This is a genomic window from Acinetobacter sp. 1130196 (assembly GCF_000588095.1).
In the GTDB taxonomy this organism is placed as follows: domain Bacteria; phylum Pseudomonadota; class Gammaproteobacteria; order Pseudomonadales; family Moraxellaceae; genus Acinetobacter; species Acinetobacter nosocomialis.
Genome location: NZ_JFWX01000001.1, coordinates 57,672 through 265,700 on the forward strand (window position 1 = coordinate 57,672; position 208,029 = coordinate 265,700).

185 protein-coding genes, 8 tRNA genes, 3 pseudogenes and 1 riboswitch (1 of these 197 cut by a window edge) are annotated in these 208,029 nt (G+C 39.0%); of the genes and pseudogenes, 112 read left to right on the plus strand and 84 right to left on the minus strand.

The genetic code is table 11. The features are described 5' to 3' along the window. Positions 1–1,467, plus strand: the 3' portion of a protein-coding gene (baeS, locus tag J671_RS05755; RefSeq protein WP_031944210.1) for a sensor histidine kinase efflux regulator BaeS. 195 nt of this gene lie to the left of the window's left edge; only the last 1,467 of its 1,662 coding nucleotides appear in the window; its start codon lies beyond the left edge, outside the window; its stop codon occupies positions 1,465–1,467. A gap of 19 nt (positions 1,468–1,486) precedes the next feature. Beyond that, complete coding sequence (locus J671_RS05760; RefSeq protein WP_002051374.1) at positions 1,487–2,173, plus strand: response regulator; 687 nt, start codon at positions 1,487–1,489, stop codon at positions 2,171–2,173. 63 nt (positions 2,174–2,236) lie between these two features. Here the strand turns inward: J671_RS05760 and J671_RS05765 are convergent, their stop codons facing one another. Together J671_RS05765 and J671_RS05770 are read right to left on the minus strand one after the other, a co-directional pair. After that, positions 2,237–3,679 (minus strand): protein adenylyltransferase SelO, encoded by a 1,443-nt coding sequence (locus J671_RS05765; RefSeq protein WP_031981614.1) that lies wholly within the window; start codon positions 3,677–3,679, stop codon positions 2,237–2,239. Between the two features lie 113 nt (positions 3,680–3,792). Beyond that, positions 3,793–4,965, minus strand: a complete 1,173-nt coding sequence (locus J671_RS05770; RefSeq protein ID WP_002051241.1) for an acyl-CoA desaturase — start codon at positions 4,963–4,965, stop codon at positions 3,793–3,795. A gap of 208 nt (positions 4,966–5,173) precedes the next feature. Here J671_RS05770 and J671_RS05775 point away from each other — a divergent pair, with 208 nt between their 5' ends. Next, on the plus strand, positions 5,174–5,704 hold the full coding sequence (locus J671_RS05775; protein ID WP_031981615.1) for an META domain-containing protein: 531 nt from the start codon (positions 5,174–5,176) through the stop codon (positions 5,702–5,704). Positions 5,705–5,731: 27 nt separating this feature from the next. On the opposite strand, the gene J671_RS05780 is transcribed toward J671_RS05775, so the two are convergent. From J671_RS05780 to J671_RS05790, 3 genes are all read right to left on the minus strand, one after another. Beyond that, positions 5,732–6,445 (minus strand): glycerophosphodiester phosphodiesterase, encoded by a 714-nt coding sequence (locus J671_RS05780; protein WP_002051567.1) that lies wholly within the window; start codon positions 6,443–6,445, stop codon positions 5,732–5,734. 73 nt (positions 6,446–6,518) lie between these two features. Continuing rightward, positions 6,519–7,097 (minus strand): cob(I)yrinic acid a,c-diamide adenosyltransferase, encoded by a 579-nt coding sequence (locus J671_RS05785; protein ID WP_031981617.1) that lies wholly within the window; start codon positions 7,095–7,097, stop codon positions 6,519–6,521. A 96-nt stretch (positions 7,098–7,193) separates the two neighbouring features. Continuing rightward, the gene (locus J671_RS05790; RefSeq protein ID WP_081404818.1) at positions 7,194–9,044 is read right to left on the minus strand and encodes a TonB-dependent receptor plug domain-containing protein; all 1,851 of its coding nucleotides are present in this window, start codon (positions 9,042–9,044) and stop codon (positions 7,194–7,196) included. A 23-nt stretch (positions 9,045–9,067) separates the two neighbouring features. Next, a riboswitch (cobalamin riboswitch) is annotated at positions 9,068–9,275 on the minus strand. Between the two features lie 126 nt (positions 9,276–9,401). On the opposite strand from J671_RS05790, the gene J671_RS05795 reads away from it, so the two are divergent. From J671_RS05795 to J671_RS05815, 5 genes are all read left to right on the plus strand, one after another. Then, a complete protein-coding gene (locus J671_RS05795) occupies positions 9,402–10,061 on the plus strand; it encodes a phosphoribosylanthranilate isomerase (protein WP_004711989.1) in 660 nt (219 codons plus the stop codon). Continuing rightward, positions 10,045–11,274 (plus strand): tryptophan synthase subunit beta, encoded by a 1,230-nt coding sequence (trpB, locus tag J671_RS05800; protein WP_004711992.1) that lies wholly within the window; start codon positions 10,045–10,047, stop codon positions 11,272–11,274. The genes J671_RS05795 and trpB overlap by 17 nt, the downstream gene beginning before the upstream one ends. A 10-nt stretch (positions 11,275–11,284) precedes the next feature. Then, complete coding sequence (locus J671_RS05805) at positions 11,285–11,794, plus strand: DUF1543 domain-containing protein (protein ID WP_002051570.1); 510 nt, start codon at positions 11,285–11,287, stop codon at positions 11,792–11,794. Positions 11,795–11,946: 152 nt separating this feature from the next. After that, positions 11,947–12,159 carry a hypothetical protein gene (locus J671_RS05810; RefSeq protein WP_002051387.1) on the plus strand — a complete coding sequence of 71 codons (213 nt, stop codon included), beginning with the start codon at positions 11,947–11,949 and terminating at the stop codon, positions 12,157–12,159. Between the two features lie 267 nt (positions 12,160–12,426). Next, entirely contained in the window at positions 12,427–13,422 is a 996-nt protein-coding gene (locus J671_RS05815) for a DUF2804 domain-containing protein (protein WP_031955789.1), read from the plus strand. 8 nt (positions 13,423–13,430) lie between these two features. On the opposite strand, the gene J671_RS0104180 is transcribed toward J671_RS05815, so the two are convergent. Continuing rightward, a complete protein-coding gene (locus tag J671_RS0104180; protein WP_017394142.1) occupies positions 13,431–14,306 on the minus strand; it encodes a metal-dependent hydrolase in 876 nt (291 codons plus the stop codon). Between the two features lie 121 nt (positions 14,307–14,427). Here J671_RS0104180 and J671_RS05820 point away from each other — a divergent pair, with 121 nt between their 5' ends. From J671_RS05820 to J671_RS05840, 5 genes are all read left to right on the plus strand, one after another. Continuing rightward, complete coding sequence (locus tag J671_RS05820; protein ID WP_031981621.1) at positions 14,428–15,477, plus strand: AraC family transcriptional regulator; 1,050 nt, start codon at positions 14,428–14,430, stop codon at positions 15,475–15,477. A gap of 244 nt (positions 15,478–15,721) precedes the next feature. Beyond that, positions 15,722–16,525 carry a tryptophan synthase subunit alpha gene (gene trpA / locus J671_RS05825; RefSeq protein ID WP_002051145.1) on the plus strand — a complete coding sequence of 268 codons (804 nt, stop codon included), beginning with the start codon at positions 15,722–15,724 and terminating at the stop codon, positions 16,523–16,525. Next, positions 16,522–17,418 (plus strand): acetyl-CoA carboxylase, carboxyltransferase subunit beta, encoded by an 897-nt coding sequence (gene accD, locus J671_RS05830; protein ID WP_002051365.1) that lies wholly within the window; start codon positions 16,522–16,524, stop codon positions 17,416–17,418. The genes trpA and accD overlap by 4 nt, the downstream gene beginning before the upstream one ends. Next, complete coding sequence (gene folC, locus J671_RS05835) at positions 17,415–18,701, plus strand: bifunctional tetrahydrofolate synthase/dihydrofolate synthase (protein ID WP_031981623.1); 1,287 nt, start codon at positions 17,415–17,417, stop codon at positions 18,699–18,701. Before accD ends, folC begins: the two co-directional genes overlap by 4 nt. Next, on the plus strand, positions 18,692–19,753 hold the full coding sequence (locus tag J671_RS05840; RefSeq protein WP_004712006.1) for an SPOR domain-containing protein: 1,062 nt from the start codon (positions 18,692–18,694) through the stop codon (positions 19,751–19,753). The genes folC and J671_RS05840 overlap by 10 nt, the downstream gene beginning before the upstream one ends. Positions 19,754–19,781: 28 nt before the next feature. On the opposite strand, the gene J671_RS05845 is transcribed toward J671_RS05840, so the two are convergent. The 3 genes from J671_RS05845 to J671_RS05855 all read right to left on the minus strand — a co-directional run bounded on the left by J671_RS05845 (position 19,782) and on the right by J671_RS05855 (position 22,110). Then, the gene (locus J671_RS05845) at positions 19,782–20,360 is read right to left on the minus strand and encodes a dual specificity protein phosphatase family protein (protein ID WP_004885318.1); all 579 of its coding nucleotides are present in this window, start codon (positions 20,358–20,360) and stop codon (positions 19,782–19,784) included. Continuing rightward, on the minus strand, positions 20,357–21,169 hold the full coding sequence (locus tag J671_RS05850; RefSeq protein ID WP_174876287.1) for an MBL fold metallo-hydrolase: 813 nt from the start codon (positions 21,167–21,169) through the stop codon (positions 20,357–20,359). The genes J671_RS05845 and J671_RS05850 overlap by 4 nt, the downstream gene beginning before the upstream one ends. A gap of 290 nt (positions 21,170–21,459) precedes the next feature. Further along, positions 21,460–22,110: a peroxiredoxin gene (locus J671_RS05855; protein ID WP_031981625.1), complete on the minus strand. Its 651-nt coding sequence runs from the start codon at positions 22,108–22,110 to the stop codon at positions 21,460–21,462. Between the two features lie 406 nt (positions 22,111–22,516). Between J671_RS05855 and secA the strand changes: the two genes are divergently transcribed. Both secA and J671_RS05865 read left to right on the plus strand, forming a co-directional pair. Continuing rightward, on the plus strand, positions 22,517–25,240 hold the full coding sequence (gene secA / locus J671_RS05860) for a preprotein translocase subunit SecA (RefSeq protein ID WP_031981627.1): 2,724 nt from the start codon (positions 22,517–22,519) through the stop codon (positions 25,238–25,240). A 129-nt stretch (positions 25,241–25,369) separates the two neighbouring features. Next, positions 25,370–25,813, plus strand: a complete 444-nt coding sequence (locus J671_RS05865) for a hypothetical protein (RefSeq protein ID WP_002051244.1) — start codon at positions 25,370–25,372, stop codon at positions 25,811–25,813. Positions 25,814–25,879: 66 nt separating this feature from the next. On the opposite strand, the gene J671_RS05870 is transcribed toward J671_RS05865, so the two are convergent. Continuing rightward, positions 25,880–27,190 (minus strand): MFS transporter, encoded by a 1,311-nt coding sequence (locus J671_RS05870; protein ID WP_004712018.1) that lies wholly within the window; start codon positions 27,188–27,190, stop codon positions 25,880–25,882. 134 nt (positions 27,191–27,324) lie between these two features. Beyond that, on the minus strand, positions 27,325–27,966 hold the full coding sequence (gene trhA / locus J671_RS05875) for a PAQR family membrane homeostasis protein TrhA (RefSeq protein WP_017394135.1): 642 nt from the start codon (positions 27,964–27,966) through the stop codon (positions 27,325–27,327). Positions 27,967–28,093: 127 nt separating this feature from the next. On the opposite strand from trhA, the gene J671_RS05880 reads away from it, so the two are divergent. Together J671_RS05880 and J671_RS05885 are read left to right on the plus strand one after the other, a co-directional pair. Further along, positions 28,094–29,305 carry a class I SAM-dependent methyltransferase gene (locus J671_RS05880; protein ID WP_031981630.1) on the plus strand — a complete coding sequence of 404 codons (1,212 nt, stop codon included), beginning with the start codon at positions 28,094–28,096 and terminating at the stop codon, positions 29,303–29,305. 12 nt (positions 29,306–29,317) lie between these two features. Continuing rightward, a complete protein-coding gene (locus J671_RS05885) occupies positions 29,318–29,737 on the plus strand; it encodes a GNAT family N-acetyltransferase (protein WP_016805585.1) in 420 nt (139 codons plus the stop codon). A gap of 29 nt (positions 29,738–29,766) precedes the next feature. Here the strand turns inward: J671_RS05885 and J671_RS05890 are convergent, their stop codons facing one another. The 5 genes from J671_RS05890 to J671_RS05910 form a co-directional block, all read right to left on the minus strand. After that, positions 29,767–30,627, minus strand: coding sequence for a patatin-like phospholipase family protein (locus J671_RS05890; RefSeq protein ID WP_031981631.1), 861 nt, complete (start codon positions 30,625–30,627; stop codon positions 29,767–29,769). 15 nt (positions 30,628–30,642) lie between these two features. Continuing rightward, the gene (locus J671_RS05895) at positions 30,643–30,897 is read right to left on the minus strand and encodes a hypothetical protein (RefSeq protein ID WP_031981632.1); all 255 of its coding nucleotides are present in this window, start codon (positions 30,895–30,897) and stop codon (positions 30,643–30,645) included. 164 nt (positions 30,898–31,061) lie between these two features. Next, positions 31,062–33,197, minus strand: coding sequence for a 3-hydroxyacyl-CoA dehydrogenase NAD-binding domain-containing protein (locus J671_RS05900; RefSeq protein WP_031981635.1), 2,136 nt, complete (start codon positions 33,195–33,197; stop codon positions 31,062–31,064). A 20-nt stretch (positions 33,198–33,217) separates the two neighbouring features. After that, positions 33,218–34,423, minus strand: a complete 1,206-nt coding sequence (locus tag J671_RS05905; RefSeq protein ID WP_031981636.1) for an acetyl-CoA C-acetyltransferase — start codon at positions 34,421–34,423, stop codon at positions 33,218–33,220. Between the two features lie 170 nt (positions 34,424–34,593). After that, the gene (locus tag J671_RS05910; protein ID WP_002051267.1) at positions 34,594–35,604 is read right to left on the minus strand and encodes an AraC family transcriptional regulator; all 1,011 of its coding nucleotides are present in this window, start codon (positions 35,602–35,604) and stop codon (positions 34,594–34,596) included. 210 nt (positions 35,605–35,814) lie between these two features. On the opposite strand from J671_RS05910, the gene J671_RS05915 reads away from it, so the two are divergent. The 6 genes from J671_RS05915 (at position 35,815) to J671_RS05940 (ending at position 43,618) form a co-directional block, all read left to right on the plus strand. Further along, the gene (locus tag J671_RS05915) at positions 35,815–36,933 is read left to right on the plus strand and encodes a CaiB/BaiF CoA transferase family protein (protein WP_031981637.1); all 1,119 of its coding nucleotides are present in this window, start codon (positions 35,815–35,817) and stop codon (positions 36,931–36,933) included. A gap of 155 nt (positions 36,934–37,088) precedes the next feature. Continuing rightward, positions 37,089–38,321 carry a carbohydrate porin gene (locus J671_RS05920; protein WP_079377139.1) on the plus strand — a complete coding sequence of 411 codons (1,233 nt, stop codon included), beginning with the start codon at positions 37,089–37,091 and terminating at the stop codon, positions 38,319–38,321. Positions 38,322–38,495: 174 nt separating this feature from the next. Beyond that, positions 38,496–40,901, plus strand: a complete 2,406-nt coding sequence (locus J671_RS05925; protein WP_031981638.1) for a glucose/quinate/shikimate family membrane-bound PQQ-dependent dehydrogenase — start codon at positions 38,496–38,498, stop codon at positions 40,899–40,901. 163 nt (positions 40,902–41,064) lie between these two features. After that, a complete protein-coding gene (locus tag J671_RS05930) occupies positions 41,065–42,708 on the plus strand; it encodes a nitrite/sulfite reductase (protein WP_031981641.1) in 1,644 nt (547 codons plus the stop codon). Beyond that, a complete protein-coding gene (locus tag J671_RS05935; RefSeq protein WP_017394128.1) occupies positions 42,701–43,186 on the plus strand; it encodes a DUF934 domain-containing protein in 486 nt (161 codons plus the stop codon). Before J671_RS05930 ends, J671_RS05935 begins: the two co-directional genes overlap by 8 nt. A 78-nt stretch (positions 43,187–43,264) precedes the next feature. Beyond that, complete coding sequence (locus tag J671_RS05940) at positions 43,265–43,618, plus strand: DMT family transporter (RefSeq protein ID WP_016804642.1); 354 nt, start codon at positions 43,265–43,267, stop codon at positions 43,616–43,618. A 52-nt stretch (positions 43,619–43,670) separates the two neighbouring features. On the opposite strand, the gene J671_RS05945 is transcribed toward J671_RS05940, so the two are convergent. From J671_RS05945 to J671_RS05955, 3 genes are all read right to left on the minus strand, one after another. After that, positions 43,671–44,114, minus strand: a complete 444-nt coding sequence (locus J671_RS05945; RefSeq protein ID WP_002051396.1) for a VOC family protein — start codon at positions 44,112–44,114, stop codon at positions 43,671–43,673. 125 nt (positions 44,115–44,239) lie between these two features. Continuing rightward, positions 44,240–45,415 carry a thiolase family protein gene (locus tag J671_RS05950; RefSeq protein WP_031981642.1) on the minus strand — a complete coding sequence of 392 codons (1,176 nt, stop codon included), beginning with the start codon at positions 45,413–45,415 and terminating at the stop codon, positions 44,240–44,242. Positions 45,416–45,523: 108 nt separating this feature from the next. Further along, positions 45,524–46,039: a GspH/FimT family pseudopilin gene (locus J671_RS05955; RefSeq protein ID WP_031981643.1), complete on the minus strand. Its 516-nt coding sequence runs from the start codon at positions 46,037–46,039 to the stop codon at positions 45,524–45,526. Between the two features lie 379 nt (positions 46,040–46,418). Between J671_RS05955 and omp38 the strand changes: the two genes are divergently transcribed. Further along, complete coding sequence (omp38, locus tag J671_RS05960; RefSeq protein WP_031981644.1) at positions 46,419–47,468, plus strand: outer membrane protein Omp38; 1,050 nt, start codon at positions 46,419–46,421, stop codon at positions 47,466–47,468. Positions 47,469–47,592: 124 nt separating this feature from the next. Here the strand turns inward: omp38 and J671_RS25925 are convergent, their stop codons facing one another. From J671_RS25925 to J671_RS05985, 5 genes are all read right to left on the minus strand, one after another. Then, the gene (locus J671_RS25925) at positions 47,593–47,751 is read right to left on the minus strand and encodes a hypothetical protein (protein WP_004712046.1); all 159 of its coding nucleotides are present in this window, start codon (positions 47,749–47,751) and stop codon (positions 47,593–47,595) included. Positions 47,752–47,754: 3 nt separating this feature from the next. Next, a complete protein-coding gene (locus J671_RS05970) occupies positions 47,755–48,960 on the minus strand; it encodes an RtcB family protein (RefSeq protein ID WP_031981645.1) in 1,206 nt (401 codons plus the stop codon). Positions 48,961–49,237: 277 nt separating this feature from the next. Then, a complete protein-coding gene (locus tag J671_RS05975) occupies positions 49,238–50,698 on the minus strand; it encodes an amino acid permease (RefSeq protein ID WP_031981647.1) in 1,461 nt (486 codons plus the stop codon). 21 nt (positions 50,699–50,719) lie between these two features. Next, positions 50,720–51,733 (minus strand): class I SAM-dependent methyltransferase, encoded by a 1,014-nt coding sequence (locus J671_RS05980; RefSeq protein ID WP_031981648.1) that lies wholly within the window; start codon positions 51,731–51,733, stop codon positions 50,720–50,722. Positions 51,734–51,799: 66 nt separating this feature from the next. Then, a complete protein-coding gene (locus J671_RS05985) occupies positions 51,800–53,158 on the minus strand; it encodes a uracil-xanthine permease family protein (protein WP_004712050.1) in 1,359 nt (452 codons plus the stop codon). 178 nt (positions 53,159–53,336) lie between these two features. Here J671_RS05985 and typA point away from each other — a divergent pair, with 178 nt between their 5' ends. The 3 genes from typA (at position 53,337) to J671_RS06000 (ending at position 56,351) form a co-directional block, all read left to right on the plus strand. Then, on the plus strand, positions 53,337–55,172 hold the full coding sequence (typA, locus tag J671_RS05990) for a translational GTPase TypA (RefSeq protein ID WP_004712053.1): 1,836 nt from the start codon (positions 53,337–53,339) through the stop codon (positions 55,170–55,172). Between the two features lie 256 nt (positions 55,173–55,428). Next, positions 55,429–55,860 carry a large conductance mechanosensitive channel protein MscL gene (gene mscL, locus J671_RS05995; protein ID WP_006580342.1) on the plus strand — a complete coding sequence of 144 codons (432 nt, stop codon included), beginning with the start codon at positions 55,429–55,431 and terminating at the stop codon, positions 55,858–55,860. A 137-nt stretch (positions 55,861–55,997) separates the two neighbouring features. Continuing rightward, positions 55,998–56,351: a gamma-glutamylcyclotransferase family protein gene (locus J671_RS06000; RefSeq protein ID WP_006580343.1), complete on the plus strand. Its 354-nt coding sequence runs from the start codon at positions 55,998–56,000 to the stop codon at positions 56,349–56,351. A gap of 11 nt (positions 56,352–56,362) precedes the next feature. Here the strand turns inward: J671_RS06000 and J671_RS06005 are convergent, their stop codons facing one another. Together J671_RS06005 and mutM are read right to left on the minus strand one after the other, a co-directional pair. Continuing rightward, positions 56,363–56,653: a peptidylprolyl isomerase gene (locus tag J671_RS06005; RefSeq protein ID WP_002051379.1), complete on the minus strand. Its 291-nt coding sequence runs from the start codon at positions 56,651–56,653 to the stop codon at positions 56,363–56,365. Positions 56,654–56,672: 19 nt separating this feature from the next. After that, entirely contained in the window at positions 56,673–57,497 is an 825-nt protein-coding gene (mutM, locus tag J671_RS06010) for a bifunctional DNA-formamidopyrimidine glycosylase/DNA-(apurinic or apyrimidinic site) lyase (RefSeq protein WP_031981649.1), read from the minus strand. A gap of 75 nt (positions 57,498–57,572) precedes the next feature. Here mutM and J671_RS06015 point away from each other — a divergent pair, with 75 nt between their 5' ends. The 4 genes from J671_RS06015 (at position 57,573) to J671_RS06030 (ending at position 62,506) form a co-directional block, all read left to right on the plus strand. Next, a complete protein-coding gene (locus tag J671_RS06015) occupies positions 57,573–58,139 on the plus strand; it encodes a DNA-3-methyladenine glycosylase (protein WP_004885355.1) in 567 nt (188 codons plus the stop codon). A gap of 134 nt (positions 58,140–58,273) precedes the next feature. Continuing rightward, entirely contained in the window at positions 58,274–60,397 is a 2,124-nt protein-coding gene (locus J671_RS06020; RefSeq protein ID WP_031981651.1) for a TonB-dependent receptor family protein, read from the plus strand. 9 nt (positions 60,398–60,406) lie between these two features. Next, positions 60,407–61,516 carry an NADH:flavin oxidoreductase/NADH oxidase gene (locus J671_RS06025; protein WP_031981653.1) on the plus strand — a complete coding sequence of 370 codons (1,110 nt, stop codon included), beginning with the start codon at positions 60,407–60,409 and terminating at the stop codon, positions 61,514–61,516. Positions 61,517–61,582: 66 nt separating this feature from the next. After that, positions 61,583–62,506 carry an AEC family transporter gene (locus J671_RS06030; RefSeq protein ID WP_004885358.1) on the plus strand — a complete coding sequence of 308 codons (924 nt, stop codon included), beginning with the start codon at positions 61,583–61,585 and terminating at the stop codon, positions 62,504–62,506. Between the two features lie 34 nt (positions 62,507–62,540). Here J671_RS06030 and J671_RS06035 read toward each other — a convergent pair whose 3' ends face one another. The 3 genes from J671_RS06035 to J671_RS06045 form a co-directional block, all read right to left on the minus strand. After that, positions 62,541–63,365: a tetratricopeptide repeat protein gene (locus tag J671_RS06035; protein WP_031981654.1), complete on the minus strand. Its 825-nt coding sequence runs from the start codon at positions 63,363–63,365 to the stop codon at positions 62,541–62,543. A gap of 182 nt (positions 63,366–63,547) precedes the next feature. Then, positions 63,548–64,258 (minus strand): DsbC family protein, encoded by a 711-nt coding sequence (locus J671_RS06040; protein WP_031981656.1) that lies wholly within the window; start codon positions 64,256–64,258, stop codon positions 63,548–63,550. Between the two features lie 145 nt (positions 64,259–64,403). Beyond that, on the minus strand, positions 64,404–65,126 hold the full coding sequence (locus J671_RS06045) for a YgfZ/GcvT domain-containing protein (RefSeq protein ID WP_031981657.1): 723 nt from the start codon (positions 65,124–65,126) through the stop codon (positions 64,404–64,406). Positions 65,127–65,339: 213 nt separating this feature from the next. Here J671_RS06045 and J671_RS06050 point away from each other — a divergent pair, with 213 nt between their 5' ends. The 4 genes from J671_RS06050 (at position 65,340) to J671_RS06065 (ending at position 67,281) form a co-directional block, all read left to right on the plus strand. Next, positions 65,340–65,792 carry an SRPBCC family protein gene (locus tag J671_RS06050; protein WP_081404819.1) on the plus strand — a complete coding sequence of 151 codons (453 nt, stop codon included), beginning with the start codon at positions 65,340–65,342 and terminating at the stop codon, positions 65,790–65,792. A 145-nt stretch (positions 65,793–65,937) separates the two neighbouring features. Next, complete coding sequence (locus J671_RS06055; protein ID WP_031981660.1) at positions 65,938–66,294, plus strand: DUF488 domain-containing protein; 357 nt, start codon at positions 65,938–65,940, stop codon at positions 66,292–66,294. 90 nt (positions 66,295–66,384) lie between these two features. Beyond that, complete coding sequence (locus J671_RS06060; protein WP_019457546.1) at positions 66,385–66,729, plus strand: zinc ribbon domain-containing protein YjdM; 345 nt, start codon at positions 66,385–66,387, stop codon at positions 66,727–66,729. A 210-nt stretch (positions 66,730–66,939) separates the two neighbouring features. Next, complete coding sequence (locus tag J671_RS06065) at positions 66,940–67,281, plus strand: YegP family protein (protein WP_019457547.1); 342 nt, start codon at positions 66,940–66,942, stop codon at positions 67,279–67,281. Between the two features lie 56 nt (positions 67,282–67,337). On the opposite strand, the gene J671_RS06070 is transcribed toward J671_RS06065, so the two are convergent. Genes J671_RS06070 through J671_RS06085 form a run of 4 tightly spaced genes read right to left on the minus strand, consistent with a single transcriptional unit; the run spans position 67,338 to position 74,043 of the window. Then, positions 67,338–69,053 (minus strand): proline--tRNA ligase, encoded by a 1,716-nt coding sequence (locus J671_RS06070; RefSeq protein ID WP_031981661.1) that lies wholly within the window; start codon positions 69,051–69,053, stop codon positions 67,338–67,340. Between the two features lie 59 nt (positions 69,054–69,112). Continuing rightward, positions 69,113–72,211, minus strand: coding sequence for an efflux RND transporter permease subunit (locus J671_RS06075; protein WP_031981662.1), 3,099 nt, complete (start codon positions 72,209–72,211; stop codon positions 69,113–69,115). A gap of 15 nt (positions 72,212–72,226) precedes the next feature. Next, entirely contained in the window at positions 72,227–73,345 is a 1,119-nt protein-coding gene (locus J671_RS06080) for an efflux RND transporter periplasmic adaptor subunit (protein ID WP_031981663.1), read from the minus strand. Positions 73,346–73,404: 59 nt separating this feature from the next. After that, positions 73,405–74,043: a hypothetical protein gene (locus J671_RS06085; protein WP_031981665.1), complete on the minus strand. Its 639-nt coding sequence runs from the start codon at positions 74,041–74,043 to the stop codon at positions 73,405–73,407. A 282-nt stretch (positions 74,044–74,325) separates the two neighbouring features. On the opposite strand from J671_RS06085, the gene pilG reads away from it, so the two are divergent. The 6 genes from pilG to J671_RS06115 all read left to right on the plus strand — a co-directional run bounded on the left by pilG (position 74,326) and on the right by J671_RS06115 (position 82,955). Further along, positions 74,326–74,709 (plus strand): twitching motility response regulator PilG, encoded by a 384-nt coding sequence (gene pilG, locus J671_RS06090; protein WP_000389061.1) that lies wholly within the window; start codon positions 74,326–74,328, stop codon positions 74,707–74,709. A gap of 26 nt (positions 74,710–74,735) precedes the next feature. Continuing rightward, entirely contained in the window at positions 74,736–75,098 is a 363-nt protein-coding gene (locus J671_RS06095) for a response regulator (protein ID WP_002051151.1), read from the plus strand. Between the two features lie 57 nt (positions 75,099–75,155). Next, positions 75,156–75,692: a chemotaxis protein CheW gene (locus J671_RS06100; RefSeq protein ID WP_004885375.1), complete on the plus strand. Its 537-nt coding sequence runs from the start codon at positions 75,156–75,158 to the stop codon at positions 75,690–75,692. Between the two features lie 46 nt (positions 75,693–75,738). Beyond that, positions 75,739–77,820, plus strand: coding sequence for a methyl-accepting chemotaxis protein (locus J671_RS06105; RefSeq protein WP_031981666.1), 2,082 nt, complete (start codon positions 75,739–75,741; stop codon positions 77,818–77,820). Positions 77,821–77,967: 147 nt separating this feature from the next. Beyond that, positions 77,968–82,491 carry a hybrid sensor histidine kinase/response regulator gene (locus J671_RS06110; protein ID WP_031981667.1) on the plus strand — a complete coding sequence of 1,508 codons (4,524 nt, stop codon included), beginning with the start codon at positions 77,968–77,970 and terminating at the stop codon, positions 82,489–82,491. Further along, positions 82,488–82,955, plus strand: coding sequence for a hypothetical protein (locus J671_RS06115; protein ID WP_002051358.1), 468 nt, complete (start codon positions 82,488–82,490; stop codon positions 82,953–82,955). Before J671_RS06110 ends, J671_RS06115 begins: the two co-directional genes overlap by 4 nt. Positions 82,956–83,205: 250 nt before the next feature. Here J671_RS06115 and dapE read toward each other — a convergent pair whose 3' ends face one another. The 3 genes from dapE to J671_RS06130 form a co-directional block, all read right to left on the minus strand. Next, the gene (dapE, locus tag J671_RS06120; protein WP_031981669.1) at positions 83,206–84,339 is read right to left on the minus strand and encodes a succinyl-diaminopimelate desuccinylase; all 1,134 of its coding nucleotides are present in this window, start codon (positions 84,337–84,339) and stop codon (positions 83,206–83,208) included. A 125-nt stretch (positions 84,340–84,464) separates the two neighbouring features. After that, on the minus strand, positions 84,465–84,608 hold the full coding sequence (locus tag J671_RS06125) for an entericidin A/B family lipoprotein (RefSeq protein ID WP_002051109.1): 144 nt from the start codon (positions 84,606–84,608) through the stop codon (positions 84,465–84,467). 112 nt (positions 84,609–84,720) lie between these two features. Further along, a complete protein-coding gene (locus J671_RS06130) occupies positions 84,721–85,614 on the minus strand; it encodes a DUF1853 family protein (protein WP_031981670.1) in 894 nt (297 codons plus the stop codon). A gap of 104 nt (positions 85,615–85,718) precedes the next feature. Here J671_RS06130 and J671_RS06135 point away from each other — a divergent pair, with 104 nt between their 5' ends. The 9 genes from J671_RS06135 (at position 85,719) to J671_RS06175 (ending at position 88,031) form a co-directional block, all read left to right on the plus strand. Beyond that, positions 85,719–86,087 (plus strand): YbaN family protein, encoded by a 369-nt coding sequence (locus J671_RS06135; RefSeq protein WP_031981671.1) that lies wholly within the window; start codon positions 85,719–85,721, stop codon positions 86,085–86,087. Between the two features lie 454 nt (positions 86,088–86,541). Beyond that, positions 86,542–87,045 carry a cell wall-recycling L,D-carboxypeptidase ElsL gene (gene elsL, locus J671_RS06140; protein ID WP_002051179.1) on the plus strand — a complete coding sequence of 168 codons (504 nt, stop codon included), beginning with the start codon at positions 86,542–86,544 and terminating at the stop codon, positions 87,043–87,045. Between the two features lie 206 nt (positions 87,046–87,251). After that, a tRNA-Val gene (locus tag J671_RS06145) sits at positions 87,252–87,327 on the plus strand. Between the two features lie 24 nt (positions 87,328–87,351). After that, positions 87,352–87,428 (plus strand) — tRNA-Asp (locus tag J671_RS06150). Between the two features lie 47 nt (positions 87,429–87,475). Beyond that, positions 87,476–87,552: transfer RNA gene (locus J671_RS06155), tRNA-Asp, on the plus strand. Between the two features lie 47 nt (positions 87,553–87,599). After that, a tRNA-Asp gene (locus J671_RS06160) sits at positions 87,600–87,676 on the plus strand. A 21-nt stretch (positions 87,677–87,697) separates the two neighbouring features. Continuing rightward, positions 87,698–87,773: transfer RNA gene (locus J671_RS06165), tRNA-Val, on the plus strand. 39 nt (positions 87,774–87,812) lie between these two features. After that, positions 87,813–87,889: transfer RNA gene (locus J671_RS06170), tRNA-Asp, on the plus strand. A 66-nt stretch (positions 87,890–87,955) separates the two neighbouring features. Next, positions 87,956–88,031, plus strand: a tRNA-Val gene (locus tag J671_RS06175). 284 nt (positions 88,032–88,315) lie between these two features. Here J671_RS06175 and J671_RS06180 read toward each other — a convergent pair. From J671_RS06180 to yccS, 4 genes are all read right to left on the minus strand, one after another. Continuing rightward, a complete protein-coding gene (locus tag J671_RS06180) occupies positions 88,316–89,101 on the minus strand; it encodes a YdcF family protein (protein WP_031981672.1) in 786 nt (261 codons plus the stop codon). 126 nt (positions 89,102–89,227) lie between these two features. Continuing rightward, a complete protein-coding gene (locus tag J671_RS06185) occupies positions 89,228–91,774 on the minus strand; it encodes a PepSY domain-containing protein (RefSeq protein WP_031981674.1) in 2,547 nt (848 codons plus the stop codon). A gap of 156 nt (positions 91,775–91,930) precedes the next feature. Then, positions 91,931–92,506 (minus strand): SdpI family protein, encoded by a 576-nt coding sequence (locus J671_RS06190; protein ID WP_031981675.1) that lies wholly within the window; start codon positions 92,504–92,506, stop codon positions 91,931–91,933. 100 nt (positions 92,507–92,606) lie between these two features. Then, positions 92,607–94,781 carry a YccS family putative transporter gene (gene yccS, locus J671_RS06195; protein WP_031981676.1) on the minus strand — a complete coding sequence of 725 codons (2,175 nt, stop codon included), beginning with the start codon at positions 94,779–94,781 and terminating at the stop codon, positions 92,607–92,609. A 127-nt stretch (positions 94,782–94,908) separates the two neighbouring features. Between yccS and J671_RS06200 the strand changes: the two genes are divergently transcribed. Then, complete coding sequence (locus J671_RS06200) at positions 94,909–96,123, plus strand: multidrug effflux MFS transporter (protein ID WP_004885395.1); 1,215 nt, start codon at positions 94,909–94,911, stop codon at positions 96,121–96,123. Between the two features lie 27 nt (positions 96,124–96,150). On the opposite strand, the gene J671_RS06205 is transcribed toward J671_RS06200, so the two are convergent. Further along, complete coding sequence (locus J671_RS06205; protein WP_001047584.1) at positions 96,151–96,855, minus strand: nitroreductase; 705 nt, start codon at positions 96,853–96,855, stop codon at positions 96,151–96,153. A 508-nt stretch (positions 96,856–97,363) separates the two neighbouring features. Between J671_RS06205 and J671_RS06210 the strand changes: the two genes are divergently transcribed. The 6 genes from J671_RS06210 (at position 97,364) to sbmA (ending at position 103,467) form a co-directional block, all read left to right on the plus strand. Continuing rightward, positions 97,364–97,567 (plus strand): hypothetical protein, encoded by a 204-nt coding sequence (locus tag J671_RS06210; protein ID WP_002051146.1) that lies wholly within the window; start codon positions 97,364–97,366, stop codon positions 97,565–97,567. Positions 97,568–97,749: 182 nt separating this feature from the next. Further along, positions 97,750–97,890: a hypothetical protein gene (locus J671_RS24875; protein WP_079377098.1), complete on the plus strand. Its 141-nt coding sequence runs from the start codon at positions 97,750–97,752 to the stop codon at positions 97,888–97,890. Between the two features lie 98 nt (positions 97,891–97,988). After that, complete coding sequence (locus J671_RS06215; protein WP_002051404.1) at positions 97,989–99,464, plus strand: alanine/glycine:cation symporter family protein; 1,476 nt, start codon at positions 97,989–97,991, stop codon at positions 99,462–99,464. Positions 99,465–99,631: 167 nt separating this feature from the next. Further along, positions 99,632–100,603 (plus strand): patatin-like phospholipase family protein, encoded by a 972-nt coding sequence (locus J671_RS06220; protein WP_031981678.1) that lies wholly within the window; start codon positions 99,632–99,634, stop codon positions 100,601–100,603. 196 nt (positions 100,604–100,799) lie between these two features. Continuing rightward, positions 100,800–102,035, plus strand: coding sequence for a threonine ammonia-lyase (locus J671_RS06225; RefSeq protein ID WP_031981679.1), 1,236 nt, complete (start codon positions 100,800–100,802; stop codon positions 102,033–102,035). Between the two features lie 235 nt (positions 102,036–102,270). Next, on the plus strand, positions 102,271–103,467 hold the full coding sequence (gene sbmA / locus J671_RS06230; protein ID WP_031981680.1) for a peptide antibiotic transporter SbmA: 1,197 nt from the start codon (positions 102,271–102,273) through the stop codon (positions 103,465–103,467). An 85-nt stretch (positions 103,468–103,552) separates the two neighbouring features. Here sbmA and J671_RS06235 read toward each other — a convergent pair whose 3' ends face one another. Next, positions 103,553–104,257, minus strand: a complete 705-nt coding sequence (locus J671_RS06235) for a DUF4850 domain-containing protein (RefSeq protein WP_050674831.1) — start codon at positions 104,255–104,257, stop codon at positions 103,553–103,555. A gap of 125 nt (positions 104,258–104,382) precedes the next feature. Here J671_RS06235 and J671_RS06240 point away from each other — a divergent pair, with 125 nt between their 5' ends. Together J671_RS06240 and J671_RS06245 are read left to right on the plus strand one after the other, a co-directional pair. After that, positions 104,383–105,450, plus strand: a complete 1,068-nt coding sequence (locus tag J671_RS06240; RefSeq protein WP_031981681.1) for a DUF1176 domain-containing protein — start codon at positions 104,383–104,385, stop codon at positions 105,448–105,450. Positions 105,451–105,533: 83 nt separating this feature from the next. Beyond that, entirely contained in the window at positions 105,534–106,052 is a 519-nt protein-coding gene (locus J671_RS06245; protein WP_031981682.1) for a hypothetical protein, read from the plus strand. Positions 106,053–106,130: 78 nt separating this feature from the next. Here the strand turns inward: J671_RS06245 and J671_RS06250 are convergent, their stop codons facing one another. The 5 genes from J671_RS06250 to gatC form a co-directional block, all read right to left on the minus strand. After that, entirely contained in the window at positions 106,131–106,709 is a 579-nt protein-coding gene (locus J671_RS06250) for a DJ-1/PfpI family protein (RefSeq protein WP_031981684.1), read from the minus strand. Between the two features lie 169 nt (positions 106,710–106,878). After that, a complete protein-coding gene (locus J671_RS06255; RefSeq protein WP_031981686.1) occupies positions 106,879–107,343 on the minus strand; it encodes a hypothetical protein in 465 nt (154 codons plus the stop codon). A 110-nt stretch (positions 107,344–107,453) separates the two neighbouring features. Then, positions 107,454–108,923, minus strand: coding sequence for an Asp-tRNA(Asn)/Glu-tRNA(Gln) amidotransferase subunit GatB (gene gatB, locus J671_RS06260; protein ID WP_031981687.1), 1,470 nt, complete (start codon positions 108,921–108,923; stop codon positions 107,454–107,456). Then, a complete protein-coding gene (gatA, locus tag J671_RS06265; RefSeq protein WP_031981689.1) occupies positions 108,923–110,401 on the minus strand; it encodes an Asp-tRNA(Asn)/Glu-tRNA(Gln) amidotransferase subunit GatA in 1,479 nt (492 codons plus the stop codon). The genes gatB and gatA overlap by 1 nt, the downstream gene beginning before the upstream one ends. A gap of 53 nt (positions 110,402–110,454) precedes the next feature. Beyond that, positions 110,455–110,769, minus strand: coding sequence for an Asp-tRNA(Asn)/Glu-tRNA(Gln) amidotransferase subunit GatC (gene gatC / locus J671_RS06270; RefSeq protein ID WP_000107699.1), 315 nt, complete (start codon positions 110,767–110,769; stop codon positions 110,455–110,457). 133 nt (positions 110,770–110,902) lie between these two features. On the opposite strand from gatC, the gene J671_RS06275 reads away from it, so the two are divergent. The 6 genes from J671_RS06275 to J671_RS24880 all read left to right on the plus strand — a co-directional run bounded on the left by J671_RS06275 (position 110,903) and on the right by J671_RS24880 (position 115,726). Next, the gene (locus J671_RS06275; protein WP_000601379.1) at positions 110,903–111,943 is read left to right on the plus strand and encodes a rod shape-determining protein; all 1,041 of its coding nucleotides are present in this window, start codon (positions 110,903–110,905) and stop codon (positions 111,941–111,943) included. A 16-nt stretch (positions 111,944–111,959) separates the two neighbouring features. Then, complete coding sequence (gene mreC / locus J671_RS06280; protein WP_002051136.1) at positions 111,960–112,817, plus strand: rod shape-determining protein MreC; 858 nt, start codon at positions 111,960–111,962, stop codon at positions 112,815–112,817. Beyond that, entirely contained in the window at positions 112,804–113,295 is a 492-nt protein-coding gene (gene mreD / locus J671_RS06285; RefSeq protein WP_002051447.1) for a rod shape-determining protein MreD, read from the plus strand. Before mreC ends, mreD begins: the two co-directional genes overlap by 14 nt. Continuing rightward, the gene (locus J671_RS06290; protein WP_031981691.1) at positions 113,283–113,843 is read left to right on the plus strand and encodes a Maf-like protein; all 561 of its coding nucleotides are present in this window, start codon (positions 113,283–113,285) and stop codon (positions 113,841–113,843) included. The genes mreD and J671_RS06290 overlap by 13 nt, the downstream gene beginning before the upstream one ends. Positions 113,844–113,956: 113 nt before the next feature. Beyond that, positions 113,957–115,411, plus strand: a complete 1,455-nt coding sequence (gene rng, locus J671_RS06295; RefSeq protein WP_031981692.1) for a ribonuclease G — start codon at positions 113,957–113,959, stop codon at positions 115,409–115,411. A 141-nt stretch (positions 115,412–115,552) separates the two neighbouring features. Beyond that, a complete protein-coding gene (locus J671_RS24880; protein ID WP_001103036.1) occupies positions 115,553–115,726 on the plus strand; it encodes a PA1571 family protein in 174 nt (57 codons plus the stop codon). 29 nt (positions 115,727–115,755) lie between these two features. Here the strand turns inward: J671_RS24880 and J671_RS06305 are convergent, their stop codons facing one another. Then, positions 115,756–117,141, minus strand: coding sequence for a WS/DGAT/MGAT family O-acyltransferase (locus tag J671_RS06305; RefSeq protein WP_031981693.1), 1,386 nt, complete (start codon positions 117,139–117,141; stop codon positions 115,756–115,758). A gap of 172 nt (positions 117,142–117,313) precedes the next feature. Then, entirely contained in the window at positions 117,314–118,048 is a 735-nt protein-coding gene (locus J671_RS06310; RefSeq protein WP_031981694.1) for a phosphoadenylyl-sulfate reductase, read from the minus strand. 184 nt (positions 118,049–118,232) lie between these two features. On the opposite strand from J671_RS06310, the gene thrH reads away from it, so the two are divergent. Continuing rightward, positions 118,233–118,850: a bifunctional phosphoserine phosphatase/homoserine phosphotransferase ThrH gene (thrH, locus tag J671_RS06315; protein ID WP_002051289.1), complete on the plus strand. Its 618-nt coding sequence runs from the start codon at positions 118,233–118,235 to the stop codon at positions 118,848–118,850. A 57-nt stretch (positions 118,851–118,907) separates the two neighbouring features. Here thrH and J671_RS06320 read toward each other — a convergent pair whose 3' ends face one another. Together J671_RS06320 and J671_RS06325 are read right to left on the minus strand one after the other, a co-directional pair. Continuing rightward, positions 118,908–120,338 (minus strand): OmpP1/FadL family transporter, encoded by a 1,431-nt coding sequence (locus J671_RS06320; RefSeq protein ID WP_016803909.1) that lies wholly within the window; start codon positions 120,336–120,338, stop codon positions 118,908–118,910. 598 nt (positions 120,339–120,936) lie between these two features. Further along, entirely contained in the window at positions 120,937–121,635 is a 699-nt protein-coding gene (locus J671_RS06325) for an NAD(P)H-dependent oxidoreductase (RefSeq protein WP_002051318.1), read from the minus strand. Between the two features lie 157 nt (positions 121,636–121,792). Between J671_RS06325 and J671_RS0104190 the strand changes: the two genes are divergently transcribed. Further along, a complete protein-coding gene (locus J671_RS0104190) occupies positions 121,793–122,848 on the plus strand; it encodes an AraC family transcriptional regulator (protein WP_031981697.1) in 1,056 nt (351 codons plus the stop codon). On the opposite strand, the gene J671_RS06330 is transcribed toward J671_RS0104190, so the two are convergent. Together J671_RS06330 and J671_RS06335 are read right to left on the minus strand one after the other, a co-directional pair. Then, positions 122,825–123,862 (minus strand): fatty acid desaturase, encoded by a 1,038-nt coding sequence (locus tag J671_RS06330; RefSeq protein ID WP_031981698.1) that lies wholly within the window; start codon positions 123,860–123,862, stop codon positions 122,825–122,827. The two genes, J671_RS0104190 and J671_RS06330, sit on opposite strands and share 24 nt — an antisense overlap. A gap of 107 nt (positions 123,863–123,969) precedes the next feature. Beyond that, positions 123,970–124,770 carry a PaaX family transcriptional regulator C-terminal domain-containing protein gene (locus J671_RS06335; protein WP_031981700.1) on the minus strand — a complete coding sequence of 267 codons (801 nt, stop codon included), beginning with the start codon at positions 124,768–124,770 and terminating at the stop codon, positions 123,970–123,972. Positions 124,771–125,114: 344 nt separating this feature from the next. On the opposite strand from J671_RS06335, the gene J671_RS06340 reads away from it, so the two are divergent. From J671_RS06340 to hchA, 4 genes are all read left to right on the plus strand, one after another. Next, on the plus strand, positions 125,115–125,933 hold the full coding sequence (locus J671_RS06340; protein ID WP_017393864.1) for an undecaprenyl-diphosphate phosphatase: 819 nt from the start codon (positions 125,115–125,117) through the stop codon (positions 125,931–125,933). 158 nt (positions 125,934–126,091) lie between these two features. Further along, positions 126,092–126,985 (plus strand): AraC family transcriptional regulator, encoded by an 894-nt coding sequence (locus J671_RS06345; RefSeq protein ID WP_004705824.1) that lies wholly within the window; start codon positions 126,092–126,094, stop codon positions 126,983–126,985. A gap of 46 nt (positions 126,986–127,031) precedes the next feature. Next, the gene (locus tag J671_RS06350; protein WP_031981702.1) at positions 127,032–128,030 is read left to right on the plus strand and encodes an NAD(P)H-quinone oxidoreductase; all 999 of its coding nucleotides are present in this window, start codon (positions 127,032–127,034) and stop codon (positions 128,028–128,030) included. Between the two features lie 201 nt (positions 128,031–128,231). Then, positions 128,232–129,107: a glyoxalase III HchA gene (hchA, locus tag J671_RS06355; RefSeq protein WP_031981704.1), complete on the plus strand. Its 876-nt coding sequence runs from the start codon at positions 128,232–128,234 to the stop codon at positions 129,105–129,107. A 9-nt stretch (positions 129,108–129,116) separates the two neighbouring features. Here the strand turns inward: hchA and J671_RS06360 are convergent. Continuing rightward, positions 129,117–129,189: transfer RNA gene (locus tag J671_RS06360), tRNA-Arg, on the minus strand. 314 nt (positions 129,190–129,503) lie between these two features. On the opposite strand from J671_RS06360, the gene J671_RS06365 reads away from it, so the two are divergent. Then, positions 129,504–129,758, plus strand: a complete 255-nt coding sequence (locus J671_RS06365) for a TIGR03643 family protein (RefSeq protein ID WP_031981706.1) — start codon at positions 129,504–129,506, stop codon at positions 129,756–129,758. Between the two features lie 85 nt (positions 129,759–129,843). Here J671_RS06365 and J671_RS24885 read toward each other — a convergent pair whose 3' ends face one another. Both J671_RS24885 and J671_RS06370 read right to left on the minus strand, forming a co-directional pair. After that, positions 129,844–129,984, minus strand: a complete 141-nt coding sequence (locus J671_RS24885) for a DUF2256 domain-containing protein (RefSeq protein WP_077162469.1) — start codon at positions 129,982–129,984, stop codon at positions 129,844–129,846. A 4-nt stretch (positions 129,985–129,988) separates the two neighbouring features. Further along, complete coding sequence (locus J671_RS06370) at positions 129,989–131,512, minus strand: cryptochrome/photolyase family protein (RefSeq protein ID WP_031981709.1); 1,524 nt, start codon at positions 131,510–131,512, stop codon at positions 129,989–129,991. Positions 131,513–131,800: 288 nt separating this feature from the next. Here J671_RS06370 and nudC point away from each other — a divergent pair, with 288 nt between their 5' ends. Continuing rightward, positions 131,801–132,580, plus strand: a complete 780-nt coding sequence (nudC, locus tag J671_RS06375; RefSeq protein WP_031981710.1) for an NAD(+) diphosphatase — start codon at positions 131,801–131,803, stop codon at positions 132,578–132,580. 97 nt (positions 132,581–132,677) lie between these two features. Here nudC and J671_RS06380 read toward each other — a convergent pair whose 3' ends face one another. Continuing rightward, the gene (locus J671_RS06380) at positions 132,678–134,033 is read right to left on the minus strand and encodes an amino acid permease (RefSeq protein ID WP_002016863.1); all 1,356 of its coding nucleotides are present in this window, start codon (positions 134,031–134,033) and stop codon (positions 132,678–132,680) included. A gap of 378 nt (positions 134,034–134,411) precedes the next feature. On the opposite strand from J671_RS06380, the gene prpF reads away from it, so the two are divergent. From prpF to J671_RS06395, 3 genes are all read left to right on the plus strand, one after another. After that, complete coding sequence (gene prpF, locus J671_RS06385) at positions 134,412–135,599, plus strand: 2-methylaconitate cis-trans isomerase PrpF (protein WP_004885439.1); 1,188 nt, start codon at positions 134,412–134,414, stop codon at positions 135,597–135,599. A 159-nt stretch (positions 135,600–135,758) separates the two neighbouring features. After that, positions 135,759–136,670, plus strand: a complete 912-nt coding sequence (locus J671_RS06390; RefSeq protein WP_000097114.1) for a polyprenyl synthetase family protein — start codon at positions 135,759–135,761, stop codon at positions 136,668–136,670. A gap of 59 nt (positions 136,671–136,729) precedes the next feature. Beyond that, complete coding sequence (locus J671_RS06395) at positions 136,730–137,098, plus strand: MmcQ/YjbR family DNA-binding protein (RefSeq protein ID WP_004885440.1); 369 nt, start codon at positions 136,730–136,732, stop codon at positions 137,096–137,098. 69 nt (positions 137,099–137,167) lie between these two features. Here the strand turns inward: J671_RS06395 and J671_RS06400 are convergent, their stop codons facing one another. From J671_RS06400 to J671_RS06415, 4 genes are all read right to left on the minus strand, one after another. Further along, complete coding sequence (locus J671_RS06400) at positions 137,168–138,022, minus strand: SPFH domain-containing protein (protein WP_002051299.1); 855 nt, start codon at positions 138,020–138,022, stop codon at positions 137,168–137,170. Between the two features lie 28 nt (positions 138,023–138,050). Beyond that, entirely contained in the window at positions 138,051–138,512 is a 462-nt protein-coding gene (locus J671_RS06405; RefSeq protein ID WP_004885442.1) for an NfeD family protein, read from the minus strand. A 105-nt stretch (positions 138,513–138,617) separates the two neighbouring features. Beyond that, positions 138,618–139,535 carry a patatin-like phospholipase family protein gene (locus J671_RS06410; RefSeq protein ID WP_004705841.1) on the minus strand — a complete coding sequence of 306 codons (918 nt, stop codon included), beginning with the start codon at positions 139,533–139,535 and terminating at the stop codon, positions 138,618–138,620. A gap of 67 nt (positions 139,536–139,602) precedes the next feature. After that, a complete protein-coding gene (locus tag J671_RS06415) occupies positions 139,603–140,229 on the minus strand; it encodes a lysophospholipid acyltransferase family protein (protein WP_004885444.1) in 627 nt (208 codons plus the stop codon). Positions 140,230–140,356: 127 nt separating this feature from the next. Between J671_RS06415 and J671_RS06420 the strand changes: the two genes are divergently transcribed. The 5 genes from J671_RS06420 to J671_RS06440 all read left to right on the plus strand — a co-directional run bounded on the left by J671_RS06420 (position 140,357) and on the right by J671_RS06440 (position 147,339). Continuing rightward, positions 140,357–141,604, plus strand: coding sequence for an MFS transporter (locus J671_RS06420; protein WP_031981711.1), 1,248 nt, complete (start codon positions 140,357–140,359; stop codon positions 141,602–141,604). A gap of 541 nt (positions 141,605–142,145) precedes the next feature. Then, a complete protein-coding gene (locus tag J671_RS06425) occupies positions 142,146–143,453 on the plus strand; it encodes a DcaP family trimeric outer membrane transporter (RefSeq protein WP_016805257.1) in 1,308 nt (435 codons plus the stop codon). Positions 143,454–143,640: 187 nt separating this feature from the next. After that, positions 143,641–145,290 (plus strand): phosphoethanolamine transferase, encoded by a 1,650-nt coding sequence (locus tag J671_RS06430; RefSeq protein ID WP_022575731.1) that lies wholly within the window; start codon positions 143,641–143,643, stop codon positions 145,288–145,290. 14 nt (positions 145,291–145,304) lie between these two features. Next, positions 145,305–145,979 (plus strand): DNA-binding response regulator PmrA, encoded by a 675-nt coding sequence (locus J671_RS06435; protein WP_002051287.1) that lies wholly within the window; start codon positions 145,305–145,307, stop codon positions 145,977–145,979. 25 nt (positions 145,980–146,004) lie between these two features. Then, on the plus strand, positions 146,005–147,339 hold the full coding sequence (locus J671_RS06440) for a two-component system sensor histidine kinase PmrB (RefSeq protein ID WP_031225266.1): 1,335 nt from the start codon (positions 146,005–146,007) through the stop codon (positions 147,337–147,339). On the opposite strand, the gene J671_RS06445 is transcribed toward J671_RS06440, so the two are convergent. From J671_RS06445 to J671_RS06455, 3 genes are all read right to left on the minus strand, one after another. Continuing rightward, complete coding sequence (locus tag J671_RS06445; RefSeq protein WP_022575733.1) at positions 147,336–148,034, minus strand: phosphatase PAP2 family protein; 699 nt, start codon at positions 148,032–148,034, stop codon at positions 147,336–147,338. The genes J671_RS06440 and J671_RS06445 overlap by 4 nt on opposite strands. A gap of 259 nt (positions 148,035–148,293) precedes the next feature. Beyond that, positions 148,294–149,481: an ammonium transporter gene (locus J671_RS06450; protein ID WP_031981714.1), complete on the minus strand. Its 1,188-nt coding sequence runs from the start codon at positions 149,479–149,481 to the stop codon at positions 148,294–148,296. A 305-nt stretch (positions 149,482–149,786) separates the two neighbouring features. Further along, the gene (locus J671_RS06455) at positions 149,787–150,671 is read right to left on the minus strand and encodes a LysR family transcriptional regulator (protein WP_031981715.1); all 885 of its coding nucleotides are present in this window, start codon (positions 150,669–150,671) and stop codon (positions 149,787–149,789) included. A gap of 116 nt (positions 150,672–150,787) precedes the next feature. Between J671_RS06455 and J671_RS06460 the strand changes: the two genes are divergently transcribed. The 3 genes from J671_RS06460 (at position 150,788) to J671_RS06470 (ending at position 153,525) form a co-directional block, all read left to right on the plus strand. After that, positions 150,788–151,693: an AEC family transporter gene (locus J671_RS06460; RefSeq protein ID WP_031981716.1), complete on the plus strand. Its 906-nt coding sequence runs from the start codon at positions 150,788–150,790 to the stop codon at positions 151,691–151,693. A gap of 99 nt (positions 151,694–151,792) precedes the next feature. Beyond that, a complete protein-coding gene (locus J671_RS06465; protein WP_031981717.1) occupies positions 151,793–152,809 on the plus strand; it encodes a hypothetical protein in 1,017 nt (338 codons plus the stop codon). Positions 152,810–152,946: 137 nt separating this feature from the next. Next, positions 152,947–153,525 (plus strand): methyltransferase domain-containing protein, encoded by a 579-nt coding sequence (locus tag J671_RS06470; RefSeq protein ID WP_031981719.1) that lies wholly within the window; start codon positions 152,947–152,949, stop codon positions 153,523–153,525. A gap of 64 nt (positions 153,526–153,589) precedes the next feature. Here J671_RS06470 and J671_RS06475 read toward each other — a convergent pair whose 3' ends face one another. Then, positions 153,590–156,469, minus strand: a complete 2,880-nt coding sequence (locus J671_RS06475; protein WP_031981721.1) for a valine--tRNA ligase — start codon at positions 156,467–156,469, stop codon at positions 153,590–153,592. Between the two features lie 196 nt (positions 156,470–156,665). Between J671_RS06475 and J671_RS06480 the strand changes: the two genes are divergently transcribed. From J671_RS06480 to J671_RS06490, 3 genes are read left to right on the plus strand one after another with little or no spacing between them, the layout of a single operon-like run. Continuing rightward, positions 156,666–157,343 (plus strand): hypothetical protein, encoded by a 678-nt coding sequence (locus J671_RS06480; RefSeq protein ID WP_031981722.1) that lies wholly within the window; start codon positions 156,666–156,668, stop codon positions 157,341–157,343. A 25-nt stretch (positions 157,344–157,368) separates the two neighbouring features. Further along, positions 157,369–158,175 (plus strand): SDR family NAD(P)-dependent oxidoreductase, encoded by an 807-nt coding sequence (locus J671_RS06485; protein ID WP_002051112.1) that lies wholly within the window; start codon positions 157,369–157,371, stop codon positions 158,173–158,175. Between the two features lie 54 nt (positions 158,176–158,229). Next, complete coding sequence (locus tag J671_RS06490; protein WP_002051296.1) at positions 158,230–158,664, plus strand: nuclear transport factor 2 family protein; 435 nt, start codon at positions 158,230–158,232, stop codon at positions 158,662–158,664. Here J671_RS06490 and J671_RS06495 read toward each other — a convergent pair. The 9 genes and pseudogenes from J671_RS06495 to J671_RS24900 all read right to left on the minus strand — a co-directional run bounded on the left by J671_RS06495 (position 158,661) and on the right by J671_RS24900 (position 169,690). Further along, entirely contained in the window at positions 158,661–159,095 is a 435-nt protein-coding gene (locus J671_RS06495; RefSeq protein WP_002051467.1) for a YbjQ family protein, read from the minus strand. The two genes, J671_RS06490 and J671_RS06495, sit on opposite strands and share 4 nt — an antisense overlap. A gap of 7 nt (positions 159,096–159,102) precedes the next feature. Continuing rightward, positions 159,103–159,453, minus strand: a complete 351-nt coding sequence (locus J671_RS06500; protein ID WP_002051367.1) for a YbjQ family protein — start codon at positions 159,451–159,453, stop codon at positions 159,103–159,105. 109 nt (positions 159,454–159,562) lie between these two features. Beyond that, positions 159,563–161,017 carry a multidrug efflux RND transporter outer membrane channel subunit AdeK gene (adeK, locus tag J671_RS06505; protein WP_002051147.1) on the minus strand — a complete coding sequence of 485 codons (1,455 nt, stop codon included), beginning with the start codon at positions 161,015–161,017 and terminating at the stop codon, positions 159,563–159,565. Next, the gene (gene adeJ / locus J671_RS06510) at positions 161,017–164,193 is read right to left on the minus strand and encodes a multidrug efflux RND transporter permease subunit AdeJ (RefSeq protein ID WP_004885467.1); all 3,177 of its coding nucleotides are present in this window, start codon (positions 164,191–164,193) and stop codon (positions 161,017–161,019) included. Before adeJ ends, adeK begins: the two co-directional genes overlap by 1 nt. A gap of 12 nt (positions 164,194–164,205) precedes the next feature. After that, positions 164,206–165,456, minus strand: coding sequence for a multidrug efflux RND transporter periplasmic adaptor subunit AdeI (gene adeI / locus J671_RS06515; protein ID WP_002051558.1), 1,251 nt, complete (start codon positions 165,454–165,456; stop codon positions 164,206–164,208). Positions 165,457–165,480: 24 nt separating this feature from the next. Beyond that, positions 165,481–166,107 carry a phosphatase PAP2 family protein gene (locus J671_RS06520; protein ID WP_002051172.1) on the minus strand — a complete coding sequence of 209 codons (627 nt, stop codon included), beginning with the start codon at positions 166,105–166,107 and terminating at the stop codon, positions 165,481–165,483. A 184-nt stretch (positions 166,108–166,291) separates the two neighbouring features. Then, positions 166,292–168,352 carry a site-specific recombinase gene (locus J671_RS06525; RefSeq protein ID WP_004885469.1) on the minus strand — a complete coding sequence of 687 codons (2,061 nt, stop codon included), beginning with the start codon at positions 168,350–168,352 and terminating at the stop codon, positions 166,292–166,294. A gap of 14 nt (positions 168,353–168,366) precedes the next feature. After that, on the minus strand, positions 168,367–169,344 hold the full coding sequence (gene sdsA, locus J671_RS06530; protein ID WP_002051259.1) for an All-trans-nonaprenyl-diphosphate synthase: 978 nt from the start codon (positions 169,342–169,344) through the stop codon (positions 168,367–168,369). Between the two features lie 46 nt (positions 169,345–169,390). Continuing rightward, positions 169,391–169,690 (minus strand): annotated as a pseudogene (locus J671_RS24900) (hypothetical protein). Positions 169,691–169,786: 96 nt separating this feature from the next. Here J671_RS24900 and rplU point away from each other — a divergent pair. From rplU to J671_RS06565, 7 genes are all read left to right on the plus strand, one after another. Further along, positions 169,787–170,098, plus strand: a complete 312-nt coding sequence (rplU, locus tag J671_RS06535) for a 50S ribosomal protein L21 (RefSeq protein ID WP_000271409.1) — start codon at positions 169,787–169,789, stop codon at positions 170,096–170,098. An 18-nt stretch (positions 170,099–170,116) separates the two neighbouring features. Continuing rightward, the gene (gene rpmA, locus J671_RS06540; protein ID WP_000201632.1) at positions 170,117–170,374 is read left to right on the plus strand and encodes a 50S ribosomal protein L27; all 258 of its coding nucleotides are present in this window, start codon (positions 170,117–170,119) and stop codon (positions 170,372–170,374) included. Positions 170,375–170,614: 240 nt separating this feature from the next. Beyond that, positions 170,615–171,310, plus strand: coding sequence for an outer membrane lipoprotein chaperone LolA (lolA, locus tag J671_RS06545; protein ID WP_002051355.1), 696 nt, complete (start codon positions 170,615–170,617; stop codon positions 171,308–171,310). 132 nt (positions 171,311–171,442) lie between these two features. Further along, positions 171,443–172,231: an RsiV family protein gene (locus J671_RS06550; protein WP_031981725.1), complete on the plus strand. Its 789-nt coding sequence runs from the start codon at positions 171,443–171,445 to the stop codon at positions 172,229–172,231. A gap of 118 nt (positions 172,232–172,349) precedes the next feature. Beyond that, on the plus strand, positions 172,350–173,621 hold the full coding sequence (gene serS / locus J671_RS06555) for a serine--tRNA ligase (RefSeq protein ID WP_004712237.1): 1,272 nt from the start codon (positions 172,350–172,352) through the stop codon (positions 173,619–173,621). Between the two features lie 67 nt (positions 173,622–173,688). Next, the gene (cysG, locus tag J671_RS06560; RefSeq protein WP_031981726.1) at positions 173,689–175,062 is read left to right on the plus strand and encodes a siroheme synthase CysG; all 1,374 of its coding nucleotides are present in this window, start codon (positions 173,689–173,691) and stop codon (positions 175,060–175,062) included. A gap of 76 nt (positions 175,063–175,138) precedes the next feature. Continuing rightward, a complete protein-coding gene (locus tag J671_RS06565; RefSeq protein WP_002051239.1) occupies positions 175,139–175,612 on the plus strand; it encodes a tRNA (cytidine(34)-2'-O)-methyltransferase in 474 nt (157 codons plus the stop codon). Between the two features lie 58 nt (positions 175,613–175,670). Here the strand turns inward: J671_RS06565 and J671_RS06570 are convergent, their stop codons facing one another. Continuing rightward, positions 175,671–176,051, minus strand: a complete 381-nt coding sequence (locus tag J671_RS06570; RefSeq protein WP_016803845.1) for a winged helix-turn-helix transcriptional regulator — start codon at positions 176,049–176,051, stop codon at positions 175,671–175,673. A gap of 115 nt (positions 176,052–176,166) precedes the next feature. Here J671_RS06570 and J671_RS06575 point away from each other — a divergent pair, with 115 nt between their 5' ends. Then, the gene (locus J671_RS06575; protein ID WP_002051305.1) at positions 176,167–176,727 is read left to right on the plus strand and encodes a flavodoxin family protein; all 561 of its coding nucleotides are present in this window, start codon (positions 176,167–176,169) and stop codon (positions 176,725–176,727) included. Positions 176,728–176,764: 37 nt separating this feature from the next. Here the strand turns inward: J671_RS06575 and J671_RS06580 are convergent, their stop codons facing one another. The 6 genes from J671_RS06580 to rpoD all read right to left on the minus strand — a co-directional run bounded on the left by J671_RS06580 (position 176,765) and on the right by rpoD (position 183,323). Continuing rightward, on the minus strand, positions 176,765–178,150 hold the full coding sequence (locus J671_RS06580; protein ID WP_081404822.1) for an APC family permease: 1,386 nt from the start codon (positions 178,148–178,150) through the stop codon (positions 176,765–176,767). A 264-nt stretch (positions 178,151–178,414) separates the two neighbouring features. Then, the gene (locus J671_RS06585) at positions 178,415–179,599 is read right to left on the minus strand and encodes an iron-containing alcohol dehydrogenase (protein WP_031981729.1); all 1,185 of its coding nucleotides are present in this window, start codon (positions 179,597–179,599) and stop codon (positions 178,415–178,417) included. Position 179,600: 1 nt separating this feature from the next. Then, complete coding sequence (locus tag J671_RS06590; protein ID WP_002051257.1) at positions 179,601–180,134, minus strand: hypothetical protein; 534 nt, start codon at positions 180,132–180,134, stop codon at positions 179,601–179,603. A gap of 80 nt (positions 180,135–180,214) precedes the next feature. Continuing rightward, the gene (gene lipB / locus J671_RS06595) at positions 180,215–180,868 is read right to left on the minus strand and encodes a lipoyl(octanoyl) transferase LipB (protein WP_022575744.1); all 654 of its coding nucleotides are present in this window, start codon (positions 180,866–180,868) and stop codon (positions 180,215–180,217) included. Between the two features lie 183 nt (positions 180,869–181,051). Further along, entirely contained in the window at positions 181,052–181,339 is a 288-nt protein-coding gene (locus tag J671_RS06600; protein ID WP_002051390.1) for a YbeD family protein, read from the minus strand. A 97-nt stretch (positions 181,340–181,436) separates the two neighbouring features. Then, positions 181,437–183,323 (minus strand): RNA polymerase sigma factor RpoD, encoded by a 1,887-nt coding sequence (gene rpoD, locus J671_RS06605; RefSeq protein WP_004712253.1) that lies wholly within the window; start codon positions 183,321–183,323, stop codon positions 181,437–181,439. A 358-nt stretch (positions 183,324–183,681) separates the two neighbouring features. Between rpoD and J671_RS06610 the strand changes: the two genes are divergently transcribed. Together J671_RS06610 and J671_RS06615 are read left to right on the plus strand one after the other, a co-directional pair. Further along, positions 183,682–183,888, plus strand: a complete 207-nt coding sequence (locus tag J671_RS06610; protein ID WP_000099358.1) for a PA3496 family putative envelope integrity protein — start codon at positions 183,682–183,684, stop codon at positions 183,886–183,888. A gap of 73 nt (positions 183,889–183,961) precedes the next feature. Next, the gene (locus J671_RS06615; RefSeq protein ID WP_001274941.1) at positions 183,962–184,486 is read left to right on the plus strand and encodes a YecA family protein; all 525 of its coding nucleotides are present in this window, start codon (positions 183,962–183,964) and stop codon (positions 184,484–184,486) included. A gap of 122 nt (positions 184,487–184,608) precedes the next feature. Here J671_RS06615 and J671_RS06620 read toward each other — a convergent pair whose 3' ends face one another. Then, complete coding sequence (locus tag J671_RS06620; RefSeq protein ID WP_031981732.1) at positions 184,609–185,541, minus strand: rhodanese-related sulfurtransferase; 933 nt, start codon at positions 185,539–185,541, stop codon at positions 184,609–184,611. A gap of 111 nt (positions 185,542–185,652) precedes the next feature. On the opposite strand from J671_RS06620, the gene J671_RS06625 reads away from it, so the two are divergent. After that, on the plus strand, positions 185,653–186,138 hold the full coding sequence (locus tag J671_RS06625; RefSeq protein ID WP_022575745.1) for a DUF1289 domain-containing protein: 486 nt from the start codon (positions 185,653–185,655) through the stop codon (positions 186,136–186,138). Between the two features lie 70 nt (positions 186,139–186,208). Here the strand turns inward: J671_RS06625 and gltA are convergent, their stop codons facing one another. Next, positions 186,209–187,483 (minus strand): citrate synthase, encoded by a 1,275-nt coding sequence (gltA, locus tag J671_RS06630; RefSeq protein WP_001287579.1) that lies wholly within the window; start codon positions 187,481–187,483, stop codon positions 186,209–186,211. A gap of 954 nt (positions 187,484–188,437) precedes the next feature. Here gltA and sdhC point away from each other — a divergent pair. From sdhC to sucD, 10 genes and pseudogenes are all read left to right on the plus strand, one after another. After that, positions 188,438–188,839 (plus strand): succinate dehydrogenase, cytochrome b556 subunit, encoded by a 402-nt coding sequence (sdhC, locus tag J671_RS06635; RefSeq protein WP_001984863.1) that lies wholly within the window; start codon positions 188,438–188,440, stop codon positions 188,837–188,839. Beyond that, a complete protein-coding gene (gene sdhD / locus J671_RS06640; RefSeq protein ID WP_031981733.1) occupies positions 188,839–189,204 on the plus strand; it encodes a succinate dehydrogenase, hydrophobic membrane anchor protein in 366 nt (121 codons plus the stop codon). Before sdhC ends, sdhD begins: the two co-directional genes overlap by 1 nt. Before the next feature lie 12 nt (positions 189,205–189,216). Further along, positions 189,217–191,052: a succinate dehydrogenase flavoprotein subunit gene (sdhA, locus tag J671_RS06645; protein ID WP_002051114.1), complete on the plus strand. Its 1,836-nt coding sequence runs from the start codon at positions 189,217–189,219 to the stop codon at positions 191,050–191,052. 14 nt (positions 191,053–191,066) lie between these two features. Beyond that, complete coding sequence (locus J671_RS06650) at positions 191,067–191,777, plus strand: succinate dehydrogenase iron-sulfur subunit (protein WP_002051353.1); 711 nt, start codon at positions 191,067–191,069, stop codon at positions 191,775–191,777. Between the two features lie 283 nt (positions 191,778–192,060). Further along, positions 192,061–192,189, plus strand: a pseudogene (locus tag J671_RS24905) (hypothetical protein). Between the two features lie 157 nt (positions 192,190–192,346). Beyond that, positions 192,347–195,187, plus strand: coding sequence for a 2-oxoglutarate dehydrogenase E1 component (locus J671_RS06655; RefSeq protein ID WP_002051480.1), 2,841 nt, complete (start codon positions 192,347–192,349; stop codon positions 195,185–195,187). Next, positions 195,187–196,380 carry a 2-oxoglutarate dehydrogenase complex dihydrolipoyllysine-residue succinyltransferase gene (gene odhB / locus J671_RS06660; protein ID WP_002051292.1) on the plus strand — a complete coding sequence of 398 codons (1,194 nt, stop codon included), beginning with the start codon at positions 195,187–195,189 and terminating at the stop codon, positions 196,378–196,380. Before J671_RS06655 ends, odhB begins: the two co-directional genes overlap by 1 nt. A 62-nt stretch (positions 196,381–196,442) precedes the next feature. Beyond that, positions 196,443–197,876 (plus strand): dihydrolipoyl dehydrogenase, encoded by a 1,434-nt coding sequence (gene lpdA / locus J671_RS06665; RefSeq protein WP_002051272.1) that lies wholly within the window; start codon positions 196,443–196,445, stop codon positions 197,874–197,876. Between the two features lie 149 nt (positions 197,877–198,025). Further along, positions 198,026–199,192 carry an ADP-forming succinate--CoA ligase subunit beta gene (sucC, locus tag J671_RS06670; protein ID WP_001048573.1) on the plus strand — a complete coding sequence of 389 codons (1,167 nt, stop codon included), beginning with the start codon at positions 198,026–198,028 and terminating at the stop codon, positions 199,190–199,192. 14 nt (positions 199,193–199,206) lie between these two features. Beyond that, a complete protein-coding gene (gene sucD / locus J671_RS06675; RefSeq protein WP_031981735.1) occupies positions 199,207–200,097 on the plus strand; it encodes a succinate--CoA ligase subunit alpha in 891 nt (296 codons plus the stop codon). Between the two features lie 411 nt (positions 200,098–200,508). Here the strand turns inward: sucD and trpS are convergent, their stop codons facing one another. Next, positions 200,509–201,522: a tryptophan--tRNA ligase gene (gene trpS, locus J671_RS06680; RefSeq protein WP_031964259.1), complete on the minus strand. Its 1,014-nt coding sequence runs from the start codon at positions 201,520–201,522 to the stop codon at positions 200,509–200,511. 206 nt (positions 201,523–201,728) lie between these two features. On the opposite strand from trpS, the gene J671_RS06685 reads away from it, so the two are divergent. The 4 genes and pseudogenes from J671_RS06685 to J671_RS24835 form a co-directional block, all read left to right on the plus strand. After that, positions 201,729–202,652, plus strand: coding sequence for a DUF808 domain-containing protein (locus J671_RS06685; protein ID WP_004885495.1), 924 nt, complete (start codon positions 201,729–201,731; stop codon positions 202,650–202,652). 29 nt (positions 202,653–202,681) lie between these two features. Next, entirely contained in the window at positions 202,682–203,581 is a 900-nt protein-coding gene (locus J671_RS06690) for a neutral zinc metallopeptidase (protein WP_002051488.1), read from the plus strand. A gap of 231 nt (positions 203,582–203,812) precedes the next feature. Beyond that, positions 203,813–205,315: a cation:proton antiporter gene (locus J671_RS06695; RefSeq protein WP_002051161.1), complete on the plus strand. Its 1,503-nt coding sequence runs from the start codon at positions 203,813–203,815 to the stop codon at positions 205,313–205,315. Positions 205,316–205,771: 456 nt separating this feature from the next. Continuing rightward, positions 205,772–208,029, plus strand: a pseudogene (locus tag J671_RS24835) (Ig-like domain-containing protein); the annotation flags it as partial.

A 208,029-nucleotide genomic window follows, 5' to 3' on the forward strand; every position in this document is an offset into this window, starting at 1 on the left:
CATGATTGGGGAAACGCGATTCAAGCCCAAATCTTACAAATTGAAGGAACAGCCGCTCCAGATGATTACGATCGTCTTTCACAGTGGTGGTTAAGACGCCAATATGACATTGCCATTCAGCAGCATTCTTTCGATGAACACACTCTCATTAATGTTTCTCCAGATGGTGCATCTCCAAATAAAAATTCTATTTTTAGCGATGAAGAGTTACGCACACTAGAAAAAAACTTACCTTCTGAATATCAACCATTTGAAGGTTTAAAATTCCCGTTAAGTGCTAACCAGTTTCGTCCACGTGATGACAATAAAAACAAGTCAAAAAGAGGAAGTCTCAAAGATATTGAGACACAAAATGGTAAGAAGCGCTTTATTGCTTTACCAGACCGTTTAGGCTTAAGTTCTCGTTTATCCTTATATGATGCCAAACATCAGTTTGTAGTGGGTGAACCGCCATCTTCAGATCAAATGTCGTACCGTCCTATCATCGTCAACAATGAGGTGGTAGGGTACTTAGGACTAAAACCAGTCCTAGATAAAGAAGATGCTTTAAGTATTAATTTCTTTAGTAATCAAAAGCGTTATTTACTTTTAATTTATGCCTTAACATTGCTGTCGAGTTTAGTTGCAGCACTTTTAATGGCAACTTATTTTAAAAAGCCAATTCAGCGTTTATTAAATGCAACAAATGAATTAACTAAAGGTAATTATCAGCATCAAGTTGTGATTAAACGAAATGATGAACTAGGTGACTTATCAACTCAACTAAATCATTTAGCCGAGATTTTACATCAACATGAAGAATCACGACGTCAATGGGTTGCAGATACATCTCATGAGTTAAAAACACCATTAGCTGTATTGCAAGCGCAAATCGAGGCAATGCAAGATGGCATTCGAAAGGCGACTCCTGAACATCTCGATGCCATGATGCGACAAGTTTCAAGTTTAAAGAAACTCACTCAAGATCTTGCAGACTTGGCACAGGCCGATGCCCAGCAACTTAAATGCTATTTAAGTTCGGTCAACCCTTGGGATGTTGTACTGCAAGAAGTCGAAAATTTCAGACCTAAACTCGAACAGGCAGAGCTGGAAATTGAGGTGGAAGGTGAGGGCGTTCCATTATTATTAGACCGTGATCGCTTTAAACAAATTATTGTTAATTTAATTAGTAATAGTATTCGTTATACCGAAACAGGTGGAAAGATTCATATTCATACAAGTCAAACGTCTCAGGAGTGGACTTTATATGTCGATGACAGTCCGTTTGGTTTAAGTGATGAGCAATTATCACGTTTAGGTGAACGTTTTTATCGTGTAGATGATTCGCGCACGCGTAGTACAGGTGGAACAGGACTAGGCTTAGCTTTATCTTGTAAAATTGCGCAAGCGCTTGGTGGTACACTAAGTTTTGAACACTCACCATTAGGTGGTTTACGTTGTGTACTTACCTTTAAAAAGCAGAGTTAAATAAAAGGAAAAATGGCCCATGAAACATGTAATGTTGGTTGAAGATGAAGTCGAGTTAGCGCATCTGGTGCGTGATTATCTTGAGGCTGCTGGTTTCGAAGTAAGCATGTTTCATGATGGTCAAGATGCTTATACGAGCTTTCAACAACGTAAACCTAATTTAATGATTCTGGACTTAATGGTTCCAAGAATGGATGGTTTAACGATTTGCCGTAAGGTACGTGAACAGTCAGACTTACCAATTATTATGGTAACTGCACGTACTGAAGAAATTGACCGTGTTTTAGGGCTAAATATGGGAGCAGATGATTATGTGTGCAAACCTTTTAGTCCAAAAGAGTTAGTTGCCCGTGTACAAGCAGTTTTACGCCGTTTGGAACGTAAGGCTGAGCCAGAACAAAATGATTCGTTCCGCATCGATAAAGCCCAACAAAGAATTTGGTATCAACAAAAATCTTTAAGTTTAACGCCGACAGAATTTCGCCTACTTGAGCTATTTTTAGAACATGTGGGGCAAGTTTATTCACGTGCACAATTATTAGACCATATTAATCCGGATAGCTTTGATGTTGCTGACCGAGTTATTGATAGCCATATTAAAAACTTGCGTCGAAAAATCACGGAAGTGGCGGAAACTGGTAACCGTCATGAGTGGATTCAAGCTGTTTACGGTGTAGGGTATCGCTTCGAATATCCTGAAGAATAATTGCTTAGAAAAGTTATTCTGTGGATAACCACAATGTTATCCACAGAAAATGTGGATAAAAAATTAAGACGAACAGCTCACTGCTACATCAGGTACATCGCTTGGCAATGGCCCTAAGTCTTCAGGTTTTTCCAAATCTGGTTGTCTTGTATAAGGATGATTGAGTAACTTAAACAAACGGTCTACTTCACTAAAATCATCTCGCTCCGCTGCTTCAATCGCTCGCTGTGCCATATGATTACGTAAAATATAAATCGGATTTGCTTCTTGCATGTTCGCATCAAGTTCATCGTTATCTTGATGTTCACGAATATTTTCGTATTGCGTAAGGAAAGCATCAAATTGTCGAATATCAAGGCAATCATCACGTAAAACCTTATATTCTTTATTTTGAAGGCGAATAAAGCTTTGAGTGTAATCAAGCTGCTCTGTTTGCAAAATACGTAAAAAGCTTAAGCCGCATTCAGTACTGTCTTTATGAAAATGAGGAAGCCCCATTTTTTTGCATAACCCAGTGGTGTAATGCTCAATAAAAGTGGGTTCAAATTCTTCTAGACAAGCGGCCAACGCTTCTTTGAATTGCTCCTTTTGCTCAGGCTCAGCAAGTGGAATGAGATTATTTAACCAAGTCCATAAATTCCAGTGCGCAATACTCGGCTGGTTTTGATAGGTATAACGCCCTTGGTAATCAGAATGGTTGTTAATCCAGTTTGGACGGAAACGTTCCATAAAACCGTATGGGCCAAAATCGAGTGTAGAGCCCGTAATATTCAAGTTATCGGTATTCATCACACCGTGAGCAAAACCGACCAGCTGCCATTTAGCAATCATAATGGCTGTATTTCTAATCACAGCTTTAGCAAAAGCTAAAATAGGCTGTTCTTCTTGTTGGCATTCTGGATAGTGCCATTCAATGCATTTTTGAGTGAACTCGGCCAATAACTCAGGCGCATATTGATTGATCCATTCAAAATGCCCTAAACGAATATGGCATTCAGATGTTCTAAGCAGCATCGCGCCCGGTTCTAGTTTTTCACGTTGTACACCTTGGGTAGAGCTTGTAAAACCAACTGCATGACTCGAGGCGACTCCTAGAGCATTTAAGGCATGACCTGCTAAATATTCGCGAATAACTGAACGTAAAACTGCTCGGCCATCTCCCATGCGTGAATAAGGGGTAGGGCCTGCACCCTTCAAATGCAAATCGATGGTTTGACCTTTTTTATTCAGAATTTGTCCAATGAGTAAACCGCGTCCGTCGCCTAGCTGACCTGCCCATTGTCCAAATTGATGGCCTGCATAAACCATTGCTAAAGGTGGAAACTCTGAGAAAGTCCGCTGACCACTGCAAATTTCTACCCATGCCTCTTTTTCTTCATCCGTCCATTGTAGCTCTTCGGCTAAAGCTAAATTGAAGTGACCAGCTTTCGCACCACGCAGAGGAGAAGGCTGTTGTATATGAAAAAGCTTTGGATTGAGTGATGAATAAAGTGGATTGAATTGCATAGGCTGGACTAAATATTTGAGGCGAACTTCACTATACCATAGTTAAAAACGAGCCAAAAAAATAGCGCCTGCAAAGCATGGCTTTACAGGCGCTATTTCGAACTAGACTCGTATTAGTCTGGTACGACGTTTGTGTTCTTTTTTATGTTGCGCATTAAAGTTTCTAAACACTCACGGTGGTGACTCAAACGATGTTCAAGCAATTGGAAATCAACTTTTAACTTATGATCCATTTTATGAATCTTTTCAGCCATTGCTGCTTTCTTTGCTTGTAACTCTTGTTCTTTGAGTTTCGCCCAGTCATTTAAAGTATGCGTAAATGCTTCATATTCTTGAGCAATACGTTGCTTCATTTGACTAATGTCGGCATTTACATCGTGACCATAAATCGCAAGATCCTGTTCAGCATATTTAAACTTCATTGCCAATTCTGCTTTTTTAATATTAAAGCTTGGAATACGACGTAGGTTTTTTGCTAAACCAATCTTAGAACATGTCCAAATTAGCCATTTAGTTGGGTCATATTGCCACCATTTCACACCATTACGATAATCGTATTGGAAAATATGGTGATAGTTGTGATAACCCTCGCCCCATGTTGCAATCGCTAACCAGAAGTTATCGCGTGCTGAGTTTTCATCGGTATAAGGACGTTTACCAAACATATGGCAAAGAGAGTTAATGAAGAAAGTTACTTGATGGCTAATGATTAAACGTACTAAACCACCGAGAAGAACAACTCCCCATAAATCGCCAGTTGCCCAGCCGACTAAACCTAAAATACCAACGTGAACTGCTACGACAAGTAAAGCATAGTATTTATGCTGGAACATCACCAGTTTGTCATTGAGTAAATCAGGCGCATTTTTAAAGTCTGGCTCAGATGGAGAATGATCGCGAATCATCCAACCCATATGGGCATACCAGAATCCACGTTCAATTGAATATGGATCTTCATCCACATCGTCAACATGGCGATGATGGGTACGGTGACCAGATGCCCAAAACAGAATACTGTTTTGTACAGCAAATGTGCCGCCAATCATTAAAAGAATTTTAAGAGGTAACGACGCTTCATAAGCACGATGTGCCCAAAGACGGTGATAACCAGCAGTAATCCCCATGCTACTTAAAGCTAAAAGAAAAAATAAGCTTACCCATGCGCTTACACTAAAATCATAATAATACGCGTAAATCGGGATTATGATTGCAGCAAGAATTGGTAAACCAATTAAGGTAATGCTAGCGGTCCAGTTAATTGGGGCCTTGAGTGGGGCGGAAGTCATATCCGGCAGCGCTCCTAGAAACCTTGTCATACAAGGTAAAAAGACAAAACGACATAGCAAAACCAATCATCAAGATTTATTGCTATTTTGCACACCATATTAGCACGTGCATAGTGAGAATCACTAACATTATTGTACAGATGTATCGAAAGAACCGTAACAGAATTAAACCATGCTTGGCAACATTTCAGATAGGAGAAGTTGGGTAATGAAAATACAGCGATTGAGAAAAAAGAATAGCATTGATATTGCAGGAAAATTGCCATTGAAATGTCTTTTCATCGCAATCAGCCTTGTATTGGCAGCATGTCAAAGCGCGCCGCAACAAAATGTTCAAAAAGGCCATGTAAAACCCATACACCATGCACAAACTCCGGTAGTTAAAAAGAAAGTGAGCCCGGAAGGTGTTCAAGATATTGATTGGCAAATCACTCAGATTAATGGTCATAAGGCAAAATTCTTTAACCAATGGCCGACTCTTTCACTGAACTCAGCAGTCAAAACTGTAACCGGCCATACCGGATGTAACCGTATTTTTGGACGATACACTTTTGATTTCAACCAAAAGAAACTTGATATGGAAGTTAATGCGGGACATTCAAGTTGTGATGGTGCTTTGGCTCAAGAAGCAGAACTAGTTGATTCCTTACAACGTATTCAACGCTTCCAGTTAGCAGGTAATACCCTATATTTACTTGATCAGAATGGACAACGCCTGATTCAGGCCGAGAAAAAATAAAAGGTGGTTAATACCACCTTTTTTCATTTAAAGCGTTTCGAGCATTGTTGTAGGAATATCTGTAATTAAGCCCTGAATATCTAAATCGCGGAGCCTTTTCGCTCTTTCTACATCATTTACTGTCCAGACACTAATGTTTAAACCTGCTTGGTGAGACAATTGAATCATTTCATCTGTAGCAAGCTGGTCATACCAACCAATATGACAGCAACCAAATTGATGAGCGAGTTCAATCGCTGTAGCTCCAACCGGAAGTTCAACTAACAAACCGCGTTTAAATTGAGAGTTGATATCACGTAAGGCAGTTAGAATTTGAAGATCGAAACTTGTAATAGTCACGACTTTTTCATACCCCTGTAATTCAGACTCAAGCTTTTGAACTAACTTTTCTGCAAATGCCATATCTCTGACAGCTTTAACCTCAACTTCAATATGATCAAAGTTATCAAGTAAATTTAAAACGCCTGTAAGAGTAGGGGTTGGCTCTGAATTTGGCCAATTGGGCCAGTTTTGTCGATGATCAAATGATAAAGCTTGAGCCAAAGTAGATTGCTCAACAATTTGGTCGACTCCAGCTGTACGTAAAAAATTATCATCATGAATAACGACCAGTTCTTGGTCCTGAAGCTGGCGAATATCAAATTCGACACCACGAATACCTAAATTTTTTATGTGCTGAAAACCGCCTAATGTATTTTCGGGGGCTTCTCGGCGTGCACCACGATGACCAATAATGCGCATAATTTTCTTCTATTCAGTTATTGTTGGTTATGGTCTCTTCAAAAGCAGAGACCATACTTAAATTAGCCTATTTTTAAATAATCTCATTAATATTTTTTTGCCAAAGGACTTCTTGTCCACCTTCTGCACGTTGTAAAGCACGAGATGCGACAAATAACCAGTCAGATAGGCGGTTTAAAAGTTGGAGTGCTGTGGCTTGAATATTTTGGTCACGAGTCTGTACCGACATAAGTGACCGTTCTGCACGACGGCAAACAGCACGCGCTTGATGAGCGTAACTGCAAGATAAAGAGCCAGATGGCAGAACAAACTCTTTCAGCATAGGCAAATCTTCATTCATACGATCAATTTCTTTTTCCAGAAATTCAATACAAATGGGCTGAAGCAAATTGTAATTGGGAATACAAACTTCGCCGCCTAAGTCAAAAAGCCAATGTTGGATCAAGCTCAGGCTTTTGTCCCATTCTGCTTTATTAGTCACTTGGCTGGCTGTGATTTGTGCACGCAGTACACCAATAATGGCGTTCAATTCATCGACATCACCAAGTGCCGCAATTCGTAAATCATCTTTGGCAACACGAGAGCCATCGCCTAAACCTGTGGTACCTGAATCGCCTGTGCGTGTATAGATTTTGCTTAAACGGTGTCCCATGATGGATATCCTGAACATAAAAAAGGGGATAATGTCGGTCAGAACATTACCCCGAAACTGGAGTTAAGAAAATATTTTTATAATGAGGGTGAAAAATTAATAGCGGAAAGTTACACCAACAGAAGCTTGGCGGCCTGTATTAACATACCAGTCATTTGAAGGATATGTATTTAATACTTCACGATATTGAACATCACCTACGTTTTGAATATTGGTAAATAATTTTACGTTAGGAATAACGTTCCAATAAGCATTTAAGTCTACTGTTGCGTAACCTGGTACTCGTATAGAGTTCGCAGAATCTGCATAAGATTTAGCTCTAGCGATTAACGAAGCACTAATTCCATACACTGCATTTTCTAGCCCTGTGCTTACAGTGAGAGTCTGGCGAGGGCGATAAGCAATTTCTGTATTGTCTTTTTCATTTTCTGTTTTTACGTAAGCATATTCAGTAGATAAGAACAGATCATCTTGATGCCACTTTACTCCAGCTTCGCCACCAGTAAAGTTCGCCTTAGCTATATTTGTATTAGTGCCTGCATTGTAGGCAATAAGATCTTTAATTTTTGTATGATAAACAGAAAAATTAGTACTCACATTGGAAGTAAGATCATAGTTCACACCCATTTCATAAGAAGTACTTTTTTCTGGCGCTAAGTTTTCATTACCCCCCCATTGTGAATATAGTTCATTCAAGGTCGGAGCCCTGAAAGCACTACCGATATTTGCATATACACTAGCATTAGGTAAGAAGTGATAGCGGATAGCACCTTGTCCAACAGTATGAGTACCAAAGCGCTGGTTATCTTCTAAACGAACGCCAACTTGGGTGTCAAAAAGATCATTCTTTAGTTGATGCTGTAAATAATATCCCGTGCTATTTACACTCTTATCTGAGTTAAGAATGGTATTACTTTTATAATTTGCATCGTTATATGTTGCACCAACCAAAATGTTCTGATTTGGAGTAAATTTCCATTTCAGGTTTAGATCGCTTTCATTGTTTTCAGTATTGTAATATGAGTCGTAAGCAGGGACATTTTGTTTATCTTGGACATTTGCATAGTGTGCATTGATGATGATATCAGGCAAAATATTATAAGCAACTTTTGTGTTGATAACTCGATTTTCGAATAGACGCTGTGCTGTGTTGGTTATGTAATCATTACTGAAAATATTAGTGCCTTTATTTTCACTAATTGAAGCAGAAGCATCTATTAAGTTTTCTTGAAAGAAGCCCACTTTAGCGTGATAACCTTTTTGATCATATCCAGCCTTTTCATTTTCTGGTTGGCTTTCAAAAATACGTGTTCCATCACTTTCTAAGCGCTGACCACCTAGTTGTGCATAGAAACCTTGATCACTTACAAGATTGGCATTAACAATAGTCTTATAGGTATTATTTTCACCATAAATACCCGTTAGTTCAGCACCTGTTTTCTCAGGTTTTTTAGAAATTAACTGAACTACACCGCCAATAGCATCACTTCCATACTGAACTGATGCTGGACCTTTTAATATTTCAATTTGTTGAACATCTGTTGTATCTAAAAATGCGGGATATAGTGGACCAAGTTCATTTTGACTATTTAAACGAGCGCCATCTTTAAGAACCAATGTATGAACTGATTTAGTACCACGAAGCGAAATTTCAGAAATCTGACCTAGACCACCGCTTTGTTTTACATAGATGGATGGGTCACGTTGAATAATATCTGAAACGTTTAATAATGGATTCTGCTCAATGGTTTTTTCATCAATCACGGAAATACGAGCCGGAACTTCACTTGCTTTTTCAGCACTTTTAGAAGCAGTTACCACAATTGGATCAAGCTGAGTTGCGTTTGTTGTATCTTCAGCAAAAATAATAGGCGAACACCCCATCGCAATAGCGATAGCACCTACCAGACGAGTAGGTTGAAAAGACTTAGACATAACATGCTCCATACATTCACCCCACGTGAATGATCGGGTAGATAGATGAAACAAGCAGGTCTCCGGACTTCAGCGCCATAATTCATTTATGGACATATTCACCTTCCCACATCACTGCAGTGGTGTAAGTCGATCTCGACTTAAAAAATATGCTTTACATTGTTACCGTTGCGGGGGCAGTGCCGGACTTTCACCAGCTTCCCTAAAGCATCAATTGCTTACACTTGCTTCCATTTGAACGCAGTATAAAGTGCTGAATTGCTTCCTACAATGTCATTTCGAGCAATTCCCGGAGAACTTTTACGCAAGGGACTAAAATTGCATTACAATGACGCTTATTTTAAAAAATGGTTGTAGTTTAGGCAGATCATGAGCCCATCAAACCAAAAGCGTACTCGAGCAAAAATTTGTGGAATTACTCGTAAGCAAGATGTTCAAGCAGTGGTCACAGCTGGAGCAGATGCGATAGGTTTTGTTTTTTTTCCGCCAAGTCCAAGAAACGTAACAGTTGAACAGGCAGAAGAATTGGCAAAACTTATTCCACCTTATGTACAAATGGTTGGTTTGTTTGTTAATGCAAGTGCCACTGAAATTCAGGATGTACTTGATTGTGTTCCCCTAGATGTATTACAACTACATGGCGATGAAACTCCAGAACAATGCCAAGACATCGCTCGCCATTGTAAACGTCGTTGGTATAAAGCAATTCAGGTTAAACCTGATCTGGATGTAGTTGCTGAAATTCAAAAATATCAGGCAGCTGGTGCCAGTGCTGTATTGCTCGATGCATGGCATCCTGAGCTTAAAGGGGGCACAGGACATCAGTTTGACTGGTCTAAATTCCCGAAACTTGATATTCCATTAATTTTGGCAGGTGGTTTAACCCCTGACAATGTCATTGACGCTATTCATACTACCGGTGCTTTTGCAGTAGATGTGAGCGGAGGCGTAGAGTCCGCAAAAGGTATAAAAGACCAACAACTCATTGAAAGATTTATGCAAGGAGTCCAACGTGGATCAGCAAAATAATGTGATTGACTATACCCAATTCCCAGATGCAAATGGGCATTTCGGTATCCATGGCGGACGTTTTGTGTCAGAAACTTTAATGGCGGCATTAGAAGATTTGGAAAATCTCTATTCCCGCATGAAAAATGATGAACAGTTTCTGGCAGAATTCGACCGTGACCTCGCCTACTATGTAGGTCGTCCTAGTCCACTTTATTATGCTGAGCGATGGTCAAAAGAGTTAGGTGGTGCACAAATTTACCTTAAACGTGAAGACTTGAACCATACAGGCTCACATAAGGTAAATAACACGATTGGTCAGGCATTACTTGCAAAGCTTTCTGGTAAAAAACGTATTATTGCCGAGACAGGTGCAGGCCAACATGGCGTGGCAACGGCAACAATTGCAGCACGTTTAGGTCTTGAGTGTGTTGTGTATATGGGGGCTGAAGACGTTAAACGTCAAGCCATGAATGTTTATCGTATGCGCTTGTTGGGTGCTACAGTTGTACCTGTGCAAAGTGGTTCTAAAACGCTGAAAGATGCTATGAACGAAGCAATGCGTGACTGGGTAACTAACGTTGATACGACTTACTATGTCATTGGGACGGTTGCAGGTCCGCATCCTTATCCTCAACTCGTTCGTGATTTCCAGTCGATTATTGGCCGTGAAGCACGTAAACAGATTTTGGAGCAAGCAGGTCGCTTACCAGATGCATTAGTTGCATGTGTAGGTGGTGGTTCAAATGCAATGGGCTTGTTCTATCCGTTCTTAAACGATGCCAATGTGAAAATGTATGGTGTTGAGGCTGCTGGCTTCGGTATTGAAACTGGTAAACACTCCGCGCCTTTAAATGCAGGTCATGTGGGCGTATTGCATGGTAACCGTACTTACCTCATGAGTGATGCACAAGGCCAAATTATCGAGACACATAGTATCTCGGCAGGTTTGGACTATCCGGGTGTGGGTCCTGAACATAGCTTCTTAAAAGATATGAAGCGCGTAGAATACGTGCCAATTAATGATACTGAGGCGCTGCAAGGTTTCCGTGACTTAACCAAAATCGAAGGGATTATTCCTGCGCTTGAAAGCTCACATGCTATGGCATATGTATCTAAGCTTGCACCAACCATGTCTAAAGATCAGATTATTATTGCGACTGTTTCAGGCCGTGGCGATAAAGATTTAATGACAGTTGCACGCATTGATGGCGTAGAAATGGTTGAGATGTAAGAGGAAAAAAATGCCAAGTTTGTTTATGGTAATGTTGGGTGGCCGTCATGCGCGTGCTAATACAGAAGTCCATGACATCGTTATGGCTGTAGGGGATACTTTAGAAGAAGTTTACCCTCAACTTAAACAGGCTTGGTTTGGTGAGGCTCAAGGGTTGCATATCGATGCTTGGGCCAAGCTTTCAGGGGTTAGCTCTCAAGGGCAAAACTATCAAATCCAGTTTACCGATGCAGCCCCATCAGCTTCAGATCTAAAGTTATATTTGATTAATCTGGGTGGATATACACCCCAAGCTTTTGGTGAGTTGCATAGTTATCATTTGGTTGTTGCACCTGATGCGGTAAGTGCAAAACAATTAGGTAAACAGTTTATAGATCAAGAGTGGCATAAACCACACACTGACCGTGTAGTGGATATTGATGATTGTATTCCTATTGACCATATTGCGGGTCGTTATATACAGTTAGTGCAAGGTGAGTTCAATCCAACACGTTGGGAAAATACTTATTTACTTCTTTAACTGTTCTTAAAAAAAGCTTAAAGGCAAAAATAAAATATAAAAAGTTGCTGATCTCATGTATAGCTCGCTCAAATCGCAACTTTTTTGTACCACTATTTACAATTCATCTGCTTAGACTAGAAGCTCAACATAAGCTCTTTGGAGTAATCAAAATGGGTCTTCTAGATGAAGTAGGTAAAATTGCTGGTGCAATTATCGCGGAACAAGGCGTCGATAAATTAGATCCAGATGCAGGTTTTCTAGAAAAAGCAGCTGGTGCTTTTGCTGGCTATGAAGCAGCAAAAATCGCTGAGAAAAAATTGGAAAATCAGGACAGTAACGAGCAAGAATCAGAGCCAGAACAGGCAAGTGACGATGATGCTTAACTTTTAGAAATTGAATTACACTTAAATCGAGAGTTGAATTTGATTTTGTTGATGGAGTGGGTCATAGCTACTGAAATAGACCCTCAAAGAGTTTAAGTTATCGTATATAGATTTAAGTGAATATCAGAAAAAAGAGCATATCAATATGCTCTTTTTTTATGGCTAAATAAAATTCATTTGAAGACCAAAACAGATAAGTAGCCAACTGGTCAGTGATCAGTCTATTATTAGTCAATAGATGAACAGGAAATCAACGGATAATAAATAATGGATTTAATTCAAGAAAATGGACAGCCTCGTTATGGGCGTTTTGAATCTGTACCGTCGACTATTCATGTACAACGTTATATCTATAAAACGCCTTATGGTAAGGTTTTAAAGGGCTGGCGTAAGCAATTAAAGTATAAAAAATTTAAATTCTGTGGCATTCAGCATAAACACTACAGTATTGGTCTAGCCATTGCAGATATTGGTTGGGTTGGACATGGTTTTTTCTATATTTTTGATCATGAAACAGGACAAGTCATTGAGTGGAACGCCATTCAACCTTTAGGTCATAAAACTCATCTTGATGAACAGCCATTATTTAATCAAAGTTATTTTTCTAAATCGCCTTATCAACTAGATATTCAACATGCTAATGGTGTGCGATATATTCGGGTAACTAAATATGGGGAAATTTGCCTGAGTGCCCGTATTTTTTGTGCTGGAACAGATATTTTAAGTTTGTGTACCCCAACAGGTATCAATGGTTGGACATATACCCAAAAGCAGACCACTTTAGCTGTAGAGGGAATGTTCATGAATAAACAGAATCAACTTATACAATTTGATGAAAAGACATTTGCATCGCTTGATGATACTTGTGGATTTTTACGTCCCGAGACAGCATGGTTCTGGCTTTCATGTAATTTTTGGGATGAACAGGGGCGACGTATTGGGTTGAATTTGGCTTCTGGGGTCAATGAAAGTTTTGGTAATGAAAACTGTTTATGGGTAAATGGGGTTTTATTTCCACTCACTGATGTTTTGTTCGAAAAAATAAATGATGAAAAATGGAAAATTAGCTCTTTAGATCAAAAACTTAATCTAGAAGTGCATATTGGTTGGTGCCGATACGAAAATATAAATTTAAGAATGATTGGCAGCCAATTTAACCAGTGGCAAGCTAAAATTACTGGCACTATTGAACACGAGGCAATTGATACGATTACTTGTAATGAGCAATACGGTCTATTAGAACAACATTATGCAAAATGGTAACAAGCAGGTTATAAACCTGCTTGCCAAAATGCCTCACCCGCTGCGATAGGGTCATTTGTTTTTTCTAAAGTCTCAATCCAAACAGGGTACTGACGAATAACTGGATGTTGGCTTGGGTGAAAATCTTTTTTAAACCAGTCCAGATATTGCTTTTTCATAGCCGTTAATGTGCCATTTTTGCCAAAGAACCAAGGTAAACCTTTGAGTGTCATCGATAACCTTTCTTTAGGGCTAAACCCATCACATTTCAACATGATGTTGGTTCTATAGAGGGTAAAACCAAACATGAGTACAGTTGTTAAAACAAGTACAAAGCGACGGGTTGACTCTGGAACTTCACCCACCTGTCTCATGACATCAAATGCCACATCACGATGCTCCATTTCTTCGATAGCATGCCATGCAAATAATGCGCGAACGTAAGGATGAGCATTTTCCAAGGTTTTTTTATTGCTATAAAAGGTTTCTGCCATTAATGCTGTTAAATGTTCAGCCGCGGCTGTCATTGCAATATTGTATTGTGGTGAACGTTTGGTGAGCTCAAAACGGAAAATTTTTTTAAGTGTGCTTGTGAACTCATCCACAGGCATACCTTGTTCTTTCATGAGCTGATTCATTTTGTCATGGGCAATACCATGTTGAGCTTCTTGTTTAATAAAATCTGCAACTCGCTTTTGTAGTTCCGGGTCATCAATTTTGTCACGGAACATTCGCACACATTCAATGAAGTAACGCTCTCCGTCGGGAAAGGTTAAGCTGAGTGCATCAAACATGCGAGTCAAAAAAGGATCGTTATTAAACCAAAAGCGTGGTGCTTCGTTTAAATGAAAATCTAGATCTTTGCGAACCACTGGCTCGACCTGATAAGAAACATGTGCGTTCATCTTTGTATTTCTCGCAACTAAGCTTTTCATTAGTATGTCGTGAATGGTCGGCTTTGTTTTGACAGTTATCGCCAATTTTTATACAGTTTGCGACAAGATGGCAGTAAAAAAAGGAAACGCCATGCAAGAGTTTACGATCTCAAATGGATACTTTTATCTTTGGAATACGTATTTAAAAGAAAAGGGAATAGCATGGCAGTCACTCAATTTAAATGACACTCAAACTCGGCAAATACAAAATATTTTATCTGCCTCTATTGATGCTCAGTCCTCCTTACATCTTTTTACTGAGCTTTTAGAACTAACCGAATCTCGATTACAAGTGTCCAATTTGGCTTTAGAAATGGCAGCCTGTATTACACCTGCCAATTTTGGCGTGCTGGGTTATATGGCCTCCAGAAGTGATACCTTAGGTCAAGTGGTTAAATATATTGCTAAATTTCATCGCCTAGTAATAGATGGGGAGCAAGTTGTACCCATACAAATCGAGCAAGATGCTTCCAAAATTCGCTTGTATTGGCCTTTGGTTGATGACAGTAATATAGTACTTAGTGAGTTAACCTTAGCCGCAATGGTACAGCTTGCTAAAGAGATTGCTCCCTTACATGATTTTCTTTTACAGCATGTCGAATTTGTACACCGACCTCGGGGGCCATTGGTTCTTTATCAACGCTTCTTTCAGTGCAAATTGTCATTTGACCGACCGTACTATGCATTAACTTTTGCAAGTGAAAGTTTAAATGTTCGTCCCCAGCATGCAGACCCGACTTTAGTACAGCTTTTAGTAAAACAAGCTGAAGAAGCTTTGGTTCAACGGAAAATACATACCGATTTAGTTCAGCAAATACATTGGATCGTACAAGAATATTTAAAGCATAAGCAGCAGGCTCCAAAAATAGAAGATATTGCCATCGAACTTAATGTTTCAGTACGAAGCTTGCAGCGTCAACTACAGGCATTAAACACTTCATTTAAATTAATTTTAGATACTGAGCGTATGAAGCGCTGCGAGATATTGTTAAGTCAAAATGAAAGTCTTACTGCGATTGCTGACCAGTTGGGTTATTCCGATCAGTCTGCACTTGCGAGGGCACATAAAAATTTAACAGGGCAAACATTATTAACTCGTAAAAAGCAATTGCAACTCACCCATAAAAATACAGAGAAATAGATTTTTTGATGATTTTTTATTCACATTGCAAACGAATAATGGCTTAAAAATAGGAAGCTTTGATCATTGAGAAAAGTTTCAAAATATTGATAAATGTACGCCATGGGTTGTATGAATCATACAATCGAATATCGCCATAACGTTAGGCCTGTTCAATGAGCAAAAAATAGCGTTAAAATGCGGTGTTCTTGTATTTCTACAAACAACTCCTCAATTTTAAATAATTCAAGGAAAGCACAACCCTATGTCACGTCTTGCCACCCGTTTTGAAAAGCTGCAGTCCCAACAACGTAAAGCGCTTGTATCTTATGTCATGGCGGGGGATCCACAGCCACAAGTAACAGTTCCGTTACTTCATAAAATGGTTGCGGCAGGAGTAGACGTTCTTGAGCTTGGTTTACCATTTTCAGACCCGATGGCTGATGGTCCGGTTATTGCGCTTGCTGCGGAACGCGCGCTTGCGGCAGGGACGAACACCTTAGATGCATTGAACATGGTAAAAGAGTTTCGTGAACAGGATCAAGAAACACCTGTTGTTTTGATGGGTTATCTCAATCCTGTTGAAGTGATTGGTTATGAGAAGTTTGTTTCTTATGCGAAACAATGTGGTGTAGATGGCTTATTACTTGTGGATTTACCACCAGAAGAGTCAAAAGAATTTGGTGCGATCTTAAAACAGCATGATATGGACCAAATTTTCTTACTTGCACCAACTTCAACTGATCAACGTATTCAACACGTAGCAAATCAGGCAAGCGGTTTTATCTACTATGTTTCACTTAAGGGTGTAACAGGTGCGGCGACTTTAGATACTTCTGAAGCGGCTGCGCGTATTGAAAAAATCAAAAGTATAACTAACGTTCCTGTTGGCGTTGGTTTCGGAATTAGTGATGCTGCATCAGCGAAAGCGATGGGTAGCGTTGCAGATGCCGTGATTGTAGGTAGTGCTTTCGTTAAATCTTTTGCAACGTTAACAGCTGATGAAGCTGTTGAACAGACGGTGAATAAAGTCAAGGAGCTTCGAGCAGCGCTCGATGAGTTAGTATGAATCAAGAAGTGAAATCAGGGAAAGTTCTTAGCCCTTCGACGCCATGGACACAGCGTCCAGTTCCAGGTATTGAAGTTGCAGATGAGCAACAGACTCTCAAAGCAACATTTACTGAGCCGACTATTGAGTGCCCTGAATGTCATGCTTTAGTGACACGTACAGCTATATCTTTCAATGCGTATGTATGTCCACAGTGTGACGAACACTTAAAAATGAAAGCTCGCGATCGCTTAAACTGGTTCTTCGACAATGTTGTAGCTGAATTAGGTCAAGAATTTAGCGCGAAAGATCCTTTAAAGTTTGTCGATAGCAAACCGTATCCGGAACGTATGCGTGAAGCGCAAACTAAAACTGGTGAAACGGAAGCCCTCATTGCTATGCAAGGAAACTTAAATGGCGTAGACATGATTGCATGTGCTTTTGAGTTCGACTTTATGGGTGGCTCAATGGGTACTGTAGTAGGTGACCGTTTTGTTAAGGCGGCTGAGCTTGCAATTGAAAAACGCCAACCTTTAATCTGCTTTGCAGCTTCTGGTGGTGCACGCATGCAAGAAGGTATGTTGTCACTTATGCAAATGGCGCGTACTTCTGCTGCAATTCAAAAATTAAAAGATGCAGGTTTACCTTATATCGTAGTGTTAACACACCCAGTTTATGGTGGTGTAACTGCTTCTTTAGCAATGTTGGGCGATATCCATATTGCAGAACCTAAAGCAATGATCGGCTTTGCTGGTAAACGTGTAATTGAGCAAACTGTACGTGAAACATTGGAAGAACCGTTCCAACGTGCTGAATATTTGCTTGATCATGGTGTAATCGATCAGATTGTTCATCGTCATGCTTTACGTGATACTGTATCTCGACTTGTATCGAAATTGATGAACTTACCTTGAAACAACAAGCTCCACTTTCAACAGACTCTTTAGATACATGGCTCAATTATTGGAGCCATGTTCACGTTACAGGGATCGATCTTGGTCTGGAACGTGTTATTCCCGTAGCAGAAAAATTAGGAGTGACAAAACCCACTGCTAAAGTTTTCACTGTTGCCGGAACAAACGGGAAAGGTTCAACTACAACAACACTTGCGTCTATATTAAAAGCACAAGGTTATAAAGTTGGGTTGTATCAATCGCCGCATATCTATCGTTTTAACGAACGAGTCAAATTAGGTGGAGTCGAGGTTGATGATCAAAGCCTGATTGATGCTTTTGTACAAGTTGATCAGGCTCGTCGCGATTGCGATTTAAGCTTATCGTTTTTTGAAGCAACCACTTTGGCTGCTTTTGTCATTTTTAAACAGCAACAATGCGATGTATGGGTGCTTGAAGTCGGTTTAGGCGGACGTCTGGATGTCGTCAATGTCATTGACCCTAATATTGCTGTGATCACCAATATTGGTCTTGACCACACTGACTGGTTAGGCGATACCATCGAGAAAATTGCTTTTGAAAAAGCAGGTATCATTCGCCCTGATATTCCAGTCATTTTTGCAGGTGAGCAAGTTTTACCTCAAGCCATTCAAGATAAAGCCAATAGTTCAAAAGCGACACTATATGCGATTAACAGAGACTATTTCTATAAACTCGCAAATGATGGAAAACACTGGTATTTTGCAAGTGAAGGAACTACTTTAAAACTGCCACTAGGGTCACTTGCAATTGAAAATATTGCAGGAGCGGTTGCTGCTGTCTTAAATAGCGGACTTGAAATCTCCCAATCTGCGCTAGAGAAAGGCATTGAAAATGCTCGCTTGGCAGGACGCTTTGAAGTGCGTCAAGTCAATGGAAAAACCATAATTTTCGATGCTGGACACAATCCACATGGTGTTGAATTTTTGTTAAAGCAATTGCGAAATTTCTTAGAATACAATAAACAGTACACAGAAGTTGTCGCAGTATTTTCAATGCTGGCAGATAAAGATATAAAATCAGTAGTCGATTTATTGAAACCTACTGTTTTACATTGGAAAATTGCTGAGTTGAATGTGCCGCGTGCTGCACCGATTCAGCAATTGAATGAAGCCCTACAAGGCCAGACAATACAACAATTTGGCAATATCAAAGAGGCTTTTAAATCAGCGCTTGAGCAGACAAATAACAATCAGCTGATTTTAGCCTGTGGTTCGTTTCATACTTTAGAAGCGATTTGGGAGTATTTGGAAGAATGTCAATGAATAACAAACAACGCTGGATGGGTGGCGTTGTTTTATTAGGTGGTGGTGTTTTATTGGCAGCATTACTTCTAAAAGGAAATGAAGAAATAAAACATGTGGGCGCTGAACCACAAACCTCTACATCACCGAAGCCACAAGCTAAGCCAAAGCCATCAGCACAAGAAGGGCAGATGGTACAGCTACAGCCGCTTGCAGTAGATGTGGAAACAGAGAAACGTCTTCTGGAAGAACAACGCCGTTCCCGTGAAAAAGCTGTCGCGGAACAAGAAGCTCGTGCTGCTCAGTTCTTGGCAATGCAACAACAAGCAGAAGCAGATGCAGCGCGTAAAGCCGCTGCAGAATATGCTGCGATTAATGCACGCCGTGCTGCTGCGCAGGAAAGTTCAGATAATATCCCTCCTGAAGTTGCAGGTGGTGAAGGTAAGACAAAAGGACAGCAGACTGATACAAAAAAGCCAGTAGATACAGCTAAAGCAGATGCAGATAAAAAAGCTGCTGAAGCGAAGAAGCAAGCAGAAGCCGACAAAAAAGCCGCTGAGGCAAAGCGTCAGGCCGAAGCTGATAAAAAAGCAGCAGAAGCTAAGAAACAAGCCGAGGCAGAAAAGAAAGCTGCTGAAGCTAAAAAGCATAAGGCTGAAGCAGAGAAAAAGGCTGAAGAAGCTAAACATCAAGCTGAGGCAGAAAAGAAAGCTGAAGCTAAGAAACATGCTGAAGCAGAAAAGAAAACAGCAGAAGCTAAACATAAAGCTGAAGCAGAGAAAAAAGCTGAAGCTGAGAAAGCGCGTGAATTGCTTGAAAATGGCGATAAGAAATGGATGGTGCAGGTTGCATTGGCTGCTAATCAGGCAAATGCAGATGCTGTTGTTTCTAAACTACGCGCTAAAGGTTATAAGGTCACGACAAGCCCAACCAGTAAAGGTATTCGTATTATGGTTGGACCAGCAAAAGACCGTGATACTGCAGATGCAGCTCGTAAGAAAATTACCTCTGACTCCAGTTTAAACATGAAGTCAGCTTGGGTGATTGATTGGGTGCCATTAGATCAGCGCTAATCTGATCATAAGTTTATTCAAGATCTAGTTAAGATGGATTCGACAATTGTTGTTGAATCCATTTTACATTTTCAGGGGTGAATAAACGGTCAATATTTTTCCAAATAATATGGTAACCATATCCACCTTGTTTCATTTCTTTAACAGCATCATCAATTGTCCAATCTTCAAAAATAATTCGGTACATTGCAACGCTGGCGCCGGTACGGTCTGAACCATGGTAACAGTGTAATAAAACACGTTGGTGATTTTGTTTGGCAATTTTAATTTGCTGCATGACTTCTAATAGATCTTGTCTGTTAATAGCCCATGTGTCGATAGGAATGTGAACAAGATTAAAATTTTCATTTTTAAATACTAATTCATCTGAGTCTTTAGCTCTTAAATTAATAATAGTTCCAATTTGATGGTGCTTTAACTCGGGAATCATTGCTGCATTTGGTTGTTCGCTACGAAAAACATCATTACTCACTTGATAGAAATTATGGGTTTGAGAAACTAAAGTTCCCCAATCTTTGGGTCTATGCTCATGTGCAATGCTTTCATGTTGCATACATCCTTGTAGGTTTAAACACAGAACAAAAGCAATGAGGGAGAGTTTTTTCATGTTTGATACCGTCGAAGCTCATGAGGATCATGGGCACAAATAATTTCAATCGTTGGCTCATGTTGAGCCAAATGCTGTATTTTTTTCAGGTTAACAAGACGCTTTTCATTATCTTCTGCAAATGTTTTTTCCAGAAGGGTCAGCGATCTTAATTTATTTTTAGGATTTAACTCTAGGTGTGAGTAGTAAGCATCTCCGCAGAACAATAACCACTGATTTTGCTGTTGGATGGCAATTCCACAATGTCCGGCAGAATGACCTAATAATGGCACCATTAAAATTTCATCTTGGAATAACGGGAAACCTTTGACTTTTTCAAGATTAAACCATTTTTCACCCTGCTGATATTCAACAAAATTCCAGTATCGATGATGATTATATTGATTAGTTCTATAACGAAGCTTACCTTTAAAATTAGGTAATTGTGCAGCATTATATTCAGCGGCTAATACATGAACTGTGGCATGAGGAAAATCCGAAATGCCACCTGCATGGTCAAAGTCGAGGTGAGTCACAAAGATGTGTTGTACATCTTTAGGATGAAATCCTAATTTTTGTATTTGCTGAATCGCGCTGAATTCAAGATTCGGCTCAATTTTTCCCAAACGTTTGACTAAAGAGCCAAGGCGCTGTTGCATGTGTAAATAATCTTGCAGACCAAATCCGGTATCAATGAGCACAAGGCCTCGATCAGTTTCTACCAAAAGACAATGGCATACAACGTCAGCTTTCCAGCCTTTCTGCCCAAATAAAGGTGCGCAGACAGGACACATACTGCCGCATTTTAAATGATGAATTTTATGGATCATGATTGTTGTTTTTTGCACAAACTCCTTGGGAGTTATAACTGATCTCGACAGTAAAAACCATGTGTATTCAATAATGCAAAAAAAAGCCATCGGTTGAGATGGCTTGGAGATGGAAACATTCGTTTATGAGCTTTAGTTAGTTTTCTTTGCTTTTTCTCATTATTGATTACGCGCTTTATTGGTTTTTTAGGCAACTTTTCAAATGTCTAACTATGCACTTCGCTTGTTTTGCAGGGAACCTTTCAGATGCTTGCCTACGCACTGCGTTTGTCTTGCAAGTGATAAAGCCTTTATTCGGCTTTATCACTTTCAGGCTGTGGTGTGAGACGTAAATAAGGTTTCACCGCAGTATAGCCTTTAGGGAAACGTTGTTTAATTTCTTCTTCATCTTTCAAAGAAGGAATAATCACAACATCTTCGCCTTGTTGCCAGTTCGCTGGAGTAGCTACTTTATGCTTGTCGGTTAATTGTAATGAATCTACTACACGTAAGACTTCGTTAAAGTTACGACCAGTCGAAGCAGGGTAAGTAATAATTAAACGAACTTTTTTGTTCGGATCAATAATGACTAAAGAGCGAACTGTAAGCGTTTCACTAGCATTTGGATGAATAAAACCATAGAGCTCAGATACTTTGCGGTCTTTGTCGGCAATAATTGGAAAATTAACTGTAGTATTTTGAGTTTCATTAATGTCATTAATCCAGCCTTTATGCGACTCAACGTCATCTACAGATAGGGCAATCGCTTTAACATTACGTTTTTCAAATTCATCTTTTAATTTCGCTGTATAGCCTAATTCTGTTGTACATACAGGGGTATAGTCAGCGGGATGTGAAAATAAAATACCCCAACTATCACCTAAAAAATCATAAAAACTAATTGTGCCTTCGCTTGATTCTTGTTGAAAATCAGGGGCAGTGTCTCCTAATCGTAATGTCATGATCTTTCCTCAGTTGCTTAAAATTTGTTATATGTTGAAATGACTATGCCGCAATTTATTTATTATTAAAATTATTGTTTTTGTATTTTATTATGAAATTTTTATATAAGTGTAAATATATATGACTAAAACTCGTTAATTTATGGCCTGAATCAATGTAACTTTAAGATAAATTTGCTAAATTAGATTTCTCGGAAGTTGTGTTCAATAGATAAGCGTTAATGTTGAGTTTTAGGTGCCAGATGCATTAAAGGGGCTTAGATAAAGGGTAAAACCGTTTATCTAACTATCAGATTTTTTTTATGGGTTTTGTGCAAACCCCTTGTACTTCAAATTTCTGACACCATAATAAACGACTGAGAAAAAATTTATTCATTTGACCAAGCAAGATTTAGAGAGTTTATCCATGTTGGCAAGTCTGATCGGAGGTATCTTCGGTACAAAAAATGAGCGTGAACTCAAACGCATGCGCAAAATTGTTGAGCAAATCAATGCGCTCGAGCCGACGATATCAGCTTTAAGCGATGCAGACTTATCTGCAAAAACTCCAGAATTCAAACAATGTTATAACAATGGCGAAAGTTTAGATAAGTTACTCCCTGAAGCGTTTGCAGTTTGTCGTGAGGCAGCAAAACGTGTGATGGGCATGCGTCACTACGATGTGCAATTGATTGGTGGTATTACTCTCCACGAAGGCAAAATTGCCGAAATGCGTACCGGTGAAGGTAAAACCCTTATGGGTACTTTGGCGTGTTACCTAAACGCATTAAGTGGCGAAGGCGTTCATGTGATTACCGTGAACGATTACTTGGCACAGCGTGACGCTGAGTTAAACCGTCCATTATTTGAGTTTTTAGGTTTAAGCATTGGTACAATTTATTCAATGCAAGAACCGTCAGAAAAAGCAGCGGCTTATCTTGCTGACATTACTTATGGTACCAATAACGAATTTGGTTTTGACTACTTACGTGACAACATGGTGTTTTCTTTAGCAGAAAAGAAACAACGTGGTTTGCACTATGCCATTATCGATGAAGTTGACTCAATCTTAATTGATGAAGCACGTACCCCATTAATTATTTCTGGTCAAAGTGAAGACTCTTCACATCTCTATACAGCAATCAATACAATTCCACCAAAACTACGCCCGCAAAAAGAAGAAAAAGTTGCGGATGGTGGGCATTTCTGGATTGATGAAAAGCAACGTTCAGTTGAAATGACTGAAATCGGTTATGAAACTGTAGAGCAAGAACTTATTCAAATGGGCTTATTGGCTGAAGGCGAAAGCTTGTATTCGGCAACAAACCTAAACCTTGTTCACCATGTATCTGCCGCTATTCGTGCGCATTTCTTATTCCAACGTGACGTTCATTATATTATTCATGATGGTGAAGTCATCATTGTTGATGAGCATACTGGCCGTACAATGCCGGGTCGTCGTTGGTCAGAGGGTCTGCACCAAGCAGTTGAAGCAAAAGAAGGTTTGGAAATTCAGCCTGAAAACCAGACTTTAGCGACAACTACATTCCAGAACTATTTCCGTCTTTATAAAAAGCTTTCAGGTATGACAGGTACTGCTGATACTGAAGCTGCGGAAATGAAGGAAATTTATGGTCTTGATGTTGTTATTATTCCGACACATCGTCCAATGATTCGTAATGACCAAAACGATTTAATCTATTTAAACCGTAACGGCAAATATAATGCGATTATTCAAGAAATTATGAATATTCGTGAGCAAGGTGTTGCACCGATTCTAATTGGTACAGCAACCATTGAAGCCAGTGAAATTCTATCTTCTAAGTTGATGCAAGCTGGTATTCACCATGAAGTGTTGAATGCTAAACAGCACGAGCGTGAAGCAGACATTATTGCTCAGGCGGGTAGCCCGAATGCAGTAACAATTGCAACCAACATGGCTGGTCGTGGTACAGATATTATCTTGGGTGGTAACTGGAAAGCGAAACTTGCCAAGCTTGAAAATCCAACAGCAGAAGATGAAGCACGTCTAAAAGCACAGTGGGAGCAGGACCACGAAGATGTATTGCAAGCAGGTGGTTTGCACATTATTGGTTCTGAACGCCATGAATCACGTCGTATTGACAACCAGCTGCGTGGCCGTGCGGGTCGTCAAGGTGACCCTGGTGTTTCTCGTTTCTATTTATCTCTTGAAGATGACCTCATGCGTATTTTCGCAGGTGACCGTGTTGTTGCCATGATGCGTGCAATGGGCTTACAAGAAAATGAAGCGATTGAACACAAAATGGTAAGTCGCTCTATCGAAAATGCTCAGCGTAAAGTTGAAGCACGTAACTTCGATATCCGTAAGAACTTATTGAAATACGATGATGTGAATAATGAACAACGTAAGATCATTTATTCACAACGTGATGAAGTGTTAGCAGAAAATACTTTACAAGATTACGTTGAAGAGATGCATCGTGAAGTCATGCAAGCCATGATTGCCAACTTTATTCCACCTGAATCAATTCATGACCAATGGGATATTGAAGGTTTAGAAAATGCTTTACGTATTGATTTAGGTATTGAACTTCCGGTTCAGGAATGGTTAGAACAAGACCGCCGTCTTGATGAAGAAGGTCTGGTTGAGCGTATTAGCGATGAAGTGCTCGAACGTTATCGTCAACGCCGTGCGCAAATGGGTGATGAGTCAGCAGCAATGCTTGAGCGTCATTTCGTTCTAAACTCTCTTGATCGCCACTGGAAAGATCATTTAGCTGCAATGGATTATTTACGCCAAGGTATTCACTTACGTGGCTACGCGCAAAAGAACCCGGAGCAGGAATACAAAAAAGAAGCGTTTAACCTGTTTGTGAACATGTTAGGCGTCATTAAAACTGATGTTGTGACTGATTTGTCTCGTGTACATATTCCAACACCAGAAGAACTTGCAGAAATGGAAGCTCAACAGCAGCAACAAGCTGAGTCGATGAAGCTTTCTTTTGAACATGACGATGTAGATGGCTTAACAGGTGAAGTGACTGCCTCTCAAGAAGCACTCAATGAGCCGGCTGGTGAACAACAAATGTTCCCAGTACCAGAAAGTCGTAATGCACCATGTCCATGTGGTTCTGGTTTAAAATATAAACAGTGTCACGGTAAAATTTAATTTTCGTGATAAAAAAAGCAGAACAATCGTTCTGCTTTTTTTCATTTGTAGTAAGCCTGTGAATAATGTTTGCAGTTTTAAGCATTAAATGCTATTTACTTCTCATCCAGAGTGTATGTTGGAAAGACAATGAAAAAAGTATTACAACCTTTATTTTTAACTGTTCTTGCTGTACCAAGTTTTGTTTTCGCAGCAGAAACAGCTTCAGCACCTCAAACCACAACGGTTGATAAGGTTCTTGCGGCAAAAGGCCCAACTTCGGCTCAGGCTGTAGTGAAACAAGAGAATACGACGGTAATTAGCCCTCGTACAGGTATTCGTTATACATTGGGTAACACAGGTAATCGCCCAATCATTTTACAAACTGCTGCAATTGCTCCAGCAAACTCTGCAAACATTAATCGTATTGTGGCAACTAACCCAGCTCTATCTGCAAAAAGCCAAGAAAAAGCAAAAATTGCATTAATTGGTGAAGCAGCAGTTGCGGGCGCAGCAGCTGTGGCGGCAAGTAATGTAACTGCTCCTGCAGCGACAAACAGTGTTGCACCAGCAAACCCTGCATCAATGAATTAATTTTCATATATAAAAAAGCCGGTCAATTTTGAACCGGCTTTTTTATATTAGGGTGTTTGAAAATACTTAAATCTGATTATTCACATCTTCATTCTTGGTTTCACGAATAAGTAAAAAGGCAACCAATGACAAAAGTGATGCCGCTGTAAGATAATAACCTACAGCATACAAACCATAAGTTTCAGCAAGTTTTGTGGCAATTAATGGCGCAAACGATGCACCAAAAATACCAGCTAAGTTAAAGGTTAATGCTGAACCTGTATAACGAACTGAAGTTGGGAAAATCTCAGAAAGAACCGTACCAATCGGGCCATAGGTCAAACCCATAATTGATAGGCCAGTACATAAGAAAAGAAAAACGATAAGAGTATTTCCAGACTCTAACATGCTAGAGAAGAATAATCCGAAGATCGCAGCAGCGATACATACACCAACTGAAGTTGCTTTACGTCCAAATTTTTCTGCAAAAATAGCAGATAAAGGTATGAAGGCTGCAAAACAAAGTGTGGCAAAAAGTTGAAGTTCTAAAAACTCACCACGTGCATACCCCAGTTTTGTCGTTCCCCAGTTAAGTGCAAACACTGTGGTCAAATAAAACACCACGAAAGTGCAAATTGCGGCAATTGTGCCGAGAATAAGCTTTCCAGTGTGTTTCGTGACAACTTCTTTAAATGGAATATTAACTTCTTTTTGCTTATCTAAAACTTTCTGGAAAGCTGGAGTTTCATGGAGTTTTAAACGGATATATAAACCAACAATAACCAAAATTGCACTGGCAATAAATGGAATACGCCAGCCCCATTGCATGAATGCTTGTTCAGGAATAGCGGCACTTAAAAGTAAGAATGAACCCGTTGCTAAAATAAAACCAATAGGTGCACCAAGCTGAGGGAACATGCCATACCATGCACGCTTACCTTCTGGAGCATTTTCAGTTGCAAGTAGTACAGCACCACTCCATTCGCCTCCTAGACCTAAACCTTGTCCTAGACGGCAAACTGCTAATAGTAATGGTGCGACAATCCCGATTTGGGCATAAGTCGGAAGTAAACCAATACATACCGTTGATATACCCATAGTAAGCAAGGCTGCCACTAGGGTTGCTTTACGTCCAATACGATCCCCCAAATGACCAAATAGCGCTGCACCAATAGGGCGGGCAATAAAAGCAATCGCAAAGGTTGCTAGTGACTGTAAGACTGCGGCACTGCCACTGCTAGCAGGGAAAAACAGATGTGGAAAGATAATCACGGCAGCAGTTGCATAGATATAAAAGTCGAAGAACTCAATGGTTGTACCGACTAAGCTTGCAAACAAAACCCGTGTTTTTGAATTGGTGGCTACTACAGGAGCAGCTGTCGCAGAGGTTGACTCCATATAAGTCCTTATATCAGTTAAAATTTATTTTTAGTTTACTATTCTCATTAAAGGCATATTTTTCTTCAAAGAATAGTGTGAAAGAACATCTTCCATGACTCTTTCAGGATCACTGAATATGAGTGAAAAATGGATTAAACAACGTACCAATAGATTGCAAGAAAGTGTGCACCTGCACCTAAAAGTACAAAAATATGCCATATCGCATGGGTATATCTTACCTTTTTTAACGCGTAAAACAATGCTCCAACGGTGTAAGCTAAACCTCCAGTAATCAATAACATCAAAGCATCTTTACTTAAATAGATACGCATATCATCCATTACAAAAACGGCAAGCCACCCCATAAGAACATAAGCGAGCAAAGAGATTTTCTGAAAACGATGAATAAAAACTAACTTGAAAAGTGTACCAATTGCAGCAATGCTCCAGAGTGCAATAAGCAGAATATGAGCTTTTTGTGTAGGTATCGCAATACTCAAGAACGGGGTATATGTACCGGCAATTAAATAATAAATAGCAGTGTGGTCGAGTTTCTTATACCAGTAACGTAAGTTTTGGGTCTGGGCAAAATGATAGAGAGTCGAACTGGTAAAAACGAGAATGAGGCTAAATGAATATACCCACAAACCCACCCACTGTGCGGTGGAAAGATAAGAACCTTTTATAATTAAAAGGATAGATGCAATCACGGCCATAACAACGCCAGCACCATGGCTATAGGCATTAAAAAGTTCTTCTTTAGGATCGTAAGTTTCTAACACCGATTTGCTCATAAGTTTATTTTTTTGATTAAAAATACAAATGTATAGAAATACAAAACAGTCGTAAAGTTATTTTATTTTTAATCCTATACCCTTTAAACTTTCACTTTATATGAGTCACCATTCTTTAGGTATATCTGTGTCGGTTTTCTCCTTTGAGCAAGAACAGCAATTCTTTCATGAAATCAAACAAATGCTTGATGAGCAAAGTTTTGAGCGTTTGATTTTGAGCCAATATAAAGGAGAGATGGCACAGCTAGAAAAAATCACTTTCCGTATTGTGGAGTTAAATGGGAAAAAACAGCTTTCAGCTTTATATCATTATACTACTCAAGATGTGACTAAAAACTATACCTTTGAAGAGGGGTTAGAACAGATCGCAATACTGATTGTTCAATGTAAACAAGCAAATTTATTTTCAACTCTGCAAGAAATTCAGCTTAAAAAAAATAAGAAAAAAGCCATGCTTAATATGGGTAAAAAGCAAAGTACGAATACGACTCCAACAGTACAGGCGCATGATCGTGAAAAACACCGTTATGTACAGCAAGGCAGTGCATTTTTAAAAGAGCTTGGTATTACCGATGAAAAAGCTCAAATCATTCCAAGCATGGCTCGTAAATGGAAGCAGATTAATAAATTTATCGAAATTTTTGCGAGTGCGTATGAGCAGATCAATGCAGAGCAAAAAGAGTTACGCATCGTCGATTTTGGTTCAGGGAAAGGCTATTTAACTTTTGCTTTGTATGATTATTTACAGGAACAACAAAAGATACCGCTCATTACAGGTGTAGAGTTGCGCCGTAACTTGGTTGAGTTTTGCCAGAATGTGGCAGACAAAGTGCATTTTAATCATTTGGACTTTTTTGAAGGCGATGTTCGTAGTTATCAGCCAGAAAAACTGGACGTTATGATTGCTTTGCATGCGTGTGATATCGCGACTGATTTTGCCATTCATACCGGAATTCGTTTGAACGCTTCAATGATTATGTGCGCGCCGTGCTGTCACAAAGAATTACGTCCACAACTACATAGTCCTGAAGTTTTACAACCCATGCTACAGTTTGGTATTCATGCTGGACAGCAAGCTGAGATGTTGACCGATACTTTGCGTGCGTTACTTTTAAAAGCGTATGGTTATGAAACCAAAGTTTTTGAGTTTGTATCACTTGAGCATACCAGCAAAAATAAAATGATTTTGGCAACAAAACGCAAAGACGTTTCTCAACCTGATGCGAAAATTATGGCTCAAATTCAAGCATTGAAAGAAATGTATGGGATTAAAAAACAGACCTTGGAATTGTTGTTACAAGATCAGTTGCCAATCGAAAATATTGGTTGCAAATGCTAGGAAGGTGAGTGGATGTATAAAATTATAGCGGGTGATTGGAAACAGCTTGAGAAGGACGCCAAATACATCCGTGAACAAGTTTTTATTCAAGAGCAAGGTATTGCACCCGAAGACGAGTGGGATGATTTTGATGCCACTGCTGTGCATTTTATGGTGTATGACAAAGAGCAGCCTATCGCTACAGCACGCTTGTTACCGCAGCATAGTGTAGGACGTGTTGCTGTTTTAATGCCTTATCGAAAGCAGGGTATAGGTAAAATTTTAATGCAGCATATTATTGACTATGCGCGTAATCAAAAATTGCCTTATTTAAAGCTTTCCGCGCAAACTTATGTGACAGCTTTTTATGAAGCCCTAGGTTTTAAAGTGCAGGATGAGGTTTACCAAGATTGTGGTATTCCACATATTGATATGACTTTAGCGTTAAGTTGAGATTCCTTTTTAGAAATCTCAACTTTGAATTACTTCATCGCATTCCAACTTTCGATGGCTTGTAAGCCTGTTTCCAAACCAACTTCATAACTGTAACGAAGTTTTTTCGGATTTGTCTTAAAACGCCCTGCCATATTTTTAAGAGGCGGTGGACATACCTCTAAAATTTGCTGTTCAGGGTTACTGCTACGAACAAATTCAACTGAAGCATTATAACGGGCACAGCGGTTACGCAAACTATTTGCAAAACCGTAATAGTGTTTAAAAGCATATTTCGCAAGGAATTGGTCGCCTCGGCTACTGGCTTTAAAGTAGTTCTTCGGGCGAGTTCGTAAAACTAATAGCTTTTTGACACCACTTTGCTGAGCCGTCCAGCGAACAGGTAGAGCATCTGCAACGCCGCCATCAAAGTAGGGTTCACCCATAATATCGACGGGATGGCGCGTTAAAACCGGAATTGAGCTAGAAGCACGCAGTGCATTTAACAGATTATCTTTACCAGCACGAAGATACTCAGCATGACCTGTTTTAGCATGCGTCAACACCATATAAAAATCTGGATTTTTGGCAAAAAGGCTCTGTTGATCAAGAGGATGTTCTTTTTCACCAATTTCCCACATCCATTTTAAATCAAGTAAATCGCCACCTTTAAAGAAGCGCTTATAATCGATAAATTCAGGACGGAGGGAATGATCAATATAAAATGTTAAAGTTCGGCCTTGTTGACCTGCCAAGTAATTAGCCACATTGGTCGAACCGGAAGATACACCAACATATAAGTCAAAAGGATTGAACTGTTGTTGTAGAAAAGCATCAAGTACACCACTGGTAAAGGCACCACGCATGCCTCCACCTTCTACAACCAGTGCATTGCGGGAAAAATCTGTCATTTGAAAAATATCTGATTACTGATGTGAATGCTGATGTTCTTGCATGTCCATTCCAGGCATGTTGTCATGCTGACTTTGTTGATCTATCGATTTTTCAGCTTTTTGTTGCATTTCGTGCTGTTGAGCTTTGCGCTGAGCACCTGGCATATAGTCAGGTTCATTACTCATTGCTAAATAGAAAAAGCCAAGGAAAATTGCACTTAAAACACCAACGATCAGAACAAATTTCCAGCCTAAAACTGCTGATTCGGAAGAATTTTTATCGGACATAAGGATTTCTCGAATGTGCTGTAGAAGCACAAAAATGAAGTCTATTTATAGCATATTTAGGCTGTAGGCAGAAATCTTAAAGAACATAAAGAAAAACCCATATAAATAAAATATATTTATATGGGTAAGGTTTATGCAGTTTTTAAATATTTAATAGATTTAAATTATTGAATATTTTGCTTCTGCTCAGCTTTGGTTTTTAGTAATGCTGGTGGTGTGAATCGCTCACCATATTTGATAGCTAACTCTTCGGCGCGTTTTTCTGCTTTATCAATACCATATTGGTTCAGGAACTGAATCGCTCCACCAGTCCAAGGGGCATAACCAATTCCAAAAATAGAACCAACATTGGCATCAATAACCGATTCCAACACACCTTCTTCATAACAGCGTAAGGTATCTAAAGCCTGTACAAACAAAATGCGATCAATCATATCTTGCTCTGAAATATCATGATCTTTCTGCCAACGGTTTAAGCCTTCCCATAGGTGTTTTTTACCATTTTCAGGATAGTCATAGAAACCTGCACCAGCAGCTTTACCTTTACGGTTTAGTTCATGAATCATGGTATGAATCACTTCATCTACTGGTGTTTTCGGTAACTCTTTGCCTTCAGCTAGTAGAGCTTTACGTGCTTCACTGGCAACATGCTCGGTTAAGGTTAAAGACACTTCATCTTGAATCGCAAGTGGTCCCACAGGCATGCCAGCTTTCAGTGCTGCCATCTCAATACGCGCTGGATGGACGCCTTCGGCAAGCAAGCGCATACCTTCTTGAATAAAAGTACCAAATACACGACTGGTAAAGAAACCTCGGCTATCATTAACAACAATCGGTGTTTTTCCAATTTGCTGTACGAAGTCGTAGGCTTTAGCAAGTGTCTCTGCGGAGGTGTTTTTACCTTTAATAATCTCAACCAACTGCATTTTGTCGACAGGGCTAAAGAAATGCAGACCGATAAAAGCTTTATCATCCTTACTTGCTTGAGCTAAACCTGTAATTGGCAGGGTTGATGTATTCGATGCCATTACACCGTTAGGCGCTAAGTATTGTTCAGCTTCACGAGTGACTTTAGCTTTGAGTTCTTGATTCTCAAATACCGCCTCAATAATTAAATCACAGCCTTGTAAGTCTTCAGCAGAAGCTGTAGCCGTAATGAGCGACAAAACTTGATCACGTTTTTCTGCCGTCATGCGGCCTTGTGAAACACGCTTGTCTAGCAATTTCTGAGAATATGCTTTGCCTTTCTCAGCATTTTCAACAGATACGTCTTTAAGTACAACAGGAATGCCTTTAATGGCTGTTGAATATGCAATACCAGCACCCATCATGCCTGCACCTAACACACCAACTTTAGTTGCTTGCCATTTTGCAACGTCGGCAGGGCGGCTTGCACCAGACTTAATTGCATTTAGGCCATGCCAGAAAGTGCCGATCATATTTTTAGAAATTTGGCCTGTTGTAAGTTGAGTAAAGTAGCGAGACTCAATACGTAAAGCAGTATCTACATCAACTTGAGCGCCTTCAACTGCAGCAGCCATAATCGCTTCAGGGGCAGGGTAGCAGCCTTTAGTTTTGTCTTTTAACATGGCTGGGGCAATTGCAAGAACTTGTGCAACTGCTGGAGTTTTTGGATCACCACCCGGGATTTTGTAGCCTTTTACATCAAAAGGCTGCTGAGATTTTGGATTGGCCTTTATCCAAGCAATTGCTTTATCTAAAAGCTCTTGTTCATTTTCGGCAGTATCGTGGATTAAGCCTAAAGACTTGGCTTTATCAACACCGAACTGCTTACCTTCCATTAAAAATGGAAATGCATTTTGAAGACCGAGCAAACGGACCATACGTACAATCCCACCGCCACCCGGAAGTAAACCTAAAGTAACTTCTGGTAGGCCAAATTTGCTTTTCGGATCATTGATTGCAATACGGTGATGGCAACTTAAAGCTATTTCCCATCCACCGCCCAGTGCCGTTCCATTCAATGCTGCAACAACTGGAGTACCAAGCGTTTCAATTGTACGTAAATGACCTTTTAACTTCTCAACCATATTGAAAAAGTCAGTTGCATGCTCAGGTTGAACTTGAATTAGCTCATCTAGGTCGCCGCCTGCAAAGAACGTTTTTTTAGCCGAACGGAAAATAATGCCTGAAAGTTCTGTTTCTGCTTTAAGTTTCTGAGTGACCTCATCAAGCGAGTCACGAAACTCAGCATTCATGGTGTTTGCAGATTGTCCAGTTGAATCAAGCGTTAAAATGACAATATTGTCGGAATTTTTTTCGTATTGAATTGCACTCATCTTTATCTATCCCTAAATTTTTATACACGTTCAATAATGGTCGCAATACCCATACCACCGCCGACACAGAGCGTCGCTAAACCGCGCTTTTTATCTTGTCGTTCAAGCTCATCAAGTAGGGTGCCTAAAATCATGGCACCAGTTGCGCCTAAAGGATGTCCTAAAGCAATTGCACCGCCATTTACATTGACTTTCTCAGCAGGGACATTGAGCTCATTAATAAAACGCATCACGACAGCTGCAAATGCTTCGTTGACTTCAAATAAGTCAATATCATCAATCGTAAGGCCTGCTTTTTCCAAAGCTTTACGTGCAGCAGGTGCAGGACCAGTTAGCATGATGGTTGGGTCGGTACCGACTAGGGCAGTCGCCAAAACTTTAGCGCGTGGTTTTAAATTTTGTTCTTTCACTGCTTTTTCTGAAGCCAGTAAAACGAGAGCTGCTCCATCGACAATACCTGATGAGTTACCTGCGTGATGAACATGATTTACTTTTTGTGCTTCTGGATATTTTTGTAAAGCAACTGCATCAAAACCCATTTGCCCCATCATTTCAAAACTTGGGTTGAGTTTTGCAAGGCCTTCGAGTGTGGTATTGCCTTTAATAAATTCATCTTTTTCTAAAATCACCACACCTGAATGATCTTTGACTGGCACGACTGATTGATTGAAATAACCATTTGCTTGAGCTGCTGCTGCTTTTTGTTGCGACTTTACGGCAAAATTATCAACATCTTCACGGCTATAACCGTCTAAGGTTGCGATAAGATCAGCCCCGATACCTTGTGGAACAAAAGATGATTTAAGGTTGGTTTCCGGATCTAACGCCCATGGTCCACCATCAGAACCCATTGGAATACGCGACATTGATTCAACACCGCCAGCAACCACTAAATCTTCCCAACCAGAGCGGACTTTCATTGCTGCCATGTTGACGGCTTCTAAACCTGAAGCACAAAAGCGGTTAATTTGTACGCCAGCAACATCATCATTCCAACCAGCAGCAATTGCTGCGGTTTTGGCAATGTCCCCACCTTGATCGCCAATTGGTGTTACGCAGCCCAGAACAATATCGTCCACTTTAGATGTATCAAGCTGATGGCGCTGTTGCAATTCGTTTAATAGGGTGGTGAGTAATGATATTGGTTTTACTTCATAAAGAGAGCCGTCTTTTTTTCCTTTTCCGCGTGGTGTGCGAATGGCATCAATAATATAAGCCTCGCTCATAACAGTTCCTTTTTTATTGCTTAAAATTTATTTGTGCTTTGAGTGTACTGGTTTTAATAGCGAGCGCAATGACGATAAGCGCACCAGTCAGGTGATGATTTTTGCCAATAGAGATATAAAAAAGCCCAAGTTGAACTTGGGCTAGATGTGAATATAAAGAGATTTAAGAATTAGTGGTAACCATGTAGTTGGCGATATAAGCCAGGAGTTACACCAGTCCACTTTTTAAATGCACGGTGGAATGTACTGGTTTCACTAAAGCCTACCTGTTGAGCAACATCTTCAAGTGTTAATTCAGGGTTGAGCAACAAGTGAATCGCAGCATCTCGACGTAGAGCATCTTTTACGCCTTGATAGCTTTTACCTTCAGCAGCTAAGCGGCGGCGTAAAGTTTGCGGAGATAAATAAAGCATTGATGCAACGTCGTTAAGCGTTGGCATTTCTTCACCAATTTGACTCTTGAGTACGTCACGAATACGAGAAGTCAGCGAGTTGGTGTTCTTGAATTTTACTAAAAGCTGAGCAGGGGCTGCTTTCAAGAACTCTTCTAGCGTTTTTTCATCTTGACGGATTGGTAAATCAAGATAATCAGCTGCAAAGGTTATTTCAGTACGTGGTGCATCAAACTGCATAACTGGCGCAAAGAATAAAGCATCATATTCATCTGCATGTGCAGGGCGCGGATAGCTAAAATGAACACGTTCTAATGGTAAGCGGCGTTCAATCAGCCAAGATGCCAAACCATGCCAAATCATGAGCATACTTTCAGTAATGAAATGATCTGGATCTAATGTTTTTGGAATGAGAGGTACTAAACGTGCTTCGTGTTTGTCACGCTCTAGCGTTACCGACCATTCATCACCAAATAATTTATAAAACTGAGATGAGAGTTCAAGGGCTTGGCCCAAGGTTTTTGCATGAATAATCAACTGACACATAATGGCAAAAGTGCCCAAACGACGCGGCTGTACATCAAAGCCGACGTGTTCATCTTGTGTGACCATCCATAACATTTTTATAAAACGGGTATATTGTTCTGGTGAGATTCGAGCTTTAGGTTGACGTAATAGTTCCGCTTCGATACCCACATGTGAAAGTAACGTCTCGACATCCATGCCAAGGCGTTTTACGCCTGTCAAAGCCGCATTCACGAAGTGGATGCTAATCGTATCGCGACTCATATTGAATCCTTCAGTCTCTTTGATGTTCACTTTAAATTGACCTAAATGACCGTCTAAAAAAATAAATTGGCGATTTACAACAGTGTAAAAGCACTTTTTACATGTTAAATTGCCGAAATGATCAAGGTAAATGGCTGAACATGACATTGTTTTAGAATATTTGCTTAACTAATATAAAAGAAAATTCGAATAATAGTGGTTAAAAATACGATGACGACAGCATTAAATGGACTTAAAGTTCTCGATTTCTCAACGCTCTTACCTGGACCTTTTGCCACAATGTATTTGGCCGATATGGGGGCAGAAGTCATCCATATCGAATCTCCATCCCGTCCAGATCTCATTCGGATAATGCCGCCATATGCCAATGGACAGGCGACTGCACATAGTTATCTAAACCGAAATAAACAGTCGATTGTTCTCGATTTAAAAGATGCTGCCAGTATTGATCTGATAAAAGCCAAGATTTCCGAGTTTGATATTGTCATAGAACAATTTCGACCAGATGTCATGCGCCGTTTAGGATTGGACTATGCAACGCTTGCAGAAATTAACCCGCGTTTAATTTATTGCTCAATTACAGGTTATGGACAAACAGGAAACTACAAAGATCGAGCTGGACACGACATTAATTACTTAGCTTTAGCAGGTATTGCTGGATATAGTGGCCGACAAGATAGTGGTCCACCACCGCTTGGCATTCAAGTTGCCGATATTGCAGGTGGATCATTACATGCAGTTATTGCTATTTTGGCTGCGGTCGTTGAGCGCAGCCGTAGTGGTATAGGCCAATATATTGATATTTCCATGACGGATTGTGTGGCGAGTCTAAATAGTATGGCTGCGTCAGCTAAGCTTGCAGGACAAGTTGAACAGGCGCCAGAACAGGGAATGCTTAATGGAGGTATTTTCTATGACTATTATATGACTCAAGATGGTCGTTATCTTTCGATTGGCAGTCTTGAACCACAATTTATGGCTGGGTTGTCTGCTGCATTAGATTTACCTGTGTTATTGCAAAAAGGCGCATCATTAGATGCCGAAGATCGACAGGAAGTTAAACAAGCCATTCAGGAAAAAATTAAAACCAAAACATTTAAAGAGTGGCATGAAATTTTTGCAAATCTTGATGTGTGTGTAGAGCCAGTATTGAGTTTAAGTGAGGCTTTAAATTCACCGTTAGCACAACAACGTGGATGGATTGTGAATGTACCTTTGCAAAATAATACGGCAGATACAGAACCTCAAGTTGCATGCCCAATTAAGTTCTCACGTTCCCAAATGCGATATTCCTTTGTAGGTCAAAAGCTTGGCGAGGGGCAGTGGTAAGGTTAGAGGGCTATTTCTTATACAGTAAGTACTAAGATTATTATCTGATTAATCAATTGATTAACATTTTGAATAATTTCTTTACATAAAATTAGCGTAACCTTTATAAACAAAGACATAAAAGGTTCGTAAACATGAAAACGCATAAATCTTTGATGGTTTCCTGTTTATCCGTTTTATCAATTACTCTTTTTGTTCAGCATGCACAAGCTGCTGCTGCATTTGACCCAAATAGTTCTTGGATGTTGGGTGATTGGAACGGGCAACGTACAGCGTTACAAGCACAAGGTTATGATTTTTCTTTTGGATATACCGGTGAATACGCCGGTATTTTAGATTCAAAGAATACTTCTACACACGGTAGCGCTTATACAGGGCAACTTGCTTTAGGTTCGCATTTGGACCTAGGTAAAATTTTAGGGTGGCAAGATACTGAAGCTCAAATCACTTTAACTTATCGTGATGGGCAATCGCTTTCTGAACATTCTCCAGCTTTAGCTGGACACATTAGTTCTGCACAAGAAGTGTGGGGGCGTGAGCAAACTTGGCGTTTAACAGACTTGTGGATTAAGAAAAAATTCCTTGATCAGAAGTTAGATGTGAAAGTTGGTCGTTTTGGTGAAGGTGAAGACTTTAATAGTTTTGACTGTGACTTCCAGAACTTGGCCCTCTGTGGTTCACAAGTGGGTAACTGGGTTGGTGACCAATGGTATAACTGGCCAGTTAGCCAATGGGCAATGCGTGTTAAATATAATGTGCAACCCGATTTATATACGCAAATTGGTGTATATGAATATAACCCAGAGAACTTGGAGCGTGGCAAAGGTTTCAACCTAAGCACAGATGGTTCTCACGGTGCAATTATTCCGGCAGAGGTCGTTTGGTCACCTAAATTAGGCGTGCAAAGCATGCCTGGTGAATACCGTTTAGGTTATTACTACAGCACTGCTGATGCAGAGGAAATTACTAATCCAACCAAAACATCTCATAAGCAAGGTGTTTGGGTAACTGCGAAACAAAAATTATTCCAGCCAGCTGATCAAACTGATCGCGGTTTAACAGGTTTTGTGAACCTTACTTTCCACGATTCAGATACTAATAAAGTTGATAACATGCAAAATGTAGGCTTAGTCTACAAAGGTTTGCTCAATCAACGTCCACAAGATGAGTTGGCACTTGGCGTTGCTCGTATTCATATCAATGATGACTGGAGCGATATTCAAGCCAAAGAATATGACACTGAATACAATACCGAGCTTTACTATGGTATTCATGCCACTAACTGGCTAACTATTCGTCCAAATGTGCAATATGTTCGTCATGTTGGTGCATTAAAAAATGGTGATAACACTTGGGTAGGCGGTATTAAATTCTCAACCGTATTCTAAGTAATTATTCCGAAAAACGGATTGTCGAGGGCTAAATCATTGATTGAAGTATCCAGACCTTCCGTTTTTTTCTTTATGCCTGAATTTTGTTTTATATGTATTGGTGATGCCATTTTTCTATAAGGTTTTTGGCACATCTTTCCGATAAAAATGATGATTGATAAGAGGTGGTTTATGAATCAACCTTCTTTAAGATCAGGATTAACGACGTTTACCGTAATCATTATTGGGTTATTGGCGTTATTCCTGTTAATTGGAGGTATTTGGCTCGCTACACTAGGCGGTTCAATTTACTACATTGTAGCTGGAGTCTTACTTCTCATTGTTACATGGCAACTCTACAAGCGCGCTTCAACCGCTTTGTGGGTTTATGCTGCATTAATGCTAGGTACTATTATCTGGAGTGTCTGGGAAGTTGGAACAGACTTTTGGGCGCTTGCACCTCGTTTAGATATTTTAGGTATTCTTGGTTTATGGTTATTGGTTCCGGCAGTGACTCGTGGAATCAACAACCTTGGATCAAGTAAAGTTGCCTTATCTTCAACTTTAGCGATTGCAATCGTGTTGATGGTTTATTCTATCTTCAACGATCCACAAGAAATTAATGGTGAGATAAAAACTCCTCAACCAGAAACTGCTCAAGCCGTTCCAGGTGTAGCAGAGAGTGATTGGCCAGCTTATGGTCGTACTCAAGCTGGTGAGCGTTATTCTCCGCTCAAACAAATTAATGACCAAAATGTCAAAGACTTGAAAGTAGCATGGACACTACGTACTGGTGATTTCAAAACAGATAATGATTCTGGTGAAACAACCAATCAGGTTACGCCAATTAAAATTGGTAATAACATGTTTATCTGTACGGCTCACCAACAATTAATTGCGATTGATCCGGCTACTGGTAAAGAAAAATGGCGTTTTGATCCGAAACTTAAAACGGATAAATCGTTCCAGCATTTAACTTGTCGTGGTGTAATGTACTACGATGCAAACAATACTACTGAGTTTGCAACGAGTCTCCAAAGCAAGAAATCTAGCTCTACACAATGTCCACGTAAAGTCTTTGTTCCAGTTAATGACGGGCGCTTAGTGGCTGTGAATGCTGATACTGGTAAAGCATGTACTGACTTTGGCCAAAATGGTGAAGTGAACTTACAAGAGTTTATGCCATATGCTTATCCAGGTGGTTATAACCCAACATCTCCAGGTGTTGTGACAGGTTCAACAGTAGTTATTGCTGGTTCTGTGACAGACAACTATTCAAATAAAGAGCCATCTGGTGTGATTCGTGGATATGACGTGAACACTGGTAAGCTTCTTTGGGTATTTGATACTGGCGCAGCAGATCCAAATGCTATGCCAGGTGAAGGCACAACATTTGTTCATAACTCTCCAAATGCTTGGGCACCTTTAGCATACGATGCCAAACTTGATATCGTTTATGTTCCAACAGGTGTAGGTACTCCAGATATTTGGGGTGGTGACCGTACCGAGTTGAAAGAACGTTATGCGAACTCTATGTTAGCGATTAATGCTTCAACTGGTAAATTGATTTGGAACTTCCAGACAACCCATCACGACTTATGGGATATGGACGTACCGTCACAACCATCTTTGGCAGATATTAAAGACAAATCTGGTAAAACTGTTCCAGCAATTTATGTATTGACTAAAACAGGTAATGCCTTTGTTCTTGATCGCCGTAATGGTCAGCCAATTGTTCCTGTAACTGAGAAACCAGTTCCACAAACAGTTAAACGCGGACCACAGACTAAAGGCGAACATTATTCAAAAACTCAGCCATTCTCTGAATTGAACTTGGCACCACAAGATAAATTGACTGATAAAGATATGTGGGGTGCCACAATGCTTGATCAGCTCATGTGTCGTGTGTCATTCAAACGTCTCAATTACGATGGTATTTATACACCACCATCTGAAAACGGTACTTTAGTTTTCCCTGGTAACTTAGGTGTGTTTGAATGGGGCGGTATGTCAGTTAACCCTGATCGTCAGGTTGCTGTCATGAATCCGATTGGCTTGCCATTTGTAAGTCGTCTAATTCCTGCTGATCCAAACCGTGCGCAAACTGCAAAAGGTGCAGGTACTGAGCAAGGCGTTCAGCCAATGTATGGCGTACCGTATGGTGTAGAAATCAGCGCATTCTTATCTCCACTTGGTTTACCTTGTAAACAACCAGCTTGGGGATATGTGGCTGGCGTAGATTTGAAAACTCATGAAGTCGTTTGGAAAAAACGTATTGGTACTATCCGTGATAGCTTACCAAAACTGTTCCAATTACCAGCTGTTAAAATTGGTGTTCCTGGTTTAGGTGGTTCAATCTCTACTGCCGGTAATGTTATGTTTGTTGGTGCAACTCAAGATAACTACATCCGTGCGTTTAACGTCACGAATGGTAAGAAATTATGGGAAGCGCGTTTACCAGCAGGTGGACAAGCAACACCAATGACTTATGAAATCAACGGTAAGCAATATGTAGTGATCATGGCCGGTGGTCATGGTTCATTTGGTACAAAAATGGGCGACTATTTAGTGGCTTATGCATTGCCAGATAACAAATAAACGTTTGCTATCAAAAAAGCCCAGATTTATCTGGGCTTTTTTATATCGATGTATATAAGCTTATCAATAAAATCGTTATTAAATATGCAAAAAAAGCATTTTATTGATGAATAAAAGCTCGCTATGCTATCCGCCTTAATAATGAATCTACTAGCCATACGCCATGTATTTATATACCGATTTCGACCAGCAGCTGGTTAATGAACGAGTTGCTCAGTTCCGTGATCAGACTGAACGCTATTTAGCTGGCAAACTTTCTGAAGATGAATATCGTCCATTACGTTTGCAAAATGGTTTATATGTGCAACGTTATGCGCCTATGCTGCGTATTGCTGTGCCGTATGGCTTAATGAATTCAAAACAATTACGTAAAATTGCTGAAGTTTCAACAAAATATGATCGTGGTTATGCACACGTATCAACACGTCAAAACATTCAGTTAAACTGGCCTGCACTTGAAGATGTGCCGGATATTTTGGCAGAACTTGCAACTGTACAAATGCATGCCATTCAAACGAGTGGTAACTGTATTCGTAACACGACAACTGACCAATATGCGGGTGTGGTTGCTGGTGAAATTGCAGACCCTCGCCCAACATGTGAATTGATTCGTCAGTGGAGTACATTCCACCCTGAATTTGCATTCTTGCCACGTAAGTTCAAAATTGCTGTCTCTGCACTTGAAGAAAAAGATCGCGCAGCAACTGCATTCCACGATATTGGTGTTTATATCGTGCGTAATGAGGCAGGTGAAATTGGCTATAAAATTATGGCTGGGGGGGGGTTAGGCCGTACTCCCATCATTGGTAGTGTCATTCGTGAGTTTTTACCACGTGAAGATTTAATTGCTTACTTAGAAGCTGTTCTTCGTGTTTATAACTTGCATGGCCGTCGTGATAACAAATATAAAGCGCGTATCAAAATCTTGGTTAAAGCATTAACGCCTGAAGTGTTTGCACAGAAAGTTGAAGCTGAATTCGAACACACACGTGAAGCATTAAAAATTCAGCCAGAAATCTTGAAAAAACTGGATGAAGAGTTCACTCCGTTTGATTATCAAGATTTGGCAGATGAAGATTTCACGGATTTATTCGCTGAGCATCCAAAATTCAAACAATGGTTCAATATCAACACGCATGCACATAAAGTGAAAGGCTATCGTATTGTTACGATTTCTCTAAAACGTGCAGGCATCGCACCGGGTGATATGACCACCGAAGAAATGAATTTTATTGCAGATCTTGCTGATAAATATACGTTCGGTGAGCTTCGTACCACTCACGAACAAAATATTGCTTTGGCAGATGTGCCTCAAAAAGACTTGTTCGATGTATGGCAAGCCCTTGAACAACACAATATGGCACGTGCACATATCGGCTTTATTACCGATATTATTAGCTGTCCGGGTGGTGATTTCTGTTCACTTGCAAATGCGAAATCAATTCCAATTGCTGAAGCGATTACACGTCGTTTTGAAGACTTAGACAAAGTTTATGATCTTGGTCATTTAGATCTAAATATTTCTGGTTGTATGAATGCTTGTGGTCACCACCACGTGGGTAACATCGGTATTTTAGGTGTAGATAAAAAAGGCGCTGAGTTCTACCAAATTACATTAGGTGGTAATTCAGACCATGATGCCTCTATCGGTGACATCTTAGGCCCATCATTTGCAGCAGATGCTGTTCCAGACGTTATTGAAGAAGTATTAAATACTTATCTTGATTTACGTACTGAAGGTGAGCGTTTCGTCGATACATATCGCCGTGTAGGAATTCAACCATTTAAGGAGCGTGCATATGCTTAATACAGCTCTACCAGTGCTTTATAAAGACGGCACGATTGCAGACAATACTTATCAAATCATTGCTGAAGATGGTGTGGTTCCTCAAGGTGATGTTGTTGTAACAACAGCTCAACTCGATCAATTAGCTAACGTTCAAGGCAAAAAAGCTTTGTATGTGACTGTGAGCGATTCACCAGAAGATCATACATTCCCACTTAGTGAACTTGATGCGATCTTTATTGAGTTTGCTGGCTTTGGTGATGGTCGTGGATATTCATTTGCAGCGTTATTACGTCGTCAAGGTTTCCAAGGTGAACTGCGTGCAACTGGCGATGTGTTTAAGGATGTCTTAAACTACTTAAAGCGCTCAGGTTTTGATAGTTTTGTAATTAAAGAAGGTAAAGATGTGCAAGAGGCGGCAGCTGGTTTGCAAGACTTTACCAACCCGTACCAAGCTTCAACAGCCGTACCGCAAGCAAGTTATCAAACTGGTGCTTAAATAATTTTAAATGAAGAAGCTGAACTTAGGTTCAGCTTTTTTTATAATTACTTTTTAATAAATGAATGAAGAATAAGAATGTTAGGCTTAATTTCAAAAATAAATCCCGGTGCTTGGTGGTTAATATTTGCTATTACGGCAGATGTGCTCTCAACATTTTATTCGGCTAAAGGCAATGGATTAATTAATAAAACTGCTCAAGGAATTGCTCTAGTTTTATATATTGGGTCTTTTGCATGTGCAGCTATTGCTTTGAAATATATGCAGGCGGGAATTTTATATGTGCTTTGGTCTGGAATTGGTGTATTAGCAACTGCTTTTCTTGCAAAGATTTTTCTTGGACAGAATATTGATGTAGCTGGATGGGTAGGTATAGGTTTTATTACCGTTGGTTTAATGATTATTGCACAGTATTCTAATATTAATGTTTAAGCCCCTTATAGAAATAGTAAGTGTCTCTATAAGGGACTGATCTTAAAAAACATTATGTATCAAGCTGACAGTTAACCATCCACTTGATGCCAAACTGATCGGTAAATGCACCGTATAATGCACCCCAGAAAGTTTTTTCTAATGGCATTTCAACTTGTCCATTTACAGATAGAGCATCGAACAGCTGTTTTGCTTTTTCTTGCTCATCTTTTTCAAGGTTAATTGCGATGTAATGATTATTACCTTTAGTAAATACGCTATTCGGGGTACAGAATTGATCGATAGTGTCTGATGCCATGAGTACTGTGTACTCATTAATCGGTAGAGAAACGTGCAGCACTAAATTTTTTTCGGCTTCAGATAATGTTACACCCTCGTTAGGTGGCATGTCGCTATAACGGCTCAGCATAGCAAATTCACCACCAAAGACCGATTTATAAAAATTAAAGGCTTGTTCTGCCTGACCTTGGAAATTGAGATAGTGATTGAGTTGCATTGTTATTGTCCATTGTTGTTTTCGTTTAAAGGAATAAGTTAAAACTTAAAAGTGATTTTGTGGGTCTTTTTTTGTAAATTTTTCATAAAAAATCCCACCGAAGTGGGATTTTAAACAGATTTTAATTAAAGAATTTCGATGGCAACAGCTGTTGCTTCACCACCACCAATACAAAGTGCGGCAATACCTTTTTTACCGCCAGTGCGTTTAAGCGCATGAATAAGTGTAAGAATAATGCGAGAACCTGTAGAACCTACCGGATGACCTAGGGCACAAGCCCCCCCATTGATATTCACTTTCTCTGCATCAAGTTTGAAATCATCAATTGGGCACATGGTAACCATAGCAAATGCTTCATTAATTTCCCAAAGGTCAACGTCCTGAGCATTCCACCCAGCTTTTTTAAGAAGTTTCTCGATAGCACCCACAGGAGCGATGGTAAATTCTGAAGGATGCTGAGAATTTGAAGCTGTTGCAATAATTTTAGCAAGCGGTTTTAAGCCACGTTGTGCTGCAACTTCACTTGATGTTAATACCAATGCAGAAGCACCATCAGAAATAGAACTCGCATTTGCTGCGGTAATTGTACCGTCTTTTGCAAAAGCTGGTTTAAGTGAAGGAATTTTATCAATCTTCGCATTTAAAGGTTGTTCATCTTGGTCAACAATCACATCGCCTTTACGTGTAGAGACAGTAACAGGAACGATTTCATCTTTGAAATAGCCTTCAGTAATTGCAGTTTGAGCACGTTTTAAAGAGCGAATGGCAAAGTCATCCATTTGCTCACGTGTATAACCACGTGTATTTGCCATATCTTGAGCAAATGAACCCATTAAACGACCTGTTTCAGCATCTTCTAAACCGTCGAAGAACATATGGTCTTTAATTTCGCCATGACCCATACGGTAACCAGCACGTGCTTTGGGCAATACATAAGGAGCATTAGTCATTGACTCCATGCCACCTGCAACCACAATTTCAGCACTGCCTGCTTTGATCATGTCTGCTGCTTGCATCACGGCTTTCATGCCTGACCCACAAAGCTTATTAATCGTCACTGCGCCTGTAGAATCAGGTAAACCAGCTTTACGCATCGCTTGACGGGCAGGGCCTTGTTTTAAACCCGCAGGTAGTACACAACCCATAATGACTTCTTCGACATCAGTAGGTTGCAAGCCTGCTCGTGCGATTGCTTCTTTAATTGTTACTGCACCTAGTTCAGGAGCAGTTAGACCAGATAGTGATCCTTGAAAACCACCCATAGCAGTACGAGCACCATTAACAATTACGATGTCAGTCATTGTTGTAATCTCCGATTGTTCTTTATCTCAAATTAAGAAAACATTAAAACTTAAGCAGTATATTGCAAAATGAGGGATGTATTGGTCTCGGCATTAGACTGTAGAGTTCTAACAATTTTTTAATTCTTCGACACGCACATGCCCCATTTTGCTAAGAACTAATTTAAAATTTTTAAGCTGATCATAAGAACAGTACATAAAACTACCATTAGACTCGATTGGAAGTCCCGAGCTTCCTTGAAAAACAATACTATTTTGTTTTTTACCAAAACGTTGTAATTTCATAGAACCATAAGTATGGTTAAGATCTATAGAGGTTAATAATTCTTCATTTAAATCATGCTGTAGATTGCGGTTACTATCTACGAAGCTGATTAAGTGTTTATTCCAATCTGTATTACAGATTACCTGATCTGAACTTGGACACAGAACAATGTTCTTATGCTGAATAATTGCGTCCGATTTGGCTTTTTGTATATGAATTGTGAGTACACGCGAGGTATTTTTTAATTCTACAGATGCCATAAATTGATGGTATAAAGGAATGACTATAACTGACATAATCACAAGAATTACGAGGGTTATAGAGAGCTCAACTATAGTAAAACCAGGAGATCTAAACATTAAGAAACCTTAATATATGTATAAATAGAGCAATTTTATGTTTTCTGACAATGATTTATATTATTTTTTATAATAAGGAAACACAAAATTAAATAAGGGTTATCAGTTGGCTAGAATACTGGTAAAATCACCGCAAGCGAAACAAAGAAGTTATTCATTTTTGCTAGTTGAGTAAAAAATTACCGAATTACAACGGAAATTGTAAGTAATTTTGTCAATAATTTACTTGATTAAAATTATCAAGCACTTGGAAAGTTTATCAAGTGTTTGTATGATTCAAATGTGAATAGCTTAAAAATAATACTGGGGTAAAAATATCTCAGGGGCCAATAAATTTAGGCTGAGCTTGAACAACAATTGTTATCTCTGGAGGATATCCATGAAATTGAGTCGTATTGCACTTGCTACTATGCTGGTTGCTGCTCCATTAGCTGCTGCTAATGCTGGCGTAACAGTTACTCCATTATTGCTTGGTTACACTTGGCAAGACAGCCAACACAATAACGGTGGTGACAAAGGTAGTTTAACAGAAAGCCCTGAGCTACAAGACGATTTATTCGTTGGTGCAGCTTTAGGTATTGAGTTAACACCATGGTTAGGTTTTGAAGCTGAATATAACCAAGTTAAAGGTGATGTAAACGGTATTGCTGGTGCTCCAAATGCTGAATACAAACAAAAACAAATCAACGGTAATTTCTATGTTACTTCTGATTTAATTACTAAAAACTATGACAGCAAATTTAAGCCATACGTATTGTTAGGTGCTGGTCACTACAAATACGAGATTCCTGATCTTGGTTACCACACAAGTGAAGAAGGTACTTTAGGTAATGCTGGTATCGGTGCATTCTATCGCATCAACGATGCTTTATCTCTTCGTACAGAAGCTCGTGGTACTTATAACTTTGATGAACAATTCTGGAACTATACAGCTCTTGCTGGTTTAAACGTAGTTCTTGGTGGTCACTTGAAGCCTGCTGCTCCTGTAGTAGAAGTTGCTCCAGTTGAACCAACTCCAGTTGCTCCACAACCACAAGAGTTAACTGAAGACCTTAACATGGAACTTCGTGTGTTCTTTGATACTAACAAATCAAACATCAAAGACCAATACAAGCCAGAAATCGCTAAAGTTGCTGAAAAATTATCTGAATACCCTAACGCTACTGCACGTATCGAAGGTCACACAGATAACACTGGTCCACGTAAGTTGAACGAACGTTTATCTTTAGCTCGTGCTAACTCTGTTAAATCAGCTCTTGTAAACGAATACAATGTTGACGCTTCTCGTTTGTCTACTCAAGGTTTCGCTTGGGATCAACCGATTGCTGACAACAAAACTAAAGAAGGTCGTGCTATGAACCGTCGTGTATTCGCGACAATTACTGGTAGCCGTACTGTAGTAGTTCAACCTGGTCAACAAGCTCAATAATTTGAGTTTCTGAACAGTAAAAAAGCGACTCGTTAGAGTCGCTTTTTTTATTGTGATTTTTAAAATATTTTTCATTTTTCTATCTCCTTGATAATATGTATTCAGTTATTCATTTAGATCAGTATTACCAAACACCTTTTTTTAATTGCTGTTTAGTATCTTGTCTATCTCGACGATGCTGTGCACGAGGTTTTTCTGTCTCATGCATGCCACCTTTTTGAAGTAAAGGTGAAAGGGCTACGTGGTTGCGAGCCTTAATTTTTGGCATTTCTTTAATTTTCATGTTTTAACCTTTAATACATAAAACTTGTTTAAGTGTATGGACCACTTCAATAAGATCTGACTGGTTCGCCATAACTTCATCAATGTCCTTATAAGCGCTTGGAATCTCATCGACAATACCACTGTCTTTACGACATTCAATTCCTTGCGTTTGTTCAATTAAGTCTTGTTGATTAAAAAGTATTTTTGCCTTGCTTCGGCTCATTTTGCGGCCAGCTCCGTGAGAGCAAGAACAAAAAGACTCAGGATTAGCTTTTCCTCTAACAATATAAGAACGTGCTCCCATAGAACCTGGAATAATTCCTAACTCATTTAAACCCGCTCTAATCGCTCCTTTTCTGGTAACTAAAAGATTTTCACCAAAATGGGTTTCTCGACTTACATAATTATGATGGCAATTAATTGCTTCTTTTGTCATTTGAAAAGAGGGTAGAAGAGGTCGAATAGCTTCTAAGATTAATCGCATCATTTCTTTGCGATTTTCGAAAGCATATTCTTGTGCCCATTCCACAGCTTCTACATAATCATTAAAACTGTTTGAGCCCTCAGCAAAATAACTTAGGTCTTTATCAGGTACATGCCCGAAGCGATGTTGTGCTTCTTTCTTGGCGAGTTCAATAAAATAAGTACCAATGACATTACCAAGACCGCGACTACCTGAATGGAGCATGACCCATACATCTTGATTTTCATCAATACATAATTCTATAAAATGATTACCACCTCCTAATGTCCCTAATTGTTTTTGCCAAGTTGCATCAAACTGCCGAAGCATACGAACTAGACCTGGATGCTTCTTTATAATCGGTTGTAAACGCTTTTCGAGTGGAATAATACTCGACGCCTTAGCTTTGACCTGTTTATGTAAAGCAAAACCGACGGGTACTTTACGTTCGATTGCATCACGTAAACGGCTTAAGTTATCTGGAAGTTGTGATGCTTTTAGACTCAAACGAATTGCATTCATTCCACAACCAATATCTACACCGACTGTAGCTGGAATAATTGCATGTTTAGTCGGAATAACACTACCTACAGTCGCGCCTTTTCCTACGTGAACATCTGGCATAACAGCAATATGTGAGTATATGAATTGCAGTTGTGCCATTTTCTTTAGTTGTTCGATACTTTCACTGTCTATATCTTGAGTGAAAATTTTAACCGGCACACCATAGAGTGCCTCTTCGTTTAATATTTTTTGTATGCCCATAATTTTTCTCTTATTTTTCTGTCCGAATAGGCATAAAAAAACCTAGCGAATGCTAGGTCTTAAATTCGAGCATTCGGACAAGTGAATTAAATTTGTACACTTGTCCGTGAGCTGACATCGTGCCAAATCGTTACTGTGTTTTACCTTGTAGTGTTGGCATGATGTCCTCCTTTTTTAAAAAGTGCCGTTGAAAATCTGAACGGCATTTTACCTGTTTTTAACTAAAGATCAAGTTTTTGACATTTAGTTATTTTTGATTAGCTCTTTAAGCGTACTATTAATCTTGCTCTGGTTTTACATCCATTTGATCGTAAGGTATTAATTTAGTCTTATTTTTCCATTTATATCCGAGCCAAATTACTAAGAATAAAGGCAAGCTAATATAGGTAGAAAGTAAGCCCATCCAGTCAATTTTTCCACCTAAAACAGCTTGATAGTTTTGTCCTAAAATAATGACAGAACAAAGAATAAAGGCAAACCATGGAGCAAATGGGAAAAACTTAGCACGGTAGGCAAGATCGTCGAGCTTATAACCTTGAGCAATATAACCTTTACGGAAACGATAATGTGAAATTGCAATACCTAGCCAAACAATGAAACCACACATCCCAGACATATTGAGAAGCCAGTTAAAGACTTGTTTTTCCCCAATAAAAGTCGTTAAGAAGCAGAATGCAGCAATAAATGTAGTCGCATATAAGGCATTCATTGGAACACCACGATTGTCGAGTTTTGCAAACCATTTTGGTGCTCGGCCTTGTTGAGCCATATCAAATAACATACGGGTAGAAGAATACATACCTGAGTTACCTGCCGACAAAATAGCTGTCAAAATAACCGCATTCATTAAGCTCGCAGCGAAAGCAAAGCCTACTTTTTCATAAAGCAAGGTAAAAGGAGAAAGTGCAACATTTTCTGTTGTCGCAGCTTGTAATAGGTTTGGATCATCATAGGCAATGAGTGTACCGATAATGAAAATACACAATATATAGAATAATAAAATTCGCCAGAAAATCTGTTTAATCGCAAGTGGTATCGTTTTCTTTGGATCTTTCGATTCACCCGCAGCCACACCCACCATTTCGGTTCCCTGAAATGAGAACCCTGCAATCATGGCAACACCAATCATGGCTTGTAAACCACCTACAAAAGGCGCATCTTTGTAAGTCCAATTACCAAAAGTGGCCACACCTGGTGTCAACATCACCTTAATAATCATGGCAATACCAATGATAATGAAGGCAACAATAGCGATAACTTTAACCATTGAAAACCAGAATTCGCTTTCGCCAAATCCTTTTACACTCATCGCATTAATCATAAAAATAATGACGAGGAAGAGCGCACTCCAATAGAACCCAGGAATATCTGGAAACCAAAACTTCATAATAAACTGTACTGCAACGAGTTCAAACGCAACCGTGATTGCCCAGTTATACCAGTAGTTCCAACCTAGTGCGAAACCAAAGCCTTCTTCCACATAGCGACTGCCATAGGTGAAGAATGCGCCAGATGTCGGTGTATGAGTTGCAAGTTCGCCCAAGCTGGTCATTAAGAAATAAATCATAATACCAATGAGGGAATAGGCGAGTAACGCCCCACCTGGGCCTGCATTTGCAATGGTTGAACCAGAAGCAAGGAAGAGACCTGTACCAATGGAACCACCAATGGCGATCATATTCAGATGACGAGCCCCAAGCTTTCGCTGGAGTTTTTCAGGAGCATGTGTTTCGCTCATGGAGATTCCTTACATAGTTTGTTATGCACAGGCATATAACACCTTAAAGCCTTGTAGATCAGTTTTAATCTCACACTGACCAAAGTGCTTCTCGATTAAGATCGGATAGTTTAAAAAACGGTTTGCTACAATCCATAGCTCACCTGATGCCTTTAAATGTTTTTTAGCGTTCTGGCAGAGTCCTTCACTTGCATCGTAGTTGGTATGAATACCTTGATGAAAGGGGGGATTACTGACAATGGCATCAAGTTCTGTTGGGGCGTCTGCAATTCCCGTAACGGGCTGCAATCTCAACTGGTCTGAACCTATTCCATTTCGACTAAAAGTCATTTCCGTTGACCGTAAAGCGAAGGCATCAATATCTAGGGCATGAATAATATTACTTGAATTTACTTTTGCCAAATAGCAACTGATAATTCCCGCACCACACCCGAAGTCGGCAATTCTACCTGATTTCACCTGATTTAGATAAGGGAGTAAAACAGCAGTTCCGACATCTAAATGATTTTGACTAAAAACGCCAGGTAGCGCGCAAATGGTAAGTTCTTGTTCATTTGCTTGAACAGTATAGGTTTTTAACCAGCTTTCAAGAGGCTTGATTTTTTCAGTTTTTTCAATTTTTAAATGCCATAATTGACAATGGCGTGCACTATCGATTTTAAGTATCTGGCCAAAACTTTGTAATTGTTTAGCTGCTCTTTCAACACCGCCTTTTTTCTCACCTACTAGAAAAACTGATTGATCAGCTTTTAAATGGCTCATCACTACATGCAATATATAGTTTAAAAGCTCTTTTGATTTAGGCACAAAAATTAAAGCCTGATCAAATTCTTGTGATGGAAACTCAACTGAGAAATGTGCTGGGGTACCTGTATTAATGAAACCTTGGTAGTCAGCATAATTCCATGTCCAGACTGAGGCATCAACCGTAGTAGGTAATTGACTGACTAAGGCATCATTGGGTGCATTAATCAACAAGAGTCTACCTTTTAAATAGTCTTGCTGTCTTAAAACCACTTCACTTCTAGGATCCATGTACATCTCTCATGAAGAAGAATGCCCAGTGGAAACTGGGCAGTAATCAAAAAATTAAAAAATAGGTTATTTGTGGGTTTCAGGTAGAACAATATTTAAAATTAGTGCTGCAATACCACCTGTTGCTACACCAGAACTAAAAATATTTTTAAATAACTCTGGTAAGTGTTCCAAAATTTGTGGAACTTGGGCAACACCTAAACCGAGTGCAAGTGAGATCGCAATAATTAAAAGTGCGCGACGATCGAGATGGATAGATGAAAGAATGTTAATGCCTGAGGCAGCAACTGCACCAAACATTACCATAACTGCTCCGCCTAATACTGCCTGTGGTACAGCTTGTATTACACCCGCTACAGCTGGGAATAGCCCTAATATAATGAGTAAAGCTGCAATCCAGATCCCTACGTAACGACTAGCCACACCCGTGAGTTGAATAACACCATTATTTTGGGCAAAAACAGAACTAGGGAAAGTATTAAATAATCCTGCAAGTAAAGAGTTTGCGCCATTTACTAACACGCCACCTTTAATGCGTTGCATCCACTGAGGGCCATCTACAGGTTGGTTTGAAAGTTTGCTGGTTGCTGTGACATCACCAATTGCTTCTAATGAAGTCACCAAATAAATGAATGCCATTGGAATGAATAAGCCCCATGAGAAGCTTAAGCCAAAGTGCATTGGTGTTGGAATTTGAATGACTGGGGCGTCTTTTAGACCAGAGAAATCTAAATAACCCATGAAGCCGGCAAGAATGTAGCCAATAACTAAAGCAATCAAAATAGCTGAGCTTTTAATCCACACTATGCGTATGCGGTTTAAGATAATAATGATGGCAAGAACTGTACAAGACATTATAAGGTTATCAGAACTTGCAAAAGTATGATCTTGCATGGCTTGATAACCACCACCCATACTAATCAAGCCTTCCTTAATAAGTGTCAAGCCAATCAGAAGGACAACAATACCTGTCACAAGCGGAGTAATCAGTCTTTTTACCCATGGCAGAATTTGTGAAACACCCATTTCAATAAATGAACCAGCAATCACCACACCAAAAATAGCAGCCATAACTTGATTTACTGGTGTACCTGCAGCAACCATTGCACTACCGATACCAATAATTGGTCCAATAAAGTTAAAGCTTGTTCCTTGAACAATGAGTAGACCTGCACCGAAAGGACCAACTTTTTTGCATTGTAAGAAAGTTGCAATTCCTGAAATGACCAAAGACATGGATAAAATCATGTTAGTTTCGGTACGTGAAACGCCCAAAGCTAAACAAATGAGAAGTCCAGGTGTAACAATCGGGACAATAATTGCAAGCAAATGTTGAAAAGCTGCTAGAAAAGCCACGAAGGGTTTTGGTCGGTCATCTAGTCCATAAACGAGGTCAAGATGGTCTTGTGATGGTTGATTGGACATGGGGGTAAGTACGCCGCAATTTCGCAAATTGGCGCTATTCTAATCGAGATACCTATCTTTACAAAACGAAATACAAGCTATTGGGAAATTTTTTTGTCAATGTCAATAAACTGTCACTACTCAAGAGTAGTGTTTTTCTGTATAATTTGCCCTCAAATTTCAGGCGTTTCTAATTTTCATGTCAGATATCAAAAATCTCCGTAATATCGCAATTATTGCGCACGTCGACCACGGGAAAACCACACTTGTCGATAAACTACTTCAGCAATCAGGTGCTCTCGGTGACCGAGCAGGCGAGATTGAGCGTGTCATGGACTCGAATGCGCTTGAAAGTGAACGTGGTATTACCATCTTAGCGAAAAACACTTCTATTACTTGGTTGGATAAGCGTACTGATACAACTTACCGTATCAACATCGTGGACACCCCGGGACACGCCGACTTCGGTGGTGAAGTAGAACGTGTTATGTCGATGGTTGACTGCGTATTACTTCTTGTTGACTCTCAAGAAGGCCCAATGCCACAAACTCGTTTTGTGACACAAAAAGCCTTTGCTCGTGGTTTAAAACCAATCGTTATTATCAACAAAGTTGATAAACCAAGTGCGCGTCCAGACTGGGTAATCGATCAAGTGTTTGATTTGTTTGATAACCTTGGTGCAACTGATGAGCAACTTGATTTCCCAATCGTTTATGCATCAGGTTTACGTGGTGTAGCGGGTCCTGCTCCTGAAGAACTTGCAGAAGATATGACTCCGTTGTTCGAAACGATTGTAGACATCGTTGAACCACCAGCGGTTGACGTTGATGGTCCATTCCAAATGCAGATTTCATCACTTGACTATAACAGCTTCGTAGGCGTTATCGGTGTTGGTCGTATTCAACGCGGTTCAGTAAAATTAAACACTCCTGTTACTGTAATTGACAAAGATGGCAATACACGTAACGGTCGTATTTTAAAAATCATGGGTTACCATGGTTTAGAGCGTATTGATGTTGACTCAGCATCTGCTGGTGACATCGTATGTATTACTGGTATTGATGCACTTAACATTTCTGACACGATTTGTGATCCGAAAAATGTTGAAGCATTACCAGCTTTATCTGTAGATGAACCTACAGTATCTATGACTTTCCAAGTAAACAACTCTCCGTTTGCTGGTAAAGAAGGTAAATTCGTAACTTCACGTAATATCCGTGAACGTCTTGATCGCGAATTAATTCACAACGTAGCTTTACGTGTTGAAGATACTGACAGTCCAGACCGTTTCAAAGTATCTGGCCGTGGTGAACTTCACCTTTCAGTTTTAATTGAAAACATGCGTCGTGAAGGTTTTGAAATGGGCGTATCACGTCCACAAGTAATCATCAAAGAAATTGATGGTGAAAGACAAGAACCTTACGAAAACGTAACGTTTGACGTTGAAGAACAGCATCAAGGTGCTGTAATGGAACAAATGGGTCACCGTAAAGGCGAAATGACTAATATGGAAGTTGACGGTAAAGGCCGTATCCGTATTGAAGCGACTGTTCCTTCACGTGGTCTTATCGGTTTCCGTTCTGAATTCTTGACTATGACTTCTGGTACAGGGATCATGACTTCAAGCTTCTCGCATTATGGCCCTGTTAAACAAGGTACTGTTGCGAAACGTCAAAACGGTGTGTTGATTTCTATGGTTCAAGGTACTTGCTTGGGCTATGCATTGTTCAGCTTGCAAGACCGTGGTCGTTTGTTCGCTAAACCACAGTTAGAAGTTTACGAAGGTATGATCGTGGGTATTAACTCTCGTTCAGACGATATGGTTGTAAACCCAACTAAAGCGAAACAATTAACTAACGTTCGTGCATCTGGTACAGATGATGCTTTAACTTTAGTACCAGCAATTGAATTTACGCTTGAACAAGCGCTTGAATTCATTGAAGATGACGAGTTAGTAGAAGTTACTCCAAAATCAATCCGTATCCGTAAGCGTTACTTGACTGAAAACGAACGTAAACGTAATCGTGATAAATAATTTTTCTTAAATGAAAAAAGACAAACCGCTAAATTCGTTTAGCGGTTTTTTATTGCTTACTGGTAAAGCTGAAAGTAAACTTAAAATCATATTTTTCTTGTAAGCAAATATGTTGTTAAAGTGTGAAATAGCTTTCTTTTTTTGAAAAAAATATTAAATTATCAATATCATGGCGAGTACTATCTAGACGGATAAGAGGCCAGTGAAAAAAGAAAAATATGATGTGTTCCTCCCCCCTACATCTGGAGATGTTTAGATGAGTATTATTCAAGAATTTAAAGAATTTGCCATTAAAGGCAATATGATGGATTTAGCCATTGGTGTAATTATTGGTGGTGCTTTTGGCAAAATCGTAGACTCGTTAGTAAAAGATATCATCATGCCGCTTATCACTGTAATTACAGGTGGAGGTGTTGATTTCTCGCAGAAATTTATCGTATTAGGTGCGAACCCTAATAACTTACAATCTCTAGATGCCTTACAAAAAGCAGGTATCAATGTACTAACTTATGGTAACTTCCTGACCATTTTAATTAACTTCCTGATTTTGGCTTGGGTTGTGTTCTTAATGGTTAAATTATTAAACAAACTTCGCCGTGATAAGAATGAGCCAGAAGCTCCAGCTGCAACTCCTGAAGACGTGCAATTATTGCGCGAAATTCGTGATGAGTTGAAAAAGAAAGCTTAAGCAGATTTCAAATAAAAAACGGTACTTAGAGTACCGTTTTTTATTACATCACATTTTATACTGGACTAGAGATATTGATAAAATTGTAAGGTCGCAGTTAAGTTTAGCTAAGCATATTGAACAAGGAACATAAATTAATGAATCAGCTTTTTGTATATGGAACCTTATGTCCTAATAAAGCAAATGCTCATATTTTAGAGCAGATTGGTGGAAGCTGGACGAAAGCTAGTGTACGAGGGGTAATTCATATTTTAGAGTGGGGCCCAGACAAAGGTTTAAAAGCGTTAGAGTTAGATTCGCAAGCAGATTGGATAGAAGGTTATGTGTTTAGCACAGAAAAACTTGCTGAAAACTGGCAAATGTTAGATGACTTTGAAGGCTTTCAATACCAACGTGTAATCGCTGATATAAAACTAGAGTCGGGTGAATATATTAAAGCCTGGACATATCAAATGAATGCACAGGCTAAAACTTTTGAAAACGACAATTAAATTAATGAGTCCTAACGTAAGCTACCCATTCGGAATTTAACTTCTAAAAGATGATAGCCAAACTGGCTTTTGATAGGACCTTGTAACACGCGTTCAGCAGCAGTAAAAACGACTTTGTCTATAACAGGTACCAACTGTCCTTTTTTGACTTCACCGAGTTCTCCACCACGTTTTGCTGAATTGCAAGTGGAGTATTGCTTGGCAAGTTTGGCAAAGTCAGCCCCACTTTGTAGCTTCTTTTTTAGCTGTTCGGCTAAGTCTTTATCTTTGACTAAAATATGTCGGACAATTGCTGTTTGCATGTTGTCTTCCTCCAAAAAATTAAGGCTTTCTCAGCTTTTTAAGCGGTTGGCATTGTGGGCAAAATACACTGGCGCGCTGACCGAGTTTTAAGTTTTCTAATGTGGTTTCACAGTTAACACACATTTCTCCGGCACGACCATAAGCGAGTAAAGTCTGTTGAAAATAACCATTTTCACCCATGGCATTGCTGTAGTCTCGTAAAGTCGAGCCGCCTAAATCAATTGCTGACTTCAAAATTCGCTTAATCTCGATAACCAGTTTCTCAATTTGTTGCATAGTCAAATCGCCAGCAGGCTGAGCTGGGTGAATGCCTACATTAAACAAGCTTTCGGTTGCATAGATATTGCCAACACCAACCACTACATGATTATCCATGAGTGCAATTTTTATGCCGACAGCTTTATTCTTGAGTTTGGAAGCTAAATATTCTGCATGAAAGTCAGTACTTAATGGTTCTGGCCCTAAAGTGTCGATGAGTTTGCCTTGAGTTTCAGGGTTAAGCCAAAGAATGCAGCCAAAACGACGTGGGTCGTGGTAACGTAACTGCTGATCTTCAAATTGAATAATCAGATGATCATGCTTTCTCAATTCATCGTTTGGTTGACACAGACGAAAGCTTCCTGACATGCCTAAATGCCAGAGCATTTGATCTTGTTCAAACTCTGCCAAAATATATTTTGAACGACGATTTAATCCAATCAGGCGTTGCCCAACAAGTTTTTGAATATCATCTGGTATTGGCCAACGTAAGCTAGGATTACGTACTTCAACACTTAAAACTTTTTGATTCAATAAGGGAAATAAACTGGTTTTGGTGGTTTCGACTTCGGGTAACTCAGGCATGCCAACTCGCAGAATTAACAGATATACTGGATTAATCAAGTATAACGTGTGGTATGTAATATTTCAGAGAATACTATGTCAGATATTTTACCATTAAGCTGGTTTCAACGAGAAACTTCGGAAGTAGCATATGATTTAATCGGCTGCGTATTATGTAAGCGACAGCCTGATGGACAAGTTATCCGCTGTACAATTAGTGAAACAGAAGCTTATTTGGGTGTTCGCGATAAAGCCTGCCATAGCTACAATGACAAACGTACCGCACGAACAGAGGTAATGTATCGCCATGGTGGCACCATTTATGTTTATTTAATTTATGGTATGTATGAAATGCTCAACATTATTACTCAAACAGAAGGTGTACCTGAAGGAGTGATGATTCGATCAGCATTTTTAAATAGTGCTTCAACTAAAAAAGAATATAAGCTTTTGGCTGGACCTGGCAAACTGACACGTTATTTGAGCATTGATCGGACTTTAAAAGGCCAGACTTTAGGTGAAGAATCTGGACTATGGATTGAGGCAGCCACTACACAGCCAGAAGTGGTTTTAACGCCACGTATTGGAATTGATTATGCCGAAGAAGCAAAAGATTGGCCTGAACGATATTGCTGGAAAGATCATCCATCTTTAAGCCGATAACTCTTAAACTGGAAATCAATTTTTATATCGCAAAACGACTGTTCCAGATTTACAACAATGTAAACCGAATTCTATATCCAGACAAGACACTGCTTTTTGTTATCATAACTACAATATAAATAAAGGAAATAAGCATGTCCTTATTACGCTTAGACCGACTTCACTACTGTATTTTGATGAGTATGGGCTGTATTTCTAGCCCACTTGTTTGGGCAGAAGACTTAAATTCAGATGTTGCCAAATTGCCTACTTTACATGTGGAAGCAACGCGTACTGATACTACTTACTTACAAACACCTGCTTCGGTTTTTCGAATAGATGCACCTCAGGCGGATAGTTCTTCACAAGTGAATTTGACCGAGGTTGTGAAGGGGATACCGAGTTTGCAAATTCGTAACCGTGAAAATTATGCGCAAGATTTACAGCTATCTATGCGTGGTTTTGGTGCACGTTCTACTTTTGGTGTCCGAGGTATTCGCCTATATGTGGATGGTATTCCTGCAACAATGCCAGATGGGCAAGGCCAAACGTCTAATATCGACTTAAGCAGTCTGGACCATGTTGAAGTCCTAACAGGGCCTTTTTCTTCACTTTATGGAAACTCATCGGGCGGGACAATTTTAACTTCTACTAAAGAAGGAAAGGGTAAAGACTCAATTGAGCTCAGCTATTCGGGTGGTAGTCACGATAAAAGCCGAGCAGGGCTAGTGCTACAAGGTGGAGCAAAAGGGGCGAATGAACCAAGTTATATTATTAGCTCATCATACTTCGATACCGATGGTTACCGAGAACATAGCGGGGCAGAAAAAATATTAAATAATGCAAAGCTCAGTTGGAATCTTGATGATGGAAGTAAAATCAACTGGGTGACTAACTATGTCAAAATCAATGCCGATGATCCACAGGGTTTAACGCATGATCAGTGGAATGCGAATCCAAAGCAACAAGTTCCGTTTTTAAAGCAATTTAATGTTCGTAAAGATATCGAACAAACCCAAACGGGCATGACATGGTCTAAGCCTATTAATGATAAAAATGAACTTTATGCCATGGCATATTTGGGTAATCGTCAAGTCACTCAGTATCAATCTATTCCTAAATCTACCCAAGATGCCAGTATCAATCATGCGGGTGGTGTGATTGATTTTGACCGTAATTATTATGGTGCTGATTTCCGTTGGACAGGTAAAGAACTATTGCCAAATACAACGGTGAGTTTGGGGGTTGCACTCGATGCGATGGATGAAGATCGTAAAGGTTTTGAAAACTTTAATGCGGATGGTATTTATGGTGTCAAAGGTAAGTTACGCCGTGATGAAGATAATACTTTATGGAATATTGACCCATATTTACAAGTTTCATGGCAGTTCTTACCCACATGGCGTTTAGATACGGGCGTACGCTATAGTAATGTTCACTATAAGTCGGAAGATCGCTATTTAAGTAATGGCGACGATAGCGGCAAGACTGATTACAGTAAAGTTTTACCGTCGCTTGCGTTAAGTTGGCAAATTTTACCTGAGCTCATGGCTTATATGAGTTATGCCAAAGGGTTTGAAACACCGACCTTTACTGAAATGGCATATCAAACTGATACGACAAAGTCAGGTTTTAATTTTGATTTAAAACCATCGACCAGTGATACCTATGAAGCTGGTTTAAAATCACAAAACCAATTAGGTGATTTTACTTTGGCAGTTTTTCAAACTAAAACCAAAAATGACATTGTTTCAGCAGGAAGCTCAAATGGTCGTTCTACCTTCCGAAATGCGGATAAAACTTTGCGTGAAGGGGTAGAGTTTGCATGGAATAAAAAGTTGTGGCGAGATTTAACAGCGACAGCAAGCTATGCCTATTTAGATGCTACTTTTGATGCGGATATTCCTGCTTTAGGCAATATTGCTCAAATTCCAGATGGCAATGCGATTCCTGGAATTGCTAAAAATCAGGCTTATATTTCTTTAGCTTGGCAACCGAGCCACGGACTATATGGTGGTGTAGATGTACAGTATATGGACAAAGTATACGTGAATGATACCAACAGTGACGCAGCACCAAGCTACAGTGTAACTTCAGCAAATATTGGTTATGCATGGGATTTAGGTGCTTGGAAGGTCAAAAGCTTTGCTCGTGTAGATAACCTATTTGATAAAAACTATGCGGGTTCAGTTATCGTAAATGATGGTAATGATCGTTATTTTGAACCCGCTGATGGGCGTAACTGGAGTGCAGGTTTACGTGTAATTAAACAATTCTAGGAATTTAAAATGGCAAAATTATTTGAAACGGTTAATTTTGATTCGCTACAACTAGTCAATAGAATTGTAATTGCCCCAATGTGTCAGTATTCGGCAACTGATGAAGGTGAAATTACCTATTGGCATGAGCAGCAATGGGCAAATTACGCGTTGTCTGGAGCTGGGTTATGCATTGTGGAGGCTACGGCTGTACAAGCGGAAGGTCGAATTAGTTACGCAGATCTTGGACTTTGGAATGACCAGCAACGTGACCAGATCAAAACTTTATTAGGAAAAGTTAAAACACTTTCTCCTATGCCATTTGGAATTCAGTTAGCACATGCTGGACGTAAGGCATCAACTGAAAAGCCTTGGTTGGGGAAAGGTCAAATTGCAAAAGATCAGCCACATGGTTGGCAAACAGTTGCTCCAAGTACAAGTACTTTTTCAGTTCACGATGCTGCGCCACATGCATTAACAGTTGATGAAATTAAACAAATTCAACAAGACTTCGCCGCTGCGGCAAAACGTGCAGTTGAAGCTGGCTTTGAGCTAATTGAAGTACATGCAGCACATGGCTACTTGTTGCATCAATTTTTATCGCCAATTGCGAATCAACGAACAGATGAATATGGCGGTTCTTTAGAGAACCGTATGCGTATGACGCTTGAAGTACTTCAGGCAATTAAACTTGCTGTTCCTGCAGGTTATCCTGTAGGAATACGTTTATCTGCAACTGACTGGATGGATGGTAACGAACAGTGGGACATTGAGTCTACGGTTGGTTTATCAAAAGCCTTAGAGCAACTGGGAGCCGCTTATATCCATGTCTCTAGTGGTGGCTTACATGAACACCAAAATATTACCATCGGGGCAGGTTACCAAGTACCATTCGCGGAGCAGGTTAAAAAACATGTATCTATTCCTGTGATTGCGGTAGGTCTTATTACTGATCCACAGCATGCTGAACAAATTTTAGAAAACCAACAAGCTGATGCCATTGGTCTTGCACGTGCAATGTTATATGACCCACGTTGGCCATGGCATGCTGCAGCTACATTGGGTGCAAAAGTCAAAATTGCTCCTCAATATTTGCGTTGTCAACCACATGGCTTAAAACAGCTTTTTGATTCTTTTTAGTTTTTAAATATGTGGGCAAATTAAGATTTGCCCGTTTTTCTTTTGAAATGAGTGAGGGCGTTGTTTGTGGTTTTTCAGGTAATCTTACCAATTTTGATTTTATTATTGATGGGGTACTGTAGTGTTCTCATTAAACTGGTAACACCTGAACAAATTAAGGCTCTGAGTGCATTTGTTATTAAAATTTCTTTACCTGCTTTTTTAATCCAATCTTTAGCCAATAAAAACTTACAAGATATTTGGCACCCAGCTTATTTTATTGCTTATGGTGGTGGCTCTTTAATCTTATTTTTTCTGGCTTTTATCATTTATCGGAAATATTTTAAAAACAGCCTAACCCATAGTGCAGTCATATCGATGGGCGCTTCTATGTCAAATACAGGTTTTATGGGTACTGCTATTTTGACTATGCTCATGGGTAGTCATGCTGCAATCTATATATCTTTAACTTTAATTATTGAAAACTTATTAATTGTCGCTTTAATGCTTATTTTGGCAGAAGCGGGATTACATCAACAGCAGCGGCTTTTGCCTTTACTGAAAAAAACATTCATAAATTTAATTAAAAATCCTGTAATTATTGCAATTTTGGTGGGGATGAGCTGTATCTTGCTAGGTATTCATCTGCCTTCAAAACTTGGGCAAGCTTTAGAACTTTTAGGAAGGACAGCTTCGCCTCTAGCACTATTTGCTATTGGCGGCAGCTTAGTTGGTATAGGTATTACCGCCGTGAATTTACAAAGTGTATTGTTGGCTGGGTTTAATGTCATTCTTATGCCAGTTGTGATTTTTGGGTTATTCCTTTTATTACCAAACGTCAGTCAAGAGATGTTATATGCTGGAACATTAATTGCGGCACTTCCAATGCCAATTGCTTTTGGTATTTTTGGGCAAGCATATGGTTTAAATGAAAGAGCATTAACACCTTTAATGATAAGTACTATTATTGGTTTTATTGGAGTAAGTGGGCTTATCGCTTTGTGGTGGTAAAAGAAAAGCCCCATACGGGGCTATTGTTTCTTTGCTATTTTTTAGGTGCAGGCTGTGTAGGGGCGGCTGCAGCTTGTTTATTCTTCTCAGCAATAATCTTTTCGACTGAAGCTAAAGACTCTCTAGCATTAGGAACATTTTGGTTAGCAAGTTCAGTAAAAATCTGTTTTGCTTGAGGCAAGTTCTGAGGAATAATATTGCCATTTGCCATCATAGTCGCTAAAGCCATAGATGCTGGTGCATAACCTTTTTGTGCAATTGCTTGTAAAGCTTCAATGCCTTGGCGTTTCATTAGCGGGTTTTTATTTTCAACCCCTTGGCTAATATCATAAAGTGCTTTGACTTGAATAGCAGGGTAGTTTCCTTTTCGAATTAAAGGCGCTAGCTTTTGTAAAGCAATTTGATGAGACTGTGGCTTTTTCTGAGCAAATAAAATAGTCGCAATTTTTACCGTTGCATCATCAGAGCCTTGAGCTGATGCTTTTTGCACATATTGGCTAAATTTATTACTATCTTTTGCAACGCCTAATTCACCAGTTTCATAAATCTGTGCAAGTCTATAACTGGCCTGAGCATAACCTTTGTTTGAAGCGTCTTCATAATATTTTAGAGCTTTGGCATTATCTTTAGGGGTGCCTTGTCCCATTTGCGTCATATAGCCTAAGTTATAGATCGCTTGAGCATTTCCTGTCTGTGCAAGGCGCTGGATTTCTTGAAAGGCAGCGGGATAATTTTTTGCTGCATACAGTTGTTCTGCCTGTTTAAAGACATCATTTTTTGCCGCAGATGCCGTACTATCTGCCGCAAAAATGGACGAACTTGAAATGGCGATTAGGCTGGCGATGAGTAATTTTTTCATTTCTTTTTAACCTTTTACTTCGTAGCTACATCATTCCGTCGATGTATTGAATCAACTCAACTTCTCATCATAAATAGTGGTGGATGAAAGTAAACAGCCGATTTGTATATAAAACGATGTCTATAAAGCAAACTGTGGAGAAAAATGATATGCCACTCTGGCTAAGAGAGTGGCATATAGACTTATTTTACTGACTTAAGTAATGCTTCAATTTGTTTTGCATCACTTGGTACACCTGAGATTCTTTGTCCATCTTGCAAGAACAATGTTGGTGTTCCATCGATATTTAATTTTTGACCTAAAGCAATATTCTTTTGAATTGGGCTTGAGCAACTTTTGCTATTAGTCGGCAATTTGCGGTTAAGCATATAATTGGTCCAAGCTTCAGACGGGTTCTTTGAACACCAGATTTGGTTTGAAACTTTTTCAGCATTTGGGTGCAAACTGGTCAGTGGGTATAAGAATACATATACCGTTACGTTATCTACCCCAACCATGTTTTGTTCTAGACGTTGGCAGTAAGGGCAATCAGGATCACTGAAAATATAAAGAGTACGTTCCCCTTTACCTTTTACATATTTAATCGCCTGATTTAGTGGTAGGCTTTTAACATCAATTTTACCCAATTCGGCAATTCGTTCTTCTGTCATATTCTTTTGTTGTTTGATATCAACTAAATTGCCTACAAAGAAGTATTTAGCATCTTGATTGGTATAAACAATACGACCGCTTGTATATACTTCATAAATACCTTGCACAGGTGATTGATAAACACCCTTTACAGGTAAATCTGGATAATTTGTCTTCAGATTTTGTTCAAGTGTTTTCACATCAGCATGAGCAGAACCGAAAAAAGCCAAACTTAACATGAGTGTGGCAAGTTTAGTTTTCATATTTTTTCTCTTAGATTTCAACCTCGATTATGATGGCATAGAAAAATTAAAAAATTGATGCCCTAATTAAATGAATTTATTAGAATTTTGTATCTATGAAAAAGCCCGCAGGGGCATCCGCGGGCTTTTTATTTGCTAAATATAATTATTGTGGTCTAGCAACATCACCACTTAAAGCTTCTGGCAAATCGAAAACTTGAAGACCGAGTTCTGCTAAAGCAGCTGGTTTTGCAACAACCAATGCAATATATCCGTCAGTGGTTTGTACACTATTTACCACTTCAATATCGTTATTTAATTGAGTTGCTGGAGCCGGTGCTTCACCTGTGCCTTGAATTAAATGTAACCAGTGTTTTGGTTTTGCTTTAAACCAAAGGCGTGCGACAATTTCCTGACCTAGGTAACAGCCTTTATCATAATTGACGCCTTCACGTTGGTGTAAACGTAATTCTTGTGGTTGGAACTCATGTTCAGTCGCTTGAGCAATCCATGCTTGCCCCGTCATGATGGCTTGTTTTTGCCATTCGGAAATATCAGTTTCTGTAGAGCTGAACTCAGTGTGTCCATTTACAACTTTTGGAAACACAGTGCCTTGTTCACTTAAGGTCATTTTTGAAAATGCACCATATTTTTTAATATGCTTAGCGAACTCTTCAGCTTGATCTTGAGTAACAACAATCTCAAAACTTTCAGCACTAATCTTTTTTAGCCATAGGCCAAAGTGAATACGGCCTTTAAGATCACAAATGGCTGTATAGCGTGTTTCATTTTCAGCTAAACGTTCAGTATCGACAGTCACTTGACCTTGTAAAAACTTCTGTGCATCTACACCGTTTAATGCATATGAGGAGAAAGCGAGCAGACTCATGATTAATCTCAAATTCAATATGTTTCTTTAATGATTGCTGACTATTTTGCTCCATTTTTATCAAAAAATCAGCCTTAGTTTTCGTAATTTAGTTTTGTCAGAAACTGGTTGTATAAATGGAAAAACACCAAAAATATACGTTAAAAGAAATTCTACGGTTTAAGCTATTAAGCACAATTTTTATAACCTAAATGGACTTAAAACAAGGAGAACATAATGGCAACAGGTACAGTAAAATTACATCGTGTATTTAAAGCACCCGCTGAACGGGTTTATCGTGCTTTTCTCGATCCAGATGCTTTAGTAAAGTGGATGGCGCCCCACGGTTTTACTGCGAAAGTTCATAGTTTTGATTCAAATGTAGGTGGCTCATACAAAATGAGTTTTACCAACTTTTCGACAGGATCAACACATTCATTTGGGGGAACTTATGTCGAACTCATTCCAAATGAATTAATTCGTTATAACGACCAATTTGATGATTCAAATTTACCTGGCACTATGCAGGTGACTATTACATTAAAAAGTGTATTAGTAGGTACAGAGGTGCATATTACCCAAGAAGGAATACCAGAAGTTATTCCTGTAGAGGCGTGTTATTTAGGATGGCAGGAGTCTTTGTCCTTATTAACACTGTTAGTAGAAGCCGAGATCCCAGATCAGTAATCGCCTTTTAAAATTTGGGCACCCTAAAGAAAAAAGTGAGTAGAGAGCTACTCACTTTTTTCTTTTTAATTATGGTTAAAAGAGAACAAAATATTAAATGTGTTGATGAGGCCTAAACAATAAGGCTGTCTAGTGAGAAAAAGAGATGGAAATACACATTAAAAGAATTTATGAACATGTAAGTACCAATGATGGAAAACGAATATTAGTTGATCGGCTATGGAGTCGAGGGATAAGTAAAGAAAATGCCCATTTAGATTTATGGTTAAAAGAAATAGCCCCCTCAACTGAACTGCGCAAGTGGTTTCATGCAGAGTCCTTACAGCATTGGAGTGAGTTCAAACAGCGCTATTTAAAAGAACTGGAAACAAACCCAGCAGTTAAAGAGTTACAAGACATTGTGTCCAAGCATAGAGTCACTCTTTTATATTCGGCAAAAGATGTGGAGCATAACCATGCGATTATTTTAAGAGACTATTTATTAGAGAAAGAGAAGAAATGAATATATAAATTTTTTTTTGGTAAAAGTCTTTTATTTAAAACTTTAAAAAATGAGTCATATCTCGCATAATATACTTTTTGAGATTTTTTTATGTCTTTACCAAATTGCCCAAAATGCCAATCAGAATATACCTATCAAGACGGCGACTTATTAATTTGCCCTGAATGCTCACATGAGTGGAAGGAAGGGGAAGCTTCAATTGCTGATGAACAAGAAGTCATTAAAGATGCAAATGGTAATGTCTTGGCAGATGGTGATAGTGTCACTGTGATTAAAGACTTAAAAATTAAAGGTTCATCTTCGGTTGTTAAAGTGGGAACAAAAGTAAAAACAATTCGTTTAGTTCCCGATGCAAGTGATGGCCATAATATTGATTGCAAAATTGATGGTATTGGTCAGATGAAATTAAAATCTGAATTTGTAAAAAAAGCTTAATTTGTTAATTTTAATTACATTTCGGTAGAGGTACCCATCAAGCCTCTACTTTTTTAACTTTCAACATCCTTATAATTTTATTACGATAATGTATAAAAAGTAGACTACCCAAAGTTACACAGCTCATTTATATTGTCATCAATAACAAATAACTTTCGTCCAGAATAATAACGAAAGTCATACCCACACCAACAAAAAAACGAGGTTCTTATGGCAGGATGGTACGAGATTTCACAAGCGAATGATGGACAATATCGCTTTGTACTCAAGGCTGGTAATGGTGAAATTATTTTAAATAGTGAGCTATATAAAGCGAAAGCATCAGCAGTCAATGGTATTGAGTCAGTTCAAAAAAATAGTGGTGACGATGGGCGATATGATCGTTTAACTGCAAAAAATGGGAAACCTTACTTCAATTTAAAAGCTGCAAATCATCAAATTATTGGTACGAGTCAGTTCTATGCCAGTGAAGCATCACGTGATAAAGGAATTGAATCGGTGAAAACCAATGGATCTTCGGCAACCATTAAAGACTTGACGGTTGAGGCGTAAAAATTAAATGTAAAAAAAGCAGCTTCTAAAAGCTGCTTTTTTTATTTATATATTTATTAACGTGCTAATTTAGCTAAAAGTTCTTCTTTAGTTAAATTGCTCGCTTCAGCATCGCGGCGACCTTTATATTCAAACGTACCCGCATCAAGGCCTTTTTCACCAATCACGATACGGTGTGGAATACCCATTAACTCAAGGTCAGAGAATTTAACGCCTGGACGTTCGTTACGATCATCAAGTAATACATCAAAACCTTGAGCTTGAAGTTCAGCATAAAGTGCTTCGGCTGCTTCAAGAGTACGAGGTGATTTGTGTGCATTCATTGGAACAATTGCGATTTCAAAAGGTGCAATCGCTTGAGGCCAAATAATACCTTTGTCATCGTAGTTTTGTTCAATTGCAGCTGCAACTACGCGTGTTACACCAATACCATAACAACCCATTGTTACAGTAAATGGTTTGCCATCTTCACCTAAAACTTTACAGCCTAAAGCTTCAGAGTACTTAGTACCAAGCTGGAAAATATGACCAACTTCAATACCGCGTTTAATTTGTAGTGAACCTTTACCATCTGGAGATGGGTCGCCTTCAACCACATTACGCAAATCAAAGACTTCAGTAATTTGGGCATCACGTTCCCAGTTTACGCCGACAGCGTGTTTGTCAGCTTCATTTGCACCAGCAACAAAGTCAGAAAGAACAGAAGCAGCACGGTCAACAATTACAGTGATACCTTTTTCAACTAAACCTTGTGGACCTGTAAAGCCAGCCGTTATACCAAATGCTTGAAGTTGCTCTTCAGTTGCAAATGTAAGAGGAGCGGCAACTAAAGGATGTTTCTCAGCTTTAATTTCATTCAGTTCGTGATCGCCACGTAAGAATAGAGCAACCACAGGAACATTGCCTTTTTCATCAGCAACGCCTTGAACCAATAATGCTTTGACAGATTGTTTAGGATCAGCATTTAGGAATTGGCAAACATCATCAATTGTTTTTTGGTTTGGTGTTTCAACCAATTTAAATTCTTGCGCAGGTGCTGCGCGTTCACCTACTAAAACAGCCTCAGCCATTTCAACGTTCGCTGCATAATCAGATTCAGTTGAAAATGCGATGTCATCTTCACCACTTGAAGCCAATACATGGAACTCATGTGAAGCTGAACCACCAATCGAGCCAGTATCCGCTTGTACTGGGCGGAAGTCTAAACCTAAGCGAGTAAAAATACGGCTATAAGTGTCATACATTACATCATAAGTTTCTTGTAATGATTCTTGAGTTGCATGGAAAGAATAAGCATCTTTCATAATGAATTCGCGTGAACGCATTACACCAAAACGTGGACGAATTTCATCACGGAATTTGGTTTGAATTTGATAGAAATTTACAGGAAGCTGTTTATAACTTTTTAGCTCGTTACGTGCTAAATCCGTGATTACTTCTTCATGTGTAGGACCAAGCACAAACGGGTTGTCGTGACGGTCTTTGAAGCGTAATAATTCAGGGCCGTATTGTTCATAACGACCTGATTCTTCCCACAAGCTAGCGGGTTGAGTCACGGGCATGAACACTTCCATAGCACCTGAACGATTCATTTCTTCACGAACAATCGCATCAACTTTTTTAAGCACACGTGTTCCCATCGGCAGCCATGTATATAAACCTGATGCCAATTTACGAATCATCCCCGCACGTAACATGAGCTGATGTGAAATCACTTCAGCATCGTTTGGGGTTTCTCTCAACGTTGCAAATAAAAAGCGGCTTGCGCGCATGGAAAAAGTCCTAAAAAGTTAAGCGTTATAAAAACGCAGATTATACGATAGTTGCTGCATTATGACATGAATCGTCGAGTTTGACGCAGCATAAAGTTTTTCAAGTCATCCAGATAAGTGAAAATGACGGGTACTACTACAAGAGTCAACAGGGTAGAGGTTATTACGCCACCAATAACAGCATGGGCCATTGGTGCACTTTGTTCTCCGCCTTCACCCAAACCTAAAGCTAATGGAACCATACCCATGACCATTGCACTTGTGGTCATTAAGATTGGGCGTAAACGGGTTTTACCTGCTTGTAAAATAGCATCATAACGACTTTCCCCATGTTCCATGGACTTTTTAATAAAGTCGATAAGTAAAATCGCGTTTTTGGTTACCAGCCCCATGAGCATAATGATGCCAATAATTGAAAATAGGTTTAGAGTACTTCTAAACAAGAATAGGGCAAGAAATACCCCAATCAATGACAATGGTAAAGATGCCATAATCGCAGCAGGGTGAATAAAACTATTAAACTGAGAACCCAAAACAATATAAATAAATACAATGGAAAGTGTAATAGCAGTTAATGCATAACCCGCAGACTCGGCCATATCTGCATTGGCACCTTGGGTATTGAAGGTATAACCAGCAGGCAACTTAAATGCTTTTTGCATTTTATCGATGTCTTTACCGATATCCCCACTTGGGCGTCCTGACGTATTGGCTTGGATGAGTACTTCGCGCTCAAGATCACGTCGGTTAATTTGTGACGCACCGAATTTTTGCTCGGTTGTTGCTACTGCACTCAATGGAACTAATATCGGTTGTCCATTTGCACCAGTTTTGTTTGAGTTGAGATATAGGTTTTGCACGTCTTGCGGAAGCATGCGTTTGTTTTCATTTAAGCGGATATTTACATCATAAGTTTCGCCGTCACGGTCTTCCCACGTTGTGACATTATCGCCCGCAATGAGTGGTCGAATCGCATTGGCAACTTGGGAAACAGACAACCCTAAGTCACTTGCCAGTACACGATTAATATGAACACCTAAAGTTGGTTTCGGTTCTTTTAACGAGCTTTCTAAATCGACTACACCTTTAATTTTACCCATTTCAGTCATAAATCGATTTGAAATTTTTTGAAGTTCATTCAGGTCAGTTCCTTTAATCGAAATCATGATTGGCTTTTGACCACCAGAAACTGAATCTTGAGCCGCAGCAACGGAGGTAACACGAATACCCGCTACGGTTTGCAAACGATCACGGAATTCATTATTGAGCGTTGTTAAATCTGAACTACGTTGTTGTTTTGGTTTTAAAGTCACTCCTAAACCAGCGTGGTTTTTACCAGAGTCTATTGTGCTATTTACAACCCCGTAGGTAGAAACCACATCGGGAAATTGCCTAATAATTTGATCGACTTGATGTAACTTGGCTTGAGTATATTCTAAAGAAGCATCGACAGGCGTCTCGAACTGAATACGGATTTCACCTTTATCTGGAACTGGTACAAATTCGGTTCCAATCAATTTAGATAAACCTAAGGCCGCAACCAGTGAAGCAATCGCAATAATGACTGTAATAAAACGAAAGCGCAGAGCAAGTTTCAACAGCTTTTCATAAATATGGGTAAGGCCATCTAGTAATTTAGAAATGTGATTAAAGAAACGTTGTAGTCGACTTTCTTTTTTCTTTACCGGGTCTTTCCAATGTGCTGAAAGCATTGGGTCGAGTGTAAAACTGATAAACATAGAAATAAGAACAGCTGTACTTACAGTTACCCCAAACTGGTAGAAGAAACGCCCAATTAACCCCCCCATGAAAGCAACAGGTAAAAATACCGCCACAATGGTAAGTGTAGTTGCGAGTACTGCTAACCCAATTTCTTTGGTGCCATCTAAAGCGGCGGTGACATGGTCTTTGCCAAGCTCTGTATGCCTAACAATGTTTTCTCGAACTACAATCGCGTCATCAATTAATAGGCCAATACTGAGTGATAGAGCTAACAGTGTCATCATGTTAATACTAAAACCAAAAGCCCAGATGAACGTTAATGTTCCAAGCAGGGTAATGGGTAAAGTTAAACCTGTAATGATGGTAGATCGGAAAGAACCTAAAAAGAGTAAAACAATTAAAACTGCTAAACCTGCTCCTTCAAGAATGGTACGTACTACATCTTTAATTGAAGCGCGAATCCCTTTGGAGCTGTCTGCGACGACTTTATAGTTTAATCCCGCAGGCATTTGAGCTTTTAGCTTCTCTAAGGTTTGGTAAGTTTTATCAACAACTTGAATTACATTAGCATCGGAACTTTTTAAAATATCGATAGAGACTGCTGTTCTTCCATTATAAAAAGCGCTGGATTGCAGTTCGGCTTGAGTGTCTTCAACGGTTGCCACTTGTTTTAGGAAAATAGGCGAGCCATTTTTATTGGCAATGACCAAATCACCAAAACCAAAAGGATGAATAACTTTTGATTGAATCTGTACCACTAGTTCAGAATTCTTTTGCTGTAAAGTTCCTGCAGGTACTTCTATATTTTCATTTTTTAGTGTGTTAATGGCCTGATCAATGCCAATACCATAGCTTTGTAATTGTTCAGGATGAACTTTTATACGAATTTGGCGTTTCGCATCACCTAATAAATTGACATTACCTACACCAGAAACGGTTTTAAGCTGCGGCACAATTTTTTTGTCTACATAAGAACTTAATTGAGCCAAGCTCATCGTATTCGACTCAAACACCACCGACATAATCGGGCTAGATGAAGGATCGTAGCGTTGCACAATCGGCGTATCAATTTCATCACGAAATTGAGCGACAACAGGAGCAATTTTGTCGCGCACATCTTGTGCTGCAATTGCTGAAGAGGTATCAAGATTAAACTCTGCAATCACCATCGAAGACCCTTCACTTGAACGTGAAGTAATTTGTTTAATGCCTGAAATTGTATTGATTTGATCTTCGAGTTTTTTTGTAATATCAGACTCAACCGCTTCAGGTGAAGCACCAGCATATTGCGTAGTAACCACTACAAATGGGAAATCTACATTAGGAAACTCTTCAACGGTCATGCGCTTCCAAGAGGCTAACCCGAGTACCATTAAGCACAGCATCATCATAATGGTAAAAACGGGATACTTCACACTGATTCGGGTAAACCACATAAGCTATTTGCTACCTTATTTATTTTTTTCGGCTGTAAGCGTCACTTTTTTATTGATATCGGAATCGTCAAACTGGATACGACTTACCTGATCTGTGCTTTGTAGACCTTGTACCAAAGCAATATTTTCGTTGTAACGCTGCTCAACTACCCGAATTTTGACCTTTTGAATGGTTTGATTGCGTATCACCCATACGAAAGGATCTTGTTGCAGGTTTTGAATACTATCTAAAGGAATAGTTTGTCCTTGATTGCGATCATTTTGCAAAATAATGCCATTAATAAAAGCGCCGATACTGAGTGAATCAATTGCTTCTTTAGGACTCGCAAAGAATTCAATTTGTCGACTATCTTGATCCGCTACAGGTGAGACCCGAGTCAGTATGGCATGTAATTGTTTTGAATTACCCTGAATCTGATATTGAATAGAGCTGCCGACTTTTAGTGCAGATTGTTGCTCAATAGGCAACTTTGCCTGTATTTCTAATTGATTAGGATTAACGATTTCAAAGAGCGTTTGTCCAATCGAAACAGTTTGTCCCGGTTCAACTTGTCGTTTAGTAATGACACCTGAAATCGGGCTAGTAATAATACCATCTCGATCAGCCTTTTTAGCAATATCAACATTGGCTTGCTGAGCTCTAACACTTTCAAGTTGACCCTTATAATCTACCTGACTCTGTTCAAACTCTACACGGGCAATAAAGCCTTGATTAAGTAGTCTTTGTTTTCGGTTCATCAAATTACGTGCCAGTTCTGCTTGTGCCTGAGCTGAAGCCAGATTTGCTTCAGCTTGAGCTAAACGTGCAGCATTATCTTGATTGTTTAATCTGACTAAAACTTGGCTTTTTTGTACTTTTTGTCCCACATTTGCATTAACAGATGTTGCTGTCGCACTGACTTGAGCTTGAATAGAGCTTTGTTGTACCGCACGAATAGTTCCTGTAAAGGCAGTCTGAGCAGCAAGCGAACCTTCTTTTACAGTAATTAAATCTTGAGGAATCAGTTCAATTTTTTTTGGTTCAGATGCTGTGGTTTTTGGTGCTTCTTGCTGATGACATGCAGCTAAAATCAAACTCAGGCTAATTAAGCTTAATTTAAAAAAAGTAGAAGGGGTAAGATGCGTTGTGCGCATACAGCATCATCCTGTAATTCAAATTTTATTTTGCCCTTATTCTTGATAAAGCTGTGCGCTTATTCAAGCTTTTTTAAACGTTCGATAATATTTTCATAGTCTTTATTGGTGCGATTATAGTTTTTTGAAAGTATTTCAAGTGTTTGTTTAACCTTATTAATATTCATTAAATTGTTTTCAATTAGGGTTTTATGCCTTTCAGGAACCTTTTCACCTTTACGAAAATATTCCATTTCCTGACGTTTAAATAAAATTTTGTCTTGTTGTAATTGGCTCAGTTGTTCCTGCTGATAATTCATTTGTTTTTTGATTGCCAATAAAGCTTGGTCTCTTTTAATCAACGCAGTTTTACTATTGCTATATGCTTTTTTTAACTTGTTATCTTCTTCCCTATATCGAGCAGATAATGCACGTTGTGAAGATTGATTTAGATCAGCTTCAGAATTATAGGGATGATTTCTTTTAATGACCTGCATATTTTGATCAAGTGCCTCATATCCATAGCGAATATGAGCGGGGGTTACAGATGTACTAATATTAGCAATCCCATGCTGGTCGTAATAGCGATACCAAACAGCTTTAGGAGCACCATTTGTAGCTAAAGTTGGGGATGAGAAAAACAGGGCTCCGCAAGAAGCAATGCTTATAAAAACAGACAAGCAGGTCCTATAAAAGGCATATTTCATCCGCTTATTCATAAAATTCCCCAAAAAAGAAAGCTAAACCGCTTATTTTTAAATAATTAATCTTAAATATATTAGTTATTATTTAACTGAATAAAAATAACGACATTCTAAAAAAAATGATAATTTTTTCGAAAGTGTGATGAGGTTAAAAGTTATTGTTTATAAATGAGAAAGTAGACAAAAACCTTTCATTGAAAATAGAAGTATAGATATGTTAAAAATGCGTATAAATCTGTAAAAACAAATTTAAGTTAAATTGCATTTATATTTTATGTTATGGGGATGGAAGATTAAATGGAAGATGCGTTCCAAAATCTGAAAGTAATGGTTATTGATGACTCAAAAACTATTCGCCGTACAGCAGAAACATTATTGCAACGTGAAGGTTGTGAAGTGATTACTGCTGTCGATGGATTTGAAGCTTTATCTAAAATTGCTGAAGCGAATCCGGATATCGTTTTTGTAGATATCATGATGCCTCGTTTAGACGGTTATCAAACTTGTGCTCTGATTAAGAACTCTCAAAATTATCAGAACATTCCCGTTATCATGCTCTCTAGTAAAGATGGTCTATTTGATCAGGCAAAAGGGCGTGTGGTAGGTTCAGATGAATACTTGACGAAACCATTTAGCAAAGATGAATTGTTAAATGCGATTCGTAATCATGTAAGTTCATAATTAAGTAATTTAAGGGCAAAGAAGAAATGGCACGTATTCTTATTGTTGATGACTCACCAACAGAAACTTATCGTTTTAGAGAAATTCTAACTAAGCACGGTTACGATGTAATTGAAGCATCTAATGGTGCAGATGGTGTAACTTTGGCAAAAGCAGAACAGCCTGACTTAGTGTTAATGGATGTTGTAATGCCAGGTGTAAATGGCTTTCAGGCAACACGCCAGATTACCCGTGATGAAGACACTAAGCATATTCCAGTTGTTATTGTGAGTACTAAAGATCAGGCAACTGACCGAGTATGGGGTAAACGTCAGGGTGCTCTCGATTACTTGATTAAGCCTATTGAAGAAAAGCAACTGATCGATGTAATTAAACAATTTCTAAATTAACTCATCCATCCATAAAAACATAAATGGCGGGTCTACACCCGTCTTATAGGATCGAGTATGGCCGCGAACGGATTTATTGAGTTACTTCGTTTGTCTAAACGGGGTAATAAGAATTACGCTTCAGTCCAAAATGAAGCAGAGCGATGGTCAGGAATTGCTTTTGAAATGAGAGGGCAATACTTCGTCGCACCACTTGGGGAAGTGTCAGAGGTTATCTATCCACCAAAATATACACCTGTTCCAAATACCCAAAGTTGGGTAAAGGGACTGGCAAATATTCGGGGAAGATTACTTTCAGTTTCTGACTTGGCACATTTTATTTCAGGGCAACGAAGTTCATTTTCGGCTGCCCAAAAAGTGTTATGTATTAGCCATCAAGACCAATATGTGGGATTGGTTGTTGATCAGGTCTTGGGGATTCAACACTTTAATAAGAAAAGCTTTTTTTCTCAAAGTTCAAACTTGGAGGAAAATTTAAAAGAATATTGCCAAGGGTATTTTCACCAACACAATCAGCATTGGCATGTTTTTTTATTTAGTCGATTATTGCAAAACCCACATTACATGAATGCATCGACAAAATTTATAAACTAATTTTTATGCTGTTAATACACAGTGTATTTTTCTGGGGAGAAGCTGTATGGGCTTTAAACTTAAAAAGAAAAGTGGCAATCGTAGTGTAAACGAAAAATCGAGTGTCAACTTTATTGCGAAAATTCAGTCACAAATTGAGCAATACGCCAGTTTATTTTGGGAAAGTAAAAAGTCCAAGCCTATCCTTTATGTAGCGTTGTTATGTTTAGTATTAGCTTCAACTTCGCTTGCTTACTTGTTTTATAGTGTACCTCGACATAACGAATTAACACGTAGTATGGGTGAGTTACGTTTACTATCACAAACGATTTCTAGACAGGCTACAGAAGCGACCGCTTCTGGTTCACCTCAAGCCATGAAAGACTTGGTTGAATCGCGTCAAACTTTTGCCAAAAATATAAAAAATGTCGAAAATATTTATGGTACATCTTCAAAAGAATATAAAAAAGTAGCGACTCTGTGGAAATCTTTGTCTTATGACATTGATTTAATCTCATCACAACAGGACGTAATTAACCAGTTATATAATATGAATATCTCGATTAGTGATTCTATTCCTGAGATTCAAGCTGAATATAACTTGATGGTTGATAAGATGGTCCGCGAAAAAGTATCAAGTAATCAGGTCGTAATTGCTAAAAACCAAGTATTTATTGCGGAACGTATTTTACGATCTATTAACTCGGTTTTCGTTGGTACAGAGAACTCTGAAAACTCAGCGCATGACTTTAGTGTTGATATTGAGACTTTTGGTGTGTACTTAGATGCACAGCTAAATGGAAATGCGGAGTTGGGGGTAGCTAAAGTTGAATCTCCTGAAGTGCGTGAATCTTTGGAAGGTATCAAAACTGAATATGATAAAGTTTTAAAATCTGCTGCAACTTTTGTCCTCAAGCATACAAACCAGATCGTAAACGTACGTCAATCATCAAGTGAGATCTTCTCTCAATCTGATGCAATGTTAACTGCTTTAGGTGATCTTTCAGAGCAAACCCAATATGGCTGGAAGGCTTTTGCGTTAGTTGCTGTACTGACATTATCACTTCTTGGCTTAATTACTTCTGTTTTAAAGCTTTTATCACTTCGTAGTAAAGCAGATAAACAACGTGTAGCTACATTACAAGAAGAATATGATCGTAACCAGAATGCGATTTTACGTTTACTTGATGAAATTGCCGATCTTGCAGATGGTGACTTACGTTCATATGCAACGGTATCTGAAGACTTTACTGGTGCGATTGCCGACTCGATTAACTTTGCGATTGACCAGTTACGTGACTTAGTATCACGAATCCATGAAACTTCTCAGGAAGTTGCACGTTATACGCAAGATACTCAAAATATTACTAACCAGTTAGCAGAGGCATCTGAGCACCAAGCACAAGAAATTGCCGGTGCATCAACTGCAATGAACGAAATGGCATTGTCGATTGACCAAGTATCTGCCAACGCCTCTGAATCTGCTCAAGTAGCACAACGTTCGGTATATATTGCATCTAATGGTGCACAAGTTGTAAACCGTTCTATTGAGGGTATGGATACCATTCGTGAACAGATTCAGGAAACCTCGAAACGTATTAAGCGTTTGGGTGAGTCTTCACAAGAAATTGGTAACATCGTATCGCTCATTAACGATATTGCAGACCAAACAAACATTCTAGCCTTAAATGCAGCAATTCAAGCATCTATGGCCGGTGAAGCAGGTCGTGGTTTTGCCGTGGTTGCTGACGAAGTCCAACGTCTTGCAGAACGTTCAGCTTCGGCAACTAAACAGATTGAAACGCTTGTTAAAACGATTCAAACGGATACCAACGAAGCCGTTATTTCAATGGAACAAACGACAACAGAGGTTGTACGTGGTGCTAACTTAGCGAAAGATGCGGGTATTGCGCTTGATGAAATTCAAAAAGTATCGGGTGACTTGGCAAACTTAATTGCGAGCATTTCTGATGCAGCAAAACTTCAATCAGCTTCTGCGAGTCACATTGCTGCAACCATGACTGTTGTACAAGAAATTACTTCACAAACAACAACGGCAACCTTCGATACTGCTCGTTCTGTATCTGAATTGGCAAATATGTCGGAGTCATTACGTGAGTCAGTAACGGACTTTAAATTACCTGACTAAATTGGGGGATGAGAATAGCTATTCTCATAATAGCTATTCTTTTAAAAGTATGAGCAGCGCCAGACAAATATTGGGGAAATAGCTATTTTTCTGGTGTTGACTCTGTAGTTTTCCCCATTCAGGGGGTAAGCAAAAGAAGCCTTTGCTATGAAAGAAATATTAAAAACTTTAACTGAAGCAATGACGCTACCTGAAGATAGCTATTCTGAACAAGATGCTGAGTTTCTTGAAATTTTCGTTGAAGAAATTGAAGAAATTTTTGTTGATTTGCAACCATTATTAAATGAATGGATGCAGTCTGAGAATACTGCTACGCTCACTGAAATTCGCCGCCATTTCCACACTTTAAAAGGTTCTGGAAGAATGATCGGTGCTAAATCTTCAGCTGAGCTTGCTTGGACAGTTGAAGACACGCTTAATCGCGTAATCAATCAAACCCTTAAATTGACTCCAGCAATCCAGAGCTATGTTCAATTAGTATTTAAGTTCTATTTTCTTAAATTAGTAGATAACTTTAAGCAAAAAAGAGCACATGCAGTAGATTTTCGACCGCTTATTTTATTAGGCCAGCAACTACAACAACAGCAAAGTTTAGAACCTGCTTTAGAAGAGCTTTTACAGCTTTCAAATACGCTTACTGCCGAAACAATAACTGGGCTTGAGCTAGACTATATTGAGCAAAACTCATTGGCTGAGCCAATTGTTGAAGATTTAGATACTGAAATTGCAATAAATCTAGATGAAACTTTGACCTTGTTTATGGAAGAGGCAGAGGAGCATTTAACTACAATTCATCAGTTCTTAAATCAAGAGCTGCATCAGTATGATAGTTATAATGCCTTAATACGCGCGCTACATACTTTGCGTGGCAGTTCTGCGATGGCGCAGGTCGAAACAATTTTTGAAGCCAGTACCAAAGTTGAGCACTTATTTAAAATACTGTTGCAAGAAGAACTTTCTTCTAATTCAGATGAAATTTTATTATTACAAGAATATCGTGAGTTTATTAGAGATAGCTTAGAGCTTCTATCTAAACATAGTTCAAATGAAAAGCTTGAAGCGAGATTGCAGCAGTTTAATCAATCATGGGATGCTTACGTTGAGCAACATGGTGACCGAACAGATCCATTAACACCTTCTCATGGTTTGGTATCACAACTGTTGTTGTTAGATGTTTCTGAATTATTAGATGCAGAATTAGATTTTGAGAAAGGCATTCGTAATGAGTTTCCAGATTATCTTGAACGTCTAAGTGAACAAGCTGATCTACTGTTACAACATACACATTCTCAAGCAATGCTGGGTTTACATGAATATACCAGTCAATTGAAAGAAAGTTATGATGTATTACTTGATAAACCTCTATTATTGCAATCAGACTATATATTTGAAATTTATCAAAAAGCGCATCAACAGCTTATTCAATTGTTCGATGCCTTGGCTGCTGGTCAGCGAGTTGGTATTGTTAAGCAACATCAAAGTATTCTAGAAGAATTAAAACTTTATACCCTACATACTCCGAGCGTACACAATGACCTGTCTCAGCAAGATCCTACTTCTGTTGAGCCACTATTTAATATCGAACCAGAGCCAGAAGCTGCTGTTACGGTAGAGAATTTATCAGACTCTGCAGACTGGGCAGTATTAAGCCAGAGTGTACAGCAAGATCGCCAATATATTTCTTCTACACAGGTAAATCAAAACTTTGATCCTGACCTTTTAGATATCTTTCTTGAAGAGGCTGATGAGCTACTTGAGGGAATTGATACCGATCTCAATATTTGGGTAGGTGAGCAAGAAAACTTTGCAGCCCTGAATAATCTAATGCGCTATTTGCATACCTTGAAAGGTGGAGCAAATATGGTTCAGGCGACTTATCTAGGTTCGATTACCCATGAATTAGAAAGCATATATGAGCGTTTAATTCAAAAGCAGTTAGTTGCAACTTCACCTTTAATTGATTTTATTCGTTTAGTACAAGATGACTTGGCTGACCGTCTGCAAATCATGCGTGAACAACAATTAGATTATGCAGCTCCTTACACAATTAATGCGTTAAAACGAGCAGGTCAAACCTCTAACTTCCAACCTGTACCAGTGGTTGAAATATTTGATAGTGAAAGTGAGATCTTCTCTGAACAAGAGCTGATATCTGAAGTATTAATCGATGAAGTACCGGCAGAAATTGAGCCTGTTCTTACAGAATTAGAAGTTCATGATGATCAGATGGTATTTGATAACGTTGTTACTGAGTTAGCTACGCCAGTTGAAGCAATAACATCCGTTACATCACAAGAGAATGAAGCGGTAGTTGAAGAACAGGATATTACGGCTGTTGTTGAGCAGACATTCCTAGAAGAAGCTGCTGAATTGTTAGAAATGGCTGATGGGCTATTGAAACAATGGTTTGAGCAGCGTACAAACCGAAGTATCTTGCTTCAATTACAAAGAGCTGTGCACAGTTTGAAGGGTGGTGCACGAATGGTCGGTTTAGAAGCCGTCTACGCGATTGCCTATCAACTCGAAAATACATTCGAACAATTTGCGTTACATCACTTCAACTCGAATATTTATGACCATTTGCTCGAAAGTGCAATTGCATGGCTAAAAGATGCTATTTTCAAGCATAACTATCAGCATTTCGATGGATTACAACAAAGTTTAGAAAATATTCAATTCTTTGAAACGAATATCCAAATTCCGGCTAAGTTAACGAAAACTGATTTGTTTAGCTCAGAACCTGTGATGACCTTCATACAAGGTGATGGTACAGAACCACCACCAATGATGGGCGCATGGGAGCAAACAGAACGTCTGGATCAGAACAATGAAATGATCCGTGTTTCAGCAGACTTGATCGAGAAGATGATTGACTTGTCTGGTGAGAACTCGATTAACCGTTCACGAATTGAAATGGACTTGAGTCAGTTCGGTCATACATTGGTTGAAATGGAATTGGCTATTCAACGACTGGCCGATCAGTTACGACGAATGGAAGGCGAGTTAGAAACACAAATTATTGCTAAACACGGTATTGAGCATTCTCGCTATACCGACTTTGACCCTTTAGAGATGGACCAATATTCATCTTTAAACCAGTTATCGAAATCTCTTGCTGAATCTGCATCGGACTTGGTCGACTTTAAAAATACGTTATCTCACAAGATCAGAGATACAGAAAGTTTACTTTTACAACAGTCGCGTATTCAGGCAGAAATTCAAGAAGGCTTGATGCGAACACGATTGGTTCCATTTTCACGTTTGTTACCGCGTTTGCAGCGGATTGTGCGTCAAACATCCACAGCCTTGAATAGACCTGCTGAGCTTTTCGTAAATAATACCGAAGGTGAGTTAGACCGTAACATTTTAGAACGCTTAGTGACACCACTCGAGCATATGCTCAGAAATGCAATTGACCATGGTCTAGAAGACCGAGCACAGCGCCAAAAGGTGAATAAACCGGAAGCAGGGCGTATTGAACTGAACATTCAGCGTCAAGGAACAGACGTTGTTGTTGTCTTTAGCGATGATGGACAAGGTATTGATGTAGAAAAAGTCCGCCAAAAAGCACTGCTTGCTGGTCTGATCAAGCCAGAACAAGATTTAGAAGAGCAAGATATTCTACAGCTAATTTTCCATCCAGGTTTAAGTACCGCAGAACAGATTACTCAGATTTCTGGACGTGGTGTTGGTCTTGATGTCGTACAGAGCGATATTAAAGCTTTAGGTGGACATGTTAGCGTTGACTCTGTTTATGGTAAGGGAACAACATTTACGATACGTGTACCGACTACTGTAGCTGTAAGTGATGCCTTAATGGTAAAAGTGGCAGATCAGCAATTTGCAATTCCACTTGCTCAAATTGATCGAATTGTTCGAGTTTCGCCTGCTTCTTTAGAGCAGTATTTTGAAAGTCCTAAAGAACTATTTGAATATGAAAATAAGCGTTATCCATTACGTTATCTTTCAGAATTTGTTGGTAATCAACCAATGCCACGACTAAATGGCATGATGTATTCATTACCTGTCTTAATGATTAAAGCCAACAATGGCCAAACTGTGGCGTTACTTGTCGATCAGTTAATTGGTTCTCGAGCTCAAATTGTAGTGAAACCAATTGGTCAACAGTTCTCTAGCATTGGAGCAATTGCAGGTGCGACCATCTTAGGTGATGGACAGGTTTGTTTAATTTTAGACGGGCAAAATATTGCGCGACAAATTCAGTCTACACCGCGTCATAAACAGCTTAGTGAAGCAGTATATAGACAACGTGAATCAGACGAGCGCCGTCTCGTTATGATTGTCGATGACTCCGTAACTGTACGTAAGGTAACGTCTCGATTACTTGAACGCCAAGGCTACGATGTTGTTACGGCTAAAGATGGCGTTGATGCCATAGAACAGCTAGAAAATATTAAGCCGGATTTGATGCTGCTTGATATTGAAATGCCACGTATGGATGGTTTCGAAGTACTTAATCTCGTACGACATCATGATATGCATCAATACATGCCAATTATTATGATTACATCCAGAACAGGCGAAAAACATCGTGAACGGGCATTCTCGTTAGGTGTAAGTCAATATATGGGTAAACCGTTCCAAGAAGAAGAGTTACTAGAAAATATTGATGCTTTACTTGTAGCATTTGAAAGTGAGGTCAAATCATGAAAGGTAGTGTAAATACATCTTTGATCGGTAATATGGACCAACAAGAGCTACAGCATCTTATTACGGTTTCAACTGGTTTTATTGATGCCTATATCATTGAATGTAATGATGAGGTACCTATGCTGTTGCCGCAAAATATTGTGTTATCTGCCATGGACGTAAAAAATGGCGTAAAACATATTGAGTGGCATGATGTAAAGCTACCTATATACTCAGTCCATAATGCAACTGATCAATATGCTGTAGCACTGGTAATTGAAGGGGAAGATATCAGCCAACGTTTTGCTTTAATGTGTAAAACTATGCCGATCTCTGTTCGTTTACGTATTTCTGAAATTGTTGATGAAATAGATGAATACCAAGAAGCTGAACAGCACCCTACAGTATTTAAATATGTGCGTATGCAAGATCAACGCTACCACATACCTAACCTAGAATATATTGAAAAAACTCTAGGTTTATAAAGAAAAAAAGGAACTCAAATGAGTTCCTTTTTTATAAAAATTAAATAAATTTTAAAATATAAAATCATATATTCCAGTATAGAGATAAGCATTCAAAAGAATGCTATATAAAGATTCTCAAAAATAAATTATCTAATTTAATAACCACGAATTATATTTCAGAATTTTCAAATACATATTCATAATTAAAAATAATAAAAAAGCACCCTAAAGAGGATGCTTTTTATATAGATCAATGATCTTTAAGCTTTTAAGCAAGTAAGTTTTCTAAAATTTGCTCATAAATATCAGTTAAAGGATCAAGATCGTGTACATCTACATGTTCATTAATTTGATGAATAGTTGCATTTAGAACACCGAGTTCTAAAACTTGTGCACCTGTTGGCGCAATAAAACGTCCGTCAGATGTACCACCACTAGTAGATAGCTCAGTCTCAGTACCAGTTACGTTCAAAATAGCAGTTTGAGCGGCATTAACTAATTCACCTACTGGCGTCAAAAATGGCAAACCAGATAAGTTCCAGTCAATCTCATATTGCAAACCATGTTTATCTAAAATTTCATGAACACGCTGTTTAAGCTGCTCAGCTGTAACTTCTGTTGAATAACGGAAGTTAAAAGTAACTTCTAAAGTACCTGGAATGACGTTGGTTGCACCAGTACCCGAATGAATATTTGAAATTTGGAATGAAGTTGCAGGAAAGTATTCATTTCCATTGTCCCAAACAGTTTGGCATAACTCTGCTAAGGCAGCCGAAGCTTCATGAATGGGATTGCGAGCTAAGTGAGGATAAGCCACATGACCTTGCTTGCCGTGAACATGTAGTACGCCATTTAAAGAACCACGACGGCCATTTTTAACAATATCACCTAATTTACTTGTACTTGATGGTTCACCGACCAAACACCATGTAATTTTTTCATTACGCTCTTCAAGTGTTTCAATAACTTTAACTGTACCGTTAACAGCAGGGCCTTCTTCATCTGAAGTAATTAAAAAAGCAATTGAACCTTTATGGTCTGGATGCTTTGTTACGAAACGTTCAGATGCAACCACCATTGCAGCCAACGCAGTTTTCATATCAGCTGAACCACGACCATAAAGTTTGCCATCACGAATTTCTGGTGCAAATGGGTCTGAATTCCATGCATCTAGACGACCTGTTGGAACAACATCGGTATGTCCAGCAAAACAAAACACAGGACCTTCAGTGCCGCGTCGAGCCCATAAATTGTCAACGTCCCCAAAACGCATTGGTTCAATATGAAAGCCAGCTTTGGCTAGACGATCAGCCATAATAGTTTGGCAAGTATGGTCAACAGGAGTAACAGAAGGCTGTTGTAAAAGTTCTAAGCTAAGCGAGAGAGTGTCTGAGTGGTTCATACCGGAAATTGCATGCTGAGTAGGGGAAATATAGTCCGATATAATAGGCGAATCTCTGAAGGTTGGGTATTTAAAAATAAAAAAACCTTATCGAAGTGATAAGGTTTTTCGAAGCTGTGCATAACTTACATTTTATTCTCAGTTTTTTGTGCGGTATTACTTACAGCATCACCAGCTTTAGAGACATCTTTACCAAAACCCTTGAACGTATTACAGCCAGTTAATACAAATGCAATCATTACAGACGCGACTAAAACTTTTTTCATCATTTTCTCCGTTTAAATTTAATAATGAAGTAAATTTAGATTAAAAAACAAACGTAAAAAGAAACATGACTATTTAATAGTAAAAACGTTATAAATTGTTTCTAGAAGTCTATACCTACTTGTAAAGTGGCATTTTTTCGTTGTTAACGGGTGCTAGGCTTAGTAGAGGAGGACGTCTAAACATATAAAACTGTGTATCTTCGTTGTTCTTACAATATAAGCCATCTGTCCACCAATAAGCAGCGTTTGAACTTGCTTGTCTATTAGGACAAAGCCATTCATGTCTTTCTAGACGATAAAATTTAGAGTCAGGAATAGTTGTGCCCCAGTATCCGAGTCGACGTGTTGAATTTACCCAATTGGGTATGGGTTGTTTTTGGCCTAAATTCAAAGGTAGGTAGAGCTGGCCTTTTAAAATAGCAAAACGCTGTTGTACCTTAAAATTTAAAGCTTCTGAAAATTGGAACTGCTTATCGGTAAAGTGATACAGCTTTTTGCTCAAAGTATCTTCTCTATTTAAGCCAATCCATTGTTCTAAATTTAACTGACCTTCACCCAAGTAATATTTTAGAGCAACTTCCCAGTGTTCAACTTGTTGTGTTTCTTTATTTAAAATTAAGAAATCAAGTTCACCTAAAGTTCTTGCACCCTCAATTTTTTGAATACTATGGCCTAACAACTGATAAGAATGGTATTGATCTTCCTGTAACCAAAACCAAAGTAAATTCTCAAAACGTAAACCTAAACGTGTACTTTTAAGGCGAGACATAAATTGGAGTAAAGGCTCAGGCATCTCATCAAGCTGGTGTAAACGCGGTAAATAATTTTGAAAATGTTGTTTCCAAGTCTGATCAGAATGTAATTGAAAACTATGCCGAATAGAGAGGCTTTGGGGAAGTTGGCAAAGTAAATTAGGACTAGCAATGGTAAATGCTAATTGTCTTACCATTGGGTGGTTGAACTGTAACCATGGTTCAAAATAGGATGTCTTAACTGAGGCAATATTCATACGTTTAGTACTCGAAATAATTCATCCCAATTTCATGGTCGATCAACAAAACAATACCAGAAAAACACTTTATACTACGATCAACAATAGCTTAAGGTTTATATATGCGAACATTGTTTTGGCGAACTCTGGTCGTGATTTTTATCACGCTTGGTATTATTGGAGCAATTTTACCAGGCATGCCGACAACAGTGTTTCTTATTCTGGCTGCTTGGGCTGCCTCAAAGGGATGGCCTCAAATGGATGCATGGTTGTTAAATCATCCAAAATATGGACCAACTCTACGTGACTGGCGAGCAAATGGCACAGTACCGCGTAAAGCGAAGTGGATTGCCAGTATTATGATGACCGTAAGCGGTATTTTAATGCTGTTTACTTCTGCACCATTTGGGGTGAAAGTTTTCACTGATACTACCATGCTCGTTGTTGCAATTTGGTTATGGCTACGCCCTGAGCCAAAAATAAAAGATTGATAATCTTTTATTTTTGGCGCAAGACAAGCGGTGAAACCGCGCGTAGATAAAAGAAGATTGATAATCTTTTAATTTTGGCGCAAGACAAGCAGTGAAACTGCGCGTAGATAAAAGAAGATTGATAATCTTTTAATTTTGGCGCAAGACAAGCAGTGAAACTGCGCGTAGATAAAAGAAGATTGATAATCTTTTAATTTTGGCGCAAGACAAGCAGTGAAACTGCGCGTAGATAAAAGAAGATTGATAATCTTTTAATTTTGGCGCAAGACAAGCAGTGAAACTGCGCGTAGATAAAAGAAGATTGATAATCTTTTAATTTTGGCGCAAGACAAGCAGTGAAACTGCGCGTAGATAAAAGAAGATTGATAATCTTTTACTTGTGACGTATGACAAGTTTTCCATTAATTTTTATTAAAGCTCAAAATAGTTGAGTTGATATAAGAGAAGAAATTCGATGTTCCAATTTAAACTTGAAGATGCAGATATTCTTATCGATTTAGCAAATCAAACTTTAAGCCTCCCTAAACATAATAAGTTTTATGTGGTTTCTACGGGTAAGAATGGAATTGGGGAACAGGAAAATACGGGGAAAACCCCACGCGGATGGCATCGGGTTGCCAAAAAATTTGGTATGCAATCTCCCAAAAACGCAGTTTTTATTGCACGACAACCCACAGGTGAAGTCTATAGCAGTGAATTAGCCGCACAATTTCCTGAGCGAGATTGGATATTGTCACGCATTCTTTGGCTAGATGGTCTAGAAGAGGGCTTTAATAAAGGCGAAGGCCACGACACTATGCAACGTTATATTTATATTCATGGTACACCTGATAAAGAACCGATGGGGGTTCCAATGTCACATGGGTGCATTCGAATGCGTAATGAAGAAATTATTGAATTGTTTGATTTAGTCTCTGAAGATGCGCTTGTCTATTTGTCTGAACAATCTTTAACCTAAAATGGGATTTTAAAGATTATTGTTTAATTAGCCGAATGATCAAAATATTAAAATAAGTGCTTAAATAAAATACAAAAAATTGTTTTTTACTTAATAATGACTTATTTTTAATCATTCATTCGCATTTTTTTGAAAAGTTGTCGAAAAGCGTTTGACACCTGTTAAAGATTCTCTATAATGCACCTCACAAACGATGAAGACGTTAAGGGCGCTTAGCTCAGTTGGTAGAGCGTCTGCCTTACAAGCAGAATGTCGGCGGTTCGATCCCGTCAGCGCCCACCAAGCCTTTACGTTAAGCTCTCAAGTGCAGCGGTAGTTCAGTTGGTTAGAATACCGGCCTGTCACGCCGGGGGTCGCGGGTTCGAGCCCCGTCCGCTGCGCCACTTAAGACTTAACATCGTTTACCCCACAATTGCGATATTGTGAAAGTGCAGCGGTAGTTCAGTTGGTTAGAATACCGGCCTGTCACGCCGGGGGTCGCGGGTTCGAGCCCCGTCCGCTGCGCCACTTAAGACTTAACATCGTTTACCCCACAATTGCGATATTGTGAAAGTGCAGCGGTAGTTCAGTTGGTTAGAATACCGGCCTGTCACGCCGGGGGTCGCGGGTTCGAGCCCCGTCCGCTGCGCCACTTTTATAAAACGCTTTTGCAGGGCGCTTAGCTCAGTTGGTAGAGCGTCTGCCTTACAAGCAGAATGTCGGCGGTTCGATCCCGTCAGCGCCCACCATAATTTGTGACCATACTTTATTTTTAAAGTATTGCAAGTGCAGCGGTAGTTCAGTTGGTTAGAATACCGGCCTGTCACGCCGGGGGTCGCGGGTTCGAGCCCCGTCCGCTGCGCCATTCTCTTGATTCCCTGATCTAGAGGATGTAATGTATAAAGACTGCGGTTGTTGTCTTTTTCAATCAGGGCGCTTAGCTCAGTTGGTAGAGCGTCTGCCTTACAAGCAGAATGTCGGCGGTTCGATCCCGTCAGCGCCCACCATAATTTTTCAAATTTAAAAAATTATATACACTAATTTATTTAGTGTTTTTTGCATTTCTGCTATTTATATTTCCTATCTATTTTATCTTTGCTATTGTTGGTCAAAACTTCTCTTTCTCTTTCTCTTTCTCTTTCTCTTTCTCTTTCTCTTTCTCTTTCTCTTTCTCTTTCTCTTTCTCTTTCTTAATTTTTTAAGTTCAGATTTATTACTTTAAATTGTGATTACTCTCTCGTTTAATGAAAGCTGCCATACCGTAAAGCAATAGCAGCTTTCTGAACCAAGATTAATACTCGTTTAGAATCCAGCCACTCGCGTACGCAAAGTATTCACGCAGCCAAGCGTTATAGCGACTGACTAAAGGAGTTTCGGCAGCAACTGTATAAATATGGGTATAGCCTTGTTTCTTTGCAATAGCTGCAGCTCTTGGGGTATGAAAGTCACTTGTAACAATTGCAATAGGTTGATCAATACTAATATGAGCTTGCTCAAGTAATGGTTTACTGTTTTTAAGGTTAAGTTCTGTACTTGTACTTTTGTCCTCAAGAATCATTCTTTCTTTGGCAATGTGAAAGTGCTGTTCAAGGTAACGAGACATAACTAATGCTTCGGATTCTTTCTCTGAAAAGTCTAAACCACCTGTTAAAACAACTTTTGCGTGAGGTTGTGAAAGGGCAACTGGAGCTGCTGTATCGAGGCGTTTTGCAAGAATGGCTGAAGGCTGTCCATTTTCGACACCACTACCTAAAACAATGATTGCTTTCACCGCGGGAATATTTTGGCCTGTATCTTTATTATCTTTAATAAAACTAAAAAAATAGCCTAAGCCAATCAGCCAGATCCAGAAACATAACCATCCGAAACGCCAAACTGAATGCAGGCGATAGTGATAAAAGAAAAAACGTTCCAGATGATAATAAAATAAGGCATAGAGGCAGAAAAATACCCCTAATATTAAAGGAACAATTGTGCCTACATGAATTTTATTTAGGAAAGCTAGAAATAAGCCGTCTAAAAATAAAATTGAACCAATGATGGCCAAGAAAATCCGAATCCACTTACTGACTTGCATTGTGTTTAGAGTTGCAATTTAAATTGCAGACAGTGTATGCAAAATCATTCCAAATTCAATGCTGATCGCAATAAAAAGCCGAGTAAAGCTTTTCGGCTATTACTCGGCTTTATTATTTATTGATTTTTAATAAACATCACGGCGATAGCGACCTTGTTGTCTTAGCTCATCAATTTGTTCTTCACCTAAAATATCAGTCAGTGCTTGATCTACTCCGCTAGCCATTCCTTCAATACTTCCGCAAACATAAAGAACTGCGCCGCGTTCAATCCAGTTGGCCAATTCAACTGCATTTTGTCGAATGATATCTTGAACATACACACGTTGCTCTTGATCCCGTGAGAATGCCAAATCAAGTCGTTTTAACATTCCCATTGTTTGCCAAGCTTCAATGGTTGATGCATAGAAGAAATCATGAGCGCGTTGGCGTTCACCGAAAATTAGCCAGTTTTCAGTATAGTTATGACGAGTTCGCGTATGAAGTAAACTCATTAAACCCGCGATTCCAGTTCCATTACCAATACAGATAATTGGACGATTATCATCGATCAAGTGAAAAGACTCATTGGTGCGAATACGTAATGCAATACTCTGATTAATTTCTGTGTATTGAGTCAGCCAGCCAGATCCTAACCCTAAATGGCCAGATTCATCGGTTTGCTGGCGAACAACCAAACGAAGTACTTGCTGAGAAGGGATACTAGCAATTGAATATTCTCGTGTTGGTAGAGTAGGGAGTTGTTCTAATAAGTGGTCCAGATTAGCAAACGGTTCAATCTCACCCGTTAAATTTTTATTCCAAAGTGCTTTTTCAATGGAGATTTGTAGCGAGTCTACCACTGCATTTCTAAGAATATGATGGTGTTGTAAAAACTCATTAATACGTTCAGGGCTATTACCCGGTTGTATTTCAGCAATGTCTCCAGCTTGCCATATAGCTTCATGATTTGCTGTAAGTTCAATATTGTAAGCTGGTTGCCCTAGACTATTTGGGTTGAGCAAGTCACGTTGTTGTAATGTCCAATTATCAAACACTTTTTCAAGATTAACGGCATGCAGCTCTAGTTTAGTTGCTTTTACAAGAGCTTGATTCCAGTTTTGAATATGTGTTGGATTTGCATTATCTACCTCGATAGTATCGAAGTAAGCTTTTGCACCATTGTTTTTAAGCCATCCATCTACAGTGTGACCAAAACTACAATATGTATCTGGGTATTCTTTCGAACCTAAGGCTAATACGGCATATCTGAGATGCTGAAGCTCTAATTTTGTTTTTAATAGCTTTTTTGCAAAATTAGAAGCTAAGTCTGGTGCCTCTCCAGTACCATAAGTACTAATCACAAAAAGAATTTGTTCATGTTCCTGTAAATCTGCTTCAGTTAACTGCTGTATAGATTTAACCTGAACAGGCTGATGTGCTTCTTGCAAGCTGGTTGCGGTACTCCACGCAAGTTGCTCTGCAACTCCTGTTTGGGTGGCATAAGTAATTAACCAAGGTTTCGCATTTTCATCAATGTAGTGACCAGCTAAAGACTGACGAGCTGCCTGTGTCAATTTTTTCTGTTTACGGCGTTTTAGATAAAGCATCCAACCGGTAACAAAGAATAATGGCATGGCTAAAGATGCAAACATTGCTACAAATTGATAGACTGGTCCAAAAAAGCTGCCACGATGTACAGGTAACATGCTGCTCATGATTTTTTGATTAAGCTTTTTATCTTCATAAAGCTCCATCTTTTCAATATTGGCAGTTTTATAGTTATAGACAGCTTGGTTACGTGCACGCTCGTGTTGTGGCGTTGCATCTACAAAACTTAATTCAACTTTTCCATCGTCTTTTTTCGGTAAGTTTACTGTTAAAGTTGAATAGTCACGTCCAACTTGATTATTAAAACCGCTCCAGGTTTGGTTGAGGGCAGTAATCAGCTGAGTGCTATCTAATTTAGTTTCAGAAGATTTGTCTTTATTGCGTCCAGCTCCGCCATGTCCTTGCATTTTAGGTTGTTCTACACCTAATACTTTGAACATACCGCTACGCCACCAGTCATATGACCAATATAAACCTGTACATGCAAAAAGAAGATAAAAAACAATAACCCAAGTACCTACGACAGCGTGTAAATCCCAAATAAAATTTCGACCTTTAAGTTTGGGTTTAACAGCAAGCCATTGACGTGCAGAGTGCTTCTTTGGCCAACGTAAATATAATCCGCTCAAAACAAAATAGATGAGCATTAAGGCACAAGCGCCGGTAATTTGTTTACCGAACTCTCCAGCAGTTAAGTTTCGGTGAATTTGTTGTATTAATAAAAGTAACTCGCGACCTTTAACATCAGGCAATACCTGTGCTGTGTAAGGGTTGACCATCATATTGTAGCCACGTCGTTCGCCTTCTTTTTCAATATTGACAACAGAGGAGGCAGTAGGGTCTTTGGCAATCGTAATGCTATTAATTTTAATTTCTGGCTGGGTTGTTGCGAAATGTTGGTAAAGTTGAGCAGGGGTAAGCTTAGGAGTACTTTCTGCTTGAACAACATAACTATCTGTATTTACCCATTTTAAAATTTGTTGATCATAAGAATAAATTGCGCCTGTAACACCCATAATAGATAAGATGAGGCCAGCACTAATACCCAGAAACCAATGAATTTGAAATAAAAACTTTTTAAACATGGTCGAAAATGTAAATATGATGGAGATCTTGTAACGAAGTATAGCCGAAGATTGCGTAGATAATATGGATTTTGGAGATAATATTAATTTTCATTATCATTTATTTTTAGCTTAATAAAAAACCTCCTATAACGGAGGCTTTTTAATGGGGTGAAATTATAAAGTTTTCGGTTCACCTACAGTTTCTTTCAAATGCTTACGAATTGTATTGAAAGAAAAGTTTTTAGAGTCCATGCGTTTAGGCAAGATATACGCACCTTGCTGTTCTTGGCCCTTAGGATCTTTTACTTTAAAGTTAACTAAAATAAAGTCAGGGGTGTTGTACCATTCATAGATGTTTTTCCATCCAATGGTCCCAACGCCTTCTTGTAATCCCATTTGCTGGAGCATTACGATACCGTGAGGTTGTACACCTAAGCGAATACCTTTGATTTCCTGTACAGGAAACTCATTCATCTTACGCTTAACGTACCATTCCAAACCATATGTGCGGCCAAGGTAATAAAGTACTACACCAACAATGGCTACCCAGCAAATCACTGTAGAATAGTTCTTAATAAAAATAAGACCTAAAATCGCAAGGGCTAAAATTACGCCCATAATTGCCCAGATTTTTGTGCTGATTTTATTGGTGCTGCGCCAGATAAGAAGTTGTGCATTACGTTGTTCAGCTTCTGTAACCTCGTAAGGAACTGGCTGAAGCGTATAAGCATATAAAGTTTTCGCGGTCATAGTGCAAATAACAAATTGTAAACTGTTTTAAGTTTAGCATTAATTGGCATAACTCAGGAAAGGATATTATGCCAATTTCATACTAAATTCCGACTCAAATTTATAATGATGCAAGTTCGCTGGCATCATTATCTAGATCATGACTTAGGCGTTGTTTCAACATACTAAATCGATTCAAAACACTTAGCATCAGTGATAACTGCTGTAAAATAATGAGTGATTTCTGGTCATCTTCATCATTTTGGCTTAAACGCTGACGTATCGTCTTAAGCATATTTTGTGCTGTCAAATCAGGCATTTCATCTCTTAACAGCGCACCTTGTATATCGTCTAATGCTTGATCTAAAACGTTAAGAACCGCTTGATCCTGAATCTTTTCTCTATGTGCTCCAAGTGCCGCGATATAACTTAAAAATGTATGATTAAGGCATAAAAATTCAAATATATCTGACTTGCGAGTAGGATCAAAGTCAGGCTCTGTCGCTAAAGTTGAAATAAGCGAGGCGACTTCAGCATCGGTATTATGAGCAGCGCGGCGAACAATACGATAATTGAGCGCATGGTTATGATCTTCATGGTATTGCTTTACCACTTCCGCTAAATAATTACATTGTGCTTGTAAAGAGCGTCGAATGCTGCGCGGTAGGCGACGGAATTTCCAGTCAGGCCAAATAAAGGTGACACCAAACCACGCTAAAGCACATCCAATTAGGGTATCTACAAATCTAGGAATAGCCGCAGCGACTGCCGAGCCATCTAAGTTAAAGTTAATTAATGCCAAAATTGTGATGAAAGCGGTTGCTTGAGCATATTGCTTACTGCGTAACTCGAAAAATAGTACGCCGCTTAAGACCAGCATGACTAATTGTCCTTCTACGGAAGGTACAAGGAATACCACGCTTAGCCCGACAATAATTCCGACTAATGTCCCAACTATACGTAAACGTAAGCGACGTTTGGTCGCGTTAAAGTTAGGTTGGCTGACAAATAATGCTGTCAACATAATCCAGTAGCCATATTCGATTCGGGTGGTTTGAATAAATACATATCCAATAAAAAGAACAATCGAAACTCGAATGGCATGACGAAACAGTACAGATTCAGGGGTTAGATTTTGTTTTATTCGTACAACAATATCATTCCAACCTTTTAAATCATCATCTTTGAGTTGGTTTTCAGCCTGCTTTACTTTGTCCGACTGAATATGCTGTTCCGTTTCTAAGTTGAGTAATTGTGAGTCAATAGACTTTAAGTTTCGGTATAAGGCAAAAAGAGCATTTACCCACAATAAATCATACTGCTGATCTTTTCTTAATTTTTCTAAAGATAAGCGTAAGTTATCAAAACTCTGTTTAAAACGTTTGTTATGGATATATGGTTTGCGCTGTAAAATACATTCATTCAATTCTTGGCAGGCTTTACCCTGAACCGCCAAAATACGCTGAAATCTGAATAAAATATCACTGTGCTGAAAGATCTTTGCTAACTTTTGATAGTCGATATGAGCAGAGTCTGCACGTTCATGAATATCTTGTGCGACAAAATAATAATGTAGGCTACGGCGAGTATCTTTTTGTCCTCGGTCACCTTTTAAGCGGGTTAAAAGGGCTGTTTTAAGATCATTAAAAATAGTAATCAATTTGCCATTTTCTAATGAAAGATCAATCATGCTTTGCTGATAACTGGCAGGAGTCATATCAACATCAAATAAATTGGATTTGGCAAATAGGAAGTCACCTAACGAACCATAAGAGGCTGCAAGTTTGTCTTGAAGTTGGCGAACAGGAAATAATAAAAAGCTAATGGTTGCAATAAGTCCGTACCATGCTGCTCCTGCAACTAAAAGAGCTGGCTGTATATACCATTGGTCAAATAAATGAACCCCCAACATGGTATAAACCGAAACCACCAGACATCCATAAGAGATTGTCGCGTAACGGCGGCCTAGTGACCCGAGTAGAATCCAGCCAATACAGGAGGCAATCAACCCTAGTGCAAAAAGCATTGGATAAGGGAAAAGTAATTGCACGGAAGCGGCTGTAATGAAGAAACCAATATAAGTGTAAATCAAATTCATGATTCGTACTGAAAAGCGATCATCAATATCACTTAAACCAGCTGCGACCACACCTAAAGTGAGGGGAATTGTTGCTAATTGATGTCCTAGAAAATAAGGCACGAACGCAGTTCCTGAAAAGGCAATCAGCATCCGCACGTTATACATAAATGATGTGTTATAAGTCGCTCTTTTTAGGCGTTTAAACCAAGATTTCAAATGAAGTCCTTGCTGATCAACCTGAGTGATAAAGGATTTGCGTATTTCTACACCAATGTTGCACAAATCATACGATAGACAGTGTAAGCTTGTCTGTATGCAAATGATTGAAAAATGAAATATCGTTATGTCTGAACAAACAGCCCAGCGTCAATATTCTATTGGCTGGATTATGTTGCTCGCTTTACTCACGGCTTTAGGGCCATTATCCATTGATATGTACTTACCTGCGTTGCCTCAAATGGCCCATGATTTTGGGGTGAGTACGCAAATGGTAGCAAACACATTGCCAGCTTATTTTTTTGGTTTAGCTATTGGACAACTGGTATATGGACCTTTAAGCGACCGTATCGGTCGAAAAAAGCCTCTTTATTTTGGGCTTGCGCTTTATGCAGTCGCAAGCTTGTTTTGCGTGCTAGCTACAAATGAATGGAGTCTAATAGCTGCCCGTATTTTACAAGCCTTAGGTGGTTGTGTAGGTGTGGTTATGGCTCGTGCTGCTATACGCGATCGGTTAGATGTGCAAGGTTCGGCACAAGCTTTTTCTAGCATGATGATCGTAATGGGTTTAGCGCCTATTTTGGCACCTATGATTGGGGCTTGGATATTAATCTGGTTTCCGTGGCAAGCGATTTTTATTGCGCTTTCAATTGTGGGCGCAATCTGTTGGCTATGTGTACATTTCTTTTTTAAAGAAACTTTGGCAACTGATAAGAGGCTCAAATTATCTCTATATCAAGTGGCTACCTTATATGGTGCTATTTTCAAAGATGCGAGCTTCCGTTTACCTATGTTTGCAGGATGTTTAACAGGTGCAGCGCTATTTTGTTATATCAGCTCAGCTCCCGCCGTTTTTATGGATCAATATGGGCTAAATCAACAAGAGTTTGCTTATGTATTTGGACTGAATGCTTTTGGCATTATGTTAATGTCATCTTTAAATAAGCACTTAACTACACGTGTTGAAATTACTAAGCGTTTAAAAGCAGGTTCAATGGTACAGGTGACAGGTGCAAGTATTGTGTTGATTGCTGGTTTAATTTCTGCAGCACCTTTATGGCTAGTAATGTTAGGACTGTTTTTAGCGATTTCAGGAATTGGTTTAACTGGACCAAATGCCATGGCTCTAGCCATGTCAAAGCAAGGTGCTCGTGCAGGAACCGCTAGTGCAATTATGGGCAGTATGCAATTTGCTTGCGGTTTATTGGGTGGCGTACTTCTTAACTTCCTTATTTGGTCTGCATCACTCAATATGGGAGTGATGATGGTGTTATTTACATTAAGTGGTTTTATTGTTGTTTTAAAAGCGACGCGACAAGCAAAAAGCCAAGCACTCTCTTGATTTTAAGAGAGTGGTTTGCTTGAGTCTTTAATCAAGAAAAACTGCAAAATTCTCTACAGGCTCTCTAGGCGTAATAAAAGTATTCACAATGTGTGCAGGGTCGGCATGACCTAGCGCAATCGCACAAACTAACTCTTCGTCATCTGCTGCGCCTAAAATATCTAACACTAACGGATGGAAATGGTTCCAAGCGGCTTGAGGGCAGGTGTCTAATCCCCGAGCCTTGGCCGCGACCATGACATTTTGAATCATCATGGCGATATCCATTTTGGAACCAATTCCCATTGCTTTATTGACTGTAAAGAAAATTCCGACTGGTGCATCAAACAGTTTGAAGTTACGTAACTGCTGTGCAGCCATTTTTTCTTTTTCGCCCTTTTTAATCTCTAAGAGACCATAAAGTCCCCAGCCATTTTCTCGGCGACGGTCAATAAAAGGTGAAATCCATTTTTCAGGATAATAGGCAAAAGTTTCTTTATATTGTTCTGCAAGTTCTGGATTTTTAGAAATCTCAATCTGTGCTGTACAAACACGCTCTACCATTTCATCACGTTTTTGTCCTGTCACGACATAGACTTTCCACGGTTGAGTATTAGTTCCTGAAGGTGCTCGGCTCGCGACTTTTAAGATATCCTTAATGATTTCGGGCTCAATGGGTGTGTTTAAAAAAGCACGGACAGAGTGTCGAGAGGTAATGGCCTCGTCAACAAGGCGGATTTGTTCCAGATTCATGAGGACTCCTGATCTTATTCTTAATGTTTAATGTTTATAAAAGTCTAATTTTGTGCGCCAAAATTGATGCATTTATAAACAAAAAATATTAGAAAAGTGATTTCCTTATATGTATGATGACTCGATTCGTTTAGACAAATGTCTAATCAATGATAGTTTGAAAGTGTCATTTTAGATTTAAATAGACAAAATATTGTGACTTGTTTGGTCATTAAATTAAAATGAAAATAAATTATGAGTAAAAAATATTCAATTAGAAAAAAGGTAGAATATGTTTAAAAACAGTACAAAACAGATGATTTTGTATGAAAAATAACCTTAAAGAGCATAATCTTTTAATGAAAAACATACACAAAATTTTAAATTTCTGCATAATACCGACTTTTTTACGCAGGTATGATTTCTCCATACTCACGTTAGGAAAAAGTAGTGGCTGCATAACAAGATACTTTTACAAAAAGGATTTTGTGCAGGAATGGAGAAATACACGAGGTATAAGGAGCTTTACATGAGTTTACCGCTCATCAACAAGCAGTTCATGAAACAAGGATTGGCGATTACCATTGCGACCATGAAAATGAACTTAACTCACGCAACGACTAAGCCACAAAAAATACAACAGCTTGGTACACATCTCAACGCACTCTTCTTGAATAATAAAGAAAGGGGCGCAGATAGTCGCGTCATAGCGATGGCTTGTTACAGTCTTTGAAATTTAAATCCAGTTTAGACATTCGCCCAAAAGTATATGTAAATATGCTTATTGGCTTAAATCCAGTTTTTATAACTCGATTAATTGATGGGAATCATTAAGCGAGCTGATTTAGCGGTGGTCATTTGTTAGTTTCCAAGTTTGTAGCCGAGTCGATGCATACTGTTCACCCAAATGGGAATATGTTCAGTAATGCGATGAATTCATTTTATTTGAAGGATGCTTTCTCTCATGCGACCTTCAAAGGCTTAGTGCTGGGCATCATGTTGCTTAAACTTGTGACGATAATTGCTATTCAATTGACATTAAAAGTTTTTTCTTAAATGTACTGAAAAAGTCCCTATTGCTAGGGGCTTTTTTGTTTATTGCAGATTTTGGCTTGTGCTAATAGCACTTTAGCAAGAACGTAAGCGGACCGAGTATGAATGAACAACTCAATGCCACACTGATGTCGTGGGTAAAATTTTTTAATGACCCTTTATGGGATTTTCTGGTTATTTTCTTGCTGGCTGTCGGTATTTTTTATACGGTCTTAACAGGAGCAGTGCAAATTCGCATGTTCTTGCAAAGTATTCGTGTTATGAAAAGCAGTCGTACTGAAGGCGAAGACGAGCATGGTCTTACTCCTTTTCAGGCGTTCGTAACAGGCCTTGCGAGCCGTGTTGGGGTAGGTAACATTGCTGGTGTAGCAATTGCTATCGCAATTGGTGGTCCTGGTGCAGTGTTCTGGATGTGGGTAACCGCTGTTCTTGGTATGAGCTCGGCTTTCATTGAGTCTACACTTGCTCAGCTATTTAAAGTGAGAGACAACAAGAGCAAACAGTTCCGTGGTGGACCGGCTTACTATATTACTCAAGGTTTACGTAGTAAAACCTTTGGTGTAGTTTTCGCACTGGCATTAATCTTTACCTATGGTTTCGTATTTAACTCAGTTCAAATTAATGCGATTGCAAATGCATCTTCACATGCATGGGGTTGGGATAAAGCCAATCTTATTGCTCATTTAGGTGGTGTTGATTTAGAAATTTCATGGGTTGGTCTTGCTCTTGTTGTGATGGTTGCATTGGCAATTTTTGGTGGTATTAAACGTATCGCTAAATTTGCAGAAATGTTTGTACCTTTAAAAGCGGGTCTTTACCTATCTGTTGCGTTGTATATTGCATTAAGCAACTATGCAATTTTACCTGACGTGTTAAAACTCATTGTAACTGAAGCTTTCCATTTCAATGCTGCGGCAGGTGGTTTCTTCGGTGCTGCCATATCAATGGCAATGATGCAGGGTATTAAGCGTGGTTTGTTCTCAAACGAAGCTGGTATGGGTTCTGCTCCGAATGCTGCCGCTGCTTCTGATGTAAAACATCCTGTAAACCAAGGCTTAGTGCAAATGCTTGGTGTATTCGTAGATACCTTCATTGTATGTACAAGTACAGCAATCATCATTTTGGTTTCTGGTGTTTATCATGATGCAGGCTTTGTTGGTGTTGAATTAACTCAACGCGCATTAGAGACTCAAGTTGGACACTGGGGTTCTGACTTCCTAGCAGTTCTATTATTCTTGTTCTGTTATTCTGCTGTATTAGGGAACTATGCTTATGCGGAAAGTAATGTGCAGTTCATTAATAACAACCCGAAAATTATGTTCATCTTCCGTATTTTTGTATTGGTGATGGTCTATTTCGGTGCAATTGGTAGTGTTCCATTAGTTTGGTCAATGGCTGACTTGTTTATGGGTATCATGGCTACTATTAACTTAGTCGCAATTTTACTGTTAACACCTGTAGCTCGTACTTTATTGAAAGACTACCGTGAGCAATTAAAACAAGGTATTAAAGAACCAGAATTTAAAATTAATAAATATCCAGAGTTGAAGAAAAAAGTCGATTCAGATATTTGGTAATTTTCAAAAAAAGCCTCTTAGAAATAAGGGGCTTTTTTTATGGAGCATAAAAACACTTGAGTATAAAATTTAAACATGACAAATTAAATAAATTCACTACAGCTTTTCACAAAATGAGCAACTAAAATTGCAATTCGGAAATTAATGTCATAGTGCAAAGATGAGCCATGAAACAGCTTAAATTGTGGGTTCTCGGACTTTCTATGGTGTTGGCTGGGTGCCAGACCACCTCACACTTATCTGCCTTAAAACCACAAACGGCAGAGGCATATTCACGTTTTGTCGACCAACCTTTTGCACAGCTTAAGAAGCAGCATAAAAAACCAGTTGTCGCATTGGTGTTAGGTAGTGGAGGTGCTCGAGGTTATGCACATATTGGTGTTATTGAAGTTTTAGAGCAACATGGTATTCGTCCTGATTTTATTGTAGGAACTAGTGCAGGTAGTATTGTTGGGGCAATTTACGCAAGTGGAAAAACACCTGATGAACTGCGCGATACCGCTTTGAAAATGAAAGCGGCCGATGTTCGTGACATTAGTATCGGTTTAAAAGGTTTTTTTGATGGCAAAAAAGTTGAAGACTATGTAAACCAACAAGTAAATAACTTACCGCTCGAAAAAATGAAAATACCGATGTATGTGGTTGCAACAGAGCTCAAGCATGGCACAAAAACCGTATTTAACTATGGCAATACTGGGCAAGCTGTTAGAGCATCTGCTTCAATTCCAAGTATGTTTATACCCACTAAAATTGGTAAATCTGAATATGTAGATGGCGGTTTAGTCAGTCCGGTACCTGTTGAAGTAGCCCGTGACTTAGGTGCTGATGTGATTATTGCTGTCGATATTTTGGCCCAACCGATTTATACGGAAACTTCGAATGTATGGGGGCTCTTTAACCAGAATATTAATATTATGCAAGGGCGTTTAGCTGCTGAAGAACTTCAATATGCAGATGTCGTGATTCAACCAGATTTAAGAGAAAAAGCACATATTTTTGATGTGAAAGGCCGTGAAGCTACCATGAAAGCAGGTATAGATGCGGCAAATGCAAAACTGTCTGATATTCAGTTTGCAATTGATGAAAAAATAGCTGAACAGAATCTTTCCACTGACGGTTTAAGTGCCCAGTCCAAATAAATCAAAAGCAAGTATATGAAAATTAAATAAAAGCCCTTCTCGGGCTTTTTTGTTGAAAAATAAAAGATTTGTATGTGCTGATAAAAATTTTTGTATAGTGGAGCTATGCTGAAAACTCCTCATGACACATATGAGAAATTCATGCTATTTTTCAAAAAAATAATTGATTTGTAACATATTGAGGCCGACTAATTAGATGATTCAGCAACAGGTAAAACAAGAGTTTCCAACATTAGAAGATATACATGCCGCTGCAGAGCGTTTAGATGGTTTAGTGGTTAAAACACCCTTTGTTTTTTCAGAAACCATTTCTAAAACCCTAGGGGCAGAAATGTGGCTGAAATTTGAAAATCTACAATTTACGGCTTCTTTTAAAGAACGGGGCGCATTAAATAAGCTTTTAAGTTTATCTGAACAAGAAAAGCAACATGGTGTAATCGCTGCTTCAGCAGGTAACCATGCACAAGGGGTTGCTTATCATGCTCAGCGTACAGGTGTGACAGCAACTATTGTCATGCCTAAATCGACGCCTAATGTGAAGGTACAACGAGTACGTGAATACGGCGCACGCGTTATTTTGCATGGACAAGACTTTTCTGAAGCTGCTACTGAAATGCACCGTGTCGCTCAAGAAGAATCATTAACGATTATTCATCCTTTTGATGATGCAGAAATTATTGCAGGTCAGGGAACTATTGCGCTCGAAATGCTTGCAGCTGTTCCTGAACTAGACATTTTAGTTGTGCCAATTGGCGGTGGTGGTCTCATTTCTGGTATTGCGATAGCAGCAAAATCGATAAACCCTAAAATTAAGGTCATCGGGGTTCAGTCGGTGGTTTACCCAAGCATGGCGAAATTGCTTTGTAACTATCAAATCGCAGTTTCCTTAGGTTCAACCGTAGCTGAGGGTATTGCGGTTAAAACTCCAGGTGAGCTGACGACTCAAGTCGCTAAAGAATACGTTGATGACATTGTTGTTGTCACTGAAGACATGATTGAAGAAGCAATTGCGCTGTTACTTAACATTGAGAAAACAGTATGTGAAGGAGCAGGGGCGACAGGTATCGCTGCAATTATGTCTCGACCAGATCTATTTTTAGGTCATAAAGTCGGGGTTGTTTTATCTGGGGGTAATATTGATACACGAGTGATGGTTTCCGTATTACAGCGTCATTTAACGCGTACAGGACGTATGGTTCGTATTCGTGTCGAATTACCAGATAATCCGGGTGCTTTAGCGCGTTTAACAGCAATTATTGCTGAGCAAGGCGGTAACATTTACGAACTGCGCCATGAACGCTTTGCTGCCACAAGTCGTGCCAAAGAAAGTGCGGTCAGTGTTGATGTCGAGTTAAAAAGTGCTCCAGATCTGGAGCCTTTAATTCAGGCCATGCAGCTTGAAGGTTATATTGTTCGTAAAGAAGAGATTTAAACACAGATATCGCTATGATATAAAAGCCGTATATGGCTCTTAAGGGAGTCATATACGAAGCAATTTAAATGGATTAAATTGCAAAAAGGATGAATTTACAAAAAAACGATCAAATCCTTCAATGAAATGGGAAAAACTGACAATTCTCTAAACTTTGCCCTTCACAATTTTAAGGTTTAGGTTTTAGTATTCTCTTCATTGCAAATTTGAAGAAATATAGGGATAACAACACTCAATGTTCAAATCATTTTTTCCGTCTCCACGGTATTTTTTTATATCTGTAGTTATTTGGCTCGCGCTAAATATGGTGCTCTGGTATACAGGGGGAGAACACTGGGGGCAGTATGTAGGCTTTCCTCATGGTTATGCAGATGCTGAGTCGCCTATAGGGGTAAGTCGCTTCTGGTCACCTGCTTTTTTGTGGTTCTATCTTTGGTTTTTAGTCTCCACAACACTTTTTGCTGGTTTTTGGAAAATTATTTCCAATAATCCATGGCAGCGATGGTCTATCTGGGGTTCAGCATTTATTTTATTTAATATCTGGTTCAGTGTTCAAGTTGATGTAGTTATAAATGCTTGGTATCAACCATTTTATAATTTGATTCAAAAAATGGTATCAAGTGGTGGTGGAGAGGTTGCTCAGTTATATACTGAAATGCTGACGTTCATATATATTGCAATGGTTTATGTAACAATAGGGGTCATAAATTTATTTTTTGTAAGCCATTATATTTTTAGATGGCGAACGGCAATGAATGAATTTTATACTCAATACTGGGCTAAATTGCGACTTATTGAAGGGGCTTCTCAGCGTGTACAAGAAGATACAATGCGTTTTGCTAAAACTTCAGAAAGTTTAGGTGTTAGTTTTATCGAAGCAATTATGACTTTAATTGCCTTCTTACCAATTCTTTTGCAATTATCGTCGCATATAAAAGTTTTACCTGTTGTAGGAGAAATTCCTCATGCTTTAATGATTGCTGCAATTGGTTGGGCTGTTTTAGGAACAGTCATACTCATGTTAGTTGGATATAAACTACCAGGATTAGAGTTTAATAATCAAAAAGTCGAAGCGGCATATCGTAAAGAGTTAGTATATGGGGAAGATTATTCAGATAGGGCTGATCCGATAACACTAAAGGAATTATTCAGTAAGGTTAGGCTAAACTACTTTAGATTGTATTTTCATTATGCTTATTTTAATTTAGTTCGTATATGGTACCTTCAATTAGATAATCTTTATGGCATTTTTATATTAGCACCTTCAATTGCTGCAGGTGTTGTTACTTTAGGTGTTATGATGCAAATTCTTAATGTTTTCCAACAGGTTCGTAAGTCGTTTCAATATCTTATTACGTCTTGGCCAACAATTATTGAATTACTTTCGATTTACAAGCGTTTAAAAGCTTTTGAATCAACATTGCATAAATAAATGAAAACCCGCAAAAGCGGGTTTTTTCATAAGTATTGGATTAGTGAGTTGCATTATAAAAATTAAGGATAGGGCCAACCAAAGACTACTGAGATTTATCTAAGGTGACTTGAATCTCTTTATAGTTAAAAGTGTCTTCTTCATCATATTTAGCAATACCATGCGTTTTATTGTTCACTTGTGGAATTTGATAACTAAAAAAAGCCACTTTCTTAGAAGGATGAACAATATTGATGAGTTTTTTAGGGTCTTTGTAACCACCGAATTCATTTTCAAGACTTTCTTTTAATAATTCAGGAAAATAAAGCGTTGCATTTGGTAATCCACACCCAACGCAAAAAGAAGAATCATAAAGCTCTATCGCTTGTTTTTGATCTGGACTCATTACTAAAGCAAAACCAGTTCCATTCGCACCTGCATTTGCTTGTACATCTTGCCAGTTACGTGGAACCAGCACCAATCCTGTTTCAGGTAATGCAAGAAGCTTGAGTTGTTTTGCATGTTGAGCATCGAGTTTAAAATTAAAATGGCAGCTTTTAGGCGTACAGGTTTCAAAACTTTTAAGTAAACCATCTTCTATAGGGTTTTGTGCCGTTACTCCATAAAAAGGGACTGTAACGCCGTTTAAAAAATTTGCTTCTCCAAGCTTATAGAACTGATTATCTGCTTTGCGTGTTGCAGCAGAGCTATAAAACTTTGGAAAATGAGGAGTAAAGCTTTTTACTTCTGCATAAGCAGTTGAAGTGAGACTTACCAATACTGTGCATAATAAAAAATTTAATTTTTTCATTTTTAGAAAGTAATCAATTTAAAATCTTATATAAATCTAACATATTCTTTTAAACTATAAGGTAATTCAAAATTGAATACTGTTTTTAACTTCATAATAAAAACAGACTTATAGAGATATGGAAAATGAAAAATATACTTTCAATTTGCTGCTTAGCGGCAATAAGTTCTTATAGTTTTGCTCAAGACATTAAAGGCATTTCATTTTCTCATCAAGAGTGGGAAATCTATTGTAGTAATACGGGTACTTGTAAGGCTGCTGGCTATCAAAATGAAGACAATGGTGATAATCCAGCTTCAATTTTAATAACGCGTAAAGCAGGGCCAAAACAACCTGTGCAAGTTGAGTTTACTTTGTCTGACTATGAACAAAGCATGCCTGCAAATCAGCTTAAAAATATCCATTTTTATATCAATGGCAAAGACTTAGGGCTTGTGGCTGTGGATGGCACTGAGCTGCCAATTATGGGTAAACTAAGTAGCTTACAAACCAATGCCCTACTACAGCAATCTAAACAGAAAACTGAAATTACATTTAAAAATGCGCAGCATCGATGGAAAATTTCCGATGAAGGAATGACTGCTGTGTTATTAAAAATGGATGATTTTCAGAAGCGTATTGGAACCGTTGGTGCTTTAGTCAAAAAGGGCAGTGCCAATGAAAATCAAGTGCTGATGCCTGAGCCAAAACTAGTTGTAAAACGTATTAAGACGGCAACCAAACCTTACTTAACTTTACAGCCAAAAAATAAACAGTACCAAACAATATACCGTAGCCTGATGGCTGCTAAACCGAATCCGAAAGAAGACGGCTTTTGTGAAGGCGTTTATGGCGGTAATAGTGATGGAGCTGAACCACAAGAAATTGATCTATATAAATTAACCAATATGAAAGTTCTGGCGACTACATTGTGTTGGAGAGGGGCTTATAACGAAGGGTATGGGGCATGGGTGCTCGATGAGTCTTTAAATGGTAAAGCAACTTTTGTGACCGAGTCTGCTTCAGATTTCGATAGCGGTATGATCAGCAGTTCTCAAAAGGGACGAGGTATTGGAGACTGCTGGGCAAGTGAAGAATGGGTTTGGGATGGTAAGAACTTTATACATACTAAGGATACGTGGACAGGGATGTGTAAAGGCTTGGCAGCAGGTGGGGTGTGGGAGCTTGATCGAATAGAGTCTGTGGTGAAATAACTACTTTGCGGTTACAGAGTCATAACAGGTAACTTTGGTGACTCTGTGATAAAAAGAACAGATTGTTTATTGGAGCTAGACCTATGTCACGTCATCTTTACGCTATTGCTCGCCATAAGTTTTCACATCTGAGTCGTTCAATATGTGTGGCGGCGGCTGTACTAGGCACAACACAAATTGCAATGGCGGGTTCAACGGTCGATCAGCTCAGTGATTGTCTTGTTAAAGCGACAACAGCTTCAGATAAAACTACAGTGCTTCAGTGGACATTTACGGCTTTAGCGGCTCATCCAGATTTAAAAGCATTTAGTAATGTAACTCCTGAGCAAAAAGACCAGTTAGACCAAAAACTGGCTCAGGTTTTACAGCGTGTAATTGTGGAACAATGTTCTACTCAGACCAAAGCTGTAATTCAGGCAGAAGGCATAAAAGCTGTAGGGGAAAGTTTCCAGCAGTTAGGCCAAAGTGCTGGTGAAGATATTGTTAAAGCCCCAGCCGTTAAACAACAGTTGCAGGGCACATTACGCTATATTGACCTAAACAAATTGGTGACAACGTTTTTAACACCAGAGATTTGGAATAAGCTGGGAATTACAAGATAAAAATCTAGTTTTCTATTTTGATAATAAAGCCTGCTATTTAAGTGCAGGCTTTATTGTATACGGGATAAAGTGATTTATTTAGATCGTAATCTTAGCGCCTAAAACTTTCACAAATTGAGCTAACCAAGCTGGATGTGCAGGCCAAGCTGGCGCTGTCACCAAATGTCCATCTGTAACAGCATCAGTCACAGCAATATGTGCATATTGACCACCTGCGAGTTTTACTTCGACAGCACATGCTGGATAAGCAGAACAGAGGCGGCCTTTTAAAATGTCAGCCGCTGCGAGTAACTGAGCGCCATGGCATACGGCTGCAATTGGTTTTTTCACTCGATCGAACTCACGTACAATTTCGACAACACGATCATTCATACGTAAATATTCTGGTGCACGACCACCCGGAATGACTAGGCCTACATAGTCTTCGGTATTAACGTCATCAAAATCATAGTTAATTGCAAAGTTGTGGCCTCGTTTTTCGCTATAAGTTTGTTCACCTTCAAAATCATGAATAGCCGTCGCAATATGGTCGCCGTTCTTTTTATTCGGGCAAACAGCATGCACGGTATAACCTAAACCTGTTAAGAACTGAAATGGAACCATAGTTTCATAGTCTTCAGCATAGTCACCGACTAACATTAAAATCTTTTTAGACATGATTTATCCCTCTTTTTAAAATATAAGTGATTTCTATTTTTAATTTAAATTAGCATAACGGTAGTGTGATTTTTAGGAAAAAGCTCATTCTTTAGTCGAAGAGTGTTTCGTAAGTGATATAAAAAAAGCCTCGATTGATCGAGGCTTTTAAATTTATGGGGTCTGCTTTTTATAACTCACAAGCTTTACCTTCATATTCATGACGGTTTGCAACGTATTCTTGACCATTCCATCGATAAATAGCAGAACAGAAGCCTGGTCCCCCATTTTCAATATCAGGCCAGCCATCTTTGCCTTTAGTTTTCAAAAAGGTGGGAAGGCCAGAGTTGCTAAAGAGTTTTTTCCATTGACCGTCTTTTTGCTGTGAAACAATATAGTAGCCAACCCCTGTATTGCCATAACACATACTGCTACTATCTTGAATAACTGCATCTTTATGACCATCACCATTTAAATCTTTATAAATAATAATTTCACCAGTATCACAGTTACCTTTCCAGCCATGTTTTGCTTTTTTGAAATTTGCAGCTTTAAAAATAGATGCTACTTCACTCTTTGGGACTTGAATCGTTTGAGCAAAAAGTGTCGAGTTTATTAACAATAAAGAGGTCGTAATAAGTAATTTATTTATCATGGATAACCTATCAGCATGGTTTTAGTTTAAAAATTATTTTGGATTGATTGCATTTTTGAAATAGATAAAACCCGCTCTAAAGCGGGTTTTCTTTTCTAGAACTGATCAGATTAACCAATCAATTTTTTCATTAATTCATTTACTTGAGCAGGGTTGGCTTTACCCTTAGAAGCTTTCATGACTTGACCAACAAGACCGTTAAAGGCTTTTTCTTTACCAGACTTGTACTCTTCAACCATTTTTTCATTGGCTGCAAGTACTTCTTTAATGATTGCTTCAATTGCACCAGTGTCGGTTTCTTGCTTTAAGCCTTTTTCCGCAATAATGTCATCGGCAGATTTACCTTCCGATTCCCACATAAAGCCAAAGACTTGTTTAGCAATTTTACCGCTAATGGTGTTGTCAACAATACGCGCAATCATGCCGCCAAGCTGTTCAGCAGAAACAGGTGAGTCTGTTAACTCTAAGCCCGCTTTGTTTAAAGCACCAGAGAATTCACCCATTACCCAGTTTGCAGCAATTTTACCTTGCTTTGCACCACCAGCCGCAGCAACAACAGCTTCATAGAAGTCCGCCATTTCGCGTGAGAGCGTAAGTACGTGTGCATCGTATTCAGTTACACCAAAGTCTGCAATAAAGCGTGCACGGCGTGCTGCTGGCAACTCAGGCATAGTTGCTTTGATGGCCTCAATTTGCTCATCTGGAATAATTACTGGTAACAAGTCTGGATCAGGGAAGTAGCGGTAGTCATTCGCTTCTTCTTTAGAACGCATAGAACGCGTTTCCATTTTATTTGGATCGAACAAACGAGTTTCTTGATCAATTTCGCCGCCCCATTCCAAAATTTCCATTTGGCGTTCAATTTCCACATTGATCGCTTGCTCAATGAAACGGAATGAGTTGAGGTTTTTAAGCTCACAGCGTGTGCCAAACGGTTGTCCCGGACGACGTAAAGACACGTTACAGTCCGCACGGAATGAGCCTTCAGCCATGTTACCGTCAGAAATACCTAACCAACGTACTAATGTGTGAATGGCTTTGATATAAGCAACCGCTTCTTCAACTGAACGCATGTCTGGCTCAGAAACGATTTCAAGCAAAGGTGTTCCGGCACGGTTTAAGTCAATGCCAGACATACCTTCAAATTGGTCGTGTACAGATTTACCCGCATCTTCTTCAAGGTGAGCACGAGTTACGCCAATACGTTTAGTCGTACCATCTTCAAGTTGAATGTCGATGTGACCCAAGCCCACAATCGGGTTATCCATTTGGCTAATTTGATAGCCTTTTGGTGAGTCAGGGTAGAAGTAGTTCTTACGTGCAAACACAGATGCTTGGTCGATGTAAGCATCAATACCTAAACCAAAACGAATTGCAAGATCAACCACTTTTTCATTCAAAACTGGAAGTACACCCGGCATTGCTAAGTCTACCAGGCTCGCTTGTGTATTTGGGTCTTGACCAAATTCAGTCGATGAACCAGAGAAAATTTTAGAATTGGTTGCAAGCTGAGTGTGAATCTCAATACCAATAACGACTTCCCAACCGTCAATCAATTTCAACTTTTGAGCTTCAGCCATTATGCATTCTCCTCAGCAATTGCCGCACGTTGAGTATGGAAATCGGTATTTTGTTGATATTGATGAATAATTGACAACAGTTGTGATTCTGACCAGTAGTTACCAATTAATTGTAAACCTACAGGTAAGCTGTCTTTATCAAAACCAACAGGAGCATTAATGGCTGGTAAGCCTGCTAAGTTCACTGCAAGTGTATAGATATCGCCTAAATACATTTCAGTTGGACTTAAGTTCGCACCGATTTTATATGCAGTTGTTGGCGCAGAAGGAGCTGCAATCACATCTACATTTTCAAAGGCTTTTAAAAAGTCTTGTTGAATTAAACGACGTACTTTCTGTGCTTTCACATAATAAGCATCGTAATAACCTGCAGAAAGCGCGTATGTACCAATAAGGATACGACGTTGAACTTCTGGACCAAAGCCTTCTGAACGAGAACGTTTATAAAGATCCATCAAGTCTGCTGGATTTTCACAGCGGTAACCGTAGCGAACACCATCATAACGTGACAAGTTAGAAGATGCTTCCGCTGGCGCGATGAGGTAATACGTTGGTACATAAGCTTCGGTCATGTTGAGGTCAATCTCAACAAGCGTTGCACCCATTTCTTCAAGCTTTTTCAAAGACTCTTCAACACGTGCTTTTACGTCGGCATCTAAACCTGCAACGTTAAAGTACTGTTTAGGAATACCAATACGTAAACCTTTTACAGATGTGCCATTTAAGTTTGCAACGTAGTCATCAACTTCTTTTTTAACCGAAGTTGAGTCTTTTGCATCATGACCTGCAATTACATTCATGAGGTAAGCACAGTCTTCAGCAGAGCGTGCCATTGGACCCGCTTGGTCTAAAGATGATGCATAAGCAATGATCCCGAAACGAGATACACGACCATAAGTTGGTTTTAAGCCTGTTAATCCGCAGAAAGACGCAGGTTGGCGAATTGAACCACCTGTATCGGTACCTGTAGCAAATGGTGCTAAATCAGCTGCTACAGCTGCAGCCGAGCCACCTGATGAACCACCAGGTACATGGTCAAGTGCCCAAGGGTTGCTTGTTGCGCCTACATATGAGCTTTCAGAAGTTGAACCCATCGCAAACTCATCCATGTTCACTTTACCTAAAGTGACAAGACCAGCTGCTTTAGTTTTTTCAACAACTGTTGCATCGTAAGGAGAAATAAAATTATCTAATATTTTTGAACCAGCAGTGGTTTTAATGCCTTTGGTACAAAAGATATCTTTGTGAGCAAGTGGAATACCCGTTAAAGCAGTTGCATTACCCGCTTTTAAAGCTGCATCGGCTGCGTCGGCTTCAGCAAGTGCTTGCTCAGGTGTAACCGTCACATAGCTTTTTACCAGTGGGTCAATTTTAGCAATACGTTTTAAATAGTGTTCAGTCAGTTCGCGAGACGAAAACTTCGCTTGGCTTAAGCCCTCAGCAAGTTCGCGAATTGATAAGCGATGTAAATCAGTCATGAGTAAAATTTCTTTACATTCAAAATAGGGAAGATGGGTTAATTGAGTAAAAGTTATTCAATCACGCGAGGAACAAGATACAAACCATCTTGAGTTGCAGGCGCAACTGCTTGGTATTCATCTCGATGATTGCTTTCAGTTACCACATCAGCACGTAAAGGTTGAGGATTGTCAAAAGGACTCTTTAAAGGTTCTACGCCTTCCGTATCAATGCCTTTTAAGGTTTCCATCATGCCTAAAATTTTATTTAGACTTTGAGCATATTCAGCAGATTGCGTATCATTGAGCGACAATCGAGCAAGATTGGCGATTGCTGAAACTGTTTGTGCATTTAAATCTGCTGAATGCTGTGCATCCGATGTAGACATAACATCACCTAATCAGTATTAAAAATTTTCAAAATATCGTGCGTTATAATAAGCGATTGACTTGTTCAAATCATCACATTTAGTTTAAAGTTGCCACCTTGCATCCACATGAAAGTTTAACTGAGAACGAACCGTGATTCTAAAACGACTAATTGGCTTGTTTTCGCCGGATCTAGCCATTGATTTAGGTACAGCAAATACACTTATTTATGCACCAGGCCGCGGCATTATATTAAATGAACCAACAGTTGTGGCAATTCGTCACAGTGGTTCACAAAAAATTGTTGCTGCTGTAGGGCTAGATGCTAAGCAAATGTTAGGCCGTACACCTGCGAATATTTCTGCAATTCGTCCAATGAAAGACGGTGTAATTGCAGATTTTGAAGTGACTGAAACCATGTTGAATCAGTTCATTGGTAAAGTTCACGAAAAACGTTTGTTCCCACCTGCACCTCGTGTAGTTGTATGTGTACCATGTAAATCAACTTTGGTCGAGCGTCGCGCAATTCGTGAAGCCGTATTTAATGCTGGTGCACGTGATGTACGCTTAATTGAAGAGCCAATGGCTGCAGCAATTGGTGCTGGAATGCCAGTTGAACAAGCATGTGGTTCTATGGTTGTGGATGTTGGTGGTGGTACAACTGAAATTGCAATTATTTCATTGCAAGGTTGTGTCTATGCCGATTCTTTACGTATTGGTGGTGATGTTTTTGATGAGCAAATCATTAATTATGTTCGTAAAGCTCACGGTTGCGTAATTGGTGAAACCACAGCTGAAATTATTAAGAAAGAAGTAGGTATGGCTGTTTCTGATGGTACGACATTAGAAATTGAAGTACGTGGCCGTAACCTTGCAGAAGGTGTACCTCGTGCGATTACTGTAACTTCTGATGAAATTACTCAAGCGATTTCTGACCCATTACAAAGCATTGTAAGTGCGGTGAAATCTGCTCTTGAACAAACTCCTCCTGAACTTTCTTCTGATATTGCTGAGCGCGGTATTGTGTTGACAGGTGGTGGTGCGTTACTTCGTAACCTCGACAAATTGTTAGCGCAAGAAACTGGTTTACCAGTTGTTGTTGCTGAAGATCCTCTTACTTGCGTGACTCGTGGTGGTGGTAAGGTATTGGAATTCTTCGACAACCCGAACCATGACATGCTTTTCGTCGGTTAAGTTTAAGGATTAGGCGGTGCAACCGAATATTTTTTCAAGACAGCCGCCATCTTTCCGCTCGTTCATTATTGCGGTCATTACATGCTTGGTTGTGCTGTTCTTTGATTGGCGCATGCCTTATGTAATTCAGCCAGCAAGGGATGTCTTGTACGCTGCATATAATCCAATTTATGCGCTTGCAAGCTATCCGGTACTGTCGAGAGAATGGCTGAATCAACAAACTAAATCTGAAACACAACTGCGCCGTGAAAACACTGCAATGCAGGCTGAGTTGTTACAGGCTCAGGTTCGTTTGCAGAAACTATCTGAATTATCTGCTGAAAATACCCGATTACGCGGTTTACTTGATACGCCATTAATTATTGATGGCCGTATGGAAATTGCCGAAGTGATTGGAACAGATGCCGATCCGCTACGTCACATTATCATTATTAACCGCGGTTCAATGGATCACCTTAAGGTGGGTCAAACGGTTCTAGATGATAAAGGGATTATGGGGCAAATCATCAATGTATATCCTCATAGTTCACGTGTGATGCTACTTTCAGACAAAGAGCATTCACTCTCTGTTCGTTTAGAGCGTACAGGTATGCGTGCGATTGTTTCGGGAACTGGTGATTTAGGTCGTTTGAAAATGGAATATGTTCCGACTAGTGCAAATATTCAAGTCGGCGATAAAGTATTGAGTTCTGGCTTAGGTGAGCATTTCCCGGCAGGTTATGCAGTGGGTACGGTGGCTAAAATCCGTCGTCATAATTCAGGTGAGTTTGCTGAAATTGATATTACTCCAGCTGCTCAGCTTGCAACAGGACATCACGTGGTTGTGCTTTTCTCTGACTCATTAGCGAAGGAGCAACCTTATGCCGATCGCTAAACTGAAACGTGAGAAGCGTAAAGATCCACTATGGGGAATTATTCTCTCCGTTATCGTGGGTTCTGTGCTCATGGTTTACCCACTTTCCTACGATATTTCTGGCTGGCGTCCATTGTTCATGCTTATGATCATGTTGTTTTGGGTCGTTTGCCAACCAACATGGTGTGGGGTGTGGTTTGCATTTGGCATGGGAATTTTTACAGATCTTTTGCTTGATGCACCTTTGGGCTTAAATGCCTTAAGTTTTGTTATTGTTACCTTTGTTACCCGCTTTTTAATACGTGAACGTCGGATTTTAACTTTCGTTAATTTATGGACGATTGCCATTTTAGTGATTATTGCTCACTTGGCATTTATGTGGGTAACCCAAACGATGGGGGGCATTCATTTTTCGATTGCTCGTCATTGGCAACCATTAATAACAAGCATCTTAACTTGGCCTGTTGTTTATTATTGTTTAGCAAAATGGCGCATTTAGTTTTAGCTTCCAGTTCTCCGCGTCGTAGAGAATTGTTGCAACAGTTGGGCTTAAATTTTGAAATTTATAGCCCTGATATTGATGAATCTATTCATAATGGTGAGCTGGTTCATCAATATGTTGAACGTTTAGCAAGAGAAAAAGCGCAAGCTGTATTAAATATTTTTCCAGATGCCGTGGTTATTGCTGCCGATACAAGTCTTGGGCTTGATGATCAGATTATTGGTAAACCTGACTCAAAACAGCATGCCTTTGAAATCTGGAAACAATTATCTGGCCGTTGGCATGATGTGTTTTCCGGAATTTGTATTGCTACACAGCAGCAAATCTTGAGTCAAGTAGTGCAAACTCAAGTTGAGTTTGCATCAATGACTGCGCAAGATATGGAAGATTATTGGGCCACAGGTGAACCTGTAGGGAAGGCCGGTGCATATGCAATTCAAGGAATTGCTTCGCAATATATTCCCAAAATTCAAGGAAGTTATAGTAATGTGGTAGGGCTTCCTTTGTACGAATTTTCACAGTTATTCAAAAGAGTGAAGACATAAGGGGTTGTTGATAATTCTTGATTGAATTGCATTGTCGATGAATAGTGGACAAAGCGACATTAACAGTCCCTCTGACTCTTTAATAAAAATTTTATAATGCTTTGAGTTTATGTATGTCAGAAGAACTACTTATTAATGTCACACCTATGGAGTGTCGGGGGGCATTAATCGAAAATGGAACTGTTAATGAGCTGTATGTTGAACGTACAGTGAAGCGAGGACTTGTCGGCAATATCTACAAAGGTAAAGTTGTCCGCGTGCTTCCGGGCATGCAAGCGGCTTTTGTTGATATCGGATTATCTAGAACAGCCTTTTTGCATATTAATGATATGGTTTGGCCTCGTTCACAGCCAACTCCCAATGTTTTTGAATTACTTCATCCAGGGCAAATTCTGACCGTTCAGGTGATGAAAGACATGCTCGGTACCAAAGGTGCACGTCTAAGTACAGATCTTTCTATTCCTTCTCGCTATTTAGTTCTTATGCCGTATGGTAACCATATTGGTGTTTCACAGCGTATTGAGTCAGAAGAAGAGCGCGAACGCTTACGTAATATCATCGAAGGTATTCAGGCAGAGCATAATCTACCCGGTAGTGTGATTGTCCGTACTGCTGCTGAAGGCGTAGATGATGCTGAGATTGCACAAGATATGTGTTACCTCAGCAAGCTATGGGAATATATCCAGCGTAAACAAGTGGATGTTGCAGTTCCTTCTTTAATTTTTGAAGAACTACCACTACCACAACGAATTATTCGTGATTTGGCAAGCGAAGAAACAGCAAAGATTTATGTCGATTCGAGAGAAATTCACGGCAAACTGCGTGAGTTTGTAGATGAATTTGTGCCGAATATGCAAAGTCGCTTGATTCATTATCCGGGCGAACGTCCATTATTCGATCTCTATAACGTCGAAGAAGATATTCAAAAAGCACTACAAACGCGTGTTGCTCTAAAGTCTGGTGGTTATCTAATGATTGACCAGACTGAAGCCATGACTACCATTGATGTCAATACAGGGTCATATGTCGGTGGTCGTAGTCTCGAAGACACAGTCTTTAAGACCAATATGGAAGCGACTCAGGTGATCGCACGTCAGCTCAGACTAAGAAATCTGGGCGGTATTATCATTATTGATTTTATTGACATGCAAGAAGCCATTCATCGTGAAGAGGTGATGCGTCAATTTGAAAAAATGCTTGAACGTGATCATGCCAAAACAAAAATCACACAAGTGTCTGAACTTGGCTTAGTCGAAATGACACGTAAAAGAACACGTGAATCATTAGAACACTTGTTATGTGAGTCTTGTCCAACGTGTCAGGGGCGTGGTTTTGTCAAAACGGCAGAGACAGTGTGTTACGAAATATTTCGAGAGATATTACGATATACGCGTGCATTTGAGTCGACGAGTGGCTTTACTGTCGTTGCTCATCCTTCTGTAATTGACCGATTATTAACGGCAGAAGCCCCTGCAGTGGCTGATTTAGAGCACTTTATCAACAGAGTTATTAAATTTCAGGTCGAAAATTTATATACGCAAGAGCAATACGATATCATTTTAAGTTAAAGTTGTAACAAGATATCGCTTAATCCTTGTTACAACTGAAATTTTACTTTCATTCATGAATTTTAAATACTACTTGCATACAGTAGCCGTAGACGTTCTCCCTGTTTAAAACGTCTTAGCAAACAATAAGAGGTATAACCCATGAATGTAAGTGAAAACCTAATTAGCAACGGTCTTAAACATGTTTTAGAAAGCACGCCAGTAAATAGCTGCTATATGTTGAATGACCAAGGTAAAGAAGTACCGATTACAACTGCGATGATCCGTTCAGTATGTCATCAGTTGCTTAACCAGTGCCGCGCAATTAAAAAATAAGGGGCCATTTCAAAGCCCCTTAATTTTTCTTAACTTGCTGAATGATGTTTCAGCTGTTTTTCCTCAATAATTTCTTCAAACCGTTGAATCTCATCTTCAAGATGGGTTAAAAGGTTTTGCATCTTAGGTAAAGCATTTCGACATGCTGTTAAACCTACTTCAAGCTTATCCAGATAGCTTGTCATCGTAATATTAAGCGCTTGCCCATCCATGACTATAGAAGCAGGGTAGAGCGCATCTAATTTCGCACCATTCCAATAAAGTGGCTCACGTGGGCCAGGTACATTAGAAATCACTAAATTGAATGCCTGACGCTTAGGAAGCATTCCAGACATGATGTTTAGACCTGCTGGGCCATAAACTACAGCGCTATAGTTTAAAATCTCATTTGCAGTCATTCGGCTAAAGCGTTGCTTTGAATTTTGCATACTACGACGAATAATTTCGAGTCGTTCTAGAGGCTGGTCTTTATGGGTCCCCAAATTCGCTAGAATCATCGTAATGCGATTACTTACGTCAGAGTCATCTGTACGCAGTGAAGCGGGCACCATCGCAATAAGAGGCTTTTTAGGCAAGCTATTATGACTAATCAGGTATTCACGTAATGCCCCAGAACATACAGCAAGTACGACGTCATTAATGGTCACACCAAGCGCTTTAGAAATCTTTCTAAGGCGACTTAATTCAAAAGATTGAGCTGCAAAGCGACGTGAAGCGCTTACGCGTTGATTCAAAATTGAAACTGGCGCCTGAAAAGTCGATACATAGTCAGGATTTTTCCCCATTTCTTTAAAGATGGTTTGTGATAACTCATGCATGACCTTCGGAGTAACTTCAAGCTGTGACTTGATGCCTCCTAAAATATTTTTGATTTTACTAGTACTTGGTTTTGGTACTTTTAAGCGTTTTGTTCTTTTACTTTCTACACACCAAAGTGGAACCACATGTTTTTCTTGTGGTGTTTTTGATAGAGACTTTTCAATTAAGCGCATACCCGCAACGCCATCTACCATGGCATGATGAATCTTAAAGTACATCGCGAAACGATTACCTTCGATCCCTTCAATAATGTCGCAGGTCCACAGAGGTTTTGCACGGTCAATTAAAGAACTGTGCTGCTGAGAAATATATACGAGTAATTCACGAATTCGGCCAGGATGAGGCAAGGCAATATGACGAAAATGATGATCGATATCGAATTCTTCATCTTCATCCCAAAATAAGCCATTTAAACGGTTATTAAAGGGTGGGACAGGAATACTTTTCGATTGGCGAATTTCTTCTACTAAATCACGAACGAAAGTTTCAGGGGCATTTTCAGGAATTTCAAATAAAAACAATCCGCCAACATGCATCGGTTGTTGTCTTTTTTCTAACGATAGAAAAATAAAATCAATAGGGTGTAATGGACGCATAACTCGTTGTGCCTCATGCTTTTTTCTAAGAAGCCCTTAACTGAGCTCTTATTAGAATTATAGAACCGTAAAATTTAGTATATAGCGTTTATTACAGATTAAATATGACTTTGTGTACGAGATATAACTGTAAAAAAAACCACTGATTCATCAGTGGTTTTTTTATACCAGACTATTTTTTTAAGTTGCCTGCATGTAAGCCACATTCTTTTTGTGTTGCTTCTTCCCACCACCAACGGCCTTCACGTTCATGCTGGTTTGGAAGTACTGGACGTGTACATGGCTCACAGCCAATAGAAACAAAACCACGCTCGTGTAGAGGGTTGTATGGAATTTCCATCATGCGGATGTAACTCCACACATCGGCACTAGACCAGTTCGCAAGCGGGTTATATTTAATGAGTTGCTTACCCGGACCAGAGAAACCAGCATCTGCTTGTACCACTGGAATTTCAGTACGTGTACCCGGACTTTGATCTTTACGCTGGCCTGTAATCCAACCATCTAAAGTCGCAAGTTTCTTACGTAAAGGTTGAACTTTTCGAATACCACAGCACTCTTGGTGTCCATCTTTAAAGAAGCTAAATAAGCCTTTTTCATTTACCATGCTTTGCACAGCTTCAGATTCCGGGAAGCAAATCTCGATATTAATATTGTAGTGCTTACGAACAGTTTCAATAAATTGATAAGTTTCAGGATGCAGCCGCCCAGTATCAAGACTAAAAACACGGAAGGGTTTACCTAAACGTGAAGCCATATCAATTAAGACTACATCTTCTGCTCCAGAGAAAGAAATTGCGATTTCACCTTGTTGGCTTAATGCAAGCTCTAAAATCTCACGTGGGCTTTTAGCTGCATATTCAGCCGCGAGAGCATCAACGATATCAATAGTCGGAATAACGGTCATGGGTGTTCCTGGCAAAAGGCTTGGGCGCATTGTGTTATGAAAAATATTCTAAAGGATAGTGAATAAATTGCTTAGCACTTTAATTTCGATCCTTATGAATAAAATTGATTTGATCAATAACAACGCAAATCTGAAAATCTTAATGGTATGATACAGCAATTTTTAACCAACGTTGGAAGCATTCATGGAAATCGTATGCCTAGATCTTGAAGGAGTTTTAGTTCCTGAAATCTGGATCAATTTCGCAAAAAAAACAGGGATTAAAGAACTAGAAGCAACAACTCGTGATATTCCCGATTATGATGTTTTAATGACGCAGCGTCTGAATATTTTAAAACAACATGGTCTAGGCCTAAATGATATTCAAGAAGTTATTGCCGAGATGGGGCCATTACCAGGTGCCAAAGAGTTTGTTGAATGGGTGAGTAATCATTTCCAACTGGTCATTTTGTCCGATACTTTCTATGAGTTTGCTCATCCTCTAATGAAGCAATTAGGCTGGCCAACAATTTTCTGTCACAAATTAGAAACTGATGAAAATGGGATGATTACAGCTTATAAACTTCGTCAACCAGACCAAAAACGCGAGTCAGTTAAAGCGCTTCACGGTTTAAATTTCCGTGTAATCGCGGCAGGAGATTCATATAATGACACAACCATGCTTGGTGAAGCTGATCATGGCTTCTTATTTGATGCACCTGCCAACGTGATTGCGGAATTCCCACAGTTCCCAGCAATTAATGGATATGATGCCCTAAAAGAAGCAATCCGTTCAGTTTCGCAGCGTAATATTCCTGCTTAAGAATGGACAATAAAAAAGGCGCTTAAAGCGCCTTTTTTATATGAATGAGTTTGAAACTTAGAATTTATAGCCAAGTTTTAAACCATAGGCGATCGCATTGTTATCAGAGAATTCTGCAACATATTGATCACTACCAGCTTGTGCACCAGTTTGTGCTTTAGCATCACCCAACCAGAAGTATTTCACACCACCAGCAATAAATGTTTGTGGAGTAGGGCTATATTGAACGCCTACACCTACGTTCCAGTAACCTTCTGTTGGGCCTAATGTAGTCACCGGGTTACCTGCGCCAGAATCCCAACCTACAGAGACATTACCTGCCCATTTTTCATTAAGCTTACGACCTACACCAGCATTCACTGTCCATTGATCGTCTGAATATTCAACTAAGTTAAAGCCATTTGGACGGCCAACTAGCCCACCTACAGCTTCTGAAACTTTACCAAATTTATATGGTTGAATTGAGAAGTCTTTCCAGTTCACCCAACGAACATTGGCAAATGCAACGGTATCAGCCATGATCCCTGTTTGAAAATCAAGGTTAACAGACTGTGGAGTAGTAATTGTCGTTTTACCAGATGTATTAATTGCTTGAAGTTTAGATGCTGGAACATCTAAACCACCAAGTACTGAAGTAAGACCAGGGAAGTTTAATAAAGATAAATTTTCATTAATATCTACTTTATGGTCAATTTCAGAACGATAAGTTACAGATGCTCTAAGTGCGATTTCAGGAATTTGATAAGCTGCACCTGCTAACCAACCAGCACCTGTAGTTTCTTTGATATTTGCATCATAACCATTATAAAGGCTATACGCTTGACCTCGTAAACTTACATTACCTTTAACTGTTTGTAATACAGGACCTGCGTAGAAATTAAAGTTTTTCGTTGGTTGATAACCAAATACAAAAGATAAGTTTTGAGTATCAACTTTAACTTTAGTTCCACCATTACCTAAATAATTATTTGCTGCAGCAAGAGCACCAGCTAAAGTTTGGAATTGTTTACTTGCTAAAACTTGGCCTTTTGCTAAAGCTAAAGTTTGGTCATTGATAGGTGCACCTTGTGCTTGCAAAGCTTCAGTTGCTTTTTTAGTAACAAGACCATCGATAGCTGCTGCTGATAAAACAGTATCAGTACCTGGATGAGATACGAATACATTGTTACCTGAATATTCTGCATCTGCTCCAAATGGTTGGTCATAGAGTAGACCAAAAGAGAATTTATCGTTAAGTTGTAGTTTTAATGCAGCACTTGGGAAGTAGTAATCATTACCCATATCGTCAATATTACGACGAGTTGCGCTTGATCCTGCTTCTTTACCCTCTACAGTTGGGTCTAAAACAGAGATACCTGCTTCAAAATAATTACCTGGTTGAAAGAATGCAGACATTGACTGTCCAGAGCGATCCAAAGCTGCTGCAAAAACCCCAGTTGCAGGCAGCGTTGCTAAAATCATTGCAGTGCTCAGATGTTTTAATTTCATTTTAATCTTTCCTTGAACTTCAAGACATTTTTTTAAAAGTAACAGAGTTAAACCGTTTAAACTGTGTTGCCTTCAAAGCTTTTAATTACAAGTTTCAAAGCTTTGATAACTCCATGTAACAAAAATAGCATAATTACACTAAGAGTAAATCTGTTATATGAACTGGGGAGTACTCATTTTTTATACAAAAAATGTCAATAATGAATGAAATATGGAGAAAAATTTACATTATTAAATTATTTTAAATATTTGATATTTATATTTTTTATCTATTATTAATAGGCTTTAGATTTATGACATTTTTGTCATAAATCCAAAAAAAATGGCCAAAGATTTTTTTGTAAAAATATGAATTGATTGGTTATGAATTGAGTATTAGTTATCATTTTTACTGGACAAGTCTAGTTTCTCTACATGTGTATATTATTGATTAAGTTTTATATTCTTAATTAATGGGTGGAAATTAAGCAATTTTTTTTACCAATTGATCAATTTTTGGGAGGGTTTAAAGACTAGTTAAGATCTTTTATATTCCAAAGAATAACCAAAAAATGAGAAGTATGTCTGGTTAGTCTGCTTTTAGAGCTAAAACATACCATTAAAGGGGATATAACTTCTCATCAAATTCTTCAAGTTTGGGAAATTTTAAAGGTTCTAGCTGGTCGAGGTGAGTAAGGTACGTTATATAGTCTTCAAGAATGGTTTCTCGTGCCTCTTGGCTAATATAAGGTACATGGTAGGCAATGAATGGTGGAAGGACCTCAAAACCAGTATAAGCCAAGGTGCCGCGTTGAATGGGTGAGAGATAATGTTCAATTGGTCCGTGAATGGAGCTCTCGCCAAACATATGCGTTCTACCGCCCAGTGTTAAACAGAGCATTGCTTTTTTACCCGCCATACCACCGTGGTTATAAAAACGCTTTCCGCCATAAAAAAGTCCTGAAACGAATACGCGATCAATCCATCCTTTTAAAATTGCCGGGACAGAAGTCCAGTAAAGAGGGAAGTTTAAAATGATCAAATCTGCTCGTTTTACCTTTTCAATTTCCGCTTGGATATCAGGTGCTAAAAGGTTTTGCTTGGCGGCATTACGTTGTTCTAATGCGTAATTGAAATAGTCGGGTTGATTGAGTTCTAAAAAATCCTCTTTGGAAGCTACAGGGTTGAATTGCATTGCATATAAGTCAGAAACTTCTACACGATGACCCAACTTTTTAAAAGTTTGCTGGGCTGTGGTTTTTAATGATGTTGTAAAAGATAGTGGCTCTGGATGAGCATGAACGATCAGAATATTCATAAGGTGACCTGTATTCTTTTCAGAAATTGTGTTGTCTAGTGCAATTTAGCGGGTTTCGTTTTGAACAACTATGCATTAATTTAAAAGCATGGCATAGTTCATGAACTGACAGTTTTTACCATTTGACGCCATATTTATGATTTCTAGTGGACCAAACCTGAACCCAGAATTACCCGGAACTTATATTAATTTATTAGTCGATATGGTTAAGCGCTTGAATATCTCTGCTGAGCAGCTTTTAGATGGAAGTGGCATAACATTAGAACAATTAAACAAACCGTATTGGTATGTTGAATTTAATTCCTTAAATAACTTACTTGAGCAAGCGATTCAACTCACTTATGAGCCAGCATTGGCGGGTTATTTGGCTTTGGAAATGAAAGCGTCTTGTTATGGCTCAGTGGGTATGACGGCCATGGTCAGTACAAATTTGGGAGAGGCCTTAAAAATACTTGAGCAATTTATAGGGGCCCGTTGTGATGCCTTTAAACCTGAGTTAAAGCAAGAACAAGATTATATTTACTGGTCTATACACCAGCCTTTGAAAGCTTTTCAGTTGAGTCCAAATGCGACTATTTTTTTGTTATTAGGTTTCGTTCAAATCGCGAAGCATCTCACAGGATTATCTTCTTTAGGTACAGTTAAGTTAAATATGTCTGAACCCGTCGGTTTTTCAAAATTAAAAGATGAATTGGGTGTAGATTGTTTATTTAATGAAAAACAGAATGTCTGGATTTTTCCAAAAGAATATTTATCGCAGCCCATCCTAACGGCCGACCCGATGCTTGCGCCTTTACTGAAAGCACAGTGTAAAAAAGATCTCGATAAATTGAAGTTACGCAGCGGATGGAAAGCAGAAGTTAGCCAAGTCATAAAAAAATTATTGATCACTAATCAGCGAGAAATATTAAAAGTTAAGCAAGTCGCTCAAATGATGAATATGTCAGAACGTAGCTTACAGCGGTACTTGGCAACCGATAATACAAGTTTCTCAGCATTAGTTGATTTAACTCGAAAGCAATATGCACATCATCTTTTAGAAAATAGTTCTACATCAATTGAAACTGTGGCTTTAAGTTTAGGTTATGCAGATACATCTCATTTCACTCGCGCTTTTAAACGCTGGATGGGAGTGACACCTAAGTATTATCGAACTCAGTTAAAACTAAAAAATTTGAACTTAAGCGAATCATACAGAAGACCACAAATTTGAAAGTGGTCTTTTAACCCTATCTTTATTTGTTAACTCTTGTTTTGAAGAAAGTGTATGAATCACTTCAAAATAGCTCGGTGGAGCGGGAACATGCCCACGTTCTCTTAATATTTTGTGCATACGCGGTAATTTAAAATATGGAACAGACGCCATTAAATGATGTTCCATATGGTAATTGACGTGGATTGGTGCAACAAAACTTCTCGCAATCCATCCAGCTCGTGTTGTTCGAGTATTGGTTAAAGCAGTATTGCTGGTTTGCATACCAGCGTGTTCTGCCATAGAGCGAATACGTAAAAAAAGTGGGAATGGGGTTAAGTAAGCCAGAGGCCATAACCAATAAAAACGTTGTTGACCAAATGCTTTTAAAACGCCATAAAGTGCTAAATTCGTTGCAATAGCACCTGTACTGTTTTTTGCAATACTCTTTGCATAGTCAACAAAATTTTTATGACTACGGTCTAACCAAATTTGATCATTGGCAACAGTCCATTTCATGACATCCAGATCCATTAAAACTCGACCTAAGCTAAACTTTAAGCCAGTCATACCTGTTAAGTCGCGTAAGAATTTACGAGTCAGAGACTTTTTACTGACAGGAAAACCAGCAACTAAAGAAAGATCTGGGTCATCTGGAGTAGAGGTTTTTGCATGGTGACGAACATGGTGTACACGATATTTTTGAAGATCATTCCAGATGGGGCGGGCGCATAGCCATTCACCTACGAAATCATTTATTTTTTTATTTTTGAATAAACTTTTGTGAGACGCGTCGTGCATTAAAATTGCGAGGCATAACTGACGACCCGCCAAGATTGCTAAGGCAAGCATACATGCTAATAATTTACCCCAACTCGGTAAGTAGTCCCACATCATTATTAAGCTGGCGAATGTTCCGCCAATAACAGCCCATGTGCTGGCAACCGCCCAAGCACCATATGCATCTGAAGGTTCTGTAAGCTCTTGTATTTCTTCTCTGCTAAATAGGTCCGTAACACTTACCTGCGTATTCATTGTTATTCTCCCAAATTAGAGTTCGGTATCTATATTTTTATATTACAAATATAGTCATAAAAAATTAAAAAGTGAAATATTTGTTTGTAAAAAAATAAATCAGATGATTATAGATTTAGTTCTTGTTCATATATTTTTTTCCAAAGTTTTTGGCCGATCGCGTCTAACTGCTGTACATCTTGAGCAAATTGATTACGCGCAGACTCATTTACAAATGGAGCTGGTAATAGGGGGTCATTCATGAGTAAAGCAATCGTTTCCCGACCTAAAAGAAGGGCTTTAACTGCTGCATCATTTAAGGAGAGGTGAGTATAGTTTTCAAGCCAGTGTGTGATATCTCGACTGTACATTTCATAATTTTTTTCGAGTTGTTTGGTATCCCATAAAGAAAAAATTTGCTTAAGCGTTGAGGGTTCGAAATGGTGAATAATACAAATTTTTGCTTCTTTCTCTAGCCCAGCTAAAACAAGCTCCTCACAGGTTTTTTCAAAACTATAAGCTAAATTGTCTGGGCGGATGTAAATACCCGTTTCTAATTCTTTAAAACCAAATTGACGCAGTACACGTTCACGTTTTTTAAGAGCAGTTCGGTCTATACGGCCCAGAGTGCCTGTAAAAACAGCAAGATAATGTTGCTGCCATTCTTTAGTTTGTTTAATACCATTTTTACGATTGAGAATTACTTTTGCCCAATCTTTCGTAGAAGGTGAAAGTTGATAGATTCCGCGTTCTACACTTTCGATCATACCTTCATTTAATAAACGGGTGGTCGCAACTCGAATACCGTTTTCACTTAAGTTAAACAGTTTGGCGGCCACCAAAATTTGTTTAATCGTAAGTTGAGGGTAAGCAGAGGAAAGAAAGAGATCGATAATCAGATGACGTGCGTTGATTTTAGTATTTTTCATTTTGTTTAAATTTTAAATATAAATGACATATGCTTGAAATAATATCATGTTTGTTTGATGTTTTAAGATGGTTTCTTGGCTTGCTTGAGTGTAAGAACTTTTATGTATAACTAGAAGATGATTTGTTTTTGATTAGATTTTATCTTTTTACGATAGTTAACCTAAGTTTGTCATAATGATGTGATACATTATTGCACTTTAAATAATCGGCCTTTAATTAAAGGCAATAACCAAAATGCTAGAAATGATCTGATATTGAACATGAAATAATCCAAAGTATTGGTTTATCCATGATATAAAACAACTTTTTAGAGCTTTCTAGTGATTAACTTTTTGAGCAAGTGATGGAAAATTTTGAAGTTATAAAAGCACTATTTCTAGGATTTGTTGAAGGTTTAACTGAATTTTTACCAATTTCCAGTACTGGCCATTTGATTTTATTTGGTCATATTATCGATTTCCATTCAGATGGTGGTCGTGTATTTGAAGTAGTGATCCAGTTAGGTGCTATTTTGGCAGTGTGCTGGTTATATCGACAAAAAATTATTAACTTGATTAAAGGCTTCTTTAGTGGCGATGTAGAGTCGCGTCATTTTGCTTTTAGTGTATTAATTGCTTTTTTCCCAGCAGTGATTATTGGCGTTTTAGCTGTCGATTTTATTAAAAGTGTTTTGTTTAGCCCAATTGTGGTTGCGATTGCCCTCATTGTCGGTGCACTCATTATTTTCTGGGTTGAATCTAAACAGTTTGAGCATAAAACATTAGATGCAACAAAAATCACGTTTAAGCAGGCACTGTTAGTTGGTCTTGCTCAATGTGTTGCGATGATTCCGGGAACATCTCGTTCAGGTGCGACAATTGTAGGCGGGATGTTTGCAGGTTTATCACGTAAAGCCGCAACAGAATTTTCATTCTTCCTTGCAATGCCGACCATGTTAGGTGCAGCGACATTTGACTTAATTAAAAATGCTGATGTGTTGACCTCAGACAATATGATTAATATTGGTGTTGGTTTTGTTGCAGCATTTATTGCAGCTTTATTTGTAGTAAAGGCACTGGTACTTTTTGTTGAACGCCATACGCTACGCGTATTTGCTTGGTACCGTATTGTGCTCGGTGTCATTATTTTGATTGCAGCAATGTTCTTTAACTTATCTGCTTAATCATCAGATTGAATAAAAAAACCTAGAATCTTCTAGGTTTTTTTATGCCTAAAAATAGCTTTAACTTGCTTATTTATACAAAGTACTACCAAGAAATACTTTTCCCTTTTAGTTTGATTGATATAGTAAATCTTAAATAGCCCGTAAAAAATAAAGCAATGCAACAGAATGATTTGATGAAAAGATTGGTAGAGGCTTTTTTATATTTGGCTCCTCAAGAAGGGCTGTATCCTACCTATATTTCAAACATCACCCTTATGAGGGTAGATCATTCCACACAACCTGTTGCTGTATTACAAGAGCCTTCAATTGTTTTAGTTATACAAGGCGTAAAGCGTGGTTATATCGGGAAAGATACTTTTCAGTTTCAACAAGGCCAGTGTTTACTCATCTCGATCGCTATACCTTTTGACTGCGATACGTTGGTTGAAAATGAACCGATGCTGGCAATTGCGATTAAGTTTGAAACGCAAATGATGGCTGATTTAGCCACTAAAATGGATAAAGACCAGCAGCCATCTATAGATGAGCTTGAAAAAAGAGATATAAAGCTCAGTTGTGGTTTAAATATTATAGACATGAACACGGTAATATCTGAGGTTGCTTTACGCTTGTTGAATTTACTTCGTTCTAAACAAGATACTGCGATATTGGGAGAACAGATAAAACGAGAACTCATTTATCGGGTTTTGCAGGCAGGTAGTCGCGATTTAATCGAAAATCTTTCGGCTATGATAAGTCGAAATAGTGTGATTTATACAATTTGTGAAATTATTCAAAGAGATTACTATCATAATTTAACGGTTCAGGAACTTGCTAAACAAGCAGGAATGAGTGTCTCTCTTTTTCATCAAGCGTTTAAGAAAGTCACGAACTATTCTCCATTACAGTACATTAAGATTACTCGATTACATAAGGCACGTGATTTAATCTTAAATAATCAAATGGGTGTTGCTGAAGCCGCCTATCAGGTTGGGTATGTAAGTGCTTCACAGTTTAGTCGAGAGTTTAAACGGCTGTTTGGAGTTCCACCTAAATCTTCAATGAATTAAAGTAAATCAATACATTTAAAATATAAACCAAACATGGAGCATATCAATGAGTCTTCCAACAACCATGAAAATTGTTGAAATTACGGTTCCTGGCGGACCTGAGGTCTTAAAACTTCAAGATTCAGATGTTCCAGTTCCTCAAGCAGATGAAGTGTTAATTGAGGTAAAAGCTGCTGGAATTAACCGTCCAGACGTATTGCAGCGTATGGGTTTATACCCAATGCCTAAAGGTGTTACGCAAATTCCGGGTCTTGAAGTCGCTGGGGTCGTGGTTGCTGTAGGTGAACAGGTGCAACAGTTCAAAGTTGGAGACAAGGTTTGTGCTTTAACCAACGGTGGTGGTTATGCAGAATACTGTGCGGTAACTGCAACGCAAGTATTGCCAATACCTGAAAATCTAACATTTACACAAGCTGCTGCGATTCCGGAAACATTCTTTACAGTTTGGGCAAACCTGTTTGATATCGGCCGTTTAAAAGAAAATGAAACAGCACTGATTCATGGTGGTGCAAGTGGTATTGGGACCACAGCTTTAGCGATTTGCAATGCTTTAGGGATTAAAACTTTTGCTACAGTTGGAAGTGAAGATAAAGTTGAAGCACTCTCTAACTTAACGACTGCAATTAACTATAAAACCCAAGATTTTGAGCAAGAAATTTTGAAACACACCCAAGACCAAGGTGTTGATGTGATTTTGGATATTGTGGGTGGTTCATATTTCTCGAAAAACTTAAATCTATTAAAACGTGATGGTCGACTGGTCATTATTGGTTTTATGGGCGGTCGAATTGCAAAAGAATTTGATTTGCAGAAACTGATTTTAAAACGTGCAACTATTACTGGCTCAACTATGCGAGCACGTAATAGCCAAGAAAAAGCCCAGATTGCTCAGTCATTACATGAACATGTGTGGCCGTTATTAGCGCAAGGCAAGTGCTTACCGCAAATCTATAAAACTTATGATTTTTCAGATGTACAAAGTGCCCATGCATGTATGGAACAAGGTGACCATATTGGAAAGATCGTTTTAGAGATTAATACTTAATTTAATCTGTGATAGTTTAGGTGAACGTCATGTTTGCCTAAACTGAAATTTATAATTATTAATTGTGCCTATTTCTATATAAAAATTGCCAAATTCTATTGGCGTGTTGCACCAGTTTCTTGATCTAAATATACATGTACTAAGAAATAATAACTGGCTTAAAGCTGTTATTTCGTTCTTCAATTCTAAAGGATGGTAACAATGAATACCCCAGCATCAAATGATAAAAATCCGACTCCAGATTTGGCAGAAGATAATGCATTCTTCCCATCACCATACTCACTGAGCCAATATACTTCTCCTAAAACAGATTACGACGGTACGACCTACCCAACGCCGTATACAGGTAATAAAAAGGTCTTAATGATTGCAACTTATGAGCGTTATATCCAGATGCAAAACGGTAAGTTCTTTTCTACCGGAAACCATCCAGTAGAAATGCTTTTGCCGATGTTTCATTTAGATAATGCTGGTTTTGAAATTGACGTTGCGACACTTTCCGGTAATCCAGCCAAACTTGAAATGTGGGCAATGCCAAAGCAAGAGCAGGTAGTATTAGATACTTTCCAGAAATATGCAGATAAATTAAAAAATCCGCTAAAACTTGGCGATATTTTAGAAAATGCAGTGGGGGAAAACTCCCCATATGCGGCTATATTTATTCCGGGTGGGCATGGTGTTTTAGCTAAGATTCCACATAGCTTGGATGTCAAAAAAGTTCTGAAATGGGCAGTTGAACAAGACAAATTTATCATTACTTTATGTCATGGTCCAGCTTCGCTGCTTGCTGCGGCAGTAGATGAACAACCTGAGAATTATATTTTTAAAGATTATCAAATTTGTGTATTCCCTGATTCATTAGATAAGGGGGCAAATATTGATATCGGTTATATGCCAGGAGCTTTACCATGGCTAGTCGGTGAGAACCTTGAAAAACTCGGTGTGAAGATTTTGAACACTGGCATTACAGGACAATGTCATAGAGATCGTAAATTATTAACAGGCGATAGTCCGCTTGCTTCTAATAATTTAGGAAAACTTGCAGCTGAAACGTTGCTGGCTGAAGTGAAGGATTAATTAAATGCGTGCGCCCTGCGGGACTCGAACCCACGTCGGTCGCTTAGGAGGCAACTGCTCTATCCAGTTAAGCTAAGGGCGCATAATTTTATGATTATAAACAAAAAAGCTATTGCTAAGGCAATGGCTTTTTTCATGTTTTAGGTATTAAAAATTTTGCCATAGTGGCTAATAAAAAGTTAAACCACTCAAAGGTTTTAGAACTGTTTATGTCTTATATAAAAAAATAGAGTTTATAAAGCAAAAAAATCACAAAAAATTCATGTTTGCCTTTCTATGATCTGAAGCAAAACACGAAAACATTCAAAGCAAGCAATCGGGTCAGTGAAGCTATTTCCGAAAGGTTGTTTGTTAAAGAATCAGATTTGGTTACAGCATAATTTAAAAGGGCATAACATGAAAAAAATTGATGAACATGACTTATCTAGAATTATTGAAATGGCATGGGAAGATCGAACCCCATTTGAAGCAATTGAGCGAGAGTATGGCTTGCGTGAAAGGGAAGTTATTCGTTTAATGAGATACAACTTAAAATCGAGCAGTTTTAAACTCTGGCGCAAGCGTATGGCAGGGCGTAAAACCAAGCATCAGCAATTACGTTCATCAGAAGTTGAAAGAGCTTACTGTTCTCGCCAGTATAAATATGCTTAAGAGCATCAAATATAATCAATTGAAAGACAACTGATTCAACAATGAAGAGTAGTGTTGAATCAGTTAAAACAATCGCGTGAAATATTTACTTATTTGAGCGAGCCTGTCGTTTACATCTTTCAGAGCAATATTTTACTTCTTCCCAGCAACGCTCCCATTTTTTTCGCCAGTCAAAAGGGCGTTGACAATAGACACATATTTTCTGGGGTAGATGCTGTTTTTTCATGATCTTAAAGCTCATCAAGTTGATGAATAAGTAACTGTGCATGCTGCATAACAGAAGCTTTATCTTTCATACGATCAAGGTTTTTGTAGACCATCGCCATTCTGGGATTTTGACGAAATATGGCCTCATGCTGGCTCATAAAATACCAATACAAGCTGTTAAATGGACAACTGTCTGGTTCAGTTTTGGTTTTGACGTTATATGTACAGTGCTGACAATAATTTGACATTTTATGTATGTAATTACCTGATGCAGCATAGGGTTTACTTGCCATGATGCCGCCATCTGCATACATCGCCATGCCTAAAGTATTCGGTAATTCGACCCATTCATAAGCATCGACATAAACTGCTAAATACCATTCGCAAATTTCAGATGGATTTACACCAGCTAAAAGCGCAAAGTTGCCTGTAATCATTAAACGCTGAATATGGTGAGCATAGCCATGTTCAAAGGTATTTCTGAAACACTCGGCCATACATGCCATTTTTGTATCACCCGTCCAGTAATATTGTGGTAGCGGCATGCTGGCATGAAGGGTATTTTGATCGCTATAGTCAGGCATAGACAACCAATAGATTCCACGCACATATTCCCGCCATCCTAATATCTGGCGAATAAATCCTTCTACTGCATTTAAGGGGGCCTGTCCGTTGTAATAGGCTGTTTGAGCAGCGTCGCACACCTCTTGTGGCAATAACAATCCACAATTTAAATAAGGCGAGAGCAGACTATGAAACATAAAATCTGAACTATAAACCATGGCATCTTGATAATCGCCAAAGTGGGGTAGGTTGTTAGAAATAAAATGGTCTAAAGCAAGTAAGGCATTTTGACGGGTTGTTGCCCATTGAAAGGAATCGATATTGCCGATATGTTGAGAAAATTCTTTCTTGACCAGTTGAATAACATCTATATCAATTTGATCATGCTCAAAGGTTAATTTTGGTGGCAAAGGTGGATTGCCTGACCACGCTTTTCGATTGGCTTGATCAAAGTTCCATTGCCCGCCTACGGGTTGTTGGTCATGCATTAAATAGTGAGTTTGCTTGCGCATTTCTCGGTAAAAGTATTCCATCCTTAGCGTTTTATATTTGTTTGCCCATTGCTTGAATTGTTCTACGGTACAAAAGAAACGATCATCTTCTAAACAAATAACAGGTAGTTTTAGTGAGTTAGACCATGAAGTATCGATTTCATGCTGTAAGCGATACTCACCACATTGGGTAACGATGAGAGTATTTGCCGAGAAGTGTTGTTGCTGCAAAGCAATAAAGTCGACTAACTTTTTTATATGACTTTCGCGCTTAAATGTGTGATAACGGATTTTCCAGCCCTGTGCTTTTAATTCTTTTGCAAAGTGTCGCATTGCACTAAAAATCAGCGCTATTTTTTGTGGATGATGAGCAACATAAGATGTTTCCTCAAGTACTTCAGCCATCAAAATAATGTCTTCATTTTGGTTTAAATACTTGAGCGTTGCGAGTTGGTGATTTAATTGATCACCCAGAATTAAACCAAATCGCATATTTTTGCTTCATGAGATGGGACTAAAACTAGTCTAAATTTTTAGAGATCAATTTTATGTGAAGCAGTGCTTCTAAGTTCATCACTGGTCAGTTAGCTATAAAGTCATAGATATAACTTAAAAGCATAGCATGCGTGAATAAAATGTGATTTTAATCAAAAAGATACAAATTAAATAAATTGAAGATGTTTGCCAGTATGCGTAAGATTTTTGAAAAATATGTTTTAAGTCTGATCCTTTTGAAGAAGCTATAGAGGCCGTCGAAAGGTTCTTCACTCGAGTATATAAATGGATACCAACAACCTTCCTATTGCTTATATTTTTCAGCAACAACAACTTTTGGTTGATGCGAATTTTAATTTGCCTTGCCTTAAACAGCAGGAACATGATTTACATATACAAGCAGACCCTCAAGTAATAGCAAGAGATTTCCAAGAAGGTGAACCTATACCAAATGGATATCAGTTCATACCTATTCGCCAACTCTTACAATATTGGACTAAACCGCAGTTTGAACAGGCGAGTCGTGCTTTTCAGTTACTAGAGTGGCGTCGTAATCATCAGTTTTGTAGCCGTTGTGGGCATAAAACCCAGCAGCATAAGACTGAATATTCTATGACTTGTCCAGCATGTAGTTTTAGTCAATATCCTAGAGTTAACCCTTGTGTGATTACTATTATTACACGTGGAGAGAACGAGATTTTGCTGGCTAAAAATGCCAGAAATACAACCCAGATGTATAGTTTAATCGCTGGCTTTGTCGAGGTAGGGGAAACACTAGAAGATGCTGTGCGACGTGAAACATTAGAAGAAGTTGGATTGCACATTAAGAATATTCAGTATTTGGCGAGTCAACCATGGCCATTTCCGAGTAACTTAATGTTGGCTTTTAAAGCTGAATATGAAGCGGGCGAAATTGAAATTCAGGAGAAAGAACTGAGTGATGCTCAATTTTTCAAACTTGATCAGTTACCTGAAATTCCATTTAAGGGCAGTATTGCGCATGCAATGATTATGCATGTTATTCATGGCACACCTGTGGCTGATGATACGAAACAATGGCTCTAAATAGACATTCAAATATGGTTTTAATCTTATCGTCTTAAATAAAAAAGCCATTGTCGAGACAATGGCTTTTTTCATATTTTAAATACAAATGTTCAGATTATTGTTCTTTAGCATTGAGTACTTTAAACAAAATAAACATAAGAACAATCCAGATCGGAATCATCATTACAGACTCTTTAAAGCCTTGGCTCCACATAATGTAAAGTACAACAGCAATGAAACCTAAAACCAAATAGTTACTAAATGGTGCCCAAAGTGCAGGGAAGTGAGTTTTTTGACCGAGTTTTTTCATTGCTGATTTAAACTTAAGGTGAGTCATACTGATCATCGCCCAGTTCAATACCAATGCTCCAACTACAATGTACATTAAGTGACTTAAAGCATCCTCAGGTACAAAGTAATTTAAAAGAACACAGCCAAAAATAAGTAATGCAGATAACAAAACTGCTGGTACAGGTACACCTTGTTTATTTACTTTCTTGAAAATTTTTGGCGCGTTACCCTGTTGAGCTAAACCGTAAAGCATACGGCTATTGGCAAACATCCCACTGTTATAAACAGAGAGGGCCGCGGTTAAAATAATAAAGTTCAGTAAATGTGCAGCCCAACCAATACCCATTTGGCTAAAAATCATAACAAATGGACTTTTATCGAGACCGCCAAGATCTAACTGGTTCCACGGCACTAATGAAAGTAAGATCGCTAGTGAACCGATATAGAAAATCAAGATACGGAAAACAACTTGGTTAATTGCTTTTGGAATGGTCTTTTTCGGATCTTTTGCTTCTGCCGCAGCCATACCAATCAGTTCAATACCACCAAAGGCGAACATCAAGAAAGCCAACATGTAGAAGAGGCCACTAAAGCCATTTGGAAAAAATCCACCATGAGACCACAGGTTACTAAATGAAATGCTTGAACCCACATCTGCTGTAAATAGCAAATAAAGGCCAAAAACAATCATAGAGATAACAGCAGCAACTTTAATAATAGCGAGCCAGAATTCGGACTCACCATAAAATTTGACGTTTGTAAGGTTAATTGCCGTAATCACGACAAAGAAAAATAAGACAGACGTCCATGCTGGAATATGAGGCCACCAGTAATTAATATATTTGGCTACCGCGGTGAGTTCACTCATCGCAACCAGAACATAGAGCATCCAATAATTCCATCCAGCTAAAAATCCGGGAAATTTTCCCCAGTACTTATAAGCAAAATGGCTGAACGATCCTGCAACAGGTTCTTCAACAATCATTTCTCCCAGGTGGCGCATAATTAAAAAAGCAATTAAGCCACCAATGGCATATCCTAAAATAATGGATGGTCCCGCAGATTGAATCACTTGCGCCGAGCCTAAAAATAATCCGGTACCAATTGCTCCACCCATAGCAATTAATTGGATATGTCGATTTTTTAGTCCTCGTTGCAGTGTAGAAGATTCGTTGGTCAAAGGTCTTCACTCACTATGAATAAGTAAATTATTCTAATAGATGGATTTATTTTAGCCTAGACTACAAATTAACAAGCGGTGACTGAAAAGTAACACTAAAAAATATTTAAAATCATTAACTTGCTTTTAATAATTTAAAAATGATTAAAAAATATTCTAAAAATATATTTTTGATAGACTCTTTTTTTCATGATTTTGCTTAATTCGGTCATTGCGAGCATGAATCTAAATTCTCAAAATAAGTCTGCGTCAATACGATTGATGTATAAAAGCATAACGCTATCTCTAGATCACAAAACGATTTAAGATGAAGTGCATGACTAAACAAGTCTGTTTGTTTCGAGATATAAAAACACAAGAGTAAGGATAACAGTTGATATGAGCTCAGTACCGCAAATTAAAATTCCAGCAACTTACATGCGTGGTGGAACCAGTAAAGGCGTATTTTTTAAACTTGATGATTTGCCGGAAAGAGCTCAGGTGGCAGGTCAAGCAAGAGATCAACTCTTACTACGTGTCATTGGTAGCCCAGATCCTTATGGAAAGCAAATTGATGGAATGGGTGGAGCGACTTCAAGTACCAGTAAAACCGTTATTCTCGCTAAAAGCACACAGCCAGATCACGATGTAGACTATTTATTTGGACAGGTTTCAATAGATCAGCCTTTTGTGGACTGGAGTGGTAACTGCGGTAATTTAACTGCTGCGGTTGGTTCATTTGCGATTTCAAATGGTTTGGTTGATGAAAATCGAATTCCTGAAAATGGTCTCTGTACTGTTCGAATTTGGCAAAAAAATATTCAAAAAACCATTATTGCTCATGTACCTATCACCAATGGTCAAGTTCAAGAAACTGGTGACTTCGAACTGGATGGAGTGACTTTCCCTGCTGCAGAAGTTCAAATTGAGTTTTTAGACCCAGCCGATGATGGTGAAGAGGGCGGTGATATGTTCCCGACAGGGAATGTTGTTGACCAATTAGACGTGCCTGAGATTGGCAGTTTCCAAGCCACATTTATTAATGCCGGTATTCCAACCATTTTCTTAAATGCAGAAGATTTAGGATACCAAGGTACAGAACTGCAAGATCATATTAATGGTGACGCCGCAGCGCTAGCACGTTTTGAAAAAATTCGTGCATATGGTGCTGTGCAAATGGGTTTAATTAAAGATATTTCAGAAGCAGCTGCACGTCAGCACACACCAAAAATTGCTTTTGTTTCTAAGCCGAAAAATTACACAGCTTCAAGCGGTAAAAACGTTTCAGAAAATGATGTCGACTTACTGGTTCGTGCTTTGTCGATGGGTAAACTTCACCATGCCATGATGGGAACAGCAGCGGTAGCAATTGGTACGGCTGCTGCCATTCCGGGTACATTGGTAAATTTAGCAGCTGGTGGTGGCGAGCGTGAAGCAGTGCGTTTTGGACATCCATCGGGAACATTACGTGTTGGTGCTCAAGCTGAACTTACAAATGGTCAATGGGTAGTGAAAAAAGCCATTATGAGCCGTAGTGCACGTGTCTTAATGGAAGGTTGGGTACGCGTTCCGGGTGACAGTTTCTAAAAGTCATTTAAATGAAAAGCCTCTCTCCCATAGAGAGGCTTTTTTACTTCTGACATCCATAACTCATCACGCACTTTTTACAGTGAATCGTGTATGATGTAGCACATGAATGTTTCATCACATTCAATAAAATTTCTCTACTGATTTTACGAGGCGACTGTGTCATCACTCTCTCAAGTTAATGCGGATGTTTTAAAACAAGCTCAACAACGTATTCAACAAGATTTATTGACAACACTCGCCGCATTTTCAATTCCTGAACCTTTAAAAAGCGCAGTACACCATGCAGTTATGCTTGGTGGAAAACGTGTGCGTCCAGCTTTGTGTTACGCCACAGCTTCTTTACAAGACAATCCAAATTTTGCGGCTGCTCGCCGTGCGGCAGTTGCGGTTGAACTTATTCATTGCTACTCCCTAGCGCATGATGATTTGCCTTGTATGGACAATGATTTACTTCGTCGTGGTCAGCCAACTTGCCATGTAGCATTTGGTGAAGATACCGCTTTACTTGCAGGTGATATTTTACAGTCGATGGCTTTTGAGGTTTTAGGGAGTCGTTTGTTTGATGAACAAGGGCAGGGAACTGATGCTGCAATTGTATTAAAGCAAATTCAAATTTTAGCAACAGCCAGCTCTAAAATGGTTTGTGGACAGGTTTTAGACCTACAAGCTGAAGCTAAACAAATTTCTCAAGACGAACTAGAAAATATCCACCGTAATAAAACGGGAGCGCTTATTCAGGCTGCCATTATGATGGGTGCAGTGACAATTTTCTCTGGAACAGATCAGGCAATTCCGAAATTACGCCAATATGGACAAGCAATTGGACTGGCTTTTCAGGTGCAAGATGATATTTTGGACATTACCTCAAGCACTGAAACTTTAGGTAAAACTGCGGGTAAGGATGAACAAGTACAAAAGTCGACTTATCCTGCTTTAATGGGACTTGAGCAAGCACAGGTTTATGCAAAAGAGTTGCATGATCAAGCTTTTGAGGCTTTAGCGCATTTTGGTGAAAATGCAAAAGAATTAGTTGAGATTTCACAATTCCTTTTAGCCCGTACCAACTAATATAAAATCAAATTAATAATCCTGCTTGTATTCATATTCAATGAATAAAGGAAATAAGAATGAATGGTGATCAGCTCCATCAAGTTGCAATAGAGATTGCGTGTAATCTTCCTTTTAGTGAGCAAAGCCAACCCTTTGGACCTGAATGCGACGTCTTTAAAATTTTAGAAAAGGTGTTTTTATTAGTAGGGGAAGGAACGGGCACAAAAATGATTACTGTTAAATGTGATCCATATAAAAGTCAGGAATATCAGGAGCTTTATCCTTTTATTATTCCGGGGTATCACATGAATAAAAAACACTGGATCTCTATTACTCCGCATAAAAACTTAACTCGTGATTTACTTCAAGATTTGATTCGCGATTCTTATGACTTAGTCGTAAAAAAGCTACCTTTGAAAGATCAAAAAAGATTAAACAACCAATAATACTCAATATGAAAACGGCGACCATCAGGTCGCCGTTTTTATTTCAATGACTTATTGAAAGCAGTTAAATTAATTATGCTTTCCCATAATGCCACGGATTGTATTTAAAACATCAGCAGGTAATACAACAGTTTTGGCATTGCTCGATTTAGCCATGTCTTGCATTGCTTTAACGTACTGTTCACCTAATAGATAAGCGACAGGTGTTTCTTTATCGCCGACTGCGCTTGTTACCATTTCAATCGCTTTTTGAGATGCTTCTGCTAAGACAACTTGTGCTTCTGCATCACGGCGAGATGCTTCTAAACGACCATCTGCTTCTAAAATTGCAGCTTGCTTTTCACCGTCAGCTCTAGTCACTGTAGCACGACGTTGACGTTCAGCAGCAGCTTGAGCTTCCATAGCAGCTTGCATGGTTGAAGATGGCTGAATATCTTGAATTTCTACAGTTTTTAAAGTGATACCCCAATCCGAAATATCATCAGAAATTGCAGCTTTTAGTTTAGCTTTAATGTGATCTCGTGAAGACAGTGCATCATCTAGATCCATTTCACCCACAATAGAACGTAATGAAGTCTGTACAAGGTTTTGAATGGCCCATGTATAGTTTTCAATACCGTACACTGCTTTTTCAGGGGTTGTTAAATTGATATAAGCTACTGCATTCATAAGCAATACAGCATTGTCACGGGTAATCACTTCTTGAGATGGAATATCAAGCACAATATCTTTAGTCGTGACTTTATAAGCTACGTCATCAATATAAGGAATAACGAAGTTCAACCCTGGATTAAGCGTGGAATGATATTTCCCTAAACGCTGAACAATCCATTTATAACCTTGAGGAACAATACGTACCCCTTTAAAAATAGTAACTGCTACAAAAGCCAAAAAGGCTAAAACAATAATGGTACCAACTGGCATGAAAATAACCTCTCTTTATCTTTAATGTTTATGAAGTACTGTGGGGCTGGACAATTAAGTCATTGCCCGAAATATCAATGACACGGACTCGATCACCGACTTTCACAGGGCTAGTGCTGCGACAGTTCCATTCATCGGCCCCTAAAATAGGCATAGGGAAACGGACAATAATTTGGTCATGAGCAAGTCCGGTTTGAATCACCATACCAATTTGTCCAATGGTGGCCTCACGAGGTAAACCTGCTTTAGTTCTATCAATCGATAAGGGTTTAATAAATTTGAACCAAAGAATGGTGCATAGCACCGATAAAATAATCCACAATACAATTTGGGTTGTAAGGCTAATATCTGGAAATAACCAATAGAGAAAGCAAACCATAATGGCTGCAATACCAAACCAGAGAGCGGCAAAAGCAGGGATAATCAGCTCAGAAAGAATAAGTAAGATACCCAATACAAACCAGTGCCAAGGTTCTACAACAAACTCCATAGATCTGCTCTTTTATATATCTTTATGATGGGTAAAAGTGATCTCATATCACTTTTACCACTGTAGCAGATGATAGTAAGTGTGGATAGAAAAAAACCACCTCAATTAAAATTTAGGACGTGGAGCTGGCTTAAATGCGGCTGGAGATTTTTTGAAATTCGCTATTGCAGTTTCAATTTGACGAATTTGGCCTTGAGCAGCTTTCTCACCCTCTAAAATAGCTTCATTACTTGATTTTAAATCGAGTGTACCTAAGTGCCCAACTTTAGGTTGGATGACTACGTTTGCTAGTTTTAACTCTTCATTAATACTTTGTTGACCCATAATATTAATGGTTTGATCAAGTAATCCCCACATATTCGCTGGGCGATTTCCTGCTGGACGTGCTGAAATATCAACCGCAATCACAATATCTGCACCCATATCACGTGCTGTTTTTACAGGAATTGGGCTAACTAATCCGCCATCTACGTACTTTTGATTGCCAATAGTGGCAGGGACAAACACGTTTGGAATACTACAAGACGCACGTACTGCTTGACCTGCATTACCTTTAATAAAGTCAGCTTTTTGACCATTATCAAGACGGGTTGCTACTGCTGCAAAACGAATTGGGAATTTCTCAATAGGCTTATTGCCCACGTTACGGTTCACATAATCTTGTAGCTTTTGCCCAAGAATAATACCTTGGCGATTAAGCGTTAAATCACGAATATCCGATTCTTGTAATTTAAGTGCAAGATTTTGGAGCTGATAAGGTGTTTGCCCACTGGCATAGATACTTCCTACAAAACTACCGGCACTTGTACCCGTAACAATTTTAGGTTTAATACCATGTGATTCTAAGACCTTGATAACACCAATATGTGAAAATCCTTTTGCTCCACCGCCGCCTAAGGCAAGTGCAATAACTGGTTCGCGTGCTTTAACTGAAGTGGTCGGTGTTGGTGTTTTGCTGAATTTATCACAGCCAAATAAGGCTAAAGAGATAAATCCGATACTGGCAAATTGAGCAATTTTCATCTTTGAAAAACAATCTATAGCAAGATAAATTAAGATGGCCCATCAGACCAGATTCGTTCAATTTTTGCTAGGTTTTTTTCACAAGATTTTGTAAAGGTTCTGCAAGCCAATTACGATTTTTCGGTGATATTTTTCCATCATAACGCTCAAAAATTTTGGCGAGATCTTCATCATAATTTCCGCTAGGAGTTAAATAGCCTAAGCAGTGAATAGTCTTGCGATCATAATCAAAAGAGAACATCACAATTGGGATATTAGCCTTTGCAGCAATATGGTAAAAGCCACTCTTCATTTTTTTTGCTTTCTTACGTGTGCCTTCTGGCGCCATTCCAATCCAGATCTTGTCATAATCCTGAATGGTTGCAACCACCTGTTCAGTCAGTCCATTGGCAGAGTCACGTTTTACCGGAATAACACCTGCCCAATCTAAAACACGTTTAAAAGGAGGCTTAAATAAGCTGTCTTTACCTAGTACTGTAATTTGAATGCCAAGCCCAAAAATAGCTAAAAAACCATACCAGCCATCAATATTGGATGTATGAGGAGAAATAATGGCTACAGCCTTAGGAAAGTTAGGAACTTCACCTTCTATAGTCCAGCCTTGAGCCAAAAAAAGTTTTTTAAATAATGCTCGACTTAAAGCATTACCACGTTGAGGGACCTGTGGAGGTAGCTTAGGGAAATGTTGTTCCATATTTTTAAGTTTTAAATCATCCTTTGTTTTATCTTAATCTTTTGAAATCTATGCTTCATTGGCAAAATGTAAGATTACGCATGGTATTTCATGTTATTACCGCACAAAGAAATAAAAGTAGGTATATATGTTTCGACAGCAAAATCTTTATCTTTTGCTATTTTCCTTATATTGGGCGCAAGGTCTACCTGTGGGTTTTATGACCCATGCTTTGCCCGTAATATTAAGAGCTCAAGGTGTATCACTCGCGCATATTGGTGGTTTTGGGCTGCTTATGGTGCCTTGGTCAATCAAAATATTTTGGGCACCGTGGGTGGATCGACACGCAATTTCCCGTTTAGGTCATTATCGTAGCTGGATTTTACCCACTCAGCTTTTAACGGTGGCAGTAATTTGTATTTTATCTTTTTTTCCTATTCAGGCTTTAGATCAGCCTTTGTACTTATTTATATTTTTTATTGCACTGTTATTTATGAACTCGACGGGCGCAACTCAAGATATTGCAACCGATGCTTTAGCTGTCAATTTATTACAACATGATCAGCAACATTGGGGAAATACATTTCAAGTTGTAGGCTCTCGGCTTGGTTTTATTGTAGGTGGGGGGGCTGTGTTATGGTGTTTAGATTGGTTGTCATGGCAGCCAACTTTTTTATTATTAGCTGCTTTAGTATTTATCAATACTCTACCTGTTTTACTATTCAAAGAACCTCCTCATACTTCTCATTCTGACAATCAATCTAGCCAGCCAAATTTATTGATAAAAATTAAGTCTTATTTGAGTTATTTTTCTCAAAATAAAGAGCTTCGCTCTTGGTTAATGGTACTTATCACTTTTAAAGTGGCAGATGGCTTAGCCGGGCCATTACTTAAACCCTTAATGGTTGATATGGGATTAAGCTTTACCCAAATTGGTGTTTACATCACTATGCTAGGTGCTGTAGCTGCTTTAGTGGGGGCATTTATTGCAGGATGGGTATTAAAGTATTTTTCTAGACCAGCTACCTTAATTAGTTTTTCAATATTAAAAATCATGAGTTTAGGTGCGTATGTTTATTTGGCCTATGCTTATGAGCAGAAGATAAAAATAAATACATGGCTTATCTATTCTGTAAATGCTTTGGAAGATGCTTTTGCTGCCATGCTATTGGTTGTAATGCTAACCTTGGTTATGCATTACAGTCGAAAGAACTATGCGGGTACCGATTTTACTTTTCAGGTTTCGATTATGGCGACTGTAAGTGGGGGACTTTATACCTTGAGTGGAATCATTGGAGATGTACTTGGTTATTTCCATTATTTGATAGCTATTGTCACTATTGCTGTACTATTTTTAATTCCTATTTACGTATGGAAGGCAGCAAAAGCTGTATAAAAAGTGATATTAAGCTGATGAAATAAAGAAACTTAATTCATATTAAGTTAAGCTAAAAAGTTGTGCTTATAACTTTACTCATTCTTTTAAAAATGTATATTTTTAGCTATTCAAATGGCTTATTAATTGTGCCATCTTGTTTGGGTAGCAAATGGACGCTAGAAAGGAAAAAAGGATGGAAGTAACAAGAAAAATTATGTGAATCAAGCAACGTCGGTAAAAAAATATTCACTTAGACGGTTTATTAGCCTAAAGTCTAAAAAAGAATAATGAAATAATGATTTAATCATTCTATAAGATAAGAGAGTTGTGTAGGATTCGTTACAACATGAAGTCAAGGTAAAAGTTCTGTAAACAAAAGTATGTCTTGCTTCTTTTGATTTGGAATTTTTAATCTTACCCAGCGTTAAAATTGGTTTTGATTGCGGTAATAAAATTAATGCAATCAAATTTGGAGAATAGTTGATTTTTTAGTGCTCAATGGTCACCGAATCAACTTGGCATGGATAAGCAACATAAAATATATTTTTAGGAGTTTTTGATGGATCTATTCCTTAATCGTAAATCGTTTGTTGTTAAAAGTTTAGCTATTACAGTAACAGCTTTAATGATGAGTGGGGCAAATGCGGCAACCTCTGAAAAAGAGGAAATTCAAAAACTTCGTCAAGAAGTTGAAGCATTAAAAGCATTAGTTAAAGAACAGCGCCAAGTACAGCAGCAACAGCAACAAGTACAGCAACAACAGCAAGTGCAGTTAGCTGAAGTTAAAGCACAGCCTCAACCTGTTGCAGCTCCTGCTTCTCCATTAGCAGGTTTTAAATCTAAAGCTGGTGCTGATGTGAACCTTTATGGTTTCGTTCGTGGTGATGCTAACTATATTATCGAAGGTGCCGATAACGACTTTGGTGATGTTAGTAAAACTGATGGTAAAACAAAAGATAAATTACGTTCGACTGCTAAAACCACACGTCTTGGTTTAGATTTTAATACACCTGTTGGCGATGCTAAGGTAGGCGGTAAACTCGAAGTCGATTTTGCTGGCTCAACAACAGATTCGAATGGCTCATTACGTATTCGTCATGCTTATTTAACGTATAACGACTGGTTATTTGGTCAAACGACGTCTAACTTCTTGTCAACTCATGCACCAGAAATGATCGATTTCTCGACAAACGTTGGTGGTGGTACAAAACGTGTTCCTCAAGTACGCTATGGCTACAAGTTGGGTCCAACTACACAATTGTTTGTTTCTGCTGAAAAAGGTGATAGTACTTCAGCAACAGCCGGCGATAGCATCAAGTATAGCTTACCTGTATTAACTGCTAAAATTACTCAAGGTTATGCAGACGGTAAAGGTTCTGCATCAGCTCGTGCTTTAGTAGAAAATTATAAATCATCACTTGGTGATGATAATAAAACTGGTTGGGGTATTGCTGCAGGTACAGACTTTAAAGTTTCTGATCCTTTAAAAGTTTTTGCTGATGTTTCATATGTAGTTGGTGATAGTAGCTATTTATATGGCAGTAATGCTGCTTATGCTGTAGCTCCTAATAAAGATATTGAGCAAAATAAATTTGTTGCTGTACAAGTAGGTGGTACTTATAAAATTTTACCTAACTTGCGTTCAACTTTAGCGTACGGTGCAGAGTTTGCTGATGACGGCACTGATTATGCAAAAGTATATACAGCTGGTAATGAAAAAGTTCAGCAAGCATGGATTAACTTCATCTATACACCTGTTAAACCAATTGATTTAGGCCTTGAATATGTCAATGGTAAACGTGAAACGTTTGCTGGCCAGTCTTATAAAGATAACCGTATTGGTTTAATGGCTAAGTATAGCTTCTAATTTCTCAATGCTTCTTAGCTAATTGAGTCGAGATTCATATGAGTCTCGACTCATTTTTTTAATTGAAATAAATAAGTAGCGTAAAGCCGTTAAAAATGGTTTATACCGATCATTCTATTATTTAAGTCATTTTTAAGTTTCAATTTTTACAGTAGAGCATCATAAAAAAAGGTCGTAGTAACCAGAGATGCTGAGTTTTTTTTCTACATTAAGAAATAAGCAGATTTCCCTGTTTATGTTCAACTTCATTATAGCCATTTGGTTAGGTGCAATTCTAAATTTTGGTTTTTATAAAAAAGTTCATTTGTTAACGCCATATTTAGGTATAAAAGCGACCTTTTTTTTAGCGGCTACTGTAGTGATTGTTGTTGCTACCTATTATGCGGCTTTACAAATTTTAAACTGGAAATGGACGGCCAAAATTTTTGCCATTTTACTGGTATTTATTGGTGGTTTTAGCTCGTACTTTGTAAATACTTTAGGTGTCATTATTTCACCTGATCAGATTCAGAATATTGCTCAAACAGATGTTGCTGAAGCTACAGATTTACTTTCTTTGCGTTTTGGGCTCTGGACAATCTTCTTTGTTATTTTACCTATTTTTTTAATTACTCAGGTAAAACTCAAATCAGAAAGAATACTTCCGCTTTTGCTTAAAAAAGTACTTTCAATCGCTCTTGCATTTGCCGTTGTAGGTGGTTTGTTGTTTGCATATTATGTTGATTTTGCAGCAATATTTAGAGAGCATCGTGATTTAAAAGGAATGATCTCTCCTCAAAACACTATTTCTTCGGTGATGTCTTATTATCGTAAAAAAGCGCCTAAGAAAAATCTTCCTCTTGTGAAGTATGGTGAAGATGCCCATCAAGTTCAGCAAACTCAAAAAGATTTACCTAAACTCATGGTACTTGTAGTGGGCGAAACTGCACGTGCAGAAAGTTTCTCGCTCAATGGGTATGCTAAAAATACAAATCCAGAGCTTTCTAAACAAGATATTTTAAATTTCTCTCAAGTGAGTTCATGTGGTACGGCAACAGCAGTTTCTGTGCCATGTATGTTCTCTGGTATGCCACGTGCTGATTATGATGAGCAATTGGCAAGCCATCGTGAAGGCTTACTAGATATTGCAAAACGCGCAGGCTATCAAGTGACTTGGATTGATAACAATTCGGGTTGTAAAGGTGCATGTGATCGTGTTGAACAATACCAGATTCCAGAAGACTTAAAGCAAAAATGGTGTAAAGATGGTGAATGTCTTGATGGTATTCTCATTGATAGCTTAAAGCAGTATTTGGCCTCTATTCCGAAAGACGATAAACGTCCACGTTTAGTTGTATTACATCAGATGGGTAGCCATGGGCCAGCATATTACAAACGGGCACCTGAGGGATATCAACCATTTAAACCAACTTGTGATACTAATGCGATACAGGGTTGTTCACCAGCTGAGCTATTAAATAGTTATGATAATACAATCGTGTATACAGACCATGTATTAAGCCAAATGATCAATACTTTAAAAGAAGTATCGAATTATCAAACAGGTTTATGGTATTTATCTGATCATGGAGAATCGACAGGTGAGCATGGTATGTATTTGCATGGTTCGCCTTACTCAATCGCACCGAGCCAACAAACACATATTCCAATGATTATGTGGTTCTCTGATGGCTGGAAACAACATAATCTTGCTCAAGTAAATTGTTTAAACCAACAAACTAAACAAAAGTTAAGTCAGGATAATCTATTCCCAAGTTTGTTAAGTTTGCTGGATGTACAAACTCAGGTCATCAACCCTCAACTGGACATGTTGCACTCTTGTGCCCATGTAAACTAAAGCGAGCCTAGAACATGACAAAAATCTTGATGATTGAAGATGATTTTATGATTGCAGAATCAACAACGACGTTGCTGCAATATCATCAATTTGAGGTGGAATGGGTCAATAACGGTTTAGATGGTTTGGCCCAATTAGCAAAGAATAAGTTTGATCTCATTCTTTTAGACTTGGGATTGCCAATGATGGATGGTATGCAAGTTTTAAAGCAGATCCGTCAAAGAGCAGCAACACCAGTCTTGATTATCTCTGCACGTGACCAACTGCAAAACCGTGTTGATGGTTTGAATTTGGGAGCAGATGATTACTTAATTAAGCCTTATGAGTTTGATGAATTACTCGCTCGTATTCATGCCTTATTACGCCGTAGTGGCGTAGAGGCTCAACTTGCAAGCCAAGATCAACTACTAGAAAGCGGTGATCTGGTTTTAAATGTTGAACAGCACATTGCAACATTTAAAGGGCAACGTATTGATTTATCGAATCGTGAATGGGCAATCTTGATTCCGCTTATGAGTCATCCAAATAAAATTTTCTCAAAAGCTAATTTGGAAGATAAGTTATATGACTTTGATAGTGATGTGACCAGCAACACAATTGAGGTATATGTCCATCATTTAAGGGCTAAGTTGGGTAAAGACTTTATTCGAACTATCCGAGGACTGGGTTACCGTTTAGGGCAATCATAATTTAAGATTTCGGGACTTCATGAACGTGCATTATTCATTAAAAAAACGACTGATTTGGGGCACCTCAATTTTCAGTGTCATCTTAGGTTGTATTTTAATTTTTAGTGCTTATAAGGTTGCACTTCAGGAAGTCGATGAAATTCTAGATACTCAAATGCAGTATTTAGCGGAAAGAACGGCTGAGTATCCCTTAAAAACAGTAAGTAGTAAGTTTGATTTACATCGAACTTACCACGAAGAAGATTTATTTTTAGATATTTGGGCTTATAAAGACCAAGCGAATTTATCTCATCATCTGCACTTCTTGGTTCCTCCTGTTCAACAAGCTGGTTTTTATTCACATAAAACCGCTGAAGGTGTAGTCCGAACATATGTTTTACCGTTGAAAGACTACCAAATTCAGGTCAGTCAACAAGAGCGGGTTCGTGAAGCTTTCGCATGGGAGCTTGCAGGCAGTATGTTCATTCCTTATTTAATTATTTTACCTTTCGCGATATTTGCCTTGGCTGCCATTATTAGTCGTGGTTTAAAACCAATAGATGATTTTAAAAATGAGTTAATGGAGCGTGATTCTGAGGAGTTAACACCAATTGAGGTGCATGATTATCCTCAAGAGCTTTTGCCTACCATTGATGAAATGAACCGTCTGTTTGACCGTATTTCTAAAGCACAAAATGAACAGAAGCAATTCATTGCTGATGCTGCTCATGAACTACGAACACCTGTTACTGCATTGAACTTACAAACCAAGATTTTGTTAAGCCAGTTTCCTGAGCATGAATCGTTGCAAAACTTAAGCAAAGGTTTAGCTCGTATTCAGCATTTAGTGACGCAGCTTTTGGCGTTGGCAAAGCAAGATGTAACTTTAAGTATGGTTGAACCTACTGGCTATTTTCAGCTCAATGATGTGGCTTTAAATTGTGTTGAGCAGTTGGTTAATTTAGCCATGCAAAAAGAAATTGATTTAGGCTTTGTTAGAAATGACCCTGTCGAGATGCATAGTATTGAACCTACCGTACATTCGATTATTTTTAACTTAATTGATAATGCAATTAAATATACACCACATCAGGGGGTAATTAACATTTCAGTTTATACCGACCCAGATAACTTTGCATGTATTCAAATCGAAGATAGTGGCGCAGGTATAGATCCTGAAAATTACGATAAGGTGCTTAAACGTTTTTATCGAGTACACCATCATCTTGAAGTGGGAAGTGGTTTAGGCTTATCAATTGTAGACCGTGCAACTCAAAGACTTGGTGGAACTCTAACTCTCGATAAAAGTTTAGAACTTGGTGGTCTTTCAGTTTTAGTGAAGTTACCTAAGGTTTTACATTTACATGAAACAAGAGCTTAACTAAGCTCTTGTTTTAATTGTTTTTCGAACTCAAAGCGATGAATACAAATCGCATAAAAGAAAATGTTCACTGCCCAAACAACCCAACCTGTCCATAAGTTATGACTTAGGAAATGTGCTCCTCGCATCATTTGTGCCCAACCCATCATAAATCCTAATAAAATGCCTGAAAATAAATAAAAATAAGCTCGTTTTGGTTGTTCAAGACGATAAACAAAATAACCGGTCATTATGATAAATCCAGCACTGGCATGACCACCTGGAAAACAATGACCATGTTTTGCTGTAAAGTCCCAAATATAGCCACCTAAACTATTAGGATGAACCATATTCCAAGGGCAGGCATGAGCAGATTGTGATTTTAATAAACCAACAACACCGCTACCAATCATGCTGACAAAAAACATATAACCATATTGCCAGCGATAGATTTTTAACTTTTCTACTTTAAATGAAGCAAGCCACAGACCAAAAAAGATGACATAAATCGCAGTGATAATGTCTTTTACGATTTGATGATTAAGCCTTTCGAGATACCAATTTTCCCGATTAAAAAATTGACCAGTTGAATCAATCCAAGGTTGGATGAGGTACATATCAATTTTTCCACCCACTGGGAATACAAATAAAAGTATAAAAAAGCTGATAGCAAGAAAAATAAGCTGAAGCTGAAAAAAATGTTTTTGTTGATTCATTGTGTTTTAACATCAATTTAAGCGTGAATTGAAGGCATTACATAAAATAAAACTTAAATTGTTCTTAAACTAAACAGGATTTCATCTTTAAATCTTAGAAAAATATTCAATTTAATATATTTTTCAATATATTAAATTGAATGTATGGAAAACTAAAAGTGTAGTTTTTAATCAAGGAAAGTTATTTTTAAACTAAGAGGTTTTATTTGTAAGAGGTATATGAAGCAGAATATTTAAATCCTGCTTCATAATCATTGAATTAAAACATGCCTTCTTCAGAGTTGGCAGAGATTTTATGAATAGACAAATCTGCACCACGAAACTCATCTTCTTGAGATAAACGAATACCAATGGTCGCTTTAAGGATGCCATAAACAATAAAACCGCCAGCAAGTGCGATAGCAATCGCGAGTACTGTACCAATGAGCTGTGAGGCAAATGATACACCGCCTAAACCACCTAGCCATTTTTGACCAAATAGTCCCACTGCAATACCGCCGAATGCACCGCAAACGCCATGTAAAGGCCATACACCTAGTACATCATCTACTTTGAGTTTATTTTGAGTATAGGTAAAGAGGTATACGAACATGGCACCAGCTATACCACCAATAACAAGTGCACTCACGGGATGAACAATGTCAGATCCTGCACAAATAGCAACTAAACCGGCAAGTGGACCATTATGTAAGAAACCTGGGTCATTTTTCCCAATTGCATTTGCTGTAATCGTTCCGCCAACCATTGCCATAAGTGAATTAATAGCAACTAGCCCAGAAATAGCATCAAGACGTTGAGCACTCATTACATTAAAGCCAAACCAGCCCACGATTAAAATCCATGAACCAAGTGCTAAAAATGGAATTGAAGAAGGAGGGTGAGCACTTACACGACCATCTTTCTTATAACGACCAGAACGAGCACCTAATAAAATAACCGCAGCGAGTGCAATCCAGCCACCCATTGCATGGACTACAACTGAACCAGCAAAGTCGTGAAAAGCTGCGCCAAAAGTTATTTCTAACCATTTTTGTAGACCATAGTTACCATTCCAGACCATACCTTCAAAAAAAGGATAGACCAGACCAACTAAAGCGAGCGTTGCTATTGCTTGTGAACGCATTTTGGCGCGTTCTGCAATACCACCTGAAATAATTGCAGGAATTGCCGCAGCAAAAGTCAGTAAAAAGAAGCAGCGCATTAAGTTGTAACCATGATCACTTGCGAGGCTTGTACCATCATGGAAGAAATGCTGGCCATAAGAAATGTAATAACCAACAAAGAAATATGCGATTGCGGAGAGGGCAAAGTCAGTCAGAATTTTACTAAGCGCGTTCACCTGATTTTTGTGGCGAACTGTACCAAGTTCCAAGAATGCAAAACCTGCGTGCATGGCAAGAACCAAAACTGCACCAAGTAACAAGAAAAATAGATCTACATTTTGCATAGCATGCTCGAAAAAAGTGCTAAATTCCATTTTGGAACAAATCTGGGTCTGTAAATTGCACCAAAATAGATTTAAGGAACCTAAAAACCTAAGTTTGCCGAAACAAACTCAATTGCATAAAAGTGAATATGCAATAAGCGCACCAATTTGGATTGTGAAATTAGTTTTTGGCGATAAATGGTGCGTTAATTTGCTTAAAATAGGCTGCAATGGCACATTTTTATGATAAAAGTCATCTAATTTGTTTATAAAATGACCCAAATGAGTACGTTATTAAAATATAAAACGAATTAAATTCTACTAAATTATTTATTAGACCAAACCTCTTGAGCAACCTCTATAAATGCTTTTACGGCTGGGCTGATATGTTTCTTGTTTTTTACTGCAAGGCCAATAGAGCGTTTAAGGTTTGGTTTAAAAGGGCGTTTAACTACATTTGGATAAAGTGAGAGTAACTCTTTGGTGATGACCATATCAGAGACTATTGAGATTCCTAACTGGTTGTGTACCATACTGACGATACTTAGAATTTGGGAAACATAAAATTTAATGTCTGGTTTCACATTAAAGTTTTTTAAAATTAATTCGACCTGATGTCGACTACCAGCCATTGTCATAATAAAAGGGCAGTTTTCTAGATGTGCTGGATCAATATAGAGTTGCTGCGCTAGCGGGTAACCACTCGGAATTAAGGCAACAAAACGATCTTCGATTAAAGGGAATGTATCGAATCGCTCATCTGGCATAATTAAAAAACCAACCTCTATGCGCCGTTCCAATAACCACTGAGCAACTTCTTTATCTTCACCTTCATCAATATAAATTTCGATTTTAGGATAGCGCTGCCGAAAGGTTTCTAAAATTTCAGGCAGTAGATAAATAGAGGATGATGCCCCAAAAGAACCAATACGTAATGTTCCTTCATTTAAACCGTGGATGGCAGCCACTTCTTTTTCTAATGTATCGGAAATACTTAGTAGCTCTTTTACATGGGTCAATAACTGCTGACCTGTCGTGGTGAGTTCAATATCGCTTTGAGTTCTTGAAATGAGGTTAATACCCCATTGTTGTTCTAATGATTTAAGCGCATGGGAAACTGCCGACTGTGAAATGCCCAACTTTTCAGCGGTCGCAGTGAAACTTTTTAGTTCAGCAATGAGTGCGAAAATTTCAAGTTGGGTAAAGGTCATGTTGTATTTGTTATGAGTAAAAACTCATTTTATCATGAGTTTTCATTATCTTTAATATATGAGTAAGCCAAGCTAATTGCCAAAGCAGCAAGCCCTAACAAAACTCGAGTAAAGAAATGAATAGCATTGTTTTATCTCTTTTTCCTTTAGTTGCATTAATTGCATCGGGATACTTATTTAAAAAATATCATTTTTTCAGCGATGAGTTTTGGGTTGGGGCAGAGAAGCTTAATTACTATATTTTGTTTCCCGCTTTGCTTTTTAGTACGCTCTCGACTGCAAAAATTGACTTACAGAGCTTAAGCACAGCCATCATTGCGATGTTGATTGTGGTCTTAGCTGTAACCGCCTTTTTATACATACTCCGAATGTTTTGGCATATACCGCCTGCACGTTTTGGTGTGCATGTACAAAGTATGGTTCGCTTTAATACTTATATTGGTTTGGCCTTAGTGACTTCACTTTTTAAAAGTGAAGGAATGGCAATACTGGCAATTTTATTGGCACTTTGCATTCCACTGGTAAATGTTATTTCGGTGCTTGCTTTAACTTCTAAAGAACATATGGCAATTAAACCTGTTTTGATTGCACTGCTTAAAAACCCTTTAATTGCATCATGTGTGATCGGAGCAGCAGTCAATGCGCTTCATATCCCGATTTGGGAAGGCTTTACTCAGTTTATTAAGCTTTTTTCTGTTTCGAGTTTGCCATTAGGTTTGTTATGTGTTGGCACAGCTTTGCAGTTTATGCAAATTAAAAAAGACATTGTGGTATTGGCAGCAGACACGTTTGCACGACTTTTAGCAGTGCCTGCATTGGCTTACGCGGTATGTACGTGGTTTGGTTTACCAAGTTTGCAAACACAGATTTTAGTCATTTTCTTTGCGCTACCGACTGCTTCAGCTTCATACATTTTAACCAAAGTTTTGGGTGGCGATAGTCAGCTTATGGCAGCCGTGATTAGCTTTCAAACGTTATGCGCCGCCGTGACTTTGCCATTAGTGATTTGGTGGATTTCTTAAGATATAAATCTTTAGGCTGACTCATATTTAAAGAATGCTTGGCTACCTTCCTCATCTGATTATTGCTACACTTTTTTCTTTTTCAGGTGGATGAGTAGTATGTCCTTTGATCTCAAAGTGAGCTTGCAGCAAAGGTCTGAACCGTCTGCACAGCAGAAAAAACTGAATCGCCTGATTAATAAAATAGAACAGCAAAAAGTTAGCCTGAGCACATGGCAAAATGCACAAGCTGATATTCAACAGCACATTCGGCAAAAACTGATGCCTGTGTATCGAGATTTGCATACAGTGCTATTTCAACAGTTAGAACAACTTTGGAATATGTTGCATAGCCACGAGTTTTCTAAAGCGGATATACAACAACTCGATGAAAAAATTGCTCAGCTTGCACAAATGTTGAAGCGCTCCGAAATGCTATCTGCTGAACAGTTGGATTTAGTGAATCAGATCGATACTTTTTATCAGCAGCATGCAGGGGAATCGGTAAAAAAGAATAAAAAAACTCAGCCAATACAATTTGAATATGGAGAAAGTGCTGAGCAAGGTTCAGAACTTGAAGAAGACTTTGAAAAGTACGCTGCCGAGCAACAACAAGCGCGGGAACAAGCCAAACAGCAAAGACAACAACAGAAACGTGAACAAGCTGAGCAAATGGCAGCGCAGTCACTCAAAACAGTTTATTTAAAAATTGCCGCGATGATTCACCCAGACCGTGAGCAAGATGAAACAAAGAAACAGGAAAAAACTGAGTTGTTTCAACAAGCAAGTCAGGCCTACGAAAAGCAGGATTTGTTTTATTTACTCAAACTCCAGTTACAGCTTGAACAGAATAAAGGGCTAGGTGCTAAAGAATTATCTGCTGAGCAGTTACGGTTTTATAAACTGGCTTTAGATGCACAAAGTCAGCAGCTTGAAAGCCAAATTGCTGAGATCTTAGATTCTTTTCAGTTAGCCAAGAATGTAAAAGCAGAGCATGTACACATTAGTGATGTGTATAAAGCTATAGATGCTGATTGTGCTGAGTTAAAGCAGCAGGTGAAATGGGAAAAAGAGCGTTTAAAGCATATGAAAAAAGTGAGTGGGGTAGAGATGTTGTTGGGGCATGAGGCGCTTTAATTAGCTTCTAGGCTTTATATGCAGCCATGAGGCTACCGATGATTTGATAAGGAATAAATTCTGAAATAAGAAATCGTTGAGGTTATATTCTTTATAAAATATAGTGTGGAAATTATAAAAATTAAAAGATCGGATTTATGAATGAAAAATTTATTCAATTATCAAAAGAACTTAAACATAGACCTATTTTAGAGAAGGCTTTAGGTTATTTTCCTAACTTACCTTTAGTTGCTATCGATTGTGGCTGTGGCGCTGGCAATGAATCTGCTTATCTACTCTCAAAGGGATTTAATGTTCATGCTTTTGATATTTCAATTGATGCGCAAAAAGTTTGTACTGAGCGATTCAAAGATGACTCTAAATTTATTTTCTATCATGAATCTTTTGAAGACTTTAATTTCCCGTCTGCAAGCTTAATTATTGCTTCATCAAGTCTATTCTTTTGCGATCCAAGCTATTTTTATAGTGTAATTAAACGAATTATAAATGCGCTTCCTGAAGGCGGAATTCTGGTAGCTGATTTATTGGGGACTCAAGATGAATGGGTTGCTAGAGAAACTGCAAAATTTATAGGATTTACTTATCAAGATATAGTTGGTCTATTCTTATATGATTTTAATTTATTGTTTCATAAAGAAATGAGTGAAAATCTTCCTTTATTGAGTGGTCATATAAAATCATGGCATCTTCATATGGTGATTCTACAAAAAAAGTAATTTTGAAATATAGAAAAACCCAGAACCTGCTTGCACAGATTCTGGGTTCATTTAACTAAAAAGCTTAAAGCGCAGCAATTTGCTCCATATTCGCTTTAACTTTATCTAACTGCGCAGCAAACTCAGCAAGCTTCGCTTTTTCACCTTCAACAACCGCTGCCGGTGCTTTAGACACAAAGCCTTCATTTGCAAGTTTGCCCGCGATTTGGTCGTGTTGCTTTTGGATTTTATCCAAGTCTTTTTGCAAACGAGCAAGCTCAGCTTTAGGGTCAATTAAGCCTTTCATTGGTACAAATACCGATGCATGGCTAACAACGCTAGAGCAAGATAAAGGTGGTTCTTGGTCTTTATTCAAGAACTCAATGCTTTCAACTTTAGCCAATGCTTTGAACAATGCTTCAATACGAATGATTTGTTCACGTTCAGCGTCAGATGTATTTTGAAGTAATACTGGCAACAAGCGTGCATTACCTAAGCCTAACTCACCACGAATGTTACGTACTGCACCAATCAAGCCTTGAAGCCATTGCATATCTGCTTCAGCTTGTTCATTGATTTTTGCTTGCTCAGGAATAGGGTATTGAGCAGTCATAATCGTTGGGCCGCCTTGACCAAGCATTGGAGCAAGTGTTTGCCAGATTTCTTCTGTCAAATACGGCATTAATGGATGAGCCAAACGTAATGAAGCTTCCATGACAGCAAGCAATACACGGCGTACTTCAGCTTTACGCTCTTCTGAAACTTCTGCATCGTTCAGAACCGGTTTAGTTAACTCAACATACCAGTCACAGTATTCATTCCAGATAAAGTCATAAATCGCTTGAGCAGCAAGGTCTAAACGATACGTTGCAAACGCTTGATGCACAGCAGCTTCAGCTTTTTGCAGACGGCTCATAATCCATTGTTCTGGAAGTTCCCAAAGATCAGGGCGAGCTTGTTGACCAACGGTTTGACCTTCAACATTCATCAGAACGAAACGCGTTGCGTTCCAGATTTTGTTACAGAAGTTACGGTAACCTTCAACACGTTTTAAGTCGAACTTGATGTCACGACCAGTGTTTGCAAGGGCACAGAACGTGAAACGAACTGCGTCAGTACCATAAGCATTAATGCCTTCTGGGAATTCTTTACGCGTTGATTTTTCAATCTTCGCAGCATCTTTCGGGTTCATGAGGCCAGTCGTACGTTTTGCGACTAAGCTTTCTAAATCGATACCGTCAATCAAGTCTAATGGGTCAAGTACGTTACCTTTAGACTTCGACATTTTTTGCCCTTCACCATCACGTACCAAGCCGTGAACGTAAACTGTCTTAAATGGAATTTGAGATGAACCATCGTCATTTTTCATGAAGTGCATGGTCATCATGATCATGCGGGCAACCCAGAAGAAGATAATGTCAAAACCAGTCACCAACACGTCAGTCGGATGGAAAGTTTTGAGTTCAGGCGTTTGTTCTGGCCAGCCTAAAGTTGAGAATGTCCAAAGTGCAGATGAGAACCATGTATCAAGTACGTCTTCGTCTTGTTTAAGCTCAACATCGGCCGCGATGTTATTTTTCGCGCGAACTTCTTCTTCGCTACGGCCAACATAGATATTGCCATCTGCATCGTACCAAGCTGGAATACGGTGACCCCACCAAAGCTGACGTGAAATACACCAGTCTTGAATGTCACGCATCCATGCCATGTACATGTTGCTGTATTGCTCTGGAACAAACTTAATACGACCATCTTGAACCGCTTCAATTGCAGGCTCAGCAAGAGGTGCAATTTTTACGTACCATTGGTCAGTCAATAATGGCTCAATAATTACGCCTGAACGGTCACCGCGTGGCGCTTTTAAGTCATACGGTTGGATTTGGTCTAACCAGCCTTCCGCTTCCGCTTGAGCAACTAGTTTTTTACGTGCTTCGAAGCGCTCTAAACCAGCATAGTCTGCAGGTGCAGTAATGGTTTTAGAAATTTGTTCGCCAGCTTTGGCAATATATTCAAACTCACCTAAAACTTCAGCGTTTTTGTTGAAGATATTGATGATTGGCAAGCTATTGCGTTTACCTAACTCATAGTCGTTAAAGTCGTGAGCAGGCGTGATTTTTACACAGCCAGTACCGAAGTCTTTTTCAACGTAGTCATCGGCAACGATTGGAATTAAACGACCAGTAATTGGCAATACAATATTTTTACCAACAAGGTGTGCATAACGCTCATCTTCAGGGTGAACAGCAACAGCAGTATCACCAAGTAATGTTTCAGGTCGAGTCGTTGCAACTACGAGATAGTCTTTGCCATCTTGAGTTTTAACTGATTTATCTTCAAAGAAATATTTAAAGTGCCAAAGTGAGCCTTTTTCTTCTTTGCTTTCTACTTCAAGGTCAGAAAGAGCAGTTTGAAGTTTAGGGTCCCAGTTTACAAGACGCTTACCACGATAAATTAAACCGTCTTCGTGCAAACGAACGAATACTTCTTTAACTGCGTTTGATAAACCTTCATCCATCGTGAAGCGTTCACGTGACCAGTCTACAGACGAACCTAAACGACGAATTTGTTTGGTAATTGTGCCGCCAGATTGTTCTTTCCATTCCCAAACTTTTTCGATGAATTTTTCACGGCCTAAGTCGTGACGAGTTACACCTTGTAAGCCAAGTTGACGCTCAACAACCATTTGAGTTGCAATACCAGCATGGTCAGTACCCGGTTGCCACAAAGTGTTTTTACCCATCATACGGTTATAACGGGTGAGGGCATCCATAATGGCATTGTTAAAGCCATGGCCCATGTGCAAACTACCAGTGACGTTTGGTGGTGGAATCATGATACAGAATGATTCACCGTGACCAGAAGGTTTGAAGTAACCTTGTTCTTCCCACGTTTTGTACCACTTCTTTTCGATCTCGGTTGGATCGTAGGTGGTGGCAATATTTTGAGCGGTTTGAGCGTCAGTCATAGTAGCTTAGATCGAATATGCATAAAAAATTGCATCTATTGTAGCAAAAAAATGCCTCGAAATTAATGTGCTGAAAACAGATAAACGGTTTTGTATTTTTTTCAAAAAACGGTAGATTTATGAAGCATGGATCACAATTTAATCGTGTAGCGGCACGGCAGAAAAATTACAAAAGAATTGATAAGGGATGCGATATATGAGCTACAAAGTTTTTTTAAAGATTTCCGATTCAACCTATACCCAATTTGCTTCAATTCGAGAGAAATTACACGCAGGGGTAAAAGAAAGCCAATCTAAAGCATTAGGTAGTGTTCTTTCCGATTTATCTTGTGAAATTATTGAGCAAGTTTTCTCAGTATTGTTAAAGGATGAGCAAGACAACCCTACCATGACTGAAAAACAGCGCCATGAGTCCGAGAAAGTTCTTCAACAAATTTTAGAAACTTTCCGAAAGTATATGCCTTGGTCAGTCTCTTTTTTCGGCAATGAACGGCTATTACCTTTGGTTGATTATATGACATCACTTATGAAAGAGCGTGAGCAAGATGTTTATATTACTTATCCAATCACACCACAACTTGTGCAACAGGCCCAAACACTGACTGAACAAATACGTGCGGGCAATATGCAAAGCGTAGAAGAGGCTTTTCAGACCTTGATTCAAATTGTGGATTTAGGTGTAACAAGCCTAGTACGTGAACCTAAAAAACGTTTAAAATTTAATTTGGTTGTCGACAAAACCCTAAATGGGGTCATTAATATGACAACGCATTTGGGCTATAAACGTTTGGAAAAATTGGGGACGCAGGTTGATCAGACCACAGCAACTCATTATATCAATCACTTTTTGGCCTTCATGCATCAAGCAGCATAATTTAAAAAGATAATAGGAAGTCAAAATGGCCAAACTTGATACTTTGCAAAATAAAGTGGTGTGGATTACTGGAGCATCTTCCGGTTTAGGTAAAGCTTTAGCTGGTGAGTTTGCTTTGCAAGGGGCTCAAGTGATTTTAACTTCGCGTCGCTTTGAAGAGTTAGAAGAAGTTCGCGTTGGTTTACTCCATCCGGATCAGCACTTATCGGTAGTTGCAGACATTACCAATCAAGAGCAAGTTCAAGAGGCTTATGAGCAGATTTTAAAAGCAAAAGGACGAATTGACTGGCTTATTAATAATGCAGGTTTAAGTCAACGTGCTCTTATTCAGGACACCACAATGGCAACAGAACGCGCCATTATGGAAGTCGATTATTTCTCGCAAGTGGCACTAACTAAAACTGTGCTGCCGATTATGCTTAAACAAAAGTCTGGCCGAGTCGTATTTGTGTCGAGTGTGGCAGGCCTTCTAGGTACGCAATACCGTGCAAGTTATTCGGCTGCTAAAGCTGCTATTCACATGTGGGCCAACAGTTTACGTGCCGAAGTTGCCGATCAGGGTGTTGAAGTTTCGGTTATTTTCCCGGGCTTTGTAAAAACTAATGTTTCGTTTAATGCGTTAAATGGCGCAGGGCAACCTCAAGGCCATCAAGACGAAGCAATCGAAAATGGACTAGAAGCCGATGTTTTTGCAGAACATTCAGTTAAGGCTTTAATGCAAGGACAAGAATATATTGTGGTAGGTGGTACTAAAGAAAAATTAGGTGTGATGGTTTCCCGTATGTCGCCGAAATTACTCTATAAAATGATTCGAAAAACAAAAGTGAAATAAAAAAGAGATTTTGCCGTGGTAAATTGATGGAAAAACCCACATAGAAGGTTCACCATGGATCAAGACTATCATCGTATCTTAGACGTTGTTACGCGTTTTCAATTGGTCTTTGACCAGAAAAATTGGGATGCGTTTGATGAGTTGTTAGCCGATCAACTTGAGGTGGACTATTTCCAGTTTAGAGGAGAACCTTTATGTGTGGTGTCTTGTCATGAATTTAAAGGTTCGCGGCAACAGGCTTTGTCGCATTTACGACTACAGCACAATTTGAGTAATCCTCTTGTTCGGATTGAACAAGACCGAGCATGGTTAGAGTGTAATTATCAAATTTACCGTTTTTCTGAAAATGATTATTTTCATTCTTTTGGTCGCTATTATTTTACTTTGGCAAAACAACAGGACAAATGGAAAATTACCGGAATTTGCCAACATTTAACCAAAAATATTGGCAATCCACGTATTCACTTTTCTGCTATGGGGCAGTGCTAGTCTTTGACTGCTGTACCATAAGCAAAAACTTCAATCATTCCGCCTTGCATACCGAGTTCGGTTGTACTCAACCGAACTCCCATAATATGGTTAGCACCCACATTATGGGCTTGCTGTTTTAAACGAATAATCGCTTCACGGCGAGCTCGTTCAACAATGCTTTCATAACTGGTCAGCCGACCCCCTAAAACATTTTTTATAGAAGCCAGTACATATTTAAAGTAGTCGTGAGAAATGACTACATTACTGCTAATAAAATGGCCTAATTGATCACTCGTTGCAAAACGATTGGTATCAATTCTGATATGTGCAAATTGTTGCTCTTTTTCTAGAAGTTCATTTAAATGTTTTCGTTCAATATGGCGGCCAAAAGCCCAACCAATACTGAAAAGAATAAGAAAAATAACAAGCTGAAAAATAAGATTGTCCATTTTCTACCTATGCATTAAATGGATCGGGTAAATGAGGTGCTTGGGGCTGCACAACGACTGCTGTGCCATATACAAATAACTCGGAAGCACCTTGGGCAATGTTTGAAGTTGAAAAACGAATGCCAACAATTGCGTTAGCACCAAGTTGCTGTGCCTTAGCAATCATGCGATCCATTGCTTCTTGGCGGGATTCTTCTAAAAGTTCGGTGTAGCCTGTGAGTTCTCCACCTACAATATTTTTTAAACTTGCCATGAGGTCACGGCCTACATGTTTACTACGAACAGTGCTGCCATATACAACATCAAGTTGTTTTAAAATTTGATGGCCTGGAACGCTTTCTAAATTACTTAATAACATTGTTTTTTATCAATCAAAATGTATTAAGGTTTCAAGATAAAAAATATTCACATTGGTTGCAATAAAAAAGCCCACCGAAGTGAGCTTTTATAAGAATGTGATTTAAAGCTTATTGCTTTTTCAGTTCAGCACTTGATGGTTGATGTACCACTGTATCTGAAGTGTTTGCTTTTAAACCGCCACCTAGAGTTTTATATAACTCGATTTGGTTGTTTAAGTTTGCTTGTTGAAGCAATAACAAACCTTGTTCAGCTGAATAAGATGAACGTTGTGCATCAAGAACTGTCAAGTAACTATCAATACCTGCACGGAAGCGGGCATTTGAAAGTGTGTAGTTGCGATTAGTTGCTTCTACTAAACGTTGTTGAGCTGTTAAACGTTCACCAATGTTGGCACGTGTCGCAAGTGCATCATTAACTTCACGGAATGCAGACTGAACTGATTTTTCATAATCAGACAATGCAATTTTCTGATCGGTTTCAGAAATTTTTACATTGGCACGACGAGTACCCCAGTCAAAGATTGGTAAATCTAAGCTCGGACCAATTGACCATGCAAAACCACCAGACTTAAATAGATCACTTAAGTCAGTTGATGCATAACCTGCTGAACCCGTTAAGCTAATGGTTGGGAATAAACGTGCTTTTGCGGCACCAATATTCGCACCCGCAGCGCTTAAGTTATATTCGGCCGCTTTTACATCTGGACGGTTATTTAACAAATCACTTGGTAAACCAGCAGTGAATACATTTTGTTGAGCAATACGTTTCACAGGCTGTGTCGGTAACAAGTTTTGTGCAACTGGTTGGCCTACAAGTAAGTTCAACAAGTTTTGTGCTTGAGCAATTTGAGTTTTGTAGTTCGCTACATCGTTACGCGCAGTTTCTACAGAAATCTGTGCCTGACGTAATGGAACTTCACTGTCGATACCTACATCAAAACGTTTTTTGTTGAGATTGTAAGAATCTTGCTGCGCTTTAAGTGTTTGCTCTGCAAGTCTTAAATTCGCCGTTGCAAACGAATAGTTTAACCATGCTTGAGCAACTTGACTGATCAAACTGATTTGAGTCGAATCACGTGCACTTTGTGTTGAAAGGTAATTATCTAAAGCAGCGTCTTTTAGACTACGAACACGGCCCCAGAAATCAAGCTCATAAGCAGTTACACCCAAACCTACTTGGTAAGTAGAGTAGGGGTTATTCGGGTCACGACTTGGCGTAACCTGACGAATTGCACTACCACTTGCTCCGATTGTTGGAAGCTGGTTGTTCTTCGTAATCTGATACTGCTCTTGAGCACGTTCAATATTGAGCGTTGCTTTACGTAAATCACGGTTATTCGCAAGAGCCAAGTCGATTACTTCAAGCAAACGTGGGTCAGCAAAGAACTGTTTGTAGCCCTGTTCAGCAATAGATGTACCAGAAGCGCTGTTATATGCATAGCTCTGTGGAATATCGGTTTTCACGACTGGTTCTGGGCCGCGCATGCTTTGACAAGCTGCCAAAGCAAGCGCAAGTGCAGATACCGCAATGCTACGACCTGAAATAGACCATACTTTTTGCATCACGATTTATGCTCCTGAGTGTTTATGGTTTTTGGTTTGTACTTAAAGATACTACGAATCCACACATAGAATACAGGGATAAAGAAGATACCTAAGAATGTCGCGCTGAGTACGCCACCAAGTACACCGAAGCCTACCGAGTGCTGACTTCCTGCACCAGCACCTGTTGAAAGTGCAAGCGGAAGTACACCAAAACCGAAGGCAAGGGTTGTCATGATAATTGGACGTAAACGCATTTTTGCAGCATGTAAGGTTGCGTCAAGTAGATCTTCACCTTTCTCTTGCAGCTCTTTTGCGAACTCAACAATCAAGATCGCATTTTTTGCAGAAAGACCAATTACCGCAATAATCGCTACCTGGAAGTAAATGTTATTCGAGAGATTTGGATCTCCTTTAATAATCATACCCAAGTAAGTCAATACGATCGCACCAATGACACCAAGCGGTACCACAAGTAAAACCGAGAACGGAATTGACCAGCTTTCATACAATGCAGCCAAGCAAAGGAATACAATTAACAATGAAAGCGCATATAAGAATGGCGCTTGAGCACCAGACTCACGTTCTTCAAGTGATAAGCCTGTCCATTCATAGTCGAAACCTTGTAAGCCCATAGATGGTAACTTACCAATAATTTCTTCCATTGCTTTCATGGCATCACCAGAGCTCACGCCAGGTGCAGGTGTACCTTGAATGTTAACCGATGATACGCCGTTATAACGTTCAAGACGTGGAGAACCATATGTCCATTTGCCAGTAGCAAATGCAGAGAATGGAACCATCTCACCTTTGTTATTACGTACATACCACTTGTTTAAGTCTTCAGGCATCATACGGCTACCCGCATCACCTTGAACATAAACTTTTTTCACACGACCGCGGTCAACGAAATCGTTAATGTATGAACCACCCCAAGCAATACGCATTGTATTGTTGATGTCAGCAATGCTAACACCCATAGCACCAGCTTGAGCCTGATCTACATTAATTTGATATTGAGGCGTATCTTCTTGGCCATTTGGACGTACACCCATGAGGCGTTTATCTTGCGATGCCAAGCCTAAAATAGTGTTACGTGCTGCAATTAGTTTCTCATGGCCTTGACCACTTGAATCTTTAAGCTGCAAGTTAAATCCGGCAGTTACACCCAATTCAGGCATTGCAGGAAGCTGTAACGGCATAACATATGATGCATCTTTAATGATCATGTTTAATGCCATACCACGCTTAATTAATGCGCCGATTTGAGTTTCCGGTGAAGTACGTTTGCTCCAGTCTTTCAACTTAACGAAGCCAATACCAGCGTTTTGACCCACACCTGTGAATGAGAAACCAGAAACAGTGAAAATTGATTCTACTGTGTCTTTTTCATTCATAAAGAAGTTTGTCATGGTGTCAATCACTTTACCTGTACGGTCAAGCGTTGCATTTGGTGGTAATTGAACAAGTGTCATTACAACACCCTGATCTTCTTCTGGTAAGAATGAAGATGGGAGTTTTTGGAACAAGAAGACTAAAAGGGCAACTACAACAGCGTACAGCACGCCAGAGAAGATTTTGCCTTTAAGCATGCGGCTAACACCATTTTGGTAGCTGTGCGACATGCGGTCAAAACCATTGTTAAAGCTTCTAAAGAAACGAGCGAAGATATTATTGCTTGGTTCTTTATTTGGATCATGCTGTTTTAGAATAGTCGCACAAAGTGCAGGTGTGAACGTCAACGCTACAATTAACGACAGTACCATTGCAGTTACAAGGGTAATCGAGAACTGGCGGTAAATTACACCTGTTGTACCACCAAAGAAGGCCATTGGTACGAATACCGCTGTCAATACACTGGTAATACCCACTAACGCACCAGAAATCTGCTGCATTGAGCGTGAAGTAGCCGTAACCGGATCAGTATGATCTTCACTCATTACACGTTCAACGTTTTCCACTACAACAATAGCGTCATCGACCAGAAGACCGATTGCCAATACCATAGCGAACATGGTTAAGGTGTTAATTGAGAAGCCAAAAATATTAATAACAGCAAATGTACCTAATACAACCACTGGAACTGCAAGCGTTGGAATAATCGTTGCGCGCCAGTTTTGTAAAAATAGGAACATGACAATGAATACCAAAATCACGGCTTCAATTAATGTGTGTACTACACTTTCAATTGAAAGACGGATAAATGGAGTCGTGTCATAAGCTAGTTTATCTTGTAAACCTGCTGGATAGTTCTTACGTAATTCAGATAAACGTTGTTCAACAGCAGCTGCCGTATCCAGTGCGTTAGCACCTGTAGCAATTTTAATTGCAAGACCACCTGCTGGTTTACCATTAAATTTCGAGTCGAACTGATAGTTATCCGAACCTAACTCTACGCGAGCTACATCTTTTAAACGAACTTCAGCACCAGATGCTGTGTTCTTTAAAAAGATATTTCTAAACTGCTCAGGAGTCTGTAACAAACTTTGAGCATTCACTGTTGCGTTAAGTACTTGACCTTGTACAGCAGGCGCACCACCTAACTGACCTACAGCAACTTGCGAGTTTTGTGCTTGAAGCGCAGTTGCAATATCACTAGGAGTGAGTTGGTAACTTGTTAACTTGGCTGGATCGAGCCAAATACGCATTGCATATGAACCACCAAAGACCTGAACTTCACCAACACCAGCAACACGGCTAAGCGGCTCTTTAATTGAAGAGTTTACGTAGTCTTTAATGTCTGAGTCTGAAAGGCTGTTATCTGGTGAATAAAATGCAATAACTTGTAGGAAGCTTGCACCAGATTTAGTAACTGTTACACCTTGACGTTGTACATCTTCAGGTAAAAGCGCAGTTGCAGATTGCAATTTGTTCTGAACCTGAACTTGTGCGATATCAGGGTCAACACCTTGTTCAAAGTTTAATTGAATAGATGCTTGTCCGTTACCAGCACTGTTAGAAGAAATATAACGTAAACCATCGAGACCATTCATTTGTTGTTCAATGATCTGGGTTACGGTGTTTTCAACTGTTTCAGCCGATGCACCAGGATAAGTCGCAGCAATGGTGACTGTCGGTGGTGCAATCGTTGGATACTGTGCAATAGGCATTTTTGTTAGCGTGAGAATACCCGCCAACATAATGACTAATGCAATCACCCACGCAAATATGGGGCGATGAATAAAAAATTGTGCCATTCAATCTACCCCTTATGCATTTGAAGCTGCTTTCTGTTCTGCTTGAGGTTTACCTGATTGAGCCGGTTTCGCAGCATTTGGAGCTGCACCTTGAGGATTTGCTGGTTGAGCTTGATAAGGTTTTGCTGTTACTTGTTGCCCTTCTTTGACTTTGGCAACGCCATCAACAATGACTTTATCGCCAGCTTTTAAGCCGTTAGTCACAATCCAGTTTTGTCCTTGAACACCTGAGGTTTCAATTGGACGACTCTCAACAGCCCCTTTGGCATTAACAAGCATTGCTACAGCTTGACCTGTAGGTAAACGTGTAACCGCAGCTTGAGGAATCAGATAAGCATTTGGAACAACACCCTGAACAATTTGTGCAGTGGTATACATACCCGGAAGCAATAAATGATTCGGGTTAGAGAATACGGCACGTAAAGTAATTGTTCCTGTATCTTGGTTTACAGAAGCGTCAGAGAAAGCAAGTTGGCCTTCGATCGGGTAGGTAGAACCATCTTCAAGCTTTAATTTTACTTTCGTATTGTTACTGTTGTTCAAACTGCCTTTACTTAATTGTTGACGTAAACGTAACAACTCAGCGCTAGACTGATTAATATCAACATAAATTGGATCTAACTGTTGAATCGTCACTAACGCATTAGTCTGATTTGCAGTAACTAAAGCACCAGCCGTTACTGATGAACGTCCAGATTGTCCAGAAATAGGAGAGCGAATTGTAGAATAACCAAGATCTACATTTGCATTTGTTACTTGAGCCTTAGCTGCTGCAACTTGTGCTTCTGCAACATTAACTTGACCAAGTAAGTCATCATATTCCTGTTTAGACACAGCATTACTAGAAACAAGTTGTTTATAACGATTTAACTTGGTACGTAGTGAAGCTAGATTTGCCTGTTGTTGTAGGAGTGATGCTTTTGCATTTTCTAACGTTGCACGGTTCGTTCTAGAGTCGAGCTCATAGAGTGCCTGACCTTCACGAACATAACTTCCTTCAGCAAATAAGCGCTTTAAAATCACGCCACTTGTTTGAGGACGAACTTCAGAAATTTGATATGCTGAAGTACGGCCTGAAAGCTCAACGCTTTGTTCAACACTTTGTGGTTGAGCAACAATAACACCTACTTCTGCAGGCGGCATTTTCTGAGCAGCAGCAGCTTGCTGTTTCTCATCGGAGCCTTTGCTACAACCAACAAGTGCGATACTTGTTGCTAATGCGCAAGCAGTAAGGGCTGGTGCCCAAAGCTTAGCCGACATCATTGTTCCACCTCGTTTAGATAAAATCTAAAAATATATTTGTTTTCTACTTAACCTACTTTGTGTTTGTAATAACCAGAGCCAAAGCAGTGCAATCCAAATAAAACCAATGCCCCAACCAGCGAGTACGTCTGTTGGGAAATGAACTCCTGCATATATTCTTGAAAGCCCCATACACACAAACCAAAGACAGGAGATCAAAACAATATAAGGAGAGTTAATGTTGTGCTTACGGCATAACATAATCATTGCCAGACAAGCTAGTGTTGATGCATAAACACTATGTGCACTTGGGAACGATGCACCATAACTTTCAACAATATGATATGCCTCAGGAGGTCTAGGCCGGTTAACACACCATTTGAGCAGCCAACCAATGGTGATACTGCCAAAAACTCCCAAGCTAATGAAAATAACAGTAATATATTTTTTATACCATGCTAAATATACACATATTAGAAAGGATAAAAAACATACAAAAGGCATGCCGCCTATGCGTGCAAGAAAGGTGGTTATAGTATTAAGATAATCTAAACGATGGTGACTCAATGTTTGAACGGTGAGCAAGTCCAAAGATTGAAGACTTGGCACAAATAGACCAAGAATACCTAATCCTAAAAAAACGCAACCAATACAAAGCAATAGATAGGGCATATACACACCTTTGCTTATTCATGTAGTTTTGTACTACTGAACGCCGTTGAAAGTGTACTTGCCAGTACACTTTTTTTCAAGCCTGATAGATCATCGTAAATTCATTTTGAAATTTTTTTAACATTTGGAAAAACAATCACAACAAAATTGACGGATATCACATTTTGTGTACAAAGCAAAACAGTTAGTGTTCTGCTTTTTTTCCACTATTGGCTTGGGCATTTTCTTCTAATTCTAAAGGCTGTTTTGGAGGCCAGAAGAAGTCGCTCGGACGTGTAAGAAAATGGGTCATGACCAGTTTAGCCAAAGGTTTCCATTGTTCAAAGCGAACTCGGCGTGCGCGTAGAGCCACAATAATCGTTAAAGTGAAACTCACAAATAAGTTCGTGAGACCGATACACAGTACGCCTAAAAACGAAACAATAATCAAGCCAATATCTGGACTACCGTTTATAGTCATTAAACCTTGAATAAAGTTTGCTGATGCAAAGGCAATATGTCGAATATCTAGAGGTAAACCTAAAATAAAACCTATTGTTCCCATACTTCCTAGCATGACACCAAATAGAAAGTTACCCGCAAGTGCACCTAAATTACGTTCAATATATTCTGCAAAACGATTAAGACGTTCTTGTCCAAATAAATTGCGTAGTCGGCGATGAGCTTTTAAACGCGGCCCTACTTTTCGGTAAACTGCCATGTTATCGAAGTATCCAGCAATCAGGCCTGATAAAAACAAGCAGACTCCCGCAATTGCTGCGTGAGGAACAGCTAATGACGTAAAAGGATTTAAACTATGTAATAAATAGGTTGCTTTGGTATGGGTTAATAAGGGCTCATCAAGATAGAACTGCCAAGCAAAGGTAATGAGGGCAGCGGTAGGAATCGCAATCGAGATATTCCCCAAAATAGCAATAAACTGAGTTCGAATAATATTGATAATAAGCGCTGCTAATTCTGCAATTTGTGCAGTTTTAGAACCTTTACGTTGCTGTACAGTCGCAGCGAGTGCAGCAGCAGTCATTGCTGGCTGTTTTGTTGCAACGGTAAAGTGCAATACGTGAATCAGAATAAAGCCAAGTGAATAGTTCATACTGAACGTAAAGGCTTGCATGAGTGGCGCCATCGTCATTCGTGCAGCAAGAATCTTTAATGTTGCCATACAGGCAATAATGACACCTGCACCGGCAGCGGCTTTGTACATTCCCCAAAAGCCTTTAGTGTCTGTACTTACATAGTGCTCACCGGTACGGCTCGCATTTTCTGTGACTTGAAAGGCAATAAGCTCACTAGTCGTGCTAAGTAAAGAACGGACGCTTTTTTCACTATAATGAGCTTTAGTTAAGTCCGAAATTAAGTTTCCTAAAGAAACGTAACGTCCTTCGCTGTTATCAACAACCAAATAGAGCAATAATTCAATTCGGTCTAAACATTGTTCAAGTAAAGACAATAGATATGTCAAACTTAAACTCACACCAATTCTTTTTGTGGCTCGACGTATCTTTAAAACGACATCCCGACATTGTTCCAACATTACAAATGCTTGAGATGCATCTGGAGGTACAGTTACCACAGTGTCATCTTGAGAAATATCTTGTTTTTTATATTTTTCGATAAACTCAATAATTTCACGGTTCTGTACTAAAAACGGCGACTCATATTCAGTTAGCTCAGGCTGAGCATTAATAAATTCAGGATAAAGCCCAATACCACTAATACGATAAGATAGAACCGTAATAGCCTTGATCATTTCTCGCTGAATGGCATGTTTTTCTTCAACATTACTATTACTTTGCCCAATTAGACCGAATAAGGTTGCCCAATCCTTGTCATCAACATTGTTTAACCAGACTGAATCACTTTCTAAATAGAAAATTTTTCCAATCAAAATTTTGAGTTGGCTTGCATCTTCAATAAGCGGTAGAAAATGGCCGCCAAGTCTTTGCCCAAGCTGGTTCCAGAAACCATCTAAAGACAAAATACCGCTATCGGCATATAAGCTTACTTGCTTATATTGATTAATTAAACGTAATAAAAAGGTTTGTAAAAGAGCAGGAGCGGTAGGAGTAAGTAATAAGCTGTCAATAAATGCTTGTATTTTTTGCTCTATCTCATCCGTATCGTGAGGATCGGATGGCCGTAAGGCATTGACTAAGTCAATGAGGATATTTTCGTCGATAACAGCTTGAGGGTTTTCAAGCTGTTTCTGGATTTTTAAAAAATGATCTGAAAAATTTATATGCATAGGCAAAATAATATCTACTGTATTCGATGTAATGCAAGCCGAGTGAGGTTAATCAATGCTTGGCGATAAGGTGTATCAGGCAAGATTGATAAGGCTTGCAGTGCTGCTTCTGTTTCTTCTTGGGCACGGCGCTGGCAATAATCTAAAGCACCAGACTTTTGCACAATTTCAATTACTCTGGTTAATTGGTCAACCCCACCTGTCGCAATACTACGACGAATAATAGCGTGCTCTTCACCAGTTGAATGTGCTAATGCTGAAATTAACGGTAAAGTCGGTTTACCTTCCATTAAATCATCACCAATATTTTTACCTAATGTTTCAGCATCTGAAGTGTAGTCTAAAATATCATCAATAATTTGGAATGCATTTCCAAAATGACCTGCAAATAATCTTAAAGGTTCACGGTAAGCTTCTTGCCCAGCCAAAATGGCAGCACCTTCAGTTGCAAGTTCAAATAAACGAGAAGTTTTCCCGTGAATAATTTTTAAATATGTTTCTTCGGTTGTATCCGGTTGATGCTGAGATTGAAGCTGTAATACTTCACCTTCAGCGATTTCACATGTACCTGTTGAGAAATCTTTTAATAAGGTCATGTTGTTTAAATCAACCAATAGGTCAAAAGCGCGAGCAATAAGGAAGTCACCCACTAACACGGCAGTTTGGTTGTTCCAAGTTGCGTTGGCAGTAGGACGACCACGGCGAAGCCCCGATTCATCGACCACATCATCATGCACTAAAGTTGCGGTATGAAGCATTTCAATAATGGCAGCCAGACGCTGTGCATTTTGCATGTTGTCCAGACCACAAGCTCGTGCTGCAAGTAAGCACATGATTGGGCGCATACGTTTGCCGCCAGCTTCAACGACATGTTTACTCACTGACATGACCAAGCCGACTTTTGAGCTAATTCCTTCATTAATCAAGTGATCCATCGCAGCAAAGTCTGTAGCAACAGGAGCGAGAATGTCTTGCTTAAAATCGATGACCATATGAAGAAAAACCCCGTATTGGTGATAAGTGGCGTTAGTGTATCAATTAAAAGTGCATTAAACAGGGAAACAAGCAATTGATATGAATCATTTGTATGTTCATGAAGAGTTCTTTGTTCTTTATTTCGGCAAAACGGTGTGTTTCCGACAAAACAATAAATTTTAATAACGTCAACATGAATACAGCTTGTTCTTGTTGCAAGTTGTGTTTGGAACTGTATTTTAAATTTCATTCAGAATCAATGAAAAGTACTAAATTCGAATTTAAGCTGTTTTTATTATGTAAGAATAGCGGTCTCTATTGCCCAGATAAAGATAAAGCACTTGTCGTTTGATCAAATTTCACTTAAAATCTATCGCCTTGTATAACCCCAGTGGCGTTCGTTTTAAGATCGATATATCCCTTTATCGGCACGACGACACGGGCTGATTGGAGTACGTTATGTACGCAGTAATCCAAAGCGGTGGTAAACAGCACCGTGTAGTTGAGGGTGAAACCCTTAAAGTTGAATTATTGAAGGCTGAATCTGGCGCAACTATTACATTTGATGATGTATTAATGGTTGTAAACGGTGACAACATTCAAATCGGTGCTCCAGTTGTAGCTGGCGCTAAAGTAACTGCAGAAGTGATTGGTCATGGTCGTCACGACAAAATCCGCATTATCAAAATGCGTCGTCGTAAACACTACCGTAAGCAACAAGGTCACCGTCAATGGTTCACTGAGTTGAAAATTACTGGTATTTCAGGCTAATCACGAGGAGTAAGAGACATGGCAACTAAAAAAGCCGGTGGATCGACGAAGAACGGTCGTGATTCAAACCCAAAAATGTTAGGTGTTAAAGTTTACGGTGGTCAAACTGTAACTGCTGGTAACATCATCGTTCGTCAACGTGGTACAGAATTCCACGCTGGTGCAAATGTTGGTATGGGCCGTGACCATACTTTATTTGCTACTGCTGACGGCGTAGTAAAATTCGAAGTGAAAGGTCAATTTGGCCGTCGCTACGTAAAAGTTGAAACTGTTTAAGTTTTAGCTTAAGAAAAAGCCCACATTTTGTGGGCTTTTTTTATGGAATTTCATTAATTTTATCTTCATCATGATGAATGAAATTCTACAAACTATATGAACAACATAACAAAATATCTTATTTTCTCAATGATTAGCACAGAGTTTGTCGGTTAATATGAGTCTTGAATGAAGAGCTTGTTTGGCTGAGTTAAATTAAAAGCGAACAAGTTATCTTACAGCAACTAAAAAGGTGATGACATGAATATGCTTCGTAAAACCATGTGTGCTATTACACTCAGCGCCTCAGTGCTTGCTCCTGTAATGAGTACTACAGCGTTTGCTGCACCAGTAGCAGCACCGGAGCAACAGGCAATTGGGAACCTGGTAAATCAGTTATCAGGATTACAGCGTTTAACTGCTGATTTTGAACAAACAACCAAAGCAAATACAAAAGCTGTAGCACAGAAAAAAGGTTTAGGTGCTCAGCATATGAACCAGACATTTAAAGGTTCAATGAAAGTTGAACGTCCGGGGAAATTTTATTGGGAAACTGTGAGCCCGTCTAAACAAACTATTGTGACAAGTGGTAAAACAGTATGGATTTATGACCCCGATTTACAGCAAGCTGTACGTCAAAGCTTAGATTCGCAAGTAGCCGATACTCCAGCTTTATTGCTCTCTGGTAATACTAGTCAAATCATGAAGTCTTACCGAGTGACTCAGCCAGATAAATCTAAATTATATTTCACTTTATTCCCGAAAAAAGAAGATGGAGCTTTCCAAAGCTTAACTATTAGTTTTGGTGCCAACAAAGCACCTACGTTAATGGTATTACAAGATTCTTTAGGTCAAACCACTTACGTGAAATTTAATAATGTAAAAGTGAATGCCTCAATTCCAGCTTCAACTTTTAATTTTACACCACCAAAAGGCACAGATATTATTGATCAATAATTATTGTGCTTCGTTAAGAAAGCCACCTAAAAGGGTGGCTTTCTTTTTATATATCAATCCTAGATACATTTTTTAACCCCGTCTTATTCCTACGCTTTGTATAGTGATAAAACAGATTACACGGGGATTAACATGCGACTTTACGATAAGAAAATTATTTTCATTCTTCCTATGGTGGCTGCCATGGCGGCAGTAAGTGGTTGTCAGCCAAAATCTGCAGCTAAAGATGAGCAACCTGCATCTAGTGCTTCAGTAAAAGAACAAAAACAAGCAGAAGTTCCAGTGATTCAGGCAAAAGTAATTCCAGTCAAATTACCAAAATCTAAAGTTTGTCTTGAAGATGGCTGTACTGAATATGATTTTCAGACAGTACAAACCAACCAAAAATGGATTAATGATTATTTTACGAACCGTATAAAAAAAGCAGACCCGAATGCTTTTGCAAACTTGGCTGATAAACCTGTCGAGGTACCAGAAGGGGAGCCGAGCTCAAGTCAAAGTGCAATTTATGTCCGTTATTTGGGACAAAATTATAATCTTGCAACCTTTGCCTTACAGACATACTCATACTCTGCGGGTGCAGCACATGGCATGTCTCATCAAGAATTTGTAAATTTTGATTTATTAAATAAAAAACACATTACTGTTGCGGAACTCCTTAAGCCAGATGTTGAAAAGCAACTCGTTGATGCACTTTTTGATGCGAATACGAACTGGCTTCAAGACCACAATATTAGCCGTGAAAAACTGCAACTAAGTGATAATTACTATTATGGTGCCAATGGGATTGTTTTTGTCTATCCTGTCTATGAGTTAGCTTCTTATGCAGAAGGAATGACTGAATTAACACTGCCATATTCTGAGGCAGCTAAGTTCATTAAACCTGAGTATTTCCCGAGTGTGCCAAACTACAACATGTAAAATATGAGGTCTCTTCTTAGAATTGTGTGAAAGCTATTCGATATGAAGATGATCACTATATTTTTTAGTGTTAAGGGCTTACACTATAGCCAGTTTTTTACCCATATTATGATTAATTATGATCGACCCTAAGTTACTCAGAAATAATATTGAAGTCGTTAATGCAGCTTTGGCAAAACGTGGTGTTCAGTTAGACGTTCAAGAATGGGCGTCTTTAGAGACTCGCCGTAAAGACTTGCAATCAAAAACTGAAAAGTTACAGGCAGAGCGAAATGCCGGTGCTAAACAAGTGGGTCAGATTAAAAAATCCGGTGGCGATGCTTCTGAAATCATGGCACGCATGCAGGCGATTGGTGATGAGATTAAAGCAGCTGAAGTTGCTTTATCAGAACTACAAAATGAGATTGAGCAAAAAGCACTTAGCATTCCAAACTTACCGGATGAATCTGTGCCAGCTGGTAAGGATGAGAGTGATAACGTTGAAATCTCAAAATGGGGTACACCTCGTCAGTTCGATTTTGAAATCAAAGATCATACTGATTTAGGCGAGTGGATGGGTGGACTAGAGTTTGAAACTGCGACCAAACTCACTGGTTCACGTTTCAGCGTATTGAAGGGGCCTTTAGCGCGTCTACAACGTGCTTTAACTCAGTTTATGCTTGATACCCATACTCTAAAGAATGGTTACACAGAAGCTTATGTACCGTATTTGGTTAATGCTGACTCACTTCGTGGGACAGGACAATTACCAAAATTTGAAGAAGATTTATTTAAACTTCAAGGCGAAAAAGAATACTACCTTATTCCTACAGCTGAAGTTCCTGTCACAAACTTTGTTCGTGATGAAATCATTGACGCAGACCGTTTACCATTAAAATATGCAGCGCATACACCATGTTTCCGTAGTGAAGCTGGTTCTTATGGCCGTGATACACGTGGTTTAATCCGTCAGCACCAATTTGATAAAGTTGAAATGGTGCAAATCGTTAAACCAGAAACGTCTATGCAGGCCCTTGAAGAACTTACTGCACATGCTGAGGGCATTTTGCAGGCACTTGGTTTGCCATACCGCAAAATTTTGCTCTGTGGTGGTGATATGGGCTTTGGTGCGATGAAAACTTACGATCTAGAAGTATGGGTTCCAAGCCAAAATACATATCGTGAGATTTCAAGCTGCTCTAATATGGGTGATTTCCAAGCGCGTCGTATGAAAGCACGCTTCCGTATGGATCAGAAGAAGACTGAATTAGTGCATACGCTAAATGGTTCAGGTCTTGCAGTAGGACGTACTTTGCTTGCAGTAATGGAAAATTACCAACGTGAAGACGGCTCAATCGAGATTCCAGAAGTATTACGCCCATATATGGGTGGTGCAACTTTTATTGACTAAACTTTGCATCTAAATTGTGCACGTTTTTTGCTTAAACATAATCAGATGATTGATGTAGAGGTTTAAGGTGGATATTTTTCCAATCTCTTTGAAGTTGCAGCAGCAACGTTGTCTGATTGTGGGCGGAGGGCATATTGCTTTACGCAAGGCAACCTTATTAGCTAAGGCGGGGGCAATAATAGATATTGTTGCTCCTGAAATTGAAGAGCAGCTTTTGCAATTAGTAACAGCAACAAGCGGTCAGCATTTTGTTGAAGTTTTCTCTGAAAAGTTTTTAAGTCCACCATATCGACTCGTTATTGCCGCGACCAATGATCCGCAAGTCAATAAAACAGTCTTCGAACAATGCGAAGTACGTAATTTACTCGTAAACAGTGTTGACGATATTCCACATTGCCGCTTTATGGTTCCTGCGATTATTGACCGTTCACCTTTAGTGATTTCGGTTGCTTCAAATGGGACGTCTCCTGTTTTATCTCGTCAAATCCGTACACAGTTAGAGACATCCATTCCGCATGGAATGGGGAAGTTAGCGGAATTTTCTGGAAAATGGCGAAATCAGGTTAAAGAAAAAATTTCTAATCCTGATGAACGCCGTATTTTTTGGGAAAACTTGTATGCAAGTCCCTTAAAAGAGCAGGTTTTTAACGATAATCGTGATGTTGCAGATAGCATGCTTGAACAAGCATTGCTGGAGTGGAAAGCACCTAAAGGTGAAGTTTATTTGGTGGGTGCAGGTCCAGGTGATCCTGAACTGCTTACCTTAAAAGCTTTGCGTTTAATGCAACAAGCTGATGTAGTTATTTATGATCGTTTGGTATCTCAACCCATTTTAGAATTATGCCGTCGAGACTCGACAAAAATATATGTTGGTAAAGCTCGCTCAAATCATTCTGTTCCTCAAGACGGGATCAATGCTTTACTCGTTGAATATGCTCAACAAGGAAAGCGTGTTTGTCGTTTAAAAGGCGGTGATCCGTTTATTTTTGGGCGTGGTGGCGAAGAGATCCAAGAATTGTTCCAAGCTGGTGTACCATTTCAGGTGGTTCCGGGCATTACGGCAGCGTCAGGCTGTTCAGCTTATGCTGGTATTCCGCTCACTCATCGTGACTATGCTCAGAGTGTACGTTTTCTAACTGGTCATTTAAAAGAAGGTTCTCCTGAGCTTCCTTGGAATGAGCTGGTATATGAGAACCAGACTTTAGTTCTTTATATGGGTTTGGTGGGCTTGGAACGTATTTGTGAGCAACTGATTGCACACGGACAGCGTCCAGATATGCCAGTCGCATTAATTTCAAAGGGTACAACCCCTGAACAAAAGGTTGTGGTGGGGTCACTTGCTGATATTGCATCTAAAGTGACAGAACATCAAATTCATGCGCCGACTCTCACAATTATTGGTGAGGTCGTACGTTTGCGCGAACAGTTACAGTGGAATTAGTAGGCCAATTACTATCTACAAAAGAGATGTAATTATTGCCTAAGCTAACCAACAAGTAATTTAAGTGAGTAATTAAGTGATTCATGTTGTTCTATACGAGCCTGAAATCCCTGCAAACACAGGGAATATTATTCGACTATGCGCGAATACAGGGGCTCAATTGCATTTGGTTAAGCCTTTAGGTTTTGAGCTTGATGATAAAAAGCTTAAACGTGCGGGGCTTGATTATCATGAATGGGCAAGAATGCAGATTTGGGACAATATTGAAGCATGCCTCGCAGACTTAAAGTCAAAAGGTGTTGAGCATGTCTTTCCTCTAACGACGAAGGGTTCTGCAACTCCGCATACAGTTGATTTAAACCGACCTGTGGCTTTACTGATGGGGCCAGAAACACGCGGCTTGCCTGAGCATGTTCGCTTGATGTTCCCTCAAGAGCAGTGGATTCGGTTACCCATGGCTGAAAACTCTAGAAGTTTGAATTTGTCTAATGCAACTGCAGTGATTGTTTACGAAGCATGGCGTCAGCAAGGTTTTAAAAATTTAGGTTAGTTTCCTAAATACAAAAAATGAGGCCCTAGGTGGCCTTATTTTTTGATCTAATTTTAATTTAAGCTTGTTCTAGTATTTTTTCGTCATACATAATTTGTGCTGCTAAAACTTGCTCAATGTTTGTTTCAGCCCATTCTTTTAATTGGAATGCCATTGATGCGACATTCTGACCCAATGGTGTAAGTGAGTAGTCTACACGAATGGGTGAAGTGTCTTGAATTTTACGTTCGATAAAACCATCTCTTTCTAGCATTTTTAATTTTTGTGACAAGACTTTAGGAGAAATGCCCTGAATATTCTTTTTGAGTAAATTGAAATGCTGAGTTTCTTCCTCAAGAATATTTAAGATGAGTAAAACCCACTTATCTGCAATTTTTTCAAAAAATAAACGAGCAGGGCAATGTTGTTGAAAAATATTGTATTTTAGACATTCATTCATACCATTTACCTACTTATTTCTAAAAAAATATACTAGTTACCAATTGGTAACTAATTGACACCTAGTTTCTAAAATATATCATAAAACAGAATTTAATAAAACACAGGTTTCTCCCATGTCTAATTCTAATATTGCGGTTGTATATTTCTCTGGTTATGGCCACACGAAAGTAGTTGCTGAAACTTTTGCTAATGAAATTAATGCTCAACTTATCCAGATTGATCAGGAAGGTAATATTACTGAGCAAGATTGGGAAACATTAAACAATGCAAAAGGTATTGTTTTCGGTGCTCCGACTTACATGGGTACAGCTCCATGGCAGTTTAAAAAATTTGCTGATGCAACTTCAAAAGTTTGGTTTACACGTGGTTGGGAAGATAAAGTATTTGCAGGCTTTACCAACAGTGCAAGTCTAAATGGTGATAAGCAAGTTACGCTTATCCAATTACAAACTTTAGCATCACAACACGGTGGTATTTGGGTGAGCTTGGGTCTGTTACCAGCAAATACTAAAAATGCAAAACGTGAAGATGTTAATAACCTAGGTGGTTCAGTAGGTTTACTTGTTCAGTCGCCATCAGACGCAAGTGTAGATGAGATTCCAACAGGGGATTTGGAAACAGCAAAACTTTATGCAAAACGCGTACAAGGTATTGTAAATAAAATATTTGGATAATAAGTCCATAAAAAAGGCGCTTTAAGCGCCTTTTTTATTATTCATGCTCGTTGTGTTGAGGAGCATTGTATTTAAAGCCTTTGGTTTTGTAAGCAAGATAACCTACACCAACCACTGCCCAAGCCAAGCCGATTTGTAAAGCAAGCTTGTCGATCTCCAACCACATTAGGAACACGCTGGCAAAGCCAAGCGTTGGTACGATAATGTAATTAATAATATCTTTAATAGATTTGTTTTTACCATCTCTAAGCGCATAACGCGAAATTACTGAGAAATTCACAAAACTAAAAGCAGTTAAGGCCCCGAAACTAATTAAGTTAACAATATGTTCAAGGTCTAAAAAGCCAGCAGACAATGCAACTACACCAACGATAAGAATGTTGTAAGTTGGTGTATGTAGTCTTGGGCTAATATGACCAAATAACTTTTTATTGATAACCCCATCACGACCCATTACATACATTAAGCGAGATACGCCAGCGTGTGCTGAAATACCCGATGCCATAACTGCAACTACAGCAAAATATAAAACTAACGTTTTAAAGGCAATACTGCCAATTGCTGCAACCATCACAGGTTGTGATTCATCTAAAGGCTTAAAATAAGTATTTGGGTTACTTGGAAAATATAACTGGATAAAGTAAGTACTTATAATAAAGATGACACCAGCAAGTAATGCTGTTGAGAAAATCGCTTTTGGAAGCGTTCTTTCAGCATCCTTTGTTTCTTCGGCAAGTGAAGATAAAGCATCAAAACCTGTAAAAGAAAAACACAGTACTGTTGCACCACCAATCAAAGCACTAATAGAAGTCATATCATTCCAAAAAGGAGTGAGTGACCATAGTTCAGCTTTATCTGGATTCAGCGTGCCATCAGCATATACCCCTTGAGTAAGCAAGGTATATACTTGATAAACAAAGTAAAAGATAACACCAAGTTGAATAACTACAATTGTACTGTTAAAACGAGCAACGAAACGTGCGCCAAATAAGTTAATCACAGTCATTAATGCAGTTAAGCCAATAACCCATAACCAATTATTTACTTCCGGAAACAATGCTCTTAAATAAATATCGGCCAAAATGATATTGACGAGTGGTGAAAGTAAATAGTCTAGCCAAGATGACCAACCCACCATAAAACCAACATTAGGGTGAATTGACTTTTGGGCGTAGGTATATGCCGATCCTGAAGAAGGATAGCGTTTGATCATGTGTCCATAACTGATCGACGTCAATAAAATTGCAACTAACGCAAAAATATAAGAAGTAGGTACATGACCACCACTTCGTTCTGATACTAAACCAAAAGTATCAAATAAAGTTAATGGCTGAATATAAGCTAAACCAATAATAATGATGTGCCATAGCACAAGATTCTTTTGAAGTTTAGCTGTTGGTTTAGTCCCAGATAAGTTTGTCAACGGCGTTATCCTCATAATCGTTGATCAAGGATCAGCTTGGTGTTAAGGATCGTTTGAGACGAACGATCCCCCCTACATAAAAGATAAAGTGCGCCAATCTATCCTAAATTGATGCAAATTGTCAGTACTTTCGTGGATTTTTTAGCAAATTTTTTGCCATATTTCCAAAGAAAATGATGAATAAAAATTCATAGATATAAAAAAGGTCTGATTTATCATAAAAATCAGACCCTTAGATTTTTCTTTAGATAGCTAAAACTTAAATTACCAAGCTTTTTGTAAGATCTCGCGTATATCTTTTAAGCTTGCTTCTTTAGGGTTGTAAATAATAGAGCCATCATTTAGTGCTTTTTCTGCAACTTCATCAAGTTGTGCTTCAGTAACCTTATCAGTTTCGCGCAAGGTACGTGGTAACTTGGTTAAGCTAAATAAGCGATCACGCATTGCTAAAATAGTTGTAATTGCTCTATCTGCACGTTGGGTTGCTGGAGTTTGCGCATAGATATCTGCACCAGCTAGAGGTAATAGTAATTCACCAATTTTCTGACCATTGACTTGTTTGTTGTATTCAAGCACATAAGGTAAGAATAGGTTCATACATAAACCGTGGGGCAGGTGAGCAACTGCACCTAATGCATGTCCTAATGAGTGCACAAGGCCTACCATCGAGTTAGAAAATGCAATACCTGCCATTGTAGAAGCTTGTGCGAGTTCTAAACGGCCTTGTGAGTCATTTGGATTTTCTAAAACATTAAATAAATTTTCACTAATCTTTTTGATACCCGCACTTGCATAGGCATCACTGAGTGGATTAGCAGCCATACAAGTATACGCTTCCACACAGTGTGTTAACGCATCCATACCAGTCATTGCCGTCAAGTGAGGTGGCAAAGTTAATGTCATACGTGGATCTAAGATTGCAGCATGTGGCATTAAATAATATGAGGCAAATGCCAATTTCACATTCTTTTGTGTGTCAGAAACCACAGCAACCATAGTCACTTCTGAACCTGTACCTGATGTGGTTGGAATCACAAAAAATGGCTTTAATGGTTTTGGTAAGTTATGTGCACCAGAATATTGAAGAAGGTCATTTCCACCTTCAGAGACTAAAATATTGGTTGCTTTAGAGGTATCAATAACAGAGCCACCACCAACAGCAATAATCGCGTCACACTTATTTGTACGATAAGCTTCTGCTGCAAGACGAACCACTTCAAGACTTGAGTCTGGTGGAACATCATCAAAAACATGGCCAATGACAGCATCAGTCGTGCTAAATGCAGCTTCAATAGGGTTGAGTAAGCCATTCGCGCGAACGCCTTTATCGGTAATGATAAGCGGACGCTTTGCCCCTAAAGTCGCGAGTTCAAACGGAATATGTTCTAAAGCAGCATTACCGGCAATGACTTTTACAGGACAAAAGAATTCGTAATATGGTTTAGCCATGCTATGCGCTCCGCTTGAAGTAAGACTTAGCTACTTTTAAATAAATATTTGCAGCTTCGTTGAATTTTTCTTTTAGGGTGAGTTCGGTTGGGTATTCTTTAACTGCGAGTGAAGCTACCAATTTCGGTAAAATGAGAGATTCCATTTTGTTTAGGCAGCGTACTAGACGAATTGCTGCGGATACATCACCATCGGCAATCATTCGATCGTTTGCAAATGCTTGAGCAGTGCTTTCCTGAAATGAGAAAACCAAAAATGCATGAGTTACATGCTTAAATGTAATGGTTAAATCAGGTTTTTTTTCCGCTCTTTTTAGCAGCTCTAATTGTTTGTTCTCTGTCACTCGGGCAAAAAATGCTGGTCCATTTGGGAAGACATTCATTGAAAGTACAAAGTGAACAGGAAATTTGGATACTTCCTCTTGTATTTCACTATCTACTTGACTCGCCATGACTAAGCCACGACCAACAACATCCATCATGAGCTTAACGTAGGCAAGTTGCAGAGTGGGCTTTACAGCTTTTGTCGAAATCACTTGCTATCCCTTCTTAAAATTATGCAAAAGCAAATTTAGAGTAATTACTCTAATCTATTTTTATTCCATCTCAAAATCATTTATTCAATTTTGACTTCAGGGTCATTAAAGTACCCAGAAGCCTTAATATACTCAATAAAGTCCTGACAAAGTTGCTCAAATGATGGATATGGAGTCACTAAATCTTGTATGCGAACCATTTCTAAACCTGCATAACCACATGGATTAATGGTTTGAAACCCATTTAATTCGCAGTCCAAGTTTAGGGCTAAACCGTGATAACTACGACCACGACGAATTTTGAAACCTAAGGAACCAATTTTTCTATCATTTACATATACGCCTGGAGCATCAGGTTTTGCATATGCTTCAATATTATATTTCTTTAAAACATCAATCATAAATTGTTCAGCAAAACTAACCAATGTACGCACATTCCACTTTAGCCGATTAAGATCAAACATAAAGTAAGCCACCAGTTGACCAGGTCCATGCCATGTCACTTGTCCACCACGATCAGTTTGAACTACAGGAATATTGGATGGAATTAGAATATGTTCTGGTTTTCCAGCTTGACCTTGAGTTAATACTTCGTGATGCTGGAGCAACCATAGCTCGTCGGGTGTGTTTTCATCACGTTGATTGGTCAGGTTCTTCATCAATTCGAATTTGCTTTGATAATCTTGTAAATCGTTCCACTGACGAATAATCAAAGTGGGTTTATCAAGGCTCATTAAACATTTTCCTGTGCGATGTACTAAACAGAAGGGCAGTCTCTCAACTTTGAGTTATGAGAGTATGCTCTTGATGAGTTTAAAGTATTTTGCTTAAACGGTTCTAAATATTTATCGTTATTTATAATAAGATTGATATAAATAAAAATGCCACGACATTAAAGTTGTCATGGCATCTTAAAATTAAAGTGCAGTTCTTATTTGCGGACAAGCAGCCAAGTCTGCATATAAAGCATGAACTTGTTCCAATTCATCAAAACGTAATTGTGCGGTTAATGAATGGTATTTGCCTGTACGAGATTCTTGTACTTTTAACGTTGATTGGTCAAAGTCAGGAAAATGTTTTACTAGAATATCAACTACAGCTATACGTAATTCTTCACCCGCATCGCCAATGAGTTTAATTGGATAGTCCATTGGAAATACCCAAAGGTCTTCACGGAGTTCGCGAGATGGAGTGCGGTCTAACATAAGTAACCTCATCATGTGAAACGCCTGCATCATCGCAGGCGTTTGTAGCTCTTTCTATTAAATGGGGACTAGTATCGAAATTTCAAGATTTCAGAACTTAGTCATTCTCTAAGAAAGAACGCAAGTGTTCAGAACGAGAAGGGTGACGTAATTTACGTAATGCTTTCGCCTCGATTTGACGAATACGTTCACGTGTTACATCAAACTGTTTACCAACTTCTTCTAAAGTATGATCGGTTGGCATATCAATACCAAAACGCATTTTCAATACTTTAGCTTCACGTTCAGTTAAGTTTTCTAGAACTTCACGAGTTGCTTCTTTTAAGCCTTCTGAAGTCGCAGCATCAATTGGAGAAGTGATGTTCTGGTCTTCAATAAAGTCCCCAAGATGCGAATCTTCATCATCACCGATTGGAGTTTCCATTGAAATTGGTTCTTTAGCAATTTTAAGAACCTTACGAACTTTGACTTCGTCCATTTCTAAACGTTCGCCCAACTCTTCTGGAGTAGGTTCACGGCCCATTTCCTGTAATAACTGACGAGAGACACGGTTAATCTTGTTAATCGTTTCAATCATATGTACAGGAATACGAATTGTACGTGCTTGGTCTGCAATAGAACGGGTAATTGCCTGACGAATCCACCAAGTTGCATAAGTCGAGAATTTATAACCACGACGGTATTCAAACTTGTCTACGGCTTTCATCAAACCAATGTTCCCTTCTTGAATCAAGTCAAGGAACTGTAAACCACGGTTGGTGTATTTTTTCGCAATCGAAATTACCAAACGAAGGTTAGCTTCTACCATTTCTTTTTTCGCACGACGTGCTTTAGCTTCACCAATCGCCATACGTTTAGAAATATCTTTAATTTCAGCAACGCTTAAATTAAGTTCTTTCTCAATATCTGCAATCTTTTGCTGGAATGCTAAGACATCTGGACGAACTTTTTCTAAATGAGCTTTGATTTCTGCAGGAGCTTTAGCAATTTGTTCATCTAACCAAGCTGGATTAGATTCTTGTTTAGGGAAAGATGTACGGAATTGAGTACGATCCATACGGCCACGACGCACTGCATAACGCATAATTTCACGTTCGTTGGCACGGATTTGCTCGTGAGTTCCGCGAATCATTTCTGAAATGATGTCAAATAAACGTGGAGTAAATTTAAACATCATGAATACAGTTGCTAAAGACTCAAGAGCTTCATTTGCTTCAGGGCTATTACGGCCATGTTTTTCAATCACAGCTTTAGTTTGAGCCCATGCAGCTTCTAACTCAGCAAAACGAACTTTTGCAACTTCAGGGTCTGGGCCTGAATCGCCTTCAGAGTCATCATCACCTTCAGACTCTTCTTCTTCATCGTCATCATCAAGCTTAACTTCTTTCGTTGACTTTGTAGATGATTCGTCTTCTTCCTCAAGCTCTTCAACTTCTTCTAAAACTTCAGGAATATCTTCATCAGTTTCAGGATCGAGGTAGCCAGATAAAATATCGGCAAGACGGCGTTCGCCAGTTAAAAAATCATTATATTCTTTTAATACAACTTCAACAGCATTTGGCCAGTAAGCGATTGAGTTCAGGACATCACGAATCCCTTCTTCAATACGTTTGGCAATGCTGATTTCACCTTCACGGGTTAATAGTTCTACTGTACCCATTTCACGCATGTACATACGTACAGGGTCTGTCGTACGTCCAGGCTCATTTTCAACAGATGCAAGTACGGCAGCAGCTTCTTCTTCAGCAACTTCATCAGTTGCGTCAGCTGACTCGCCGAACATGGTATCGTCAGATTCAGGTGCACGCTCGTGTACAGGAATACCAACGTCTTGAAGCATCTGGATGATGTCTTCAATCTGTTCGCTTTCAGTAATCGAGTCCGGCAGATGATCGTTAACCTCAGCGTAAGTTAAGTAACCTTGTTCTTTGCCTCGGCTAATCAGAGCCGCTACTTGAGAAGTAGGGGAATGCATATCGCTCATCTTTGCTTACTCTTTGTTGAATCTGTGGCAGTGAAAAACCGTGCATGATAGCACAATTTGCTTGAAATGTTTCGGCTTTGATCGGTGACCGTTAAATAAAAAATATCTTTGAATTCACGACTATTTTTTGAATATTGGGCTAAAATCATTTTTTTCAAGTTTAAATCATAGAAAAATTTGTAGAAATCTTCGATTATCAAAAGACTGTGCTGTTTTATAAATACACAATTTTTTGGGCGAAAAAAAGTACAAATGAGCAATTAAATGAAAAAAATATAAATAAAACTTGACAAGGAAAAGTAAGACAGATAAATAGCGGCTAGACCCATTCACATTTTTTCATTATGAGGTAGTTTTAGTGTCTTCTACAGATTTTGAACTAGATGATAACTACGGCGATGATGATGATGTCGGTTTTGATGAGTCATCAGGCAAAATCAGTGCAAAAGAATCGTTGGAAAAACGTAGATTAATTGATGATCTATTGGCACAGCGCCGTTTAGAGCGTGAGTTAAAAGATTTCGATTATGATTTAGACGATGATGATCTTGATGATGAAGACTAATCAAAACTAAATAGGGCATCGTCGGCTTAAGTGCTATGCTATCGTCAATTTCTTTTTAAAGTCAGGTAACACAATGAGTGCATTAGATTTAGACCAGTTAAGTGAATATCTAGATGGAGACCACAATGAGTATGGTTTAGACTTTGCTGCAACTCATGGTTTTTTGTGTGCAATTGCAGTAGGCCCTCAGTTTGACCGCTGGTTAGATGAATTATTCGAAGGTAACCAGAAAAAGGTTCCGGCAGAAATTATTCAGCAAATCAAGGTTTGGCTAGAGTCGATTCGTCAAGATTTAGCAAATGAAAATGGGATTGAATTTCCATTTGAAGTTGAAGAAGCTGATGTTGAATCAAGCCTAGGCGATTGGAGTGTAGGGTTTGTTGATGCAATGTTCTTAAATGAAGAAGCATGGTTTGCTCCTGAGTATGAAGAACAATTGGTTGATTTGACTTTACCGATCATGGTTTTTAGTGGAATTGATGAAGAAGATCCACAAATGGAGTCTTTCCGTCGCAATGGACAGTTAATGGATGAACTGGCAGAAGAAATTCCAGATAATTTGAATGAATTATATTTGATGTACCATACTCCAAATTAATTTATTAGAAGAAATAATAAATAACGTCCTTTCTAGGGCGTTTTTTATTATTAGCACTTATTTAGTAGAAACAAAAAAAGGCATTTAGAAAACTAAATGCCTTTTGAAGTTACTTTTTAATTTTATAGGCGTTTACGCTTAGCAGCAGCAATTTGTGACTGGCGCATACGGAAACCAGCTTTTTGTTTCTCTGTCGTTTTATCGATGCAATATACGCAAGAAACACCATGTTCATAGCTTGGTAGCGCTGATTCTTCAGGAGTTAAAGGCCAGCCACAAGCATGACATTTAATGTTTGCGCCTTCTTCGACTCCATGAGTTACCGCAGTACGTCCGTCAAATACGAAACATTCACCTTCCCAAAGACTTTCATCAGCTGGTGTTTCTTCTAAATATTTGAGAATACCGCCTTTTAGGTGATAAACCTCTTTAAATCCTTCTTGAAGAAGTAAAGAAGTTGATTTTTCACAACGAATACCACCAGTACAGAACATCGCAATTTTTTTGTCTTTATGTTGTTCTAATTCTTTTTTTACGTACTCAGGAAATTCGCGGAATGTTTCTGTTTTAGGGTCAATTGCACCTTTGAAAGTGCCGGCTTTGTATTCATAGTCATTACGTGTGTCGATTAAGATGACATCATCGCGTGCAATAAGCTCATTCCATTCTTTAGGATCAAGATAGTGACCAACTAAATCACGAGGTTTTACTTCTACACCTAAAGTCACAATTTCTTTTTTAAGCTTAATTTTCATTTTACGGAAAGGTTTGTCAGAGCTATGGGATTCTTTGTATTCCATAGCATTGAAGCCTTCATTTAATAAAAATTGATGAATAGTATCAATTGCCTCACGGTCTCCTGCAACCGTACCATTAATTCCTTCACCTGCTACAATCAGAGTTCCGCAAAGGTTAATTGTTTTCACTAAGTCTAAAAGACGTAGTTGAAGATCGGCCGGATCTTGAACTTCTTTAAATTGATATAGTGCTGCAACAACCCAACCTGCGGTCGCTTGCTGTTCTACAGGTGCAAGCTGTTCTACAGTAGCGTTCATGGAATACTCCAAATGTATTAAGATAGAAATTTAAGGCGCGTATTTTAGCGCGAAAATTTGTAATAAGCGAGAAAACCATAAAAAGTATATGGTTTATTTAAGGAGTTTGTTTTGAGTAATGATCATCGAACGCTCTCTCTCACCCCATGTGCAGGGCGTTGTTCAACAGTTTTTGGTGATCAAGTATGTCGTGGTTGTCGCCGTTTTAACCATGAAGTAATTCAATGGAATACTTATACAGTAGAGCAGCGTTTAGCTGTCTGGAAGCGCTTAGATGATCAATTAGACCAAATTTTGGTGCCTATGTTGCCACAGGCAAATATCCAGCATGTGGAAGGGTTTATATTAAGTAAGCGTGTTCGGTTAATGGAAGGGGCGAGTAAAGGCCGTAAACTCTATCATGCCTTAAAAATATGTGAAAAAAATAAGCATCTTGCATCTGAAAGTGGTTTGGGTATTTCAGAAGCACAAGTTAAAGACATATGGACTGAATTTGAAAGACGTGTCTTGGCTTTGGCTAAAGCAAGTTATGAGCTGGCTTGGTTAAGAGCTGATGGTATTAGTCATCACTTGTTAAATATATTTGAAGAAGAATAACTTTTAAAAAACTTATTTATAAAAAAAGCTGCCATTAGGCAGCTTTTTTACATTAATGTTCTTTCGAATATTAACGCTTGATGTCACGTTGCACTTCACCAGTGTAAAGCTGACGTGGACGACCAATTTTGTAAGGGCCGCTGTGCATTTCTAACCAGTGGCTGATCCAGCCAACTGTACGTGCAAGAGCGAAGATAACAGTAAACATTTCTGTTGGGATGCCAATCGCTTTAAGGATGATACCAGAGTAGAAGTCTACGTTAGGGTAAAGTTTACGTTCAACAAAGTACGGGTCGTTCAATGCAATACGTTCAAGTTCCATAGCAAGCGCTAATTGAGGATCGTTGATACCTAATGCTTCAAGAACTTCGTCACAAGTTTGCTTCATCACTTTAGCACGTGGGTCGAAGTTTTTGTAAACGCGGTGACCGAAGCCCATAAGTTTAACTTCTTTGCGTTTAACTTTTTCCATGAACTCAGCAACATTTTCAACGCTACCGATTTCATCAAGCATTTTAAGAACTGCTTCGTTCGCGCCACCGTGTGCAGGTCCCCAAAGAGCAGAGATACCAGCAGAGATACACGCATATGGATTCGCACCAGTAGAACCAGCAAGACGAACTGTAGACGTAGAAGCGTTTTGTTCGTGGTCAGCATGAAGCGTGAAAATACGATCCATTGCACGCGCAAGAACAGGGTTTACTTTGTAGTCACGGTCTGCAGGAGTTGCAAACATCATGTGTAAGAAGTTTTCCGCGTAATTTAAGTCGTTACGTGGATAGATGAATGGCTGGCCTACAGTATATTTGTAGCTCCAAGCAGCAAGCGTTGGAATTTTAGCAATCAAACGAATCGCGGTAATTTCGCGGTGGTTGATGTCTTCAATGTCAAGGTTGTTGTGATAGAACGCAGATAATGCGCCAACTACACCAACCATGATTGCCATAGGGTGTGCGTCACGACGGAAACCATTGAAGAAACGGCTAACTTGATCGTGAACCATAGTGTGAGCACGAACTTTCGCATCGAACTCAACTTTTTGTTCAGCGGTTGGTAACTCACCATTTAATAATAAATAACAAGTTTCAAGGTAGTCTGCTTGAGTCGCTAACTGGTCAATCGGGTAACCGCGGTGTAATAAAATACCTTTGTCACCATCGATAAATGTGATTTTAGACTCGCATGAAGCTGTCGCCATAAAACCAGGATCAAAAGTAAAGTGACCTGAGGCCAATACATCTTTAACGTCGATTACATCGGGACCTAATGTGCCACTGTAAATTGGTAATTCAATTTCTTTGCCATCAAGATGTAATACGGCTTTTTTGCCAGTTGCTTCAGACATTCAATAGATCTCCTGTCCTGGTGAATGATTATCTGACTCGAAATCCTAATTTTCTCATGTGCGAATCAGACGGTGTCAAAATTTGCTATAAGATTAGTGAGTACTGAAATTTTGTCAATTATACTTATGGATAAAAAATGACGTTCCCACAGAGAGTTAGTCATCAAGACCCGAGCAAAAAAGTCAGTAAAATCACTGCATCGGGATGGTATCATAAGTCAATTCAAGAAGAACGTGCAGAAAAAAAATGAAGCGTGAGTACAATTGTAAGCAAATTTTTAAATTAGAATTAAGAATCAGACGTGGTCATAAAATGCCAATCCGCTTAAAAAAATCATAAAACTCAGTCTGTAATTTTAAATTGCGATTCAAAAAATGCTTAATTATCACTATTTGATAATTCCAAAAGTTGTACTTTTTTTAAGTTTAATTGTTTAAAAAATAGCTTGTTGAACATCCTTAAAAATTTAAAACTCTTTTTTTTGTAAAAATACTACTCACTGTTAAGAGTCAAGTAGCTCTTTATTACATTTAAGATAAATGATGATAGTGGATATTTTTAAAATAAAAATGATTAAAATTAGTATGTAACGGTAAATTTGGTTTATGATTTTGATTAGGCTTGATGAATTATTAACTTTATCTTTAGTCTAAAACTCACTTATTTTAGATAAAGCAGTAGAAAAGATATTTTTTATAAAAGATGTTGTTAAACAAGCACATGTTTTGTTTACTCTTAAATTTTGGATAGGGAAGACTACTGTTTGGCTATGTGAATGATTCTTATTTAATGAGTTTTTGCGGAAAAGGCAAAGTGGATTGTTTGTATTTTGATATTTCGCGTTTTATAATTCAGTGTCGTTTATAGGTTAGGCATGAGCTGTGCTTGCCTAACAATGCCAGCTTTCCTTGGAATTAATTCAACAAACTCCGGTCGGAGTTTCTACCTACAGGATGCCCGCTGTGAAAAGCAACAGACCTGTCAATTTGTCCATGGGTCAGGTGTTAGCGGTAAATTTACGCTCACCCGTGGCTATTGCATCAATTTTACACCGTTTATCAGGTGTCATCGTTTTCTTATTAGTACCAGTTCTCTTATGGATTCTAGATAAATCATTATCTTCACCAGAAGGATTTGACTACGTTAAAAATGTCGTTTTCGGAAATATCCTTGTACGTTTTGTCGTGTGGGTATTTGTAGCCGGCTTAATTTTCCACTTTATTGCTGGGGTTAAGCATTTGCTTGCAGATCTAGGTTTTGCTGAAGAACTGCAAAGCGGTCGTATTGCAGCGACAATTTCATTGATCTTATCTGTGGTAGCCATTATCGCAGCCTTTGTATGGATTATGTTCTAATGAAAAGTGCTACAGGTTTAACAGGTTCAGGTTCTCGTGATTGGTTTATCCAGCGTGTAAGTGCTGTGGTATTGGCAGCTTATACTGTTGTTCTTTTTGGTTGGATTCTCTGCAAAGGCGGATTTGACTATCAACATTGGGCTGGCTTCATGATGACATTACCAATGAAGATTTTCTCTTTATTGGCAATTTTGTCGCTTATCGCACACGCATGGATTGGTATGTGGCAAGTTTTCACTGACTATGTCACTACTCGTCAAATGGGTCCTTCAGCGAAAGGTTTACGCCTTGTACTGACTACGGCTGTCATTATTGCAGTGTTTGTGTACGCAATCTGGGGTATCCAGATTTTCTGGGCGAATTGATAGGAAGATATCATGGGCGCGATAAACCCTAAAGAAGATTATTCAAATATTCAAAACCTCACTTTCGATGCTGTTATCGTTGGTGGTGGTGGTTCTGGTATGCGTGCATCTTACCAACTTGCTCAAGCAGGTTTGAAAGTTGCTGTACTTACTAAAGTTTTCCCAACACGTTCACATACAGTTGCTGCTCAGGGTGGTATCGGTGCGTCGTTAGGTAACATGCAAGAAGATAACTGGCATTTCCACTTTTACGATACGGTAAAAGGTTCTGACTGGTTAGGTGACCAAGACGCAATTGAATTTATGTGTCGTGAAGCACCAAAAGTTGTGTATGAACTTGAACACATGGGTATGCCGTTTGACCGTAACGCTGATGGTACAATTTACCAACGTCCGTTCGGTGGTCACTCTGCGAACTATGGTGATAAACCAGTTCCACGTGCTTGTGCTGCTGCTGACCGTACTGGTCACGCATTATTGCACACGCTTTATCAAAGCAACGTGAAAATGGGTACTCAATTCTTCGTTGAATGGATCGCTCTTGATTTGATCCGTAACGAAGCAGGTGATGTGCTTGGTGTGACTGCAATTGACCAAGAAACTGGTAATATTGCCGTATTCCAAGCAAAAGCAACCTTATTTGCAACTGGTGGTGCTGGTCGTGTTTACCGTGCATCAACAAATGCTTATATCAACACTGGTGACGGTCTTGGTATGGCTGCTCGTGCTGGCATTCCATTACAAGATATGGAATTCTGGCAATTCCACCCTACGGGTGTTGCGGGCGCAGGTGTATTGTTAACTGAAGGTTGTCGTGGTGAAGGTGCGATCCTTCGTAACAAAGACGGCGAACCGTTCATGGAACGTTATGCACCGACTTTAAAAGACTTGGCTCCACGTGACTTCGTATCACGCTCTATGGATCAGGAAATTAAAGAAGGTCGTGGTTGTGGTCCAAAAGGTGATTATATCTTACTTGATATGACTCACTTAGGTGCTGACACAATCATGAAGCGTTTACCATCTGTATTTGAGATCGGTAAAAAATTCGCAAACGTAGACATTACTAAAGAACCAATTCCAGTAGTGCCAACAATCCATTATCAAATGGGTGGTATTCCTACGAATATGCATGGTCAAGTGTGCTTACCAGAACCTGGTACAGACAACTACACTAAACCTGTAAAAGGTTTCTATGCAATTGGTGAATGTTCTTGCGTATCAGTACATGGTGCAAACCGTTTAGGTACTAACTCACTTCTTGACTTGGTTGTATTTGGTAAAGCTGCTGGTGAGCACATTATCGACTACGTAACTAAGCATCATGGTGATGAATATGCACCGCTTCCAACAAACGTATTAGAGCAAACTTTAAATCGCGTACGTAAGTTGGATGAATCAACTTCTGGTGAAAATGCACAAGAAGTTGCTGATGCAATTCGTGATATCGTTCAAGACCACGCTGGTGTGTTCCGTACTCAAGCATTGCTTGATAAAGGTGTTAAAGAGATTCTTGCTCTTGAACCGCGTGTGCGTAACATTCACTTGAAAGATAAATCTAAAGTATTTAACACTGCACGTGTTGAAGCGCTTGAAGTTGAAAACTTATATGAAGTTGCAAAAGCTACATTAATTTCAGCTGCTGCGCGTAAAGAATGTCGTGGTGCGCATACGGTAGTTGACTATGAATTACCAGCTGATCACCCAACTTATTCATACGGTCGCCGTGATGATGAGTGGATGAAACATACTTTATGGTATTCATCAGATAACCGTTTGGAATATAAGCCAGTGCGCTTCAAGCCGTTAACTGTTGATCCAATTCCACCAGCACCACGTACATTCTAATCGGGAGTATAAAGATGAGTAGAGGTACTCGTACATTCGAAATCTACCGCTATGATCCTGATAAGGATAAAGCGCCGTACATGCAAACTTTCAAACTTGAATTGACTGATAAGCACCGTATGTTGCTTGATGCATTGCTTGCTTTGAAAGTTCAAGACGAAACGTTAACATTCCGTCGCTCTTGCCGTGAAGGTATTTGTGGTTCTGATGGTGTGAACATCAATGGTAAGAATGGTTTAGCTTGCTTGCAAAACCTTAATGACCTACCAGAGAAAATCGTAATTCGTCCATTGCCAGGTTTGCCGGTTGTTAAAGATTTGGTTGTTGATATGAACCAATTCTATGATCAATATGACAAAATTCAGCCATTCTTGATCAATAACCAGCCAGCTCCACCTAAAGAGCGTTTACAGTCTCCGGAAGAGCGTGAACACTTAAATGGTTTGTATGAGTGTATTCTTTGTGCATGTTGTTCAACTTCATGCCCATCATTCTGGTGGAACCCTGATAAATTCTTGGGTCCTTCAGCATTGTTGAATGCATACCGTTTTATTATCGATTCTCGTGATACTGCGACAGCAGATCGTTTGGCTCGTCTTGACGATCCATTCAGTTTGTTCCGCTGTAAAGGTATCATGAACTGTGTGTCAGTATGTCCTAAAGGTTTGAATCCAACAAAAGCTATCGGTCACATCCGTAATATGTTGTTAGATCAAGCGGGTTAATTCTGCACAAATAGAGAACGCACATCCTTGATGTGCGTTTTTTTTTAATTTTATAATAGACGTCTTATACTTTAGTCGTTAAAAGAGGGGTTTTTATATAAAGCACCATATATTAATAGATAAAATTGGATATGTATTTCGCCAATTTATAGATGGTATGTGTCAAAAAAATCAATCGTTCGTTAAGAACATGATACGATTTGCCACAAAGTTGTAGGTAAAAAAAGCGTATACTAGTGAAATTAAATTAAGTGGCACGATCTTAGATCAGTGCTTAATTTTTATGGTCAAAGTCATTTTAGAAAAGTTAATTGTATAGTTAATTTTTCTAAAAAGATTTGCAAAAAATTGCTCGGTTTTAATCGAGTATAAGGTGAGTGATGATGCCATTGAGGGCGTTGTGATTCATTAATTACCTATGGAGTTTTCTCTCTAGGTAGTATGACGCCCCATGGTCTTGAAGACCTGTTGGGTAAGTAGTGTCATTTTTACCAATTTGACATTATGCATCATGGGTGTGCTTAAAAGGCAGCCTGTAATATTTTTTGCAATAGGAAATGGGTCCACAAATGCAAGAAGTTGCTGACGCATTGCGTCTTGACACTGAACTTTCCGCTGATAGTGCAGCGTATATTGAAGAACTTTACGAGCAGTACCTGACTTCCCCAACCTCCGTCGCTGAGGACTGGCGCCAATATTTCGATAAATATCCAAAGGGTGACCAACCACACAGCGCTGTGCGTGAGCAATTCCTATTACTAGGACGTAATGCTAATCGTGTTCAACCTGTTGTACAAAGTACTGTAAGTACTGAGCATGAGCGTCGTCAAATTGGCGTTTTACAACTTATTGCTGCTTATCGCAATCGCGGACATCAAAAAGCTAAATTAGATCCATTAGGTCTTGCTAAGCGTGAAGATATTCCTGATTTAGATCTTTCAGCACACGGTTTAACCAAATCAGATTTAGATACAGTATTCAATACAGGCAATCTTGAGATTGGCAAGAGCGAAGCAACGCTTGCCGAAATGATTGAAGCAATGGAAGCAATCTATTGTGGTTCAATCGGTGTTGAATACATGCACATCGTGGACACAAAAGAAAAACGTTGGATTCAACAGCGTCTTGAAAGTGCCCGTGGTAAATTCAATTTCTCAAATGATCAAAAGAAAGGCTTCTTAGAGCGTTTAACTGCTGCTGAGGGGCTAGAAAAATATCTCGGTAATAAATACGTCGGTGCTAAACGCTTTGGTGTTGAAGGCGGCGAATCTTTTATTCCTATGGTAAATGAGATTATCCAGCGTGCTGGTGCTGTAGGTTGTAAAGAAGTTGTTATCGGTATGCCACACCGTGGCCGTTTGAACCTTCTTGTTAATATTATGGGTAAAAATCCGGCGGACTTGTTTGGTGAGTTCGAAGGTAAATCACTTCATAAGAAAGGTTCTGGTGACGTTAAATACCACCAAGGTTTCTCAAGTAATGTAATGACTCCAGGTGGTGAAGTTCACTTGGCATTGGCATTTAACCCATCTCACTTGGAAATTGTTGGTCCTGTAGTTGAAGGTTCTGTGCGTGCGCGTCAAGTACGTCGTAGAGACATCGGCGGTGATGACGTATTGCCAGTTATTGTTCATGGTGATGCTGCATTTGCAGGTCAAGGTGTGAACATGGAAACCTTCCAAATGTCACAAACTCGTGGCTATACAGTTGGTGGTACGGTTCATATTATTGTGAATAACCAAGTTGGTTTCACAACTTCTGATCCACGTGATGCGCGTTCTACAGAGTACTGTACAGACGTTGCTAAAATGATTCAGGCACCGATTTTCCATGTAAATGGTGATGATCCTGAAGCTGTTATCTTTGCTACTCAATTAGCACATGATTTCCGTCACGAATTCCGTAAAGATGTTGTTATCGATTTGTTCTGTTATCGCCGTCGTGGTCATAACGAAGCGGATGAGCCATCTGGTACACAACCATTGATGTATCAAGTAATTGCGAAGAAAGCAACTACTCGTACACTTTATGCTGATCAACTTGTACAAGAGAAAGTACTTGATCGTGCTGAAGCTGATCAAATGGTTGAAGATTACCGTTCTGATTTAGAAGCGGGTAATCATGTAGCAAATGCATTGATTCTTGAACCAAATACCAAAATGTTTGTTGATTGGACTCCATATTTGGGCCATGACTATACAGACGATTGGGATACTTCATTTGACTTGAACCGCCTTAAAGAATTAGGCGAGGGCATGAGCAAACTTCCTGAAGGGTTTGTAATGCAGCGTCAGGTTCAAAAAGTAATTGAAGATCGCGTGAAAATGCAAACTGGTGAAACTCCTTTAAACTGGGGTGCAGCAGAAACTTTAGCTTATGCGACTTTATTGGATGAAGATTATCTAGTTCGTATTACTGGTGAAGACGTAGGTCGTGGTACCTTCTCACACCGTCATGCGAAATTGCATAACCAAGTTGACGGTTCAACTTACATTCCTCTTTGTCATGTTAAAGAGAACCAACCACGTTTCGCGATTTACGATTCTTTGTTATCTGAAGAAGCAGTTCTTGCATTTGAATATGGTTACGCAACTACAATTCCTAAGAGCTTAATTATTTGGGAAGCACAATTTGGTGACTTCGTAAACTGTGCTCAGGTTGTGATTGATCAGTTTATTGCTTCTGGTGAGACTAAGTGGGAGCGTGTTTGTGGTTTAACGATGTTGTTACCACATGGTTTCGAAGGTCAAGGTCCAGAGCACTCTTCAGCTCGTTTAGAACGTTTCTTACAGTTATGTGCTGAAGACAACATGCAAGTGATCACTCCAACGACACCTGCACAGATTTTCCATGCATTACGTCGTCAGGCTGTACGCCCAATTCGTAAGCCATTAATCGTAATGTCACCGAAATCTTTACTTCGTCATAAACTTGCAACTTCTACTTTAGAAGAGCTAGCACATGGTTCATTCCAGACTGTAATTGACGAAATCGATCAAATTAACAAGTCAGATGTAACTCGTCTCGTACTTTGTGGCGGTAAAGTTTATTACGACTTACTCGAAAAACGTCGTGAACAAAACTTAACTAATGTTGCAATCGTACGTATTGAACAGTTGTATCCATATCCAGAGCAACGTCTTGCAGAAATCTTGGCTGCTTATCCAAATGTGAAAGAACTCGTTTGGGCACAAGAAGAGCCGAAGAACCAAGGCGCTTGGTTGTTTATCGCACCGCGTTTATATGACGATATCTTAAAATCTGGCAAACAAATCCGTATCAGTTTTGCAGGTCGTGAAGCTTCTGCTGCACCAGCTTGTGGCTCACCGTACTTGCATGCAAAACAACAAGCTCAGCTAATTAATGATGCATTGGCAATCGAAGCTGAACAATCAGGAGATTCTCAATAATGGCAACCGAAATTAAAGCACCGGTATTCCCAGAGTCTGTTGCAGATGGCACCATCGCAACTTGGCATAAAAAGGTGGGTGAACCTGTATCACGTGATGAAGTAATCTGTGATATTGAAACCGACAAAGTTGTTTTAGAAGTTGTTGCTCCTGCAGATGGTAGCTTGGTTGCAATCATTAAAGGTGAAGGCGATACAGTTCTTTCTGACGAAGTTATTGCTCAATTCGAAGCTGGTGCTGGCGCAGCTGCTGCTCCTGCAGCAGTAGAACAAGCAGTTGCTCAAACTCAAGCTGGTGCAGCTCCTGTTGTTGAGCGTACAGAAACTGTGTCTGATCAAGCTCCTGCGGTTCGTAAAGCGTTAACTGAATCTGGTATTGCTGCTTCTGACGTACAAGGTACTGGTCGTGGTGGTCGTATCACTAAAGAAGATGTTGCAAACCATCAAGCTAAACCAGCTGCTAACGTTACTCCGTTAAGCGTTGCTGTTGGCGAGCGTATCGAAAAACGCGTTCCAATGACTCGTTTACGTAAACGTGTTGCTGAGCGTCTTCTTGCAGCTACTCAAGAAACTGCAATGTTAACTACATTTAACGAAGTTAACATGAAGCCAATCATGGAATTGCGTAAGCAATATAAAGATGCTTTCGAAAAACGTCATGGTGCTCGTTTAGGCTTCATGTCATTCTTCGTTAAAGCAGCAACTGAAGCGCTTAAACGTTACCCAGCTGTAAATGCTTCAATTGATGGCGACGATATCGTTTATCACGGTTACTATGACATCGGTGTTGCAGTATCTTCTGATCGTGGTCTTGTTGTACCAGTATTACGTGATACGGACCGTATGAGCTACGCAGAAGTTGAAGCAGGTATTGCTGCTTATGCTGCTAAAGCACGTGATGGTAAATTATCTATCGAAGAAATGACTGGTGGTACTTTCACTATCACTAACGGTGGTACTTTCGGTTCATTGCTTTCAACTCCTATTTTGAACCAGCCGCAAACTGGTATCTTGGGTATGCACAAAATCCAAGAGCGTCCTATGGCGGTAAATGGTCAAGTTGAAATCTTGCCAATGATGTACTTAGCGCTTTCTTACGACCACCGTATGATCGATGGTAAAGAAGCTGTAGGTTTCTTAGTAGCAATCAAAGAATTGTTAGAAGAGCCAGCTAAACTCATCCTTGATCTTTAATTTCTTCGAATAAATACCTACCAGGATAGAGCGATCCTCTATCTTGGTTTATGGAGATAAAAATGTCTCAACAATTTGATCTTGTTGTCATCGGCGGTGGTCCTGGTGGTTATGAAGCTGCGATTCGTGCTGCTCAACTAGGCTTCAAAGTCGCTTGTATTGAAAAACGTATTCACAACGGTAAGCCTTCTTTAGGTGGTACTTGCTTAAACGTAGGTTGTATCCCTTCTAAAGCTTTGCTTGATTCTTCTCATCGTTATGAAGATACAGTGCATCACTTAGCTGATCACGGTATTACAACTGGTGAAGTGAATTTCGATCTTGCAAAACTTCTTGCTCGTAAAGACAAAATTGTTGACCAATTAACTGGCGGTATCGACCAATTGCTTAAAGGCAACGGTATTGAGTGGTTAAAAGGTACAGGTAAATTACTTGCTGGTAAAAAAGTTGAGTTCGTTTCTCATGAAGGTGAAACTCAAGTTTTAGAACCTAAATACGTGATTCTTGCGTCTGGTTCTGTGCCTGTAAATATTCCTGTAGCTCCTGTAGATCAAGATATTATTGTTGATTCAACTGGCGCATTAAACTTCCCAGAAGTACCTAAGCGTTTAGGTGTAATTGGTGCAGGTGTAATCGGTTTAGAACTTGGCTCAGTATGGCGTCGTCTTGGTGCTGAAGTTGTTGTATTTGAAGCAATGGATGCATTCTTGCCAATGGCTGATAAAGCTTTGGCAAAAGAATACCAAAAGCTTTTAACTAAGCAAGGTCTTGATATTCGCGTTGGTGCTAAAGTTTCTGGCACTGAAGTTAATGGTCGTGAAGTGACTGTTAAATACACTCAAGGTGGCGAAGAAAAAACTCAAACTTTTGACAAATTAATCGTTTGTGTTGGCCGTAAAGCTTATGCAGAAGGTTTATTGGCTGAAGATTCAGGCATTAAATTAACTGAACGTGGTTTAGTTGAAGTAAACGATCACTGTGCAACTTCTGTAGAAGGTGTATATGCGATTGGTGACTTAGTTCGCGGTCCAATGCTTGCTCATAAAGCAATGGAAGAGGGTGTAATGGCTGTTGAACGTATTCACGGTCATGCTGCTCAAGTAAACTATGACACAATCATTTCTGTTATCTATACACACCCTGAAGCGGCGTGGGTTGGTTTAACTGAAGAACAAGCTAAAGAAAAAGGTCATGAAGTAAAAACTGGTCAATTCGGTTTTGCTGTAAATGGTCGTGCTTTAGCTGCTGGTGAAGGTGCAGGTTTTGTTAAGTTCGTTGCTGATGCAAAAACTGACCGTTTATTAGGTATGCATGTGATTGGACCTGCAGCATCTGATATCGTTCACCAAGGTATGATCGCTCTTGAATTTGTATCTTCTGTTGAAGATCTTCAGTTGATGACTTTTGGTCACCCAACATTCTCTGAAGTTGTTCATGAAGCTGCACTTGCTGTAGATGGTCGTGCAATTCACGCGATTCAACGTAAGCGTAAATAAAATTAAAGAGCGGTTTCTCCGCTCTTTTTCACATTTGATGGTGTGATTAAAAAATCATCAAGTTGATAGACGTAGACAGCAATTTGCACATACAACATGAGAATGTTGCGCAAATTGAAGACAACAAACAAAGTTAAGTAGGTAACTAAATGAACTTACATGAGTATCAAGCTAAAGCGTTATTGAAAGAATATGGTATGCCGGTACAAGAAGGTATCTTGGCAACCAATGCAGACGAAGCAGTTGCTGCATTTGAACAGCTTGGTGGTAAATTCGCTGTAATGAAGGCGCAAGTTCATGCTGGTGGTCGTGGTAAGGCTGGTGGCGTTAAAGTTGCAAAATCTAAAGAAGATGTTATCGAGTTTGCAAACAATATCATTGGTACTCGTCTTGTAACGTATCAAACAGATGCAAATGGTCAACCAGTAAACAGCATCATTGTTGCTGAAGACGTATATCCAGTTGAGCGTGAGCTTTACTTGGGCGCGGTTGTAGACCGTTCTAGCCGTCGTATTACTTTCATGGCTTCTACAGAAGGTGGTGTAGAAATCGAGAAAGTTGCTGAAGAAACTCCAGAAAAAATTATCAAAGTTGAAGTTGATCCATTAGTTGGCTTGCAACCATTCCAAGCACGTGAAGTTGCGTTTGCTTTAGGTTTGAAAGACAAACAAATCGGTCAATTCGTAAAAATCATGACAGCTGCTTACCAAGCATTTGTTGAAAACGATTTTGCTTTATTTGAAATTAACCCGCTTTCTGTTCGTGAAAACGGCGAAATTTTATGTGTAGATGCGAAAGTAGGTATCGACTCTAACGCGCTTTACCGTTTACCTAAAGTTGCTGCTTTACGTGACAAATCTCAAGAGAATGAGCGTGAATTAAAAGCATCTGAATTTGATCTTAACTATGTTGCTTTAGAAGGTAACATCGGTTGTATGGTTAACGGTGCTGGTCTTGCAATGGCAACTATGGACATCATTAAACTTTATGGTGGTCAGCCTGCAAACTTCCTTGACGTTGGTGGCGGTGCAACTAAAGAGCGCGTAATTGAAGCGTTCAAAATCATCCTTGCTGATACATCTGTACAAGGTGTTTTAATTAACATCTTCGGTGGTATCGTACGTTGTGACATGATTGCTGAAGCAATTATTGCAGCGGTTCAAGAAGTAAACGTAACTGTTCCAGTTGTTGTTCGTTTAGAAGGTAACAACGCTGAGTTAGGTGCTAAATTACTTGATGAATCTGGTTTGAAATTAATTTCTGCGAACGGTTTGTCTGATGCCGCAGAAAAAGTTGTAGCTGCAGTTAAAGCGTAAGGGGAGTATCAATCATGAGCGTATTAATTAATAAAGACACTAAAGTATTGGTACAAGGTTTTACTGGTAAAAACGGTACTTTCCACTCTGCACAAGCTTTAGACTACGGTACAAAAGTTGTTGGTGGTGTTACTCCAGGTAAAGGTGGCACAACTCACCTTGACTTACCAGTATTCAACACAATGAAAGAAGCTGTACGTGAAACAAATGCAGATGCATCTGTAATCTATGTACCAGCTCCATTCGTTTTAGACTCAATCGTTGAAGCGGTTGATTCAGGTGTTGGCCTAATCGTTGTGATCACTGAAGGTGTTCCAACAATCGACATGCTTAAAGCAAAACGTTATTTAGAAACTAACGGTAATGGTACTCGTTTAGTTGGTCCTAACTGCCCAGGCGTGATCACTCCGGGTGAATGTAAGATCGGTATTATGCCTGGTCACATCCACCAACCAGGTCGTATTGGTATTATCTCACGTTCAGGTACATTGACTTATGAAGCTGTTGCTCAAACAACTAAGCTTGGTTTAGGTCAGTCTACTTGTATCGGTATTGGTGGTGACCCAATCCCAGGTATGAACCAAATCGAAGCGCTTCAATTGTTCCAAGACGATCCAGATACTGATGCAATCATCATGATCGGTGAGATCGGTGGTACAGCGGAAGAAGAAGCTGCTGAATTCATCAAATCTAACGTGACTAAGCCTGTAGTAGGTTACATCGCTGGTGTAACTGCTCCTAAAGGTAAGCGTATGGGTCACGCTGGTGCGATCATTTCTGGTGGTCAAGGTACTGCTGAAGAGAAATTTGCTGCATTTGAAAAAGCAGGTATAGCTTACACTCGTAGCCCAGCTGAGCTTGGTTCAACTATGTTGCAAGTATTAAAAGAGAAAGGTTTAGTTTAATAGCTACCTTAAATCTTTAAAAAATACCGCATCTGAAAAATGATGCGGTATTTTTTTGCATCATTGAAAAGTAGCATAAAATGAAATGAGAAATAATAACGCTAAAAAGAGACAAAAAAATACGCAATGATTGGGGTGATCATTGCGTAGAACAACGAATCTGTTAAAAACAGTTTCGGCTTAAGGAGAAATGTCGTGAGGTTCATATCAACCTACTTGAACTATATTAGTGAGGTGTTCATATTTGTTCATTAAGGTTCACGTTAATTAGTGTTACTTCACGTTAAAAGGGTAAGAGCATGTGAATCATAATAAATATATAGAAATTGTAATAACTTAAATTATTGAATCTAAATGTAATTATGAAAAAAGCCCCGTAGGGCTTTTTGAATTATATTTTGAATATAAGAATTAGAATTTAAATAAGCCTAAGCCATCTTTAACTTCATCTAAAGTTTGCTGAGTAATGATTCGACATTTATCAGTACCTTGACGTAAAACATCCATAATGTAATCAGGGTCTTTAGCAAGTTCTTCACGGCGCTCACGAATAGGAGTAATTAATTCTTTTAACACACCTTCAAGACGTTTTTTAACAGTACCGTCACCAAGACCACCACGACGGTAATGAGCTTTTAATTCCTCAACTTCTTCTTTGTTTGGATCAAATGCATCTAAGTAAGTAAATACGATGTTTCCTTCAACCTGACCTGGATCTTCAATACGAAGATGATTTGGGTCAGTGTACATTGCGTTTACAGCTTTTTTAATGTCTTTGTCAGAAGCATTTAAAACAATGGTATTACCTAATGACTTAGACTTTTTTGCTTTACCAAAAAAACCAGGAAAGGGAGCCATATTAGAAAGCAATGCTTTACATTCAGGTAATAGGTCTTGACCAATTTGACGGTTTACACGACGCACGATTTCATTCGTTTGCTCAATCATTGGAATCTGATCTTCACCTACTGGTACTACAGTTGCTTTAAAAGCCGTAATATCAGCCGCCTGTGCAACAGGATAGCAAAGGAAGCCCGCAGGAATGTCACGTTCAAAACCGCGCATTTGAATTTCAGATTTAATAGTCGGGTTACGTTCTAAACGAGCCACAGTTACAAAGTTAAGATATAACATTGTAAGTTCATTCAGTGCTGGTAAACATGACTGAACACAAATGGTTGTTTTAGTTGGATCAATACCAACAGCTAAATAATCTAGAGCAACTTCTAAAATGTTACGACGTACTTTATCTGGGTTATCTGCATTATCTGTTAATGCTTGTGCATCTGCTAATAAGAGGTGTTGATGGTGGCTATCCTGTAAACCTACACGTGAACGCAAAGAACCGACAAAATGCCCAAGGTGAAGTTGTCCGGTTGGGCGGTCGCCTGTCAAAATAATTGGACGCTGATCAACATTACTCATTATTTATTCCACTATCGTATTGGCTTAATCAGGGATAGTAAGCCCTGTAATATAAAAGATTGGCATTATTGTACGGGAAATAAATTTTTTTCGTCAGCGATTGGTTAAACTTTCTTAAAATAATATTGTGAATTTATTCAGTAAAATTACAGAAAATGGAATATTTCATCTTACAATAGCTAGATAAATACAAACCTGGATAAGAAATGGCAAGTGGCTTACTTTTATTACTAGATGATATTGCAACAATTTTAGATGATGTCGCTTTAATGAGCAAAATGGCAGCAAAGAAAACTGCCGGTGTTTTAGGTGATGATTTGGCTTTAAATGCACAACAGGTAACAGGTGTACGTGCAGATCGTGAATTGCCTATTGTATGGAAGGTTGCCAAAGGTTCTTTAGTTAATAAGCTTATTTTAGTACCTTTAGCTTTATTAATTAGTGTTATCGCACCGTGGCTGATTAACCCTTTATTGATGCTAGGTGGTTTATTTCTATGTTATGAAGGCGTTGAAAAAGTTCTTCATACAATTATGCATAGAAAAGCTTCAACCTCTGAGGAAGCAGAAAAAGAATTTAACAATGAAGAGCTGGATCTGGCTACTTTTGAAAAAGAGAAAGTAAAAGGAGCTATTCGAACTGACTTTATTTTATCTGCTGAAATTGTTGTTATTTCTTTAGGAACGGTTGCTACGGCGGCTTTAATAACAAAAATAAGTGTACTTAGCATTATTGCTGTTGTGATGACACTAGGTGTTTATGGCTTGGTTGGTGTGATTGTTAAGATTGATGATTTAGGATTATATTTAACAAAACAGGCTGCTTCTTTTAAACAAACTCTAGGACGTGGTTTACTTGCTTTTGCTCCTCTTTTAATGAAGCTACTTTCTATTGTTGGAACTATTGCAATGTTTTTAGTAGGTGGAGGGATTATTAACCATACAATTCCTTTACTTCATCATATTACTGATAGTACCGTCGATCATGTAGAGAATATACCCGCAGTAGGCAATATTATTGGAGCTTTAACACCGACATTAATGAACTTTGCGATTGGTATGATTGCTGGGGCGGTTGTGTTGCTAGTGGTGAGTTTAATACAGAAAATGTGGCCAAAAGCTTCTGACTAATCAGGCCATTTAATAAGAAGAGGGACGTTATGCGCTGGAGAGATCGTAGAGTCAGTACCAATGTTGAGGACCGTCGAGGTGGGGGCGGTGTTAAAGCAGGTGGTATTAGTATTATTGGTTTGGTTGTGGCATTTGTCGCATGGAAATTTTTTGGCGTTGATCCACAAATGGCTTATCAGGCAACGCAGCAGGTTACTGCTTCACAACAATCAAATGCAACCTCACCAGAAAGTTTAACACCTGAGCAAAAAGAAGCATCGGATTTTGTTGGAACTGTATTAGCTGATACAGAAGATACGTGGACACCTATATTTAAGCAATTAGGGAAAACTTATACACCGCCAACGTTAGTTTTATTTAGTGGAGTGACTCGCTCAGGTTGTGGTACCGCTCAATCTGCTATGGGACCTTTTTATTGCCCAGCTGACCAAAAAGTTTATATTGATACCGAATTCTTTAAAGATATGCGCGAGCAAATGGGGATTTCGGGTGAGCAAAATAAATCAGAGCTTTCTCGCCAAGATCAGGCAGGGGATTTTGCCCAAGCCTATGTTGTTGCGCATGAAGTAGGCCATCATGTTCAAACCTTGCTTGGTATTTCATCTCAAGTGCAACAAGCTCGTTCGCAAGTCAGCCAAAGAGAGGGTAACCAATTATCTGTACGACAAGAGTTACAAGCTGACTGTTTAGCAGGTATATGGGCAAATCATAATCAACAACGTACTCAGTTTTTAGAGTCTGGTGATGTTGAAGAAGCAATGGATGCAGCTCAAAAAATTGGTGATGACTATTTGCAAAAACGTGCGACAGGACAAGTTGTACCTGATAGTTTTACGCATGGTACGAGTGAACAGCGGATGCATTGGTTTCAAGTGGGCTTAAAGTCCGGTGATATCAACCAATGTGATACTTTTAATAATCCTATCTAATGTTAAAGATGAGTTTATTAAAACACTTTAAATAAGCTCATCTTTTAATACCCCAACTTCATAATTAATGTTAAGAAATTTAACTGATCGATAGAATGATTAAAGTAATTCGTTAAACTTATATTCCAACTTTTAACTGTTTAGGCCCTTATAAGGTGCCTACTTCCTCATTCTGTTCAGTTTAGCTGTCTAGGTTTTTTATTTGGTCATTGACCCAGAAGAAGGGTATTCATGGGTAATTTTTTCTTATTACAAGCACTTACAGTTGTATTTGCTTTATCAATTGCAACGACTATATTCAATAAGCGTATTTTAGGCTTTCCTCAAGCTATTGGCGTGCCTCTTGTTTCTGCAATCTTTGTCTTCATTTTGCAATGGGGAGCTAGTCTCTTAAATGGTAATCAGTTCATTACCATTAATATTCACAATATTGAAGAAGCAGTACGTCATATCGATTTTTATGACTTTTTAATTAATGGCGTCATTTGTTTTATTCTGACATCTTCTGCACTGAAATTTAAAATTTCAGACTTAAGAAGTTATTGGCGACAAATTAGTATTCTAGCGACTATTGCACTAGTTATCTGCGCCGTATTGTTTGGTGGCTTACTTTACGGCTTCCAATTACTGGTTGGCCATCATGTACCAATTTTAGTTCTTCTATTATTAGGCGCGGCATTGGGGGCAACTGACCCGATCGGTATTAAAGGTGTTTTAAGTTCGATTCGTGCGCCCCATCATTTGATTGTCAAATTAGAAGGCGAATCTTTATTTAATGATGCAATGTGTATTGCACTATTTATGACATTGCTGAACGTTTTACAAGGTGAACATTTTTCGTTAGTTGCGACTTTAGAGGCTTTACTTTATGAAATTGTGGTTGCTGTCGGTATTGGATGGGCATTCGGTATAGGAACATTACGTCTATTACGTGGCAAACACGAAATGGAGTCCCTGATTCTAACAACTGCCTTACTTGCTAGCGGAGCATATTTAGTTGCTTTGTTTGCTCATGCTTCTGCTCCGATTGCTTGTGTGATTGGCGGTTTAATTGTTGGTAATAAATGGAAAGAAATCCGTGAAGAGCGCGAGATTAGAGAAGTTAATCATTTTTGGCATACAGTAGAAGGAATTATCAATTCATTCTTATTCACTTTAATTGGTCTTGAGCTATTTATTCTTGATTTGAATTTTAGCCTGATCTTAGGGGGAATAGTTGCTTTCTTTATTTTGCATATTTCTCGCTTTGCAGCAAATTTTATGTCTTTTGCTTTCTTCCCAACAATGCGTAAAACCAAAAGCTACAATGGTAGTTTAACTATTTTATCTTGGGGTGGCGTACGAGGCGGGATTTCACTTGCTTTAATTCTGGCTGTTGCAAATATTCCAGCACTTAGTCCTTATAGTAGTATTCTTATTGGATATACCTTTATTAGTGTACTGTTATCTGGTGTGGTGTGTGGTCTTGGTCTACCGGCAGTAATGAACGCATTTTATTACAACCCTAATGAAGAAACCGAAGGACTTAAAGGCTTTTACCAAAAGCTATGTCACAAAATGAATCGCCGTGGCTTTCAATATATTGTAGGAGAAGATGCGTTAGGAAGAGAAACTATTACTATCTTTAACCCAGATGTTATTGTTGATCAAAAAACAGAAGATGGTATTGCAACTATGCATGACCCTAATAAGTTACAAGAAGTAAAACGTTTCGAGAGTCCAGATAATTTTTAACTTAACTTAAAAATCTTTTTAATTAGTATTAAAAAATTAGGCTTTAGTGTAATAGTAAAATATTATCTGAAGCCATTTTTTTCTATATATATCATTATTAATATATTTTATTTTATTGAGATATTAAAAATTGTTATATAAAAAATTAAATTAAAATAGTTTTCAATAAATTTTCAGTAATAAAAAATTAAATTTGTTTTATATATAAAACAGTTGCTAGTTATTTTTCGTAATTTATAAGAATAAGAACGAGAATTTTATTTATATAAAATTTGTATTAATTAAATTTTTTTCTTTAAGGACTTTAGTATTTATTTTTTTTATTTTAAAGTGGTTAATGTAAAAATGATCACATTACTTAATGTTTTTAAGTTGTAGGTCAAAAACTCGAAAACATTAAGTAAAAAGAATTATACAAAAAATCATTTAAATCAATAATATAAAAGGAATATAGATATGCCTGAGATACAAATTATTGCCAAGGACAGTCACAAAACCTTGGTAACAACAGAGGGAACTTCTGCAAAACTTTCAGAAGCGTCAGTTGTATTGGTAAAAGTAGCTGCCAGTGATGTACTGGTAGTCAATAGAGAGGGTACTAATGCAGTAATTCGCCTAAAAAATGGCGAAACTATTGTTATTGAAGGCTTCTTTAGTGGTACTGCTGAACCAGCTGATAACAGTCTTGTATTTCAAGATCAGAATGGTCAACTCATTTGGGCAAAATTTAAAGATGCTGAAAATGATGCAGATGCTGACAGCGATGCAGATGCAGATGCCGACAGTGATGTGGAGCCACAAGCACTTTTAGGTGAAGACTTACCAGCAGCACTACCAGCAGAAGCACCACAGGCATTAGTGTCTGATGTTATTTATCAACCAATTTCTTCAATTCAGCCATTACTTTATCATGATGCAGGTGTGAACCCATGGTTATGGGCAGCAGTACCTCTAGTTGCAGGCGGTATCATTGCTGCTGCATCAAATAGTGGTAGTAGTAGTAATGACTCTTCTCCTGCAGATACTACACCCCCAAATACAAATGGGGTTACTTTCTCTGTTGATCCTATAACTTCAGATAATGTTATTAATTCAACTGAAGCTGCTGGTAACGTTACTGTTACAGGCAGCTTAAAAAATATTCCAGCAGATGCTGCAAATACTGTCGTTACTGTAGTTGTGAATGGTGTAACTTATACTGCAACTGTAGATAAAGTAGCAGGAACATGGAGCGTAGTTGTACCAGGCAGTGGATTAATTGCAGATAGCGATAAAACCATTGATGCAAAAGTTACGTTTACTGATGCAGCGGGTAATAGTAGCAATATAACTGAATCAAAAACTTATACAGTAGATACCACTGCGCCAAGTGCACCGGTAATTGATCCAATCAATGCAACTAATCCTGTAACAGGTACAGCAGAAGCTGGTTCAACAGTTAAGGTCACTTTCCCGGATGGTACGACAGCGACTGTAGTTGCAGGTCCGGATGGTAAGTGGACAGTACCAAACCCAGGTGATCTTAAAGATGGAGACAAAGTTACAGTTGTTGCAACTGACCCAGCGGGCAACCCGTCAGTACCTGGCACAGGTGTAGTAGATGCAGTTGCCCCAACAGTTGCAGTAACAACAGCATTAACCAATGACAGTACACCTGCATTAACCGGTACAGTGAACGATCCGACAGCGAAAGTTGTGGTGACTGTAGATGGTGTGGATTATCCAGCGGTGAACAATGGTGATGGCACCTGGACCCTTGCAGACAATACACTTCCAGTGTTGACTGACGGTCCGCATACGGTGACTGTGACAGCAACCGACCCAGCAGGTAATGTGGGTACAACTAATGCTGTGGTAACTGTCGATACGACAGCACCAAGTGCACCGGTACTTGATCCAATCAATGCAACTAATCCTGTAACAGGTACAGCAGAACCTGGTTCAACAGTTACCGTAGCTTCCCGGATGGTACAACAGCGACTGTAGTTGCAGGCCCGGATGGTAAGTGGACAGTACCAAACCCAGGTGACCTGACTGATGGTCAAACAGTAACAGCGACAGCGACTGACCCAGCGGGTAACCCGTCAGTACCTGGCACAGGTGTAGTAGATGCAGTTGCCCCAACAGTTGCAGTGACAACAGCATTAACCAATGACAGTACACCTGCATTAACCGGTACAGTGAACGATCCGACAGCGAAAGTTGTGGTGACTGTAGATGGTGTGGATTATCCAGCGGTGAACAATGGTGATGGCACCTGGACCCTTGCAGACAATACACTTCCAGTGTTGACAGACGGTCCGCATACTGTGACTGTGACAGCGACTGACCCGGCAGGTAATGTGGGTACAGGCAATGCTGTGGTAACTGTCGATACGACAGCACCAAGTGCACCGGTACTTGATCCAATCAATGCAACTAATCCTGTAACAGGTACAGCAGAACCTGGTTCAACAGTTACCGTAAGCTTCCCGGATGGTACAACAGCGACTGTAGTTGCAGGCCCGGATGGTAAGTGGACAGTACCAAACCCAGGTGACCTGACTGATGGTCAAACAGTAACAGCGACAGCGACTGACCCAGCGGGCAACCCGTCATTACCTGGCACAGGTGTAGTAGATGCAGTTGCCCCAACAGTTGCAGTGACAACAGCATTAACCAATGACAGTACACCTGCATTAACCGGTACAGTGAACGATCCGACAGCGAAAGTT

Coding starts and splice junctions, on each gene's coding strand:
- sucD (WP_031981735.1), top strand. CDS start 199,207: ATGAGCGTATTAATTAATAAAGACACTAAAGTATTGGTACAAGGTTTT.
- J671_RS05765 (WP_031981614.1), bottom strand. CDS start 3,679: ATGCAATTCAATCCACTTTATTCATCACTCAATCCAAAGCTTTTTCAT.
- J671_RS0104180 (WP_017394142.1), bottom strand. CDS start 14,306: ATGAACGCACATGTTTCTTATCAGGTCGAGCCAGTGGTTCGCAAAGAT.
- J671_RS24885 (WP_077162469.1), bottom strand. CDS start 129,984: ATGAAAAAACAGCATCTACCCCAGAAAATATGTGTCTATTGTCAACGC.
- J671_RS05815 (WP_031955789.1), top strand. CDS start 12,427: ATGGATTTAATTCAAGAAAATGGACAGCCTCGTTATGGGCGTTTTGAA.
- J671_RS06370 (WP_031981709.1), bottom strand. CDS start 131,512: ATGCGATTTGGTTTAATTCTGGGTGATCAATTAAATCACCAACTCGCA.
- J671_RS06585 (WP_031981729.1), bottom strand. CDS start 179,599: ATGGCTAAACCATATTACGAATTCTTTTGTCCTGTAAAAGTCATTGCC.
- J671_RS06425 (WP_016805257.1), top strand. CDS start 142,146: ATGGATCTATTCCTTAATCGTAAATCGTTTGTTGTTAAAAGTTTAGCT.
- J671_RS24875 (WP_079377098.1), top strand. CDS start 97,750: ATGTTCAGTAATGCGATGAATTCATTTTATTTGAAGGATGCTTTCTCT.
- dapE (WP_031981669.1), bottom strand. CDS start 84,339: ATGAACCACTCAGACACTCTCTCGCTTAGCTTAGAACTTTTACAACAG.
- J671_RS06180 (WP_031981672.1), bottom strand. CDS start 89,101: ATGCAAGTCAGTAAGTGGATTCGGATTTTCTTGGCCATCATTGGTTCA.
- J671_RS06685 (WP_004885495.1), top strand. CDS start 201,729: ATGGCAAGTGGCTTACTTTTATTACTAGATGATATTGCAACAATTTTA.
- J671_RS06105 (WP_031981666.1), top strand. CDS start 75,739: ATGGGCTTTAAACTTAAAAAGAAAAGTGGCAATCGTAGTGTAAACGAA.
- J671_RS06690 (WP_002051488.1), top strand. CDS start 202,682: ATGCGCTGGAGAGATCGTAGAGTCAGTACCAATGTTGAGGACCGTCGA.
- J671_RS06215 (WP_002051404.1), top strand. CDS start 97,989: ATGAATGAACAACTCAATGCCACACTGATGTCGTGGGTAAAATTTTTT.
- J671_RS06040 (WP_031981656.1), bottom strand. CDS start 64,258: ATGAAAACTAAACTTGCCACACTCATGTTAAGTTTGGCTTTTTTCGGT.
- thrH (WP_002051289.1), top strand. CDS start 118,233: ATGGAAATCGTATGCCTAGATCTTGAAGGAGTTTTAGTTCCTGAAATC.
- J671_RS06620 (WP_031981732.1), bottom strand. CDS start 185,541: ATGAACGCTACTGTAGAACAGCTTGCACCTGTAGAACAGCAAGCGACC.
- rng (WP_031981692.1), top strand. CDS start 113,957: ATGTCAGAAGAACTACTTATTAATGTCACACCTATGGAGTGTCGGGGG.
- hchA (WP_031981704.1), top strand. CDS start 128,232: ATGAATACCCCAGCATCAAATGATAAAAATCCGACTCCAGATTTGGCA.
- J671_RS06025 (WP_031981653.1), top strand. CDS start 60,407: ATGGCAAAATTATTTGAAACGGTTAATTTTGATTCGCTACAACTAGTC.
- J671_RS05760 (WP_002051374.1), top strand. CDS start 1,487: ATGAAACATGTAATGTTGGTTGAAGATGAAGTCGAGTTAGCGCATCTG.
- J671_RS06185 (WP_031981674.1), bottom strand. CDS start 91,774: ATGTTTAAAAAGTTTTTATTTCAAATTCATTGGTTTCTGGGTATTAGT.
- J671_RS06035 (WP_031981654.1), bottom strand. CDS start 63,365: ATGAAAAAATTACTCATCGCCAGCCTAATCGCCATTTCAAGTTCGTCC.
- J671_RS06340 (WP_017393864.1), top strand. CDS start 125,115: ATGGAAAATTTTGAAGTTATAAAAGCACTATTTCTAGGATTTGTTGAA.
- secA (WP_031981627.1), top strand. CDS start 22,517: ATGTTGGCAAGTCTGATCGGAGGTATCTTCGGTACAAAAAATGAGCGT.
- trpS (WP_031964259.1), bottom strand. CDS start 201,522: ATGAGTAATGTTGATCAGCGTCCAATTATTTTGACAGGCGACCGCCCA.
- adeJ (WP_004885467.1), bottom strand. CDS start 164,193: ATGGCACAATTTTTTATTCATCGCCCCATATTTGCGTGGGTGATTGCA.
- J671_RS05940 (WP_016804642.1), top strand. CDS start 43,265: ATGTTAGGCTTAATTTCAAAAATAAATCCCGGTGCTTGGTGGTTAATA.
- J671_RS05845 (WP_004885318.1), bottom strand. CDS start 20,360: ATGAAAAAACTCTCCCTCATTGCTTTTGTTCTGTGTTTAAACCTACAA.
- J671_RS05775 (WP_031981615.1), top strand. CDS start 5,174: ATGAAAATACAGCGATTGAGAAAAAAGAATAGCATTGATATTGCAGGA.
- rplU (WP_000271409.1), top strand. CDS start 169,787: ATGTACGCAGTAATCCAAAGCGGTGGTAAACAGCACCGTGTAGTTGAG.
- J671_RS05935 (WP_017394128.1), top strand. CDS start 42,701: ATGCTTAATACAGCTCTACCAGTGCTTTATAAAGACGGCACGATTGCA.
- J671_RS05795 (WP_004711989.1), top strand. CDS start 9,402: ATGAGCCCATCAAACCAAAAGCGTACTCGAGCAAAAATTTGTGGAATT.
- J671_RS06000 (WP_006580343.1), top strand. CDS start 55,998: ATGAATCAGCTTTTTGTATATGGAACCTTATGTCCTAATAAAGCAAAT.
- J671_RS06225 (WP_031981679.1), top strand. CDS start 100,800: ATGATTCAGCAACAGGTAAAACAAGAGTTTCCAACATTAGAAGATATA.
- J671_RS25925 (WP_004712046.1), bottom strand. CDS start 47,751: ATGAAAATTAAAGAAATGCCAAAAATTAAGGCTCGCAACCACGTAGCC.
- J671_RS05930 (WP_031981641.1), top strand. CDS start 41,065: ATGTATTTATATACCGATTTCGACCAGCAGCTGGTTAATGAACGAGTT.
- J671_RS06345 (WP_004705824.1), top strand. CDS start 126,092: ATGCAACAGAATGATTTGATGAAAAGATTGGTAGAGGCTTTTTTATAT.
- J671_RS06210 (WP_002051146.1), top strand. CDS start 97,364: ATGAGTTTACCGCTCATCAACAAGCAGTTCATGAAACAAGGATTGGCG.
- J671_RS06485 (WP_002051112.1), top strand. CDS start 157,369: ATGGCCAAACTTGATACTTTGCAAAATAAAGTGGTGTGGATTACTGGA.
- odhB (WP_002051292.1), top strand. CDS start 195,187: ATGGCAACCGAAATTAAAGCACCGGTATTCCCAGAGTCTGTTGCAGAT.
- J671_RS06070 (WP_031981661.1), bottom strand. CDS start 69,053: ATGCGCGCAAGCCGCTTTTTATTTGCAACGTTGAGAGAAACCCCAAAC.
- J671_RS06400 (WP_002051299.1), bottom strand. CDS start 138,022: ATGCCAGTTGGTACCATTATTGTTTTAGCCTTTTTGGCTTTTGTAGCA.
- J671_RS05970 (WP_031981645.1), bottom strand. CDS start 48,960: ATGGGCATACAAAAAATATTAAACGAAGAGGCACTCTATGGTGTGCCG.
- J671_RS05790 (WP_081404818.1), bottom strand. CDS start 9,044: ATGGAGCATGTTATGTCTAAGTCTTTTCAACCTACTCGTCTGGTAGGT.
- sdhC (WP_001984863.1), top strand. CDS start 188,438: ATGCCCGCTGTGAAAAGCAACAGACCTGTCAATTTGTCCATGGGTCAG.
- J671_RS06460 (WP_031981716.1), top strand. CDS start 150,788: ATGAATAGCATTGTTTTATCTCTTTTTCCTTTAGTTGCATTAATTGCA.
- J671_RS06325 (WP_002051318.1), bottom strand. CDS start 121,635: ATGAATATTCTGATCGTTCATGCTCATCCAGAGCCACTATCTTTTACA.
- J671_RS05895 (WP_031981632.1), bottom strand. CDS start 30,897: ATGTCCGATAAAAATTCTTCCGAATCAGCAGTTTTAGGCTGGAAATTT.
- J671_RS06015 (WP_004885355.1), top strand. CDS start 57,573: ATGTCAGATATTTTACCATTAAGCTGGTTTCAACGAGAAACTTCGGAA.
- J671_RS06350 (WP_031981702.1), top strand. CDS start 127,032: ATGAGTCTTCCAACAACCATGAAAATTGTTGAAATTACGGTTCCTGGC.
- J671_RS06020 (WP_031981651.1), top strand. CDS start 58,274: ATGTCCTTATTACGCTTAGACCGACTTCACTACTGTATTTTGATGAGT.
- J671_RS06445 (WP_022575733.1), bottom strand. CDS start 148,034: ATGAATCAACAAAAACATTTTTTTCAGCTTCAGCTTATTTTTCTTGCT.
- J671_RS06290 (WP_031981691.1), top strand. CDS start 113,283: ATGGCGCATTTAGTTTTAGCTTCCAGTTCTCCGCGTCGTAGAGAATTG.
- J671_RS06570 (WP_016803845.1), bottom strand. CDS start 176,051: ATGAATGAATGTCTAAAATACAATATTTTTCAACAACATTGCCCTGCT.
- J671_RS05805 (WP_002051570.1), top strand. CDS start 11,285: ATGCCAAGTTTGTTTATGGTAATGTTGGGTGGCCGTCATGCGCGTGCT.
- J671_RS06500 (WP_002051367.1), bottom strand. CDS start 159,453: ATGTTATTAAGTAATTTAGAAAGCGTTCCAGGCCATCAAATTTTAAAA.
- J671_RS06480 (WP_031981722.1), top strand. CDS start 156,666: ATGAGCTACAAAGTTTTTTTAAAGATTTCCGATTCAACCTATACCCAA.
- J671_RS05840 (WP_004712006.1), top strand. CDS start 18,692: ATGTCAATGAATAACAAACAACGCTGGATGGGTGGCGTTGTTTTATTA.
- J671_RS06130 (WP_031981670.1), bottom strand. CDS start 85,614: ATGAATATTGCCTCAGTTAAGACATCCTATTTTGAACCATGGTTACAG.
- J671_RS06235 (WP_050674831.1), bottom strand. CDS start 104,257: ATGAAAAAATTAAATTTTTTATTATGCACAGTATTGGTAAGTCTCACT.
- gatC (WP_000107699.1), bottom strand. CDS start 110,769: ATGTCTACATCGGATGCACAGCATTCAGCAGATTTAAATGCACAAACA.
- J671_RS05900 (WP_031981635.1), bottom strand. CDS start 33,197: ATGAGTGCAATTCAATACGAAAAAAATTCCGACAATATTGTCATTTTA.
- J671_RS06045 (WP_031981657.1), bottom strand. CDS start 65,126: ATGAGTCTGCTCGCTTTCTCCTCATATGCATTAAACGGTGTAGATGCA.
- sbmA (WP_031981680.1), top strand. CDS start 102,271: ATGTTCAAATCATTTTTTCCGTCTCCACGGTATTTTTTTATATCTGTA.
- J671_RS05950 (WP_031981642.1), bottom strand. CDS start 45,415: ATGACTGACATCGTAATTGTTAATGGTGCTCGTACTGCTATGGGTGGT.
- J671_RS06395 (WP_004885440.1), top strand. CDS start 136,730: ATGAATGGTGATCAGCTCCATCAAGTTGCAATAGAGATTGCGTGTAAT.
- J671_RS05885 (WP_016805585.1), top strand. CDS start 29,318: ATGTATAAAATTATAGCGGGTGATTGGAAACAGCTTGAGAAGGACGCC.
- gltA (WP_001287579.1), bottom strand. CDS start 187,483: ATGTCTGAAGCAACTGGCAAAAAAGCCGTATTACATCTTGATGGCAAA.
- sdhA (WP_002051114.1), top strand. CDS start 189,217: ATGGGCGCGATAAACCCTAAAGAAGATTATTCAAATATTCAAAACCTC.
- J671_RS06060 (WP_019457546.1), top strand. CDS start 66,385: ATGTCTTTACCAAATTGCCCAAAATGCCAATCAGAATATACCTATCAA.
- J671_RS05890 (WP_031981631.1), bottom strand. CDS start 30,627: ATGACAGATTTTTCCCGCAATGCACTGGTTGTAGAAGGTGGAGGCATG.
- J671_RS06365 (WP_031981706.1), top strand. CDS start 129,504: ATGAAAAAAATTGATGAACATGACTTATCTAGAATTATTGAAATGGCA.
- J671_RS06080 (WP_031981663.1), bottom strand. CDS start 73,345: ATGCGCACAACGCATCTTACCCCTTCTACTTTTTTTAAATTAAGCTTA.
- J671_RS06095 (WP_002051151.1), top strand. CDS start 74,736: ATGGCACGTATTCTTATTGTTGATGACTCACCAACAGAAACTTATCGT.
- lolA (WP_002051355.1), top strand. CDS start 170,615: ATGAATATGCTTCGTAAAACCATGTGTGCTATTACACTCAGCGCCTCA.
- J671_RS06220 (WP_031981678.1), top strand. CDS start 99,632: ATGAAACAGCTTAAATTGTGGGTTCTCGGACTTTCTATGGTGTTGGCT.
- J671_RS05785 (WP_031981617.1), bottom strand. CDS start 7,097: ATGGGACACCGTTTAAGCAAAATCTATACACGCACAGGCGATTCAGGT.
- J671_RS06655 (WP_002051480.1), top strand. CDS start 192,347: ATGCAAGAAGTTGCTGACGCATTGCGTCTTGACACTGAACTTTCCGCT.
- rpoD (WP_004712253.1), bottom strand. CDS start 183,323: ATGAGCGATATGCATTCCCCTACTTCTCAAGTAGCGGCTCTGATTAGC.
- J671_RS06465 (WP_031981717.1), top strand. CDS start 151,793: ATGTCCTTTGATCTCAAAGTGAGCTTGCAGCAAAGGTCTGAACCGTCT.
- J671_RS06335 (WP_031981700.1), bottom strand. CDS start 124,770: ATGAAAAATACTAAAATCAACGCACGTCATCTGATTATCGATCTCTTT.
- J671_RS06410 (WP_004705841.1), bottom strand. CDS start 139,535: ATGAAAATTGCTCAATTTGCCAGTATCGGATTTATCTCTTTAGCCTTA.
- gatA (WP_031981689.1), bottom strand. CDS start 110,401: ATGACTGATTTACATCGCTTATCAATTCGCGAACTTGCTGAGGGCTTA.
- J671_RS06305 (WP_031981693.1), bottom strand. CDS start 117,141: ATGCGTCCATTACACCCTATTGATTTTATTTTTCTATCGTTAGAAAAA.
- J671_RS05955 (WP_031981643.1), bottom strand. CDS start 46,039: ATGTTTAGATCTCCTGGTTTTACTATAGTTGAGCTCTCTATAACCCTC.
- J671_RS06135 (WP_031981671.1), top strand. CDS start 85,719: ATGCGAACATTGTTTTGGCGAACTCTGGTCGTGATTTTTATCACGCTT.
- J671_RS06420 (WP_031981711.1), top strand. CDS start 140,357: ATGTTTCGACAGCAAAATCTTTATCTTTTGCTATTTTCCTTATATTGG.
- J671_RS05915 (WP_031981637.1), top strand. CDS start 35,815: ATGACGACAGCATTAAATGGACTTAAAGTTCTCGATTTCTCAACGCTC.
- J671_RS05780 (WP_002051567.1), bottom strand. CDS start 6,445: ATGCGCATTATTGGTCATCGTGGTGCACGCCGAGAAGCCCCCGAAAAT.
- J671_RS24880 (WP_001103036.1), top strand. CDS start 115,553: ATGAATGTAAGTGAAAACCTAATTAGCAACGGTCTTAAACATGTTTTA.
- accD (WP_002051365.1), top strand. CDS start 16,522: ATGAATCAAGAAGTGAAATCAGGGAAAGTTCTTAGCCCTTCGACGCCA.
- J671_RS06470 (WP_031981719.1), top strand. CDS start 152,947: ATGAATGAAAAATTTATTCAATTATCAAAAGAACTTAAACATAGACCT.
- J671_RS06435 (WP_002051287.1), top strand. CDS start 145,305: ATGACAAAAATCTTGATGATTGAAGATGATTTTATGATTGCAGAATCA.
- adeI (WP_002051558.1), bottom strand. CDS start 165,456: ATGATGTCGGCTAAGCTTTGGGCACCAGCCCTTACTGCTTGCGCATTA.
- rpmA (WP_000201632.1), top strand. CDS start 170,117: ATGGCAACTAAAAAAGCCGGTGGATCGACGAAGAACGGTCGTGATTCA.
- J671_RS06055 (WP_031981660.1), top strand. CDS start 65,938: ATGGAAATACACATTAAAAGAATTTATGAACATGTAAGTACCAATGAT.
- J671_RS06455 (WP_031981715.1), bottom strand. CDS start 150,671: ATGACCTTTACCCAACTTGAAATTTTCGCACTCATTGCTGAACTAAAA.
- J671_RS06575 (WP_002051305.1), top strand. CDS start 176,167: ATGTCTAATTCTAATATTGCGGTTGTATATTTCTCTGGTTATGGCCAC.
- J671_RS06005 (WP_002051379.1), bottom strand. CDS start 56,653: ATGCAAACAGCAATTGTCCGACATATTTTAGTCAAAGATAAAGACTTA.
- omp38 (WP_031981644.1), top strand. CDS start 46,419: ATGAAATTGAGTCGTATTGCACTTGCTACTATGCTGGTTGCTGCTCCA.
- sdsA (WP_002051259.1), bottom strand. CDS start 169,344: ATGGTCATCGATTTTAAGCAAGACATTCTCGCTCCTGTTGCTACAGAC.
- nudC (WP_031981710.1), top strand. CDS start 131,801: ATGGATACCAACAACCTTCCTATTGCTTATATTTTTCAGCAACAACAA.
- J671_RS06525 (WP_004885469.1), bottom strand. CDS start 168,352: ATGCATATAAATTTTTCAGATCATTTTTTAAAAATCCAGAAACAGCTT.
- J671_RS05980 (WP_031981648.1), bottom strand. CDS start 51,733: ATGGATCCTAGAAGTGAAGTGGTTTTAAGACAGCAAGACTATTTAAAA.
- serS (WP_004712237.1), top strand. CDS start 172,350: ATGATCGACCCTAAGTTACTCAGAAATAATATTGAAGTCGTTAATGCA.
- J671_RS05820 (WP_031981621.1), top strand. CDS start 14,428: ATGCAAGAGTTTACGATCTCAAATGGATACTTTTATCTTTGGAATACG.
- J671_RS05920 (WP_079377139.1), top strand. CDS start 37,089: ATGGTTTCCTGTTTATCCGTTTTATCAATTACTCTTTTTGTTCAGCAT.
- J671_RS06085 (WP_031981665.1), bottom strand. CDS start 74,043: ATGAATAAGCGGATGAAATATGCCTTTTATAGGACCTGCTTGTCTGTT.
- J671_RS05945 (WP_002051396.1), bottom strand. CDS start 44,114: ATGCAACTCAATCACTATCTCAATTTCCAAGGTCAGGCAGAACAAGCC.
- typA (WP_004712053.1), top strand. CDS start 53,337: ATGTCAGATATCAAAAATCTCCGTAATATCGCAATTATTGCGCACGTC.
- J671_RS05925 (WP_031981638.1), top strand. CDS start 38,496: ATGAATCAACCTTCTTTAAGATCAGGATTAACGACGTTTACCGTAATC.
- J671_RS06075 (WP_031981662.1), bottom strand. CDS start 72,211: ATGTGGTTTACCCGAATCAGTGTGAAGTATCCCGTTTTTACCATTATG.
- sucC (WP_001048573.1), top strand. CDS start 198,026: ATGAACTTACATGAGTATCAAGCTAAAGCGTTATTGAAAGAATATGGT.
- J671_RS05855 (WP_031981625.1), bottom strand. CDS start 22,110: ATGACATTACGATTAGGAGACACTGCCCCTGATTTTCAACAAGAATCA.
- J671_RS06250 (WP_031981684.1), bottom strand. CDS start 106,709: ATGTCTAAAAAGATTTTAATGTTAGTCGGTGACTATGCTGAAGACTAT.
- J671_RS06240 (WP_031981681.1), top strand. CDS start 104,383: ATGAAAAATATACTTTCAATTTGCTGCTTAGCGGCAATAAGTTCTTAT.
- prpF (WP_004885439.1), top strand. CDS start 134,412: ATGAGCTCAGTACCGCAAATTAAAATTCCAGCAACTTACATGCGTGGT.
- J671_RS06405 (WP_004885442.1), bottom strand. CDS start 138,512: ATGGAGTTTGTTGTAGAACCTTGGCACTGGTTTGTATTGGGTATCTTA.
- J671_RS06310 (WP_031981694.1), bottom strand. CDS start 118,048: ATGACCGTTATTCCGACTATTGATATCGTTGATGCTCTCGCGGCTGAA.
- J671_RS06495 (WP_002051467.1), bottom strand. CDS start 159,095: ATGGACAATCTTATTTTTCAGCTTGTTATTTTTCTTATTCTTTTCAGT.
- lipB (WP_022575744.1), bottom strand. CDS start 180,868: ATGAGCCTTGATAAACCCACTTTGATTATTCGTCAGTGGAACGATTTA.
- J671_RS06650 (WP_002051353.1), top strand. CDS start 191,067: ATGAGTAGAGGTACTCGTACATTCGAAATCTACCGCTATGATCCTGAT.
- J671_RS06615 (WP_001274941.1), top strand. CDS start 183,962: ATGAGTGCATTAGATTTAGACCAGTTAAGTGAATATCTAGATGGAGAC.
- J671_RS05975 (WP_031981647.1), bottom strand. CDS start 50,698: ATGAGCGAAACACATGCTCCTGAAAAACTCCAGCGAAAGCTTGGGGCT.
- J671_RS06065 (WP_019457547.1), top strand. CDS start 66,940: ATGGCAGGATGGTACGAGATTTCACAAGCGAATGATGGACAATATCGC.
- J671_RS06110 (WP_031981667.1), top strand. CDS start 77,968: ATGAAAGAAATATTAAAAACTTTAACTGAAGCAATGACGCTACCTGAA.
- mreD (WP_002051447.1), top strand. CDS start 112,804: ATGCCGATCGCTAAACTGAAACGTGAGAAGCGTAAAGATCCACTATGG.
- J671_RS06320 (WP_016803909.1), bottom strand. CDS start 120,338: ATGAAATTAAAACATCTGAGCACTGCAATGATTTTAGCAACGCTGCCT.
- J671_RS06245 (WP_031981682.1), top strand. CDS start 105,534: ATGTCACGTCATCTTTACGCTATTGCTCGCCATAAGTTTTCACATCTG.
- J671_RS05770 (WP_002051241.1), bottom strand. CDS start 4,965: ATGACTTCCGCCCCACTCAAGGCCCCAATTAACTGGACCGCTAGCATT.
- trhA (WP_017394135.1), bottom strand. CDS start 27,966: ATGAGCAAATCGGTGTTAGAAACTTACGATCCTAAAGAAGAACTTTTT.
- J671_RS06475 (WP_031981721.1), bottom strand. CDS start 156,469: ATGACTGACGCTCAAACCGCTCAAAATATTGCCACCACCTACGATCCA.
- J671_RS05910 (WP_002051267.1), bottom strand. CDS start 35,604: ATGAGTCGCGATACGATTAGCATCCACTTCGTGAATGCGGCTTTGACA.
- J671_RS06100 (WP_004885375.1), top strand. CDS start 75,156: ATGGCCGCGAACGGATTTATTGAGTTACTTCGTTTGTCTAAACGGGGT.
- J671_RS05850 (WP_174876287.1), bottom strand. CDS start 21,169: ATGATCCATAAAATTCATCATTTAAAATGCGGCAGTATGTGTCCTGTC.
- J671_RS06450 (WP_031981714.1), bottom strand. CDS start 149,481: ATGCAAAATGTAGATCTATTTTTCTTGTTACTTGGTGCAGTTTTGGTT.
- J671_RS06200 (WP_004885395.1), top strand. CDS start 94,909: ATGTCTGAACAAACAGCCCAGCGTCAATATTCTATTGGCTGGATTATG.
- J671_RS06255 (WP_031981686.1), bottom strand. CDS start 107,343: ATGATAAATAAATTACTTATTACGACCTCTTTATTGTTAATAAACTCG.
- J671_RS06430 (WP_022575731.1), top strand. CDS start 143,641: ATGCTGAGTTTTTTTTCTACATTAAGAAATAAGCAGATTTCCCTGTTT.
- mutM (WP_031981649.1), bottom strand. CDS start 57,497: ATGCCTGAGTTACCCGAAGTCGAAACCACCAAAACCAGTTTATTTCCC.
- trpA (WP_002051145.1), top strand. CDS start 15,722: ATGTCACGTCTTGCCACCCGTTTTGAAAAGCTGCAGTCCCAACAACGT.
- J671_RS06600 (WP_002051390.1), bottom strand. CDS start 181,339: ATGTTAGACCGCACTCCATCTCGCGAACTCCGTGAAGACCTTTGGGTA.
- pilG (WP_000389061.1), top strand. CDS start 74,326: ATGGAAGATGCGTTCCAAAATCTGAAAGTAATGGTTATTGATGACTCA.
- J671_RS06415 (WP_004885444.1), bottom strand. CDS start 140,229: ATGGAACAACATTTCCCTAAGCTACCTCCACAGGTCCCTCAACGTGGT.
- sdhD (WP_031981733.1), top strand. CDS start 188,839: ATGAAAAGTGCTACAGGTTTAACAGGTTCAGGTTCTCGTGATTGGTTT.
- lpdA (WP_002051272.1), top strand. CDS start 196,443: ATGTCTCAACAATTTGATCTTGTTGTCATCGGCGGTGGTCCTGGTGGT.
- J671_RS06550 (WP_031981725.1), top strand. CDS start 171,443: ATGCGACTTTACGATAAGAAAATTATTTTCATTCTTCCTATGGTGGCT.
- J671_RS05905 (WP_031981636.1), bottom strand. CDS start 34,423: ATGAGCGAGGCTTATATTATTGATGCCATTCGCACACCACGCGGAAAA.
- J671_RS06205 (WP_001047584.1), bottom strand. CDS start 96,855: ATGAATCTGGAACAAATCCGCCTTGTTGACGAGGCCATTACCTCTCGA.
- gatB (WP_031981687.1), bottom strand. CDS start 108,923: ATGGCTGAAGCTCAAAAGTTGAAATTGATTGACGGTTGGGAAGTCGTT.
- mscL (WP_006580342.1), top strand. CDS start 55,429: ATGAGTATTATTCAAGAATTTAAAGAATTTGCCATTAAAGGCAATATG.
- J671_RS05865 (WP_002051244.1), top strand. CDS start 25,370: ATGAAAAAAGTATTACAACCTTTATTTTTAACTGTTCTTGCTGTACCA.
- J671_RS05810 (WP_002051387.1), top strand. CDS start 11,947: ATGGGTCTTCTAGATGAAGTAGGTAAAATTGCTGGTGCAATTATCGCG.
- J671_RS06125 (WP_002051109.1), bottom strand. CDS start 84,608: ATGATGAAAAAAGTTTTAGTCGCGTCTGTAATGATTGCATTTGTATTA.
- J671_RS06695 (WP_002051161.1), top strand. CDS start 203,813: ATGGGTAATTTTTTCTTATTACAAGCACTTACAGTTGTATTTGCTTTA.
- J671_RS06190 (WP_031981675.1), bottom strand. CDS start 92,506: ATGACCGCGAAAACTTTATATGCTTATACGCTTCAGCCAGTTCCTTAC.
- J671_RS06520 (WP_002051172.1), bottom strand. CDS start 166,107: ATGCCCTATCTATTGCTTTGTATTGGTTGCGTTTTTTTAGGATTAGGT.
- J671_RS06330 (WP_031981698.1), bottom strand. CDS start 123,862: ATGAATACGCAGGTAAGTGTTACGGACCTATTTAGCAGAGAAGAAATA.
- J671_RS05985 (WP_004712050.1), bottom strand. CDS start 53,158: ATGTCCAATCAACCATCACAAGACCATCTTGACCTCGTTTATGGACTA.
- J671_RS05870 (WP_004712018.1), bottom strand. CDS start 27,190: ATGGAGTCAACCTCTGCGACAGCTGCTCCTGTAGTAGCCACCAATTCA.
- J671_RS06490 (WP_002051296.1), top strand. CDS start 158,230: ATGGATCAAGACTATCATCGTATCTTAGACGTTGTTACGCGTTTTCAA.
- J671_RS06115 (WP_002051358.1), top strand. CDS start 82,488: ATGAAAGGTAGTGTAAATACATCTTTGATCGGTAATATGGACCAACAA.
- adeK (WP_002051147.1), bottom strand. CDS start 161,017: ATGCAAAAAGTATGGTCTATTTCAGGTCGTAGCATTGCGGTATCTGCA.
- elsL (WP_002051179.1), top strand. CDS start 86,542: ATGTTCCAATTTAAACTTGAAGATGCAGATATTCTTATCGATTTAGCA.